Source organism: Streptomyces sp. NPDC046925, from assembly GCF_040644915.1.
In the GTDB taxonomy this organism is placed as follows: Bacteria; Actinomycetota; Actinomycetes; order Streptomycetales; family Streptomycetaceae; genus Streptomyces.
Map to the genome: position 1 here is coordinate 109950 of NZ_JBEYWZ010000004.1, position 218026 is coordinate 327975.

At 70.8% G+C, this 218026-nt stretch carries 226 protein-coding genes and 7 pseudogenes (2 of these 233 only partly in view); 115 read left to right on the forward strand and 118 right to left on the reverse strand.

Annotated elements, in window-relative coordinates; all coding sequences use genetic code 11:
- The 5 genes from ABZ906_RS18780 to ABZ906_RS18800 all read left to right on the forward strand — a co-directional run.
- Nucleotides 1-1227 carry the 3' portion of a molybdopterin-dependent oxidoreductase gene (locus ABZ906_RS18780; protein ID WP_361383565.1) on the forward strand. It extends 1248 nt beyond the left edge of the window, so 1227 of the gene's 2475 nt are visible here — the last part of the coding sequence; the start codon falls outside the window, past its left edge; its stop codon occupies nt 1225-1227.
- Nucleotides 1224-2468 carry an acyl-CoA dehydrogenase family protein gene (locus ABZ906_RS18785; protein ID WP_361383568.1) on the forward strand — a complete coding sequence of 415 codons (1245 nt, stop codon included), beginning with the start codon at nt 1224-1226 and terminating at the stop codon, nt 2466-2468. Before ABZ906_RS18780 ends, ABZ906_RS18785 begins: the two co-directional genes overlap by 4 nt.
- Entirely contained in the window at nt 2465-3613 is a 1149-nt protein-coding gene (locus ABZ906_RS18790) for an LLM class flavin-dependent oxidoreductase (RefSeq protein ID WP_361187747.1), read from the forward strand. Before ABZ906_RS18785 ends, ABZ906_RS18790 begins: the two co-directional genes overlap by 4 nt.
- Nucleotides 3610-4362 (forward strand): alpha/beta hydrolase, encoded by a 753-nt coding sequence (locus ABZ906_RS18795; RefSeq protein WP_361383571.1) that lies wholly within the window; start codon nt 3610-3612, stop codon nt 4360-4362. The genes ABZ906_RS18790 and ABZ906_RS18795 overlap by 4 nt, the downstream gene beginning before the upstream one ends.
- 109 nt (nt 4363-4471) lie before the next feature.
- A complete protein-coding gene (locus tag ABZ906_RS18800; RefSeq protein ID WP_361383574.1) occupies nt 4472-4999 on the forward strand; it encodes a flavin reductase family protein in 528 nt (175 codons plus the stop codon).
- A 150-nt stretch (nt 5000-5149) separates the two neighbouring features.
- Here the strand turns inward: ABZ906_RS18800 and ABZ906_RS18805 are convergent, their stop codons facing one another.
- The 6 genes from ABZ906_RS18805 to ABZ906_RS18830 all read right to left on the reverse strand — a co-directional run bounded on the left by ABZ906_RS18805 (nt 5150) and on the right by ABZ906_RS18830 (nt 10762).
- Entirely contained in the window at nt 5150-6232 is a 1083-nt protein-coding gene (locus ABZ906_RS18805) for a tartrate dehydrogenase (RefSeq protein WP_361383577.1), read from the reverse strand.
- 176 nt (nt 6233-6408) lie between these two features.
- The gene (locus ABZ906_RS18810; protein ID WP_361383580.1) at nt 6409-7323 is read right to left on the reverse strand and encodes a LysR family transcriptional regulator; all 915 of its coding nucleotides are present in this window, start codon (nt 7321-7323) and stop codon (nt 6409-6411) included.
- A gap of 28 nt (nt 7324-7351) precedes the next feature.
- Nucleotides 7352-8800: a C4-dicarboxylate transporter DctA gene (dctA, locus tag ABZ906_RS18815; RefSeq protein WP_361383583.1), complete on the reverse strand. Its 1449-nt coding sequence runs from the start codon at nt 8798-8800 to the stop codon at nt 7352-7354.
- A 368-nt stretch (nt 8801-9168) separates the two neighbouring features.
- Nucleotides 9169-9399 carry a chaplin gene (locus tag ABZ906_RS18820; protein WP_361187733.1) on the reverse strand — a complete coding sequence of 77 codons (231 nt, stop codon included), beginning with the start codon at nt 9397-9399 and terminating at the stop codon, nt 9169-9171.
- Nucleotides 9400-9568: 169 nt separating this feature from the next.
- Entirely contained in the window at nt 9569-10141 is a 573-nt protein-coding gene (locus tag ABZ906_RS18825) for a S1 RNA-binding domain-containing protein (RefSeq protein WP_361383586.1), read from the reverse strand.
- A gap of 3 nt (nt 10142-10144) precedes the next feature.
- Nucleotides 10145-10762, reverse strand: a complete 618-nt coding sequence (locus ABZ906_RS18830; protein WP_361383589.1) for a hypothetical protein — start codon at nt 10760-10762, stop codon at nt 10145-10147.
- Nucleotides 10763-10897: 135 nt separating this feature from the next.
- On the opposite strand from ABZ906_RS18830, the gene ABZ906_RS18835 reads away from it, so the two are divergent.
- On the forward strand, nt 10898-11476 hold the full coding sequence (locus ABZ906_RS18835) for a hypothetical protein (protein ID WP_361383592.1): 579 nt from the start codon (nt 10898-10900) through the stop codon (nt 11474-11476).
- On the opposite strand, the gene ABZ906_RS18840 is transcribed toward ABZ906_RS18835, so the two are convergent.
- A complete protein-coding gene (locus ABZ906_RS18840) occupies nt 11448-11939 on the reverse strand; it encodes an Rrf2 family transcriptional regulator (RefSeq protein WP_361187725.1) in 492 nt (163 codons plus the stop codon). The genes ABZ906_RS18835 and ABZ906_RS18840 overlap by 29 nt on opposite strands.
- Before the next feature lie 104 nt (nt 11940-12043).
- On the opposite strand from ABZ906_RS18840, the gene ABZ906_RS18845 reads away from it, so the two are divergent.
- The 4 genes and pseudogenes from ABZ906_RS18845 to ABZ906_RS18860 all read left to right on the forward strand — a co-directional run bounded on the left by ABZ906_RS18845 (nt 12044) and on the right by ABZ906_RS18860 (nt 15457).
- A complete protein-coding gene (locus tag ABZ906_RS18845) occupies nt 12044-12784 on the forward strand; it encodes an NAD(P)H-binding protein (RefSeq protein ID WP_361383595.1) in 741 nt (246 codons plus the stop codon).
- Between the two features lie 107 nt (nt 12785-12891).
- Nucleotides 12892-13311, forward strand: a pseudogene (locus ABZ906_RS18850) (helix-turn-helix domain-containing protein); the annotation flags it as partial.
- Between the two features lie 424 nt (nt 13312-13735).
- Nucleotides 13736-14251 (forward strand): transglycosylase SLT domain-containing protein, encoded by a 516-nt coding sequence (locus ABZ906_RS18855; protein WP_361187723.1) that lies wholly within the window; start codon nt 13736-13738, stop codon nt 14249-14251.
- Between the two features lie 66 nt (nt 14252-14317).
- A complete protein-coding gene (locus ABZ906_RS18860; RefSeq protein ID WP_361383598.1) occupies nt 14318-15457 on the forward strand; it encodes an LCP family protein in 1140 nt (379 codons plus the stop codon).
- Here ABZ906_RS18860 and ABZ906_RS18865 read toward each other — a convergent pair.
- From ABZ906_RS18865 to ABZ906_RS18875, 3 genes are all read right to left on the reverse strand, one after another.
- Nucleotides 15406-17565, reverse strand: a complete 2160-nt coding sequence (locus ABZ906_RS18865; protein ID WP_361383601.1) for an efflux RND transporter permease subunit — start codon at nt 17563-17565, stop codon at nt 15406-15408. The genes ABZ906_RS18860 and ABZ906_RS18865 overlap by 52 nt on opposite strands.
- Before the next feature lie 128 nt (nt 17566-17693).
- Nucleotides 17694-18191, reverse strand: coding sequence for a MarR family transcriptional regulator (locus ABZ906_RS18870; RefSeq protein ID WP_361383604.1), 498 nt, complete (start codon nt 18189-18191; stop codon nt 17694-17696).
- A 9-nt stretch (nt 18192-18200) separates the two neighbouring features.
- Nucleotides 18201-18989 carry a MerR family transcriptional regulator gene (locus ABZ906_RS18875; RefSeq protein ID WP_361383607.1) on the reverse strand — a complete coding sequence of 263 codons (789 nt, stop codon included), beginning with the start codon at nt 18987-18989 and terminating at the stop codon, nt 18201-18203.
- Between the two features lie 186 nt (nt 18990-19175).
- Between ABZ906_RS18875 and ABZ906_RS18880 the strand changes: the two genes are divergently transcribed.
- A complete protein-coding gene (locus tag ABZ906_RS18880) occupies nt 19176-19844 on the forward strand; it encodes a GPP34 family phosphoprotein (protein WP_361383610.1) in 669 nt (222 codons plus the stop codon).
- Between the two features lie 60 nt (nt 19845-19904).
- Here the strand turns inward: ABZ906_RS18880 and ABZ906_RS18885 are convergent, their stop codons facing one another.
- Nucleotides 19905-20510, reverse strand: a complete 606-nt coding sequence (locus ABZ906_RS18885; RefSeq protein ID WP_361383613.1) for a DUF6417 family protein — start codon at nt 20508-20510, stop codon at nt 19905-19907.
- A gap of 305 nt (nt 20511-20815) precedes the next feature.
- Between ABZ906_RS18885 and ABZ906_RS18890 the strand changes: the two genes are divergently transcribed.
- The gene (locus ABZ906_RS18890) at nt 20816-21184 is read left to right on the forward strand and encodes an ANTAR domain-containing protein (protein ID WP_361383616.1); all 369 of its coding nucleotides are present in this window, start codon (nt 20816-20818) and stop codon (nt 21182-21184) included.
- Between the two features lie 68 nt (nt 21185-21252).
- Nucleotides 21253-21831, forward strand: coding sequence for an isochorismatase family protein (locus tag ABZ906_RS18895; RefSeq protein WP_361383619.1), 579 nt, complete (start codon nt 21253-21255; stop codon nt 21829-21831).
- A 20-nt stretch (nt 21832-21851) separates the two neighbouring features.
- Here ABZ906_RS18895 and ABZ906_RS18900 read toward each other — a convergent pair whose 3' ends face one another.
- Nucleotides 21852-22727, reverse strand: a complete 876-nt coding sequence (locus ABZ906_RS18900; protein ID WP_361383622.1) for an oxidoreductase — start codon at nt 22725-22727, stop codon at nt 21852-21854.
- A gap of 79 nt (nt 22728-22806) precedes the next feature.
- Between ABZ906_RS18900 and ABZ906_RS18905 the strand changes: the two genes are divergently transcribed.
- Entirely contained in the window at nt 22807-23481 is a 675-nt protein-coding gene (locus ABZ906_RS18905) for a DNA-binding response regulator (RefSeq protein WP_361383625.1), read from the forward strand.
- A gap of 27 nt (nt 23482-23508) precedes the next feature.
- Here the strand turns inward: ABZ906_RS18905 and ABZ906_RS18910 are convergent, their stop codons facing one another.
- Nucleotides 23509-23928, reverse strand: coding sequence for a hypothetical protein (locus tag ABZ906_RS18910; protein WP_361383628.1), 420 nt, complete (start codon nt 23926-23928; stop codon nt 23509-23511).
- Between the two features lie 189 nt (nt 23929-24117).
- Between ABZ906_RS18910 and ABZ906_RS18915 the strand changes: the two genes are divergently transcribed.
- A complete protein-coding gene (locus ABZ906_RS18915; RefSeq protein WP_361383631.1) occupies nt 24118-27888 on the forward strand; it encodes an ABC transporter ATP-binding protein in 3771 nt (1256 codons plus the stop codon).
- Between the two features lie 85 nt (nt 27889-27973).
- Here the strand turns inward: ABZ906_RS18915 and ABZ906_RS18920 are convergent, their stop codons facing one another.
- Together ABZ906_RS18920 and ABZ906_RS18925 are read right to left on the reverse strand one after the other, a co-directional pair.
- Complete coding sequence (locus ABZ906_RS18920; protein WP_361187691.1) at nt 27974-28576, reverse strand: hypothetical protein; 603 nt, start codon at nt 28574-28576, stop codon at nt 27974-27976.
- Nucleotides 28573-29229, reverse strand: coding sequence for a hypothetical protein (locus ABZ906_RS18925; protein WP_361383634.1), 657 nt, complete (start codon nt 29227-29229; stop codon nt 28573-28575). The genes ABZ906_RS18920 and ABZ906_RS18925 overlap by 4 nt, the downstream gene beginning before the upstream one ends.
- A gap of 297 nt (nt 29230-29526) precedes the next feature.
- On the opposite strand from ABZ906_RS18925, the gene ABZ906_RS18930 reads away from it, so the two are divergent.
- Complete coding sequence (locus ABZ906_RS18930; RefSeq protein ID WP_361383637.1) at nt 29527-30969, forward strand: helix-turn-helix domain-containing protein; 1443 nt, start codon at nt 29527-29529, stop codon at nt 30967-30969.
- Here ABZ906_RS18930 and ABZ906_RS18935 read toward each other — a convergent pair.
- Entirely contained in the window at nt 30950-31975 is a 1026-nt protein-coding gene (locus ABZ906_RS18935; RefSeq protein WP_361187684.1) for an AsnC family transcriptional regulator, read from the reverse strand. The genes ABZ906_RS18930 and ABZ906_RS18935 overlap by 20 nt on opposite strands.
- 92 nt (nt 31976-32067) lie before the next feature.
- Here ABZ906_RS18935 and ABZ906_RS18940 point away from each other — a divergent pair, with 92 nt between their 5' ends.
- The 7 genes from ABZ906_RS18940 (at nt 32068) to gap (ending at nt 38283) form a co-directional block, all read left to right on the forward strand.
- Complete coding sequence (locus ABZ906_RS18940; RefSeq protein ID WP_361383640.1) at nt 32068-33360, forward strand: amidohydrolase family protein; 1293 nt, start codon at nt 32068-32070, stop codon at nt 33358-33360.
- On the forward strand, nt 33357-34979 hold the full coding sequence (locus ABZ906_RS18945; protein WP_361383643.1) for an AbgT family transporter: 1623 nt from the start codon (nt 33357-33359) through the stop codon (nt 34977-34979). The genes ABZ906_RS18940 and ABZ906_RS18945 overlap by 4 nt, the downstream gene beginning before the upstream one ends.
- 153 nt (nt 34980-35132) lie before the next feature.
- On the forward strand, nt 35133-35459 hold the full coding sequence (locus tag ABZ906_RS18950; protein ID WP_361383646.1) for a PadR family transcriptional regulator: 327 nt from the start codon (nt 35133-35135) through the stop codon (nt 35457-35459).
- Entirely contained in the window at nt 35456-35812 is a 357-nt protein-coding gene (locus tag ABZ906_RS18955) for a DUF1048 domain-containing protein (protein ID WP_361383649.1), read from the forward strand. Before ABZ906_RS18950 ends, ABZ906_RS18955 begins: the two co-directional genes overlap by 4 nt.
- Before the next feature lies 1 nt (nt 35813).
- Nucleotides 35814-36140, forward strand: coding sequence for a DUF1048 domain-containing protein (locus tag ABZ906_RS18960; protein WP_361187672.1), 327 nt, complete (start codon nt 35814-35816; stop codon nt 36138-36140).
- A gap of 80 nt (nt 36141-36220) precedes the next feature.
- Nucleotides 36221-37177 carry a helix-turn-helix domain-containing protein gene (locus tag ABZ906_RS18965; protein WP_361383652.1) on the forward strand — a complete coding sequence of 319 codons (957 nt, stop codon included), beginning with the start codon at nt 36221-36223 and terminating at the stop codon, nt 37175-37177.
- Between the two features lie 107 nt (nt 37178-37284).
- Nucleotides 37285-38283 (forward strand): type I glyceraldehyde-3-phosphate dehydrogenase, encoded by a 999-nt coding sequence (gene gap, locus ABZ906_RS18970; RefSeq protein ID WP_361383655.1) that lies wholly within the window; start codon nt 37285-37287, stop codon nt 38281-38283.
- A 100-nt stretch (nt 38284-38383) separates the two neighbouring features.
- Here gap and ABZ906_RS18975 read toward each other — a convergent pair whose 3' ends face one another.
- Nucleotides 38384-39085: a DUF2470 domain-containing protein gene (locus tag ABZ906_RS18975; RefSeq protein WP_361383658.1), complete on the reverse strand. Its 702-nt coding sequence runs from the start codon at nt 39083-39085 to the stop codon at nt 38384-38386.
- Between the two features lie 131 nt (nt 39086-39216).
- Between ABZ906_RS18975 and ABZ906_RS18980 the strand changes: the two genes are divergently transcribed.
- Together ABZ906_RS18980 and ABZ906_RS18985 are read left to right on the forward strand one after the other, a co-directional pair.
- Complete coding sequence (locus ABZ906_RS18980) at nt 39217-39840, forward strand: TetR family transcriptional regulator (RefSeq protein ID WP_361384826.1); 624 nt, start codon at nt 39217-39219, stop codon at nt 39838-39840.
- A gap of 102 nt (nt 39841-39942) precedes the next feature.
- Entirely contained in the window at nt 39943-41517 is a 1575-nt protein-coding gene (locus ABZ906_RS18985) for an MDR family MFS transporter (RefSeq protein WP_361384829.1), read from the forward strand.
- 164 nt (nt 41518-41681) lie between these two features.
- Here ABZ906_RS18985 and ABZ906_RS18990 read toward each other — a convergent pair whose 3' ends face one another.
- Nucleotides 41682-42569 (reverse strand): LysR family transcriptional regulator, encoded by an 888-nt coding sequence (locus tag ABZ906_RS18990; RefSeq protein ID WP_361383661.1) that lies wholly within the window; start codon nt 42567-42569, stop codon nt 41682-41684.
- Between the two features lie 76 nt (nt 42570-42645).
- Between ABZ906_RS18990 and ABZ906_RS18995 the strand changes: the two genes are divergently transcribed.
- Nucleotides 42646-43389, forward strand: coding sequence for a hypothetical protein (locus tag ABZ906_RS18995; protein ID WP_361383664.1), 744 nt, complete (start codon nt 42646-42648; stop codon nt 43387-43389).
- Between the two features lie 36 nt (nt 43390-43425).
- Entirely contained in the window at nt 43426-44295 is an 870-nt protein-coding gene (locus ABZ906_RS19000; RefSeq protein ID WP_361383666.1) for an LLM class flavin-dependent oxidoreductase, read from the forward strand.
- 15 nt (nt 44296-44310) lie between these two features.
- On the opposite strand, the gene ABZ906_RS19005 is transcribed toward ABZ906_RS19000, so the two are convergent.
- The gene (locus tag ABZ906_RS19005; protein WP_361383669.1) at nt 44311-45183 is read right to left on the reverse strand and encodes an aminoglycoside phosphotransferase; all 873 of its coding nucleotides are present in this window, start codon (nt 45181-45183) and stop codon (nt 44311-44313) included.
- A 121-nt stretch (nt 45184-45304) separates the two neighbouring features.
- A complete protein-coding gene (locus ABZ906_RS19010; RefSeq protein WP_361383672.1) occupies nt 45305-45931 on the reverse strand; it encodes a maleylpyruvate isomerase family mycothiol-dependent enzyme in 627 nt (208 codons plus the stop codon).
- Nucleotides 45932-46095: 164 nt separating this feature from the next.
- Here ABZ906_RS19010 and ABZ906_RS19015 point away from each other — a divergent pair, with 164 nt between their 5' ends.
- Both ABZ906_RS19015 and ABZ906_RS19020 read left to right on the forward strand, forming a co-directional pair.
- Nucleotides 46096-46518, forward strand: a complete 423-nt coding sequence (locus ABZ906_RS19015) for a YciI family protein (RefSeq protein WP_361187645.1) — start codon at nt 46096-46098, stop codon at nt 46516-46518.
- Nucleotides 46515-47660, forward strand: a complete 1146-nt coding sequence (locus ABZ906_RS19020) for a DUF6596 domain-containing protein (protein ID WP_361187643.1) — start codon at nt 46515-46517, stop codon at nt 47658-47660. Before ABZ906_RS19015 ends, ABZ906_RS19020 begins: the two co-directional genes overlap by 4 nt.
- 10 nt (nt 47661-47670) lie before the next feature.
- Here ABZ906_RS19020 and ABZ906_RS19025 read toward each other — a convergent pair whose 3' ends face one another.
- The gene (locus ABZ906_RS19025; protein WP_361187640.1) at nt 47671-48279 is read right to left on the reverse strand and encodes a chemotaxis protein CheB; all 609 of its coding nucleotides are present in this window, start codon (nt 48277-48279) and stop codon (nt 47671-47673) included.
- A 215-nt stretch (nt 48280-48494) separates the two neighbouring features.
- Between ABZ906_RS19025 and ABZ906_RS19030 the strand changes: the two genes are divergently transcribed.
- Together ABZ906_RS19030 and ABZ906_RS19035 are read left to right on the forward strand one after the other, a co-directional pair.
- The gene (locus tag ABZ906_RS19030; RefSeq protein ID WP_361383675.1) at nt 48495-48968 is read left to right on the forward strand and encodes an NUDIX domain-containing protein; all 474 of its coding nucleotides are present in this window, start codon (nt 48495-48497) and stop codon (nt 48966-48968) included.
- A 56-nt stretch (nt 48969-49024) separates the two neighbouring features.
- Entirely contained in the window at nt 49025-49999 is a 975-nt protein-coding gene (locus ABZ906_RS19035) for a TIGR01777 family oxidoreductase (protein ID WP_361383678.1), read from the forward strand.
- 154 nt (nt 50000-50153) lie between these two features.
- On the opposite strand, the gene ABZ906_RS19040 is transcribed toward ABZ906_RS19035, so the two are convergent.
- The 6 genes from ABZ906_RS19040 to ABZ906_RS19065 all read right to left on the reverse strand — a co-directional run bounded on the left by ABZ906_RS19040 (nt 50154) and on the right by ABZ906_RS19065 (nt 56643).
- The gene (locus ABZ906_RS19040) at nt 50154-50843 is read right to left on the reverse strand and encodes a hypothetical protein (protein WP_361383681.1); all 690 of its coding nucleotides are present in this window, start codon (nt 50841-50843) and stop codon (nt 50154-50156) included.
- 270 nt (nt 50844-51113) lie between these two features.
- Nucleotides 51114-52208 carry an aminotransferase class I/II-fold pyridoxal phosphate-dependent enzyme gene (locus tag ABZ906_RS19045; protein WP_361384832.1) on the reverse strand — a complete coding sequence of 365 codons (1095 nt, stop codon included), beginning with the start codon at nt 52206-52208 and terminating at the stop codon, nt 51114-51116.
- 198 nt (nt 52209-52406) lie between these two features.
- Nucleotides 52407-53453 carry an iron-siderophore ABC transporter substrate-binding protein gene (locus ABZ906_RS19050; RefSeq protein ID WP_361383684.1) on the reverse strand — a complete coding sequence of 349 codons (1047 nt, stop codon included), beginning with the start codon at nt 53451-53453 and terminating at the stop codon, nt 52407-52409.
- Nucleotides 53454-53535: 82 nt separating this feature from the next.
- Nucleotides 53536-54378 carry an ABC transporter ATP-binding protein gene (locus ABZ906_RS19055; RefSeq protein ID WP_361383687.1) on the reverse strand — a complete coding sequence of 281 codons (843 nt, stop codon included), beginning with the start codon at nt 54376-54378 and terminating at the stop codon, nt 53536-53538.
- Entirely contained in the window at nt 54375-55541 is a 1167-nt protein-coding gene (locus tag ABZ906_RS19060) for an iron chelate uptake ABC transporter family permease subunit (protein WP_361383690.1), read from the reverse strand. The genes ABZ906_RS19055 and ABZ906_RS19060 overlap by 4 nt, the downstream gene beginning before the upstream one ends.
- Before the next feature lie 16 nt (nt 55542-55557).
- The gene (locus tag ABZ906_RS19065; protein ID WP_361383693.1) at nt 55558-56643 is read right to left on the reverse strand and encodes an iron chelate uptake ABC transporter family permease subunit; all 1086 of its coding nucleotides are present in this window, start codon (nt 56641-56643) and stop codon (nt 55558-55560) included.
- Nucleotides 56644-56876: 233 nt separating this feature from the next.
- On the opposite strand from ABZ906_RS19065, the gene ABZ906_RS19070 reads away from it, so the two are divergent.
- Complete coding sequence (locus tag ABZ906_RS19070; protein WP_361384835.1) at nt 56877-57392, forward strand: MSMEG_1061 family FMN-dependent PPOX-type flavoprotein; 516 nt, start codon at nt 56877-56879, stop codon at nt 57390-57392.
- Between the two features lie 3 nt (nt 57393-57395).
- On the opposite strand, the gene ABZ906_RS19075 is transcribed toward ABZ906_RS19070, so the two are convergent.
- Entirely contained in the window at nt 57396-57842 is a 447-nt protein-coding gene (locus ABZ906_RS19075; RefSeq protein ID WP_361383696.1) for a peptidase inhibitor family I36 protein, read from the reverse strand.
- Nucleotides 57843-57989: 147 nt separating this feature from the next.
- Nucleotides 57990-60950, reverse strand: coding sequence for a family 16 glycoside hydrolase (locus tag ABZ906_RS19080; RefSeq protein WP_361383699.1), 2961 nt, complete (start codon nt 60948-60950; stop codon nt 57990-57992).
- Between the two features lie 430 nt (nt 60951-61380).
- On the opposite strand from ABZ906_RS19080, the gene ABZ906_RS19085 reads away from it, so the two are divergent.
- Nucleotides 61381-61566, forward strand: coding sequence for a hypothetical protein (locus tag ABZ906_RS19085; protein ID WP_361187620.1), 186 nt, complete (start codon nt 61381-61383; stop codon nt 61564-61566).
- Between the two features lie 382 nt (nt 61567-61948).
- Here the strand turns inward: ABZ906_RS19085 and ABZ906_RS19090 are convergent, their stop codons facing one another.
- Nucleotides 61949-62215 (reverse strand): WhiB family transcriptional regulator, encoded by a 267-nt coding sequence (locus tag ABZ906_RS19090; RefSeq protein ID WP_361187618.1) that lies wholly within the window; start codon nt 62213-62215, stop codon nt 61949-61951.
- Between the two features lie 296 nt (nt 62216-62511).
- On the opposite strand from ABZ906_RS19090, the gene ABZ906_RS19095 reads away from it, so the two are divergent.
- From ABZ906_RS19095 to ABZ906_RS19115, 5 genes are all read left to right on the forward strand, one after another.
- Nucleotides 62512-62712: a hypothetical protein gene (locus ABZ906_RS19095; RefSeq protein WP_361383702.1), complete on the forward strand. Its 201-nt coding sequence runs from the start codon at nt 62512-62514 to the stop codon at nt 62710-62712.
- A gap of 37 nt (nt 62713-62749) precedes the next feature.
- On the forward strand, nt 62750-63934 hold the full coding sequence (locus tag ABZ906_RS19100) for a zinc-dependent alcohol dehydrogenase (protein ID WP_361383705.1): 1185 nt from the start codon (nt 62750-62752) through the stop codon (nt 63932-63934).
- A gap of 71 nt (nt 63935-64005) precedes the next feature.
- Nucleotides 64006-64986 (forward strand): SDR family oxidoreductase, encoded by a 981-nt coding sequence (locus tag ABZ906_RS19105; protein WP_361187611.1) that lies wholly within the window; start codon nt 64006-64008, stop codon nt 64984-64986.
- A gap of 45 nt (nt 64987-65031) precedes the next feature.
- Nucleotides 65032-65775, forward strand: coding sequence for a helix-turn-helix domain-containing protein (locus ABZ906_RS19110; RefSeq protein ID WP_361383708.1), 744 nt, complete (start codon nt 65032-65034; stop codon nt 65773-65775).
- Between the two features lie 32 nt (nt 65776-65807).
- Nucleotides 65808-66308, forward strand: a complete 501-nt coding sequence (locus ABZ906_RS19115) for a DUF3291 domain-containing protein (RefSeq protein ID WP_361383711.1) — start codon at nt 65808-65810, stop codon at nt 66306-66308.
- 31 nt (nt 66309-66339) lie between these two features.
- On the opposite strand, the gene ABZ906_RS19120 is transcribed toward ABZ906_RS19115, so the two are convergent.
- Complete coding sequence (locus ABZ906_RS19120) at nt 66340-67686, reverse strand: hypothetical protein (RefSeq protein WP_361383714.1); 1347 nt, start codon at nt 67684-67686, stop codon at nt 66340-66342.
- A gap of 622 nt (nt 67687-68308) precedes the next feature.
- On the opposite strand from ABZ906_RS19120, the gene ABZ906_RS19125 reads away from it, so the two are divergent.
- The 6 genes and pseudogenes from ABZ906_RS19125 to ABZ906_RS19150 all read left to right on the forward strand — a co-directional run bounded on the left by ABZ906_RS19125 (nt 68309) and on the right by ABZ906_RS19150 (nt 72764).
- Nucleotides 68309-69565 carry a glycosyltransferase gene (locus tag ABZ906_RS19125; RefSeq protein WP_361383717.1) on the forward strand — a complete coding sequence of 419 codons (1257 nt, stop codon included), beginning with the start codon at nt 68309-68311 and terminating at the stop codon, nt 69563-69565.
- A 109-nt stretch (nt 69566-69674) separates the two neighbouring features.
- Nucleotides 69675-69926, forward strand: a pseudogene (locus tag ABZ906_RS19130) (dihydrofolate reductase family protein); the annotation flags it as partial.
- Between the two features lie 57 nt (nt 69927-69983).
- On the forward strand, nt 69984-70361 hold the full coding sequence (locus ABZ906_RS19135; protein ID WP_361383720.1) for a VOC family protein: 378 nt from the start codon (nt 69984-69986) through the stop codon (nt 70359-70361).
- 169 nt (nt 70362-70530) lie between these two features.
- Entirely contained in the window at nt 70531-71316 is a 786-nt protein-coding gene (locus ABZ906_RS19140; protein WP_361383723.1) for an enoyl-CoA hydratase, read from the forward strand.
- Between the two features lie 203 nt (nt 71317-71519).
- Nucleotides 71520-72398, forward strand: a complete 879-nt coding sequence (locus ABZ906_RS19145) for a carbon-nitrogen hydrolase family protein (RefSeq protein WP_361383726.1) — start codon at nt 71520-71522, stop codon at nt 72396-72398.
- Between the two features lie 93 nt (nt 72399-72491).
- Complete coding sequence (locus ABZ906_RS19150; RefSeq protein WP_361383729.1) at nt 72492-72764, forward strand: DUF3253 domain-containing protein; 273 nt, start codon at nt 72492-72494, stop codon at nt 72762-72764.
- Between the two features lie 39 nt (nt 72765-72803).
- Here the strand turns inward: ABZ906_RS19150 and ABZ906_RS19155 are convergent, their stop codons facing one another.
- Nucleotides 72804-73232, reverse strand: coding sequence for a YrdB family protein (locus ABZ906_RS19155; RefSeq protein ID WP_361383732.1), 429 nt, complete (start codon nt 73230-73232; stop codon nt 72804-72806).
- Nucleotides 73233-73369: 137 nt separating this feature from the next.
- On the opposite strand from ABZ906_RS19155, the gene ABZ906_RS19160 reads away from it, so the two are divergent.
- Nucleotides 73370-74116 carry a DUF1838 family protein gene (locus ABZ906_RS19160; RefSeq protein WP_361383735.1) on the forward strand — a complete coding sequence of 249 codons (747 nt, stop codon included), beginning with the start codon at nt 73370-73372 and terminating at the stop codon, nt 74114-74116.
- 130 nt (nt 74117-74246) lie between these two features.
- Here the strand turns inward: ABZ906_RS19160 and ABZ906_RS19165 are convergent, their stop codons facing one another.
- On the reverse strand, nt 74247-74654 hold the full coding sequence (locus ABZ906_RS19165; protein ID WP_361383738.1) for a DUF3224 domain-containing protein: 408 nt from the start codon (nt 74652-74654) through the stop codon (nt 74247-74249).
- Between the two features lie 221 nt (nt 74655-74875).
- Between ABZ906_RS19165 and ABZ906_RS19170 the strand changes: the two genes are divergently transcribed.
- The 5 genes from ABZ906_RS19170 (at nt 74876) to ABZ906_RS19190 (ending at nt 79420) form a co-directional block, all read left to right on the forward strand.
- Nucleotides 74876-75565, forward strand: coding sequence for a PAS domain-containing protein (locus tag ABZ906_RS19170; protein WP_361383741.1), 690 nt, complete (start codon nt 74876-74878; stop codon nt 75563-75565).
- A complete protein-coding gene (locus ABZ906_RS19175) occupies nt 75552-76085 on the forward strand; it encodes a RidA family protein (protein ID WP_361383744.1) in 534 nt (177 codons plus the stop codon). The genes ABZ906_RS19170 and ABZ906_RS19175 overlap by 14 nt, the downstream gene beginning before the upstream one ends.
- Before the next feature lie 62 nt (nt 76086-76147).
- Entirely contained in the window at nt 76148-77290 is a 1143-nt protein-coding gene (locus tag ABZ906_RS19180) for a DSD1 family PLP-dependent enzyme (RefSeq protein WP_361384838.1), read from the forward strand.
- A gap of 121 nt (nt 77291-77411) precedes the next feature.
- Nucleotides 77412-78380 carry a pyridoxal-phosphate dependent enzyme gene (locus ABZ906_RS19185; RefSeq protein ID WP_361383747.1) on the forward strand — a complete coding sequence of 323 codons (969 nt, stop codon included), beginning with the start codon at nt 77412-77414 and terminating at the stop codon, nt 78378-78380.
- 281 nt (nt 78381-78661) lie between these two features.
- The gene (locus ABZ906_RS19190; protein WP_361383750.1) at nt 78662-79420 is read left to right on the forward strand and encodes a L,D-transpeptidase family protein; all 759 of its coding nucleotides are present in this window, start codon (nt 78662-78664) and stop codon (nt 79418-79420) included.
- Between the two features lie 18 nt (nt 79421-79438).
- On the opposite strand, the gene ABZ906_RS19195 is transcribed toward ABZ906_RS19190, so the two are convergent.
- A complete protein-coding gene (locus ABZ906_RS19195; protein ID WP_361383752.1) occupies nt 79439-80077 on the reverse strand; it encodes a helix-turn-helix domain-containing protein in 639 nt (212 codons plus the stop codon).
- 67 nt (nt 80078-80144) lie between these two features.
- On the opposite strand from ABZ906_RS19195, the gene ABZ906_RS19200 reads away from it, so the two are divergent.
- Nucleotides 80145-81080 (forward strand): zinc-binding dehydrogenase, encoded by a 936-nt coding sequence (locus ABZ906_RS19200; RefSeq protein ID WP_361383755.1) that lies wholly within the window; start codon nt 80145-80147, stop codon nt 81078-81080.
- Nucleotides 81081-81127: 47 nt separating this feature from the next.
- Nucleotides 81128-81697 carry a DUF4240 domain-containing protein gene (locus ABZ906_RS19205; RefSeq protein ID WP_361383758.1) on the forward strand — a complete coding sequence of 190 codons (570 nt, stop codon included), beginning with the start codon at nt 81128-81130 and terminating at the stop codon, nt 81695-81697.
- 38 nt (nt 81698-81735) lie between these two features.
- Here ABZ906_RS19205 and ABZ906_RS19210 read toward each other — a convergent pair whose 3' ends face one another.
- Nucleotides 81736-82119, reverse strand: coding sequence for a hypothetical protein (locus ABZ906_RS19210; protein WP_361383761.1), 384 nt, complete (start codon nt 82117-82119; stop codon nt 81736-81738).
- Between the two features lie 115 nt (nt 82120-82234).
- Between ABZ906_RS19210 and ABZ906_RS19215 the strand changes: the two genes are divergently transcribed.
- Nucleotides 82235-82393 (forward strand): hypothetical protein, encoded by a 159-nt coding sequence (locus tag ABZ906_RS19215; RefSeq protein WP_361187568.1) that lies wholly within the window; start codon nt 82235-82237, stop codon nt 82391-82393.
- A gap of 76 nt (nt 82394-82469) precedes the next feature.
- On the opposite strand, the gene ABZ906_RS19220 is transcribed toward ABZ906_RS19215, so the two are convergent.
- A complete protein-coding gene (locus tag ABZ906_RS19220; RefSeq protein ID WP_361383764.1) occupies nt 82470-82817 on the reverse strand; it encodes a hypothetical protein in 348 nt (115 codons plus the stop codon).
- Nucleotides 82818-83099: 282 nt separating this feature from the next.
- On the opposite strand from ABZ906_RS19220, the gene ABZ906_RS19225 reads away from it, so the two are divergent.
- Nucleotides 83100-84128 carry a nitronate monooxygenase gene (locus ABZ906_RS19225; protein WP_361383767.1) on the forward strand — a complete coding sequence of 343 codons (1029 nt, stop codon included), beginning with the start codon at nt 83100-83102 and terminating at the stop codon, nt 84126-84128.
- A gap of 87 nt (nt 84129-84215) precedes the next feature.
- On the opposite strand, the gene ABZ906_RS19230 is transcribed toward ABZ906_RS19225, so the two are convergent.
- The 4 genes from ABZ906_RS19230 to ABZ906_RS19245 all read right to left on the reverse strand — a co-directional run bounded on the left by ABZ906_RS19230 (nt 84216) and on the right by ABZ906_RS19245 (nt 87060).
- On the reverse strand, nt 84216-84890 hold the full coding sequence (locus tag ABZ906_RS19230; RefSeq protein WP_361383770.1) for a hypothetical protein: 675 nt from the start codon (nt 84888-84890) through the stop codon (nt 84216-84218).
- 271 nt (nt 84891-85161) lie between these two features.
- Nucleotides 85162-85704: an EF-hand domain-containing protein gene (locus tag ABZ906_RS19235; protein ID WP_361383773.1), complete on the reverse strand. Its 543-nt coding sequence runs from the start codon at nt 85702-85704 to the stop codon at nt 85162-85164.
- A 145-nt stretch (nt 85705-85849) separates the two neighbouring features.
- On the reverse strand, nt 85850-86110 hold the full coding sequence (locus tag ABZ906_RS19240; protein WP_361187557.1) for a hypothetical protein: 261 nt from the start codon (nt 86108-86110) through the stop codon (nt 85850-85852).
- A gap of 140 nt (nt 86111-86250) precedes the next feature.
- Complete coding sequence (locus ABZ906_RS19245; RefSeq protein ID WP_361383776.1) at nt 86251-87060, reverse strand: hypothetical protein; 810 nt, start codon at nt 87058-87060, stop codon at nt 86251-86253.
- Nucleotides 87061-87319: 259 nt separating this feature from the next.
- Between ABZ906_RS19245 and ABZ906_RS19250 the strand changes: the two genes are divergently transcribed.
- A complete protein-coding gene (locus tag ABZ906_RS19250) occupies nt 87320-87568 on the forward strand; it encodes a hypothetical protein (RefSeq protein ID WP_361187552.1) in 249 nt (82 codons plus the stop codon).
- Nucleotides 87569-87624: 56 nt separating this feature from the next.
- Here ABZ906_RS19250 and ABZ906_RS19255 read toward each other — a convergent pair whose 3' ends face one another.
- Entirely contained in the window at nt 87625-89214 is a 1590-nt protein-coding gene (locus ABZ906_RS19255; RefSeq protein ID WP_361383779.1) for an amidase family protein, read from the reverse strand.
- A 245-nt stretch (nt 89215-89459) separates the two neighbouring features.
- Here ABZ906_RS19255 and ABZ906_RS19260 point away from each other — a divergent pair, with 245 nt between their 5' ends.
- Entirely contained in the window at nt 89460-90257 is a 798-nt protein-coding gene (locus tag ABZ906_RS19260; RefSeq protein ID WP_361383783.1) for a phytanoyl-CoA dioxygenase family protein, read from the forward strand.
- Nucleotides 90258-90267: 10 nt separating this feature from the next.
- Entirely contained in the window at nt 90268-90729 is a 462-nt protein-coding gene (locus ABZ906_RS19265; protein ID WP_361187545.1) for an SRPBCC family protein, read from the forward strand.
- Nucleotides 90730-90744: 15 nt separating this feature from the next.
- On the opposite strand, the gene ABZ906_RS19270 is transcribed toward ABZ906_RS19265, so the two are convergent.
- Entirely contained in the window at nt 90745-91596 is an 852-nt protein-coding gene (locus ABZ906_RS19270) for a GNAT family N-acetyltransferase (RefSeq protein ID WP_361383786.1), read from the reverse strand.
- A 286-nt stretch (nt 91597-91882) separates the two neighbouring features.
- Between ABZ906_RS19270 and ABZ906_RS19275 the strand changes: the two genes are divergently transcribed.
- From ABZ906_RS19275 to ABZ906_RS19290, 4 genes are all read left to right on the forward strand, one after another.
- Nucleotides 91883-92569, forward strand: a complete 687-nt coding sequence (locus ABZ906_RS19275) for a GntR family transcriptional regulator (RefSeq protein ID WP_361383789.1) — start codon at nt 91883-91885, stop codon at nt 92567-92569.
- Complete coding sequence (locus ABZ906_RS19280) at nt 92566-93966, forward strand: hypothetical protein (protein WP_361383791.1); 1401 nt, start codon at nt 92566-92568, stop codon at nt 93964-93966. Before ABZ906_RS19275 ends, ABZ906_RS19280 begins: the two co-directional genes overlap by 4 nt.
- Entirely contained in the window at nt 93963-95810 is a 1848-nt protein-coding gene (locus ABZ906_RS19285) for a GMC family oxidoreductase (protein ID WP_361383794.1), read from the forward strand. The genes ABZ906_RS19280 and ABZ906_RS19285 overlap by 4 nt, the downstream gene beginning before the upstream one ends.
- A gap of 215 nt (nt 95811-96025) precedes the next feature.
- Nucleotides 96026-96535 (forward strand): hypothetical protein, encoded by a 510-nt coding sequence (locus ABZ906_RS19290; RefSeq protein ID WP_361383797.1) that lies wholly within the window; start codon nt 96026-96028, stop codon nt 96533-96535.
- Nucleotides 96536-96622: 87 nt separating this feature from the next.
- Here ABZ906_RS19290 and ABZ906_RS19295 read toward each other — a convergent pair whose 3' ends face one another.
- The 4 genes from ABZ906_RS19295 to ABZ906_RS19310 form a co-directional block, all read right to left on the reverse strand.
- Nucleotides 96623-96958, reverse strand: coding sequence for a hypothetical protein (locus ABZ906_RS19295; protein WP_361187532.1), 336 nt, complete (start codon nt 96956-96958; stop codon nt 96623-96625).
- 334 nt (nt 96959-97292) lie between these two features.
- A complete protein-coding gene (locus tag ABZ906_RS19300; protein WP_361383800.1) occupies nt 97293-98342 on the reverse strand; it encodes a LacI family DNA-binding transcriptional regulator in 1050 nt (349 codons plus the stop codon).
- Nucleotides 98343-98463: 121 nt separating this feature from the next.
- Nucleotides 98464-99252 carry an aminoglycoside phosphotransferase family protein gene (locus ABZ906_RS19305; protein WP_361383804.1) on the reverse strand — a complete coding sequence of 263 codons (789 nt, stop codon included), beginning with the start codon at nt 99250-99252 and terminating at the stop codon, nt 98464-98466.
- Nucleotides 99253-99456: 204 nt separating this feature from the next.
- Complete coding sequence (locus tag ABZ906_RS19310; protein WP_361383807.1) at nt 99457-99741, reverse strand: hypothetical protein; 285 nt, start codon at nt 99739-99741, stop codon at nt 99457-99459.
- A 237-nt stretch (nt 99742-99978) separates the two neighbouring features.
- On the opposite strand from ABZ906_RS19310, the gene ABZ906_RS19315 reads away from it, so the two are divergent.
- Nucleotides 99979-101010: an XRE family transcriptional regulator gene (locus ABZ906_RS19315; RefSeq protein WP_361383810.1), complete on the forward strand. Its 1032-nt coding sequence runs from the start codon at nt 99979-99981 to the stop codon at nt 101008-101010.
- A gap of 31 nt (nt 101011-101041) precedes the next feature.
- Here the strand turns inward: ABZ906_RS19315 and ABZ906_RS19320 are convergent, their stop codons facing one another.
- Complete coding sequence (locus ABZ906_RS19320) at nt 101042-101809, reverse strand: class I SAM-dependent methyltransferase (RefSeq protein WP_361383813.1); 768 nt, start codon at nt 101807-101809, stop codon at nt 101042-101044.
- Between the two features lie 75 nt (nt 101810-101884).
- Between ABZ906_RS19320 and ABZ906_RS19325 the strand changes: the two genes are divergently transcribed.
- Nucleotides 101885-102385 (forward strand): MaoC family dehydratase, encoded by a 501-nt coding sequence (locus ABZ906_RS19325; RefSeq protein WP_361383816.1) that lies wholly within the window; start codon nt 101885-101887, stop codon nt 102383-102385.
- A gap of 1 nt (nt 102386) precedes the next feature.
- Here the strand turns inward: ABZ906_RS19325 and ABZ906_RS19330 are convergent, their stop codons facing one another.
- Entirely contained in the window at nt 102387-103136 is a 750-nt protein-coding gene (locus tag ABZ906_RS19330; RefSeq protein WP_361383819.1) for a MerR family transcriptional regulator, read from the reverse strand.
- 48 nt (nt 103137-103184) lie between these two features.
- On the opposite strand from ABZ906_RS19330, the gene ABZ906_RS19335 reads away from it, so the two are divergent.
- The 4 genes from ABZ906_RS19335 to ABZ906_RS19350 all read left to right on the forward strand — a co-directional run bounded on the left by ABZ906_RS19335 (nt 103185) and on the right by ABZ906_RS19350 (nt 105588).
- Nucleotides 103185-103664: a DUF6194 family protein gene (locus ABZ906_RS19335; protein ID WP_361384841.1), complete on the forward strand. Its 480-nt coding sequence runs from the start codon at nt 103185-103187 to the stop codon at nt 103662-103664.
- A gap of 126 nt (nt 103665-103790) precedes the next feature.
- A complete protein-coding gene (locus ABZ906_RS19340; protein ID WP_361383822.1) occupies nt 103791-103925 on the forward strand; it encodes a hypothetical protein in 135 nt (44 codons plus the stop codon).
- On the forward strand, nt 103922-104815 hold the full coding sequence (locus ABZ906_RS19345; RefSeq protein WP_361383825.1) for an NAD(P)-dependent oxidoreductase: 894 nt from the start codon (nt 103922-103924) through the stop codon (nt 104813-104815). Before ABZ906_RS19340 ends, ABZ906_RS19345 begins: the two co-directional genes overlap by 4 nt.
- A gap of 83 nt (nt 104816-104898) precedes the next feature.
- A complete protein-coding gene (locus tag ABZ906_RS19350) occupies nt 104899-105588 on the forward strand; it encodes an AraC family ligand binding domain-containing protein (RefSeq protein ID WP_361383828.1) in 690 nt (229 codons plus the stop codon).
- Nucleotides 105589-105616: 28 nt separating this feature from the next.
- Here the strand turns inward: ABZ906_RS19350 and ABZ906_RS19355 are convergent, their stop codons facing one another.
- Nucleotides 105617-106198: an adenylate kinase gene (locus ABZ906_RS19355; RefSeq protein ID WP_361383831.1), complete on the reverse strand. Its 582-nt coding sequence runs from the start codon at nt 106196-106198 to the stop codon at nt 105617-105619.
- Nucleotides 106199-106319: 121 nt separating this feature from the next.
- Here ABZ906_RS19355 and ABZ906_RS19360 point away from each other — a divergent pair, with 121 nt between their 5' ends.
- Nucleotides 106320-106574 (forward strand): DUF6332 family protein, encoded by a 255-nt coding sequence (locus ABZ906_RS19360; protein WP_361383834.1) that lies wholly within the window; start codon nt 106320-106322, stop codon nt 106572-106574.
- Between the two features lie 87 nt (nt 106575-106661).
- Here ABZ906_RS19360 and ABZ906_RS19365 read toward each other — a convergent pair whose 3' ends face one another.
- Nucleotides 106662-106952 (reverse strand): hypothetical protein, encoded by a 291-nt coding sequence (locus ABZ906_RS19365; protein WP_361383837.1) that lies wholly within the window; start codon nt 106950-106952, stop codon nt 106662-106664.
- Nucleotides 106953-107005: 53 nt separating this feature from the next.
- The gene (locus ABZ906_RS19370; protein ID WP_361383840.1) at nt 107006-107302 is read right to left on the reverse strand and encodes a hypothetical protein; all 297 of its coding nucleotides are present in this window, start codon (nt 107300-107302) and stop codon (nt 107006-107008) included.
- 254 nt (nt 107303-107556) lie between these two features.
- Here ABZ906_RS19370 and ABZ906_RS19375 point away from each other — a divergent pair, with 254 nt between their 5' ends.
- The 3 genes and pseudogenes from ABZ906_RS19375 to ABZ906_RS19385 form a co-directional block, all read left to right on the forward strand.
- Entirely contained in the window at nt 107557-108567 is a 1011-nt protein-coding gene (locus ABZ906_RS19375; RefSeq protein WP_361187503.1) for a winged helix-turn-helix domain-containing protein, read from the forward strand.
- 138 nt (nt 108568-108705) lie between these two features.
- Complete coding sequence (locus ABZ906_RS19380; protein WP_361383843.1) at nt 108706-110181, forward strand: FG-GAP-like repeat-containing protein; 1476 nt, start codon at nt 108706-108708, stop codon at nt 110179-110181.
- A 477-nt stretch (nt 110182-110658) separates the two neighbouring features.
- Nucleotides 110659-110757 (forward strand): annotated as a pseudogene (locus ABZ906_RS19385) (acetoacetate decarboxylase); the annotation flags it as partial.
- Between the two features lie 126 nt (nt 110758-110883).
- Here the strand turns inward: ABZ906_RS19385 and ABZ906_RS19390 are convergent.
- Nucleotides 110884-112146 carry an NADH:flavin oxidoreductase/NADH oxidase family protein gene (locus ABZ906_RS19390; protein WP_361383846.1) on the reverse strand — a complete coding sequence of 421 codons (1263 nt, stop codon included), beginning with the start codon at nt 112144-112146 and terminating at the stop codon, nt 110884-110886.
- A 95-nt stretch (nt 112147-112241) separates the two neighbouring features.
- On the opposite strand from ABZ906_RS19390, the gene ABZ906_RS19395 reads away from it, so the two are divergent.
- Entirely contained in the window at nt 112242-112820 is a 579-nt protein-coding gene (locus ABZ906_RS19395; protein WP_361383849.1) for a TetR/AcrR family transcriptional regulator, read from the forward strand.
- 143 nt (nt 112821-112963) lie between these two features.
- Here the strand turns inward: ABZ906_RS19395 and ABZ906_RS19400 are convergent, their stop codons facing one another.
- Nucleotides 112964-113284 (reverse strand): DUF350 domain-containing protein, encoded by a 321-nt coding sequence (locus ABZ906_RS19400; RefSeq protein ID WP_361383852.1) that lies wholly within the window; start codon nt 113282-113284, stop codon nt 112964-112966.
- A 105-nt stretch (nt 113285-113389) separates the two neighbouring features.
- Between ABZ906_RS19400 and ABZ906_RS19405 the strand changes: the two genes are divergently transcribed.
- Entirely contained in the window at nt 113390-113599 is a 210-nt protein-coding gene (locus ABZ906_RS19405) for a hypothetical protein (RefSeq protein ID WP_361383855.1), read from the forward strand.
- A gap of 256 nt (nt 113600-113855) precedes the next feature.
- On the opposite strand, the gene ABZ906_RS19410 is transcribed toward ABZ906_RS19405, so the two are convergent.
- Nucleotides 113856-115118 carry an ROK family protein gene (locus tag ABZ906_RS19410; protein WP_361383858.1) on the reverse strand — a complete coding sequence of 421 codons (1263 nt, stop codon included), beginning with the start codon at nt 115116-115118 and terminating at the stop codon, nt 113856-113858.
- Between the two features lie 215 nt (nt 115119-115333).
- Between ABZ906_RS19410 and ABZ906_RS19415 the strand changes: the two genes are divergently transcribed.
- From ABZ906_RS19415 to ABZ906_RS19435, 5 genes are all read left to right on the forward strand, one after another.
- On the forward strand, nt 115334-116638 hold the full coding sequence (locus tag ABZ906_RS19415) for a sugar ABC transporter substrate-binding protein (RefSeq protein WP_361383861.1): 1305 nt from the start codon (nt 115334-115336) through the stop codon (nt 116636-116638).
- A gap of 141 nt (nt 116639-116779) precedes the next feature.
- A complete protein-coding gene (locus ABZ906_RS19420; protein ID WP_361383864.1) occupies nt 116780-117745 on the forward strand; it encodes a sugar ABC transporter permease in 966 nt (321 codons plus the stop codon).
- The gene (locus tag ABZ906_RS19425; protein ID WP_361383867.1) at nt 117742-118647 is read left to right on the forward strand and encodes a carbohydrate ABC transporter permease; all 906 of its coding nucleotides are present in this window, start codon (nt 117742-117744) and stop codon (nt 118645-118647) included. The genes ABZ906_RS19420 and ABZ906_RS19425 overlap by 4 nt, the downstream gene beginning before the upstream one ends.
- Complete coding sequence (locus tag ABZ906_RS19430; RefSeq protein WP_361383870.1) at nt 118644-120647, forward strand: hypothetical protein; 2004 nt, start codon at nt 118644-118646, stop codon at nt 120645-120647. The genes ABZ906_RS19425 and ABZ906_RS19430 overlap by 4 nt, the downstream gene beginning before the upstream one ends.
- 103 nt (nt 120648-120750) lie before the next feature.
- A complete protein-coding gene (locus ABZ906_RS19435) occupies nt 120751-122592 on the forward strand; it encodes an RICIN domain-containing protein (RefSeq protein ID WP_361383873.1) in 1842 nt (613 codons plus the stop codon).
- A gap of 73 nt (nt 122593-122665) precedes the next feature.
- Here ABZ906_RS19435 and ABZ906_RS19440 read toward each other — a convergent pair whose 3' ends face one another.
- On the reverse strand, nt 122666-122866 hold the full coding sequence (locus ABZ906_RS19440; RefSeq protein WP_361187471.1) for a hypothetical protein: 201 nt from the start codon (nt 122864-122866) through the stop codon (nt 122666-122668).
- A 255-nt stretch (nt 122867-123121) separates the two neighbouring features.
- Between ABZ906_RS19440 and ABZ906_RS19445 the strand changes: the two genes are divergently transcribed.
- Both ABZ906_RS19445 and ABZ906_RS19450 read left to right on the forward strand, forming a co-directional pair.
- Entirely contained in the window at nt 123122-125170 is a 2049-nt protein-coding gene (locus ABZ906_RS19445) for an NB-ARC domain-containing protein (RefSeq protein WP_361383876.1), read from the forward strand.
- A 366-nt stretch (nt 125171-125536) separates the two neighbouring features.
- Nucleotides 125537-128326: a glycosyl hydrolase gene (locus ABZ906_RS19450; RefSeq protein WP_361383879.1), complete on the forward strand. Its 2790-nt coding sequence runs from the start codon at nt 125537-125539 to the stop codon at nt 128324-128326.
- A 97-nt stretch (nt 128327-128423) separates the two neighbouring features.
- Here ABZ906_RS19450 and ABZ906_RS19455 read toward each other — a convergent pair whose 3' ends face one another.
- The 6 genes from ABZ906_RS19455 to ABZ906_RS19480 form a co-directional block, all read right to left on the reverse strand.
- Nucleotides 128424-129302 (reverse strand): SGNH/GDSL hydrolase family protein, encoded by an 879-nt coding sequence (locus ABZ906_RS19455; protein ID WP_361383882.1) that lies wholly within the window; start codon nt 129300-129302, stop codon nt 128424-128426.
- Nucleotides 129303-129389: 87 nt separating this feature from the next.
- Nucleotides 129390-130823, reverse strand: coding sequence for a carboxylesterase family protein (locus tag ABZ906_RS19460; protein ID WP_361383885.1), 1434 nt, complete (start codon nt 130821-130823; stop codon nt 129390-129392).
- Nucleotides 130820-132304 carry a long-chain fatty acid--CoA ligase gene (locus ABZ906_RS19465; protein WP_361383888.1) on the reverse strand — a complete coding sequence of 495 codons (1485 nt, stop codon included), beginning with the start codon at nt 132302-132304 and terminating at the stop codon, nt 130820-130822. The genes ABZ906_RS19460 and ABZ906_RS19465 overlap by 4 nt, the downstream gene beginning before the upstream one ends.
- Nucleotides 132305-132450: 146 nt before the next feature.
- Nucleotides 132451-133668, reverse strand: a complete 1218-nt coding sequence (locus ABZ906_RS19470; RefSeq protein WP_361383891.1) for a helix-turn-helix domain-containing protein — start codon at nt 133666-133668, stop codon at nt 132451-132453.
- A gap of 162 nt (nt 133669-133830) precedes the next feature.
- Nucleotides 133831-135156 carry an MFS transporter gene (locus ABZ906_RS19475; protein WP_361383894.1) on the reverse strand — a complete coding sequence of 442 codons (1326 nt, stop codon included), beginning with the start codon at nt 135154-135156 and terminating at the stop codon, nt 133831-133833.
- A 283-nt stretch (nt 135157-135439) separates the two neighbouring features.
- Nucleotides 135440-136384, reverse strand: coding sequence for a hypothetical protein (locus ABZ906_RS19480; RefSeq protein ID WP_361383897.1), 945 nt, complete (start codon nt 136382-136384; stop codon nt 135440-135442).
- A 166-nt stretch (nt 136385-136550) separates the two neighbouring features.
- Here ABZ906_RS19480 and ABZ906_RS19485 point away from each other — a divergent pair, with 166 nt between their 5' ends.
- The gene (locus ABZ906_RS19485) at nt 136551-136796 is read left to right on the forward strand and encodes a hypothetical protein (RefSeq protein ID WP_361187448.1); all 246 of its coding nucleotides are present in this window, start codon (nt 136551-136553) and stop codon (nt 136794-136796) included.
- A 171-nt stretch (nt 136797-136967) separates the two neighbouring features.
- Here ABZ906_RS19485 and ABZ906_RS19490 read toward each other — a convergent pair whose 3' ends face one another.
- Entirely contained in the window at nt 136968-137588 is a 621-nt protein-coding gene (locus ABZ906_RS19490; protein WP_361383900.1) for a TetR/AcrR family transcriptional regulator, read from the reverse strand.
- Between the two features lie 66 nt (nt 137589-137654).
- Between ABZ906_RS19490 and ABZ906_RS19495 the strand changes: the two genes are divergently transcribed.
- Entirely contained in the window at nt 137655-139268 is a 1614-nt protein-coding gene (locus ABZ906_RS19495; RefSeq protein WP_361383903.1) for an FAD-binding oxidoreductase, read from the forward strand.
- A 37-nt stretch (nt 139269-139305) separates the two neighbouring features.
- Here the strand turns inward: ABZ906_RS19495 and ABZ906_RS19500 are convergent, their stop codons facing one another.
- The 4 genes from ABZ906_RS19500 to cseB all read right to left on the reverse strand — a co-directional run bounded on the left by ABZ906_RS19500 (nt 139306) and on the right by cseB (nt 144933).
- Nucleotides 139306-141867: an FtsX-like permease family protein gene (locus tag ABZ906_RS19500; RefSeq protein WP_361383906.1), complete on the reverse strand. Its 2562-nt coding sequence runs from the start codon at nt 141865-141867 to the stop codon at nt 139306-139308.
- Nucleotides 141868-141968: 101 nt separating this feature from the next.
- A complete protein-coding gene (locus tag ABZ906_RS19505; protein ID WP_361384844.1) occupies nt 141969-142730 on the reverse strand; it encodes an ABC transporter ATP-binding protein in 762 nt (253 codons plus the stop codon).
- Nucleotides 142731-142870: 140 nt separating this feature from the next.
- A complete protein-coding gene (locus tag ABZ906_RS19510; RefSeq protein ID WP_361383909.1) occupies nt 142871-144187 on the reverse strand; it encodes a HAMP domain-containing sensor histidine kinase in 1317 nt (438 codons plus the stop codon).
- Between the two features lie 5 nt (nt 144188-144192).
- The gene (gene cseB / locus ABZ906_RS19515; protein ID WP_361383912.1) at nt 144193-144933 is read right to left on the reverse strand and encodes a two-component system response regulator CseB; all 741 of its coding nucleotides are present in this window, start codon (nt 144931-144933) and stop codon (nt 144193-144195) included.
- Nucleotides 144934-145393: 460 nt separating this feature from the next.
- Between cseB and ABZ906_RS19520 the strand changes: the two genes are divergently transcribed.
- Entirely contained in the window at nt 145394-146149 is a 756-nt protein-coding gene (locus tag ABZ906_RS19520; RefSeq protein WP_361383915.1) for a peptidoglycan-binding protein, read from the forward strand.
- 37 nt (nt 146150-146186) lie between these two features.
- On the opposite strand, the gene ABZ906_RS19525 is transcribed toward ABZ906_RS19520, so the two are convergent.
- Complete coding sequence (locus ABZ906_RS19525) at nt 146187-146840, reverse strand: hypothetical protein (protein ID WP_361383918.1); 654 nt, start codon at nt 146838-146840, stop codon at nt 146187-146189.
- 125 nt (nt 146841-146965) lie between these two features.
- Nucleotides 146966-147241, reverse strand: coding sequence for a hypothetical protein (locus ABZ906_RS19530; protein ID WP_361383921.1), 276 nt, complete (start codon nt 147239-147241; stop codon nt 146966-146968).
- 210 nt (nt 147242-147451) lie between these two features.
- On the opposite strand from ABZ906_RS19530, the gene ABZ906_RS19535 reads away from it, so the two are divergent.
- The 5 genes from ABZ906_RS19535 to ABZ906_RS19555 all read left to right on the forward strand — a co-directional run bounded on the left by ABZ906_RS19535 (nt 147452) and on the right by ABZ906_RS19555 (nt 152473).
- Nucleotides 147452-148651: a histidine kinase gene (locus ABZ906_RS19535; RefSeq protein ID WP_361383924.1), complete on the forward strand. Its 1200-nt coding sequence runs from the start codon at nt 147452-147454 to the stop codon at nt 148649-148651.
- On the forward strand, nt 148652-149329 hold the full coding sequence (locus ABZ906_RS19540) for a response regulator transcription factor (protein WP_361383927.1): 678 nt from the start codon (nt 148652-148654) through the stop codon (nt 149327-149329).
- Nucleotides 149330-149446: 117 nt separating this feature from the next.
- The gene (locus ABZ906_RS19545) at nt 149447-150340 is read left to right on the forward strand and encodes an NAD-dependent protein deacetylase (RefSeq protein ID WP_361383930.1); all 894 of its coding nucleotides are present in this window, start codon (nt 149447-149449) and stop codon (nt 150338-150340) included.
- A 160-nt stretch (nt 150341-150500) separates the two neighbouring features.
- Nucleotides 150501-151328: a PP2C family protein-serine/threonine phosphatase gene (locus tag ABZ906_RS19550; protein ID WP_361383933.1), complete on the forward strand. Its 828-nt coding sequence runs from the start codon at nt 150501-150503 to the stop codon at nt 151326-151328.
- A 116-nt stretch (nt 151329-151444) separates the two neighbouring features.
- Nucleotides 151445-152473 carry an MASE1 domain-containing protein gene (locus ABZ906_RS19555; protein WP_361383936.1) on the forward strand — a complete coding sequence of 343 codons (1029 nt, stop codon included), beginning with the start codon at nt 151445-151447 and terminating at the stop codon, nt 152471-152473.
- Between the two features lie 74 nt (nt 152474-152547).
- Here the strand turns inward: ABZ906_RS19555 and ABZ906_RS19560 are convergent, their stop codons facing one another.
- The 4 genes from ABZ906_RS19560 to ABZ906_RS19575 all read right to left on the reverse strand — a co-directional run bounded on the left by ABZ906_RS19560 (nt 152548) and on the right by ABZ906_RS19575 (nt 155298).
- Nucleotides 152548-152925 (reverse strand): STAS domain-containing protein, encoded by a 378-nt coding sequence (locus ABZ906_RS19560; protein WP_361383939.1) that lies wholly within the window; start codon nt 152923-152925, stop codon nt 152548-152550.
- A 194-nt stretch (nt 152926-153119) separates the two neighbouring features.
- Nucleotides 153120-153656: a hypothetical protein gene (locus tag ABZ906_RS19565; protein WP_361187409.1), complete on the reverse strand. Its 537-nt coding sequence runs from the start codon at nt 153654-153656 to the stop codon at nt 153120-153122.
- Between the two features lie 186 nt (nt 153657-153842).
- On the reverse strand, nt 153843-154268 hold the full coding sequence (locus ABZ906_RS19570; RefSeq protein ID WP_361383942.1) for a hypothetical protein: 426 nt from the start codon (nt 154266-154268) through the stop codon (nt 153843-153845).
- 85 nt (nt 154269-154353) lie between these two features.
- The gene (locus ABZ906_RS19575; RefSeq protein WP_361383944.1) at nt 154354-155298 is read right to left on the reverse strand and encodes an SDR family oxidoreductase; all 945 of its coding nucleotides are present in this window, start codon (nt 155296-155298) and stop codon (nt 154354-154356) included.
- A gap of 162 nt (nt 155299-155460) precedes the next feature.
- On the opposite strand from ABZ906_RS19575, the gene ABZ906_RS19580 reads away from it, so the two are divergent.
- Nucleotides 155461-156300, forward strand: a complete 840-nt coding sequence (locus tag ABZ906_RS19580; protein ID WP_361383947.1) for a helix-turn-helix transcriptional regulator — start codon at nt 155461-155463, stop codon at nt 156298-156300.
- Nucleotides 156301-156427: 127 nt separating this feature from the next.
- A complete protein-coding gene (locus ABZ906_RS19585) occupies nt 156428-156556 on the forward strand; it encodes an LPFR motif small protein (RefSeq protein ID WP_361383950.1) in 129 nt (42 codons plus the stop codon).
- 84 nt (nt 156557-156640) lie between these two features.
- On the opposite strand, the gene ABZ906_RS19590 is transcribed toward ABZ906_RS19585, so the two are convergent.
- The 5 genes from ABZ906_RS19590 to ABZ906_RS19610 all read right to left on the reverse strand — a co-directional run bounded on the left by ABZ906_RS19590 (nt 156641) and on the right by ABZ906_RS19610 (nt 160256).
- Complete coding sequence (locus tag ABZ906_RS19590; RefSeq protein WP_361383953.1) at nt 156641-157003, reverse strand: STAS domain-containing protein; 363 nt, start codon at nt 157001-157003, stop codon at nt 156641-156643.
- A gap of 1 nt (nt 157004) precedes the next feature.
- Nucleotides 157005-158285 (reverse strand): SpoIIE family protein phosphatase, encoded by a 1281-nt coding sequence (locus ABZ906_RS19595; RefSeq protein ID WP_361383956.1) that lies wholly within the window; start codon nt 158283-158285, stop codon nt 157005-157007.
- Nucleotides 158282-159085: an alpha/beta hydrolase gene (locus ABZ906_RS19600; protein ID WP_361383958.1), complete on the reverse strand. Its 804-nt coding sequence runs from the start codon at nt 159083-159085 to the stop codon at nt 158282-158284. Before ABZ906_RS19600 ends, ABZ906_RS19595 begins: the two co-directional genes overlap by 4 nt.
- A gap of 59 nt (nt 159086-159144) precedes the next feature.
- A complete protein-coding gene (locus tag ABZ906_RS19605; RefSeq protein ID WP_361383960.1) occupies nt 159145-159387 on the reverse strand; it encodes a hypothetical protein in 243 nt (80 codons plus the stop codon).
- Between the two features lie 104 nt (nt 159388-159491).
- Nucleotides 159492-160256, reverse strand: a complete 765-nt coding sequence (locus ABZ906_RS19610) for a GNAT family N-acetyltransferase (RefSeq protein WP_361384847.1) — start codon at nt 160254-160256, stop codon at nt 159492-159494.
- Between the two features lie 237 nt (nt 160257-160493).
- Between ABZ906_RS19610 and ABZ906_RS19615 the strand changes: the two genes are divergently transcribed.
- Nucleotides 160494-161591, forward strand: a complete 1098-nt coding sequence (locus ABZ906_RS19615; RefSeq protein WP_361384850.1) for a MerR family transcriptional regulator — start codon at nt 160494-160496, stop codon at nt 161589-161591.
- A 965-nt stretch (nt 161592-162556) separates the two neighbouring features.
- Here ABZ906_RS19615 and ABZ906_RS19620 read toward each other — a convergent pair.
- From ABZ906_RS19620 to ABZ906_RS19655, 8 genes are all read right to left on the reverse strand, one after another.
- Nucleotides 162557-162829, reverse strand: a complete 273-nt coding sequence (locus ABZ906_RS19620) for a hypothetical protein (protein WP_361383963.1) — start codon at nt 162827-162829, stop codon at nt 162557-162559.
- A gap of 133 nt (nt 162830-162962) precedes the next feature.
- Nucleotides 162963-163196, reverse strand: a complete 234-nt coding sequence (locus tag ABZ906_RS19625; protein WP_361383965.1) for a hypothetical protein — start codon at nt 163194-163196, stop codon at nt 162963-162965.
- A gap of 333 nt (nt 163197-163529) precedes the next feature.
- Nucleotides 163530-163880, reverse strand: a complete 351-nt coding sequence (locus tag ABZ906_RS19630; RefSeq protein WP_361383968.1) for a hypothetical protein — start codon at nt 163878-163880, stop codon at nt 163530-163532.
- Nucleotides 163881-164058: 178 nt separating this feature from the next.
- Nucleotides 164059-165486 carry a cellulose binding domain-containing protein gene (locus tag ABZ906_RS19635; protein WP_361187388.1) on the reverse strand — a complete coding sequence of 476 codons (1428 nt, stop codon included), beginning with the start codon at nt 165484-165486 and terminating at the stop codon, nt 164059-164061.
- Nucleotides 165487-165581: 95 nt separating this feature from the next.
- The gene (locus ABZ906_RS19640) at nt 165582-167156 is read right to left on the reverse strand and encodes a beta-N-acetylhexosaminidase (protein ID WP_361383971.1); all 1575 of its coding nucleotides are present in this window, start codon (nt 167154-167156) and stop codon (nt 165582-165584) included.
- Between the two features lie 66 nt (nt 167157-167222).
- Nucleotides 167223-168062: a carbohydrate ABC transporter permease gene (locus ABZ906_RS19645; RefSeq protein WP_361187384.1), complete on the reverse strand. Its 840-nt coding sequence runs from the start codon at nt 168060-168062 to the stop codon at nt 167223-167225.
- Entirely contained in the window at nt 168059-169048 is a 990-nt protein-coding gene (locus tag ABZ906_RS19650) for a sugar ABC transporter permease (protein WP_361383974.1), read from the reverse strand. The genes ABZ906_RS19645 and ABZ906_RS19650 overlap by 4 nt, the downstream gene beginning before the upstream one ends.
- A gap of 79 nt (nt 169049-169127) precedes the next feature.
- The gene (locus tag ABZ906_RS19655; RefSeq protein WP_361383977.1) at nt 169128-170387 is read right to left on the reverse strand and encodes an extracellular solute-binding protein; all 1260 of its coding nucleotides are present in this window, start codon (nt 170385-170387) and stop codon (nt 169128-169130) included.
- A gap of 256 nt (nt 170388-170643) precedes the next feature.
- Here ABZ906_RS19655 and ABZ906_RS19660 point away from each other — a divergent pair, with 256 nt between their 5' ends.
- Together ABZ906_RS19660 and ABZ906_RS19665 are read left to right on the forward strand one after the other, a co-directional pair.
- Nucleotides 170644-171498, forward strand: coding sequence for a GntR family transcriptional regulator (locus tag ABZ906_RS19660; RefSeq protein WP_361383980.1), 855 nt, complete (start codon nt 170644-170646; stop codon nt 171496-171498).
- A gap of 173 nt (nt 171499-171671) precedes the next feature.
- On the forward strand, nt 171672-172130 hold the full coding sequence (locus ABZ906_RS19665; protein WP_361383983.1) for an SMI1/KNR4 family protein: 459 nt from the start codon (nt 171672-171674) through the stop codon (nt 172128-172130).
- 98 nt (nt 172131-172228) lie between these two features.
- Here ABZ906_RS19665 and ABZ906_RS19670 read toward each other — a convergent pair whose 3' ends face one another.
- From ABZ906_RS19670 to ABZ906_RS19680, 3 genes are all read right to left on the reverse strand, one after another.
- Nucleotides 172229-172384, reverse strand: coding sequence for a hypothetical protein (locus ABZ906_RS19670; protein WP_361383986.1), 156 nt, complete (start codon nt 172382-172384; stop codon nt 172229-172231).
- Nucleotides 172385-172539: 155 nt separating this feature from the next.
- Nucleotides 172540-172749 carry a hypothetical protein gene (locus ABZ906_RS19675; protein WP_361383989.1) on the reverse strand — a complete coding sequence of 70 codons (210 nt, stop codon included), beginning with the start codon at nt 172747-172749 and terminating at the stop codon, nt 172540-172542.
- A 274-nt stretch (nt 172750-173023) separates the two neighbouring features.
- Nucleotides 173024-173659: a helix-turn-helix domain-containing protein gene (locus ABZ906_RS19680; RefSeq protein WP_361383992.1), complete on the reverse strand. Its 636-nt coding sequence runs from the start codon at nt 173657-173659 to the stop codon at nt 173024-173026.
- Nucleotides 173660-173728: 69 nt separating this feature from the next.
- Here ABZ906_RS19680 and ABZ906_RS19685 point away from each other — a divergent pair, with 69 nt between their 5' ends.
- Nucleotides 173729-174496 carry an SDR family oxidoreductase gene (locus ABZ906_RS19685; RefSeq protein ID WP_361383995.1) on the forward strand — a complete coding sequence of 256 codons (768 nt, stop codon included), beginning with the start codon at nt 173729-173731 and terminating at the stop codon, nt 174494-174496.
- A gap of 87 nt (nt 174497-174583) precedes the next feature.
- Here ABZ906_RS19685 and ABZ906_RS19690 read toward each other — a convergent pair whose 3' ends face one another.
- Both ABZ906_RS19690 and ABZ906_RS19695 read right to left on the reverse strand, forming a co-directional pair.
- Nucleotides 174584-175003: a hypothetical protein gene (locus ABZ906_RS19690; RefSeq protein ID WP_361383998.1), complete on the reverse strand. Its 420-nt coding sequence runs from the start codon at nt 175001-175003 to the stop codon at nt 174584-174586.
- Nucleotides 175004-175070: 67 nt separating this feature from the next.
- Entirely contained in the window at nt 175071-175253 is a 183-nt protein-coding gene (locus tag ABZ906_RS19695; protein ID WP_361187366.1) for a hypothetical protein, read from the reverse strand.
- A gap of 389 nt (nt 175254-175642) precedes the next feature.
- On the opposite strand from ABZ906_RS19695, the gene ABZ906_RS19700 reads away from it, so the two are divergent.
- The 3 genes and pseudogenes from ABZ906_RS19700 to ABZ906_RS19710 form a co-directional block, all read left to right on the forward strand.
- Nucleotides 175643-176461, forward strand: coding sequence for a hypothetical protein (locus ABZ906_RS19700; protein ID WP_361384001.1), 819 nt, complete (start codon nt 175643-175645; stop codon nt 176459-176461).
- A pseudogene (locus ABZ906_RS19705) lies at nt 176458-176679 on the forward strand (hypothetical protein); the annotation flags it as partial. The gene ABZ906_RS19700 and the pseudogene ABZ906_RS19705, both read left to right, overlap by 4 nt.
- A gap of 1001 nt (nt 176680-177680) precedes the next feature.
- Nucleotides 177681-177847: pseudogene (locus ABZ906_RS19710) on the forward strand (EamA family transporter); the annotation flags it as partial.
- A 133-nt stretch (nt 177848-177980) separates the two neighbouring features.
- Here ABZ906_RS19710 and ABZ906_RS19715 read toward each other — a convergent pair.
- On the reverse strand, nt 177981-178721 hold the full coding sequence (locus ABZ906_RS19715; protein WP_361384004.1) for an alpha/beta hydrolase: 741 nt from the start codon (nt 178719-178721) through the stop codon (nt 177981-177983).
- A 209-nt stretch (nt 178722-178930) separates the two neighbouring features.
- Nucleotides 178931-179383, reverse strand: coding sequence for a helix-turn-helix domain-containing protein (locus tag ABZ906_RS19720; protein ID WP_361384007.1), 453 nt, complete (start codon nt 179381-179383; stop codon nt 178931-178933).
- A 138-nt stretch (nt 179384-179521) separates the two neighbouring features.
- Here ABZ906_RS19720 and ABZ906_RS19725 point away from each other — a divergent pair, with 138 nt between their 5' ends.
- Nucleotides 179522-180457 (forward strand): zinc-binding dehydrogenase, encoded by a 936-nt coding sequence (locus ABZ906_RS19725; protein ID WP_361384010.1) that lies wholly within the window; start codon nt 179522-179524, stop codon nt 180455-180457.
- 232 nt (nt 180458-180689) lie between these two features.
- On the forward strand, nt 180690-181868 hold the full coding sequence (locus ABZ906_RS19730; protein ID WP_361384013.1) for a cytochrome P450: 1179 nt from the start codon (nt 180690-180692) through the stop codon (nt 181866-181868).
- A 30-nt stretch (nt 181869-181898) separates the two neighbouring features.
- Here ABZ906_RS19730 and ABZ906_RS19735 read toward each other — a convergent pair whose 3' ends face one another.
- From ABZ906_RS19735 to ABZ906_RS19755, 5 genes are all read right to left on the reverse strand, one after another.
- Nucleotides 181899-182504 (reverse strand): ATP/GTP-binding protein, encoded by a 606-nt coding sequence (locus tag ABZ906_RS19735; RefSeq protein ID WP_361187347.1) that lies wholly within the window; start codon nt 182502-182504, stop codon nt 181899-181901.
- Nucleotides 182485-182919, reverse strand: a complete 435-nt coding sequence (locus ABZ906_RS19740; protein ID WP_361384016.1) for a DUF742 domain-containing protein — start codon at nt 182917-182919, stop codon at nt 182485-182487. Before ABZ906_RS19740 ends, ABZ906_RS19735 begins: the two co-directional genes overlap by 20 nt.
- A complete protein-coding gene (locus ABZ906_RS19745; RefSeq protein ID WP_361384019.1) occupies nt 182916-183380 on the reverse strand; it encodes a roadblock/LC7 domain-containing protein in 465 nt (154 codons plus the stop codon). The genes ABZ906_RS19740 and ABZ906_RS19745 overlap by 4 nt, the downstream gene beginning before the upstream one ends.
- On the reverse strand, nt 183377-185839 hold the full coding sequence (locus tag ABZ906_RS19750) for a nitrate- and nitrite sensing domain-containing protein (protein WP_361384022.1): 2463 nt from the start codon (nt 185837-185839) through the stop codon (nt 183377-183379). Before ABZ906_RS19750 ends, ABZ906_RS19745 begins: the two co-directional genes overlap by 4 nt.
- A 152-nt stretch (nt 185840-185991) precedes the next feature.
- Nucleotides 185992-186774, reverse strand: a complete 783-nt coding sequence (locus tag ABZ906_RS19755) for an MHYT domain-containing protein (protein WP_361384025.1) — start codon at nt 186772-186774, stop codon at nt 185992-185994.
- 334 nt (nt 186775-187108) lie between these two features.
- Between ABZ906_RS19755 and ABZ906_RS19760 the strand changes: the two genes are divergently transcribed.
- Complete coding sequence (locus ABZ906_RS19760; protein WP_361187336.1) at nt 187109-187540, forward strand: VOC family protein; 432 nt, start codon at nt 187109-187111, stop codon at nt 187538-187540.
- 79 nt (nt 187541-187619) lie between these two features.
- On the opposite strand, the gene ABZ906_RS19765 is transcribed toward ABZ906_RS19760, so the two are convergent.
- The gene (locus ABZ906_RS19765; protein WP_361187333.1) at nt 187620-187964 is read right to left on the reverse strand and encodes a hypothetical protein; all 345 of its coding nucleotides are present in this window, start codon (nt 187962-187964) and stop codon (nt 187620-187622) included.
- A gap of 190 nt (nt 187965-188154) precedes the next feature.
- Between ABZ906_RS19765 and ABZ906_RS19770 the strand changes: the two genes are divergently transcribed.
- Nucleotides 188155-189252 carry a hypothetical protein gene (locus ABZ906_RS19770; protein WP_361384028.1) on the forward strand — a complete coding sequence of 366 codons (1098 nt, stop codon included), beginning with the start codon at nt 188155-188157 and terminating at the stop codon, nt 189250-189252.
- Here ABZ906_RS19770 and ABZ906_RS19775 read toward each other — a convergent pair.
- Nucleotides 189242-189826 carry a DinB family protein gene (locus ABZ906_RS19775; RefSeq protein ID WP_361384853.1) on the reverse strand — a complete coding sequence of 195 codons (585 nt, stop codon included), beginning with the start codon at nt 189824-189826 and terminating at the stop codon, nt 189242-189244. The two genes, ABZ906_RS19770 and ABZ906_RS19775, sit on opposite strands and share 11 nt — an antisense overlap.
- A 557-nt stretch (nt 189827-190383) precedes the next feature.
- Here ABZ906_RS19775 and ABZ906_RS19780 point away from each other — a divergent pair.
- Nucleotides 190384-190668 carry a hypothetical protein gene (locus ABZ906_RS19780; RefSeq protein ID WP_361187326.1) on the forward strand — a complete coding sequence of 95 codons (285 nt, stop codon included), beginning with the start codon at nt 190384-190386 and terminating at the stop codon, nt 190666-190668.
- Nucleotides 190669-190740: 72 nt separating this feature from the next.
- Here ABZ906_RS19780 and ABZ906_RS19785 read toward each other — a convergent pair whose 3' ends face one another.
- On the reverse strand, nt 190741-191586 hold the full coding sequence (locus ABZ906_RS19785) for an alpha/beta hydrolase (protein WP_361384031.1): 846 nt from the start codon (nt 191584-191586) through the stop codon (nt 190741-190743).
- A 113-nt stretch (nt 191587-191699) separates the two neighbouring features.
- On the opposite strand from ABZ906_RS19785, the gene ABZ906_RS19790 reads away from it, so the two are divergent.
- The 5 genes and pseudogenes from ABZ906_RS19790 (at nt 191700) to ABZ906_RS19810 (ending at nt 195810) form a co-directional block, all read left to right on the forward strand.
- A complete protein-coding gene (locus tag ABZ906_RS19790; protein WP_361384034.1) occupies nt 191700-192638 on the forward strand; it encodes an ion transporter in 939 nt (312 codons plus the stop codon).
- 46 nt (nt 192639-192684) lie between these two features.
- A complete protein-coding gene (locus ABZ906_RS19795) occupies nt 192685-192948 on the forward strand; it encodes a GlsB/YeaQ/YmgE family stress response membrane protein (protein ID WP_361384037.1) in 264 nt (87 codons plus the stop codon).
- 12 nt (nt 192949-192960) lie between these two features.
- A pseudogene (locus tag ABZ906_RS19800) lies at nt 192961-193545 on the forward strand (helix-turn-helix domain-containing protein); the annotation flags it as partial.
- A gap of 476 nt (nt 193546-194021) precedes the next feature.
- Nucleotides 194022-194690 carry a hypothetical protein gene (locus ABZ906_RS19805; protein ID WP_361384856.1) on the forward strand — a complete coding sequence of 223 codons (669 nt, stop codon included), beginning with the start codon at nt 194022-194024 and terminating at the stop codon, nt 194688-194690.
- Nucleotides 194691-194856: 166 nt separating this feature from the next.
- A complete protein-coding gene (locus ABZ906_RS19810; RefSeq protein WP_361187315.1) occupies nt 194857-195810 on the forward strand; it encodes a threonine/serine dehydratase in 954 nt (317 codons plus the stop codon).
- Between the two features lie 70 nt (nt 195811-195880).
- Here the strand turns inward: ABZ906_RS19810 and ABZ906_RS19815 are convergent.
- Nucleotides 195881-196999: pseudogene (locus ABZ906_RS19815) on the reverse strand (polysaccharide lyase family 1 protein); the annotation flags it as partial.
- 176 nt (nt 197000-197175) lie between these two features.
- Nucleotides 197176-197685: a MarR family transcriptional regulator gene (locus ABZ906_RS19820; RefSeq protein WP_361384040.1), complete on the reverse strand. Its 510-nt coding sequence runs from the start codon at nt 197683-197685 to the stop codon at nt 197176-197178.
- Between the two features lie 149 nt (nt 197686-197834).
- Here ABZ906_RS19820 and ABZ906_RS19825 point away from each other — a divergent pair, with 149 nt between their 5' ends.
- Both ABZ906_RS19825 and ABZ906_RS19830 read left to right on the forward strand, forming a co-directional pair.
- A complete protein-coding gene (locus tag ABZ906_RS19825) occupies nt 197835-198260 on the forward strand; it encodes a Rid family hydrolase (RefSeq protein WP_361187309.1) in 426 nt (141 codons plus the stop codon).
- 170 nt (nt 198261-198430) lie between these two features.
- On the forward strand, nt 198431-199405 hold the full coding sequence (locus ABZ906_RS19830; RefSeq protein WP_361384043.1) for a zinc-binding dehydrogenase: 975 nt from the start codon (nt 198431-198433) through the stop codon (nt 199403-199405).
- 138 nt (nt 199406-199543) lie between these two features.
- Here the strand turns inward: ABZ906_RS19830 and ABZ906_RS19835 are convergent, their stop codons facing one another.
- From ABZ906_RS19835 to ABZ906_RS19865, 7 genes are all read right to left on the reverse strand, one after another.
- Entirely contained in the window at nt 199544-199744 is a 201-nt protein-coding gene (locus ABZ906_RS19835) for a hypothetical protein (protein ID WP_361187305.1), read from the reverse strand.
- 191 nt (nt 199745-199935) lie between these two features.
- Complete coding sequence (locus ABZ906_RS19840; protein ID WP_361187303.1) at nt 199936-200520, reverse strand: TerD family protein; 585 nt, start codon at nt 200518-200520, stop codon at nt 199936-199938.
- Nucleotides 200521-200647: 127 nt separating this feature from the next.
- Nucleotides 200648-201223, reverse strand: coding sequence for a TerD family protein (locus ABZ906_RS19845; RefSeq protein ID WP_361384046.1), 576 nt, complete (start codon nt 201221-201223; stop codon nt 200648-200650).
- A gap of 80 nt (nt 201224-201303) precedes the next feature.
- The gene (locus ABZ906_RS19850; protein WP_361187298.1) at nt 201304-201570 is read right to left on the reverse strand and encodes a GlsB/YeaQ/YmgE family stress response membrane protein; all 267 of its coding nucleotides are present in this window, start codon (nt 201568-201570) and stop codon (nt 201304-201306) included.
- A gap of 170 nt (nt 201571-201740) precedes the next feature.
- Nucleotides 201741-202226: a phospholipase gene (locus ABZ906_RS19855; RefSeq protein WP_361384049.1), complete on the reverse strand. Its 486-nt coding sequence runs from the start codon at nt 202224-202226 to the stop codon at nt 201741-201743.
- Between the two features lie 160 nt (nt 202227-202386).
- Nucleotides 202387-203046 (reverse strand): response regulator transcription factor, encoded by a 660-nt coding sequence (locus ABZ906_RS19860; RefSeq protein ID WP_361384052.1) that lies wholly within the window; start codon nt 203044-203046, stop codon nt 202387-202389.
- Nucleotides 203043-204170: a sensor histidine kinase gene (locus tag ABZ906_RS19865; protein ID WP_361384055.1), complete on the reverse strand. Its 1128-nt coding sequence runs from the start codon at nt 204168-204170 to the stop codon at nt 203043-203045. The genes ABZ906_RS19860 and ABZ906_RS19865 overlap by 4 nt, the downstream gene beginning before the upstream one ends.
- A gap of 231 nt (nt 204171-204401) precedes the next feature.
- Here ABZ906_RS19865 and ABZ906_RS19870 point away from each other — a divergent pair, with 231 nt between their 5' ends.
- Entirely contained in the window at nt 204402-204803 is a 402-nt protein-coding gene (locus ABZ906_RS19870) for a DUF6223 family protein (RefSeq protein WP_361384058.1), read from the forward strand.
- Here ABZ906_RS19870 and ABZ906_RS19875 read toward each other — a convergent pair.
- Both ABZ906_RS19875 and ABZ906_RS19880 read right to left on the reverse strand, forming a co-directional pair.
- Nucleotides 204781-206052 carry an APC family permease gene (locus tag ABZ906_RS19875; RefSeq protein ID WP_361384060.1) on the reverse strand — a complete coding sequence of 424 codons (1272 nt, stop codon included), beginning with the start codon at nt 206050-206052 and terminating at the stop codon, nt 204781-204783. The genes ABZ906_RS19870 and ABZ906_RS19875 overlap by 23 nt on opposite strands.
- Nucleotides 206053-206219: 167 nt before the next feature.
- Nucleotides 206220-207443: an MFS transporter gene (locus tag ABZ906_RS19880; protein WP_361384063.1), complete on the reverse strand. Its 1224-nt coding sequence runs from the start codon at nt 207441-207443 to the stop codon at nt 206220-206222.
- Nucleotides 207444-207697: 254 nt separating this feature from the next.
- Between ABZ906_RS19880 and ABZ906_RS19885 the strand changes: the two genes are divergently transcribed.
- The 3 genes from ABZ906_RS19885 to ABZ906_RS19895 all read left to right on the forward strand — a co-directional run bounded on the left by ABZ906_RS19885 (nt 207698) and on the right by ABZ906_RS19895 (nt 210341).
- Entirely contained in the window at nt 207698-208876 is a 1179-nt protein-coding gene (locus ABZ906_RS19885) for an acyl-CoA dehydrogenase family protein (RefSeq protein WP_361384066.1), read from the forward strand.
- Nucleotides 208877-208914: 38 nt separating this feature from the next.
- Nucleotides 208915-209049 carry a hypothetical protein gene (locus ABZ906_RS19890; RefSeq protein ID WP_361187278.1) on the forward strand — a complete coding sequence of 45 codons (135 nt, stop codon included), beginning with the start codon at nt 208915-208917 and terminating at the stop codon, nt 209047-209049.
- A 290-nt stretch (nt 209050-209339) separates the two neighbouring features.
- Complete coding sequence (locus ABZ906_RS19895; RefSeq protein WP_361384069.1) at nt 209340-210341, forward strand: alpha/beta fold hydrolase; 1002 nt, start codon at nt 209340-209342, stop codon at nt 210339-210341.
- A 169-nt stretch (nt 210342-210510) separates the two neighbouring features.
- On the opposite strand, the gene ABZ906_RS19900 is transcribed toward ABZ906_RS19895, so the two are convergent.
- The 7 genes from ABZ906_RS19900 to ABZ906_RS19930 all read right to left on the reverse strand — a co-directional run bounded on the left by ABZ906_RS19900 (nt 210511) and on the right by ABZ906_RS19930 (nt 216594).
- Nucleotides 210511-211302: a DUF4389 domain-containing protein gene (locus tag ABZ906_RS19900; RefSeq protein WP_361384072.1), complete on the reverse strand. Its 792-nt coding sequence runs from the start codon at nt 211300-211302 to the stop codon at nt 210511-210513.
- A gap of 583 nt (nt 211303-211885) precedes the next feature.
- Nucleotides 211886-212092 (reverse strand): hypothetical protein, encoded by a 207-nt coding sequence (locus ABZ906_RS19905; RefSeq protein WP_361384075.1) that lies wholly within the window; start codon nt 212090-212092, stop codon nt 211886-211888.
- A 167-nt stretch (nt 212093-212259) separates the two neighbouring features.
- Nucleotides 212260-213018, reverse strand: coding sequence for a hypothetical protein (locus tag ABZ906_RS19910; protein WP_361384888.1), 759 nt, complete (start codon nt 213016-213018; stop codon nt 212260-212262).
- A 276-nt stretch (nt 213019-213294) separates the two neighbouring features.
- Nucleotides 213295-214149 (reverse strand): hypothetical protein, encoded by an 855-nt coding sequence (locus tag ABZ906_RS19915; RefSeq protein WP_361384077.1) that lies wholly within the window; start codon nt 214147-214149, stop codon nt 213295-213297.
- Nucleotides 214146-214967, reverse strand: coding sequence for a hypothetical protein (locus tag ABZ906_RS19920; protein WP_361384080.1), 822 nt, complete (start codon nt 214965-214967; stop codon nt 214146-214148). The genes ABZ906_RS19915 and ABZ906_RS19920 overlap by 4 nt, the downstream gene beginning before the upstream one ends.
- Nucleotides 214967-216283, reverse strand: a complete 1317-nt coding sequence (locus ABZ906_RS19925) for a putative T7SS-secreted protein (RefSeq protein ID WP_361384083.1) — start codon at nt 216281-216283, stop codon at nt 214967-214969. Before ABZ906_RS19925 ends, ABZ906_RS19920 begins: the two co-directional genes overlap by 1 nt.
- 2 nt (nt 216284-216285) lie before the next feature.
- On the reverse strand, nt 216286-216594 hold the full coding sequence (locus ABZ906_RS19930; RefSeq protein ID WP_361384086.1) for a hypothetical protein: 309 nt from the start codon (nt 216592-216594) through the stop codon (nt 216286-216288).
- A gap of 568 nt (nt 216595-217162) precedes the next feature.
- Here ABZ906_RS19930 and ABZ906_RS19935 point away from each other — a divergent pair.
- Together ABZ906_RS19935 and ABZ906_RS19940 are read left to right on the forward strand one after the other, a co-directional pair.
- Nucleotides 217163-217456, forward strand: coding sequence for a hypothetical protein (locus ABZ906_RS19935; protein WP_361187256.1), 294 nt, complete (start codon nt 217163-217165; stop codon nt 217454-217456).
- Between the two features lie 177 nt (nt 217457-217633).
- Nucleotides 217634-218026: the 5' portion of a dihydrofolate reductase family protein gene (locus ABZ906_RS19940; RefSeq protein ID WP_361384089.1), read on the forward strand. The gene runs 192 nt beyond the window's last position; the window shows 393 of its 585 coding nt (coding positions 1-393); it begins with the start codon at nt 217634-217636; the stop codon falls past the right edge of the window.

Genomic DNA, 218026 nt, shown 5'->3' on the forward strand with positions numbered 1-218026 from the left:
GACTACGACGGCCGGCGCCGCACCTTCCCCGACATCCGCCTGGTCCACTGGGCCGGCGGCAACCCCTTCCACCATCACCAGGACCTCGGACGGCTGCGCCGGGCCTTCACCCGCCCCGAAACGATCGTCGTCCACGAACCCCACTGGACGGCCACCGCCCGGCACGCCGACATCGTGCTCCCCACGACCACCACCCTGGAGCGCGAGGACTTCGGCGGAGGCCGGCGCGACACCCACCTGATCGCCATGCACCAGGCGGCCGACCCGGTGGGGGAGGCCCGCGACGACCACACGATCCTGGCGGGCCTCGCCGCCCGCCTCGGCTTCGCCGCACGCTTCACCGAGGGTCGCACCCCGCGCCAGTGGCTCGAGCACCTCTACGGTCAATGGCGCACGGACCAGCTCGCCCAAGGCGCCGCCGTCCCCGAATTCGCTGCCTTCTGGGCGGCGGGCGAGCTGGAACTGCCCGAAGGACCGCGCGACTTCACCCTCTTCGAGGACTTCCGGCGCGACCCGGACACCTACCGCCTCGACACGCCCAGCGGCCGCATCGAGCTGGCCTCCGCCACCATCGACGGCTTCGGCCTCACCGACTGCCCCGGCCACCCCGCCTGGCTCGAACCCGACGCATGGCACGGAGCTCCCGCCGCTGCACGCCACCCCCTGCTCCTGATCGCCAACCAGCCCGCCACGCGGCTGCACAGCCAGAACGACGTCGGCGCGCACAGCCTCGCCTCGAAAGTCGCAGACCGGGAGCCGGTCGAACTGCACCCCGACGACGCGGCCGCCCGCGGCATCCGCGACGGAGATGTCGTGCGTCTCTTCAACGACCGCGGCGCCGTGCTGGCCGGAGCCCGCATCACCTCAGGCCTGCGGCCCGGCGTGCTGCGCCTGCCCACCGGCGCCTGGTTCGACCCGGCACCCGGCGACGACGGGCCGCCCCTGTGCGTGCACGGCAACCCCAATACCCTCACCGCCGACATCCCCAGCTCCCGCCTCACCCAGGGCTGCACCGGCCAACACGCCCTGGTCCAGGCGGAGAGATACGAAGGAGCAGCCCCACCCGTGACAGTGCGACAGCCGCCCCCGCTCCAGGACGGCGCAGGAATCCCACGCCACGCGACGCCGCTCCCGCTCCGAGACACCCCCGGCACCCCGAGCCGCCCGTGCCTCCAGCAAGTCGACCACGGCCCCACCCCGCACCCCCGACGGCCGGAGACCCCGTGACCCGCACCCCGAAGACCCCCACCCGTCCCCGAGCTGCCACCCACAGCCGGCCCGCCGCGCTGCCGCCCCTCGACCTCGCTCGCCTGCCCGGGCTGACCCACGCCCTCGCCGACCGCGCCGCCGAGCATGACCGTGACGCCACCTTCCCCGACGAAGGGGTCGCCCTCGTGCACGAAGCGGGGCTGCTCACCGCGACCGTCGCGCCGCGACACGGCGGACCGGGGGCCGGACTGGCCGACACCGTGCGCATCCTGCGTGCCCTCGGCACCGGCGACCCGGCCGTCGCCCTGGTCACCGCGATGACGCTTTTCGTGCACGCGGCCGAAGCCCGCACCCCCGCCTGGCCGGCCGAGGCGTACGCCAACCTGCTGGCCGAGAGCGCCACGCACCCCGCCCTCGTCAACGCCCTGCGCGTCGAACCCGAGCTGGGCAGCCCCGTGCGCGGCGGCCTGCCCGCCACGACCGCACGGCGGAACGGCGACCACTGGGCCCTGACCGGCCGCAAGATCTACTCGACGGGAGCGGTCGGGCTGAGCCGGATGCTCGTCTTCGCCCGCACCGACGAGGACCCCGTACGCGTCGGCTCGTTCATCGTCCGCGCCCCGAGTCCCGGCCTGAGCATCGAGCCCACCTGGGACCACGTCGGACTGCGCGCGAGCCGCAGCGACGACGTCCTGCTCGACGCCGTACCCGTGCGGGCCGACGACGTCATCGGCCTGGCCGAACCCGGAGCCGTCCCGGGCGCCCGCCCCGACCCGACCACCGGCGCCTGGAACGCACTGGGTCTGACCGCGCTCTACCTCGGTGTCGCCGAGGCCGCCCGCGACTGGCTCATCGGCTTCCTCCACGAACGCGTGCCCACCGCACTCGGCGCGCCGCTGGCCACGCTGCCCCGCTTCCAGACCGCCGTCGGCGAGATCGACACCGCACTCACCGGCGCCACCACCCTGGTCGACACCCTCGCCGCCCGCGTCGACGCGGGCGACCACAGCGCCGTGGAGCAGGCGGCCATGGCCAAAGTGACCGGTACCCGCGCCGCCATCAACGCCGTGGAACAGGCCCTTGCGCTGACCGGCAACCACGGCCTCACCCGCGCCAACCCGCTCCAGCGCCACTACCGCGACGTGCTCTGCAGCCGCGTCCACACCCCGCAGGACGACTCCGTCCTCAGCGCGGCAGGACGTGCCGCACTCGACCGTCACACCCACCGCGACCGCCACACCGCACCGAAAGGCACATGACCATGACCAGCCCGTCGTCCGTCGAGTTCATCGGCATGATCGGCACCCGGGACAGCTCCGAAACGAGGCCCGCGCAAGGCCCGTTGATCGACGCCGCCTACACCACCCGCTTCGCCCGCGCCCACGAGGACGCCGGATTCGACCGCATCCTCATCGGCTACAGCTCCTCGCGGCCCGACGGCCTCCAGGTCGCCGCGCACGTCGCGGCCCGCACCGACCGGCTCGGCCTGCTCGTCGCCCACCGCCCCGGCTTCATCGCCCCGACCCTGGCCGCGCGCAGCTTCGCCACCCTCGACCACTTCACCGAGGGCCGCGTCGCCGTCCACACCATCACCGGCGGCAACGACACCGAACAGCGCCGCGACGGCGACTACCTGGACAAGGACGAGCGCTACGACCGCACCGACGAATACCTGGGCATCCTGCGCCGCGCCTGGTCCGCCACCGATGCCATCAGCCACGAGGGCCGCCACTACCGCTTCGAGGACTACGCCCCCGGCGTGCTGCCCTACCGCCCCGACGGCATTCCGCTCTACTTCGGCGGCTCCTCCGAAGCGGCCTACCGCGTGGGCGGCAAGCACGCCGACACCTTCGCCCTGTGGGGCGAACCGCTCGCCGAGACCGCCGCGCAGATCGCCTCCGTACGCGAGGCCGCCGAAGCCGCGGGCCGTGCCGAACCGCCCGGCATCAGCGTCTCCTTCCGCCCCGTCCTCGCGCCGACCGAGGAACTCGCCTGGGACCGCGCCCACCGCATCCTCGACACCATCAAGTCCGGAGCCGGACGCCCCTTCTTCGACCAGGCCCGCCACCACACCGGCAGCACCTCACCGCAGAACACCGGATCCCGGCGGCTCTTGGCAGCGGCCGCCAAACGCGACCTCCACGACCGCGCCCTGTGGACCCCCACCGCCACGGCAACCGGAGCGGGCGGCAACACCACCGCCCTGGTCGGCACCCCGGAAACCGTCGCCCGGGCCCTTCTCGACTACATCGACATCGGCGTCACCACGATCCTCATCCGCGGCTTCGACCCCCTCGACGACGCGATCGACTACGGCCGCCATCTGCTGCCCCTGGTCCGCCAGGAACTCGCCCACCGCGCGGCCACCGCCACGCCCCTCACCCCCGCAGGAAGCACCCGATGACCGACCTCGCCACCACCACACCCGCCCGCACCTGGCAGCCGCCCACCGGCATCGCACCGCGCGGAACGCTCGTCGTCCTGCCCGGACGCGGCGAACACGGCCTGGTCTACGAACGCCTCGGCCGCCGCCTGGCCGTCGACGGATACGTCGTGCACGCCCTGGACACCACCGCCGGTGACTCCCTGGAAGACGTACGGGCAGCCGCGGAGGCAGCCATAGGCCCGGACGCGACCACCCCGGTGGTCCTGGTGGGCAGCGACACGGGAGCCCTCCAGGCGCTGCACCTCGCGGCCGGGGGTGACCCGCGGCTGCCGCTGGCGGGCATCATCGCGGCCGGAACCGCCACCACGACGGCTGCGCCGTCCGGCCCCGCCGACTGGGACGCCGAACTCGAAGCGCGCACCGCCTGCCCCACCCACCGCCAAAAGCTCACCACCGACGCCGACTTCGAGCGCGGGCAGCTCTCCGCCCCCGTGCCGGAGCACCTTCTGGCTCACGCCCGCCCCGCCCTGCCCGCTCTGATCCTGCACGGTGCGGCCGATGCGGTGACACCGCTGGAGCAGGCCCGCACTCTCGCCGGACGCCTGCCGCACGCCACCTTCGGCATTCTGCACGCGGGCCTGCACGACGTGCTCAACGACGCCTCGCACCGCACCAGCGCCGCCCACATCGTCGTGTGGCTCGAGCGGCTGCGCGCCGACGAGAACCTGCGCCCGATCCTGACCCTGGAACCGGTCCCCGAGGCCTGACGTGCCCGGCCCGCCAGGGGCCCCCACGACCCACGTACCGCGAGCCGCTGCCCCGCTGCCGGACCATCCACAGCGGGGCCGGGGCGCCCACCAGCCGAGAGGGACCGCCATGACCACCTCCACCGACCACCCGGCGCAGACGTCCGCGACACCCGCCACCGACGAGATACTCCGCCGCACGCTGCGGCGCCACGCCGCCGGAGTCACGGTCATCACCGTCCCCGGCCCCGCGGGTTTCACGGCCACCTCCTTCACCTCCGTATCCCTGCGACCGCCGCTGGTCTCCTTCTTCCTGGGGCTGCACGCCTCCACCGCCCCGGCGGTCGGCGACGCCGATCGGTTCGCCGTCCACGTGCTCGGCACGCACAACGCCGCGCTGGCCGGGCAGTTCGCGCGCAGTGGCATCGATCGCTTCCGGGGCGTGGCATGGACCGCGCACGAGGACGGTCTTCCCGTACTCGACGAGGCTCCCGCCTGGCTGACGGCCAGGGTGACGCTGCGCCAGCGGGTCGGTGACCATCTCCTGGTCGTCGGCGAGGTCGAAGCGGGCTCCGTGCGCCGGGACGCCGAGGCGCTGGTGCATCACGACGGAGTGTTCGCCGCCGCCCGGCGATGGCCCGCACCGGCCCCGGAGTGATCTCACGCGGCAGCCCGACGCGACGACGTGCCGGGCCCGCGGCGGTGATGGCCGGCGGGCCCGGCACGAGGTGGCCGCTCGTCCGGGAGCGGCCCGGTCCGGTCCGTCGGCGCGACATGGGGACGGACCGGACGTGCGGGGGAGGCGGGATCAGGCGCCGAGCGCGTCGATCAACGCCTTGGTGACGTCCTCGGTGGAGGCGGTGCCCGCGATGTCACGGGTGAGGACACCGGCCGCGGTGGTGGCCTCGATCGCCTTGTGCAGCCGCGCCGCCTGCTCGGCCAGTCCGAAGTGCTCCAGCATCAGCGCGGCGCTGCCGACCGCGCCGATCGGGTTGGCGAGACCCTGCCCTGCGATGTCGGGCGCGGAGCCGTGTACGGGCTCGAACATGCTGGGGAAGCGGCGCTCGGGGTTGAGGTTGGCGCTGGCCGCGAGGCCCAGGCTGCCGGCCAGGGCGCTGCCGAGGTCGGAGAGGATGTCGGCGTTGAGGTTGGAGGCGACGACCACGGAGAGATCCTCGGGGCGCAGGACGAACTTCGCGGCCATGGCGTCGACCAGGACGCTCTCGGTCTCCACGTCGGGGTAATCGGCGGCCACCCGCTTGAAGACGTCGTCCCACAGCACCATGCCGTACTGCTGGGCGTTGCTCTTGGTCACGGAGGAGACCTTGCGGCGGGTCCGGGTGCGGGCCAGGTCGAAGGCGTAACGCATGATGCGCTCGCAGCCCACCTCGGTGAACAGGGCCGACTGCAGGGCTACTTCACCGCCGGGCCCGCGGCCCGCGAGGTTGCGTCCGCCGAGGCCCGCGTACTCGCCCTCGCTGTTCTCGCGGACGACGACCCAGTCGAGTTCGGTGTCGTCGGCCTTGCGCAGCGGGCTGGTGACGCCGGGCAGGAAGTGCACGGGGCGGACGTTGGCCCACTGATCGAAGCTCTGGCAGATCTTCAGGCGCAGGCCCCACAGGCTGATGTGGTCGGGGACGGTGGGCCAGCCGACGGCGCCGAAGTAGATCGCGTCGAAGTCCTTGAGCTGCTCCAGGCCGTCGTCGTCCATCATCTTCCCGGTGCGCTCGTAGTAGCCGCAGCCCCAGGGGAACTCCTGCCACTCGAAGGCGAAGGCGCCCTGCGAGTCGGCCGCCAAAGCGTCCAGAACGGCGCGGCCCGCGGCGACGACCTCGGAGCCGACACCGTCGGCGGGGATGGCGGCGATACGGAAGGTGCGGGGTACGGTCACGGGAGCCTCCGGTCATGCGGGTTCACGGGCTCGGACGGAGCGGGGAACCGACAAGTGGATCGACGTCTTCGGTCGATGTCCCGAGTCAACCCAGTGCGGTCGTGTCCCGTCCAAGACGTGCTGCCGATACAACCCATAGGCGCCACCGATCAGTTCACCGGTCGCCTGCGGGGCGGCTAGGGCGTCGGGGACTGCTTGTGCCGGGCGTAGGAGCGCGTCAGTTCCAGGAAGGCGCGGGCCCCCGGCGTGAGATGGGCGGGCAGGCTGATCATCGCGACGTGCAGGTGAGCGGTCGGCTCGATGGCGGCCACGGACGCCCCGCAGCGGCGGGCAAGGCGTGTCCAGGACGCGGGCAGGACCGCGATGCCCACCCCGGTCAGGACCAGGGGCAGGACGGAGGTGCGGTGGTCGACGACCGCGACGATGTCGGTGCCGTCCGTCTGCGCGGTGATGTCGTCGACGATGGAACGCATCAGGCTGCCGCCGCGGGCGGCGATCAGCTTGCGCCCGCCGAGGTCCTCGGGGCGCAGGACGGCCCCGTCCGGCACGTCCCCGCCGGGCCCGGCCACCACGACGAACGGCTGCTCCTCCAGGGGCAGTACGTCGACGCCCGAGAGGGCCACCGGCTTGGCGGCGCCGAGCAGGCCGAGCTCGCAGACACCGCTGCGGACGAGGCCGACGACGTCTTCGGGGGTGAACGCGGCGCGGCTGCTGATCGTGACGGACGGGTGCAGTTCGGTGAAGCGGTGGGTCAGTGTGGTCAGCGGCTCGATGCCGGGCGAGGGCATGGCGGCGATCTCGACGGTGCCGCCGTGCAGACCGGACAGGGCCTCTGCCTTGTCGCGGACGGCGGTCAGGTCGCGCAGGACGCGGCGGCTGGGTTCGAGGAGTTCGGCGCCCGCTTCGCTGAGGACCACGCCGCGGCCCATGCGGTGGAAGAGCGAGACGCCGAGGTCCGCCTCCAGGTTGGCCATCGCCTGCGACAACGACGGCTGCGCCACGTGGAGCGCGGCGGCGGCCTTGCTGAAACCGCCGTGCTCCACGATGGCGAGGAAGTATTCGAGTTGCCGCGCGTCCACTGTGCCTCCCACGGCCACGACCTGTGGCCATAGGCGGACCCTATCGGGTGGCGGCCACCGCCTCACCGCCTTCGGCCGGCCGCGGGACCGGTTCTGTCCCGCCTGTCCCGCCTGCCCCGCCGGTGTCCTGCTGCGGCACGGCGGCGGGTTCACCGGACGGCCGGGCGTCCTCCCTGATCTGCCTGGCGAGCACCAGCCGGGCCCGCTCCAGGTCGAGACCGCCCTCCCAGCGGGCGATGACCAAGGTGGCGACGGCGTTGCCGTAGAAGTTGACCAGGGCACGGCACTCCGACATGAACTTGTCGATGCCGAAGATCAGCATGATCCCGGCCGCGGGCACATGGCCGACGGTCGACAGGGTCGCGGTCAGCGCGATGAAGCCGCCTCCCGCCACCCCGGCCGCGCCCTTGGACGTCAGCAGCATCACGGCGAGCAGGCCGAGTTGCGCTCCCAGGGACAGCGCGGTGTCGGTGGCCTGGGCGATGTAGAGGGCGGCCAGGGACAGGTAGATCGCGGCCCCGTCGAGATTGAAGCTGTAGCCGGTCGGCACGACCAGACCCACCGTGGAGCGCTCGGCGCCCATGAACTGGAGCTTGCGCATCAGGCCCGGCAGCGCGGGCTCGGCCGTGGAGGTGCCGAGGACCAGGAAGAACTCCTCCTTGAAGTAGCGGAAGAGCTGGAAGACGTTCAGCCGCACATATGCGGCGAGCACTCCGCCGAGCACCACCACGACGAACAGGATCGAGGTGACGTAGAAGAGCAGGATCAGCGAGCCGAGGCTGGTCAGCGTGGAGAGGCCGAACTTCCCGATGGCGTACGACATCGCGCCGAACGCGCCGAGCGGCGCGGCCTTCATCACGAACGCGAGGACCTTGAACACCACCTGGGTCAGCCGGTTCACCCCGGCGATGATCGGCTCGCCCACCGCGCCCACCGACTTCAGCGCGATTCCGAAGATCACCGCGAGGAAGATGACCTGGAGGATGTCGCCCTCGACGAACGCGCCGAAGAAACTGTCCGGCACGAGGCCCGTCAAGAACTCCCACCACTGCTGGTGTTCGCCGGCGTCGATGTACTTTCCGGCGTCCCCCGAGACCTCCAGGGCGGACGGGTCGGCGTGTACGCCCTCGCCGAGCCGGAAGACATTGATCGCGACCAGACCGGTCAGCAGGGCGATGATCGTGCCCACCTGGAAGTAGGTCAGCGCCTTCAGCCCCGTCCGGCCCACCTTCTTCAGGTCGGAGACCCCGGAGATTCCGCCGATGATCGTCAGGAACACGATCGGCCCGATCAGCATCTTCATCGCGGTGATGAACGTGGTGCCGATCGGCTCCATGGACGTGGCCAGATCCGGCCACCGCCAACCGAGCACGATCCCGATGACGATCGCCGCGAGGACCTGCACGTACAACTGCCGGTACCACGGCTTGCTCTTCACCGCAGGGCCTTCTGCGGCACCGCTTGCGGCACGGTCCGGGGCATGCGTCATTGCACCAACCTCCATCCAGGCACGGGCAGGGGCCCGCCGGCGTGCTCCGCACGGTGGCGGCACGCCCCTGTACGGGGTGCCGTCGTATGCGGAGAGCCGGCCCGAAGCCCCGTGCGGCACCGGGTCCCGACCGGTCGCCGCACCAACTACCGGGTCAGTGAAGCCGGTCACAGCAAAGGAGGTCCACGACCAAAAACCGATGCCCCGCATAGGCCGTGCCTATACGCGCTCGGTCGCGGTGACGGAGCCCGATTGCCCCGGGGGACAGCCCCGGCAGACAAGCGAGCGCGCCACCGAAATGGAGCATCGGTGGCGCGCTCACTCGGACCGTGTCGAGCCGGCAGGCTCTACGGTGCGATCAGCCGGGGTCAGCTGTTGACGCAGGTGTTGCCGAACGTCGGGTTCAGCAGGCCGATGACGTCGATGCTGTTGCCGCACACGTTGAGCGGGATGTGGACCGGAACCTGAACCACGTTGCCCGAGAGCACGCCCGGCGAGTTGACGGCAGCACCCTGCGCGCCGGCGTCGGCGGACGCGAGACCCGCGGCACCCAGGACGAGAGCACCGGCGGCCAGCGCCACAGTCATCATCTTCTTCATGACGGACACACTTCTTTCTCTTTGAGCTCGATCAGCCAGAAGGCGCCAGGCCGGCCTCGGCGAACGTCGCGCGGCCGGAGCACACCGCTTCCTGGCGCCTGCGATGATCAACGCTCTTCCGGGGCCGCGGACACGCTCTTTCCCCCATAAAGCCGACAACGGCCCCGGATTACCGGGGAGCGGAGGCCCGGCGCAGGGACAGGGCCACCCTGCGCCGCGGCAGGTCGACTTCGAGGACGACGACGGAAACCTCGTCGCCGACCGCGACGACATCCTCCGGCTTGTCCACGGGCGTCTCGGCGAGCTCTCGGAGATGCACCAGTCCTTCGATCCCGTCGGCGACCCGTACGAAGGCGCCGAACGGGACCAGCTTGGTGACGGGGCCGCGCAGTCGGCGGCCCGCCGCGGTGCGGTCGGCGAATTCCCGCAACGGGTCGGGCCGCAACGCCCGCAGGGACAGCCTGGCCTCCAGGTTCCGGGTGTCGAACTGCAAGAACTCGCAGGCGACGCGCTGTCCGACCGCGACGACGTCCGTCGCCGCCTCGATCCGGATCCAGGACAGTTCGGGGATCGTGATGAACCCGACGCCGGGGAAGACGGGGTGGGCGGGGCCGTCGTCCAGCGCGACGAACACCCCGAACCGTTCCGTCGCCGCGACCGCGCCCCGGAGGATCTCGCCGCGGGACAGTGATTCCAGGAAGGCCCACAGTTCCGGGTTCTCCTGCGGACCCATGGCGGCCATCGGTCAGCCCGACACCACGAGGGCCTGCGGGTCGACTTCGCAGTGATCGACCGAGTCGGCCAGGCCCTCGCCGCTGATCTCCACCCGGGTGGTCACCTTGCCCTTCCCTGGCACCGTGACCTTCTCGCTCTCCTCGATGATGGTGAGGCCGTTGTCGTCCACGAAGGTGACCGACACCCAGAAGCGGCCCTTCTTCTCATTGCCGTTCGTGACCCTGACCGTCGCGTACGGGGCCGTCTTGGTCGCGCAGGTCACCAACGTGGCCTTGGCGTCCTGCAGTTGCCCGCCGTCGGAGGAGCCGGAGGGGGTGGAGTCGTGGGTGGGGCGCCGGGTGTAGCTGCCGCCGCTGGAGCTGCTACTCGTGTCGCCGCTGCTGCCGTAGGAGTCGTCATCGTCGTCGTAGCCCGATCCCGAGGTCGTCGACCCGGATGATCCGGACGAGCCGGAGCTGCTCGACGACGAACTGTCGTGGTCCTGGCTCGAACTGCTGCAGCCGCCTCCGCCACCCCCGCCGCCGTGGCGACTGCCGCCGTGGCCCCGCCCCGTCGTGAAGCCGGTCAGGGCCATCGACGAAAGCACCAGTGCCGCTGTGATCTTGAGTGTGCGCCCCCGAGTTGTCATGTTCGGATCTTATCGACGGCCGTAGCCGCAACCGTCGGCCGACTGTCACAGGTGTGCTGCAGTGGCCGCAGGGCCGCCGGGGGTTGATTCACTGGGGGCGCAACCGTTGGACGGCACCGCACCGAGGAAGCACCCGTGACCCCGTACTCCCTGGCCTTCTACGTCGACGTCGTCACCACCGGCACCGTGCTCGGCGCGGGTCCGGCGGCCTCTCCCGACGCCGTCACCGAGATCCTCGGGCCGGGCTTCGCCGAGAACGTCTTCGGCCGCCGCAGCATGTGCCGTGACTACGGCCTCGCCGAGTTCTCCTGGGACCGCGCTTCGGCCGACCGCCCCTGGTCGGGCCACCACTTCACCCTCCAGGTGCACCGACTCGCGCACCGGGACCGCACCCTGGTCAACGAGGTGCTGCGCGCCCGCTACGGCCGGTTCACGCCCCGGCTCCGGTTCGCCAAGCTGCAACGCCTCCTGGACCGGCGCGGGGTCCCGCTCCTGGAGATCCCCGAACTCCCGGCGAACGCCCCGTACTTCCGTACCTTCTGGCAGCCCGATTCCCGGGTGGCCGTCTCGGTCATCGCCACCTACGGCGAATACAGCACGCCCGATCGTCTGCGGGTCGGCGACGTGTACAGCATCCAGGCGCCGGTGACGGCCGGGGAAATAGAGCGGCGCGGGGCGCGGGACCTCAGCCGTCCGCGGCGTTCGCCGCGTTGAGCCACGTCCCGATCGTGGGCAGGGCGTCGGGCCCGCTTTCCTGCTCCACCGTGCCGACCAGATCGGCGATGGAGACCTCCCGCAGGGATGCCCGCCAGGCGGCGTCGGCCGCGCTCATCGCGCGGGCGATGGGACACGCTTTGGTGCAGTCCTCGGGCGGCGTCCCGAACGGGCCCCGCTGACGGATCTCGGTGCACACGAATGCCGGGCTCGCCCCGTCGACGGCCTGCACCACGTCCAGGACCGCGATGTCGGCGGCCGGCCTGGTCAGTACGTAACCGCCCGTCTTGCCCTGGACGGACTTCACCAGATCCGCCCGCGAAAGTGCCTGCATCTGCTTGGCCAGGTAGCTGGGCGAGACGTCGTGCAGCTGCGCCAATCGGGCAGCCGGGACCGGCTCGGTTGCCGCGGTGAGCACCACACAGCAGTGCAGTGCCCATTCCACGCCGCCGGACAGTTTCATGCGCCCTCCCAGTTGACTCGGACACAGGATATCCGAGTAATATCTCGGACAACAGGTATCCGAGTTTGTGCAGCAGCGCACTCGGTTCACAGAAGGGCACGATCATGAACATCACGGTCATCGGCGGTACCGGACTGATCGGTTCGCAGCTCGTCGCCCGGCTTCGCGAGGCGGGACACGAGGTCGTCGCCTCGTCCCTGTCGACGGGAGTCGACCTGCTCACCGGCGCGGGCCTCGACGAGGCGCTCAAGGGTGCGGACACGGTCGTCAACGTGTCGAACTCGCCCACCTTCGACGAAGCGTCCCCGGACTTCTTCCGCACCACCACCGGCAACCTGCTGGCCGCGGGGGAGCGCGCCGGCGTCCGCCACCAGGTCATCCTCTCCATCGTCGGCGTCGACCAGGTGCCGCAACTGGACTACTACCGCGCCAAGACCCTCCAGGAGGACCTGCTGCGGCAGGGCCCCACCCCGTACTCGATCGTGCGCGCCACCCAGTTCTTCGAGTTCATGGACGCCGTCCTGTCCTGGACCTCCGACGAGCAGACCGTCCGGCTGCCCGCCACGCGCGTCCAGCCCATGGCCACCGCCGACGTGGTCCGGGCCCTCGCCGACGTCAGCACCGCCCCGCCGCTCAACGGCACGCTCGACGTCGCCGGGCCCGACGTCTTCCCGCTCGACGAGCTCGGCCGCCTGACGCTGGCGGCCCGCAAGGACCCCCGCACCGTCGTCACCGACGACAAGGCGGGCATGTTCGCCGCCGTCGAGGGTGACGTCCTGATCGCAGGAGCCGACGCGCGCCTGGCCTCCGCCCGCTACGAGGACTGGCTCGCCGCCCACAGCTGACCGACGCGCCCCGGCACGCTCCGCTCCGGCCCGGGGCGGAGCGTGCAGCCCTCAGGCAAGGAGCAGCATCGCGACCGTCACCAGGCCGAGCAGCCCGACATGGGCACGGGCGTGAGGGCGGCATCGCCGCCCTTCTCCTGTACGAGATCGCGGAGCGCACCCCGCTGCCCTTCCGCGTCGCCATGCCCGCCTCCGCCGACCTGGCGCGGCTGTGCGGCGCCTACCTGGCCGCACCGGACGCCGAGGCCACCAATGCCGCATGGGCCGCCGAGACGGCCATGAGCGAACGGGCCTTCACGCGCCGCTTCCGCGCCGAGACCGGCGAGAGCCCCGCCGTCTGGCGCGCCCGCGCCCGGCTGCTCGCGTCCCTCCCGCTGCTGCGCACCGCATCGGTCAGCGAGGTCGGCGCCCGGATCGGCTACGCCTCTCCCGCCGCGTTCACCGCCGCTCTCACCGCCGCGTTCACCCGCGCCTTCGGCATGCCCCCGTCCCGCTTCACCGCGGGCCTCCCGGGCGGGCGGCGCTGACACCGACCGGCACATCGGCGTCCCGGAGCCGTCACGAAGACGCCAAAAAGGGACGTGACCTGCACGTTCACCGAAATATCAGCCGGAAAGCGGCATCTGGGCGGGTCGTCTACCCGACGACCCCCTCTGCACGCCCGGTTCGCCCGCGAAACACCGCCGAGGCTGTGAGCCCACCCATAGGAGCCAGGTCACATGCTAACGACGGTAGTAGACCCTGCGGGGCTCCGGCGCGGGGCCGTGGTTCTCCTGTACAGCGTCTGACCAGGGGCGACCTGCGTAACGGGGTAGTACGTCACATCATTGCGCCCCGCTTCGGCCACCGCTAACCCTTGCTGAAGTCCGGGGAGCACGGGACGCACCGAGCACATCCGCTCGCTTCGACCGAGCCCCCCTCCCGTACATCGCATTGGAGAGTCACCCCCGCATGGCCACCACCCAGACGCAGACCAGCACCGGCCGCATCAACCGACTGCGCAAGATCTCCGTCGCCGGTATCGCCACCGCAGGCGCCGCGGCCGCAGCCCTCACGCTGGTCCCCACGCAGGCCCAGGCCGCCGAGCCGACCGCGGCGACGAAGACCGCCAAGGCCGCCGCCGCGAAGGCCGACGACAAGAAGTACGGCAACAACCTCGACGGCTGGATCCGCGAGTCCCTGGACATCATGAAGTCCAAGGGCATTCCCGGCTCCTACGAGGGTCTGCACCGCAACATCATGCGCGAGTCCGCCGGTAACCCCAACGCCCAGAACGGCTGGGACGTCAACGCGCAGGCCGGCACCCCCTCCAAGGGACTGCTCCAGGTCATCCAGCCCACCTTCGACGCGTACCACGTCGCCGGCACCCCCGATAACCTGACCGACCCGGTCGCCAACATCACCGCCGCCGCGAACTACGCCGCCGACAAGTACGGCTCGATCGACAACGTCGACTCCGCGTACTGAGCCACCGGCCGACCAAGCAACTGATCCACCGGTCACCGGTCAACGGTCGACGAGAAGAGGCAGCGCATGCCGCACGAAGGCAGTAACGAGCAGCAGGCGCACATGGCCACCGGCCCCGCAGTGCCCGAGTACGGGCCCCCGCGGGTACGCGGCTCCCGGCGGCGCAAGCCGCACAAGAAGACCCTGCGTTATGTCGCATGGGGCGCCCTGGGAGCAGTCCTGATAGGCGGCGGAGGCACCGCCTACGCCTGGCAGCACCTCAACGGCAACATCCAGGGCACGGACATGAACGCCGCACTCGGGAAAGACCGGCCGAGCCAGCAGAAGAACGGCTCGATGAACATCCTCCTGCTCGGGTCCGACTCCCGGGCCGGGACCCACGGCCAGTACGGCAAGGGCGTCAGCGGCGCCCGCGCCGACACGGCGATGGTCCTGCACGTCGACAAGACCCACAAGAAGGCCTCGGTCGTCAGCATCCCCCGCGACACCATGGTCGAGCGGCCCCGGTGCGCCAAGCCGCACGGCGGCACCGCACCCGGCGCGCAGCAGACCATGTTCAACTCGTCCTACCAGGCGGGCGGACCGGCGTGCACCGTCAAGACGGTCGAGAAGATGTCGCACGTGCGCATGGACCACTACCTCGAAGTCGACTTCAAGGGCTTCCAGAAGCTCATCGACGAGCTCGGCGGCGTCGACATCACCACTCGCAAGGCCATCGACGACCCCAACAGCGGCCTTGCCCTGAGCGCCGGCAAGCACACGCTCAAGGGCAAGCAGGCACTGGAACTCGTGCGCACCCGCCACGGCGTCGGCGACGGAAGCGACCTGGGCCGCATCCAGCTCCAGCAGGCGTTCATCAAGGCGCTGATCCACCGCGCCGAGACCGTCGACCCGCTGGGCAGCCCCGCTCAGTCCTACGACCTGGCCGACACCGCGACCAAGTCGATCAGCGCGGACTCCGAGCTGGCCTCCGCCGACAAGCTCCTCGGTCTGGCCAAGGAGCTCAAGGGCATCAGCCCGGAGCGCACGAACATGGTCACGATGCCGGTCACCTACGACTCACGGGACGCCGGACGGGTCCTGCCGCTGAAGAAGGCGTCGCAGCAGGTGTGGTCCGCCCTGCGCCAGGACCGGTCCATCCCGAAGTCCGCCACTCAGGACTCGGTGGGCGACAAGAGCGAATCGCCGGTCTCCGCGGGCGCCTGACCCGACCCCGGCCCGGACCCCGGCCCCGTGCGGCTGAGGGCTCCGGGCCACCACGCCTTCGGGCCGATGTCGCGCACCAGCGCCGGCACCAGGAGCGAGCGGACCACCAGGGTGTCGAGGAGGACACCGAAGGCGACGATGAAGGCGATCTGCACGAGGAACGCCAGCGGGATGACGCCCAGGGCCGCGAAGGTCGCCGCGAGCACGACCCCGGCCGAGGTGATGACGCCGCCCGTCGCGGTCAGACCGCGCAGCACCCCTTCGCGGGCCCCGTGGCGCAGCGACTCCTCACGGACCCGTGACATCAGGAAGATGTTGTAGTCCACGCCGAGCGCCACCAGGAAGACGAACCCGTACAGCGGTACGGAGGAATCTGTCCCGCTGAAGCCGAGGACGTGCTGGAAGACGAGGGCGGATACGCCCAGCGTGGCCACGAAGTTGAGCGCCACCGTCGCCACCAGCAGGACCGGCATGAGCAGCGACCTGAGCAGTCCGATCAGGATGACCAGGATGATCGCCAGGACCACCGGGACGATGAGCATCCGGTCGTGCTCGGCGGTGCGCTGGGTGTCGTACTGCTGCGCGGTGTAGCCGCCCACCAGGGCGTCGGCGCCGTTCACCGCGTGGACGGCGTCGCGCAGCCGGGCCACGGTGTCCTTCGCCGCGTCGCTGTCGGCGGCATCCTCCAAGGTGGCGTCGATCCGGACGCGCCCGTCGACCACGAGCGGCTTGCCCGCACCCGGCCTGCCCGAGGAGCTCACGGCGGCGGCCGACGACACCCCCTCGGTGCGCCCGGCCGCGGCCGTGACCTGCTTGGCCTTGTCCGCGTCCGCGATCACGACGGCCGGATTGCCCGAGCCGCCGGGAAAGTGATCGCCCAGTGTCTTCTGCGCGGCCACCGAGGGCGCGTCGTTGACGAAGATCTCGTCCAGGGGCACGCCCTTGGAGCTGAGCGTGGGGGCGAAGGCGGCGCAGACGAACAGGCCGGCGAGGGTGGCGGCCCAGACCTTGCGCGGCGCCCGGTCGACGAGCGAGGCGACCTTGGTCCACAGGCCCTGTCCCGCGGACTTCTCCGTGGCCGACTTGGGCCTGGCGGGCCAGTACGCCGCCCGCCCGAGAAGGATGAGGACCGCCGGCAGGAAGGTCAGCGTGCTCAGGACGGCACAGGCGATGCCGATGGCGCCCACGGGCCCGAGCGCGCGGTTGTTGGTCAGGTCGCTCAGCAGCAGGGCGAGCAGTCCCAGCGCGACCGTGGCGCCGCTGGCCACGATGGGGCCCAGCGAACGGCGCAGCGCCGCCCGCATGGCGGCGATCCGGTCCTGGCTGACGGCCAGCTCCTCGCGGAATCGTGCCGTGAGCAGCAGCGCGTAGTCGGTGGCGGCGCCGATGACCAGGATGGAGAGGATGCCCTGGACCTGGCCGTCGACCCGTACGACGTCGTGGTCGGCCAGAACATAGACGATCCCGCAGGCAAGACCGAGGGCGAAGACGGCCCCGAGGATGATCACCAGCGGCAGCAGCAGGCTGCGGTAGACGAGCAGCAGGATCACCAGGACGGTGATCAGGGCGACCCCCAGGAGCAGGCCGTCGATGCCCCCGAAGGCGTCGGACAGATCGGCCTGGCTGGCCGCGGGCCCTGCCACCTGCGCCTTGGTCCCCGGTACCTGGTCAGCGGCCTTTCTGACGCGCTCCAGGGTGGGTTCCAGTTCCTCGCCGAGGTCGGGGCGCAGCTGGACGACGCCCTGCAGCGCCCGGCCGTCCTTGGACAGCAGCGCGGGGGACGCCGGTCCGGCGAAGCCCGCCCGGTCGTCGAGAGACGCAAGGGCGCGGGTGGCGCTGTCCTGCTGGGCCTCGTCGATTGCGCCGGCCCGCTCACCGTCCGTGGTCCACACGACGATCGCGGGCAGGGTCTCGTCCTGGCTGAACTTCTTCTGTGCGTCGATCACCTGCGTGGACTCGGCGTTCTGGGGCAGGAAGGCGGCCTGGTCGTTGGTGGCGACCTCGCCGAGCTTCCCGGCGTACGGCCCGAGTGTGCCGCCGATGCCGAGCCAGGCGACGAGCAGGACGACGGGCACCAGCCAGCGTGCCAGGCGCGTACCTGTGGACATGGATCTCCTTGCGGGGCTCAATACCTCAACAAATAAGTATCTCAATGATTGAAACATTCCGGCTGCCGGGAGCGTGCAGCGGGTGTCCCGTGTCCGTCGGAATATGCGTGCGGGTGCGGGCAGGCGCCCTAGCGCTGGCGTGCGCGGAGCTCGGAGAGCTCCTCGTTCATCGCCGCCAGGAAACGCAGCGCCACGGAGAGCTCGTCGTCGGTGAACCGCACGCGAGCGCTCTCCGTCGCCGCGGCCAGCGGACGGAAGAAGGCGCGCGCCGCGGCTTTGGCCCCGGCGGCGTAGTGCAGATGCACCACCCGGCGGTCGTGGCTGTCCCGCGACCGGCGGATGTGCCCGGCCCGCTCCAGCCGGTCCAGGCACGCGGTGACGGCGCCCGACGTCAGCCCCAGGTGCTCGCGCAGCCGCCCCGGAGTGAGCGGATCATCGGAGTCCAGAATGGCCGCCAGCGCCTGGACGTCCGTGGCGTGCAGATCGTGGCCGGCGGCGAAACCGTGGATGACCCGGTTGATCTCGCCGTTCATGCGCCGCAGCTGCACCGCGAACGCCTGCAGATCCGTCGGCACCGGCTCGGATGCCGCACCGTCGCTGAACACTGAATCGTCTGTACTGGCCACAGGCGAAGCCTATAGATCCCCTGCCGGCCTGCTCCTGGCACCTGCGGGCCGTGGGGATCCGGTCGGCTTCTCCGCCCCGGCGCCCTCCGCGAGCAGGGCGTGGACGCGCCGCAGCACGTCGAGCTGCGCGGGGTTGTACAGATCCCGCAGCGCCCTGCCGACCGTCTCCATGGCGTACTCCTCGCCGCGCGGCGCGTCGGCCTGCGGCGCGCGCAGGCCGGGGTGCTCCTCGAAAATCTCCCGCAGGCCCGGCAGCATGCGTTCGGCGATGTCCTGGCGCAGCTGCTCGCCGGCATCGGCGGGAAGCGCGTCGAACTGCTCGTCCAGCGCGTCGCCGGACTGCTCCCGCAGCATGTCCGCGTAGGCCCGGCGCGGGGCCGGGCCCACGACACGGGTGATCACGGTGAACAGCGCCTGATCGGCCTCGGACAGCTCCGCGCCGGCGGTGGGCGCCAACTCCGGGGGCAGATCGGCCGGCAGGGACTGCCGCAGGATCACGCCGAGTTCGGCGCGGGCCCGCTGGAGGCGCTCGATGGTGGCCGCGAGTTCGGCGTCGAGCGCGCGCAGGGCCTCTTGCGGATGGTCACGCTCGCCCATGGCGGCGATCTGAGGCAGCGAGAACCCGAGATCGGCCAGGCGCTTGATGCGCACCAGACGCACCAGATGCTCGACGCCGTACTGCTTGTAGCCGTTGCCGCGCCTGCCGGGCTCGGCCAGCAGCCCGACCTCGTGGTAGTGCCGGACCGCTCGCAGGCTGACGCCGGCGAGCTCGGCGATCTCTCGGGTGCTCCAGGCCATGGGCCCAGTCCACACCATGCCGCCACGGCAGGGTCAAGCGCCGCGTCGCTCCAGCTCGTGACACCTCTCGCGCACTGCTTGACTATGACGCGACGGCACAGTGTCTCGTAGGCGGTGACAGCCCTCTCCGGGGTGCCGCCCGCGTGAGGCGCCCTCGCCGAAGGCCCGGACGCGGAAAGAGAGACCATGCAGAACGAACTGCTCCTTGTCGAAGACCTGATGCTCCTCATGACCGACGACGAGTCGGGGGCGATCGCGGGGGAAGGCACTCTCTACTACACCCTGGGCGGAGCCGTCCTCGTCGAACTCAGCCTCGGCCAGTACGTCAGCGTCGACCCCGGGGACATGAGCCTGAGCGGCGTGAAGGTGCACGCCGTCGCCGGTGCGTCGCTGCCCGATCCGCTGCTGCAAAGGGCCCACGACACGGTCGCCAAGCGGCCGCGGGGCGTCCAGGGCTTGCTCGCCGAGATCGGCACCGGGCTGCGCCCGGTCGTGCTCGAACGGCTCGTGGAGCGGGGCATGCTGCGCCAGGAGAAGAAGAAGTGGCTGGGCGTCATCCCCTCGACGTCGACGACGGTCGCGAACACCGCGTACAAGAAGGCCCTGGTCGAGGAGGTGCGCGCCGTGCTGCTGGACGACGCGGAGCCCGACGCGCGTACTGCCGCCCTGGTGGGACTCCTCTCCGCCAGCGGCACACTGCCGAGCCTGCACCGCGCCATTCCATGGTCGGGAAAGGTCTACAAGCGCGCCAAGGAGCTGGAGCAGAGCAGCTGGGGCGCGGAAGCGGTGAACTCCGCCGTGATGCGCACCATGGCGGCGATCTCCGCGGGCAGCGCCGCGGCCGTCACCAACTGACGCAGCCCTACGACCCGACGCCGCCTACCGCCCGATGCCGCACTACGGCCCGACGCCGCCCTACGGCCCGGCCTCGCCGCCCTTCGCCTCGGAGACGAGCAGGGGAGCGGCGGGCGTGTAGGTCACGCCGTACACACGGGCAAACCGGTTGGCCGCTGCCGCCGATCCGCCGAGCCGCTCCAGGAAGAACGCCCGCGCCATCGACTCCATCTGCTCACCGCTGACGTACAGCACCCACCGGTTGGAGGCCGCGCTGAAGTGGGCCGCCTCCACCGCCGCCTCCAGACCCGGCGCGGGCCCGCGGCGCAGCTGCCCGCGCAACGCGACGAACCGCCGCAGCGCGTCCAGGTCCGAGCGGCGCAGGCCCACCTGCTGCAGCCCGGGCGCCGGAGCGCCGACGGACGCGGGGGCGGCCCGCGCCTGTGCGTACAAAAGCGCGTCCCACCCGTCGTCCGTCAGCTGCACCGCCCACGCGACCGGCCGCCCGGCCTTCTCGGAGAGCTCCGCCCGATGCTCCGGCGGCGCGGCCCTGGCCAGCCCGAGCCGCACCAGGGGCCCCGTGGCGCGTTCATCGAGTCCGGGTCCCCCCGTGGCCCATCCATCGGTCGTGCGCTGCATGTCGGCCACGCGTTGCAGCAGCACATCGTGCCCAGTCGAACGCCGCATCCCTGCCCTCCCGCCGAACAGTGCGTTGCCGCGACGCTAGCGTGCATCGGCACCCGCAGGAGGGCGGTTGGGCATTTGCTCATCGCACCTGTTTCAGCTCGGCGAAGCTGGCTACTCGACCGCCACGAGAGCGCAGCGCTGTGCGACGTAGGCGCCGGTGGGTTGGGACAGACAGCCGCCGGCGCCGCCCTTCCCCTGGGGTACGGGGGCTATGGCCATGGCTGTGGAGGATCTGCGATGCTCGATTCAGCGGCAGCTCTGTCGGCTTGACGGAGGCTGCCCTGAGTCAATGAGAGGCAGAGCGGGTGGCTACCTCCCCGGACCCGGACCCGGTCCATAACCTGGTACTGAATCAACAACAGAATCCCGATCCGCAGTCCGCCGAAGAAGAGGACTGCGCGGACGAGGCTGCTGAGATCAGGGCGCTGCGTACCGAGGTCAACGACCTCCACCGCGCCATGGAGTCGCACCCCGCCATCGATCAGGCGCGGGGCATGCTGATGACGCTGGGGCCCTGCACGGCGGAAGAGGCATGGGACGTCCTGGTCGAAGTCTCCCAGCACTCCAACACCAAACTGCGCGCCGTCGCGGAAGAGCTGATCGCCACGACGGAGGGCGAGCCGCTGCCCGGCGAGATCCGCGCGGCGCTCAGCAAGGCACTGGAGAAGCGCTAGCCGGGCGGCCGCCCGGTCGATCATGCCCCCGGGGCGCTCCGGCGCGGAGGGTTCTCTACGGTGTCCCAATGCCGCTGCCCCATACCTCCGCGCTCCTCGTCATCGACATGCAGAACAGCCCGGTGGCCATCGCGCACCGGGCCGCCGAGACCGTCGCCCTCATAGCCGGGCTGCGAGAACGCGCCAAAGCCGCCGGAGTGCCCGTCGTGACGATCCAGGACCACGGCGGCGGGATGGAGCCGGACACCCACGGATGGCGGGTCGTGCCCGAACTTGCCCCCGCCGACGGCGAGTCGGTGGTCCGCAAAGCCAGCCCGGACAGTTTCCTCGGCACGGATCTCGACAAGGTCCTGAAGGAGCGGGGCGTCACCGAGGTCGTCGTCACCGGCTTCGCGACGGAGATCTGCGTGGACACCACGGCGCGGCAGGCGCTGAGCCACGCGTACGACTTGGTGCTCGTCGCCGACGGCCACACCACGTCCGTCCGGCCCGACGGCGGCGAGTACGCCGCCCCCGCCCGGTCGATCGCCCACCACAACGAGATCTTCCGGCACCTCGCCTTCCCCGGGCGCAGCATCCGGGTGCTGCCCGCGGCCGAAGTGGACTTCGCCGCTCCGCGAAAGCCGCGGGCAGACAGTGCTCCGTGAAGCGTCAGGCCATCAGGCCGTCAGGCCGTCAGCTCCGCGAGGTCGGCCGCGTCCAGGCGCAGACCGGCCGCGGCGAGGTTCTCCGCGAGGTGGGCGGGCGAGCCCGTGCCGGGGATCGCCAGCATGTTCGGGGAGCTCGCGAGCAACCAGGCCAGGGCCACCTGCGCGGTCGTCGCGCCGTGCCGCCCGGCGACCTGCGCGAGTCGGTCGTGCTCGATGGGATCGAAGCCGCCGCCGAGCGGAAAGAACGGCACGTAGGCGATGTCGTGCTCCTCGCAGCGCGCGAGCACCGCGGGGTCGTCGTGACGGTGCACGTGGTACTGGTTCTGCACCGCGACGACCGGCGCGATGCCCCGCGCCTCGTCGAGCTGCGCCACATCGACATTGCTGACGCCCAGGTGCCGGATCAGCCCCTCCTCGCGCAGCTCGGCCAGCGCCGCGAACCGGTCGGCCACGCTCTCGCCGCCCGGCTGGCTCATGCCCCCGACCCGCAGGTAGACGAGTTCGAGCCGATCGAGACCGAGGGCGCGCAGATCCTCGGTCACCAGCTCGCGCAGCTGCTCGGGGCGGGCCTGTCCGGTGGGCATGCCGTCGGGTCCGCGCAGCGGGCCGACCTTGGTGGCGATCAGCAGCTCGGCCGCGTAGGGCGCGAGCGCCTTGTGGATCAGTTCGTTGGCGCGTACATCGCCCCGCTCGTAGAAGCCGGCCGTGTCGATGTGATCGACGCCCGCCTCGACGGCCCGCCGCAGCACCGCGATGCCGGTCTGCGGATCGCGGGCCGGACCGGAGAAGGTGCCGGCCGGCAGCCGCATCGCGCCGAAGCCGAGACGGTTGACGGGACGGTCGCCGCCGAGCAGGAACTGGCCGCTCGCAGCGGCCGTGATCTGTGAGGTCATGCCCCCACCTTCACCCGGCCAGGAGCCCTCGGAGCCCAGATGGCAACGTGTTGCCACGAGGGTGAGCGAGACTGGGGGAGTGACCGAACAAACGACGCTGACGGTGCACGGCGAGAGGGAACTGGCCGCGCGGACCGCGATGCTCTTCGGCGAGACGACGCGGGAGTTCTTCTGCGCCGCCAACGACCTGCACACCTGGGCCCGGCCCGAGGCCAGGAAGGCGATGGTGCGCCGCCTTCGCCCCCGCGCCGCCGAGGGCGTGGTCGTACGCAAGCTCTACACGCCCGCCGTACTGGCCGAGGAGGAACAGCGGTCGCACCTGTTCGACGTCGCCGAAGCGGGCGGGCAGGTGCGCGTGCGCGCCGCGAGCCTGCCGCACGAGACGATCATCATCGACCGCCGGATCATGATCCTGGCCGGCCGCAACGGCTCACGAGGCCGCGAATTCACCATCACCACCGCACCGGCTCTGGTCGGCGGCGTGTACGCCCTGATGTGCGCGACCTGGGACGCGGGCACACCGCTCACGGACTACCTGCGGCGCGAGGGCGAGAGCGAGGGCCTGGACGCTGACTCGCTGACCGTGCTGCAGGCACTCGCGGCCGGACTGACCGACGCCGCGGGCGCGCGCCGCGTCGGCATGTCCGTACGCACCTACCGCAGGCGGGTCGCGGAGTTGATGACCACGCTGGAGGCCGACTCGCGCTTCCAGGCCGGCGTCAACGCGAGCCGGCGCGGCCTGACCGGCAGCTGAGCCGCCGGGAGCCGCGCACAGGCACCTTCAGGGCCGGGTGGCTTCGGCCGTGATGCCCGCCGCCCGCAGTTTCCGGGCCAGGAGTTCCATCTCGGGGAGAGTTCCCGCGTAGCCGCCCTCCAGCACGCTGCCCAGCACACTCTTGGCGCCCACCAGGTCCGTGCCGAGTTCCGCCCGCAGCACCCGCATGATCACGACCCTCCTCGCCGACGGACCGATCACCCGTAGTGTCGCCGCGCCGTGCTCGGAGAGCAGCTGAGCCCGCCGCTCGCTCGGTATGTCCCCGAAACACACGGCGAACGCGGACCCGCAGGCGGCGCAACTCGACACGACGTCCCACTCCAGGCGGCCCTGCACGAGGGCCTGCGTACCCCAGCACTCCAGCTCGGCACCGCAGTCCTGACACTCCGCGACGTATCTGACGGACTCGCAGACGATCGGCTCCATCCCCACCACCCCCATCCCCCCGGTCCCAACCGGCACGAGGCTATGCCACAGGCCCAGTTGAGCGCCTCGTACCCCGCACCCCGGCGGACGACCGGCAGCGTCCGGTCGCGACCGGGACCGTCACCGGGCCGCCCGGCTCCTCTGTGAGCATCGTGCTCCCGACGGTGGCGCCCAGCTCAGGAGGCCGGCATGCGCACGTGGCAGGAGTGGACGGCAGCAGTGCGGTTGCTGTGGCGGGCCGGGCCCCGGCACACGCTCGCGCTCACCGTGAGCGTGGTCTGCGGGGCGCTCACCGGCCCGCTCATCGTGGTCGCGACGGGGCGGCTGGTGGGCGCGCTGCCCGGCGCCGTCGAAGCCGGCGGGGGATCGGCTCAGGCCAGGGACGCCCTGGTCACCCTCACCCTGTTCGGCGCGCTCACCCTCGTACGCACCGCACTGCGCACCCTGGAGGGCGGGCTTGCGGCGGTGCTGCGGCTGCGCGCGGCCACCGTCGTGGAGCACCGGGCCATCGCGGCCGGGAGCGGTCCGGACGGCATCGGACATCTCGAAGAGCCCGGCTACGCCGACACGCTGCGCCTGGCCACCGAGCCGGGCACCCGGCCCGACCAACTGGCCCTGCTGCTGCCCGAGATCGTGCGCCCCCGGCTCGAAGGGACCGGCCTGCTGGTGCTGTTGGCGCCCCTGGCCTGGTGGGCGCCGCCGGTGCTCGGGCTCGCGGCGGTGCTGACCTACCGCTCCTATCTGCGCCTCTCGCGCCAGGTGCACGGCAGCATGGAGGAAGCGAGCGCAGTGATCCGGAGGGCGGGCTATCTGCGCTCGCTCGCGGTGGACCCCGAACCCGCCAAGGAGGTACGGGTCTTCGGGCTCGGCGACTGGCTCGCCGACCGGATGACGGCCGTGTGGCAGTCGGGCATGGCCAGGGTCTGGGCCACGCGCGGGACGGCCGCGCGGCGCGCGTATGGCGCGGTGGGCTTCGTGGTGTGCGCGGAGGGAGCGGTGCTCGGCTACGCGGCCTTCGCCGCCGCGCGCGGCGACCTGGGACTCACCCAGCTCGTGATCAGCGTCCAGGCGGCGCTCGCCCTGCCCGCCCTGGGCTGGGTCGGCGACGACGACCTCATGGTGCGCGATGCGCTGCTGGGGCTGCGGTCCCTTGCCGCGCTGGAGCTGCGGGGCAGTACCCAAGGCGGCGGCCAAGGGACTTACGTAAACGGTCACTTGAACGGCCGCGCCGCGACGATCCGCCCCCGCATCGCCTTCGAATCGGTGGACTTCACCTACCCCGGCACGAACAAACCCGTGCTGCGCGGGCTCGATCTGGAGATCCCGGCCGGGGCCTCCGTGGCCATCGTCGGGGCGAACGGCTCCGGCAAGACGACGCTGATCAAACTCCTGGCGCGGCTGTACGAGCCGGACACCGGGCGCATCACGGCCGACGGCACGGACCTGCGGACCTTCGATGCGCGGCAGTGGCGCCGCGGTATGTCGGTCGTCTTCCAGGACTTCGTGAAGTACCCGCTGACGCTGCGCGACAACGTGGCGATGGGCGCCCCGCACATCGGCGCCGACACCGGCGCGCTGGAACACGCCCTGGAACAGGCCGACGGCGCCGAACTGCCCCGCAGGCTCGGGGCGGGCTGGGACACCGTGCTCTCGCGCCAGTTCGCGGACGGCGCCGACCTGTCCGCAGGGCAGTGGCAGCGGGTCGCGCTGGCCCGTGCGCTCCTGGCCGCACGAGCGGGCGCCGTGCTCGTCCTCGACGAGCCCACCGCGCATCTGGACGCGCGGGCGGAGGCCGACTTCTTCGAGAGGTTCCTGACGGTGAGCGGGGGCGCCACCACGGTCCTGGTCTCCCACCGCTTCTCGGGCGTGCGCAAGGCCGACCTGATCCATGTCATGGACGGCGGGCGGATCGCGGAGAGCGGCACACATGACGCGCTGATGGCGCTGGGCGGCAGGTATGCCCGCATGTACCGGCTGCAAGCGGATCGGTTCGCGGACGGAGAAGACGGGCCGGTGACTGATGCGCCCGCGATCCCGGCTCCGGAGCCCGCCGCCGTACGGCCGACGGGACGCGAGGCACCCCCGGGCCCGGATGCAGCCGCCCCGCCCGAAGTGCCGGAAGGCGGTCGGCGCGACGTGCTGCACGCGCTGCGCACCCTGGTCGTCGAGTCCTTCCGGGAGTCCTGGAAACTCGCCGTGCTCGGGCTGCTGCTCGTGCCCGCCGCGGCCGGCCTCGCCGCGCTGCAGGCGCTGTGGCTGCAGTCCATGGCCGAGGGCGCGGAGCGGGAACTGGTGGCCTCCACGATGATGGCGGCGCTCCTGCTCGTGGTGAGCCTCGGTGTGTGGGAGGCGGTCGAACTGGCGGCCATCGGAGCCAGGATCGGGCTCAGCGAACGGGTGGGCTTCGCCTTCGACCGGATGCTGGCCCGCATCACCGCGGGCATACCCGGCCTGCGCCACCAGGAGTCGCCCGCCTTCCAGGACCGCCTCCACCTGCTGCGCGATCGCACCCTGGCCATGGGCGCCCTGCTCAACTGGGTGCTCAACCTGCTCGAACAGCTCGGCGGATTCCTGGTGACCGCCGCCCTCCTTGCCACCGTGCACCCCGCCCTGCTCGTACTGCCGCTCATCGGGGCCCTTGCCCTGCGCCTCCAGGTCTCCGCCCGCGGTGTCCTGGCCCGCGCCCAGGAGGCCACGGCGGCCGACTACCGGCTGGCCGCGCGCCTTGCACGCCTGGCCACCTCGCCGGAGGCGGGCAAGGAGCTGCGCGTCTTCGAGGCGGGGCCCGAACTGTGGTCCAGGGTGGGCAGGTTGCGCGGCCGCGCCGACGCCGTGACGAGCCGGGCCCAGTGGCGGTTCGCCGCGATCGGCTGCGTGGCCGGGCTGCTCAACACGCTCGGCCTGATCGGCGCGGTCGCCTTCGTCGTGCATCTCGCGGTGAGCGGTCACACCGGCCTGGGCGCCGTCCTGCTCGCCGTCGTTCTCGCCGGGCGGTTCACCGGTCACGTCGGCGGACTCGTACAGGCCACGGGGGCCGTCGTCGAACTCCTGCAAAGCGCCGAGCGGTTGCGCTGGCTGCGGACGTACGCGCGGCGGGCGAGCCTCGCGCCCGCTGTACCCGCAGCCGCCGCCGAGGCCGCCGCAGGGGCTTCCCGGACGCCGGTGCCGTCGCGGCTGCGGCAGGGCATTGCCGTCGAGGGTCTTTCCTTCCGCTATCCGGGCACGGCGGTGACCACGCTGCACGACGTCGAACTGCGCTTGCCCGCCGGGGGAGTGGTGGCCCTGGTCGGCGAGAACAGCTCGGGGAAATCGACGCTGGTCAAGCTGCTGTGCCGGATGTACGAGCCGACGCGGGGCCGCATCACGGTCGACGGCACGCGCCTCGATGCCCTGGCCCCCGAGCAGTGGCGCGAGCGCCTGGGTGCCGCCTTCGAAGACTTCGTACGCTTCGAGTTCACCCTGCGCGAGACGGTCGGCGTCGGGGACCTGCGGCGGATCGACGACCCGCGTGCGCTCGCGGGCGCTCTCGACCGGGGCGGGGCCGCCGACCTGCCCGGCGTACTGCCGGACGGCCCGGACACCCAGCTGGGCAGCCGGTGGGAGCGCGGGATCGACCTGTCGACGGGCCAGTGGCAGAAGCTGGCCCTCGCGCGCGCCCTGATGCGACCGCACCCCCTGCTGCGCATCCTGGACGAGCCGACCGCGTCCCTGGACGCGGAGACCGAACACCTCATCTTCGAGCGCTACATCGAGGCGGCCCGCCGCCCCCGGCCGGACGGCAACCGTGCGGACACGATCACCCTGCTGGTCTCGCACCGCTTCTCGACCGTGCGCGGCGCCGACCTCATCGTCGTACTGGACCACGGACGCGTCGCCGAGACGGGCGGGCACGAGGAACTCCTGGCGCGGGGCGGTCTGTACGCGCAGATGTACGGGCTGCAGGCGCGCGCCTACCGGTGAGCACCGGGGGCTCGCGGACACACGGAAGGAGCGCCGGCCCGGGCCAGCGCTCCTTCTTGTTCTGTGTTCTGCCGCCGACCGGCGGCTAGGCGGCCGTGTTCTGCGGAATCACCCACGCCGGGTCACGCGGCTCCACCTTGTTGGCGAAGGCCACGAGCTGGGCGTACGCGGCGAGGTCGGCCATCGCGGACTGGATGCGCGGCAGCGCGGCGTCCGCCGCCGGGTCGTCGATCCGCGCCAGCCAGTCACCGATCAGCGCGGACACCGCGAGGGTGCGCTCCCGCATGTCGTGGCAGATGCCCAGCGGGCCGCCGGTGCGGGCCTGCTCGGTGAACGCCTGCCACAGCTCGGCCGACTGGGGCACCTGGCCGAGGCTGATGCCCGAGCGGTAGAGCCGCTCGTAGTCGAGCCTGCTGTACCACGCGGCGGTCTCCTCGGTGAGGGTGCCCGTGGCGAGGATGTCGGCCACCCGGGCCAGCATCCGGGCGGCGCCACCGAGGCGGTCGCGTGCCGCCGCGGCGTACACGGCGGCTGCTGATGCCCCGTCGCCGTGCTCCGCCAGTTCGAGGGCCCGGCACAACTCGCTGGTGGCCGCGTTGAGTTCGGTACCCGCTGCCAGCGCGAGCTGCTTCTTGTCGCGCAGGTCCTCCTCACTGAGACTGAGGAGCTTGTTGCAGACGGCGCTCATATCCCGTTCCTCCTTTCCTGTCCGCCACCGGCGACGGCGACGGCGTCGGGGGTCATGCCGAGGATGTTGATGACGGCCAGGGCCTGGCCGTAGATGCGGATGCGGTCGAAGCCGGTGAGCAACTGCCAGGCCACGCGCTGCCAGTCGGCGGCGCCGGCCTCGGAGGCGTGGGCCGCGAAGCGCTCGAGGTCCGCCGAGAAGTCGGTCAGCTCGGACACGAAGTGGCCGAACGCCGCCTCGTCGCCGCCCTGTTCGTAGCGCAGCGCGACGGCCTCGACGGCCGCCTGGTCCAGCTGGACCAGGTCGGCGTCGCGGGCCTCGCCGAGCGTCTCGCGTACCGGGGCGGTCCCGCCGCCCGAGGCCCGCAGCCGCTCGTCGTGGACGGGGTAGAAGCCCAGCTCCAGGGCGACGCGGTGTGAGGTGCGGTACTCCACCAGCGCTGCGCCGACGGCGGCGGCAGCACAGCGCACCCGCAGGGCGGCCTGGCGCACGTCGTTGAGCTCCAGGTCGGAGTGCATCAGGTGCAGCTCACTGCCCGCCCGCATGAAGTGGGCCGAACCGGTGGCGACGGGGCCGTCCACGCGCTCGTACAGGGACTGATCGGCCACGCTGCCGTCCGGCAGGCTGGGGGCTTTGTTGCAGACCCTACTCATATAGGTCGTGCCTCCTTGGTTGTCCTGTGTCGGTCGTGCGGTGTTGCGCCGCCCGGCCTGCTGCCTCCGACGGGAAGTCGCACCAAACCGGCCGACGGCATTTGACGAATGCCGTAGTGGCAGCCGGTGCGGTGCCCGGTCGGCGGTGCGCGGGATCCGAGCGGTAGAGGGATGCTGGCAGCGCGGCACGGGGGGAGATCCCCGAAACCGGGCACCGCCGGACAGGTCCGGATGGCCTCGGCCAGGCGACGGTCACACCCGGTCGCCCGGCGCGGGCCGGTGCGGAGGATGCGATACATGCCAGGGGCTACGGGGGCGGCGGGCCACTCGCCGGAAGGGGAGCCGCGCGAGGCGGCGGCGGAGGACGTCGGCCCGGTGGGCTCGGTGGACACGGCCGACGCGCTGGCCGCGCTGCTGCGGCAGTTGCGCAGGCGTGCGGCGCGCAGGGACGGCGGCGCCCAGCTGACCTACCGGCAGCTGGCGGCGCGCACGGGCTGGGCGCACGGGGTGATCGGCGACTACTTCGCGGGCAAGACCCTGCCGCCCACGGACCGCTTCGACACGCTGGTGCAGCTGCTCGGCGCCACCGGTCACGAGCTGCGGATGCTGGCGACGGCCCGCGACCGGGTCGAGGAGGCGCGCCGCTCCCGCCCCGCCCCGGGCGGCCGTCCGGGTGCGCCCGGAGCCGACGGCCCTGTCGGCTCCGGCAGCCTGGCGCCCGTGCCGCGCCAGTTGCCCGCGGACCTGTCCGAACTTCCCGGCCGGACGGCAGAGTTGCAGGCGCTCGACGTGATCCGCCCGGAGCCGCGGGGCGGCCCCCTGGTGGTCGCGCTCGACGGGCCGGGCGGGGTGGGCAAGTCGGCGCTGGCCGTGCACGCGGCCCACCGGCTCGCCGAGCGGTTCCCCGACGGCCAGCTCTATGCCGACCTGCGGGGCTCACGCCGCGACGAGCATCCCCTGCCGGCCGCGGTCGTCCTGCGGCGCTTCCTGTGCGCGCTCGGTGTGCCGCGCCCGCATCCGGTCAGCGAGGCGGACGCGGCGGCGGCCTACCGCACGCTGCTCACCGAGCGGCAGGTCCTTGTCGTGCTCGACAACGCCCTGGACGCCGCCCAGGTACGGCCCCTGCTGCCCGCCGGGCGCGGCTGCGCGGTCCTGGTCACCAGCCGCAGTGTCCTCGCCGCCCTCAATGGCGCCGCCCATCTGCACCTCGCACCCCTGCCGCCCCCGGCGTCCGTGCAGGTCCTCGGCCTGTGGGCGGGGGCGGGGCGGCTGAGCGCCGAACGCGGCGCCGCCGCGGCGATCGCGCACCACTGCGGTCATCTGCCGCTGGCCCTGCGCATCGCGGGCGCCCGCCTGGCGGCACGCCCCCGGTGGCCGGTGGGCGAACTGGCCGGGCGGCTCGCCGACCCCGCGCGCCGCCTGGCCGAACTCTCCTTCGCGGACCTGGACATGCACGCGGCCCTGGAGGCGGGCCACCGGGAGCTGCTGGCCCGCGGTCCCACCGGCCGGGCGGCCGCACTCGCGCTGCCCCTGCTGGCGGCGGCGCAGGGCGAGTTGACGGTGGAGCGGGCGGCGGCGACGACCGAGGGGGCACCGTCGGTGACCGAGGCGATCCTGGAGCATCTGGTGGACGTGCAGTTTTTGGAGTCACGGGCGCCGGGCCGCTACCGCTTCCACCCGCTGACCCGGCTCTACGCGCTGCGGGCGGCACTCAACGGCGCTACGCGTCCCAGTAGTTGAGCGGCGCCGAGCCCACGCTGTGCCCGCGTCGGTCCAGGATGCGCCCCACATGCTTGACCGTGCGCAGCACCACCGCGCGCTCCGTGATGCGCAGATCCAGGTGCGCCAGGCGGCTGTTGAGCAGCGCCTCGGTGGTGTGGACCTCGGACAGCGCGGGCAGCCAGATGTCGAGCATCAGATTGTGCGCGCCCGCCGTGATGCTGCACATGCGCAGACCGGGCAGGGTGCGCAGCGCGCTCACCGTCTCGTCGAGATGCTGGGCGGGCACCGAACCGAAGTAGACGACCGAGACCGGGAAGCCGGTCAGCGGGCGGGCCAGCGCGCAGCGCAGCGAGAGCCGCCCGGTGCCGGTCAGGACGCGCAGCCTGCGCCGGACGGTCGCGGCCGAGGCGCCGACGCTCTCGGCCAGGTCCGTCAGGGGCATCCGGCCGTCGGTGCCGAGGGCGAGGGCGATGCGCCGGTCGAGGGGCCGCAGCGGTTCGTCGGGCAGCGCGGGCCGCTCCACGGCGAGCGCGCCGCGCTGCTGCCGGGTCAGGCTGCGCAGCCGCCACGAGGCCCCTTCGAAGGGCGCCGCGGTGATGACATGGCTGCGTACGCCGCGCACCCCGGGCAGCTGCGACATCCGCTCGCCGGAGAGGCGGGCCAGACCGTCGAGGTCGGCGGCGGCGACGATCGCCAGGAGGTCGCGGCCGCCGGAGGTCTGCTTCAGGCTGAGCACCTGGGGATCACGGGCGAGCCGCCCGATGGAGTCCTCGCTCAGCCGCCCGTTCATGTCGATCTCGACCTGGGCGTAGACGCCCTCGTCGTGGCCGGGCGAGAGATAGCCGTCGACCCAGGCCACGCCCGCGCGCACCATGCGCTCCCAGCGGCGGGCCACCGTCACCGCGTCGACCTCCAGGACCTCGCCCATCCGCACCCAGGGCACCCGCGGCTGGATCTGCAGGGCGTGCACGATGGCCAGATCCAGCTCGTCCAGGGCGGGTGCGCGCGGTGTGTCCGTGTCCATGAAAGGTGCCGAATCCTGCGTCGAAGCGGTCGTGATGAAGGATTCCGGCGATTTTACACAGTCGTGATCCCTCATACCGAGGATCGTCGCCCATGAGCCACGCACTGTTCTCCTCCTTGCGCATCACCAGGGCCCGCCTTGTCGACGGCACCGGGACGGCCCCCGTGACGGACGCGGTCATCGACATCGACGACGAGGGCACCATCGCCTACGCGGGACCGGCCGCCACGGCGCCCCCGGCGCCCGCCAGGGCCCGGACGGTGGACGCCGCGGGCCGCACGGTCCTGCCGGGCTTCATCGACACCCACGTCCACCTCGCCGTCGAATCACCGCGCCAGATGGTCCGCCGCCACGAGAGCGATCCGACGCTGGAGACGTTCCGCACCGCCGAGCGGCTGCGCATCACCCTGGAGGCGGGCATCACCACCGCCCGCGACCTGGGCGGCCTGCCGGCCGGCTACCGCGACGCGGTCGCCGCGGGTCTGACCGTCGGACCCCGCCTGCACACCGCGGTGCGCATCCTCAGCCACACCGGCGGCCACGCCGACTTCCGCTCGGAGTGCGGCTTCGACCCCAGCGCCGGGGTGGGCGAGATCGCCGACACCCCCGACGAGGTCCGTGTCGCGGTGCGCCGCCTGCTCCGCTCCGGCGCCGACGTGATCAAGGTGTGTGCGACCGGCGGCATGAGCAGCCCCTACGACCAGCCCGACGACGAGGGCCTGACCGTCGAGGAGATCCGTACGGTCGTCGACGAGGTGGCCCGGCACGGCGGCCGCCCCGTGGCGGCCCACGCCCAGGGCACCGCGGGCATCGTCAACGCGATTCGCGGCGGCGTCAGCAGCGTCGAGCACGGCTACGGCCTCACCGCGCAGGCCCGCGAACTGGCGGGCGAGCAGGGCACGTTCGTGGTGCCGACCCTCTCCACGGTCTTCGACGGCATCGACCGCTCGACCATGGAGCCCTTCCACTACGAGAAGAAGGTCCGCTGGTCCGGCATCACCCGCGAGAACATCGCCGCCGCCATCGCCGACGGCGTACGCATCGCGATGGGCACCGACGCGGCGATGGTGCCGCACGGCCGCAACCTGCGCGAGCTCTCCCACCTGGTGTCCCTGGGCATGACCCCGGCGCGGGCCATCGAGGCGGGCACCCGCCACGCCGCCGAACTGCTCGGACTGTCCGCGCAGATCGGCACCCTGGAGACGGGCAAGCACGGCGACCTGGTGATGTGCGAGGGTGACCCGCTCGCGGACATCTCCGTGCTGTCCGACCCGGCCCGCATCGTGCTCGTCGCCCAGCGCGGCGCCGTACGCAAGGACACCCTCGGACTCGCCGGGACCGCCCCCGCGGCCGACGGCGCGCCATCGGAAGGAGCCGCCGGATGAGCCCCTCGGTCACCACCGCGAAGACCCCGGCGGGCGGACCACCCCAGCGGACCGCGCTCGACAAGGTCATGAGCGGCATCGAGCGCGCGGGCAACAAACTGCCCCACCCGGTGCTGCTCTTCCTCGGCCTGTTCCTGATCATCGGCACGGTCTCGACGGTCTTCGCCGCCACCGGCACCACCGTCACCGTGCCGGGCGAGGACGAGACACTCGCGGTCAAGGGACTGTTCACCGGCGAGGGCGTGCGCTGGCTGCTCGAGAACTTCATCCCCAACTTCACCGGCTTCCCCTCCCTGGGCACCGTCCTGCTGATGATGGCCGCGGTCGGCGTCGCCGAGAAGACGGGCCTGCTCGAAACGGCCGTACGCGCCTCCATCGCACGGGCCCCGCGCCGGCTGCTGCCCTACCTGGTCGCGTTCGTGGCCTGCCAGGCGCACCTGATGAGCGACGTGGCGATCCTGGTGATCCCGCCGCTGGCCGCCCTCGCCTTCAAGAACGCGGGACGCAACCCGATCGCGGGCCTCATCGGCGGCTTCGCCTGCACCTGCGCGGGCTACGCGGCCGGCTTCTCCATCGGAGCGCTCGACGCGCTCTACACCGGCATCACCCACCAGGCCGCCGCGGTCGTGCCGGGCGGCGAGAGCGCCCCCACGCACATCCTGATCAACTACTTCTACACGGCCGCGGCCAGCTGCGTCCTCGCCCTGATCGGCGGCTTCTTGATCTCCCGGGTCCTCGAACCCCGGCTGCCCCAGCCGGACCCGGCCGCCGAGTCGGAGGAGTCGGAGGCGGCGGAGGAGGGCGGCACCGAGACCGAGGGGAACGCGGACCCCGCCACCGCGCGTCCCTCCGTCACCGTCACCGCCCGGCAGCGCACCGGCCTGCTGCGCTCGGGCCTTGCCGTCCTGTTGTACGCGGCCGTCGTGGTGACCTGCTGGCTGCTGCCGGGCTCCCCGCTGCGCGGCGAGGGCGGCGCGCTGGTCCCCTCGCCGGTCCTGGACGGCATCGTGCCGCTGCTGTTCGTCGCCTTCGTCCTGGCCGGTGTGGTCTACGGCCGCACCGTGGGCACGCTCACACGGGCCGAGGACGCGCCCCGCATGATGGCCGAGTCGATCACCGGAATGTCCGGGTACATCGTCCTCATCCTGGTGATCTCCCAGGTCATCGGCGTGTTCGACTGGTCCAACGTCGGCACCCTGCTCGCGGTGAACGGCGCCAACCTCCTGGAGTCCGCGGGCCTGACCGGCTTCACGGGCCTGGTCCTGTTCGTCCTCCTGGTCTGCGTCCTGAACCTGTTCGTCACCTCGGGCTCGGCCCTGTGGTCCCTGGTCGCGCCCGTCTTCGTCCCGGCGTTCCTGCTCCTGGGCATGGAACCGGCCGTCACCCAGGCGGCGTTCCGGATCGGCGACTCCGCGACCCAGATGATCACGCCGCTCAACCCGTACGTCTTCCTGATGCTGACGATCCTGCGCCGCTACGAACCCGGCGCGCAGCTGGGCACGGTCCTCTCCCGCCTCTCGGTGTTCGTGATCCCGTTCCTGATCGCCTGGCTCGCGGTCCTCGGCCTCTTCTACGGCCTGGGCCTGCCGCTGGGCCCCGGCGCGGACATCCACCGCTGATCCGGCGCCCCGCGCGTCGGCGCAACGGCCTCCGGTACAGCCGTACCGGAGGCCGTTGCGCGTTCGCGGTTCCTGACAGCTCCACTACTCAGTGGTACCGTATAGTGGTACTCGGTACTACGCAGTACCGAGTGGAGCGAGGAGGCCTCCGCGATGGATGACCTGACGGAGATGCTGAAGGGCACGCTCGAAGGGTGCGTGCTCGAGATCATCGACCGCGAGGAGACCTACGGGTACGCCATCACCCGGCAGTTGAACGAGCTCGGCTTCGGCGACGTCATCGAGGGCACGGTGTACACGATCCTGCTGCGGCTGGAGCGCAACAAGCTCGTCCAGGTGACGAAACGGCCCTCCGGCGTCGGCCCGCCGCGCAAGTTCTACGCGCTCAACGACGCCGGACGCGAGGAACTCGCGACGTTCTGGGCGAAGTGGCAGTACGTCTCATCACGCATCGACAAGCTCGGAAAGGGCGGGCGATGAACTTCTGGGAGAAGGTCACCGGCAGCGATCTCACCAGGGACTGGAAGGAGTTCGAAGCACGGGCCGAGGTCCTGCCCGACGACCACCGGGCGGCGTGGGACCAGATCGTCGCCCACCTCTTGCCCCACGGGGACTTCACCGGCCGCAACCTCATGCCGATCCTCGACTCGGCCCTGGGGCTGCTCGAACAGACGGCGGCGGACGGGCAGAGCGTCCACGAGGTGCTCGGCGACGACATCCCGGGCTTCTGCGCGGCGCTGGCCGGCGGAGAAGGAGTCCGCACCTACCGCGACCGGTGGCGCGAGCAGTTGAACCGGAACGTCGCAAGGAAACTGAACCGGCTGGGAGGCTGACGTGGGCATCCAGGACATCATCGAGGGCAAGAAGCAGTGGCGGGCCCATGTGGCCCGCGTCAGGGCACTGCCGCCGGACTACCAGATCGTCTACAAGGAGATGCAGAAGTACTTCTTCAAGGTCGGCCCGGTCAGCCTGTCCGACGGGACCCTCCTCCCCGGCATCGTCGACTTCTTCGAGGAGGGCGCCGCCACGGGTAAGGGCGTCCTGGAACTCATCGGCACGGACGTCGCCGCGTTCTGCGACGACCTGATCAAGGACTCGCGCACCTACGCGGACCTCTACCAGGAGGCCCTCGGCAACGAATCCGGGAAGGCCGGGAAGTAACCCCCGTCGCCGCACGCCCGACGGCGCGCTGTCGGCGCCTGCTTGCCTCACTGCGACCGGGTCCTGCGTACCCTCTTCCCGTGCCAGCCTCACCCCTGCATCACGTCGCCGTCCTCGTGCTCGAAGGCGCCAAGCCCCTCGATGTCGGCATCCCCGCGCAGGTGTTCACGACCCGCGCGAGCATGCCGTACGAGGTACGGGTCTGCGGCGCGGCGCCCGGTCCCGTGACCGGCGGCGACGGCCTGTCGTACTACGTCGCCCATGGTCTGGACGCACTGGAGTGGGCCGACATCGTCTTCGTGCCCGGCTACCGGTTCCCGGACCGCGACGACCCGCCGCGCCCGGTCGTCGATGCGCTGATCGCCGCCCACGAGCGGGGCGCGCGGCTCGCCGCCATCTCGACGGGCGCCTTCGCGCTCGCCGCCACGGGCCTGCTCGACGGCAGGCGCGCCACGACGCACTGGCACTACACGCGGGCGCTCGCGACCAGGCATCCGCTCGTCCGGGTCGACGAGAACGTGCTGTTCGTCGACGAGGGCAGCGTGCTCACCTCCGCCGGCGCCGCCTCCGGCATCGACCTGTGCCTGCACATCCTGCGCGGCGATCTGGGAGTGGCCGCGTCCAACCACGCGGCCCGGCGCCTCGTCGCCGCCCCCTATCGCAGCGGCGGCCAGGCCCAGTACGTGCCGCGCAGCGTCCCCGAGCCGCTCGGTGAGCGGTTCGCCGACACCCGCGAGTGGGCACTGCACCGGCTCGGGAAGCCCCTCACGCTCGACATACTGGCGCGCCGGGCCGGGGTCTCGCCGCGCACCTTCTCCCGGCGTTTCGTCGAGGAGACCGGCTACACGCCGATGCAGTGGGTGATGCGCGCCCGCATCGACCTGGCCCGCGAACTGCTCGAGCGCTCGCAGCACAGCGTCGAACAGATCGCCGCCGAGATCGGGCTCGGCACCGGAGCGAACCTGCGCCTGCACTTCCAGCGCATCCTGGGCACCACACCCAGCGAGTACCGGCGCACCTTCACCCGGGGCGAGTGACCCGCCCGACACCACCTGGCGGGATCCTTTTGAACCATGGCGATCTTGCCACTGTCAGCGGCGTACGCCGCGAGCGAGCCTGGTGGCAACGGGAAGGGACCCCACTTATGACTCGCATCGCCATCAACGGATTCGGCCGCATCGGACGCAACGTGCTGCGCGCGCTCCTGGAACGCGACAGCACCCTGGAGATCGTCGCCGTCAACGACCTGACGGAACCCGCCACGCTCGCCCGGCTCCTCGCCTACGACAGCACGGCCGGCCGGCTCGGCCGCCCGGTCACCGCGGACGGGGACGCCCTCGTCGTCGACGGCCGTCGGATCACGGTGCTCGCCGAGCGCGAACCGGCGCAGCTGCCGTGGGCCAAGCTCGACGTCGACATCGTGCTCGAGGCCACCGGCCGCTTCACCGCGGCCAAGGCCGCCCGCGCCCACCTCGACGCGGGCGCGAAGAAGGTACTCGTCAGCGCGCCGTCGGACGGCGCCGACGTCACCCTCGCCTTCGGCGTCAACACCGAGGCGTACGACCCGGCCGCGCACACGATCGTCTCGAACGCCTCGTGCACGACCAACGCGCTTGCCCCGCTGGCCAAGGTGCTCGACGATCTCGCCGGCATCGAGCACGGGTTCATGACGACGGTGCACGCCTACACGCAGGAGCAGAACCTGCAGGACGGTCCGCACCGCGACGCCCGCCGCGCCCGCGCCGCCGGCGTCAACATCGTGCCGACCACGACCGGCGCCGCCAAGGCGATCGGCCTCGTGCTGCCGAACCTCGACGGCAAGCTGTCGGGCGACTCGATCCGCGTGCCGGTGCCGGTGGGCTCGATCGTCGAACTCAACACGACCGTCGCCCGCGACGTGACGCGCGAGGACGTCCTGGCGGCGTACCGCGCGGCGGCACAGGGTCCGCTCGCCGGTGTACTGGAGTACTCGGACGACCCGCTCGTGTCCTCCGACATCACGGGCAACCCCGCCTCGGCCATCTTCGACTCGGCACTCACCCGCGTCGACGGCCGCCACATCAAGGTGGTCGCCTGGTACGACAACGAGTGGGGCTTCTCGAACCGCGTGATCGATTCGCTCGAACTGCTCGCCGCACGCTGAGCGGAACCCGCGCGGCCTCCGGCCGGAGGCCGCGCTGCGGGCGAACACCCATGCCCGTGCAGGGGCTGCCCGGTCAACTCCGTCGGTGCCGGCAGCCCCGTCAGACGATCAGGCGGCCGCGGTGCGAGGCGCGGCGGGCCGCGGCCAGGAGACCGCGGATCTGCGTGCCTGCCTGGTCGATGTTGCCGAGGGGCGTGGCGAACGGCAGCCGGACGTCGGTATGCGTGACGGGGTACTCCAGGCGCAGCGTCACGCCGTAGCGGTCCATGGCCAGCGGGATCGCCCGCAGCATGCCCTTCGCCGGGCGTGGTTGCACGAGGCGTACCAGGAGGGGGACGAGCTCCTGGTGACTGTCCACGAGATGGGTCAACATGTCCGCCTCGCTGCCCGTGACCGGGTCCGGGGTGACCGCGCAGAGCTGGTCCAGGGAGACGAAGTGGCGGCCCTGGTCGTCCTTGAGGAGCGCCTGGCCGAACTCCATGCAGGTGCTCTCGGGTGACTCGTCGCTGTACGGGAGCGCCAGCAGCCCGGTGACGGTGACGCGGGCGCGCAGACGATCGCGTACGGCGGTGGGCGCGATGTCGGTGAACTCCAGGCGGACCGGGCGGCGTTCGTGCGCCGACGGCGGGTTGTCCTGGCCGGGGGCGTGCAGGTGGATGTGGCCCGCGCCCGCGCCGTCGAGCCGGTGGACCTCGGTGTGACACCCGTCGCTGATCACTGTCATCGACTGAGCCGCGTGCAGGATCGCGTGCACGCGTTCGGCGGGGGTCGGCTGCGTGATGCGGGTGCTGTGTGGGCGCATCCAAATGCTCCATGCCGTTGAAGAGACCCAAGCTCTACTTAGGTATGCCTAACCTAACTCATCGAGGCGCGCGGCGCGGAGCAGGTCGTAATTTTGCATGCTCTGCATCTTTGCGTACTCTGCAAGATGTGATGAGCAAAGACGCCGCGCCCGGACTCCGCGAGCGCAAAAAGCGCGCCACGCGGGCGGCGTTGGCCGACGCCGCGGTGCGCCTTGCCGCCGAACACGGGGCGGAGAACGTGACCGTCGAGGCGATCAGCAGCGCGGCGGGCGTCTCACCGCGCACCTTCTTCAACTACTTCGACAGCCACGACGACGCCTTCCTCATGATCGACGAGGAGGTCGGCGAACGGATCCGGCGCGCCGTGCGCCAGGCACCCGCCGACCTGCCCGTCCTGGACGTGCTGCGGGAGGCGTTCGCCGCCGAACTGGTGGACATCGAGGAGCGCCACGAGATCTGGAGCCTGCGGGCCAAGGTCTTCCAGCGCTCGCCGCACCTCCTCGTCCGCGGCCTGGGGGCCCACATGGCCGAGGAGTCGGAGCTGGCGCAAGCGATCGCCGAACGGCTCGGGGGAGTACCGGGCGAGGCGGTCGGGCTCTACCCCCGACTGGCCGCCGCATCCGCCACGACCGCCGTCCGCGTCGCCATCGAGGACTGGTGCGCCCGGACGACGGACACCGCCTTCGTCGACGTCTTCCGCCGCACGTTCGCGCACCTGGCCACCGGTCTGGCCGCGCCCGCAGCGGATTCCTGAGCCCGCATCACTCCCGCGTTCCACTTCTGCCCGACCAGCGGATCGACTTCCAAGAGGGACATCTTGAGCACAGCAGCGGCGCCCGAGCAGGCGCCCACCTCCATGAGCAACAAACAGATACTCCAGGCCATGTCCGGGCTGATGGCCGGCATGTTCGTCGCCATCCTGGCCGGCACGGTCGTGGCCAACGCACTCCCGCGCATCATCGCCGACCTCGGCGCCAGCCAGTCCTCCTACACCTGGGTCGTCACCTCCGAGCTCCTCGCCATGACGGCGACCGTCCCCCTGTGGGGCAAGCTCTCGGACCTCTACAACAAGAAGCTGCTGCTGCAGCTCTCCCTGGCCATGTTCGTCGTCGGCTCCCTGCTCGCCGGGTTCTCGCAGGGCGTGGGCCTGCTCATCTTCAGCCGCGTCGTGCAGGGCATCGGTGCCGGTGGCCTGACCGCGCTGGCACAGGTCGTCATGGCGGCCGTCATCCCGCCGCGCAGGCTCGGCAAGTACGCGGGCATCTTCGGCGCCGTGTTCGCCGTGGGCACGGTGGCGGGACCGCTGGTCGGCGGCGTCCTGGTGGACACCTCCTGGCTGGGCTGGCGCTGGTGCTTCTTCATCGGCGTGCCGTTCGCGCTGCTGGCCATCCTCATCCTGCAGCGCACGCTCCAACTGCCCACCGTGCGCCGCGAAGTGAAGATCGACTTCCTGGGTGCCTTCCTCATCGTGGCCGGTGTCTGCGCGCTGCTCATCTGGACCTCGCTGGCGGGCCAGCAGTTCGACTGGGCGTCCTGGCAGACCGCGGCGCTCACCGGAACGGGCGTGATCCTGCTGGTGGCGGCGGTGTTCGTGGAGTCACGGGTGCCCGAGCCGATCATCCCGCTCGCCATCTTCCGCAACAGGACCGTCACGCTGACGACCGTCGCGAGCCTGCTGGTGGGCGTGGCCATGTTCGGCGGCACCGTCTTCCTCTCGCAGTACTTCCAGATCGCCCTCGGCAAGTCCCCGACGGTGGCGGGCCTGATGAGCCTGCCGATGATCCTGGGTCTGCTGGTCTCCTCCACCATCGCCGGCCAGATCATCAGCAGGACCGGCAAGTGGAAGGCCTACCTCGTCGCGGGCGCCGTCATCATGACCGCAGGGCTCGGGCTGCTCGCCACCATCGACGCCGGCACCGGCTTCGGCATCCTCAGCCTGTACATGGCGGTGCTCGGCATCGGCGTCGGCATGCTGATGCAGAACCTGGTCCTTGCCGCACAGAACGACGTACCGGCCGCCGAGCTCGGCGCGGCGACCTCCGTCCTGTCGTTCTTCCGCAGCATGGGCGGCACGATCGGCACCAGCGTCCTCGGCGCCGTCCTGGCCAACCGCGTTGCCTCGGAGATCTCCAAGAGTGTCGGTGCGGCGGGCGGTGCGGCCGCCGACAGCTCCGGCGGCGGCGAGGGCTCAGTGCCCGACATGACGAAACTGCCCGCGCCGATGCGGGAGATCGTGGAGAACGCCTACGGCCTGGCGACCGCCGACCTCTTCCTCCTGGCGGCCCCGTTCGCGGCGCTCGCACTCGTTGCGGTGCTCTTCATCAAGGAGAAGCCGCTGAAGACGACCAGCGGCATGGAGCGGCTCGCCGAGGAGAGCGGCACGCAGCCGGACGACGACAGCAAGACCACCGCGTCGGCGCCGGTCGCCTAGCGCAGTCGGCCTCGCTGCGAGCAGCGGCCGCCGGACACCCCGCAGGGGCTGACCGGCGGCCGCTTTGCCGTCGAGGCACACCTGTGCGGTCAACTGCCGCTCGGGGCGCGGGCGTACACGTGCGTTCAGCAGCGCCGCGGCCCACCGCCGCCTTCACCTGGCCGTCATGACCCCAGAAGAGCGAGCAGTTCCGTGACAGGTGCCGGGGGACGGGCCGGGTGCAGGGCTTCGGTGCGATGGATCAGGCGAGGTACGGACAGGGGTACGGCTGCGGTGCCCGGCAGTTCGGCGGCGGCCGTGAGGGGCAGCGCAGCCAGGCCGTGTCCGGCGGCCACGAGTGTGCCCACCGCCTTGATGTCCGTTCCGCAGTAGGCGACTTGGGGGCGGAAGCCGTCGGTGCGGGCGGCCGCGCGGAGTTGGGGGAGGGGGATGGCGGTGTCGGGTGCGTCCAGCCACTGCGCGTCGGTGAGGTCCGGGAGCCGGAGGCCGGCCCGGCGCGCCAGCGGGTGACCGGCCGGAAGCAGCACGGCCAGGGGCTGTTCGGCGGCCGTGAGGGCGGCGGTGCTCAGAGGCCCGGGATCGGGCAACGGCAGCGGATCGGTGGGCGCCGCCGCCCCGTCCACCAGGCCCAGATCGGCATCCCCCGCCATGACCGCCCCCACCACGGCATCGCGCCCCAGTACATGAAGCATCACCGCGAGGCCGGGGGCCGACCGGCGGACGCGGGCCAGGGCATCGGCGACGGCGGACGTCAGCGCGAGAGGGCCGGCGGCGACGGTGAGCTGCGCGGGACGCGTCGCGTGGAGCCGGGTGATGTCGGCCCGGGCCGCGGCCAGACGCAGCAGCAGGGGCCGGGCATGCTCCATCAGGCGCTCGCCCGCCCCGGTGGGCCCCACCGGCCTGCGCTCCACGAGCCGGGCGCCGAGGTCGGCTTCGAGCGCGGCGATGTGCTGCGAGACGGCGGACTGGGTGTAGCCCAACTCCCCTGCGGCCGCGGAGAAGGAGCGGTGGTCGACGACGGCGACGAAGGTCCGCAGGAGATGTGGGTCCATGAGCATCAGTATCGCTGATGCAGGATGCACCAATCATCGTTGGACGTGATGCGGTGGCGCCGCCGACGATGGCCGCATGACTTTCCCGGCCGCACGTATCGCCCTGGTCGCAGACCGCTCCGATCACGTCCGTTCCCACACCCGCGTCCCCGCCCTCCTGGACGCCCTGCGCGCCCGCGAGGGCCTCGACCTGGACGCCTACTGGATCCCCACCCCGGAAGCCCACGCCGGGGTCGAGGGCTTCGACGCCGTCTGGGTGCTGCCCGGCAGCCCCTACCGCAGCGAATCCGGAGCGCTTGCGGCCATCCGTACCGCCCGGGAGCAGGGCATCCCCTTCCTGGGGACCTGCGGCGGATTCCAGCACATGCTCCTGGAGTACGCTCGGTCGGTGGGCGGCCTCGACCGGGCCGTGCACGCCGAGAACACCTCCGAGAACAGGATTACGAGCGCGGACGGGATCACGAGCGCGGACGAGGTGATCGTCCCGCTGGCCTGCTCGCTGGTCGGCCACGAGGGCACCATCACTCTGACCGCGGAGTCACGGGCGGCCCGGCTCATCGGCGCCCGGCGCACGGTGGAGCGCTACCACTGCAACTTCGGGCCGAACCCCGCTCACGTGGAGAGGCTGCGGGCCCACGGCCTGAGCTTCACCGGCACGGACGAGAACGGTGACGTCCGCATCGCCGAACTGCCCGGCCATCCCTTCTTCCTGGCCACCCTGTTCCAGCCCGAACTGCAGGGCGACGGCACCCGCCCCCACCCGCTGATCACCGGGCTCGCACAAGCCGCGGTACGGCATGCGGAGTCGGTCCGTAACTGAGTTGCCGCCCCCGATGCCGTGCAGCAGGATGCGGGAATGCGCTTCTCGGTGAACATCCCGAACTTCGGTGACTTCGCCGACCCCAGAACCGTGGCGAAGGTGGCCGCCGCGGCGGAACAGGCCGGTTGGGACGGGCTGTTCGTCTGGGATCACGTACTGCACCGCAAGCACGCGGACAGACCCTTCGGCGACCCGTGGATGCTGCTGACCGCGGCCGCCCTTGCCACCTCCCGCATCAGGCTGGGCACGCTGGTCACCCCGGTGGCCCGGCGGCGCCCGCCGCAGCTCGCCCGCCAGGTGGCCACCCTGGACGTCCTCAGCGGCGGCCGGGTCACGTTCGGTGCGGGACTTGGCGGGCCCGTCGAGGACGAGTACGGCAGTTTCGGCGACACCACGGACCCCAGGGTGCTGGCCGAGCGCCTTGACGAGGGCCTGGACCTGCTGCCGCGCTTTTGGTCGGGCGAGGCGGTGAACCACGAGGGACGGCACTACCAGGCACGGGACGTGACCTTGCTGCCCGCCACCGCGCAGCGCCCCCGACCGCCGATCTGGATCGCCGGATTCTGGCCCAACCGCCCGCCGATGCGCCGGGCGGCCCGCTGGGACGGCGCGGTCCCGCTGTTCGCCGACGCCAAGCACGGCCATGTGCCGCCCCTCGACCAGGTCCGCGACCTGGTGGCCTACCTGCGCAAGCAACGCGAGGACCGGTCGTCCGACACCCCCTTCGAGATCGTCCTCGGCGGCGCCACGCCGGGCGAGGACGCCGCCCGCACCCGCGACCTGGTCGGACCGCTGGCCGAGGCGGGAGCCACGTGGTGGGACGAGCGGCAGATCCAGACGGGCGAGGGACTCGACCGGCTCACCCCGGTGCTGCGCCGCGTCGAGCAGGGCCCGCCGGTGCTGTAGGGCCGCACCTCGGCGTCAGCGCGCCGGCCGGCGGGGCGTACGAACGAGGCCGGCGAGAAGCCGTGCCGCGTGCTCGTAGCGGCGTACCTCGATCTCGATGTCGGTGTCGATGCCGCGGCGGCCGTCGACCGGCAGGGCACGGAGACGCTCGCCGGTGGTGACCAGGCGGTAGACGAGGGCGCGGGCGACGAACCGGGCGAAGCCGGGACCGCTCGCGGCCACCGCCTTTCGCAGCAGCCGCTCGCCGGCGCCGTGCCAGATCACGGCGTCGCCCACCACCACTGCCTCCCCGAAGGCCGGCGGCCGCCAGTAGGGCGAGAAGTCGATGACGGCCGGGGCCAGGCCCGGAGCGAACAGGACGTTGCCCGTGAGATCGCCGTGGACGAGCTGGGGCCGGTCCTGCGGCATCGGACCGAGCAGCGCGGTCAACTCGCCGTAGGGTGCGCGCAGAGCGGGAAGCAGGTCGGCCGCCTCCTCCTGCCAGGCGACCCGGTCGCCGATCGCCCACCAGTCCCCGCGCCGGTCGAGAAAACCGGGGCGTGGCACGTCGGCCAGTGCGCGGTGAAAGGCGCGTCCCGCGGCCACGATCTCCAGCCAGCGTGGCGCGGCCGCGTGATCGGGTTCGGTGCCCTCGACGACATGGGAGGCGGTCCAGCCGCCGTGACTCCAAGACCCAGTGGCCGCCCGCAGCGGCCGCGCGACGCGGAAGCCGTCCTCCGGGATCGAGGCCATGACGTCCCCCAGCCATTCGGCGAACTCGCCGTCCGGGCCGGTGGGCTTGAGCACCACGTCGCCCACGCGGACACTGCGTCCTTCCCCGCCGGGCAGGCGAACGGCGTGGCCCGTGAGTCGGAAGGCGTCGAGGACATCGCGTCCGGGGAAGGTCATGACCGATGATTGTCGTCGGGCCCTGGGCAGACGGCACGGCTTTTAAGGCAGCGGTCGACAGGGCGCGGGGGAGCACACGGTGCCGGCCCGCAGACAGACAGACAGGCACGCGCGTACGCAGTCAGGTGCTCGTCCGCAGCGCGGCGGCCCCCGGTCCCTCAAGCTCCTCCAGTACTCCCGGTCGCCCCGAGATGGCCAGCAGCAGGCAGATCGCGGTTCCGCGCACCTGCGGGCCCTCCCCGATGGTCAAGTCGGCGTCCGTCGGCGCCAGTTGGATGCCGGCCACTCGCTCCTTGGCTCCGCCCATGGACGCCGAGGTGCGAGCCTGCAGGCGCAGGGATCTGGCGACGGCTTCGATCGGATAGGAGCGGCCGATCCCCAGCGGGCGTCGGATGTCCTCGCCATGGATGACCTCCTCCACGATCCGGGTGTCGAGGGGCGCCGGAGGGCCCGTCTTCCGCGAGGCCACCTGACGCAGTCGCTCCAGCGTCTCCTTGGGCGAGGCGCCGCGCTCGCGCTCCACCCCGCGTGCGTTCTGGCGGTCGAAGTCGAAACGTGCCCGGATCATGCCGCCGATGAACCCCAGACGCGTCGTGCGAGCGGTGTTCACCAGATGGGCGGCCACATCGTGCACCGTCCACCCGTCACACAGCGACGGCTGCTCCCACTGCTTGTCGTCGAGACGCGCGAGGTCCTCGATCAGCGCCGCACGCTCCGCATGTACCAGTGCCCAGACATCTTCGTTCACGGCTGTTCCTTAGCTCGGCTCCAGTGTCTCCCCGGGGGAGACTCATGGCGCGGCAGGAACTCATCGCCGGGGCGTCGCCCCGCGATGTCGAGAACCCGAAACCGGCTCCGTCCCCGAAGTGAACGCGCCCACAATGGGCCGCACCGGCACCAAGGAGAAACATCATGGCCAAGTACCTGCTGCTGAAGCACTACCGCGGCGCCCCGGCTTCGGTCAACGACGCGCCCATGGAGCAGTGGACGCCGGAAGAGATCTCGGCCCACGTGCAGTACATGAACGACTTCGCCGAGCGCCTCGAGAAGACCGGTGAGTTCGTCGACAGCAAGGCGCTCGCCCCCCAAGGGACATTCGTGCGGTACGACGGGGAGGGGCGCCCGCCGGTCACCGACGGCCCCTTCGCCGAGACCAAGGACCTCATCGCCGGCTGGATGATCATCGACGTCGACAGCTACGAGCGCGCCCTGGAACTGGCCGGGGAACTGTCGGCCGCCCCCGGCGCGGGCGGCAAGCCCATCCACGAGTGGCTCGAACTGCGCCCGCTGCTCGGCGGCCACTCCACCGACACGGATTGCCCCTCACACCGGTGAACGAGGCCCTGCTGCGCAGCCTCACGCCCGGTGTGCTCGCCGTTCTCGTCCGCCGCGGAGCCGACTTCGCGGCGGCCGAGGACGCCGTGCAGGACGCGCTCCTCGAAGCGGTCCGCGTCTGGCCCGACGACCCGCCGCGGGACGCGAAGGGCTGGCTGGTCACCGCAGCCTGGCGCAAGTTCCTCGACGCGACCCGCTCGGAGGCCGCACGACGCCGGCGTGAGGACCGCGTCGACGAGGAGCCGGCGCCCGGCCCGGCGCCCGCGGTGGACGACACGCTCCAGCTCTACTTCCTGTGCGCCCACCCCTCGCTCACGCCCTCCTCCGCCGTCGCGCTCACGCTGCGCGCCGTCGGCGGTCTTTCCACCCGCCAGATCGCCCGGGCCTACCTGGTGCCCGAGGCGACCATGGCGCAGCGCATCAGCCGCGCCAAGCGCACCGTCTCCGGCATCCGGTTCGACACGCCCGGCGACGTCGCCACCGTGCTGCGCGTCCTCTACCTGGTCTTCAACGAGGGCTACTCCGGCGACGTCGACCTCGCCGCCGAGGCCATCCGCCTCACCCGGCAGCTCGCGGCCCAGATCGACCACCCCGAGGTGGCGGGGCTGCTCGCCCTCATGCTGCTGCACCACGCCCGGCGCGCCGCCCGGACCGCGCCCGACGGCAGCCTGGTGCCGCTCGCCCGGCAGGACCGCGGCCTCTGGGACACGCAGGCGATCGCCGAGGGTATTCAGATCCTGCAAGGCGCCCTCGCCCGTGACCGTCTGGCCGAGTTTCAGGCCCAGGCCGCCATCGCCGCACTCCACGCGGACGCCCCCACCGCAGAGGAGACCGACTGGGTACAGATCGTCGAGTGGTACGACGAGCTCGCGGGCCTGACCGACAGCCCGGTCGTCCGTCTGAACCGCGCGGTGGCCGTCGGCGAGGCCGATGGGCCGCGCGCGGGACTGGCGGCGCTCGCGGCGCTCGACGACTCGCTGCCGCGCCACACCGCGGTGGCGGCGTACCTCCACGAGCGTGACGGCGACCTGGAGAGGGCGGCACGGCTGTACGCCGAGGCGGCCCGCAAGGCCGACAACCTCCCCGAGCGGGACCACCTGACGCGTCAGGCCGCCCGGCTCAACGCCCTGCGGTCCCGGTGAAGGGCCGGGCTCAGGAGTTGCAGGCCCGCTCCACGAGATCGTTGATGAGCGGAGCGATCTCGTCGGGGGGGCACACGAAGTCGACCTTGCCGGTCTCGATGGCCGCCTTCGGCATCCCGTGGAACGCGGCTGTCGCGGGGTCCTCCACGATGACGAGGCCCCCGTGCGACTTGACCACTTCCACGCCCCGGGCGCCGTCGCCGTCGGATCCGGTGAGCACGCAGGCGATGAGCAGCGGCCCGTAGACCTTCGAGGCCGACGCGAAGAGCGGGTCGGCGGCCGGACGCGCGAAGTTGACCGGGTCCTCCTTGGACAGGGCCAGCACGCCGCCCGTCTCCGCGCACAGATGGTGATCGGGCGGTGCGATGTATACGGTCCCCGCTGTCGGGTGCTCGCCGTCCTCGGCCAGTTTGACGCGCAGGGTGGTGTAGGGCGACAGGATGTTGACGATGCGCGTCTCGCGGGAGCGGCGCAGGTGCTGGGCCACCAGTACGGCCGCCCGGAGCCCGGCGTCCAGACCGCCCAGCAACGTCTTGAGGCCCTCGATGCCCCCGGCGGAGGAGGCCACCATCACGGTCGCGCAGCGGTCATCGGGCGTGTGTGGCTGCCTGCTGTTCACGCCTGGACCCTAGCCCGGCCGCCGCTCATCCGTGAGCCATTACGGCCGAGGGAGAGTTGAGTGTCGGCAAGAGCGTCCGGAGCCGGACGGTTTCCGGGATCACTCGGGGACAGAAGTGGCCGCCGGACATGAGAAGTTGGTGCGGCGGCATGCCGCGCTCACCACGCCGCGTGCCTCATCGAGGCCGGGCGCGAGGCCCGGCGGAAGGGTGCGGGATGAGTTTCCGGCTGGCGGCGTACGCCGTGTGCATCGAGGACGGGCGCGTGCTGCTCGCCCGTCATGTGTCGCCTCTCGGTGAGTCCACCTGGACTCTTCCGGGCGGCAGAGTCGAGCACGGGGAGGATCCGTACAACGCGGTCATCCGGGAGGTGGCCGAGGAGACCGGCTGCGACGCCGTGGTGCAAGGCCTGCTCGGCGTGGACTCCAGGGTGATCCCCGCGGCCGAACGCACCGTCCCCGGCGGGCCGGAGCACCAGAACGTCGGCATCTTCTACGAGGTCGGCATCACCGGCGGCCAGCTGCGGCCCGAGCCGGACGGCGCGATCGCCGAATCGGTCTGGACCCCGCTCCCCGATGTCGCACGCCTGCGCCGCTCGTCGCTGGTGGACATCGGCATCACCCTGGCGCAGACCCGCCCGGCGACCGGCCACGTCGCTCCGGTCCCGGTAGGTGGCCTGATCCGGCACTGAAGCGGACGACGTGCTGCACTGAAGCGAGTGGTTCACCGAGCGAGGGGGATGGGCTGATGAAGGTAGTGCTTGCAGGAGGCACCGGGCAGGTCGGAGCCGTACTGGACCGGGCGTTGACCGCAGCGGGACATGACGTCGTCGTCCTGACGCGGAACCCCGTGCGTGCCCGCCAAGTGGCCTGGGACGGACGGACGCCGGGTGCTTGGACGGCCGAGATCGACGGCAGCGACGTGGTGGTCAATCTGGCGGGACGCAGTGTGAGCTGCCGCTACACCGAGGCCAATCTGCGCGAGATGATGGACTCGCGGGTCCAGTCCGCCGAGGTCGTGGGTGCGGCGATATCCGCGGCGGCGAAACCCCCGGCGCTCTGGCTCCAGATGAGCACCGCCACCATCTACGCCCACCGCTACGACGCACCTCACGACGAGGCCACCGGTGTCATCGGCGGCACGGAAGCGGGAATCCCGGACTACTGGGAGTACAGCGTCCGGATCGCCAAGAACTGGGAGCAGGCCCAGCAGGAGGCTGCCACCCCGCACACCCGCAAAGTCGCGCTGCGTGCCGCTATGGTCATGAGCCCTGACCGGGGTGGTGTCTTCGATGTCCTGCTGAAGATGGCCCGCCTGGGCCTGGGCGGGCCCGTCGCGGGCGGAGCCCAGTACGTGTCCTGGATCCACGACCGTGACTTCGTGCGCGCGGTGGAGTTCCTCGTCGCCCGCGACGACATCGAGGGCCCGGTGAACCTCGCCGCCCCCAACCCGCTCCCGCATCGCGCGTTCATGCGGGACCTGCGGGCAGCGGCAGGCGTGCGTGTGGGGCTTCCCGCCACCAAGTGGATGGCGGAGATCGGTGCCTTCGCGCTGCGCACGGACACCGAACTGCTCCTCAAGAGCCGCCGCGTCGTGCCCGGCCGACTGCTCGACGAGGGCTTCGACTTCGGGCACGCCGCTTGGCCGGACGCGGCAGCCGATCTCGTACGGCGCGCACGGGACGACCGCCATAGTCGAATGGGGTTGCCGTCCCTGAGGTGAGCGGGCCAGGTATGTGCGACGGCCCCCGCGACACATGAGTCGGCCCCGCGCAGGACGTTTCCCTCGCTGCGCACTTCGCACATCACGAGGGAACGTCCTGCCGGGCGGGCCGATCCGGGCGGGGCGATCACGTGTGGTGTCGCCCGTAAGCCGTTCAGCCGGCGGCGACCTCGGTCTTCGGTGCCGCGGCGGAAGCTGCCGGGGCGGCGGCGGTGTAGAAGACGGAGGAACCCTGCTTGGTGCGCAGGGCGCGGCCCTTGGCGACCAGGCCCTCGACCGTGGTGCGCACGACGGTGGTCTTCAGGGCGCGGTCGGGGCGGGCCTTGGCGAGCGCGGTGGTGATTTCGGCGGCGGAGCGCGGCTCCTTCTGCTGGCCGAGGTGGCTGTCGATCAGTTCGACCAGCGTCGGGCCCGTCGCCGCGGCGGCAGGCTTCTTCGCGGCTGCTTTGGGCGTGCTCTTGGCCGTCTTCTCCTTGGCCTTGCTCGCGGGCTTGTCCTTCGCCCTGGCCGTGGGTGCCTTGGTGGCGGGTGCCTTGGTGGCGGCGGGCTTCTTCGCGCGGGCGGCACCGGAGTTGTTCGTGCCCGTGCGCGGGGCGGGTACGGCCGTCTTACGGGGTGATGCCTTCTTGGCGGCGGCCTCCGAAGCGGCGGCGGGGGAGCCAAGGGCCTGCTGCATGCTCAGCAACACCGCGTGGTCGGCCTCCAGTTCCTGCAACTGCGCCTGGAGCGTTGCCACCTCGGTGCCGATGCGCTCCTGTTCCTTGCGGTTGTTCTCCAGGTCTTCGGCTACGCGAACGGCGTACTGGGCCTGGACTCCGGCTGATTCCTGCTTGGTGTCTGACATGACAGTGACCTTTTCGTGGGCGCACGCAGTCGTGCGAGTGGCGGGGCGTGCTCACGACTGAGCACTCCTGGTGAGGGTGCATGTTTGCACCCCTTAATGCTGACTGCCCAACCTGCAACAGCAGTAACTCATGTGCCGGTAGCGAAGGTTACGTGTTTGTGTTCGCTCGCGGGCGCATTGGGTGAAGTCTCTGGGTCCGGAGGCACAAAAATGCACCTAGGTCTGCACCAATGTGTGCCACATGTGTGCGGTACTTGAGGCCGGTCGGGGTCAGTTGACGGCCGATGCCATGCGTCGTACGGCTTCGGTGATGACGTCCGGCGATGCGGCCAGGTTGAGTCGTACGAAGCCCTCTCCGCCGGTGCCGAAAGGCCGACCGGAGTTCAGGGCGACGCGGCCGCGCCGCAGGAAGACGTCGGCCGGGTCGTCGCCCGGGGTCAGTTCCCGGCAGTCCAGCCAGGCCAGGAAGGTGGCCTGTGCGGGCGTGTAGCCGACGGAGGGCAGGTGTTGCGACAGGAGGGAGGCCAGCAGCCGGCGGTTGTCGTCGAGGCCGCGCAGCAGTGCGTCGAGCCAGTCGCCGCCGTCCCGCAGGGCCGCGGTGTGGGCGATGATGCCGAGATGGCTGGGGCCGTGGCTGACCTCTTCGGGCATGCGGGCGAGGTCGCCGGCGGCTTCGGGGCCCGCGATTGCGAGGGCGGCCTTGAGTCCGGCCAGGTTCCAGGCCTTGGACGCCGACATCAGGGACAGCCCGTTCTCCGCTCCGGGCACGCTCAGGAAGGGCACGAACGAGGTGCCCGCCGCCACGATCGGGGCATGTATCTCGTCGACCACCACACGCACGCCGTGCTCGCGCGCCAGGTGCGCGACCCGGGTCAACTCGTCGGCGGTGTGCACGGTCCCGGTGGGGTTGTGCGGGCTGCACAGCAGATACACCGGCCTGCTGGCACCGCCGGAAGCGTGCCGGAACACATCATCGAGGACGGTGAAGTCGATGCGCATGTCCGCTCCCAGGGGCGCCTCGACGACGGGCCGGTCCAGGTTGCCGGCGAACTGGTAGAAGGGCGGGTAGACGGGACAGTTGACGATGACGGGGTCGCCGGGCGCGGAGACCAGCTTGAGCATCTCGACGATGCCGAGCATCACGTCGGGCACGATCGCGGTGCGCTCGACGGCGATGCCGTCCCAGTTCCACCGCTTGTGGGCGAACTCGGCCAGGGCCTCGGCGTAGGCCGTGCCGGCCGGATAGCCGGTGTCCCCGAGGGCCACGGCGTCGGTTATCGCCCCGGCGACCGGAGCGGCCAGCGGGACATCCATCTCGGCCACCCACAGCGGCAGCACGTCCTGCGGGTAGGTCCGCCACTTCATGCTCGTACGACGGCGCAGTTGTTCCAGCGAGAGCCGGGTCAGCGGGTTCGCGGCGGTGGGCGCCGGGGTCAGCGGGTTCGCGCCGGTGGGCGCGGTGCGGTCACGCGACACATTGTCCATACGTCAAAAGTAGGCAGGTCCACGAGGGTCCTGCCTACTTCTGGCGTATCAGGTGTCAGTGCGCCGGGTGCGGTGCGATCAGCGCAGCGCCTTCGCGAACTCGGGAACGACCTTGTCGAGGGCGTAGGAGACGGACAGGACGGAGTCGGTGGCGAACGCGGAGCTGAGCGTCGACTTGGGGTCGAAGACCACGTTGTGTCCGGCCTTGACGGCGGGGATGTCCTTGAAGAGAGGGTCGTTCTCGATCTTCGACGCGGGCAGGCCGATCGGCGCCATGACCACCAGGTCGGCGTCGAGCATGTCCAGGCTCTCGCGGGAGACCGTCACGGAGAAGGACTTGCCCGCCTTGGCGTCGACCTTGGGGTTGTTCTTGAAGCCCAGCCGTTCCAGGAAGTTGACGCGTCCGCTGCCCTTGACGTAGGCGCCGTAGCCGACGCTGGTGCGCGAGCCGGTCGTGACGGTCTTGTCCTTGAACTCGGGGTGCTTCGCGGTGGCGGACTTGAAGTTCTTCTCCGTCTCGGCGATGAGCTTCTCGCCCTTGTCGTGCAGACCGAGCGCGTCGGCGACCATCCTGGTCTGGGTCTCCCAGTTGGTCAGGTACTGGTCGCCGCCCTTGGGCACGCCGATGGTGGGGGCGAGCTTGCTCAGGGTGTCGTAACGCTTCTGGTCGCCGCTGGACTTGGTGTCCAGGATCAGGTCGGGCTTGAGGGAGGCGATCTTCTCGTACTCCGGCTCCAGCGTGCCGATCTTGGTGGGGCTCTTCTTGTACAGGCCCTTGGCCCACGGTCCGACGCCGTCTCCGCCGAAGGCGAGCCAGTCGCTGGCGCCCACGGGCTGCACGCCGAGGGCGAGCGCCGTCTCCGCGTCGCCCCATCCGAGCGCCACCACGCGCTGCGGCTTCTTCTTCACGGAGATCTCGCCGAACTTGGTGGCGACCTTCACCGGGAAGCCCGCCGTCGAGGCGGCCGAGCCGCCCCCGTCGTCGTCGGAGGACGAGCACGCGGTCAGCGTGCCGGTGAGGGCGAGGGCCGCGACGAGCGCGGCGACGGAGTGGCGTCGCGCGGGGCGGACGGGGGCGGTGACACGCGAGGCCCGCGTGAACAGCGACTTGACTCTGAGGGGCATGAGGTTAGGTTACCCTAACCTAAGTGTCGTTTGGAACGCGGGGTTCCGCTTTTCTGGCCGCGTACGCCCCCTCCGCCTACGGTCAGCCCACCCGGTGGCGGCCGATGGGCACGATCAGCGGCGTGCCCGACACCGGATCGGCCACCAGCGAAGAGCGCATCCCGAACGCCTCGTTGACCAGTTCCTCGGTGACGACATCGCCCGGCGCGCCCTCCGCGATGACGTGGCCGTCGCGCATCGCCACCAGGTGATCGGCGTAGCGGCAGGCCAGGTTCAGGTCGTGCAGGACCACCACGATCGTGGTGCCGTGCTCCTGGTTGAGATCGACCAGGAGGTCGAGCACGTCCAGCTGATGGCTCACGTCCAGATAAGTGGTCGGCTCATCAAGGAGCAGGATGTCGGTGCGCTGGGCCAGCGCCATGGCGATCCACACACGCTGGCGCTGGCCGCCCGACAGCTCGTCGACCGGACGCCCGGCCAGGTCCAGGACGTCCGTGGCGAGCAGCGCGTCGGCGACGGCCGCATCGTCCTCGGCCGTCCAGCGCCGGAACCAGCCCTGGTGCGGATACCGGCCCCGGCCCACCAGGTCGCTCACGGTGATGCCGTCGGGCGCCACCGGCGTCTGGGGAAGGATGCCAAGACGTGCGGCGACCTCGCGGGTCGGCATCGTGTGAATGCCGCGCCCGTCGAGCAGGGCGCTGCCGGACGTCGGGGTGAGCAGGCGCGCCATGGCCCGCAGCAGCGTCGACTTCCCGCAGGCATTGGGTCCGACGATCATGGTGATGCTGCCGGGCGGGATGTCCAGGCTCAGGCCGTGGACCACCTCGCGGCCGTCGTAGCCGAGGTGGATGTCCTGTGTGCCCAGGGTGTGTCCGCCGGCGCCCATGTCCTCGTCCTTGTCGATCCGTACGTCTGCCACCGTCATCCGGCCCTTCCCGTGCGATTGGCGCGGGCCAGCAGCCACAGCAGGTAGGGGGCCCCGATCAGGCTCGTGACCACGCCGACCGGGAACTGGCTGGACCACAGCAGGTGCTGGGCGGCGAAGTCGGCCACCGTCACGAGCAGCGCGCCGGTCAGCGCGGCGGGCACCAGTGCGGCACCCGCGCCCGGCACCAGACGCCGGGCCACCGGCGCCGACACGAACGCGACGAACGCGACCGGTCCCGCCGCCGCCGTGGCGACCCCGGCCAGCGCCACCGCGCAGCCCAGGAGCGCGAGCCGGCCGCGGCCCACGCGCGTGCCGAGCCCGGCCGCGGTGTCGTCGCCGAGCTGGAGCGGGCCCAGGTCACGCGCGGCGGCAGCGGTCAGCGGCAGCAGGACCGCGAGCGCGCCGAGCAGTGGCCACACCTGCTCCAGGGTGCTGCCGTTGAGGCTGCCGGTGAGCCACACCAGGGCGTTCTGCGCCTCGGTCACCTCGGAGTTGGTCAGCAGGTACGACGTGACGCTGGAGAGCCCCGCACCGATGCCGATGCCCACGAGCACGAAGCGCTGGCCGGAGACATTACGGCGCCAGGCGAAGGCGTAGATGACCGCGGCACTCAGCAGCGCGCCGCCCAGCGCGGCGGCCGACAGCGCGATGCCGCTGACCGCGAAGCCGAGCGAGGCCAGGACGGCCGCGGCGCTGGCACCCTGGCTGATGCCGATCACGTCGGGACTGGCCAGGGGATTGCGCAGCAGCGCCTGGAACAGCGCCCCGCTGAGCCCGAAGGCGAGACCCACGAGCAGCCCGAGCAGCACCCGCGGCAGCCGCAACTCCACCACCACGAAGCGCGAGCCGGCACCGCCGCCGCCGCTCAGCGCGCCGATCACGTCGCCCAGCGGCACGGACATGTCGCCGTAGCTCAGCGCGGCACAGAACACCCCCGCGAGCGCCGCCAGAAGAACCGCCTGCACCAGCACCCCGCGCGCCCGGCGCGCGCGCCGCACACCGTGGATGCGACGCACCGCCTCGGCCCGCGACACCTCGCTCCCGGCGCCGCGCACGGCCGGCACACCGCCTGGGCCGCCCGGTCCGCGCGCACCGCCGACTCCACTGCCGCCGGAAGATCCTGCCGCGCCCATACCCGCCTTCTCCATGCGCTCACTCACCACGTGCACCCCGCGCTCACAGCTCGGACAGCTTCCGGCGGCGTACGAGCAGCACGAACGGAATCGCACCGATCGCGGCGGTCACGATGCCCGCCTGCACCTCACCGGGCGGGGCGATGACCCGGCCCACGATGTCGGCGATCAGCAGCAGCGAGGGCGCGATCAGCGCGCTGTACGGCAGGACCCACCGGTAGTCCGGCCCGGTGAACAGCCGGGCGGCGTGCGGCACGACGAGCCCGAGGAACGCGATCGGCCCGGCGACGACCGTTGCGGCGCCGCACAGCAGCACCACGGCCACCGCGCAGGCGGCACGCGCCACGCCGATGCGCTGGCCCAGGCCGCGTGCCAGGTCATCGCCCAGGGACAGGGCGTTCAGGCGCGGACCGAGCAGCAGCGCCAGGGCGGTGCCGACCGCGATGAACGGCAGGGCCTGCCACAGCACCGCGGCCTCGCGCCCGGTGAGCGAGCCGACCTGCCAGAAGCGGTACTGGTCGTAGGACTTGGAGTCGGTGAGCAGCATCGACGTGGTCAGGGACAGCAGCGCCGCACCGGTCGCCGCGCCGGCGAGGGCCAGCTTGACCGGCGTGGCCCCTTCCCGGCCCATGGAGCCGATGCCGAACACGACGAGGGAGGCGACCAGGGCGCCGAGAAAACCGAACCAGATGTAGTGACCGGGATCGGACATGCCCAGAATGCTGATCGCGAAGACGACGGCGGCGGAGGCACCGGAGTTGACGCCCAGGACACCCGGATCGGCGAGCGGATTGCGGGCCACGCCCTGCATCACTGTGCCGGCCAGGCCCAGCGCGACCCCCGCCAGCAGCCCGGCCGCCGTACGCGGCAGCCGCACCTCCTGCAAGATCAGCTGACCCTTGTCGGACAGATCCGGGTCGAAGATGCCGGGCAGCAGATCACCGGCACCGACATCGCCGGAGCCGACCAGCAGACTCGCCCACATGACGAGCAGCAGGACCACGACAAGGACGACCAGACCGGCGCCGAGCGCGGGTGCCCCGCGCCCGCCGCCGCGCGGTGGCGTGGGGGCCGGAGCCCGCGTGGCCGTATCGCCGCCCGAGGGGGCGGAGGCGGAGGCTGCCTTCATGACCGTCGCCTTGGGGACGCACACCCAGTGCGGCTGCTCCCAGCCATGAATCGACCGCTCTCTGTTCAGGCAGGGGCGCACTCACCTGCCGTTTTCCACTCCAGTAAGGTGAGCCTAACATTACATAATCGCCAGTCTGTTCGTCCGCTCGCCGATCTGTGAGGACCCTCGTGCCCGACGCCGCGATACCCGCAACCGCCCCGTCCTCTGGCGGTAGCGCCACGGCCCCGCATATCTGGCAGGAGCTCGGCTCGGAAGAGGAGCTGACCGAACTGCTCGGCGAGCCCCACCCGATCGTCATCGACAAGGTCCACGCCGAGCTGACCGAACAGGACCTGGCCATCTTGGCCCGCTCCCCGTTCTGCGCCGTCTCCACCTCGGACGCGGACGGCAACTGCGACACCTCCCCGCGCGGCGGCTCGGCGGGTTTCATCCACGTCCTCGACGCGCGCACCGTCGTGCTTCCCGACCGCCCCGGCAACCGGCGCGGCGACAGCTTCCGCAACATCCTCAAGAACCCGCACGTGGGGCTGTTGCACCTGGTGCCGGGCAGCGGCGAGATCCTGCGCATCAACGGCCGGGCGCGCATCCTGACGGACGCCCCGTTCTTCGACCTGATGACCGTCAAGGGCCAGCGCCCGCGCCTGGCGCTCGTCGTCGACATCGACGAGATCTATCTGCACTGCTCCCAGTCCCTGCGCCGCTCGGGCCTGTGGCAGCCGGAGACCTGGCCGGGGGCCGGGAGCTGAGCGTCAGCTGTCCCCGCCGGGCGGCGTACCGCAGCTCGGGCCGCCCGGCCCGCCGAACTGCACCGAGCTCAGAAAGTCCCGATAGGCGGGGAAGAAGTTGCCCTTGCCGGTCGGGCCGGAAGAGGTCACGACGGTGCAGCCGGAGTAGTTCGACTCGGACCACAGGTAGATGCTCGACGCCGTCCGGTTCCAGTCGGACTTGGCCCGGTCGTCCATGCCCAGCGCCGCGAGATCCGGGGTGCTGCCGCTGAGAGCGATCATGTCGCCGGTTCCGTCGAGGCCCGAGAACATGCAGTAGGAGCCGTCGGGACACCGGTCGTACCCGTCGGCGGCGTGTGCCGTGGACACCGGCACCAGGGCGGCGGTCGCCGCGGCCAGGGCCACGAGGAGTCCCGGGAGTCCGTTCTTCGCGCCCGTTGCCCTGCGCATGCCGGTCCGCTTCAGTTGCATGCTGATCCGCCTTAGCTGTAGGGACCCGTGGGTCCGTGATGATGCGGACAACGGCCCGCGGTGCGCGGGCCGTTGTCACGTCAGGTTGCTTGTGCCGTCCGGTGGACCGCCATCCCCCGCAGGGGTGACGTCACCCGGTGGCGCGGATCAGTCCACCGGCTCGATCCACACGTTGCGGAAGCGGACCTTGTTGCCGTGGTCCTGCAGCCGGATGGCGCCGGCCGCCGCGGATTCGGGATCGCCCGCTCCGGTCTGGCCGTCGACGGCCACGTTGTCGTGGACCTTCTTGCCGTTCCACACCACGCTGATCCTGGCGTCCGCCGTCTTCTTGCCGTCCGCGTCGAAGCGCGCGGCGCGGAAGGTGATGTCGTAGCTCTGCCAGGTCTCCGGCGCGGTCGAGGCGTTCAGGTCCGCGGCCTTCTTGGTGTAGATCGCCCCCGCCTCGTTGTTCGCGAGCTTCTCCACGCCGTAGGAGTCCAGGATCTGCACCTCGTAGCGCTCCTGGAGATAGATCCCGCTGTTGCCGCGATCCTGCCCGGTGACATCGTCGGGCAGCTTCGGCACGCGGAATTCGGCGTGCAGCTTGAAGTCGCCGAAGGCCTGCTTGGTGCGGATGTCCCCGCAGCACACCTCGATCGACTTCTCGGGCGTGTGCGGCCACTTCACGCTGCGGCCGTCGGTGTGCTGCCAGGCGGTGGAGGTGCTGCCGCCGGAGAACAGGTCGATGCGGGCGCCCGGCTTGCGTACCTCGATCATGTCGAGATTGACGTGACCGGTGTCCCCCTGCCGGTAGGAGTAGGTGAGGGTGTTGCGGCCCTTGCGCAGGTCGAGTTTCTCGGTCTTGGTCGACCAGCGTTTCCACGTCTCGGTGGAGGGCAGGCTGGTCTGGCGCGCCTGCCCGCCGTTCACGCTGACCCCCAGCGTCTTGGTACCGGCGGAAGGGTTGGGCCCGTTGGCATAGCGCAGCCCCACCGCGTAGGTGCCCTTGGCCGGAGCCTGGACGTCGAAGGTGACGGTGGCGCCCGGGTCCTTGATGCTGTCGACGAAGCTGGCACCGGTGAAGCCGGCGTGCTCGGTGTCGATGTCCGCGCCGCCCGAAAGCCGCGCCGACTCGGCGTCGTACGTGGTGACGGGCTCGTCTTGGCCGGGCCGCGCGTTGAGGGTGTACCAGGCCTCGGTGGACCACAGCTGCTCGTCGTCGGCCGAGGAGAAGGGGCGCGGCGAGCGCACGTGCACCACCCGGTCGGCCTTGAGGCCGGGGACGGTCAGCTGGACGGTGCGGCGGTCCTTGGAGATACGGGCGTCGCTGACCGGCAGGGCCTCCTCGTCGACCTTGGGGCCGCCGTAGGCGGGGGTGGGGGCGTAGCGCCACTGCTCCACGGAGTAGGCGCCGCTGGTCAGCTTCTCGATGGTCTTGTCCGACAGCGGCTTGGTGTAGGTCAGTTTGAAGCCGTCACCGGTGGCGCGCATGGTCTTGATGTCGAAGGCGGTCTTGCCGTTCGGGGTGAGCTTTTGCAGACCGAAGCGGAGCTTGCCCTCCTGGCCCCAGTTGCCGTCCGCGCCGAGCCCGCCGGTGTAGATCGCCCCGTCGGGGCCGGTGGAGATGCGGCTGACGCCGGCCTCCAGGCCCTGGGTGTGGCGGAACACCGCGCCCTGGTACTCGCCGTTGACCTTTTCCAGGTCGGCGCGCTGGAGCCCGCCGTAGGTGACGTCACCGAACATGAGCTGCCCGGCGAAGGTGCCCTTCTTCACGGTCATCGGGGTGCTGGGGGAGTTGGCTATCTCGTTCTGCGGCAGCCACAGCACCGGCTTGGTGACGGTGTTGTCGTCGAACGGGCCTTCGGGGTTGGTGTAGTGGTTGAAGAACCGGTCCTGCTTGACGTGCACCAGCTTCGAGGCGGGCAGCCAGCCGCCCTGGTTGTCGGTGACGAACAGCTCGTTGTCCGGTCCGCGGCCGATGCCGTTGGGGGTGCGCAGGCCGCCGGCCAGGTAACTGACCTTGCCGGTCGCCTTGTTCACCTTGATGGTGGTGCCGCGGTTGGCGGCGGGCTGCGGGTCGGTGGTCGCGCCGCCGTAGTTGATGGCGACGGACAGGTTCAGATAGAAGTTGCCCTTTTCGTAGAGCAGCCCGAAGGCGAACTCGTGGAAGTTCCCGCCGTACGGCCACTCGGCGATCTTCCGGGTCTCGCCCGCGTCGTTGTCGCCGTCGAGGTCGGCGAGCTCGGTCAGCTGGTGCTTCTCCGAGACGTACAGCTTGCCGTCCACGTACTTGATGCCCATCGGCTCCTTGAGCCCGTCGGCGATCTTCTTGTACGTGACCTTGTCGGGGCCGGTGTCGCCGGTGACGTTGTCCAGGACGTACACCTGGCCCTTGGTCTCCTGGCTGCCGCCCCAGGTGGTCACCGCGAGCTTGCCGTCGGGCAGCCAGTCCATCGCGGACACCTGCGGCTCGAATCCCTTGGGGCGCAGGTCGGTCAGGTCGTAGCCGGGGTTGACCGAGGTCAGCGGGAGGCCGTCGCCGGGGGTGTCGTAGGTGCCCTCGCACTCCTTGCGGCCCGGTGCGGTCACGCGTACGACGTCGGCGTCGGTGCTGAGCACGGAGTTGGGCACGAGGGTGAAGGCGTCAGCGCCCGGCGGCTTCCACTGGAGGGTGACCTGCTGGTCGCCCCCGCGGTCGAAGTGGTCGATGCGCAGCGGGTGGTAGCCCGGGTCGAGCGTGATCTCGCCGTCCTTGGGCTCGGCGCCGTGCAGCCCGTCGTGGTCGATGACCTGCTTGTCGCCGATGAAGAGACGCGAACCGTCGTCGCTGATCAGACGGAAGGTGTAGGCGCCGTTCGAGGGGACGTTGACGTTGCCGATGATCTGCGAGACGAAGTTGTCGGTGAACCCGAAGCCGTCGGTGGAGGACCAGTCGACGGTGGGGATCAGCTTGTCGACGTTGGGGGTCTGGGCGGGCTTGAGGTCGCAGAGCTTGCTGAGCGGGGACTGGACGTCGAACACCCGCAGGGTGACGCCGGGTTCCTGCGGCGGCAGGTCGGCGAAGGGCTTGTCGGCGGCCCCGGCGGCCGGTGCGGTGAGCCCGGCGGCGAGCAGAAGTCCGAGGAACATCCCGGTGGTTCTGCCGGCTCTGCCGGTTCGGCGGGGTCTCAGACGCGTGCGGCGTCGGATGCGGGGCGGGGGCGTGGGGTGCTCGTGTGGCGTCACTCGGTCTCCTGCTGGGCGCTGCGAGGCGGCCCGGGCCGCCTCGGCCCGTGTCCGCGGAGTGGAGTTCATGCACATACCGGTGGTGCGGGCCGCGGCTTTTGGCCGCGCGTTGCGCAGACTTCCGTACGAGAGCGACGCCTAGCGTACGAAGCATGCCTCACGCCGTCCATACTTTGTCCTCAACGAGGAGAAACTGTCGCGGAGTTGACCTGCGGCAGCCGGTCGGCACTCCGGCCGGGGGAGGGTTTATTTCCGTACATCGTGGAACCCGAGGGGGAAAGCGAAGTGCGACAGTCGCACGCGAGAGCGAAGGATGAAGGAGGCCGGAATCGTCATGGTGGGACGCACCGCAACGAGAGAGCGGGGGCAGACGAAGGGCAGCCGATGGGCCACGACATCGGGCCGCGGGACCACGGGCACCATCCGGACCTGCGTCCCGGCGCGCATCCGGCCGGGCGACGACGGGCCCGGCGAGGCCGAGCGGGCCGCTGACTGGAACGTGGTACGCGGCGAGGACTGACGGCACCCGCTCCGGCGCCTCCCGTACCGGCTGGCAGGACCGGCCGTGATCCGGCCGGAGGGCGATCCCGTCTCGCGGTGACCGTGCGTCACCGCTGAACAGGCGACGTCCGCACGACCCGCCTACGTTGAAGTCCCCGGGCCCCATACCGGCGCGAAGCCGACGCAGGGGCCCCCGGACCGCGGGACGGAGGAGTGGTCATGGCGGAGGCCCGCCCTCGCCACGTACGGATGCGTCACGTACGAAAGCCCGCCGGCCCACGTCCTCACGTGCGGGCAGCGGGCGGTCATGCGGCATCTCCCGTTCCGAACGCCGGACGTCGAGCCCCACCCCGGAAGGGGGCGGCAACTCGACGTGATCTGCCGGGGGCGCGGACCCCGGGTCAGTTTCTGGCCAGCGTCCTGCGGGCCTCGGCCCTCTTGATCCTGCGCCGCCGCCGCGAGCGCTCGTCCTCACCCATTCCGCCCCACACGCCTGAGGCCTGTCCGGTCTCCAGCGCCCAGTTCCGGCACCGTTCGATGACCGGACAGCTGTGGCACACCCGCTTCGCGGCCATCAGGTCCTCCTCGGCGGGGCCCGACGTGCCGACCGGGAAGAACAGGTCGGGATCTTCATCAGCACAGGCGGCTCGCCGCCACCACGACTCCATGACGCCTCCTTGCGTCGGTCGATTCCCCGCGCGCGGCGAAGTTCGCCCCGCGTCGCCGGATTACTGCCGTGTCCACGCCTCTTCAGCCGTGTCCACGCTTGAACTGCGGCCCGGGTTCCCCCGGGGGCGCCTCGTGAAACAGGGGGAATCAGGGCCCTCACACGCCGCACGCCGACGAAGAGGATCCCGGTGCCGGAGGAGTCAATTCCGCCCGGTCGGGCACCCGGCGCCCGGTGGCGCCGGCGAGAGCAACACCGGCGGGAGAAGAGCCAGGCAGAGACGGAGGAGCAACGGCCATGGCAGCGCAAGACCCCAAGGACCCGAACGGTCACGAGCAACCGCCCGACACCCCGCTCGGCGAAGTGTTGAAGGAGTTCGAGGACGCCGAAACCGACGTGCGGGACGAGCCCTTCGAAGACGACGAGCACGACGGGCAAGCGGGCGACGCCCTCAGCCCGAACGAGGCCGCCCAGGAATCCGTCGACGGCGACGCATGACCCCGGCGGCCCACCAACGCGAGCAGGAGGCACCCCCATGCGAGCACTGACCTGGCAAGGCAAGCGGGACGTCCGCGTAGAGACCGTCCCCGACCCGGTGATCAAGGCGCCGACCGATGTCATCGTGCGCGTGACGTCCACCGGCGTCTGCGGATCCGATCTGCACCTGTACGAAGTGCTCGGGCCCTACCTCGACCCCGGCGACATCCTGGGGCACGAGCCGATGGGCATCGTCGAGGAGGTCGGCTCCGAGGTCACCGCACTGTCGGCCGGTGACCGCGTGGTCGTGCCGTTCAACGTCTCCTGCGGTGACTGCTACATGTGCGACCGGGGCCTGCACTCGCAGTGCGAGACCACCCAGAACAGGGAGCGCGGCACGGGCGCCTCGCTGTTCGGCTACACCAAGCTCTACGGCCAAGTCCCCGGCGGCCAGGCCGAACTGCTGCGCGTCCCGTTCGGCAACACCCTGCCCATCAAGGTGCCCGACGGCCCGCCGGACGACCGGTTCGTCTTCCTCTCCGACGTGCTTCCCACCGCCTGGCAGGCGGTCGAGTACGCCGGCATCCCGCCCGGCGGCACCGTGACCGTCCTTGGCCTCGGCCCGATCGGCGCCATGGCCGCCCGCATCGCCCTGCACCGCGGCGCAAGCCTCGTGGTGGGTGTGGACCTCGTACCGGAACGGCTCAGCCGCGCCCACGCCGACGGCGTCAAAGCCTTCGACCTGCGCCGGTACGGCAAGGACATCGGCGACGCGATCCGTGACCTGACCGACGGACGCGGCACCGACGCGGTCATCGACGCCGTGGGCATGGAGGCGCACGGCGCGCCGCTGGCCAAGGCCGCACAGTGGGGCGTGGGGCTGCTGCCCGACGCCGTGGCCGAGAAGCTGATGGGGCGCTTCGGCATCGACCGGCTCGACGCGCTCTACGCGGCCATCGACATCGTCCGGCGCGGCGGCACGATCTCCGTCTCCGGCGTCTACGGCGGCGCGGTCGACCCGATGCCGCTGCTGACCATGTTCGACAAGCAGATCCAGGTGCGCATGGGACAGGCCAACGTCCGGCGCTGGGTGGACGATCTGCTGCCGCTCCTGACCGACGCGGACCCGCTCGGCGTCGACGCCTTCGCCACGCACCACATGCCCCTGGAGGACGCTCCGAAGGCGTACCAGATGTTCCAGGACAAGGAAGACGGCATGATCAAAACGCTGCTCAAGCCCTGAGCCCGCGAGCCCGACCGCGCGGTGCCGCCGGCGCGGCATCGCGGGATGTGAGGAAGGAGCGACAGGCGCTCATGGCACAGACCACAGAAAAGACCCTGGCCGGGCGGAGCGCACTGGTCACCGGGGGATCGCGGGGTCTCGGCCTGCTGATGGCCGACCGCCTTGCCGCCCGCGGCGCCACGGTGACCATCGTGGCCCGTGACGCCGGCGAACTCGCCTCGGCCCAGCAGAAGCTGCTCCACCGGCACCCCGACGCCGCCGTCCACACCGCGGTCTGCGACGTGCGTGAACAGGAAGAGGTGCACGCCGTGTTCCGGGCCGCCCACGACACCTGCGGCGGCCCCGACCTCGTCATCGCCAACGCAGGGATCATCCAGGTCGCACCGGTGGACGCCATCGGAGCCAAGGAGTTCAGGGATGCCATGGACACCATGTACATGGGAGCCGTGCACACCTGCCTGGAGGCCCTTCCCTACCTCAGGGAGAGCCCGGGCGGAGGCCGCCTCGGCGTCATCTCCTCGGTGGGCGGCCTGATGGGCGTCCCCCATCTGCTGCCCTACGCCGGCGCGAAGGCGGCGGCGGGCGTCCTGGCGGAGGGCCTGCACGCCGAGGAGGCGGCGAGCGGCGTCAGCGTCACCGCGGTCTATCCCGGCCTCATGCGGACCGGCTCGCACGTGCAGGCCGAGTTCGGCGGCGCGCGCAGCAAGGAGTTCGGCTGGTTCTCCGCGGCGGCGGGCGCGCCCCTGGTCTCCATGAACGCCCAACGCGCCGCGGAACGCATCGTCAAGGCCGTGGCCGCACGCCGCACCCGGCTGGTCCTGACGCCGCTGGCCCGCGCGGCCGACCTGGCGCACGGCGTGGCGCCCGCGGTGACGACCCGGCTCAACGGCGTGGTGGCGCGCCTGCTGCCGCAGGCACCCCCCGGACGCCCGCGCCGACGCCGCGGCGCCGAGGTCGAACCGCCGCACGGGGCGGTGAGCGGCCGCTTCCAGTCGTGGGGAAGCGCCCTGAACGAGCGGGCCGCCGACGCCTACAACCAGCGGGAATCCTGACCCCGGCCTTCTATCTCCAACCCGCGTTGTTCCTAGAATGGCCGGGTGAAGGACATCGACGCGATCGCGGTGCTGCAGGATCCGGTGCGCCGCCGCCTGTACGAGTACGTGGCGGCCCAGGGCCGCGAAGTCGGCCGCAACGAAGCCGCCGAGGCGGCCGGGGTGGCGCGCACGCTCGCCGCGCACCACCTGGACAAGCTGGCCGAAGCCGGGCTGCTGGAAAGCGGCAGCCGACGCCTGACGGGCCGCTCCGGGCCGGGGGCGGGCCGCCCCGCCAAGGTGTACACGCGGGCGCGGACCGAGCGGTCGGTGTCCTTGCCCGCCCGCGACTACCGCACCGCGGCCGAACTCCTCGCCGAAGCAGCCGAACAGGCCGGTCTCGACGCCGGGCTCTGCGCCGCGGCGCGCCGCAGGGGCGAGTCCCTGCGCGGGTCGCAAGCACCCTGCGGCGACCTGGAAGAGGCCATGGAGATGCTGGCCGCGCGCGGCTACGAACCGCATCTGGAAGGCGCCGGCGAGGGCGCCCCGCACGCCGCGGAAGCAGCCGCAGCCGCAGCCGCAGCCGCAGACGCAGATGTGCCTGCGGATAAGGGGGCAGCCCCCGTACTCCGCATGCGCAACTGCCCCTTCCACGCCGTGGCCGAGCGCTTCCCGCCGCTGGTGTGCGGCATGAATCTGGCGCTGCTCGAGGGGCTGCTCGGCGCGGACGGCCCGGTGCGCGCCCGCATGGACGCCAGGCCGGGGGAGTGCTGCGTGGTGCTCGAGTCTTCTAAAAACAATGACCATTGACATAGAAAAGCGGGGCGTGCTGGGATGAGGCCATGACCGCATCCGCGCCTGCCGCGCACCTCGCCGAGCTCAACATCGCCACGCTCCTTCACCCCCTCGACGACCCGCGCATCGCCCCCTTCGTCGACCTGCTCGACCCGGTCAACGCCTCCGCCGACGGCGCACCCGGCTTCGTGTGGCGGCTCGTGGAGGAGGGCGCGGACGACGCCACCGCCCTGCGTCCGGCGGGTGAGGACGTCATCGTCAACCTGTCGGTGTGGGAGACCCGGGAGGCCCTGTGGGACTTCACCTACCGCAGCGGGCACCTGGAAGTGATGCGCCGGCGCCGCGAATGGTTCGAACGGCACGTCAAGGCCCACATGGTGCTCTGGTGGGTCCCCGCAGGCCACCTCCCCACGGTCGGTGAAGCCCTGGAGCGCCTTGCGGACCTGCAGACCCACGGCCCGTCCCCGCGCGCCTTCACCTTCGCCTCCTCCTACACCGCGGCCGAGGCCGCACAGCACCTTCGGGCCGGGGACGCGGCAGCGGTTTAGGAACAGGCTTCTCCGTCACGGCAGTTGGTGATCAGCGCAGCTGACGCAGGAAGACATCGGCCGCGGCGTTGGTGTCGCCGGCCACGAGGTTCCCGGCGGGGGAGTCGAACACCACCGCGCCGCCGCCCTCGCTGACGCCGGTCCGCCGTCCGGGCTTGGTGTCCTCCGACACCGGCTCGCTCTCACCGCTGACGAGGCGCACCTCCCCGGTCTCCATGTCCCGCAGGAAGACGTCCGAGCTGCTGTCGCCGTCGTCCTCCGGAGCGAGGTTGGAGGCGGCGGAGGTGAACACCGCATAACGCCCGTCCCGGCTCAGCGAGACGTCGTCGCTGTCCCCGTCGGCCGGTGTGCCGTCCGGCGTGGCGCTGACCAGCCGCATGCGCTTGGCCTCGCGGTCGTAGAGGAAGACGTTGTGCGCGCTGGTCGGGGCCGGTCCCTCGGGCCGCAGCACCCGGGAGGACGAAGTGAACGCCACATAGCGGGCGTCGCCGCTGAGGGCGGCGCCCCAGGAGGGCGTCTTGCGGTTGTAGGCCTGCGGAATGCTGATGAGTTCCGTGGTGCCCTTCTCCCGGTCGCGCAGGAAGATGTCCGTCGCGGAGGAGTGGTCCTCCACCCCGGCCAGATTGGCGGTGTTGGAGGTGAAGGCGAGATACCGGCCGCCCGAGTCGCCCGCGAACGCGGGGGCGAACGCGTCCCCTTGACCCTGCTGACCGGCGTTGTCGAGTTGCGCGAGCTCCGTGGTCTTCTTCTTGCGGTCATAGAGGAAGACGTCGTCCCGCTGGTTGGCGTCCCCCTCCACCAGATCCTCGGCCCCGGACGCGTACGCGACATAGCGGCCGTCGCCGCTGACCACCGGGTCGTACGTCAGATGGTTGCGCAGCCCGTCGTATAACGCGCCCGTGGCACTGATCCGCTGGGTCTTGCCGGTGTCCCGGTCGTGCAGGAACACGTCGTCGAGGTCGTTGGGATCGCCGTTCACGAGATCGTCGGCCGTGGAGGTGAAGACCACGTACCGCCCGTCCGGACTCAGCGAGACCTCCCGTACGACACCGTGGCTGGCCTTTCCGTTGCTTCTGACGCTGACGCGCTCCGTCTTGCCGGTGCGCAGATCGCGGACGAAGGCGTCGGGCGTGCCGTTGGTGTCGTTCGCGACGAGATTGCGCGACGCCGAGACGAACGCGACGTAGCGCCCGTCGGCACTGATGGCGGGATTCGTCGACGCGGCATTGCCCTCGACGCCCTCCGGCCCGACGCTCACCCGCTCGGTACGCGGCACCGCCGGATCGGCGGATGCGCCCGCGGGAGACAACACGGTCACGGCGCACAGAGCGGCGAGTACGGCGCCGGCGCCCGTCACGCGCTGATGAACGGTCCTCATCATTTCCTCCTGCTGTCGACAGCGATCTCGGTGTGCCGTCCGGGCACGCTCGGGAGAGTCCGGGCACGCTCGGAAGAGTCCGGGCACGCTCGGGAAAGGCGAGAGCACGCAACGCCCATGCGTGCCGCTCCCTGTGCGCTGTCGTGCGCAGCCGTGCGCAGCCGTGCGCTGTCCCCCCGAGGGCCCGGCCCCGGCCGCTGCGAGCGGTCCGGCCCGAAAGGCGGACGCTCGCGCCGGAACCCCCGGTCATCGGCCGGATCGGCCGGTGGTCATGACCGGGTGCACCTTTGGGCGAGCGAACACCGTGGGACCCCGGGGGTCAATGTGCCGCGTGCCCTCCGCGATGCGGATGCGTCGCTTGCATCAGTGGCGCAGGGCGCTGTGGCGGACTTTTGCGCCGTACTCACGCGGAATGGGCAACCATCGGCCTCGGCCATCGGCCTCGGCCATCGGCCTCGACATGGCAGGCCCCGGAGCGGCAGGTCGACGCCACTTCCCGGCTCGCAACCTTCAGTCGGCCCTGTCGTTGAAAAGGCGAATCGCCCCGATTGCGCAGTCCTGTCCTGTCGGGACCCCGGTCAGGCGGACCCGCATTGACTCCGGCCACTGGAGCTACGGCACCTTGCACCTCTCATTTCTGATCCACAATTCCTTCGGCTTCGGCGGCACGATCCGTACGACCATCAACCTCGCCAACGCCCTTGCCGAACAACATGACGTGGAGATCGTGTCGGTCTACCGGCACAGGGATGCGCCGGTGTTCCCCGTCGATCCGCGCATCCGGCTGCACCACCTGGTGGACCTCAGGAAGGGCACACCGGGATACGAAGGAGACCTGCCCGAAGCCCGAAGACCCGCCGCCGTCTTTCCCAGACACGAGACGCAGTACCCGCACTACAGCAGACTGACCGACCAGCGCATCGCACAACACCTCAACAGCCTGAGCAGCGACGTCGTCGTGGGTACGCGGCCGGGCCTGAACGCGCACATCTGCGCGCAGACCAAGCGGGGCCCGCTGCGCGTAGGACAAGAACACCTGACGTTCCACAATCACTCGCGCCCACTACGGCTCACGCTGCGCCGGCTGTACCCGCAGCTGGACATGCTGACGACGACGACATCGGCCGACGCGGACATCTACCGCAAACGCATGACACTGCCGGGCGTACGCATCGAGGCATTCCCCAATCCCGTCCCGGCGCCGCAAAGCGCCCCGCCAGATGCCAGGGACAAAGTGGTGGTCGCTGCGGGAAGGCTCGTCCCGACCAAACGCTACGACCTCCTCATCCGGGCATTCGCCGCCGTGCGCGCCGCGCGCCCCGACTGGGATCTGCGCATTTTCGGCCCCGGCGTGGCGGGAGGCCACGGGGTGAAACTCCAGCGCCTCATCGAGGAATTGGGCATGGAAGGCCATGCCTTCCTCATGGGCGCGGTTTCTCCCTTGGAGACGCACTGGCTGAAAGCGGGGCTGGCGGCCAGCGCATCGGATCACGAGTCCTTCGGCATGACGATCGTCGAAGCAATGCGATGCGGTGTGCCCGTCGTCTCCACCGACTGCCCGCTCGGACCGAGAGAGATCATCTCCGATGGGGTCGACGGATGTCTCGTGCCCATGGGCGACGAGGAGTCCCTCGCCCGAAAGCTGCTGGAACTCATCAACAGGGACGAGCTCCGTCAGCGTATGGCTGAGGCGGCACGAGAATCCTCGGCGCGATACGAGCCGACGCTCATCGCGGACCGCTTTGCCGACACCTGCGCCCAACTGACGAGCCGACATGGCTCAAGCCGGTCCCTCGGCACGGTCCTGCACCAGACCCGGGCCTCGGTGATCGGCGCGGCCTACGCCGTCAAGGACGCGGTGAAGAAGAAACTCAAGTGAGCAACCCGGCTGACTGAACCACCGATTGACCGACCGGCTGACGGCGCCGTCCCGTGGTCGTACGGTCGAATCCCCGTGACCGAGGAGGACTTCGGATGTGCAGCGTGACCTACTCGACGAGCTCCGACGGTTGCGTGCCGAGCCGGCGGAGGGCGGCATCGCGATCGGCGGCGCGACGCTTGCCGCCGAGGCGGCCGCGGCCGATCTGATCGACGAGTACCAGATCATGGTCCACCCGGTCCTGGTCGGCGGTGGCGTTCCGTACTTCGCCCACCGCGAGCGCCGGGTGAACCTCGAACTCGCGGAGACCCGCACCTTCAAATCGAAGATCGTCTACCTCCGCTACCGCGTGGCGCGCTAACCCACACGACCCTCCCAGCGCCCGACAATCCCCACGCCGAGAGAGCAGGTTGCGTCCATGGCATGCCGAATCAGTGAGCTCGTGCTTGATTGCCGCGCCCCCGAGGCGCTGGCGCGGTTCTGGTGCGAAGTCCTGGACTTCGTGGTGCTCGGCCGTGAAGAGGACGACATCGAGATCGGCCCGCGCGAAGGTTTCGGAGGCCCCCAGCCGACGCTCGTGCTCAGCCGCAGCGACGATCCGAGGACGGGGAAACTCCCCCTGCACATCGACGTCAACGCCACCGACCGCGATCAGGACGCCGAGCTCGAACGCCTTCTGAAGCTCGGCGCACGGCCCGCCGACGTCGGTCAGACGGGCGAGGAGTCCTGGCATGTCCTGATCGATCCCGAAGGCAACGAGTTCTGTCTGCTCAGGTCTCGCATCGACCCGGCCTGAGAGGGCGAACCAGCGCCTGCCCGGTGCCGCGTGAAGGGAGTGCGCCACCTACCCTGGACGAGCTGACCGAGCTCCCCGCTCGGCACACGTGACAGTGCTCAGCGGTACGTGACAGTGCTCAGCAGCACGTGACCGTCAATGCGCACTCCCTCCCGAGAGGCTGGAGATCATGCCGAGCTTTCCTCAGTCCGACGTGGGCGGCCTGCTGCGGGTGGAGCGAGAGCAGGGCGCCGCCACCCTCACGCTTGACGACCCGGACCGCCGCAACATCCTGTCCGGCCGGCTCGTCGGCGAACTCCTCGCCGCTTTTGATGAGTTGGAGGCCGACGCGTCCGTCACCTCCGTCGTCCTCACCGGGGCGGGCCCGGCCTTCTGCGCCGGAGCCGACCTCACGGACCTCACGGCGGCAGCCGAGGGCGACTCGTCGGGAGTCGAGACCGTCTACGGGGCATTCCTCCGCGTGGCCCGCTCGCCACTGCCCACCATCGCCGCCGTCAACGGTCCCGCGGTCGGCGCCGGACTCAACCTCGCGCTGGCCTGCGACGTACGGGTGGCCGCGGCGTCGGCCTGGTTCGACACCCGCTTCCTCAAGCTCGGCCTGCACCCCGGCGGCGGCCACACCTGGATGTTGCACCGCCTGGTCGGCCCGCAGACGGCCGCCGCCATGGTGCTCTTCGGCGAACGCCTGGACGGCGCCGCGGCCACCACCGCCGGCCTCGCCCTCCGCTGCGTCCCCGACGCGGACCTGCTCCCGGCGGCCCACGCTCTCGCCGCCAGGGCAGGCGCGGTCGACCCGGAGCTGCTCCGCCGCACCAAACAATCGCTGCGGCGGGCGGGCGACGGACGGGGCCACGACCAAGTCGTGGAGGAGGAAACGAGGGAGCAGATGTGGTCACTCGCCCTGCCCGGCACCGCGGAACGCCTGCGCGAACTCCGGAAGAGGCCCCGGACCTGAAGTCCGTCAGGGTTCTGAGGTCAGAACTGCCGCCCTTCGCGGCGCATGTTCATGAGAGCTGACCAACCGATCCAGGGCGTTGCGGCCTCCCACAGGATTTCCCTGTGGCTGCCACTGGGAGAGGGGATCTTGTCCCACTGAGGACGCGCTGATTGGCTCGTCCGCGCCCCCGGACACCCCCTGCGCGGAAGGTTGGCCCTGCCATGACGACGATCCCCTTGCCGATCGGCCTGGTCCAGACGGCCGCGCGACATCACGCCGCCGAGGATCTGGACGCGTTCGCCGCGGACGTACGCCGCGCCATCGGGGAGCACCCCGATGTCCGGCTTCTCGCCTACCCGGAGCTGCACCTGAGCGGTCACCGGCCCGGCGAGGACCCGGAGACGGTCATGACCGCGGCGGCCCAACCGCTGGACGGGCCCCGCGGACGGCACCTGGCGTCCCTCGCGCGTGAGCTGGGCATCTGGCTCGTGCCCGGCACCGTCTACGAGCAGGGCCCGGACGGCCGGATCTACAACACGGCCCCCGTTTACTCGCCCGCGGGCGAACGGGTCACCGAGTACCGCAAGATCTTCCCGTGGCGGCCCTACGAGACCACGGCGTCCGGCAGCAGCTTCGTGGTCTTCGACATGGAGGACTACGGACGCGTCGGGCTGACGATCTGCTACGACTCCTGGTTTCCGGAGATCACCCGCCATCTGGCATGGCAGGGCGCCGACCTCGTACTGAACCTGGTGCGCACGCCCACCGTCGACCGCGCCCAGGAAGTCGTGCTCGCGCAGGCCAACGCGATCGTGAACCAGGTGTTCATGGCCAGCCTCAACGCGGCCTCACCGGACGGCGTCGGGCGCAGCATCGTCGTCGACCCCGAGGGACACGTGCGTGCCGAGGCCGGGCCGGGCGGGGAAGAGGTCATGACGGATGTGCTCGACCTGGCGGAGGCCCGCCGGGTGCGCCTGCGGGGAACGGCCGGCCTGACCCAGGTCTGGGACCCGTTCGCACACGACCAGCCGCCGCTCGAACTCCCCTTGTACGCGGGCCGTATCGACCCCGAACGCTGGCGCCGGGGGGCGCGTCCGTGAGCCGGAGCCGTGACGGCTGATTCACGGGGCCTCGCCGGGCGCCTCGAGATCGCTCCGCCTGCCTGCTGTGGTCGTCGGTGCCACACTGGAGGAGTGACGGATACCGGACGGCAGACGGACCGGCGCTTGGAGCGAGCCATTCTGGAGTTGCTGGAGCGTCGGGGCCCCACCGCGTCGATCTGCCCCTCCGACGCCGCGCGGGAGGCGTACGAAGGGGACGGCGACGGCTGGCGTGAGCTGATGGAACCGGCCCGGCGTGTGGCGGGACGGCTGGTCACCGCCGGGAAGGTGGAAGTCACCCAGTCGGGCCGCCGTGTCGACCCGGACAAGGCCCGCGGGCCGATCCGTATCCGCCGCGCCCGCTGACGCACGCCGGGCAGGGCAGGGCGTTCTCGGGCTCGGCATTCAGTTGGGGTCCTCAGAGCGGTGGGGCCGGGGCGGCGATGCCGTGGCCCTGAGGGCGGCACGCTGGGATTCGGCCACCGCGGTGTTGAGCACTGTCACCACCGCGACGACCACTGCCGCGACGGGGTGACCCACCGCGTACAGGGCGGCCGCTCCACCACCGAGCACCAGCGCTTTGACCACCAATACGAACGGAAGCCGCGGCCGCAGTCGTGCCTTGGGCGCGGCGAACAACGCCCAGAGCACGATGGCCAGCAGAGGCGTTCCGACACCGAGAACAATCCGCAGGGCGCCCTCATGCCCGGCGCCAAATCCCCACCAGCTCAAGAAGACCAGCGCCGCGAGCTCGAGCACGAACGCCAGGACCTCGTTGGCCGCGTACCAGGGCCGTCCGATGAACTCGGCAAAACCGTCGGCGTCCCCCGCCATGTGATCCCCCCATGCTCCGGCAGGCCTCAGCCTGCCACGGCGGTGACAGGAACGCTGCTGTCCCCGGGGCCTGGTTTCCTGGCCGGGCCGTGGCGTTTCCTTTCCGGCCGGAGCGGGAGTCGCGCAGAGTACTCCTTATGACGACACCTGCAGAGCTGCTTCGCTCCTTCGCCCGCACCCGAGCCTCGCTCGACGGCGAGGAGGTCACGTACTGGTGGTCCGGAGATGTGTACTCCTGGGCCCCCGATGAGCCCTACCAGCGCCTTTTCGGCTTCGAGGGGCTGAACGTCGCCCGCCTGGTCCAGGACACCGAAGCCGGACCGGACGCCTACCAACTGCTGACCCGCGAGGCCGCCTTCTACCTGGACCCCCTCACGCGCGAAATCCTGGAGACCTGGCAGGACCTGCCGGTCGTGCACATCTGGAACGATCCGGCGAACCAGAAGTGGCGCCCCTTCCCGATCCCGACGACCGACCTCGGCGACCAGGTCTGCTTCAGCCTGGAGATCCCCCTGGCCTACCCCTCGCCCCTGCCGGTGGCCGAGTACCCCGTGCACTCGGCAGGCGATACGTACAAGGCCCTTGAGCTCTTCCAGTTCTTCGCCGACCGTGCGGACCTGGTCGGTACGGCGCCCAGCGTTCCGGCGACCATGTCGTGGACCCGGATGTCCCCGTGGCTCCCGTGGATGGCCCGCGGCCAGCGGCCCGGCGGTCTCACCTATCACTGCCGGGGCCGCAAGCTCGGCTCGTACGCCGAGGTCCCCGAGCGCACCCGTGCCTACATCGCCGACCACCACCCGGAGTTCGCGCAGGCCCCGGAGAAGTGGAGCGAACCGAACGAGACGAGCTGGACGTACTTCCGCAAGCTCCACCCGCCGAAGTAGCTGTTGGGGGAACCGGTGAGGGTGTGGAGCGCCGGCGGCAGGGTCGGTCCTGTCCGGCAGGTGTTCCACACCACGACATCGTGTTCAGCGCCCGCCGGGCACAGAGCCAGCCCGGGACGCGAACCGCTGCTCAGCCGAGCCGGTAGTCGAACCAGATGCGGTGTGTGCCGTCATCGTCGACAGCCATCCCTCCGCCACCGGAGATCCCGGCCAGCTCGCGGGTGCCGCTCGATGGCACGATGGTGAAGAACTCCGCCGTGCGGTCGCTGCCGGATGTCGTCGCTGAGTGCACGAAGTTGAAGGCACCCTCGCGCCCCAGCAGCGAACCTTCGAATGACTCCATGGCCACATAGGTGCCGACATCGGTCGACTCGTCGAAGGCGGCAGTGAAAAGCGTCGACGAACGCCCTGTGGCCTCGCCTTCGAAGTGCTTCTCGATCGTAGCGACGCCGACCGGCAGCCCGGTGGCCACGGCCGGTTGGGGTTTCAGCTCGGTCGGCACGAAGGACTTGACGGTGAATGTTGCCGCAGCTCTCATGCGCCGACAGTACTGAGGGGGTCTGACAAGGGCGCTCTGGCCCCATCGGATCTTGCGAGGGCGGAGCAGGTGCTTGCCGGGCTGGGGTACGTAGTGGTCCCCGAAGAGCTGCTCAATCTTCCGTACGACGAACCCCGGCTGGACGCAGTGTCCAGAGGTGTATAGATTATCTGTATGGAGCTAGACGGAAAATCTGTGATGTCCGGAGCGGGAGCCAAGGAGTGAGCCAGGGGAGTGGGCAAAGGGCGCCGCAACCCGAGTCGGCCGCGGCGCAGGCGGACGCGCATCTCCTGGCCGAAGCCGAGAAGATCGCGCAGGCGCTGGGCCGCATGTTCCCCGGCATCTGCGAAGTCGTGCTGCACGATCTGCGCGACCCGGACCACGCCATCCGCTGCATCGAGAACAACCTGTCGGGACGTCAGGTGGGTGAGTCCGCAACCGAGTTGGGGCTGGCCCGCATCAGAGACCCGCAGTACCCCAGCGTCATCCAGAACTACGCCAACCAGTTCCCCGACGGGCGCCCCGCGAAGAGCACCTCGATCGGGATCAAGAACGCCGCCGGCCAGTACATCGCCGCCCTCTGCCTGAACCTGGACATCTCCACGCTCTCGCCCATCACGCTGACCCTGTCCAACCTGGTCGCCACCGACCCCGAAACCCGGGACGCCCCGCTGGAGAAGCTGAGCGACCGAAGCCGCCGGGAACTGCGCGAAGTCATCGAGACCACGGCCGCCGAGCGCTCCACCACTCCGCGGGCCCTGCCCCGGGAGGCGAAGAAGGACCTCGTGCGCCGCCTGCACGAGGACGGCTACTTCGACACCCGCAACGCCGCCCAGACCATCGGCGACCTCCTGGGCATCTCCCGGGCCAGCGTCTACACCTACGCGAGGCGCGACGATGACCGCAGTTGAGGACCCTGCGGGGGACGACCACCCCCGTGGGGGCGGCGGGGCCGGGATCGCCACTCTCGACTGCGCGCAGCTGACCTCGCCTGCCGGCCACTACTCGCACGTCGTCACCCACCGCGGCGTTGCCTACATCTCCGGCCAGCTGCCCGTGACGCCCGACGGTTCCCGCCTGGCCGGGGAGCCCTTCGACGTCCAGGCGCGGCAGGTCCTCAGCAACCTCGACGCGTGCCTGGCCACGGCAGGCACCAGCCGTGGGCGGCTGCTCTCGGTCACCGTCCACGTGACCGACATCGACGACTGGCCGGCCTTCGACCGGCTGTACGCGGACTGGCTGGGCGCGAGCAGGCCCGCACGGGCCGTCGTCGGAGCCAGGGAGCTGCGCCACGGGTCGGCGGTGGAGGTGCATGCCATTGCCGCCCTGGACCAAGCAGGAGCACCCCAAGCAGGAGCACCCCAAGCAGGAGCACCCCAAGCAGGAACACCCCAAGCCGGGCCTGCCCCGACCATCACCCCACCCCGCTGAAAAGGGACGAAGCCGAAGAGGGACGTAGCCCCGTGAACACCACCCCGCCCCCTGCCTCCGCGATGACACTGGCCGACCCCGACACCCCGTTCGCCGTCGTCGACGTATACAAGTCCCTGCGCAACATCGAACGGCTAAGGGACCGGGCCGACCGGCTCGGGGTCACCCTGCGCCCGCACGTCAAGACGGCCAAGAGCCTCGACGTCGCCGCCCTGATGCACGGCGGCGCACCCTTTCCCGTCACCACCTCCACGCTCGCCGAAGCCGAGGCCTTCGCCGACGGCGGCTACACCGACATCACGTACGCAGTCGGCATCGACCCGCACAAGCTGCCCCGCGTGATTGCCCTGTTGCGCCGCGGCGTCACCCTGCGCGTCCTGCTCGACAGCCGGGAACAGGCTGTCTGTGTCGCCGACGCGGCCCGCGAGGCAGGTCTCGCCGTCCCGGCGCAGATCGAGACCGACTGCGACGGCCACCGCGGCGGCCTCAAGCCCGACGCCCCGGAACTCACCGACATCGGCCGCATCCTGCACGAGGCCGGCTGCCTCGACGGCGTCCTGGCTCACGCGGGGGAGTCCTACTTCGCCTACACGCAGGAAGACATGAGCCTGGCCGCCCGGAACGAACGCGACAGCGCGGTCACCGCGGCGGAGCGCCTGCGCGGCGCCGGTCTGCCCGTCGGCACGGTCAGTGTGGGCTCCACGCCGACCGCCCACGCGGCGGACGACCTCACCGGTGTCACCGAACTGCGCGCCGGCAACTACGTCTTCTTCGACCTGGTCATGGCCGGCCTGGGCGTCTGCCGGATCGAAGACCTCGCCCTGTCGGTCGTCGTCACCGTCATTGGCCACCGCCCCGAGTACGGCTGGATCCTCACCGACGGCGGCTGGATGGCCATGTCCCGCGACCGCGGCACCGCCGCCCAGGCCCGGGACCAGGGCTATGGTCTCGTCCTCGACCTGGCGGGAAACCCGATCCCGAACCTGGTCATGAGCGCGGCGAGCCAGGAGCACGGCACCCTCACCGCCCGCGACGGCGCCACCCTGCCCGACCTTCCTGTCGGCACCCGGCTGCGCATCCTGCCCAACCACGCCTGCGCCACCGCGGCCCAGCACCGCGGCTACCACGTCATCGACAGCACCCAGCCCACCGGCGCCGAGCCCGCCGTCGTACAGGCCAAATGGCAGCGCATCAGCGGCTGGTGACCCGCCGTCAGGGCCACCTCCTCGCACTCCATCGTCACCCCACCGCACCCCGCCGTCAGAACGCCCCCTGCACCCCGCCGTCCGGCCTTCCCCTCAGCCCCGACCCATGTGAGGACACCGCATGACCGCCGCCTTGCCCGTGACCTTCGACGACGTCCGTGCCGCCGCCGTACGCCTCCGGGGCGTCGTCCACCGCACCCCCGTCCTGACCTCGCGCACCCTCAACGCCCGTGTGGGCGCCGAGGTGTTCATCAAGTGCGAGAACTTCCAGCGAGCCGGCGCCTTCAAGCTGCGCGGTGCTTACAACGCCGCCGCGCAGCTGCCCCCGGAGCAGCTGGCCAAGGGCATCGCCGCCTACTCCTCGGGCAATCACGCCCAGGCCACCGCACTGGCCGCCCGGGAGCTGGGCACCAGCGCCGTCATCCTGATGCCCGAGGACGCCCCGCAGTCGAAGACAGAGGCCACCGCCGGATACGGCGCGGAAATCGTCACCTACGACCGCTACACCCAGGACCGCGCCGCGCTCGGCGAGGCACTGGCCGCCGAGCGGGGTCTTGCGCTCATCCCTCCTTACGATCACCCGCACGTCATCGCTGGCCAGGGCACCGCGGCCCTCGAACTCCTGGAGGAAACCGGGGAACTGGATACCCTCATCGCCCCCGTGGGAGGCGGCGGCCTCATCGCCGGCAGTGCCATCACCGCCAAGACCCTGCACCCCGCGATCACCGTGGTCGGTGTCGAGCCCTCCACCGGTGACGACACCAAGCGCTCCCTGGAGGCGGGAGAGCGCGTCACCATCCCCGTGCCGCGGACCCTCGCCGACGGGCAGGCCATTTCCACCCCCGGCGAGATCACCTTCGCCATCAACCAGCAGCTCGTGGACGGGATCGCCCTGGTCGACGACGACGAGATCCGAGATGCCATGCGCTACGCCTTCGAGCGCCTCAAGATCGTCCTCGAACCCAGCGGCGCCACCGCTCTGGCCGCACTCCTCGCGGGGCACATCGGTGGCCGCGGCGGGCGGATCGGCATCATCGCCTCCGGAGGAAACATCAACACGCAGCGGTTCACCGACGTCATCAACGGCTGAGGGGCGGCTTGCGGCCGCGGCCGGGCGTGGCCGCTTGGCCGCGACGGCTCCTTTCGAGTGCACGAGGGTGCAGCCAATCGCAGCAAAGTTCGCGCGTTCGCGCCACGACGCGGTCTGCCCGGGGAAGGGAAGGGGGGATGACGAAAGAGGCAGCAGGAGACACGAACGTCTTGATGGGCAGCGTTTGCCAAGAACCCGGCCGCAGAGAATCGCCGCCGGACTCTCCGTCGAACCGTCAGCCATGCCGGGCCGAGCACGGTGGCTCCCGAAGGACACCGATCATGCGCCGCACAGCCCGTAGCCGTTACTGGCGTACGTTGGCCTCCGCCGGTTGCCTCCTCCTGTTCGGCTGCGCGAGCACCCATACCGACCCCGCGCACGGGCCTCCCGCCGCCTCCTCGCGCGTACCCTCCGACGGGCGTCCGCTCCACCACGCGGACGCCGGTGCCGGCCTGCGCATCCCGGGTCTCGGACCGGCCACGCAGGCCCAGATCGGGCCCGAGACACAGCAGGCCTTCGTGGTCACCGGCAAGGCGGGGTCCGACACCGCCACGGCCGTGCTCTATACGAGGAAGCATCCCGCCGGTTGGCAGCGCACGGCGGGGCCGTGGCGGGCCCGCAACGCCGTGCTCGGCTGGACCGGCGCGCACCGGTCGGGAGATCTGCGCACTCCCATCGGCGTGTTCAGGATCGGCGACGCGGGCGGGCTCCTGCCCAATCCGGGCACACGGCTCCCCTACGACCAGGACGAGGAGTTCGACGAACCGGGGGTCGGCTACTACGGCGAGTCGCTTGCCGGCTCCTTCGACCACGTCGTGGCGATCGACTACAACCGGCGGTCAGGTGTCTCGCCCCTGGACAAGGTGCGACCGCTGGGGCTGGAGAAGGGCGGCGGCGTGTGGATTCACGTGGATCACGGAGGCCCCACCAAGGGCTGCATCGCTCTTCCGCGGCCTCAGATGAGCCAACTGCTGCGCCACCTCGACCCGCAACAACGCCCGGTCATCGCGATGGGGCCGGCGGCTGAACTCCGCCGCTAGCGCGGGCTGCCGATCCGCTCAGCTGTCCTGTGCTGCCAGTGCCGCGACCGCGGGAATGGCGGCGAAGGCGGTGTGCATGTGCCGGACGAGTGCCGCGCGGTCCCGCCGGGCGGCGTCCGATGAGGTCCATGCCTCCAGTGCGCAGTGCCAGGCAGCGAGCATGAGGTCGAGCAACAGGCGCAGTTCGATGTGGCCGGGGGACGCGTCGGCCAGTTGCTCCGCCGAGATCCGGACGACGTCGGCCGAGACCTCCGAGCAGTGGCGCAGGCTGTGCGCTGCCAGCGCGGGGGTGCGGTCGGCCAGGCTGCGGCTGGCCAGGAAGCGCTGCTCCCAGCCGTCCGTCATCTGCTCCAGCGCCGCGAACAGGGTGTCCTTGTAGGCGCCGAGCAGGTGCTCGCCGGTCAGGGGGCGGGCCTCGATCCCGGTGACGTAGGCCGCCCACAATTCCTTCTCCGGGGCCAGGGCCACGTCTTCCTTCGAGGTGAAGGTCCGGAAGAAGGTGCGCTTGGAGACCTCCACGGCATCGACGATCTCGTCCAGTGTGACCGCGGCGAAGTCCCGCGCGGTGAACAGTTCGAGGGCCGTATCGACCAGGGCTTGACGGGTCCGCAGCTTCTTGCGCTCCCGCAGCGGCAGTTCTTTCAGATCCTTCTGCACAGGCGCAGCCTACCAGCCGCGATTGCCTCTTGTGGGCTCATGCCACTCAGTGGCACTATTTGGCGGCATGAAGGCACTGACGATTGATCACTCGGCGCCGGGCCACCTCGCGCTCACCACGGTCGCCGACCCCGAACCCGCCCCTCACCAGGCCCTGGTGCGGGTCCACTCCTTCTCCCTCAACGCCGGGGAGGTCCACCACGTGGTCCCCGAAGGCGACGCCGGTACGGTGCCCGGCTGGGACGCCGCGGGCGTAGTGGTCCGGGCGGCCGCAGACGGCTCCGGGCCCGCGGCCGGCACCCCCGTCGTCACCGTGGGGCCCGACGGTGCCTGGGCCGAACTGCGCGCCGTGGATACCGCTTTCATCGGCACCGTGCCCGAGGGAGCCGACCTCGGCCCGATCAGCACGCTGCCGGTCGCGGCGGGCACGGCCCTGCGCGCCCTGCACCGCATCGGACCGATCTTGGGCCGGCGCGTCCTGGTGACCGGCGCGGGCGGCGGCGTGGGCCGCTTCACCCTGCAACTGGCGGCCCGGGGCGGCGCCCATGTCACCGCGGTGACCAGCGATCCGGCGAAGGCGGACGCGCTGCGCGCACTCGGCGCCCACGAGATCGTCACCGGGCTCGGCCCGCTCGAACACCTCGAACCGGTACACGGCGTGGTCGAACTGGTCGGCGGCGCCCACATGGTCGCCGCGCACGGTGCCCTGGCCGATCACGGCGTGCTGGTCGCGGCCGGTCACATATCCGGCGACGGCGAACAGTTCCCCTACGGAGCCCTCTTCGGCAACGGACAGCGCCACAACCGCCAGATCGCCACCTTCTACCTGCTTGACGATGCCGCCGGCCTGGGCGCCGACCTCACCTGGCTCGCCGCCCTCACCGCCCGCGGCGAACTGGACCCACAGGTCGCCCTGCGCACCGACTGGACGCAGGTGGCCGGGGCAGCCGCTGAACTGGCAGGCCGCCGCGTACCGGGCAAGGCCGTCATCGACATCCGCTGAGGGCGTTCTTGATCCATTGTCGTAGGGGCGTGGCAGAGTGCCCGGCCATGGACACCGACACTTTCTGGGACATCATCGAGGCCGCACGCAGCGGGGCGACCGATTCGGGCGAGCTGTTCGACGAGGTTCTCGTCGAACAGCTCGCGAAGAAACCGCGTCAGGAGATCCTGGAGTACGCGCAGCGCTTCGACGAGTTGCACGACGCCTTGTACCGCTGGGACGTGTGGGCGGCTGCCTACCTCATCGGGGGCGGTTGCTCGGACGACAGTTTCATGGACTTCCGCGCCGGTGTGATCGCCCTGGGTCGTCAGTGGTACGAGCGCGTCGCCGCCGACCCCGACAGCCTCGCGGGGCACCCTGATGTGGTCGACGCGGCAGAGGAGCCCGGCGACGAGGTGCTGTTCCGCGAAGCCGTGAACTACGCGGCCGCCGAGGCCTTCGAATGGACCACGGGCGACGCCGACGCCTTCCACGAAGCCCGGCGCGGCGTCCACCGGGCTGATCCCGAGAGCGGCACGGAGGCCGACATGGGTGAGGATTTCGACTTCGACGACGACAGCGAGATGAGCCGCCGGCTTCCCCGCCTGGCGGGCCTGTTCCTCGAAGCCGACCACTGAAAGCCGGGTGAAAACCGCGGAGCTCGGCCCCGGCTCGGTCACCCCCTGCCGAAGTGCACCGCGGGAAAGGCGCCCGCCGCCCTGAGAGTTACGGTGAAGCCGCCGCCCAGTTCGGTCAGGCGTGCAGGTACCAGCTCGGCCGCCTCGCTCATCTTCCTCGACGCGAGCACCTGCTTTCCCAGGAGGCGTCGCAGGGCTCCGTCTGCGCCGCGCGGCCGGGCCGCGAGCACCGGTTCCGGAGTGGTGAGGCTCCACGCGGCGGGGAGATACCGCTGCACGTGCTCGCGGTTGAAGTTGTAGAACGTCGCGGTGACCGTGCCCGCGCCGACGGCGCCGCGCGGCCCGCGAGGTAGGCCATCGACTTCATAGGCGTCCCCGCCGAGGCCACCCCGGCCTTCCTGGGTTTCAACATGGCCGGTCACATCCTCGGCCGGGACCTTCCCGTTCAGGACCAAAGCCCCTGCATCGAGAGCCACGATCTGGAAACCCGGCGGCCACGAAGACCGACCGACGGTCCGTACAGAAGGGTGATGCCGGATGACCTGGATGAAGGCAAAGATCAAGCAGGCGATGGGACGCAAGAAGGAAACGGACGGCATCGCCCTGAGCAACGAGCGCTTGCGTGCCGAAGGAGAACGCGAGAAGCAGCGTGGCCGCGAGCAGCAGCACGCCCGACGCGGGGCCGAGGACCAGTAGCAACACCCGCAACCGGAACGGGGATGGGCCCGTTCCGGGCAGGGCGTGGAGGGTTCCGGTGGGCGCGTGGTGGGGCTCAGCCCGTGGTCTTGGTGGCCCAGATGGCGGTGCCCTGGTGGTAGAGGCAGACGTTGCCGTCGTCCTGGACGACCAGGACCGCGCCGTTCTTTCCTTTGGTGTTGGAGGCCCAGACGGGCTTGTCGCCCTCGGCGTAGACGACCAGGTTGCCGTCGGGCTGGATGACCGCGTACTGGCCGTACGGCTGGGCGCCCTCGCCCTGCCATACCGGCTTGCCGTCCCTGTACAGGACGAAGCCGCCGTCCTCCTGCATGCGCAGCACGGCCCGGCCGTTCCCGGACGTCCACGCCATGTTCCGGTAGATCCTGGCCCCCGGCGAGCTGGGCCCGAACTCGGCGTTGCTCATCTTTCCCCCTGTCCGTCGCTACGGTTTCGGCGGAGAGTGCTTGCCGCACGGACCAGGTAAGTGCCTACCCGGGTACGGCCGATAGGGGCGAATGCGGACTTTCTGGCGAATCATGGCGGGATAGCGCGGAGGCGCGGAGGGTGATGCTGCCGCGCTGCGTGGGTTCGCGACGCTCGGTGCCGGGCGCTGGCCTCGTACTGCCGTCCGGTGGGAACCTGCGCCATGGGCCAGGCGCGAGCACAGGACGGGCCCGCGCCTTCCGAGCTCCGGGAGGGAGCCGTCATGAGCGTGCTGTCCACCAGGTTCACCGAGAGGTTCTCCGTCCCCTACCCGTTCGCCTGTGCCGGAATGGCCTTCGCGGGCGGCACCTCCGCTCTGGCGGCGGCCGTCTCCCGGGCGGGGGGAGTGGGCGCGGTGGGAGCCGCGCTCATACCGCCGGACCGGCTCCGGCAGATCATCCACGAGGTTCGGCAGGGCGCCGGGGAGGCCCCGTTCGGCATCAACCTGATCTCGTACTTCGACAACACCGAGCATGTCCGCGTCTGCGCCGACGAGCGGGTGCCCATCGTCTCCTACCACTGGGGCCACCCGCCCGGCGACGAGCTCAAGCAGCTGCAGGAGGCCGGGGTTTCGGTGTGGGAGCAGGTCGGTTCCGCCGACGCGGCCCGCCTCGCCGTCGACGACGGCATAGAGGTCGTCGTCGCCCAGGGCTGGGAGGCGGGCGGCCACAACTACGGCGGACTGCCCACCATGGTGGGGGTCCCCGCCGTCGTGGATGCCGTGGGCGAACGTGCGCTGGTCCTCGCCGCGGGCGGGATCACCGACGGACGTCAGGCAGCCGCCGCCCTGTGCCTGGGCGCCGACGGCGTATGGGTGGGAACCCGCCTTGTCGCGTCACGTGAAGCGCAGGTGCATCCCGAGCACCACCGGCGGCTGATCTCCGCCATGGGAGAGGACTCGGTCCGTTCCGCGATCTTCGGTCCCGAATGGCCGGACTTCAACCCGATGCGGGTGCAGCGCAATCGCGTGGTGTCCGAGTGGAACGAGCGGCTGGATCAAGTACCGACGGACCGCGACGCACTCGACCAGGTCGGCATCACCCTCTTCCAGGGGGAGGAGATGGTCCTGCGCAAGTTCAGCGTGCTGCCGCCGGTGCCGGACACCGAGGCGGACTGGGAGGAGATGCCCTGGCTGATGGGGCAGGGCGTCGGCCTGGTGCACGACGTCGCGCCCGCCGGGGACATCGTCCGGGCGATGATGGATGAGGCCGAGCGGGTACTGACCCGGCTCGGGTCCGGAGACCGGCCGTAGGACGGTAGCCGGTCGTAGGGCGAAATCCGTCCGGGGGAAACCGTCCGCCCGCCCGCCGCAGGAGACGGACGGGCGGACGGCAGGCGCTCAGAGGGCGGAGCCGGTGAGCAGGTCGGTGACGAACTTGCGCAACCGCCCCGTACGGACGGGCCGGACGCCGTGGATGAGGTGGGCGCCGTAGGCGACGGCCGTGCCGGGCCCGGCGTCGGTCGTCCACCGGGTGCGGGAGGCGGAAGTCAGCCAGGCGGGTTCGCTGTCGTGCTGATGGATGTCCGGGAGGGATGCGTGGGGGTTACGGAGGGCGAGCGGTGTGCCGGGCAGGAAGCCCTGGAATTCGCCGACACACTCGCCGCTCCAGACTTGGTCGCTGGAGGTGGTCTCGACGTAGAACTCTCCGCCCGCCTCGGGCTCGTCCAGGACGACGCCGATCCGGCCGAGACGGCAGGCGACGGGACCGGGGTCGGGTATGCCGTCGAGATGGGTGGGTACGCGCTGACCGGCTGTCAGCTCGGTGTAACTCCAGGGCGCGGCCGATTCGATGGAGGGGAGCGCCCGGCGGATGGCCGGCAGGGCCCTGGTGATGGCCTGGCCGAGGATTTCCTGGGCCAGGGGAGGAGCAGGGAGGACATCGGCCTCGAAGTGTGGGGCCCAGCCCGTGGTGTGCAGCTCGTCGTCCATGAACTTGCGGAGCCGGGTGAGCTCTTCGGGGGTGAGGAAGTCTTCGACGGTTTGCAGGGCGAGCGTCTCGCTGCGATGGATCATGGAGTCCCTTCACGGTCACAGCTGCCGGGCGGGGTGTGCTCCATTCACCGTCGCGGAGGAGGCGGCGCGGGTCCACGGCGCGGGCGGGGGGTATGGAGGCTCCGGGGGCGGGCTCCAGGGGCGGGCCGCAGCCTTGTGAAGGTTCCCGGCGTACGCCGCTGCCGGGATTGTCCCGGCTGCATGACGGGCCGCCCCACCGCCGCGACGGGCCCCGCTGCCCTCGACCCGGCGCGCGACCGGGCGGAGGCAGGTCAGCAACCGGGAGCCGCGCTCAGTGCCGAAGCCCCATGACCAGATCACCGGGAACGTCCTCGCCCGTGCTGTAGGCCTCGACCACGGCCTCCTGCCACTCCTCGACCGTCAGCCGGTCGTCGCCGTCCGAGTCGATCGCCTCGAACGCCTTCAGGGCCTGCGCGGGAGACATGCCGAACAGCTCCTGTGAGCGCATGAATTCCTGCCGGCTCACCGTGCCGTCCCCGTCGCTGTCGATCAGCGCCACGTGCGCCTCGACCGACGGCCGGACCAGCTCTCCGAGCGTCCCCAACTCCTTGGCCTGCAGCAGCGCATCGACGAACGCTGCCTCCGTGAGCTGTCCGTCCCCGGGATTGCCGGCCAGCTTCACGAGCCCCTCCCAGTACGTCTGCGCTCCGGAGATCACGTCCCTGCCGCGCGGGGACTGCGGAGACTCCGCGAGCCCGCCCAGCAGCATCTCGGCGCGGCCGATGACGTCCTCGCGGACGAGAATGCCGTCACCGTCGGCGTCCTGAATCTGGAAACGACGCATGTACTTGGCTCGCAGCCCGGCATCGGTCATGACGTCTTCCTTTCGGGGAGGGGCAGGGGGCAACCACACGATCAGAGCGTTGTCCGGTTTCGGCGTCGCGGGGCCCACACCACACCCGTAATCACCCGGATAGGGCATCACACGCGAGACGCACCGGACCGGACTTCGCTCATGGTCATGTCACCGGTGCTTTGAGGGTTACCGGGTGGGTGGCCTGGTCGGGGAGGAGGCCGAGCGGCTTGCCGGTCGAGCGTTCGGCGGTGCGGCGGGCGATCTGCCCGGCGATGTTGGCGGCGGGCTGGATCTCTTCGCGCGGTGTGCTGTGCGGCACGGTCGCAGGCACGTGGGGCGGGTCGGCGAACGCGGCGACGGTGGGCAGTGCGCTCGCCGCGAGGGCGGCGACGACGATCAGGAGGGCTCGGACGCGCGCGGACACAGCCGGGAGGGACCTTTCCGGGGGCTGGGGCTGGGGCTGGGATGGGGGGAGCGGCGGAAAAGGCCCGGCAGGGCGTGGGGGATCGGGTGAGCACGTCCCTCACTCCGAGTGGTGCTCGCCCTGCCGGGGGCTTGGGTGGATCAGGCGGCCGGGACGGGGGCCGGTACCGGGGTCACGGTGCTGTCGGGTGCCGTCTGGTCGGTGTCCGGCGCGGGCTTGTGCTCGTCCGGCGCCGGCTTGTGCTCGTCCGGCGTCACGTGCTCGTCGGGGTTCGGCTGGGGGTCGGGCTGTACCTCGTCGTCCGGGGTGGGCTGCGGGTCGGGCTGTACGTCGTCGTCGGGCGCCGGCTGCGGTGCCTGGTCGCCCGCCTTGTCCATCCAGGAGGTCAGACCGCCGCTCGCGGTGAGCTTGATGTGCATGCCGTTGTGGTTGCCGAGGGCGGTGCGGCCGTTGGCGTCCAGGGATCCGGCGGAGGTGACGGCCTGCCAGTGGGTGGGCGAGAGCTTGTAGACGCGGGCCATGGAGCCGTCGGCGAGGGTGTCGTTACGGACGTGCTGGCGCTTCTCGGGCTTCGGCTTGGGCTTGGGCTTGGCCTTGTCCATCCAGGAGGTGAGGGCGCCGCCCGGGGTGAGCTTGATGTGCAGGCCGTTGTGGTTGGCGTAGGCGTTCTTCCCGTTGGCGATCAGTTTGCCGCCCTTGGGGCCCGATATGACGGCCTTGGCCTTGTGCTTGCCGAGCTTGTAGACCTTGGCGGTGGAGCCGTCGCGCAGCTTCACGGTCTTGGCCTTGACCTTGGCCTTGGAGTGCGCGGCCGCTTCGACGCTGACGGACGAGGGGGCGGCCGTGTCCGGGGCGGTGGCGGCCATCGCGCCGGACGCGGCGCCGAGGCTGATGCCCGCGGTGGCGATGGCGGCGATGGCGGTGGTGCGCAGAGTGCGGGGGGTACGCATGATGAAGGGGCCCTCTCGGGTCGGTTTTCGCAGGTGGGGGATGCTTCCGCGTCGTTGCGGCGACATCTGCGAAGTTACGCACCTCACGTCAAAGCCACCGGTAGGAGATGTAACAGTCATCACTCGCATTCAACGCAAAATGGACAGCGCAGGGGTTACTCCGCAGTAAAACTTCCTGTGCGGCCGTCCGAATCCGACTGCATCCCGCCGTTCGGCCCCTGCGGATGCGGGGCCCGCGACCAGGCGTGAGGCTGTCGATATGACCGAGCCGCTCCCCGTCGTCGTATCCCCGCCCTCCCCGACCGGAGGCCGCCGCGTCCGCGTGGACGGCCAGATCCTCGGCCTGGCGCACGGCGTGGCCGACATAGTGGAGTTCCTGCGCCGGGCCGGCATGGACGAGGCCGACACGTACATGGTCGAGACGTCGATGTTCATCGACTGGCGTGGCGGCGGCCCGGAGGTGTGGTCGCGTTCCCGGAACGGGGGAGCGGGGCCGGTCGGCGCCTGAAGCCAGGCAGGCTGCTGACGCCTCGCGCACGTCAGCAGCCTCTCAGAACCCCCTGCTCAACGGGACGAGCCGGCCCCGACCGTCGGCAGATAGCGCGGCGCCCGCCAGGCCTTGAGCCGGTCCTCCACTGCGGCCCCCAGCGACAGGAGATCGGCGTCCTGCCGGTCGCCGCTCATCAGGAGCAGGCCGACCGGCAGTTCGCCCACCGACCCGGCGGGCACGGAGAGGGAGGGGTATCCGGCGACGGCCGCCGGTGTGGAGGAGGGGATGACGTCGTTGTCGCCGCGCGCGCAGTCGGTGGTCCAGGCGGGCGGGTTCGTGGGGGCGGCGATGGCGTCCAGGTCATGGGCGGCGATGGTCTCGTCGAGGGAGCGCCGGGAGAGATCCTTCAACTCGGCGCGCATGGCCCGGTACCCGGGGTCGGTGGTGGGCGGCGCGGCCAGAGCCTGCTCGAACAGCTCCTGGCCGGCGAAACAGGTCTGTTCCCCGGCGTGGGTGCGGTTGAACTCGATCAGCTCGGCGAGGTCGCGGGGACCTTTGCGTGTGCCGAGATAGGCGTCGATGTCCCGGTGGAACTCGCTGAGCAGCGCCGGGAATTCGAGTTCGGCGAGCCGTGCCTGGTACGGGGGCGTCACCTCGACGACCACGGCTCCGGCCTTGCGCAGCTTCCTCGCCGTACGGGTCATCACCGCGTCCACGTCGTCGCCGAGCGAGGGCAGGCGCCACAAGCCGATCCGCTTGCCGCGCAGGCTGCTGCCGTACTGTGCCGCCGCGTGCTCGGGTGCGCCTTTGCCGCCGCTCAGGACCGAGAACGTGAGCGCGGTGTCGATGACGTTCCGTGCCATCGGGCCCGCCGTGTCCTGCTCGGCGGAGATCGGCACCACGCCCGACTGGCTGACCAGGCCGAGGCTGGGTTTGTGGCCGACGACGCCGGTCATCCCGGCCGGGCACACGATGGAGCCGTCGGTCTCGGTGCCGATCGCCACCTGCGAGAGCGACGCGGCCAGCGCGGCGGCCGAGCCGGCGGATGAGCCGCACGGATTGCGGTCCAGTACGTAGGGGTTGTTGGTCTGCCCGCCCACCGCCGACCACCCCGATGTCGGCTTGGCCGCGCGGAAGTTGGCCCACTCCGACAGGTTGGTCTTGCCCAGGATCACCGCCCCCGCCTTGCGCAGCCGGGTCACCAGCGCGGCATCGGTGTCCGGCGGGCTCCCGGCGAGCGCGAGCGACCCGGCGGTGGTCGGCATGTCGCGGGTGTCCACGTTGTCCTTGAGCAGAACGGGAATGCCGTCCAGCGGCCCCAGGGTTTTGCCGTGCCGGTGCCTGGCATCGCTGGCCGCCGCCTGGCGCAGGGCTGTCGGGCTGGTGCGCAGCACCGCGTGGATCTTGGGATCGACCTTCTCGATCCGCCGCAGGTAGGCCCGGGTAAGGGCCGACGCGGTCAGCGAACCGTCATCCATGCGTGCCTGCAACTCCGGAATCGTCACGGTGTCCAGGTCGACGCCGGGTGCGAGAGATGACCCGGCGGGCGGCGAGGAGCGGTCGCTCCCGTGCTCGGCGGCTTGCGCACCCGCATTCGGTAAGCCCGTCAGAAGGGACCCCGCGACAAGGGCGGCGGTCATTGTGGCGATGCTCTTCTTCCCCATGCGGGCCAGCGCACTACACGGGCACCATCCGGCGCAAGGGTGCGGGGTGTCCGTCGGGCCGGATGTCGCTCTTCGGGCTCCGTGACACCGACACCGGAACCGACCGAGTCGTTCATCGGGTAGGTGACCGGCATGGCCTCCCCTCCGTACCGGGCCGGAGGATCAGGGGAGGGCTCGCAGGACCCGACAAAGGCGGTGCGGAAAGTGTGGGGTGAGGGGAGCCGCAGGCGCCGCACGATGAGGCCATGGACGACACGACCTTGGTATCCCGCTTTCTCCGCGACGGTTTCGTGAAACTGGAGGGAGCCGTCGCGCCCCGCGTGGCCGCGGACTGCGCGCGGCTGCTGTGGCGCGAGACGGGCCTCGACCCGGACGTTCCGGCGACCTGGACACAGCCCGTGCACTGGGTGGCCGGCATGGCGCAGGGGCCGTTCGCCGCCGCCCCCAACTCCCCGTCCCTGCACCACGCGTACGACCTGCTCGTCGGCGCCGGACGCTGGGAGCCGCGCTACTCGCTGGGCACGTTCCCGCTGCGCTTCCCGCACGAGGAGGAGCCGGACGACGCGGGCTGGCACATCGAAGGGAGCTATCTGCCGGAAGGGGAGAGCTGGTACTTCACCAACCTGCGTTCTCGGGGCCGGGCATTGCTGATGCTGTTCCTGTTCAGCGAGGTCGGTGAGGACGATGCCCCGACCCGGATCCGGGTCGGCTCACACCTCGACGTACCCAAGATCCTCGAGAAGTACGGGGAAGACGGGGCCAGCGGGTTGGCCCTCGCGCCCGATCTGGCGAGGGCGACCGACCACCGGCCGCTCGCCCTCGCCACCGGATCGCCCGGCGACGTGTTCCTGTGCCATCCGTTCCTGGTGCACGCGGCCCAGCCCCACCACGGGGCCAGGCCGCGCTTCATGGCCCAGCCGCCGCTGATGCCGGGCGCGCCGTACGAACTGGAGCGGGCCGACGGCGCGTACTCACCCGTGGAGAGGGCGATCCGCCGAGGCCTGGGGCGCGACGCTGCTGGTCCGGGTTCGGTGATCGTGTAAGGGTGCCCGTATGACGACCGAGCGATTCGAAGTGCAGCGACAGGTAGCAGCGCCCCCGGAGAAGATCTTCGCGTTGCTGTGCGAGCCCTCCGGGCATGTGGCGATCGACAGTTCGGGGATGTTGCAGTCCGCCGAGGGGAAGCCCGTACGCGGGGCCGGTGACGAGTTCGTCGTCCACATGGACCGTGAGGCGCTGAACGACTACCCGATGGGCAAGTACGACGTCACCGTGATCATCACGAAGTTCGAGCAGGACGCCCTGATCGAATGGACCATCTCCGGCCAGGTGCAGCCTCCCATCCGGCACCTCTACGGCTACCGGCTCGAACCCAAGGAAGGCGGCACCCTGGTCACCTCGTACTACGACTGGAGCGAGATCGAGGAACGCTACCGGGACGCGAACATCTTCCCGGTCATCCCCGAGGCAGGCCTCCGCGCGACCCTCGGCATTCTGGCGCGGACCGTGGAGTAGAGATCCCGCCCGGGCTCAGGGCTGCTTGACCAGGATGGCGCGGGTGTAGAGCAGATCGAAGCCCTGACGCTGCGCGTTCTGCTGGGACTTGGACCCGGGCTGGGTGGTGATGACGGCGATGTCGCAGCCGGCGGCCGCGGCGCGGGTGAGCCGGTAGGAGAGCAGGGCGGTCTGGACGCCCCGGCGGCGGTGCGCGGGCGCGGTCGCCGCGCCGGTGAGCTGCGCGACGCCCTCGGCCGTGCGGAACCCGGCGCCGCCCGCGATGACTCCCTCGCGCAGCGCGACGCAGCGCATGACGCCGGCGGCTGCCGTGAGATCGCGCATGGCCCTGGCGATGACCTCGCGCGGAAACTCTTCGTGCGAGGGCACCCCTTGCGCGTCGGGGTGGGCAAAGCCCTCTGCCACGACGTCGAGCCAGGGCTCGAACTCCTCGTCGCCGCTGGGCCGGACCTCGATCCCGGACGGCGTGATGCGCTCGCGCGAAGTCTTGAGACCGAGGCCGAGCACGTTCTCGAATGACGTGAGCCGGTAGTCCCGTTCGGTCAGCAGGGCGGCGATCGCGGGATCGGCCAGGTGGGCGAGTTCGATCTGCACGGGGGAGTGGCAGGCCGCGAAGGCATGCTCGACCGCCCCGAGAGCGTCCGCGTCCGGTACGCCGCCGAAGCCGATCCCCGCGACCTTGTTGAGCGGTGACCCCTCTTCGGCGAAGCTCGCCATGCCGCCCGCGAGAGGGATCACGAAGCCCTCGGTGTCCGCCCTGCGGCGGCGTGCGGCCTCGCTGCCCGTGGCGATGAACTGCGCCTCGACCCGCTCGATGCGCTCGGCCAGAGCGGTGTCGCAGAAAAGCGGTGAACGGTCGGCATCCATGGTGTGCCCGTGCTTCCTCTTCTGTGGGTGACTCCTGTGGGTGACGTAATTCCCCCGCCTTTTCCCGCCCTTCCTCCGCTCGCGTTGTCCCGCCCGCGCTGCCCCAGCGTCGCGGACCGGCGAGAGGCACTCAAGCAGGCGGCACCGCGCACGACCCCTTGACGCCCCGGCACCGGCACTGTTCTCCTTACCTCCGTCAGTGGATGAGCCACTCATTCACTCATCGACTCGTACCCCGAGCACCCCGAGCACCCCGAGTACTTCGAGCACTTCGAGAGGCCACCCCGTGGAGACGCTGCCGCGCGAAACCGTCGTCGATCTGCTGGAGGGGCGGCTGCGTGAGGGCATCCTCACCGGCCGCTATCCGGCCGGGAGTTATCTGCCGCCCGAACGCGAACTGGCCGACGGCTACGGCGTCACCCGCACCACCCTCAAGCACGCCTTCGGCCGGCTCATCCAGGCCGGGCTGCTCGAGACCCGGCACGGCGTGGGCACCCGGGTGCGCGACTACGCGCGGCTCGGCGGCGCCGACCTGCTGCCCATGCTGGTGCGGCACAGCCCGGCCTGGATCACCGAGGTCTTCGAAGTCCGGCGCTCCATCGGCGCGTTGATCGCCGGGCGGGCCGCGGCCAAGGCGACGGACGGACAGAAGGACGAACTGCGCACCCTGCTGGAGGCGGTCGGGGCCGCGACAAGCGGGGATGCCGTGCAGCTCGCGGATGTCGAAGTGCACCGGGCGCTCGCCCGCGCCACCGGCAACCGCGTCTACGCCCTGCTCACCAACACCCTGTTCAACGCCTATCTGCCGGTCAGGGCCGCTTTGGTCGGACCCTTCACCGACCCTGACGCCGCGCACGCCCGCCTCGCTCCGGTGATCGACGCCGTCGTCAGGGGAGATGAGGCCGCGGCCGGTGCGGCCGCCGAGGACTATCTCACCGCCACCGAACGCATCATGCTGGAGGGCCTCAAGTGAGCCCGCGCGGAACGCGGTTCGCGGAGACCATGCTGGGCACGGCCCGCCTCGACGACGGCACCGACCGGCGGGCCCGCCTCGACCTGCGGGCCGGCGCCGACACCGTGCTGCGGCCGCTGGGCACGACCCGGGCGAGCCTGGCCGGACGCATCCGGATAGCCGGATGGGCCGACGACGCCCACGCGGCAGGCACCCTGGAGATATCACCGCTCGCGCGCCGCCGGATCCGCTACCGGCTGACCTTCACCGCGCAGGGACGCCGATTCACCCTGGACGGCTGGAAGTCCATCACCCCGCTGCGCCCCGTCCGGTCGATGACCGTCCTGCCCTTCACGCTGTACGAGACATACGAGCACGAAGAGCGGCCCGTCGGGTCCGGCACCCTGCGCTTCCCCCTCGCAGGCGGGCTCGCCCCCTTCCTGCTGAGCTTCCGCTTCCCGCGCCGCGAGGACGGCGCAGAGCTGATGAGGCCGCGCTGGAAGGGAGAAGCGGGCCGTACCGAGGTCTGGTACACCACCGCGACCGACCCGGCCACCGGCAGCGGCCTGTGGCTGCACCACGAACTGGTCGCACCCGCCGACGGGACACCGCCCTTCGCCCACGGCTGGGCCGCCGTCTTCCCCGCCGAAGGGCCGGTCACGCACGCACGGTTCGGCCCCGAGCCGTGGCGCGGAGCCGGCGGCGACGGCTTCACCGCACACGGCATCTCCGCCCGCCCCGGACGCCTCACGGGCAGCGCCGGAGACCTGCGCTGGGACCTGGCCGAACGCCCGGCGGACAGCCCGCTGTTCACCTTCCCGCGCTGGTCCTGGCGCAGGCCGCTGCTGCCCGCGGCCCAACTCCTGCCCGCGGCCCGGGCCTCGTACGACGGCAGCGTCACCTACGGCGACAGGGAACTGATCCTGCACGACGCCCCCGGAGCCTCCGCCCGCATCTACGGGCACGGCAACGCCCGCCGCTGGGCCTGGTTGCACGCCGATCTCGGCGGCGGCGACGTACTGGAGATCGTGGCCGCCGTCTCGATGCGGCCGGGACTGCGGCGGCTGCCGCCCCTGGTCTTCCTGCGGCTGCGGCGCCGGGGACGCACCTGGCCGCGCCGGGCCGAGCGCACCGCGGTGGGCTGGGCGGGCCCCGGTCGCTTCACCGTCGTTCTGGGCCTGCCCCGCTGGACGGTGAGCGGCCGCAGCGGGCTTCGCCGTATCCGGGTCGAGGTCACACAGGCCGAGGAGCGCACCCTGCACCTGGACTACGCCGACCCGGACGGTACGCCGGCCACCTGCCACAACAGCGAGCGAGCCGATGCCGCCATCCGGCTGGAACGCTGGTGGGGCCGCTGGCGCCCGGAAGCCCAGTGGACCCTGGACGGCACTGCCCACGCGGAAGTGGGCACGCGATGAGCCTTTCCGGGCTTGTCGCCGCGCTGCTCGCGGACGACGGCAGCCAACGCTGGCCCGCACGGGTGCCGCAGCGGCTCGACGACGTCCTGGACTCGATGCCCGCGGCCGCCCGCGCCGGAGTGCGCGGCGCCGCGGCCGCCGTGGACGCCTACGCCTTGGCCCGGACCGGCCGCCGCCTCGCGGGCCTCGGACCCGACGAACGCGACGCCGTCATGGGAGCACTGGGCGCCCGCACGGCGCTCGTGCCGCTCCTGGATCTGCTCAAGGTGCCGGTGCTGCTCGCGGCAGGCACCGAGCGGATGCTCGAACAAGGCGCGCGCACACCGGCGTTGGCCCCGCCGGACGATCCGCCGTTGGACTGCACGCCCGCCGGGCAGTGGCCCGACCGGTCCACCGCGGACGCGGTCGTCATCGGCTCGGGCGCCGGGGGAGCCATGGCCGCACGCACCCTCGCCCGGGCCGGATGGCGCACCGTCGTCCTGGAGGAGGGCGAACACCACACCACCGCCTCCTTCGGACGCCGTGCGCCGCTCGACCGGTTCGCCGCGCTCTACCGCGACGGCGGGGCCACCGTCGCCGCAGGCCACCCGCCCCTGCTGCTGCCGACGGGCCGTGCGGTGGGCGGCACCACCATCGTCAACTCCGGCACCTGCTACCGGACCCCGGACCAGGTCATCGAGCGATGGCGCAGCACCTTCGGCTTCGCCCTCGCAGAGGAACTCGACACGCATCTCGACGAGGCCGAGCGCACCCTGCGAGTGGCCACCCAGCCCCTGGACGTCCTGGGCAACAACGGGCGCCTGGCCCTGGCCGGCGCCGCCGAACTCGGCTGGAAGGCCGGTGCCCTGCGCCGCAACGCGCCCGGCTGCAAGGGCTCCTGCCAGTGCGTCGTGGGCTGCCCGACCGGAGCCAAACAGAGTGTGCAGCTTTCGGTGCTGCCCGATGCCTGCGCCGCGGGCGCCCGCATCGTCACCGGGGCCCGCGTCCGCGCCGTCCTGGTCGACGCCGACCGACCCGGCGGACCCCGCGCGGCGGGAGTGCGCGTACGCCGCCCGGACGGCAGCGACCTGGAAATCCTCAGCCCGCTGGTGGTCGTCGCGGCAGGCGCGCTGCAATCCCCGCAGCTGCTGCGCCGCTCGGGCCTCGGCAACCACCCGCGCCTTGGCCGCAACCTCAGCGTGCATCCGGCGACCAGCATGGCCGGACGGTTCGCCCGGCCGATGACCGCCTGGGAAGGCGTGCTGCAAAGCGTCGGCGTCGAAGAGCTGCACCGTGACGGAATCCTCGTCGAAGCCACCGCCACACCTCCCGGCATGAGCAGCTTCGTCCTGCCGGGCGTGGGCCGGGAGCTGCGCCGCGAACTGGAGTCCGCCCAGCACCTCGCCACCTTCGGCGCCATGATCGCCGACCTGCCCTCGGGCCGGGTGCTCGGGCGCGGACACACCCTGGTCCGCTACGACCTCCACCCGCGCGACGCGCACCGCCTCATGACCGCCGTTCACGCCATGGGCCGGCTCCTCTTCGCCGCCGGCGCCGAGCAGGTCCTCACCGGCATCCCCGCCGCGCCACGCGCCGGCAACCTCGCCGAACTCGCGGCGCTGCTAAGTGGCGTGACGGCCCGGCAGCTGCATCTGTCCGCCTTCCACCCCACCGGTACGGTCGCCGCGGGCAGCGACCCCCGCAGGGCACCGGCCGACCCGGAGGGACGCCTGCGCGGCGTACACGGCGTACTGATCGCCGACGGCTCCGTGCTGCCCGCCTGCCCGGAAGTCAATCCGCAGCTGAGCATCATGGCCACAGCACTGGCGATCACGGAGCGGTACGTGCAGAGCGAGGGACGGTAGACAGCGGCAGCCGGGCGGCGAGGGAGTCCCCCCGGAGCGAAGAGAGACCTTCCGCTTTGTCCTCTGGCTGTGCGGCGTGGATCCGGGCACCATCTCCTTACTCCACCCGCACCACGCGTTGCACGTGCACCACGGCACTCCACCTGCACCGCAGCACTCCCCCTGCACCACCGCTGTCCCACCGTCAGCACGGTCACCAGCAGGAAGGAACCATCATGCGCATCCGCTCCGCACTCACCGCGCTCGCGCTGTCCGCAGGCGCCTTGATCGCACCGGGCTTCGGCGTCCTCACCACGGCCACCGACGCCTTCGCCGCCACGAAGATCAGCCATGCCACCGCCACATCGATGTTCCGCGATGCCGGCGTCACCTGGTCGTCCTCCGGCGGCTGCTCGAACCGCAACAACTCCACGTGTACGTCCTTCGACCAGCTCAACCTCGCCACCGCGCAAGGGGCCCAGACCCTCAAGCGCGCCAGCGGGTGCGCCCTGAACATCACGGGCGGAACGGAGACCGGCCACGCGAGCGGCACGTACTCCCACTGGAACGGATACAAGCTCGACTTCGGCAAGAGCACCTGCGTCACGAACTACGTCAAGAACACCTTCACCTACATCGGACCGCGGGGTGACGGTGCTCCGCAGTACAAGTCCGGCTCCGGCAACATCTACGCCGACGAGGGCAACCACTGGGATGTCCTGTACTACAACTGCGGCGGCTGCTGAACCGCGTAAGCCTGTGCACGGATCTCCGCTGTTCGCCCTTGGTGGCGGGCGGTGGGGATCGGTACACAGGCTCTGGGCACGAAGAGTTCAGCCGGTTTCGACGAGTTGCAGGGTCTCGATGTCGTCCCATCCGTGTTCGGCGAGCCTTTCCCGCAGTGCCAGGGCAGGGTCGGAGCGGATGAGCAGGCATTGGGGTGGGCGGAGGTTGTGGGCGAGGGCCACGAGGATCTCCAGGGCGCTGTTGGCCAGGTAGTGCACCCCCCTCAGGTCGATGGTGATCTCGTGGGTGACGCGGCGCTGATCGGTCAGGGCGACGGTGAGTGCGCCTTTGTGCGCGCCGAGGACCTCACCGAACAGGCGCACGCCCGCGGAGGTGCCGGCGGGCACGATGAGCAGAGAATCGTCGTTGAAGTAGCTGGGCATAGAAGGTCCCGGTTGCTGTGCACCGTCGAGAACCATCGAAGCCGGAAGAGAGGGGGAGCCCTCGAAGGGGAGCGGCGTCTCTCGCGGTGCTGTGTGGCGGGCGCATGGACCCGCTGGTGCAGCCGCTGGCGGAGGAGCCCCACTCCGGGCCCATAAGGTCGCCGGTACGAGCTTGCCGCGCTGACGGCATGCGGTCGTACCACGGACTATGCCCCCAGCGTACTCTCGGACAGGCCGTGGCGATAGGGCTACGCAGCGCTATCATTCGAACTGCCCTTGTCGCGCTCAGTAGTTGAACAGCACGCGCGGTCGTCACGGAAGCGGCTCTTGGGCCTCAGGCGGACTGCCGCACGGCCAAACGCACCGGGGTGACCACGGAGGACAACGGAGAGCTGTCTGCCGCCGACGCGGACGGGGCCGACGTCCGCCGGAACAGCAATTGGGCCATCAGGCGCCCCATTCCCTCGATGTCCTGGTGCACCGTGGTCAGCGGCGGCTCCGTTGCCTCGGCGATGCTCGCCAGATCGTCGAAGCCGACGACCGCCACGTCCTCGGGCACCCGGCGCCCGCGCTCTCGCAGCACACGCAGGGCGCCGGACGCCATGAGGTCGGAGGCGACGAAGACGGCGTCCAGATCGGGGCACCGGTCAAGGAGCACGGTCATGGCATCGGCGCCGCCCCGCAGCGTGAAGTCACCCTCGGCGATGAGCCGGGGCGGGGCGTCGGGGAGCATGTCCCGGTAGCCGTCGAGACGGTCGATCGCGGACGCCTGGTTGAGCGGGCCGGTGACGGTCGCGATACGGCGGCGCCCCAGCGACAGAAGATGCCGGACCGCTTCTCTGGCCCCGCCGCGGTTGTCGGCATCGACGTATGTGTACGTGTGGCTGCGGTGGTCGGAGTCGTCGGCCGGGCGGCCACCGAAGACGGCGGGAAGGCCCATGTGGTCGACCATGGCCGGCAACGGGTCGTCGGTGCGCAGCGAGAACAGCAGGGCGCCGTCGACGTGACCGCCGCCCAGGAAGTTCCCGACGCGCGGATAGTCGTCCGGCTCCTCGATGAACAACAGCACCGGCTGCGCCCCTTGCCGGACGAGCTCCTGCCGGATACCGCGCAGCAGGCAGTTGAAGTACGGGTCCACGAAGAGCCGGTTCTGCGGTTCGGTGACCACGACGGCGACGGCGTTGTTGCGGCGCGTGACCAGGCTGCGCGCGGCCTGGTTGGGAACGTAGCCGAGCTCGTCCACGGCCTCCCGGATGCGCTCCGCGACCGCGGCCCGCACACGCGGCTCCCCGTTGATCACACGGGACACCGTGGACTTCGAAACCCCGGCCCGGTGCGCCACGTCCTCAAGAGTGGGGCGATACCCACTCGACCGTTCCGCCAACGCCGCCTCCAGTGCGCGCAGTTCCCCGGGCGCTGGCCAGATTAACCGCCGAAGACAGACACGAGGCACCCACTCCGACGCCCACGACACTGACTACCGCGCCGCCGGCCGGGAGCACCTATCAGGGCAGCAGGCCCATCAATCGGCCGGCCTGCCGTTCCACCGTGCCGGCCGGATTCTTGGTGTTCTCGTTGTGCTGGTCGAAGTTCAGGAGGAACAGCCAGACCAGGGCGAGGAGTCGGCGACATCGCTCAAGCCGTGCGGACTCGGCCGCGGTCAGGTCGAAGTGCCGCAGGAATGCGGGGACATCGAGCGGGTGCTCGACCCAGCTGCCCACATGCTCGGTGATTTCCGCGAGCTCGAAAGCCCGGTCACTGCGACCCGAGTCCTCGAAGTCGACCACGCGAACACTGGAGCCGTCCCAGAGATAGTTGGCCAGGTTGCCGTCCCCCGGGCCGAAGACCGGCGGAACATCCACGGGTCCGTTCGCATCCAGTCCTGACCGGGCGAGCCAGTCCAGCCCCCGGTCCATGGCCAGCGCCACCGGGCCATCCGGGACCTCGGGACGAGCCGTCACGGCCCAGACGTGGAGATGGGCGACGAGATCGCTCTGCTGGCCGGGCCTGATCGGAACCTCGCGGAGCGTATCGGCGGGTACCGCGGCGTACAGCCTCCGCGCTGCTTGCGCCAGCGCCGTGACCTGCTCGACTCCCAGGGCGCGTCCACGCAGGGGCACCCCGGCGAGCCGGGACATCAGCACGGTCGACCCGGCCGCTGTGAGATCCGCCTTCCGGGGCTCAGGAGCCAGCCCCGGCGCATGAGCGGACAGGAGCCTCAACGCGCGCCATTCGCGCTCGGCGCGGTCCTTGTCCCCACCCGGGAACCGTTTGACCACCTGGTCGGCGGCCACCTCAACTGCGTGAGTACTCCATGCGACAGAACTCATGAGAAGCGATGATGTCAGGCGGCAGCTGAACCGGTGGTGCCCAGCGGGGTTGTTGCTTCGCTGGGGGAGCGGGCGGTCACCAGCCCCCGCAGCGAAGCCAAGGGTCTACCTCCCCCGGAGCCACCGCGTCGGGACGGGTCGACCGTCCCGGCGCGGTGGTGCTCAGGCCTACGAGTTCAGGTTCACCCAGAGGTGATAGTTGGTGGTCGTGCTGCTCTTCTGGCAGTACCAGTCGGAGTAGACGGAGGCCCGGCCGTCTGCTTCACATGTCTTCTTGGTGGGGTAGGTGCCGACGTCGGTGTACGTGCGGGGCACTGCAGCGGTGTTCGCCGCGACGGCCGATGTCGTACTGGTCTGGGAAGGCGCGGGGGCTGCTTGTGCGGCGGCGATCGGGCCGCCGGCCAGCAGGGCGGCTCCTGCGGCGAGGCCGGCAAACCATGTACGAGTACGCATGATGCTCCTTCAGGATCATGTGTCGGATGAAGGGTGGGGCTGATCGGCCGGGAGTGACCGGGCTGCCCCGGCCAGCCGAATCCGGCCGCTGCCGACCATGTCCGCACGGCCGCCGGGCCGACAAGGGAAATCAGCGTTCGCGTCTGTTCGGAACAGGGCTCAGTGTGTTCCGAGCGCCCTTGAACACGGCTTGTTTCAGCAGTGACCAGTGATGATCTCTGGGGTCATGCTGAAGTAATGGATCAGAAGGGAGCCGGCTTCGCCGAGCCGCCGGAAGCAGCAGCGCAGCTCCAACAGGTCCGTACCCCCGCGGAGTTCACCGCGGCCCTGCGCACGCTGCGGCTCTGGTCCGGACTGACCTACCGCCAGCTCGAGAGCAAGGCCACCGCAAACGCCGACACACTCCCGGCGAGCACGATCGCGACCACGCTCGGCCGCGTCACCCTGCCCCGCGAACCATTCGTCGAGGCCTTCACCCGCGCCTGCGGCTTGGGGGACGAAGACGTACGCCAGTGGCTCGATGCACGCCGCCGCATCGCCACCGCCGCCGAAACCGCGTCAACCGGTGATGAGGCCGACGCCGAACCCGCCGCTCCACCCCCGCCTGCCGCTGCCCCGGCACGCACCCCGTGGCGGCGCCGGGCGGCCTGCCTGCTGGGTGCCGTCGCCATCGGGGTCGCGGGCACCCTCGGCGTCAGCAGCCTGGACCACGACTCGTCGACCCCGGCCGCGTTGCCCGCGACGCCGGTGACCGGGCTGCGGATGCTCGCCGTGGGCAGTTGGGCACGGATCCACCCCGCGCGCACCCCCAAGATGTGCCTCACCGAAGGCAAGGACCGCACCGGACGGTACGAGACCGCCGTCGCCGCCCAACACCCCTGCACGAAGGCCGTTCTGCCGCAGGTGTTCCTCGAACCACTGGGCAGCAACCTCGTACAGATCCAGTGGCACCACCCGAAGTACGGCATCGGCTGCCTCACCGTCCTGCGCAAAGGACCGGGCCGCAACCTGCTTGAGCCCCGCGACGACTGCGCCGACGACAACCGCACCCAACAGTTCCGCATCGAGCGCTTCGGCCCACCGGACACAGCGCACTTCCGCATCCGCTCGGCCATCACCAGCCGCTGTCTGAGCCTGCGCGACCAGGACACCGAAGACGGAGCGGAAATCGTCCAGGGCCGCTGCTCCGGCGCCGCCGACCAGGACTTCCTGATCGAACTGACCCCGCCCCCGCAAGCCGGCGCAGAACGCGCCCTCTCGTCCCGGTGAAAGCCCCCGGGAGGTTCGGACTCGTCGGCCCCTATGGCGCCGCCGCCATCAGGAGGTCGACCACGTAACTCTCCTCCACCTCGCCATCGGGAAACATCTCGCTCAGCCGCGCGCGCTCGTCCGCCAGGAAGTCACGAACGCGGCTCTCCCCGAGCACCAGAAGCGCCGAGCGGCTGGCGATGTTGGTGAGGTGTGTGGCCAAGGGGACAGTCCGGCTCCAGCCCCGCCGTCGGCGTACCGCACGCAGGCCCGTGAACCCGGCGAGCGCGATGGCCTCCTCGTCGCGGGGACGGGTCCGGGCGTGCGCCGGAACTCCGGCGAAGCGCGCGATGCGTTCATGCTGGGCAGCGATCCACGGCACGTCGAAATCCGTCGTGTTCCACCACACCGCGAGCACCCCGCCCGGCCGCAGCACGCGCAGCGCCTCGGGTACCGAGCGGGCGGGGTCCGTCCACTGCCACGCCTGCGCGTACGTGATCAGGTCGAGGCAACGGCCCCGGAGGGGGAGGGCGTTGCCGTCGCCGCGTACGACGGGGAGCCCGGGGTGGTCGTTGCGGCACTGGGCGGCCATGCCCGCGCCCGGCTCGACGGCGAGCACGTCGGCGCCCCGTTCGCGCAACAGGACCGTGGCGATGCCGGTGCCCGCGCCGACATCCGCGACCCGGGCACCCTGCAACGGGCGTCCGAGGAACGCCTCGACCTCGTCCAGGATGGCGGGCGGGTAGGAAGGCCGGCTCACGGCATAGCGCTCGGCGGCCTGGTCGAAGGAGCGGGAGCGGGATCGGGGCACAGCGGACATCACGGCATCTTCGCATGCGCCGTTCTGATCCTTTCCGGTCCCGCCGGGGGAGGTATCTCCGCTAGCGTGCGGTCGATGAGTACACCATCGACCTCAGCGCTGGGACCGGACTTCAACACCCCGATCGAAGAACGCTACTTCGAGGACTACACCCCCGGATCGACGTACGCCTACGGCAGCATCACCGTCATCGAGGAGGACATTCTCCGCTTCGCCGCCGAGTTCGACCCGCAGACCATCCACACCGATCCCCAGGCCGCAGCCACTGGCCCCTTCAAAGGGCTCATCGCCAGCGGCTGGCACACCGCGTCCGTGATGATGCGCCTGTACGCCGACCACTACGTCAGCAAGGTCGCCAGCCTGGCATCCCCCGGCATCGACGAACTGCGCTGGGTCCGCCCCGTCCGTCCCGGCGACAGCCTGTCCATCCGCACCGACATCCGTACGGCCAGGCCCTCACGGACGAAACCGGACCGAGGGATCGTGCACACGGATGTCGAAGTCCGCAACCAGCACGACGAGGCGGTACTCACGCTGACCGCCATGAACTTGCTGTTGCGCCGAACGACCGGCTGAGTCAGGCGGCGGGCGGCTCCGGGGCTGCCATGACCACGGCTGCCAGGTCCGTGCCCGCCCGCAGCAGGGCCACGGTCCGCAGGGCGATCTGATCGAGCCGCTGTTGCAGGACGTGCCGCGTCTCCTCCAGGCCGTCGAGCCGGTGCAGGGAGGCCATGATGTCGCGCACCGCGGGAATGCCGTATCCGGTGCTCCGCAGCGCCGCGACGATGCGGGCCGCCCTGATCGCCGGAAGTCCGTAGCGACGTGCTCGCAGTGACGTCACCCGCTCGGGGGCCACGAGCCCTTCCTGCTCCCAGAACCGCAGGGTCGAGGGACGTACGTCGAGCGCTGCGGCCAGCTGCGTGATCGTCATCGCGTCGCTCTCCTGCTCGAACCCGGAGGCGCTGGTCTCCTCCCGGATCGCGCGCAACGCCTTCTGGGCGCGCAACGCCTCGTCCCGTTCCCGCGCGAGCCCCACATGCACCGTGCTGATCGCCGAGGCCGCCTCCGCGAACGACTGCGTCCGCAGCTCCGTGAGCATCTGCCGGGCTGCGACCGGCCCGACGGCGCCGGCAAGCCCGCGATAGGCACCGAGGGCATGCACGTGAGCTGAGGTGTACGAGCGGTAGCCGTTGGCCGACCGGGCGGCCGGGGGAAGGACTCCCAGCCGCTCCAGGTCACGCACCTGCTGCACCGAATACCCCGCCTGCTTGGCGACATCGACGGTTCTCAGCGGTGCTCGTCGCGCTCCGCTCGTGGTCTCGCCCACCGGTCCAACCCCACATAAGCACTTGAAGGTGATGCTTGAACCATGAGTATGGAACAGATCATCGCGAACGTGCGAGGCCTCGACGGAGCGCTCGTGGTTACCCCTGGGCCGGGAGACGACCTGCCCGAGCTGGTGTGGGGAGACGCGTTCTTCTACTACGCCCCCGACGGCCAGATGCCCCAGAACGTTCAGCCCTACGGGACGATCGTCACCAAGAACTACCCCGACGACGTCGCCTCCGACCTCGACCCCGCGGGCCGCTGGCGCGTGAACGTCCACGTCGACCGTGCGACGTTCCGGGAACTCACCGGACAGGAGCCGCGCGGTGCCGGCGAGTCCGGCGACTACGCAGCCACCGACCGTGTGCTGCCGCACCCGGTGTACGGAGCGCTCGGCTGGATCTGCGTCGTCACTCCGGGGGAGAGGACCACGGAGACGGTGCTGCGGCTTCTGCGCGGCGCCCATGACGCCGCACGTGCCCGGTTCGTACGGCGGCACGCGGCAGGACACCCGCCGGAGACCGACTGACACGATCCGGCTGACACGATGAGGGGCGGAGTCACCAGATAGCGGTACAGGCGGCAGACCGTGAGGATGCCTGTGACGCGGCAACGCGGCGCGGAAGCCCGACGTATCCGAGAGGACGATCCCCGCATGAACAGGCAGAACGCGATCACCTGGTCCGAGAAGCATCTCCCCGGCACCGGCACCGGCACCGGCACCGGCACCGGCCACATGGCTTTGCAAGACGGCCTCGCCCGTGCCGCGTCCGAGGAGGCGGGCCGATGAGCGTCACGCGCACCGTGGGCGTTCTGGGCACGGGGATCATGGGGGCGGCTATGGCCCGCAACCTGGCCCGCGCCGGACACACCGTCCGCGCCTGGAACCGCACCCGCGATAAGGCCGAGCCCCTGGCCGCCGACGGCGTGCAGATCGCCGACACCCCGGCCGAGGCCGTCACCGGCGCCGAGGTCGTCCTGACCATGCTGTACGACGGCCCGGCCGCCCTGGACGTCATGCGGGGGGCCGCTGAGGCCCTGAGCCCCGGCACGGCCTGGGTGCAGTCGACGACCGCGGGGATCGAGGCGATCGACGGCCTGGCCCGCTTCGCCGACGAGCACCGCCTGGTCTTCTTCGACGCCCCGGTCCTCGGCACCCGGCAGCCCGCCGAAGCCGGGCAGCTGGTCGTCCTCGCCGCCGGTCCGAGCGAGCATCGGCCCGCCGTGACACCCGTTCTGGACGCGGTCGGTGCCCGTACCGTTTGGACGGGCGAGGACGGGGCCGCCGGCAGCGCGACCCGGCTGAAGCTCGTGGCGAACAGCTGGGTCATCGCCGCCACCGCCGCGACCGGTGAGGTCCTCGCCCTGTCGAAGGCGCTCGGGGTGGATCCGCAGAGCTTCTTCGACGCCATCGAGGGCGGCGGGCTCGACCTGCCCTACCTGCGGGCCAAGGCCGGTCTCGTACTCAACGACCAGCTGTCCCCGGCCCAGTTCGCCGTGAATACCGCCGTCAAGGACGCGGACCTGATCGTCGAGGCGGGACGCCGGTACGGTGTCCGGCTCGACGTCGCCGCCGCGGGCGCCGACCGCCTGGCGCGCGCCGCCGCGGCCGGGCACGGGCAGGAGGACATGGCCGCCGCCTACTTCGCCAGTTTCGACGACCCGCCCGCGAAGAACTGACCCGCCCGCGAACAACTGACCCACGCCCGCACCGCCCCGTCGGCCGAGCTCGCCCCGATTCCCCATCGGTAGGCTGACGGCTTATGCCGAAAGCGCACCAGCCCTCCCCGCGGTCTTCCGCGCCGCACCCGACGCAGCTCAACGGGGCGGGCCGGCTCCCGCACGGCTATCACCTCGACACGCACTCCCACGACGACGGCCAGCTGGTGTACGCGGCTGCGGGCGCGGTGGCCACCACCACCGAGCGCGGGACCCGGGTCGCTCCGGCCAACCGCATGACGTGGACGCCGCCCGGCTTCGCACACTCCCACCGCTTCTACGGCGAGACCGACGTGCGCCTGCTCACCGTCCCGGCCGACCTGTGCGACATGCTGACGGCGCGCCCCAGCGTGTTCTCCGTGAACCCTCTGCTGCGCGAAGCGCTCCTGGCGCTGACCGAGCGGGCACAGATGCGCCCGGCGGCCTTCGAGCGGCTGCGCGCGGTGGTGATCGATGAGGTCGCCGAGACCCCCGAGCAGTCCCTGCACCTGCCCGAACCGGCCGACGACCGCCTGCGCACCGTCACCGATCTGCTGCACGCAGACCCCGGCCGGGCGGCGACCCTGACCGACCTCGCCTTCGCGGCATGGATCACCGAGCTCATGCAGAACGCCGGTGACGCCTCTCATGAGGGGGAGTTCCGCAAGCAGACGGCCCGAGCCGAACTGCAACGCCAGTTCACCTCACCCGCGGCGAGCCAACTCTTCAGCGAACTCACCTCCGGCGTGAACTGACGCCGGGGCGGCAGGTCGGGCCCGCCAGTCAGTCGTGGCGGGGCGCGTCGCCCGCCGATGCCTGCAAGCCCTCCTGCCGCCGGCCGGACCCGTCGGCCGTGCTCAGTTCGTGTGCCCATCTGAGGGTCTGGCGAGGGCTGCGCGAACGCAGCACGCGTACCCCCATGGCGGCCGCCTCGCTCGCCTGGCGGGCGTAACGGGGCCGGTTGGCGCGGTACTTGCGCCAGGCGTTGCGCCACACCGACCGCCGTGCGGTGAACGTACGGCGGAAGGTCAGGCCGTTGGGGTTGGGTTCGCGGCCCGTCACCTGGCGGGCCCACCGCGCGGCGACGCGCCAAGCGATCACGGGCAGGGGGTAGTCGAGCCAGACCAGGACGTCGGCGCGATGCCACACGATGTCGGCGAGCTTGGAGTAGTTGCCCTCCACGATCCAGGCCGGTCCGTCGGTGATGCTGGCGGCCTCGGTGCGGAAGTCGTCCAACGGCAGCGTGCCGCCGGGAGCGAAGAGCACGGCGTCCAGGCTGGTGGCGGAGATGCCGGTGCGGATGGACAGTTCCAGGGCCAGCGTCGACTTTCCGGTGCCGGGGAGGCCGAATACAGCGATCTTCACGGGGTTCCTCTTCAGGTCTGCGGGAACAGAGCGTGCCCGGACCGCGGGTGACCACGCAACACCGAATGGACTTCCCGGCGTACCACTGATGCGGCGACCGCCGTGGTGTAAGACTTGCGGCATGGATATGGGGCGTGAGTCGCGGTGGGAGAAGGACGCGATGTCGGTGGAGATCGTCTTCGCCCTGGTGACGGCCGCCCTGCTGGCCGCGGTCGTATATGCCGCCGCCATCGCCCTCACGCTGGCCTTCGGCATTTCCGGTCCGGCACGCGGAAACCTACGGCAAGCAGGCCTGGTGGCGGGAGCGGTGTGCGGAGTGTGGCGCGTGGTGCGCGTGCTGCGCCGATTCGACGCACAGCGACGGCTGGGCCGCTGAGCCGCTCGGGGACGACAGGGGACGACAGCCCGCCACGGCATCCGCGCCTGCGGATGCCGTGGCCTCGCTGACTCGCGGAACGGATGGTCAGAATGTGTCGATCCAGTCGTGCGTGATGACGGACCCGCCGGTGCAGCGAAGACTCGTGCGCTGCGTGGTGTGCTTCGGGCTCGACCAGAGGTAGTCGCCGTCCGAGCACCGGATGCCCAGACGCCACCAGCCGCCGCGCGACATGTCGTTGCACACGCCGTAGGCGAACGTGGCACTCGTTCTCCACGAGTCGCACCCGGTCGGTGCCGCCTGAGCCGGAACGGACATCACACCGAGAGCGACAGTCGTCGCCAGACCGACGGACGCGACAGCACTGCGAACACGCATGAGAGATCTCCTGTGGGGTGAAGGGAAGAACGGAACCGGGCCGGCGCAGTACGTCAGTTGGCCGGGTCGATCCAGGCACTGGTGAGGACCGCCCCGCTGTTGTTGCAGCGCAAACTCGTGCGCTGCGACGTCTTCTTCCACGCGGACCAGTCGTAGTCGCCGTCCGAACAACGGATACCCAGACGCCACATGTCGCCGGGCGGTACGACACTGCAGGAGCCGTAGGCGAACGTGGGGCTGGTCCGCCACGTCGAGCAGCCTGACGGGGCGGCTTGGGCGGGGGCCGCGAGCCCTCCCACCAACAGCGCAGAACCCAGCGTCGCGCCGACGAGAAAACCACGCTTGCGCATGACCTTTTCCCTTCTCTCGGATGCCTTGCATTCCCGGCGCATTACCGGAAAGCGTTGTGCGGCGGCACGAGCACAGCCGGGCGGTCGCCTCCCCCCTGACGCGGCCGTCCGACATCCCGATCGGGTCCACCGATCGAGCGCCCTAGCGGACTGTGCTCGTGCTCGCTCGCGTGCAAGGTTGGCCGAGTGAGTGATCGAGGATCGACGTGATTTGGCCTAGCCCGAATAACGACATCTTGATCAGGCTCTGCGCCATGTCCCTTCGTATCCATTTCACGGCCGGAGATCTGGCCCGCACCCGGCTGGCCGACGGACCCCGTCCCATGCTGGAGCTGGATATCGCGCTGCGATTGCTGCAAGAAGGGAGCCATCCGACCCGTTTCGGGGCCTGGCGCAGGGAATCGCTGCGCCGACTGCCGTCACGGAGCAGGCGCCTGCTCGATCTCATCCCGCCGACCGGCTGGACGGTGGACTTCCTCGATCACACGGCGGCCGGCAGCATCGACGAGGCACTGGAGCGGATACGGGCCACGCCCGCCGCCCGTATCCGCAAGGACATGGAGACCTGGGCCGGACGCGGCCAACAGCGTGCCGTGCCCGCCTGGACCCAGTCACTCGGCAGCGACAGACAACTCCTCATGGACCTGGCCGACACCGCCGCCCACGCCCACCAGCACGTCATCGCGCCTTACCAGCAGCACATCGATGCGCTGAGCGGAGCCGATCAGGCACTGCGCACCCGGCAGGCCGCACATGGCGGGCTCCAAGCGCTGCTGTCCGGGCTCAACCCCCGCTACATCCGCTGGAAGCCGCCCGTCCTGGAACTCACCATGGCCTCCGGCAGCGCGGGCGACATCCATCTCGCGGGCCGCGGCCTGCTCCTGATCCCCTCCGTCTTCGGGGCGGTCTACCCCGCGCTGGACGAAACAGCCGAACCCCAGCCGTGGCTGACCTATCCCGTCGGCCTGCGCGACACGGACCTCTTCCTGCCGCCCACCGACACCGCGCGGACCCTGAGCACCATCCCCGACTCCCTGACCGCCCTCCTGGGCCACACCCGCGCCGTGGTGCTGTGGACCATCGCCCACCACCCCGGCAGCACCACCACCGAACTCGCCCGCCACGCCGGAATCTCCCCGGCCAGCGCCAGCCAGCACGCGACCGTTCTGCGCACCGCCGGCCTCTCCCGGACGACCCGGCACCACAACACCGCGCTCCACACCATCACCCCCGCGGGCACCGGCCTCCTCAACACCGCAGCCTGAGAGAGCCGGGCCCACGGCCCGCCCGCTTCCGTTCAAGTGGCGTTCAGCGCACAACCATCAGCCGTTTCCGCGTGTCTCGCAGATGAATCACATCCGCGCGCACGTGTTTCGGCACCGCTCGCGCCCTAAGGAGGAACCGTGGGCATCCGCAGACCCGCCATATCGACCGCCGTGGCCGCCGCCCTGATCGGGTCGCTCGGCGTGCCGCTCGTCGCAGGCACCGCATCCGCGAAGGACGGCGCCACCACCGTGCGCGAGGACTTCGACGGCGACGGCTACCAGGACGTCGCCGTCGCCGCCCCCGGCGCGAAGGTCGGCGGCCATGTCTGGGCCGGCTACATCACCATCAGGTACGGCTCGGCGCAGGGCATCGATGCCGCGCGTACCACGGTCATCAGCCAGGACAGCCCCGGCGTGCCCGGCGCCTCCGGCGACAACCAGGGCTTCGGCTACGCGATGATCGCCCGCGACCTGGACGGCGACGGCCTGACCGACCTGGGTCTGGTCACCCGCGAATACCGTCCGGAGGACAACGTCGGCGGATCGGTGATCGTCCTGTGGGGCCGTAAGTCCGGCATCACCGGCGAGGGCGCCGTCCGTGTCGGGGCACCGGCGAACGCCCAGGTCGGCGAGGACATCACCGCGGGCGACTTCGACAATGACGGGCACACGGACCTGTTCATGCGCAACGGCGACGACTACGACTACCACGACGTGCTCTACGGTCCCTTCGAGCGGGACGGCGCCCCCGCCCGCGAGCAGCAGGTGAAGGTCTACAGCACCGACAACTCCATCAACTCCACCGCCGCCGGCGACTTCAACGGCGACGGCATCGAGGACCTCGCGACCTTCTACGTCTACGAGAACCACGCCGAGGGCGGAAAGCTGTGGCTCGGCACCAAGTCCGGCCTCTCCACCGTCCCCCAGCGCCTGGACTCCGCCGCCGGCACGGCCGTCGCCGACTTCGACCAGGACGGTTACGCCGACCTCGCCACCCGCATCTTCCCGAACGGCGACACCGAGGGCACCGAGGAGGACCCCGGCACCGTCAAGATCTACTACGGTTCGCCGTCCGGCCCCAGCCAGACCCGCACGCAGACGATCACGCAGAACACGGCGGGCGTGCCCGGGGCGAGCGAGAAGGGCGACCAGTTCGGCGGGCGGCTGAGCACGGGCGACACCAACGGCGACGGCTACCCCGACCTGGCCGTCGGCGTCCCCGGCGAGGCCATCGGCACGAAGGCGAAAGCCGGTGCCGTGGTGGTGCTCAAGAGCGGCAGGAACGGGCTCACCGGCACGGGCGCCCAGGCCTTCCACCAGGACACGGCGGACGTACCGGGTGTCGCGGAGTCCGGCGACCGGTTCGGCGGGTCGGTGCGCCTGCTCGACGTGACGGGCGACGGCAAGGCGGACCTGACGGCGGGCGCGCCGGGCGAGAACCTGGGCAGCGTCGTGAACGGCGGCGCGGTGTGGCTGCTGCGCGGCTCCGCCTCCGGCGTGACGGCCTCGAAGTCGGCCGCGCAGAACCCGACGGACATCGGCGCACCGGCGCAGAAGGCACTGTTCGGCCTGAACCTGAGCGGCGACAACGGCCCCGGCGTGGTGATCCCGTAAGTCCGGCCGCCTGCCGCTCTACGGTCGGGAGCGGGGGAGGGGTGTTGGCCGCGGGGCACCGGATCGTGATTCGGCGGCCAACACCCCTGTGACCGACCGATATCCGTGTGACTGGGCTTGAGAGGTGTGGAAGCCTGCGGGGATGCCAGCAGAGCTGCGCGAACACGCAGGCCGCCACTACGCCGTCCAGTTCCACTACGCCCTGCCCGACGACGCCTGGTGCGTAGAACTGAGCGAGGCCGTCCGCGCGCCGGAAGCATGGGCGGACGTTCCCGGTGCCGCAACTCACCTGCCCGGCCCGGCCTTCCTGGTGGCGGTGATACCTGACGAGGACCCGGATCTCGAACCGGCCGTCCACTTCCACGGCGACGACGAGCACGTGATCCCTTACGCGATCATGCGGTGGTTCATGGAGAACGTCGCCGAGGAAGTCGAACGGTGCCGCGCCGCTCTGGAGGCGGCCCCGCTCGCACAAGGCGCATGGCCGACGACCTGCGCTCCCTCAGGCCGACCAGGATCGTGCAGTTCGACGTAATGACCGAAGGCCAACTCGCGTTGCACATGCCGGCCCCCTCTCGGTGCGTAGCCGGAACAACCGGAGAGGAGGCCTGTTTCGACTGCCCATCAGGCGCTCACCCCGACACCGGCATCCCGGTGACCGACCTGCCGCTCTCGACCTCCGCAGACGTCTGAGCGACAGCGTCACGCGTTCCGGGCCGCCGGTGCGGCGTCCCGGGAGGCGGACAGCCAGGAGCGGTAGGTGCGCAGAGCCCTTCGCTGCTTGCGCTGTTCGGAGATCAGGGCGCACGCGGGGTGAGTGCCGGGCCGCGGGTCACTGCCGCGGGCCATGCGGTTGAGCTGGTGGCGGACCTGCGCCATGGTCGCGGCCGAGGCAAGAGCCTTGTTGGACCAGGCGACCGGACGCAGCTGACGGCCGGCCTCACCGCCGTCCCGCCACCGGGCAGGCAGGTCCGGGGTCACGGCCAGAGCGGTGCCGATCCCGACGAGGGCCACGCCGCCGGCGAGGACCGTCTCGGCGGTGGCACGGCGGGTGATGCCGCCGGTGAGCATCAGCGGCAGGGGACTGGTCCTGGCCAGGTCCTTCGCCAGGTCGAGGAAGTAGGCCTCGCGGGCCTGCGTGCGGGCATCGGCGGGGCGGCCGGTCATCGCCGGGCTTTCGTAGCTGCCGCCGGAGAGCTCCACCAGGTCGACGCCGAGCGGTTCGAGCATCGCGATCACTTGCCGGGCGTCGTCGGCGTCGAACCCGCCTCGCTGGAAGTCGGCGGAGTTCAGCTTGACCGCGACCGCGAAGGACGGCGAGACGGCGGCGCGTACGGCCCGGACGACGTCGAGCAGCATCCGGGCCCGGTTCTCCAGCGACCCGCCCCACGCGTCGGTGCGCGTGTTGACCAAGGGCGAGAGGAACTGGGACAGCAGGTAGCCGTGTGCGGCGTGGATTTCCACGCCGTCGAATCCCGCCTTCTCGGCGCGGTGCGCCGTGACGGCGAACCGGGTCACGGTGGCCTCGATCTGCGCGGCCGTCATGGCGACGGGGCGGCCGAAGCGGCTGCTGAGCCGGCCCAGATCGACGCCTACCGCGGAGGGACCCCACACGACGCCAGGCATGTCGGACTGGACCTGGCGGCCGGGGTGGTTGATCTGCATCCACAGCTTCCCGCCGCCGGCCTTCCCCGCCTTGGCCCACTGCGTGAACGGCTCAAGCGGCGCGTTCTCGTCGAGTACGACCCCGGCAGGGCCCGTCAGGGCCTCGGCGTGGACCATCACATTGCCGGTGATGAGCAGTCCGGCGCCGCCGGCGGACCAGCGCCGGTAGAGCGTCAGCAGCTCCTGGCCGGGGAGCTGGCCGGCGTCGGCCAGGTTCTCCTCCATGGCCGCCTTCGCGATCCGGTTGTCCAGGACCTGCCCGGATCCCAGGTGCAGCGGCGAGAACAGCTCGCTGATCATCAAAGTTCCCCTCTTCCATCGGTGTCGATTACGATGTATGCGCTGTTCACATTAGGGCGGGATGTTAGCGCCGTAAACATTGAGGAGTGTGACCTGTGCCGCAAGCGGCTGCGTACCACCACGGCGATCTGCGCGCCGCCTGTCTCCAGGCCGCGCGGGAGCTGCTGGAGGAAGATGGCAGCGCCGGGCTGTCCCTGCGTGCGGTGGCCCGCCGGGCCGGAGTATCGGCGACGGCCCCCTACCGCCATTACGCGGACCGCGACGCGCTCGTCTCCGCGGTCGCCGCGGAGGGATACCGCGAACTCGCCCGGGATCTGGCCGCGGCCCACCCCTCACCCTCGACGCCCGACGACCTCGCCTCGGTCGCCGTCGCCTATGTGCGGTTCGCGCTCGACCATCCGGCCATGTTCCGGGTGATGTTCGCCGAGCCGTGCGACCCGACCAGCGAGGAACGCGTCGCCGCGACCGCCCTCATCTCGGCCTACGTCCAGGGCATCGTCGATGGCGCGTTCCCCGGCTCGGACGCGAGCGCTCTGTCGACCACGGTGTGGGCCCTCGTGCACGGCCTGGCATTCCTGCACCTGGACGGCAAGCTCGACACGTCCACCCCCGAGGTGGTCGCCGAACAGGTCCGCGCCGCCGTGCACGCGCTGTTCACCGTGGCCCGGGGCTGATGCGTACCGTGTCGCGGTTTCGGGGCGGAGGGACTGGATGGGTCCGGCGCCTTCTGCCGTGACCGACAGGGTCGGCGCCCGAGGAGGGAGGGGGCCGGGGGTGGATGTCACATCCGTCCGGCGTTGTTCACCGGCGGGTGATGTCAGGGGCGTTCCGCCCCGGCCGTCTCCTCGGCGGTCGTGGCCCCGGTGCGGCGGCGTCCCAGCAACGCGCTGCCCGCGACCACCAGGCCGATCGCGATGATCTTGGCGGCGTGGTAGTAGCCGACCGCCATGTCCTGCGGGGTGCCGGGCAGTCGGAGGAAGACCCACGCTGCAGCGACTCCGCCGAAGGCGATAAGACCGACGGCGCCCCACGTCCCGAGGTCGCCCCACCAGGGCCCTGGGCCGTACTCCGGCTCGTCGGTCGGCTCGGCGTGCTGGTCGGTCACGGTCTGCTCTCCCGTATATGTGGTGGTGATCATGGATCAGGAGGGAAGACGCGGGACCGGAGCGAGCGGTTCACTCGGGACCGCACCAATTCCGGGAGGCAGCAGGTCCGTTCCCCCTCGCGGTTACGCTCGCCCCCCATGTTCGGCCAGTGCGGCTGTGAGGACGACTTCTGTCAGAGCATCCGGACGGCAGATCATCCGCAGGGGCAGCCGTACGGCTCGGGCCATCGTTGTGTGCCGCTCTCGCCCTCGGAGGGGATGCTGATCCTCGACGTTGTGGACGGCCGGATCATGTACATCGAAATCCTCGAGCGGCCGCCCATGGACCGTCGGGACACGTGGACCTGAACGCCCTCGCCCGGGTCGGGGGAGGGCGAGCGCGGTGACGTCGTACCGCTCCGTCAGGCGACGGACGGGCCGTCCGCCTCTTCATCGGCGGAAACGGTAGGCCGCGATCGGTTCCGGTCGCGCGGTACTTGACGCGCTCTAAGGTGATCCGATGGACGTAGGCGCGGTGCTGATCGCGCACTGCGGCGCGGCTGCTACACCGAACTGCACCGGCATGCACGGCAGTTCACCACGGAGCTCCAGGGGGGGGCGGCTCCTAAGCGAACGCCCCCGGGTCCTGGTAGACGCTGTCGAGCGCCAGATACGCGCCGCCGCGGGCCGCGGCGCTGAAGCCCAGGGTCGACAGCACGATCTCGCAGTCACCGGCCTCGGGAGCCATGACCCGCGCCGACAGCTCACCGCGCACCCGGTCCAGGAGATGGTCGCCGAAGTGGGCGAAGTAGCCGCCGAGCACGATGGCCCGGGGGTTGAGGACGTCCACGAGCAGGGCGAGGCCCACCGCGAGGCCGTCGGCGATCTGCTCCAACGCCGCCCGGGTGAGGGCATCGCCCGCGTCGGCGCGGCGGCGCAGCTCCGTCAGGCGTTGCTCCAGATCCACGCTGGGGTCGTGGACCGCGTCGCCGGGCGGCGCGGCGAGCCGCAGCAGGGCGGCCAGGCCGACCATGGTCTCCCAGCATCCGCGGCGGCCGCAGGAGCAGGGTTGTCCGGTCGGGTCCAGGGGCATGTGGCCGATCTCGCCGGCGAATCCCGCCGAGCCGCGCAGCAGGCGGCCGTCGGAGATGATGCCGCCGCCGACACCCGTCTCACCGGTCACGTAGAGCAGGTCGTGGATGTCCGCCGCCGCGGCGACCCGGTACTCGGCGATGGCACCCAACTTGGCGTCGTTCTCGAGGCGGATCGGCAGGGCGCCGGGAGCGAGTCGGGTGCGCAGGCCCTCGGTGACGGCGACGTCCCGCCAGCCGATGTTGGGTGCGTAGGAGACCACGCCGGTGTCCATCCCGATCACGCCGGGGGCCGCGATGGTCACCGCCACCGGGTGCACTCCCCGCGCCCGCAGGGCGTCGTGCGCCTCGCTGATCGCCTCGGCCATGCGGTCGAGGACGGCGTCGGGTGCGCTGCCCCGGGCGTCGTAGGGGATATGGCGTTCGGCGACGAGTTCGCCGCGCAGGTCGAAGGCGATCAGGCTCAGGTAGTCGACGTTGATCTCCACGCCGATACCGCAGATGGTGCGGCCGTCGAGCCGCACGGTGCTGCTGGGTCGGCCGACCGAGCCCAGTCGCTCGGCCTCGCCCTCGCTCACCAGGCCGCGTTCCACCAACTCGCCGACCAAGTTGGTGATGGTGGCCTTGGGCAGGCCGGTCTCGTTCGCGATCTGCGTGCGGGGCCGGGGCCCGGCATCGCGCAGCAGCCGCAGCACCAGGCCGAGGTTGGTCCGGCGCAGCGAGGCGCGGTCGCTCGCCCGCAGGGGCCCGTCGCTGCCCGCGCCGCGTACCCCTGCTCCGCGTAGATCTGCCTTCACCAGGCCTGCTCCTGTTCTGTAGGGCGATCGGGTCCCTCGCCGCCGCCCGTCAAGCGCCAACTCCGGCAAGCGCCGCCGCCCGTCAAGTTAGCCGGTCGCCGCGCACCGCGGGTGAGGTGCCCCCACTCATCTATCGAAAGTCACCGGCCTCAACCCGTTGACGAGGCACTATTTATTTCAGATCCTAGCCGAACTAATTACGGCAAGGAGATGACATGAAGGTGCGGCGGATGCGGGCAGGGGCGCTGGCAGTCGCCGGTGCCATGGTCCTGGTGGCGGGGTGCTCGTCCGGCGACGGCGGATCCAGCGCCGCCGGACAGAAGGTCACACTCGACTTCTGGGGCTGGACGCCGGGCTACGAGGAGGCCGTCGCCCGGTTCAACAAGACCCATCCCGACATCCAGGTCAACTTCCAGAAGACGGCGTCGGGCACCAAGGGCGGCTACACCAAGATGCTCACCGCGGCCAAGGCCGGTAACGCGCCGTGTCTGGCGATGGTGGGCTACGAGACGATACCGAGCTTCGCCGCCGCGGGAGCACTTCAAGACGTCTCCGAGTACGCCGCTGCCCACAAGAAAAAGTTCGCGCAGTGGACCTGGAACCAGGTGACCATCGCCGGCCAGACCTTCGGTGCGCCGCTGGACACCGCGCCCATGGGGCTGTTCTACCGCAAGGACCTGTTCGAGAAGTACGGGATCGACAAGCCGCCGGCCACCTGGAAGGAGTACCGGGCCGCCGCCGAGAAGGTGCACCGCGCCGACCCTGACGTGTATCTGGGCACCTTCGGCAACGACCCCTACACCTATGCGGGCCTGGCCTGGCAGGCCGGAGCCAAGTGGTTCGGCACCAGGAACGACGCCTGGCAGGTCTCCTTCGGCAGCTCCGCCAACACCAAGGTCGCCGGCTACTGGCAGGGGCTCCTGGACGACAAGCTCCTCAAGGCCCACCCCAGCTTCGATCCCTCGCTGTACAAGGACATGGGTGCGGGCAAGGTCCTCTCCGACGTCAACGCGGTCTGGAACGCGCCGATCCTGGCCTCCAGCGCGAAGGGCACCGCCGGGAAGTGGGCGGTGGCGCCGATGCCGGTGTGGGACGCGGACAAGCCCGCGCACGGAAACGACGGCGGCTCGGCCACCGCGGTCATGAAGGGCTGCAAGTACCCCGAGCAGGCAACCGAGTTCGCGATGTGGATGAGCACCGACAAGGACAGCCTGAGCACCCTGATCAAGGCCGCCGGCATCTATCCCGCGGCCACCGCAGGGCAGAGCCACCCCGCCCTGGACAAGCCGGACCCCTTCTACGGCGGCCAGAAGATCTACGACGTGTTCAAGCGGGAGTCCGCTCACATCGACACCAGTTGGCAGTGGGGTCCCACGATGACGCAGGCCTCGACGGACCTCTCCGACGGCCTGGGACGCGCGGGAAAGGGCGGCAGCCCGCTGCCGGACGTCCTGGCCGGGGTGCAGAGCAAGACCGTCGGCGAGCTCAAGCGCCAGGGCCTGAACGTCACCACCCGCTGACCCGCTGACCCGCTGACCCGCTGACCCGCTGACCCGCTGACCCGCTGACCCGCTTATCCGAGGCCCGAGGTCCGAGGCCCGCTGGCCCGAGGCCTGCTGACCCGAGGCCCGAGCGCCACCTTCCGCCCACTGGAGTTCCCCGTGACCCTCTCCGCCCCCGCGGCGGCCACACCCCTGGCCTCCGCACCCCGGCCGGCCGCGCCACCCGGCCGCCCCTCGCGGCACAACCGCCGCCGCGCCAGGACCGCCTGGCTGTTCCTTCTTCCCTTCGCCGCGCTGTTCATGTGCCTGTACCTGGCCCCCATCGGCTACACGCTCTTCGAGAGCCTGTACGAGCAGCAGCGCTCCGGCCTGGGCCTGACCGAGCCCACCACGAGCTTCGCCGGCCTCGGCAACTACCTCACCGCGCTCGGCGACGAGGCCTTCCGCGGCTCACTGCTGCGCGTACTGCTCATCGGCGCGGTACAGGTACCGGTGATGCTGGGCCTCGCGCTCGGCCTCGCCCTGCTGCTCGACGCCCGCCAGACGCTGTTCAAACGGTTCTTCCGGCTCGCCTACTTCCTCCCGTACGCGCTGCCCGGCGTCATCGGGGCGATCATGTGGTCGTTCCTGGTGGCGCCCCGTCTCAGCCCCATCAGCGCGGCGGCCGACAGCCTGGGCCTGCACCTGGACCTGACATCCGACGGCATGCTCGCGCCCGTCATCGGCAACATGCTGACCTGGGGCTGGACCGGCTACAACATGCTGATCATCTACGCGGCACTACAGGCCATCCCCGCCGAACTGAGCGAAGCCGCCCGCATGGACGGCTGCTCCGCGTTCGCCATCGCCTGGCGCATCAAGGTCCCCATGGTCCGCCCGGCCCTCGTACTGACGACCGTGTTCTCCATCATCGGCACCGCGCAGCTCTACAACGAGCCGGCCATCCTGCACAACGTCGCCCCGAACCTCTCCAGCGACTACACCCCCATCTCGGCCGCCTACGCGGCGGTCAACTCCGGGGACTTCAACTACGCAGCCACCCAGTCGGTGATCCTGGCGCTCCTGACGCTGGTGCTGTCCTTCGGCTTCCTGAAGTTCGTCCAGCGACGAGGAGCGGCCCTGTGACGCTCCAGACCCTCACCCGCCCCGCCGAGCCCGCCGCCGCGGTCCCGGCGCGCACCGCCCGCCCGCCGCTGGCACTGTCCCGGTGGCTGGTCCTGGCCGTGATGCTGCTGAGCGCCGGCTACTTCCTGCTGCCGGTGTGGTGGCTGGTCGTCTCCGCCACGAAGACCAGCTCCGGTCTCTTCACCGGCAACGGCTTCTGGTTCGGCGACTTCGCGCTCGCCGACAACGTCCGCGCGGTCTTCACCGCACAGGGCGGCATCTTCTCGCGCTGGCTGCTCAACAGCGCCCTGTACGCGGCGGGCGGCGCGGCCCTGAGCACCCTCATCTCCGCGCTGGCCGGCTACGCCCTGGCCAAGTACTCCTTCCGCGGCCGGGAGTTCACCTTCAACGCGGTGCTCGCCGCGGTCCTCATACCGCAGCCGCTGCTCGCCATCCCGCTGTACCTGATGTTCTCCCAGGTCCACCTGGTCAACACCTACTGGGGTGTGCTGCTGCCCAGCATCGTCAGCCCCTTCGGCGTCTACCTGGCGCGGATCTACGCCGCCGCGTCCGTACCTGACGAACTGATCGAGGCGGGCCGCATGGACGGCGCGGGGGAGGCGCGCGTCTTCGTCACCATCGCGCTGCGGCTGATGTCACCCGCCCTGGTGACGATGTTCCTGTTCCAGTTCGTCACGGTGTGGACGAACTACCTGCTGCCGGTGCTCATGCTGGCCGATGACCGACTGCAGCCGGTCACCGTGGGCATCGTGGGCTGGCAGGCCCAGCGCGGCATCGGCTCGGCAGTGCCCTACAACGTCGTCATCACGGCCGCGCTGGTCTCGGTCATCCCGCTGGTGCTGCTGTTCCTGAGCCTGCAGCGCCACTGGCGCTCCGGCCTCGTCGCGGGGAGCCTCAAATGACCCCCGGCGCCCGGCGGGCGCGCTATCACCTGCGTTTCCAGCTGAGCCCCGGCGACGACATCGCCGCCAGGGCGGGCGCCCTGGCCAAGGTGTGCGGCGAGAACGGCGTCGACGAAGTGGTGCTGCTCCTCGGGGCCGAGCAGCTGTACACCGGCCACCTCGCGGGATCGGACGAGGCGCGCTGGTTCGACGCGGTCGCCGAAGCCCGGGAGATCCTGGCCGGGGCGGGAATGGACGTCAGTCTCAACCCCTGGGTCACCGTCGGCCACGCCGACCGGGGCCGGTTCGACGCGCTCGGCTTCGCGCCCATGGTCTCGCCGACCGGCAGGCCGGCGACCGCCCAGGCGTCCTTCGCCTGCCCGCGCTGGCGCCGCTGGCTGTACGCGCACTACGGGCTCTTCGCGGGCCTCGGCTTCCGGGTGCTGTGGGTGGAGGACGACTTCCGCTTCCACAACCACGCGCCGCTGGACTGGGGCGGCGGCTTCGAGCCGCTCATGCTGGAGCGCCTGTCCGACCTGGCGGGCGAACCCGTCTCCCGCGAGCAGGCGGTCGCGGCCGTCACCGCTCCCGGGCAGCCGCACCCCTGGCGCGGGCTGTTGCAGCAGGTGTGGCGCACGGCCCAGCTGGAGGTGGCTCAGGGCCTTGCGCAGGTGGTCCAGGAGCGCTCCGGAGGCCGCTCGCAGCTGGGCCTCATGAGCTCCGCTCCGGCCATGCACTCCGTGGAAGGGCGGGACTGGGCGGCCCTGTTCGCTGCCCTGTCGGCAGGGCGCGAGGTGACCCACCGGCCGCACTTCGCGCCCTACTCCGACACCCCGGCGCGGAGCCTGACCTCCGCGCTCTGGTCCCTGGAGGCCCAGCGCGCCCTGCGCCCGCGGCAGGTGGCCTGCGAGCCCGAGATCGAGAACTGGCCGCACACCACGTGGTCGAAGTCGGACACCCAGACCTGGGCGGAGATGGTCACCGCCCAACTCTGCGGTGCCGATGCCCTGCTGCTCAACGTCCACCCCACCCGGGCCGAGCGCGCCGAATCCTTCCCGCGCATCGACCGACTGCTGCGCCGCTCGCGACCCGCCCTGGACTGGCTCGCCGAACACCGAACCCAGCAGGCCCTGCCGCTGGGTGTCGGACTGCCCTGGCGGCCCGACACCGCCGTCCGGCTGCCGAACGCGACGGGCACGCTCGACGAGCTTGCGGCCGATCCCTCGGCGACCGCGGACTTCCTCCTGGGCTACGGCGTCCCGGTCACCGCCGGACCCGCCCCCGTCCAGGCCCTCTTCGGCCCGCTCGCCCACACCTTCGACGACGACGAACTGCGCACCCTGCTGCGCGGGGGAGTGCTGCTCGACGGGGCGGCCGCGCACATCCTCGCGCAGCGCGGGCTCGCGGACCTGACGGGGGTGCGCACCGGCGAACCGGTCGCCCGCTCCGGGCGGACCGAGCCGGGACCGTACGCCGTCGAGCGGGTGACCGCCGACGCCCCGGCGGACGAAGGCGTACTCCTGAGCGTGGACGTCCAGCCCGCCCTCGCCCGCCTCGAACCACTGCCCGGCACCCGTGTTCTGACACAGATCCAGACACCCGACGGCCGCGACTGGGGCGCCGGACGCTGCCACTTCGTCAACGCACTCGGCGGACGCGTCGCGGTCCTGGCCGCCACGGCGCCCGCCGAACTGGCCCGCAGCGACGAAGGCCAACGGCTGCTCCACACCACCATCCGCTTCCTGGAAGGAGACACCCCCCGCCTCCCGCTCGTGAGCGGAGCACCCCACCTGATCCCGCACGCGACGCGATCCGGCGACATCCACCAACTGGCAGTGGTCAACGGCAGCGCCGATGCCGCCCACCCGCGCATCCACCTGCCCGCAGCCGCCCGTACGGTGCACGCCACCGTGCTCGCACCGCTCGCCGCACCCCAGCAGGCCGCCACCACGGCGGCCGGCGGCCTGCTGGAACTCGAACCCGCCCTGCCGCACCGGGGCTGGACGGTCATCACCTGGTGAACCGCCCGCCCCGTACCGGCCACCCGTACGGGGCGCAAAGGACATCGACCCGCGGGCCGCTCCCCCCAGCCCCACGAGCGGTCCGACCACGAGAGGAGAACCTGTGTCAGCTCGTTCGAGAACGAGGATCGCCGGTGCGCTCGCCGCGACGGCCGCGGTCCTTGCCGGCACCCTGGCGGCCGCCCCGGCCTCCGACCCGGCGTCCGCCTCCGCACACGCCCCTTCCTACGGCGTCAGCGTCGGCGACAAGGGTGCGTGGACCAACCCCGACGACACACCCGCCAGTACGTACATCGACAAGGACGGCACGTTCCACTACCAGTCCGCGCACGCCCTGTACGCCGCGAACGACCCCCGCAAGTGGACGTTCTACACCGGCAAGGACTTCGACGCGGCGACGCGTGACGCGAAGCTGAGCGACGCGGTGAACCCGGCCAACGCCAAGGACCGCAACAACGACACCACCTGGCGGTGCAACAACAGCCCCACCGGCCGCGAAGCCACGAACGCCCCCGACACCGCGCACTACGCGCAGAAGAACTACTGCGACCTGCTGGGCGTGTGGGTCGATCCGGACACCGGCGACTGGTACGGCCTGGTCCACAACGAGTTCACCCCCAAGCCCTTCGGCGACGGCCTGCACTACGACGCGATCGACTACGCCGTCTCCACGAACCAGGGCAAGACCTGGGACATCAAGGACCACGTCCTCACCTCGCCGTACTCGACCGAGCGCGGCGACGACGCGGCCTTCCCCAACGACCTCTACCACTACGGCAACGGCGACCCGCGGCTCTTCGTGGACACCGCCTCCGGCTACTTCTACGTCTACTACAACTCGCGGGCCATCCCGAAGGGCGGCGTACCGGGCGGTTGGACCGACGGTAGCCGGGCCCATGTGGCGCGCGCCCCGATGTCCGCGAAGATGGCGCCGGGCTCCTGGAAGAAGTGGTACGACGGCACGTGGTCCCAGCCGGGTGTCGGCGGTATGGAGAGCAACATGGAGCCGGTCGACGCGCACAACGGCACGGGATACACGCCCGTCGCCGACGACTACGACCCGGCCAACGACGGCACCGTCAAGGAGCAGCAGGACGCGGGTGAACTGCCCGCGAAGTCCGACCTGCTGACCATGAACATCGCCTACAACGCCTACCTGGGGCTGTATGTCGGACAGCCCGAAGCCATCACCCAGGACAGCAAGGAACCCCAGCGGTTCTACGTCACCGACAACCTTGCCACGCAGAAGTGGAAGCTCATCGGTGACTCCGGCGACTACAAGTCGGGCTCCTGGTACCGCTGGATGCTCGACTCCGTGAACAAGACCGGCTCCACGGTCGTCGGCAAGAACTTCCGCAGCTACTGCTCCTTCCAGTGCTCGGACGGCAAGGACGGCGAGTACTACGACACCACCCTCACCACCAGCGAGCCCGCCGCCCCCGTCAAGGCCGACACTGCCTACACGATCGGCAACGGCACGGGCCGTGTCCTCTCCCAGACGGCCGGCAGCCAGAACACCACCTCGCTGCCCGCGGGCGACACCGGCGCCCGCAGCCGCTGGGTCTTCACGCCGGGCGGCGACGGCTCCTACCGCATCACCAACGCCGCCACCGGGAAGCTGATCGGCGTCGACTCCACCAAGAACGCGGGCCGCGCCTGGGCAGCCAAGATGACGGTGACGTCGGCACCCGGCGGCAAGCCCACCGTGGGCCAGCAGTGGTTCGTCATCCCCGGTTCGACCGCCGACGGCAAGCCCACCGGCACGTTCCGCCTGGTCAACCGCTACAGCGGCCTGGTGCTCGGAATGTCCGATGCCCCGGACCGGCTCACCGAGACGACGCCGACCCGTGCCTGGACCGACACCACCCGGAACCCGGTCGGTGACGGCCGCAGCGCCGCCGAGCAGACACTGACGCTCAAGACCGACGGCCCGCGCAAGGGCTGACGGGGGGGTGGGCGTGTCCCGGGGCAGATCGCCCCGGGACACTCCGGCGTCCTGCCCTCTCGCGGCAGGCGGGTCAGAAGCCGGGGGCGAACAGCAGCGCGGAGCCCAGGGCGCCGACAGCGATCACGGACCCTGCCGCCGCGAGAACAAACGCCTGTGCTTGTACGGCGGTCTTGTCCTCACCCTCGTTCACGGTGCGGCCCATGTCCCACACCGCCTGGATCTGCATGGACGCACCGACAATCACGCCGATCAACACGATGACATCGACCATTCTGCTCCCATTTCTTCCTTCCCCGTCTTTCCCTGAACCGGCGGCGCCACCGCATCGCACCGGGGGACACGCCGCGATTGGCGCACACGCGAAGGGTTCGGAAGGACCATTGGAGTGAGGCCCGCGACGATCGGGGTCGCGCCGGTGCCCACCCCAAGGAAGGCAGGGCGCAGGCGCAATAGCGCCGCACCCGCCGACCGCGGCCGTTTCACCTCTCTGGAACTGCGCAGATGCCAAAGGGTGGAGAATGCGAGGATGTTGGGCAACACACCAGTCGAGATCAACCAGTTCGTCGGGCGGGACACCGACGAGGAACGTCTGACTTCGGCCCTGACGAGCAGCCGGCTCAGCACGCTGACGGGTATCGGAGGTGTCGGCAAGACGCGTCTGGCCATACATGCCCTGCACCAGATGACGGACCGGCACATGGCAGGCCTTGGGGAGCCGCGCTGGGTCGACCTCGGAGCCATCCCGGACGCACGCCTGCTGACGGCGAAGGTGGCCGATACCGTCGGCTTCTCCGACCACAGTGCCGACCCGCGGCTCGACGCCCTCTGCGAGTGGCTGTCCGACAAGCGCCTGCTGCTGGTCCTCGACTCCTGCGAACACCTCGTGCCCGCCTGCCAGAACCTGGTGAGCCGCTTGCTGGCCGCCTGCCCGCACCTCACGATCCTCGCCACCAGCAGACAGCCCCTGGAACTGCGCGAGGAAGTCCGTATCACCCTCGAGCCGCTGCCCTGCGAGACCGAAGCCCTCGACCTGTTCTTCGCCCGCGCCGAGGCAGTCGCCCCTGCCCTGAGGAGAAGAAGCGCGACCCAGGTCGAGGACGCCGCGGAGATCTGCAGACTGCTCGACGGCATTCCCCTGGCCATCGAACTGGCCTCGGCCCAGGTGATGCACAGGCCGCTGCGGGAGATCGCCGCCCGGCTGAGCGCCCATTTCGGAGATCTGGCCGCGCCCGCTCCCGTCTGGCCCCGACGTCACCAGTCCCTGCGTACGGCGATCGGCTGGAGCCATGAACTGTGCCAGCCCCTGGAACGCCTGCTGTGGGCCAGGCTCTCCGTCTTCCGGGGTACCTTCGACGAGGTCTCGGCACGCGCCGTCTGCGAGGGCGGCCCGCTGTCCGGCGACCGCGTCAGCACGGTTCTTGCCCGGCTGGTCGAGAAGTCCGTGGTGGCTCGTGCGACGCCGGGCCGCTACCGCCTGCTGGACACCGTGCGGGAGTACGGCTCGATGTGGCTCGGAGAGCTGGGGGAGGACCGGTCCACGGCCGACCGGCACGCCGACTACTTCCTGGGCCTCGCCCGATCCGCGGACACGGCCTGGGCGGGCCCCGACCAGGTCGAGTGGTATCAGAAGATCGCCCTCGAACACACCGACCTCTGCGCGGCGCTCGACCATCTGCTGGCGAACGAGCCACCGCGGGCGGTCGAACTGGCCGGTCTGGTCGGTTTCTTCTGGAGCTGCTGCGGCCATCTGCCCGAAGCCCGCACCTACTTGGAGCAGGCCCTGCTGGCACACGCCGATTCCAGCCCGTATCACGGACGGGCGCGCTGGGCTCTTGGCGTGGTGCTGGTCCTGCAAGGCGAGCACGACGAAGCAGCGAAGATCGGCTCACGCTGCGCGCGGGACGCGGCGCGCGCCGGGAACACCGAGGAGGGCCTGGCCGCCGCGTACCTGCTGGGCGTCACGCACCTGCTCCAGGGCGAGGCGAGCAGGGCACAGGCGGTCGTCGAGCAGGCCATGCGCCAAGCCCCCGGACCGGCCTTCGCTTCGGCGTCCATGCTGCGCTGCAACCTGGTCCAGGTGTTCGCGCTCACCGGCCTCGGACACCTGGAAACGGCGACCGAGTACGCGACGGCGCTGCGCGCCGACTGCCTCGCCCACGGGGAATGCTGGACCCGCGCGTACGCCGACTACCAGCTCGCGCTGCTCTCCTTGGCCCGGGGCAGGCCCGCACGCGCAGCCGAACACGCCCGCGCCATGCTGGAAGGGAAGCGGCGGCTGGGCGACAGCTTTGGCATCGCTCTGGGCCTCGACGTCCTGGCCGCGGCGGCCGCGGCCCGCGGAGACGGCGAAACGGCAGCCCTGGTCTCCGGAGGCGGCCACACCTACTGGCGGTCGGTGGGGCACTCCCAGCGCGGCACCCCCGAACTGCGTGACCTGCGCGAAGAGTGCTGGCAGTCGGCCCGCACGATGATAGGAGACGAGGCCTTCGACGAAGCCTTCAACCGCGGCGCCGAGGAAAGCCCGGGCACCGTCGTGACTCTGGCGATCTCGGGGAGGCTGCGCAGCGGAGGGTGAGGCAGGCGGTGGCGCGGCACGGGGGAGTCGCGCGACGGCAGCCCGCCTCTCGGGGTACCCCGCTATACGACCGTGCCGGCCCCGCCACGGGCAATCGGCCCGGTTCTGTGCAGCCCCCTGGACGCGACCGGGGCGTCAGAGGTGTCGGCCCCCGTGGTGCCCATTGGCTCCAACGCGTCTGATACCAACGGATAGTGACGGTCGGCGGAGGGTCTCTTCAAGCCTCGAAGGCGCGACGGTCCGGGGGCGGGCATCCACCGCTCGCCTGCCCCAGCTATTGACGCTGGTTTGCGCTGGCTTTACGTTCCTCGACATCTGAGAGCGCTCTCAAGACGCCCTCCCCGTCATGAGTTTGAGGTGCCGTCCATGCCGTACCCCCGCTTACGACCCGTCCCCCACGGAAGACCGGCCGCCGCCCTGGTGCTGGTCGCAGCCCTGGCCGCCATCGGGCTTGGCCCCGCCGCCACCCCGGCGGCGGCAGCCACCGTGCCGGTAGGCTCCGGCAGTTACTCCGACACCCGCCCCGCGGGAACCTCCGGACCCACCACCAACACCGGCACCCCGGTGACTCCCAAGGTCACCGCTGCCGCCAAGGGCAAGCCGGTCCCCACCAACGACTGGTGGTCCTCCCTGGCCTTCCAGCGCTACGGCGACAACCCGTACTCCACCCCGATGTACGGACACCCGCTCACCTACCAGGCCGTCTCCGGCGGCCTTGAGGTCGGCTATCCCACCGATGCCGCCGTCGTCGGCGATGGCCGCCAGTACGAGTACGCGCACAAGCGCGACCTCACCCTCGGCCTGAGCGGCCTCAACTCCGCGGACACCAAGGCCGACGCCTGGTCCGACTGGACCGTCACCCCCTACTGGTCGGACGGCACCCGGACCCTGCGCACCACCATCGGCCACGGCCTGCCCTACGTCTACGCCAAGGGCTCGGGCGGCAACGCCCAGATCACCACCGCCGGCGCGCCGAACGTCTTCGCTGACCAGGGCAACGTCCTCGGCATCACGGTCGGCGGCCACCACTACGCGCTCTTCGCCCCCAGCGGCAGCGACTGGAACGTCTCCGGCTCCACGATCACCGCCGGTCTGGGCTCCAAGGACTACTTCTCCCTGGCCGTCCTGCCCTCCACCGACGCGCTCGCCACGTACAAGAAGTACGCCTACAGCTTCGTCACCGGCTCCAAGGCGACCTGGTCCTCCGCGTCCGGCTCGGTGAAGGCGACCTACACCCTCACCACGCAGGCGCAGGAAGGCAGCGAGACCGGCACGCTCCAGGCGCTCTACCGCCACCAGTGGCTGCACACGAGCGATGCGCTGACCTCGTACACCTACAAGTCGCCGCGCGGCACGATGAAGGTCCGCGAGAGCACGTCGTTCACCACGACCCAGAAGTCCTCGTCCGTCCTGCCCGCGCTCCCGAAGTCCTCGGGTGTCGACCGGGCGCGCCTGAAGGGCTACCTCGACGACGTGGCGAACGCGGCCGACCCCTTCTCGGGCGCCACCGACACCTACTGGACGGGCAAGGCCCTCGGCAGACTCGCCCAACTCGTCCCCGTCGCCGACCAGATCGGCGAGACCGGCACCCGCGACAAGCTCCTCGGCCTGCTCAAGGGCCGGCTCCAGGAGTGGTTCACGGCGGGCGGCGCAAGCGAGTTCTCCTACGACAAGGACTGGAAGACGCTGACCGGCTACCCGGCCTCGTACGGCAGCGACACCGAACTCAACGACCACCACTTCCACTACAGCTACTACGTCTACGCGGCGGCGATCGTCGCCCAGTACGACCAGGCCTGGGCCGCCGACTCGGCATGGGGCGGCATGGTCAAAACCCTCATCAAGGACGCCGCCAACCCCGCCCGCGGCGACTCGGCCTTCCCCTTCCTGCGCGGCTTCGACGTCTACGCGGGCCACAGCTGGGCTTCCGGACACCAGGGCTTCGCCGCGGGCAACAACCAGGAATCCTCCTCGGAGTCGACCAACCTCAGCGCCGCCCTCGTACTGTGGGGCTCGGCCACCGGCAACGCCGAACTCCGCGACCTGGGCGCCTACTTGCTGACGACCGAGTCGGAGGCGATCGCCCAGTACTGGTTCGACGCCGACGAGCAGGTCTTCCCCTCCGGCTTCGGCCATGACACGGCCGGAATGGTGTGGGGCAGCGGAGCGGCCTACGCCACGTGGTGGACGGCCAACCCCGAGGAGATCCACGGCATCAACGCCCTGCCCATCACCGGCGGCTCACTGCACCTGGCGGGACACAAGGCCGCGATCCGGCGCAACCTCGCCGAGATGGTGCGGGAGAACGGCGGTCCTGCCGTCGAGTGGCGCGACATCCTCTGGGAATTCGAATCGCTCGCCGACCCGGCGGCGGCCAAATCCAAGTGGGACGCGGGCAACGCCGGTTACACGCCCGAGCAGGGCGAGTCCAAGGCGCACACCTACCACTGGATCAACACCCTGGACACCCTCGGCGCCCCGGATACGACCATCACCGGCGACATCCCGACGTCGGCGGTCTTCACCAAGGGCACGACACGCACCTACGCGGCGCACAACTTCGGTGCCTCGTCCCGCACGGTCACCTTCTCCGACGGGGCGACCCTCACGGTCCCGGCGCGCTCCACGGCCACGGGCACCGGAACGGGCGGCGGCGACCCGGACCCCGACCCGCCCACGGGCAACGTCTTCCAGCTCCGCGGCGGAGGCACGCTCACCACGGCGACCGGGGCCACCGCGGGCAGCGACACCCTCGCCTCGGCGGGCGGCGCGAACCACGACGGCACCCCGAACCAGCCGCAGGTCTACGAGGCGAAGAAGGTCAACGGCACCCTCACGGCAGGCAAGTCCACGACCTTCCGCCTCCAGGTGGACGCCGGGACCGCGGTCGGCCTGGGCCAGCAGGCCAGGATCAGCTACGACCTCACCGGCGACGGCACCTTCGACCGCACGGAGACCTACCAGTACTTCGCCACCGACCCGGTGAACGGCTGGGAGGCCTACAGCGAGGGCCGCGGCCTCAAGTCGGCGACCGGCTCCCTGGGCAACCTGAAGAACGGCACGGTCCGCCTGGAGGTGTGGTCGGCCATCGGCAACGCCCCGGCGAAACTCCGGACCGGGACCTCCGACTCGACCCTGACGATTCCGTTCGGCTGACGTCGGGTCCGTGTCCACATAAGAGATCCGCTGCCGCTCCTTGCCGCTCCTTCGGGAACAGGCAGGGAGCGGCAGCGGACGATCCGGCGGCCTGCCGTCACCGGGATGATGTGTCCGCCCGTACGGCCTCGGCCAGGGCCTGGCCGTAGGCGCGGGAGCCTGCGGCGTTGGGGTGCAGGGGGGCCGCGTCGCGGGTGGAGCGGACGCCTTCGATGTAGCGGTCTGCCGCGGGGGCGCAGGAGTCGTGGCCGGTGCCGAGTTCCTTGGCGTCGACGAATGTCGCTCCGTGTCGTGCGGCCGCGGAGCGCAGTATCCCGCCGACCTGGTCGATCTTCGCCTGGATGTAGTCGGCGTCCTGGCCCCAGTAGGGCTGGACGGGGAAGCAGCCTCCGTCGCGGAAGTACTTGCCGTAGCCGACGACGAACACCTTGGCGTGGGGCGCGCGTTGGCGGATGGTGTCGAGGACGGCGTCGAACTTCGGGGCCCAGGCGTCGATGGCCTTGCCGTACCGGTCCGTGCCGCCCCGGGTGTTGGCCTTCGCGCAGCTCTTGCCGAGCGGCTTCGGCAGGGCGTTGAGACAGCTGACGGTGAGTTTGGACAGGGCGCTGTCGTTGGCGCCGATCGTGACGCTGACGAGGTCGGTGTCGGCGGAGAGCGCGTCGTACTGGGGCGCGGTGCCGGCATGCTGCGACGTGCTGAAGTGGTCGGCGGTGGCACCGGAGCAGCTCACGTCCGTCAGGTCGGCGCCGAGCGCGTCGGCGGCGACATGCGGGTAATCGGCCAGCGAGCGTAGGCACTTGGGGTCGGCAAGGTCGGTGGGGCGCACCAGCGGAGCTGCGGCGAAGGAGTCGCCGAGTGCCACGTACTGGGGGCGGTCCTCTCCTCCTGCCGCGGCCGCCGCGGTGGCGGTCGGTGCCGTGAGGGCGGTTCCGCAGAGCAAGGTGGTGACCAGCAGGGCGCGCGAGGGCGTTTTCATGGCGGTGTCCCTTTTTGTGGTGGGGCTGTGCGGGTGGATGGGCATGCCGAGGGGCGGGGTCGGGGAGGGGTTGCTGTGCGGGCGCCCCTAGGACCACAGGCGGCGTTCCTGTTCCCGGGGGGCGAGCACGACCCGGGCGCCGTCGGCCCCGTACGTCATGACGGGTTGCTCGGGGCCCCACTGGGGCCAGCCGGGGTCGTCGCCGCTCGCGAAGGCGACCCAGGCGTGGTGCATCGCCTCGGCCAGGTGGCGTGGTGGCGTCTCGCCCGTGAGGAGCAGGCTGTCGGGTGTGTCGAGGGTGTCGAAGACGAAGCCGATCTCCAGGGCGTGGCAGGCGCCGAGGTCGTGCTGCGGGGACGGCCAGGCGAACTCGTAGACGAAGGTCCGGCCGGGACGGCCCGTGCGGGCGTCGGCGAGGCGGTAGAGGGGCACGCGCAGCACCTTGTCGGTGACGATGGCGCCGAAGACCTCGCCGGGCGACGCGTCGGGCCGTGCGGCGCCGTAGACGACCGGTGCCCGCCAGGGGGCCTGGCCCTCGTGGACGGCGGCCCACAGCGTGGCCTCGTTGACGCGGTCGACGTAGCCGCTGGGCACGAACCACAGCCGGTATTCGTCGGTGTTGCCGCCCAGCAGGACGTCGATGCCGTCGGCGGCGCCCCGGGCGAGCGCGGTGGCGGGGTCCTCGGGCAGGACGTCGCCGTCGACGACGAGGTGGAAGCCGCGGCCGCCGGTCAGCGGGGTGCCGCCCGCGGTGGCGGCCCGCTGGGCGGCGAGCAGCGCGGCGCGGTCGACGCGAGCGAAGTCCGCCGCGGTGGCGGGGACTTCGAGGTGCTGGGCGATGGCGTGCGTGGTGTCGGCCGCCGCGACCCGGTCGAGGGCCGTGGGGGCGCCGCTCTGCAGGATCGCCCGCCGGAAGAGGCCTTCGGCGTGCGGGCTGGCCAGCAGGGCGGCGATGCTGATGGCGCCGGCGGACTCGCCGAAGACGGTGACGTTGTCCGGGTCGCCGCCGAAGGCGCGGATGTTGTCGCGCACCCAGGCCAGCGCGGCGATCTGATCGCGCAGGCCGAGGTTGGCAGGGGCGTCGGGAAAGACCCCGAACCCTTCGATGCCCAGGCGGTAGTTGAGCGAGACCAGCACGACGCCGTCGCGGGCGAAGGCCCGGCCGTCGTACGTGGACACGGCGGACGAGCCGTTGCGCAGGGCGCCGCCGTGGATCCACACCATGACCGGACGGGCGCCGTCCTCGGGCGCGGCCGTCCAGATGTTGAGGTTGAGGCAGTTATCGCCGGGGATGTCGGGGTCGGGCAGGATCGCGTCCAGGGGCGGCGCGTAGGGGTTCTTGGGGGCGGTGGGTCCGAAGGCGGTGGCCTCCAGGACGTCGTGCCGGGGCGGGACGGGCGCCGGGGGAGCGAACCGCAGGGGGCCGACGGGCGCCGCCGCGTAGGGGATGCCGCGGAAGACGGCGATGCCGTCCTCGACGGTGCCGCGCACCGGGCCGGATGCGGTGTCGACGGTGCTCATGCGCAGGTCTCCTTCAGCTCGCGCTTGAGGATCTTGCCGCTGGGCCCGAGCGGCAGGTCGTTCAACAGGCGTACGACACGCGGGTATTTGTGCCTGCCGAGATGCTCGCGTGCCCAGGCGACGATGTCCTCGGGGGTGTCGGTGGCGCCGGGGCGCAGGACGATGGCCGCGCAGATCTCCTCGCCCCTGGCCTCGTCGGGCAGGCCAAGGACGCTGACCCGGGCGACGGAGGGGTGGCGGGCCAGGGTCTCCTCGACCTCGCGCGGGTAGACGTTGAAGCCGCCGCGGATGATGAGGTCCTTCTTGCGGTCGACGATGCTCAGATAGCCGTCGGTGTCGTGCCTGCCGAGATCGCCGGTGCGGAACCAGCCGTCGACGACGGCGGCCGCGGTCGCCGCCGGGTCATCGAGGTACCCGGCGAAGATGTTGTGGCCGCGCAGCACCACCTCGCCCACCTCGCCGGGCGCGAGGAGGACGATCCGGTCCTCGGCGTCGGCATCGGCGACGGCCGCCTCCACGCCCCAGATGGGATGACCGACCGTGCCGGGGCGGCGGCCGGTGGCGAGCTGGTTGAAGAGGGCGGCCGGTGAGGTCTCGGTGAGGCCGTAGCCCTCCAGGACGACGGTGCCGAAGGCGGCCTCGAAGCGTTCGAGCAGGGCCGTGGGCAGGGCCGCGCCGCCCGAGACGGCCATCCGCAGGCCGCCGGGGCGGTCTGCGCCGTGCTCCGCCGTCTCGGTGAGGGCGTGATACATGGTGGGCACGCCCATGAAGACGGTCACGCCTTCGGCTGCCATCAGCTCCAGGGCGCCCGGGCCGGTGAACCGCGCGCACAGCACCAGGGCGGAGCCGGCGCGCAGGGCGGCGTTCATCGCGCAGGACTGGCCGAAGCTGTGGAACAGCGGCAGGCAGCCCAGGACCACGTCATCGGGGGTGAGGGCGAACAGGTCCTGGGCGCAGACGCCGGCGTTCAGCACGAGATTGCCGTGGGTGAGCAGAGCGCCCTTGGGCCGGCCGGTGGTGCCGCTGGTGTAGAGGATCACGGCGGTGTCCTCCGCGTCGCGCGGCTCGACGCTCTCCAGGGGTTCGCCGTCGGTGGTCACTTCCAGCACGTCGACGCCGGCCCCGGCCGCCGCCTCCTTCGCGACGGCTTCGAGGGGCCCGGCGGTGATGATCGCGCGGCAGTCGCTGTGCCGCAGCACGTAGGCCACTTCGTCGGCCACGAGCAGGGCGTGTACGGGCACGACCGTGCCGCCGGCCGCGAGGACCGCGTAGTAGGCGCGCGGGAAGTCGGTGGTGTTGGGCAGCAGCAGGGCGACCCGCACCCCCGGCCCGACGCCCCGGGCGCGCAGCCGGCCCGCGAAGCGCAGGACCTCCAGCCACAGTGAGCGGTAGGAGACACGGGCGTCGCCGTCGACGACCGCGATCCGGTCGGGATGGCGGGCGGCGGATTCCTTGAGGATGCTGGCGACGCTCAACTGCACGGTTGCTCCCTTGCGCGTACGAACGGTGGTGTCCGACGGCCTCAGCTTCTGGCACCCCGCGGGCGCGGGGCCATGTGCAAGGGCCCAACGTCACCGTGTCCGCGGTGGGCAGCGGCACCGCGCGCGGCCGGGGCGGACGCACGTGGTCAGCGCTCCAGCTCCAGGGCCCGCAGGGCCAGCGCCCAGCCGAGGCGGGCCTCGCCGGAGTCGGCGGGCCAGCCGGTGAGTTCCGCGACGCGGCTGATGCGGTTGAGGATGGTGTTGCGATGGCAGAACAGTCGCGTGGCGGCGGCGGACGCGGAACAGCCCGAGTCGAGCCACACGTCCAGGGTCTCCAGGAGCACCGGGCATTCGGCGCCGCTGCGCAGGACCCCGTCGAGGTAGCGCGAGGCCAGCCGCTCGGCGATCTCCGGTTCGGCGCCGAGCGCGGCGTGCACCAGGCGTTCGTCGAGGGAGGCGACCTCGCCGCCGCCCGGCGGCAGGGTGTCCAGGGCGCGTCGGGCCAGGCGCAGCCCCCGGGCGGCGGCGGGCAGCTCCTCGAAGGGCGGCGATATCCCGGCCCGGCAGACACCCTGGCCGCGCAGCACGTCGGCCAGCAGGGCGGAGTCGGCCGCCCTGACCCGGACCAGGCCGGCGACCATCTCCGCGCGGGGCCGCCAGAACGACCACACGCCCAGCGTTTCCAGGGCGGGGCCGGGATCGGGCGGGGACGCCGGGTCGAGGGCGTCCTGGGCGATGACGACCACCACATACCGGCCATGGCGGGGCACCCCCAGGGCCGTGGCCGCCGCGGAGGCCACCGCGGGGTCGCCGCCCCGGCCGTCGAGGAGGGCCTCGAACAGGGCGCCGCGCCGCGATGTCTCGCGGTGCAGGAGCTCAAGGGTGCGCAGCCGGTAGGCGTCGGCCATCGCGGAGGAGAAGCGGTCGATGGTCTCCCACACCGCGCCGGCCATGTCGCCCACCAGGCGCTGCTGGGCGGGCGAGCGGTCGCGCATCCAGTCGGCCATCGCCTGCCACAGGACCCGTCCGCCGCGCCGGTAGGCCCGCAGGACGGTGTCCAGCGGCATGCCCTGTTCGGCGCGCAGCCGCCCGTTCTCGGCCGCGACCGTCTCGAACCGGTGATCGGTGGCCATCCCGCCGAACTCGTGCAGGGCCAGCTCCATGTTGCCGCGCAGGACAAGGCGCAGATCCTCGCGGGAGACCGGGCTGCCGCTGGCGTAGGTCGTGCTGTGGGCGCAGATGTCGGCCGCCAGCTTGTCGACGAGCCCGTCGATGTCCTCCACCAGCGTGAGGGCCAGCTCGCGGCGCAGCGCCATCTCCTCGTTCACGGCGGAGTTCATCGCGGCGTTCGTGGCGGCGTTCATGGCCGAAGGATAAACACCCGCCGCGATGGCTGAAATCATGCGGCCGCCCAAGCCGCCGGATCAGGCGTTGGGCAGCCGCACAGCGAGCGCCCCTCGGCACGCCGGCCCCGGACGGCGGGGAAGCGGCGCACCGAGAGGCGTCACGGGCCGGTCGTCGCCCGGTCAGTCGGCGACGGCCACCGGGATCCGGGCCGGCAGCGCCCCGTCCTCGCGGCCCACGGTCCGCTTCAGGAGAGCGGCCAGGGCGATGCCGGCCAGGCCCGCGATGACGACGAAGACGAACGGGGTGCGGTCGCTGCCGGTACGCCCCTCGATCAGACCGAAGACCATCGGGCCGAAGAAGCCGCCCAGCAGGCCGACGGTGTTGATGAAGGCAAGACCCGCGGCGGCCATCAGGCCCGACATCCGCGACATCGCCACGGACCAGAACAGGGGCAGCGTGCCGGTCAGGAAGAAGTTGGCGGCGAAGAGCAGCGCGTAGCGGGCCCCCGCGGAGTCGGCGGGCAGATAGGCGCCCATGGCGGCCGTCCCGGCGACGGCGCAGAGCACGATGAGCCCGCTGTCGTTGCCGATGCGGCCGTGCAGCCAGGGGAAGAACAGGACTCCGGCGAGGATGGCCACGCCCATGCTGCCGGTGACCAGGCCGATCGACAGGGAGCCCTGGACGCCGAGCCCCTCCACGATGGACGGCAGGTTGAAGCCGACCGCGGAGCCCACCAGCTGGTTCACGAAGTACGTGCCGGCGAGCAGCAGCACCACCGGGCGGCCGAAGGCCCGCTTCAGGTTGCCGCGCAGCCGGTGCGGCGAGGGCTCGCTGCCCGCGGCACGCTCCGAGAGGGCGGCGGCCTGCTCGGGCGAGAGCCAGCGGGCGTCCTGCGGGCGGCTGGGCAGGGCGATCCACACCAGCACGCCGACGGCGACGGTCACCAGACCCTCGACCAGGAACATCCACTGCCAGCCCTGGAGCCCGGCGGCACCGTCGAGGGCCATGAGGCCGCCGCCGGCCGGGGCGCCCAGGATGGTCGCCGCGGCGGGCGCGGTGTAGATGAGGCCGACGACGGTGACGCGGTGCTGCTGGGAGAACCAGAGCGTCACCGTGTACATCAGCGCCGGGTACAGGCCGGCCTCGGCGGCGCCGAGGGCGAAGCGCAGGGCGTAGAAGGAGGCCTCGCCCTGCACGAACATCATCGCCGCCGACACCAGACCCCAGGTGATCGCGATGCGCGCGATCCAGGCCCGGGCCCCCACCCGGTAGAGCACCAGGTTGCTGGGCACTTCCAGGAGCGCGTAACTGATGAAGAAGACGCCCGCGCCGAGCCCGTACGCGGCGGCGCTGACGCCGATGTCGGCCTCGAGTTGTGTCTTGGCCAGCGCGACGTTCGTGCGGTCCACGTACGACATGAAGTACGCCAGACCGAGCAGCGGCAGCAGCCGGCGCATCGCCCTGCGGGTGGCGATCGAGTGGACCGCTTCGGAGGGTGTGGGCATGGGAGTCCTTCCCGCGGGCGCGGACGCGCGCAGCAGGCCGTGAGGGTGGGGGAGCGGTGCGCACGCCGCCGCTCAGCGGTTGCGGGGGTGCGTCGCTCGTGGACGTTCAGCTTCGGGGACGGCCGAACGCCCCGGCCATGTGCAGGTGCCCACCATGCGCGGCGGCCGGATGGGCACCGGCACGCCGCCGCCCGTCCGCTGCTTCACCGCTCCCGCCGTCAGCCGGAAGAGCAAGATCGTCCTCCCTCCGCCTGGGGGAGCACGGCCGCCAGGTCGTTGACGTTCACTGCCCGGCCGACGACCGGGCCCGTCCGCCGAAGCGGGTCGCGACGGCCTGTTCCAGGGACAGGCCGCTGGCTTCGTCCGCCGGTTCGAGGAAGGCGTGGATGACGGCGAGAGTGATGGTGCCGGTCAGGGAGCGCCGGCGGGCGTCGTCCACGACACCGGAGGCCGGATCGCCCAGGGCGCGCAGGGTCACGCCGTCGTTGGCGGCGGACAGGGCGTCGGCCAGGTCGTCGAGGGTGAGCCCCGGTCGCAGGCGCAGCCCGCGCTCACGCAGCACGGCCGCGTACAGCTCCTTCCACGAGCCCAGGTAGGCGGCGTAGATGCCGGAGGTGATCCGTGCGATTTCCTCGTCGGCGTCGGCCACGGTCATGAGGGCCAGGCCGAGTCGTACGGAGGGCAGGTCCATGCCTTCCGTGGTGTGCCGGTGGGCGATGTCGTGGACGGCGCGCACGAAGTCGCGGCCGTCGCACCCGTGCACCAGGCGCCTGGTGTTCGCGTCGCGGTGGGTGCGGAACTCCGGGCGGTAGTTCTCCTTCCACACCGCGAAGTTGATCAGATCGACGACGAAGTTCGAGTACGGCGTCCAGCGGTCCCGCAGCAACCCCGCGCCATCGCCATGGCGGTCGAAGGGCGCGGGGTTGTGACCGAACGCCTCGGCCACGCTGCGCTGCGACAGCGGGCCGAGCAGCAGGCTCTTGCTGGTGACCGGGCGCTCGGCGCACGGACCGAAGTGCTGCTCCAGCAGCCGCATCCCGGCGGCCAGGAGCGAGGCCGTGACGCGGTGGTTCGCCAGCCGTGCGCGACCCCAGACGGTACGTCGGTTGAGGTGCGGCAGGATCCCGGACAGGTCCTGGTTGTAGGGGAAGGGCAGGTCCCGTTTCCTGCGGTGCGTGCGCGGCTCGTGCCGGTCGTCCGGGGCATCGCTGTCGTCCCTGTTCTTCATCCGCGCATGCTCTCGGCCGGGGACACGGCCAACAACCCCCCGGGTGCGTGGAGATGGCCGGTACGCGCCGCGCGCCCCTCAACTCCACGCTCCTGCGGGGCATCGGAGCGCGGGCCTCCGGCGGTACACCGGGCAGCTCAGCTCCCTCGCAGAAGGACGGTCGGCGATGCTCACCACCTGTACCGGCTGGGCCCTGTGGCTCCTGGCCTGCGCGGCCGCGAGCCGCGCACTGACACGGCTGCTCCTCGGGCTGCTCGCCGCACACGCCACCCGCAAGGCCCTCAGCCAGTCGGACGTGCCCCGAGGCGAGCCGAAGGCCGCGGAGCGGTTGCGCGCCCATCGCCTGGCGGTCCTGCTCACTCTCCTGCACGGCCTCCAAGCCCCCGGCCCCACGCGTCGGCCTCGCCGGTGAACGCGGGGCCGGGGCCGGGGTCGGCACAAGGGGGCCAGGGGGGAGGAGGATGAATGATGGGCATATCGAGTGACTTGACACCCATCCCTCAACCTCAGCTTTAGCGTGAGTGTTGGCGGCATCGGCGGGGCTGGCGGTGTTGCCGTGGTCCGCGCCCTGGCCCTCTCCGAATCAGCTTCCGGGGCCGAGCCTGGCGACGATCCGCTCGAAGCGGGCCGTCATCTGGGCGGCGCTCTGTTCGGGATGGTGGCGCCACCAGGCGACCGCGGCGCTCACCGTCCCGTACCAGAGGTGTGTGGCGAGGTCGGCGTCGAGCGGGTCGTCGGCCGGGGAGGAACGGAGGAACTCGCCCACGCCGTCCGCGCCCAGACGGTTCAGCTCGCGCCGGTAGACGGTGGCCGCCGCGTGCAGCTCGCCCTCCGCCGGAAGCGTGGCGTCGTAGACCAATTCCCAGTCGTGCAGCCGCGACTCGAGGGTGTGGAAGAGGGCCGCGAGGGTGCGCGCGGCGCGGGTGATGTCCGAGGGTCCTTCCCCGGCGTCCTCCACGGCGGCCACCAGACGGGTGCCGGCCTGCTTCAGGCAGGTCAGGTAGAGGCCGTCCTTGGAACCGAAGTACTCGTAGATCAGGGGCTTGGTGATGCCGGCCCGCGCCGCCACCCGTGCGGTGGACCCGCGCGCGTAGCCCTTCCTGCCGAACTCGTCGGCCGCCGCGTCCAGGATCAACTGCTCCCGCTCCTTGCGCGGCATTCCCTTGGTGCCGACGCCGCGCGTGCCTGCCTCTTGCTTGCCCATGTCCGTACCCTATGCCAAGGTGACCGCCAGGTAACTTACCCTGCGTTCAGATAGGCGGTGCGGGCCATGGAGGGCAAGACGCGTTCGTGGTGGGGCTGGGGAAACGTCGAGGACGCGGTCGCCGGAACCGAACGCGATGAGCTCACCCGCCGCACCGCCGAACTGCTGCCGAACGCGGATCTGACCGTCCATGAGGCCCCTCCGCCCGAGGCGTTCGGCGTGGGGGCGAGCAGGATCAAGGCGCCGGACTCGCTGTCCGCGCTCGTCTCCGCCGACGTGCGCGACCGCCTGGCGCACAGTCACGGGCAGGCCTTCCGCGACGTCGTACGGGCCCTCCTCGGCAAGCTGCCCCACGTACCCGACCTCGTCGTGCGCCCGACCTCGGAAGACGAGGTCGTCCACGTACTCGACTGGTGCCACGAGGCGAACATCGCGGTCATACCCTTCGGCGGCGGGACCTCGGTGGTGGGCGGCGTCGAACCCCGGGTGGGCGACCAGTACACCGGAGCGGTCAGCCTCGACCTCACATCGATGGACCGGGTGCTGGAGGTCGACGCCACCAGCCGGGCCGCCCTCGTCCAGGCCGGTGTCCTGGGCCCGCGCCTGGAGGAGCAACTGCGGCCGAAGGGCTACACCCTGCGGTTCTTCCCCCAGTCCTTCGAGTTCTCCAGCCTCGGCGGCTGGCTGGCCACCCGGGCCGGCGGGCACTTCGCCACCCACCTCACCCACATCGACGACCTCACCGAATCACTGCGGGTCGTCACCCCCTCCGGCGTCGTCGAGTCGCGCCGCCTGCCCGGCTCGGGAGCGGGACCGTCACCCGACCGCATGTTCCTCGGCTCCGAAGGCTCGCTCGGTGTGATCACGCAGGCCTGGGTGCGCCTGCAGGACCGGCCGCGGTGGCGGGCGGGCGCCTCGGTCGCCTTCGCGCGGTACGACGCGGGCGTGCGAGCGGTGCGCGCCCTGTCCCAGTCGGGCCTCGCCCCGGCCAACTGCCGCCTCCTCGACCCCATGGAGGCCCTGATCAACGCGGGCTCCGCGACCGCCGTCCTGGTCCTCGGCTTCGAATCCGCGGACCACCCCGTGGACGCCTGGATGGAACGCGCGCTGGAGCTGTGCCGCGACCACGGCGGAACCCTGGACGAACCGGCGCGCTACACCGACAGAACCGGCCGGGCCGCGCGCACCGCGGCCGCCGACACCTGGCGCTCCTCCTTCGTGCGGATGCCGTACCAGCGGGACGCTCTCGCCGCCCAGGGCATGATCGTGGAAACCTTCGAGACGGCCTGCACCTGGGACCGCTTCGACGCCGTGCGCGCCGCCGTCAGCGACGCCGCGCGGGACGCCATGCGCCAGGTGGGCGCGGAGGGCGTGGTGACATGCCGGTTGACCCACGTCTACCCGGACGGCCCCGCGCCCTACTTCGGCATCTACGCCGCGGGCCGGTGGGGCCGGACCGTCGAGCAGTGGGACGAGATCAAGCAGGCCGTCTCCGGGGCGCTCGTCACCACGGGCGCCACCATCACCCACCACCACGCGGTCGGCCGCGACCACCGGCCCTGGTACGACCAGCAGCGCCCCGACCTCTTCGCCGCCGCCCTGCGGGCCGGCAAGCAGGTCCTCGACCCGGCAGGCATCCTCAACCCCGGCGCGGTGATCGATCCGCTGCGCACCGCCTGACGCGCGCACTGTCCCTCCAGCCTGCGGGCGCGACGTCTCAGGCCTCCGAGACGGCCTCCAGCGGGCTGAGCGCAGCCGCCCGGCGGGCCGGCAGCGCGGCAGCGAGCGTGCCGATCGCCAGGGACGCCAGGCATACGAGCAGCAGCGTGCCCCACGGCAGGGACAACGTGTACTGCTCCATCGCGCCGTTGGCCAGCGCGCCGACCGCCCACGCCCCGAACACCCCTCCCGCCAGGCCGAGAAGAGTGCCGAACGCGGCCACGGTCGCCGCTTCCAGGCGGATCATCCGCCGGATCGCGGAGCGGCCCATGCCGATGGCGCGCAGGACACCGATCTCGCGGGTGCGCTCGGCGACCGACATGGCCAGGGTGTTCACGATGCCCAGCACGGAGATCACGGCCCCGATGGCCAGCAGCCCGTACATCAGCGTCAGCAGGTTGCCCACGGCACCGGCCGCCTCGCGTACGAGTTCCTCGCGGTCCTGCACCTTCAGCAGCGGGCTGTTGCCGACGGCGGTACGCAGCTGATCCCGGGTGCCTGAAGTCGCGCCGCTGTCGGTGCGGACCAGGATCCGCTGCACGGAGCCCGGCTTGTAGCTGTGGTGCTGGACCTCGACGCGGGCGCCCAGCGCGTCGCGCGCGGTGGGGTTGTCCCGGTAGATGCCGACGACGGTGTACGGCCCGGCCTTCTGGGCGCGGCCCATGGAGGCGGTGAGTGTGCCGCCCACGCGCACGCCCTGCTCGCGCGCCAGGGTGTCGGAGAGGGCGATTCTGCCCGGGCCGAGGTCCTTGAGGGAGCCGCTGACGAAGTCGAGCTTCATGGTGGCCCCGGCGGTCTGCGGGTCGACGCCGGAGATCTCCTGGACGCGGCCGCCGACGAACAGCGTGGAGTCGGAGACCGCGGCAGCGGACCGCACCCCGGGGCTGTCGGCCACCCGCCGCACGCCGTCCTTGTCGATGCCGGTCGTGGGTGTGCGGGTGCCGATGACGTAGTCGGCGCCGAGACCGGCCGCGGTCTGACGGTCGAGAGCCTGTCCGGTGGAGTTGCCGATGACGGCGAGCCCGGCGACCAACGCCGTACTGATCATCAAAGTGGCGGCGGTGGCGGCGGTCCGCCGCGGATCGCGCAGCGCGTTCTCCCGGGCGAGATGACCGATGACGCCGAAGCGTCCGGTGAGGCGTCCGGCCAGACGGATCACCGGGGCGGCCAGCAGCGGCGCGAGGACGATCAGGGCGGCGACGAGGACGGCGCAGCCGAGCATGGCGCTCTGGAGGTTGCCCTCCGAGGCGTCTTCGGCCCCGGTGAGCGAGACCAGCACTCCGGCGCCGACGGCGAGGAGGGCGAGCCCCAGCACGCCGCGGAGGCGGGAGCGGGCGGCGGAAGGCGGCTGCTCGGCCACCCGCATCGCCTCGATGGGGGCGACCTTGGCCGCCTTGCGCGCGGGCAGCCAGGCGGCGAGCACGGTCACCCCGACTCCCACGCCGAGCGCCGCGAGGACAGGGCGCGCTCCGATCACCAGGGGCCCGTCGGGCAGCGTGTCCCCGCCGGTGCCCAACACGTCCGGGAGCAGGGCGGCGATGCCCAGGCCGAGCAGGAATCCGGCCGCCGACGCGGCAAGGCCGATCAGCAGGGCCTCCAGGAGAAGGGAGCGGACCACCTGGCGGCGCCCGGCTCCGATCGCCCGCAGCAGCGCGATCTCCCGGACGCGCCTGGACACCAGCATCGTGAAGGTGTTGACGACGAGGAACGAGCCGATGAACAGCGAGACCCCGGCGAAGATCATGGGTATCTTCTCGTAGCCGCGATTCATGGTGTCGACGTTCGTCGCCTGCTGGGCGGCCTGCGCGCGGCCGGTGATGGCTTCGGCCCGGTCGGCTGGCAGCACGTCTTCGATCCGGCGGGACAGCTCGAACGGATCGGTGCCGGCGGACGCGGACACATCGATGCCGGTGTAGTGGCCGCGGGAGGCGAACAGCCGCTGGGCGCCGGCCTTGTCGAACAGCGCGAGGGTGCCGCCGGCCGTCACCCGCGTGTCTTTCGTGCTGACGATGCCGACAAGTCGCTTTTTCATGACCGGGCCGTCGGTGGCCACCGTGACCAGGTCACCGAGGCGCAGGTGCCCGGCGGATGCCGTCCCGTGATCCAGGGCCAGTTCGCCGCCGTCGCGCGGGGCACGGCCGTCGACCAGGGGGTAGCGGCTGTCCTTGCCGTCGGTGCCCGGTACGTAGGCCGATCCCAAATTGGCCCACGCCTTGCCGGTCCGCAGCGGGGTGCCGTCCGCCGCGTTCAGGACGGCCGAGCCGTCGGCCGTGGGGCGCACGGCGGCGACGCCGGGGACCTTCGCCAGCTTCCTGACCAGGGTGTCGTCCAGTGCGGGGGAGCGCTGGTCGACGGCTGCTCCCGGCGGTGGGTCCTTCGGGGTGACGCTGACGGCGATGCCGGCGAAGTTCTCTGAGGCGGCGGCGCGGTAGGCCGCGGCCGAGGAGTCGGCGAAGACGAGGGTGCCGCTGACGAAGGCGACACCCAGGCAGATAGCGAGGACGGTCATGGCCAGGCGGGCCTTGTGCGCGAAGACGTTGCGCAAAGAGGTACGGAACATGCGGGGCGGATCCTGGGAGGCGGGCTCGGCGGGGCGCGAGCGGCGGGCTGGTGGGGTGCGGGCCGGGGAGTCCTGGTGCGGTCGGCCGGGGTGAAGGCGCGTCAGCTGGTGCGCGGGCCGGAATCGAGCGTCTTCATCAAGTCCAGGACCCGCTCGGGAGTGGGGTCGGTCATCTCGTCGACGAGGCGGCCGTCGGCCAGGAAGACCACGCGGTCCGCGTAGCTTGCGGCCACCGGGTCGTGGGTGACCACGACGACGCTCTGGCCCAGCTCGCGCACCGAATCACGCAGGAAGCCGAGCACCTCGGCCCCGGCCCGTGAGTCGAGGTTGCCGGTGGGCTCGTCGCCGAAGACGATCGCCGGCCGGGAGGCCAGGGCGCGGGCCACCGCCACGCGCTGCTGCTGCCCGCCGGACAGCTGCCCGGGGCGATGGCCGAGCCGCTCCGCGAGGCCGACCATGGACAGGACGCGCCGCAGCCACTGTTCGTCGGGGCGGCGGCCCGCGATGCTCAGCGGCAGCGTGATGTTCTCCAGGGCCGTCAGGGTCGGCAGCAGATTGAACGCCTGGAAGATGAAACCGATCCGGTCCCGGCGCAGCTCCGTCAGCCGGCGATCGTCCAGTGTGCTCAGTTCGGTCGTGCCGATGCGTACGGAGCCGGAGCTGACGGAGTCGAGTCCGGCGGCGCAGTGCATCAGGGTGGACTTGCCGGAGCCCGACGGGCCCATGATGGCGGTGAACTCGCCCTCCCGGAAGGCGATGCTGACCCGGTCCAGGGCCATCACACGGGTGTCGCCGCTGCCGTAGACCTTCGACAGGTCGGTGGTGGCGGCCGCGATCCCGGTGGTCGCGTGCGGTTCATGCAGGGCAGATCCGTGCGGGGCAGATCCGTGTGGGGCAAAGGGTCCGGCGGTCACGGGACGACTCCTCTTCGGTGCGGAAGGTGCACGTCGAAGGGTGTCCGGGGAGTGTGTCGGTGCCTGAGCCGTGTTGTATCAGTGGCCGCTCAAAGGTGCGGCAGTCGTGGGCGCGAGGCGGTGGGTGCGGGCAGGTGCAAGGTGGCGACGGCGCCGCCGTCCGCTGCGTTCTCCAGGCGCAGTTCGGCGCCGAGGAGCCGGGCCTGGCCCAGGGCGATGGTCAGCCCCAGGCCGTGCCCCGATCCGCGCTCCGCCGCGCCCGTGTGGAAACGCCGCGGCCCCTCCCGCAGGACGTCGGGGGGAAAGCCGGGCCCGTGGTCGCGTACGACGACGGTGTGCCCTTCGACGGTGACCTGCACCGGAGCCCTGCCGTGCCGGTGGGCGTTGACGACGAGGTTGCCGATGATGCGTTCCAGACGGCGCGGATCGGTCTCCACCGTCCGGGCCTCTCGACCCCGGGGGACAGCGGCCGGGGGATCGTCGGCGGTGGTGACTTCGGTGTCGAGGCCGGTGCGCACCACTGCCTCGCGGACGACCGCGCCGAGCGGGACGTGGGCGCGCACCGGTTGTTCGGCGCCCGCGTCCAGGCGCGAGACCTCCAGGAGGTCCTCGACCAGGCCGCGCAGATCGTGCACCCTGGCCCGCAGGAGGTCCTCCGTCTCACCGGCGGGCAGCAGATCGGCGGCGGCCAGCAGACCGCCGACCGGGGTGCGCAGTTCGTGGGCCACGTCCGCGGTGAAACGGCGCTCGGAGCGAAGCTGCCGGGCCAGACTGTCGGCCATGAGATCGACGGTGGCGGCGATGTCGTCCACCTCGTCGCGGCCCCTGGCGGGGCCGGTCCTGGCGTCCAGATCCCCGGCGGAGATCCGCCCTGCGGTCTCCGATACGCGCCGCAGCCGGCGGCCGAGCAGCCCCGCCCCGTAGATGGCCAGGGGGACGGCCGCGGCCAGCGCCAGCAGTGAGGCCACCGCCATGACGGCGTCGAGCCGCCGCAGTTCGTGCAGTTCGGAGCTCATGTTGATGCGGACGGCCAGCACCCGGCTGCCCGGGCCGCCCACCCGCTGAGCGCCCCAGACACTGGGCCCCAGGTTGTTCTCGACGCGTGGATCGAACGCCGTGTGCCGTTCGCCGTCGGCCGGGTGCCGCAGTGCGGCCGGCAGGTCGTCCGGGTCCAGTTCGGCGCCGTTCGCCAGCGTGTGGGTGCGCCGGTAGGTGTCCATCGCGGAGTACACGGTGTTCGAGGCGCTGGCTTCGGCCCGGTTGCGGATGTCCTGCGCGGTCCACAGATGCACCAGTACGCCCACCACGGCCGCGACCAGACAGGCCGTGGCCGCGGCCAGCGCGGTGATCTTCCAGCGCAGGGCCAACCGGGCCGGCCGCGGCCCGCGGAACGAGGGTGATCGCACGGGCCTCAACGCCTGAGTTTGTAGCCGAAACCGCGGACCGTCTCGATGCGATCCCGTCCCAGCTTGCCGCGCAGACGCTGCACGCACAGGTCCACGACCCGGCTGTCGCCGTCCCAGCCGTACTCCCAGACGTTGCGCAGCAGCGTGTGGCGCTCCAGCACGATGCCGGGGTGGGCGGCGAACTCCAGGAGCAGCTTCAGTTCAGTGGGGGTGAGCGCCACCGGCCGCCCGGACACCTCCACCTCCAGGGCACCGGTGTCGATGGTCAGATCCCCGAAGACCAGCACCCGCCCCTCGGCGTGCGGTGTCCCCTCGCTCGCCGCCGGGCCGGGTTCGTGGGCGGGCGCGTAGGTGGCCCGGCGCAGCAGGGAGCGGATGCGGGCCACCAGGACGTAGGTGTCCACGGGCTTGACCACGTAGTCGTCCGCGCCGCCCTCCAGACCGGCGACGACATCGAGTCCGTCGCCGCGCGCCGACATCATCAAGACCGGCACCAAGCTGCTCTCGCGGACCTTGCGGCACAGCCCGATCCCGTCCAGACCGGGCAGCATCACGTCCAGGATCAACAGGTCGAAGCTCTCCTCACGGAAGAGCTCGAGCCCCGCGAGCCCGTCGGCCGCGACCTCGACCGCGTAGCCGTAACGCTCCAGGGCCACGGCGAAGGACCGGCGCATCAGATCGTCGTCCTCCACCAGCAGCACGCGCACGGGCTGCGGGGCAGCAGGAGCCGGGTTGGGCGACGACACGGGTGGATCACTCCTGTTCGGGCGGTTCAGGGGGCGCCGGCCGCCCATGCCTTGGGCGGCCGGTGACCTGAAAGGAACGATATGGCAGTCACCGGACGCGAGGCCCGCACCGCCCGCCGGTCATGTGTCGCACCCCTGCCCCCTGTGCCACCTTGAAACCGGTAGGTCAGGAGGACGCGATGGGGTCCGTGTGCCGGATCTCGCGGCTGGTGCGTCCGGCAGCGGCGCGCCGCGAACCGATGGCCGGCCGAGCGCTCTTCGATACCCGGTGGATACAAACCCCGCCGGGACGGCACGCAGCGCGGGCCGTGCGCACCGGGGCCGGTTCGACCGCCCGGGCAGGCGCGCGGGGCGCTGGTACTTATCCGGTCCTGAGTCGACCTTCAACGCAGCCTTAAGGATCACGGTTCCGGGCCTTGACCGGGGGATCGGGGACGATCGGACCTCTACGTTCGATCATGTGAGTTTCCAAGCAACCGTCCCAGACCCGTCCATGTACCCGGCGCTTTCCTCCTATCTGACGCAGACCTCAGGCCGTACGTCGGATCGACGTCGGCGCACGGCGTTCGGGGCCACGCGCCCGGCGGACGGGCCGGCGCACGCGGCACCCGCGAGCGCGACACCCACCGCAGGCAAAGAGGAAAAGGGCCGCCACCGCGCGGCTGCCCCCGCACGCCGCCGGCGGCGCCCCCAAGCCCATGCCCGCCACGGCGCGACCAGATCCAGACGGATCATCCCGCCGCTCTCGTACGGCTACGCGTCCGCGGCCCTGCTCGTCCTCACCGCCGGGCTCCTGGCCCAGTCCCACAGCCGCCCGGCCCCCACCAGCCCGCATGCCGCACCGCCCCCGCGACAACCGGAAGCTCCCCGCCACGCCTCCCCGCCCGCACCCGACAAGAAGACTCCCGCGCCGGGCAAGCCCACACCCCACCCGAGCTCCCCGAAGGACACCGGGCACGACACGCCACCCGCCCGCGCGCATCCGGCGGCCGCGAGCGCACCCGGCGTGCTGCGCCCGGGCAGCACGGGCGCCCCGGTACGGCAGTTGCAGGAACAGCTGGGCCGACTGCGCCTCTACACGGGCCCCGTGGACGGCTACTACAGCCACGACGTCGCGGCCGCGGTCGCGCGCATACAACAGGCACAGGCCATCGACGAACCCCTCGGCGTCTACGGCCCGCGCACCCGCACCGCCATCAGCACCGCGGCCATATGACCCAGACCCCGGTGCCGACACCGTCGAGCAGCGGGCGTCAGCCCACGCCGCCGTCGAGCAGCCAGTGGTAGCGCAGCCGCAGGGCCCGCTCCGTGCTGGCCATCGCGGCACCGAACCCCACCATGATGTTGGCCCAGAGCGGCAGACGGACGGGCGGGGTGAAGGTCCCGATACGCCGGGCAACGGGCTCCACCTCCGTGATCGGCTCGATGAGCTGGGAGAAGAGGAGCGCCAGGGCGATGACGAGCATCACCGAGGAGATGAAGCCGATCACGCGGCTCAGTGCCGGGTGCGCGCCGTCGAGGTGCGCGCGGCGGCCCTCGGCGGAGTCGCGATCCGGGGCGAGTTGGTGCTCGGTCCCCTTGGCGGTGACGTAGTGGCAGCGCTTGAGCCCGAAGGCGCTCCCCCTGACTTCGACGGTGCCGCCCGGGACCGGGAAGAAGGCCGGGAGCTTGGACTGGGCGTGCTGCCTGCCGTCGCGGTACAGGTGGGCTTCGACGACGCCGGTCGAGCTGTTCCCCGCGTGCTTGACGTCGACGGCGTAGATGGTCTGCCGCCCGTCGTCGGTGGGGAGCCGGAGATAGAACAGTGCGCGGAAGGTCATCTGCCACCAGCGGAAACGCTTCAGTGGCCGGCCGTCCCCGGGCTTGACCCGCTGCGCGGCGCGACGGCGCCGGAACTCCTTCAACATGTCCTCTCCTCCGGCTACTTGGCGGGCTCGGCCGCGCAGGCGAGAGCCCGCGGCGGCAGGCACGTGCCTGCTACCGGTCCGTCGGGCGTGTGGGGTGGGGCTATAAGGCGGCGGCCCGGAGCGGGTCAGGCCACTCCTCGGCCGCGGAGTTCCCGCGTGTCACCGTCCGGCAGGGGGTGCGGCTCCCGGCGGACGTGCGCCCAGCCGCCGGACACCGCCGCGACGAGCGCGATGAATCCGAGGAGGACCAGCTGGCCGGTATGGCCGCCGGGGGCTCGGCTGACGGTGCCCCACAGCAACTCGGTGTCCTGGTCGAGTAGTCCGCGGATCACCGCTTGCGCGGCCAGGGCGGTGATCGCCAGGCCGGCCGCCTCGAGGGCCGCGAAGCCGGCCTTGCCCATCGAGCCCCTCCCTCTCGTGTCGCGTCCCGTCGGTCGCGTTGTCTGTTGTCTCGGCACATGAACGAGTCTGTCCGTGGCGCGACGCGGGCACATCGACCCGGAGGCCCGCGACGTCTTCAACCCCTGGCGGGGCCGACATTGGACTCTGGTCTAAAGGGCATCACCCCCGGGTCTGATTCACCCGCCTCGGGGGTCGGACACAATGGCCTGGTGAACAAGGACGTCGCGCCACGGCTCGGGTGGTGGCAGCAGACCTGGCGGCTGACGGCAGCCGCGGCAGTGGGCATCCCGGCCTGGCTCTACACCGGTGTGCTGCTGCACAAGCAAGGGGATGACCCCGGACCCTGGTTCCACTTCGGCGACCCGCTGGTGGCTCTTGGCTGTCTGCTGGCGCTGGTGTGGCGCCGGCGCTTCCCGCTCGCCGTCGCCATGACCGTCACGATCGCCTCGACCGCGTCGGCACTGGCCGCCGGCGCCGGGCTCGTGGCGCTCGGCTCGATCGCCACCCGCCGTCGCCCCGTGGAGATCGGGGTCGTCGCGCTGGCCTACGTGGCCTCGGCACAGTTCGCCGTCCAGGTCTATCCCGTCGAGAGCCCGCCGGGCACGTGGTGGATCCAGCTCACGATGCCGGCACTGACCGCCGGCATCGCGGTGGCCGTGGGCATGGCCATCGGCGCGCGCCGTGTCGAAGTGCGGTCCCTGCGGGAGCGGGCGGAGAGCGCGGAACGCGAACAGACCGCACGGGCGGCCCAGACCCGGGCCCAGGAACGCAACCGCATCGCCCGCGAGATGCACGACGTGCTCGCGCACCGCATCTCCCTGGTCGCCATGCAGGCCGGAGTCCTCGACCACCGCAGCAATCTCAGCGCCGAGGAGAACCGGGTACTGGTCCGCGGCATCGCCGAGGGCTCCCACCAAGCCCTCGAAGAACTCCGCGATGTCCTGGGGGTGCTCCGCGCCGAACCGGGCCACCCCGAACCACCCCAGCCCTCCCTGGACGGGATCCCCGACCTGGTGGCCGACGCCCGCGCGTCCGGCCTGGACGTCACGCTCATCACCACCGTCGGCGAAACCCCGTCCGACGTCGTCGGGCGGACCTGCTACCGCGTGGTCCAGGAGGGACTGACCAACGCCGCCAAACATGCTCCGGGCGCACCTGTGCACGTCACCCTCGAAGGATCGGCGGGCAGCCAACTCGACGTCAGCGTCCGCAATTCCCCGGCCGCCCGTGCGCCGGGCACCCCCAGCGCCGTGCGACAGCACCCGACATCGGGCTTCGGCCTGCTCGGCCTCACCGAACGCGTGGGCCTGGCCGGCGGAAAGCTCCGTCATCACCCCACACCCGGCCACGGCTATCTCCTCACCGCGCAACTACCCTGGCCCAACCCCACCCACGAAAAGAGAACCTGAGTGCACAGCGAGCGGCAGCCGGTGCGTGTGGTCATCGTCGACGACGAGGAACTGGTGCGCATGGCGCTGCGCCTTGTAATCGACGGCGAACCGGACCTGACCGTCGTCGCGGAGGCGGCCGACGGGAACGCCGCGATCACCGTGGTGGACGAACACCGGCCGGACGTCGTCCTGATGGACGTGCGGATGCCCGGACGAGACGGACTCAGCGCGACCCAGGAGCTGCTCACCCGCGCGGCACCGCCCCGGGTGCTCATGCTGACGACCTTCGACTCCGACGACCTGGTGCTCGGCGCGCTGCAGGCCGGAGCCCTGGGATTCGTCCTCAAGGACACGCGACCGGCGCAGATCCTGGACGCGGTGCGCACCGTCGCGGACGGCGAGCCCGTGCTGTCTCCGGCGGCCGCGGCACGCGTGATCGCCGCAGCCACCGGGCCGCAGTCCTCTCACGTCCGCGAAACCTCCCGCGAAGCCGCACAGACACGGCTGGCCACGCTGACCGAACGCGAACGCGAAACCGCCCGGGCCATCGGGGACGGCCTCGGCAACCCCGAGATCGCCCAGAGGCTCCACATCAGCATCGCGACCGTAAAGGCCCACACCAGCAACCTGTTCTCCAAACTGGCCGTGGACAACCGGGTCCAGATCGCCCTCCTGGTCCGCGACGCGGAGCAGTGATCCCGCTCCCCGTGGTCCCGCAGCGGCCGCGCGCGCTTTCGCCGGGCGTCCGGCGGGACGGGCGCGGATATCGGTGTGATCGCGGTACGCGGGCGCCCGAAACGTAAGCTGGCACGTATGCGGACGCGACCCACGCTGACCTGGGAGCCCACGGGCGGCCTGCTGCCGGCCTCGACCGACCTCACGGCTGTCGTCGAGGCGGTGCGCGGCGGCGGGGTCGCGGTGCTGAGCGGTGCCGGTCTTTCCACCGAGTCGGGCATCCCTGACTACCGCGGGGAGCACGGCTCCCTGCGCCGGCACACCCCCATGACCTACCAGGAATTCATCGGCTCCGATCACGCACGGCAGCGGTACTGGGCGCGCAGCCAGCTGGGATGGCGGGCCATGAAGCGTGCGAGTCCCAACGCCGGGCACCGGGCCGTGACCGCCCTGGCCGAAGCAGGCCTGGTCACCGGCGTGATCACCCAGAACGTGGACGGGCTGCAGCAGTCGGCCGGAGCCAGGGACGTCATTGAGCTCCACGGCAGCCTGAGCCGGGTGATCTGCCTGGCCTGCGGTCAGGAAAGCACCCGCGCGGAGCTCGACCAGCGGCTGCGGGACGCCAATCCGGGGTTCGAGGCCGCCGCCGAGCGCTACCGCGCGGCGCGGGTCAATCCGGACGGTGACGTGGACCTGCCCGACGAGGCGGTGCGCGAGTTCCGGGTGGCGACGTGCGCGGCCTGCGGCCATGGCGTCCTCAAGCCGGACGTCGTCTTCTTCGGCGAGAACGTGCCCCCCGAGCGGGTCGCGGCGTGCCGGGAGCTCGTCGGGCAGGCCGCCGTCCTCCTCGTGCTCGGCTCCTCGCTCACCGTCATGTCCGGGCTGCGTTTCGTGCGCCAGGCGGCGCAGTCCGGCACACCGGTACTGATCGTCAACCAGGGCCCGACCCGGGGCGACCGCTGGGCCACCGAGCGGGTCGACCTGCCCCTGGGGGAGGCGCTGGCCGCCCTGGTGGCGCAGGTGTGTCCCTGACGCTGTCCCTGAGGCCGGTACGCCGGGGGAGACGTGACAGGGTGCGACCGCCGTCATCTGCGGGCAGACTTGATCGCGGCGTTGTGCCGGCGACGCAGATGACGGAAGACGGAAGACAGCTGAACTGATGCGGGGTGTTCTCGCGGAACCGGGGCGATCGATGTTCCGTACGCAGACCGCCGACGACGGTGACGAGCTGCTGGGCAGGCTCGGGGCCCTGACGGCCCGCGCCCGGGAGCTCGCGGCGATGCAGCGCTCCCGGGTCGAGCTGGCCGTGGCACTGCAGCGCGGCATGCTGCCCCACGACCTTCCGCAGCCTGCCGGCGTCCGGCTCGCCGTGGGCTACATGCCCGCCAACCACGGGCTCAACGTCGGCGGAGACTGGTACGACGCCTTCACCATGCCCGACGGCCGTATCGGCCTGTCCATCGGCGACGTGCAGGGGCACAACATCAAGGCCGCCGCGTTCATGGGACAGGTCCGGGTGGGACTGCGGGCGCTGGCCTCCGTCACGGGCGACCCGGGAGAGCTGCTCACGCGCACCAACGAGCTCCTGATCTCCCTGGGCGCCGACCTCTTCGCGACCTGCACGTTTCTGCGCCTCGATCCGGTCACCGGCGTCCTGGAGTGCGCCCGGGCCGGCCACATCCCCCACATCTGGGCCACCGCCGACGGCCGGTCCGGAATCGACGAAGGGGAGTGCGGACCCCCGCTCGGCGTACTCGAAGGCGCCGAGTACCCCGTGGTGTGCCACCGGCTCACCACGGACGGCGTCGTCGTCCTGCTGACCGACGGAGTGGTGGAGGGGCCGTCACTGAGCCTGGACGAAGGCCTGCGGCGGGTGATGCGCCTCGCCGAGATCACCACGGCCGCAGGCCTCGGCATCAACTCGCTGGCGAACGGTGTCATGCGCCTTGCCGACACGGTGGGGCACGAGGACGACGCCGCCGTCCTGATCCTCGGCCACGACAGCGGCGCCGCTCTGTAGCGCGTCGACCGCGCGCCGACGACGGGGAAGCCCGCTCCCGCGCATCGCGGACGCCCGGACCTGGACCGGGCGGCCTTCGCGTGGCCGAAACGGCCCGCCGGGTGTCTGATGGCTCTGTGGTGGTGACTCGGCGGTTCCGGCTGCCCTTGGAGGTAGTCCTCAAGACACTGGCCGTGGCCGCCTGCTACTACGTGGCCGGGCGCCTTGGCCTGCTCGGCCGGCTCACCGTCGAAGGCGTCATCGTCACCCCCATCTGGCCGCCCACCGGCGTCGCCGTGGCCGCACTCCTTGTCTACGGATCGGCCGTCTGGCCCGGTATCGCCGTGGGCTCCTTCCTCCTCATCGCCTCCCTCACCACCCCGCAGCCCGCCACGATGATCACCGTGGCGGGCAACACCCTCGCCCCGCTCTGCGCCTATCTGATGCTGCGCAGGGCCGGTTTCCGCATCGGGATCTCACGTCTGCGGGACGGCCTCGCCCTGGTCTTCATCGGCGGGCTCGGAGCCATGCTGATCAGCGCCACCGCCGGGGTCGGGCTGCAGGTGGTGACCGGCCGCCTGGACACGGTGGAATTCTGGTCCGTGTGGCTGGCCTGGTGGGTGGGCGATGCGATGGGCGTCCTGCTGGTCACTCCGCTGCTGCTGGTGCTGGTGGGAGCCGCGGGGCCGCTGCGGCTGAGGCGCTGGAAGGAGATGCTGGTCCTGGGCCTGGCGACCCTGATCGTCGTGCCGCTGTCCGTGGTCGGCTCCTTGAGCCTGCTCTTCCTCGTCTTCCCGCTGCTCATCTGGGTGGCGCTGCGCTTCCAGCTGGCGGGGAGCATGTTGTGCGCGCTGTTCGCCTCGGTGCTGACGACCTTCGAGGCGAGTAGGCAGCAAGGCGCCTTTCGCAACCTGTCGGCCATCGAGGTGATGACCAAACTCCAGGCCTTCAACGGCGCCACCGCGCTGACGGCGCTGCTGCTGTCCGCCATGGTCGCCGAGCAGCGCGCCCTGCGGCGATCGGTGCAGAACGCCTGCCGGGAACTCGCCGAGGTACTGGAGCACCTCGCCGCGGGCGAGACCCCGCCCGACCTGCCCACCGGCCACACCGCGCACGTCGGCGCCGACGACACGGCACCGGCGCTGGAGCGCCCACGGGACGGGTGAGGGCCCGCGGGCCGAGGAGAGCGGCGGGACGTTCGCGAGGGCACCCGAGTCGGGCCCGCGGAGGCGGCAGCCCGTCAGGGCTGTGATGTGCGGGGAGAGGTGGCGGTGTCGAGGAGCGTGTGCAGTTGCCGCAGTCCCTGTTCGCGGGTGCCGGCCAGTGGCAGGACGCTGAGGGCGCCGGTGAGTTCGAGCAGGCGCTGCACGGGCGTCTGGAGGGGGCCGGACAGGACGAGAGGGCGTTGCGCCTGTTCGTGTTCGGCCCTCGTCTGGAGGATCAGCGCGAGCAGGGTGCTGTCGGCGAAGGTGAGTGCGGCGAGGTCGAGCAGGGTGGCGTCGGTGTCGCCGTGGGTGCAGGCGCGGCGGAAGGCGTCGGTGACGGCGTCCGCGCTCTGGAGATCGATCTCATGGTGCAGCGCGACCACGATGATCCGTCCCTCCGGACGAAGCTGCAATGTGTTGTCGTAGGGAAACATTTGTCGACCCTGTCATATGCGGGCCGCGTGCGCATGGGGCACCCCAATTCCTGCGGACTTGACTGCGAAAGGACCGGCTGCCTGCATCACTGCGTCACCTTTTCGTCCGTCGTGTGCCGCAAGGGCTCGCGGCGGCGGCAGTGCGGGGTGTCGCGACTGCTGTGCGTCAGTCGTCAGTCCTGGTCCGCGCTCGACAGGGCTTCGGTGATGATGCGGGTGGCGAAGTCGGGGTCGTCGGCGATGCGGTTGATGTGCTCGGCGAGCAGGAAGGCGGTGACTTCCAGTGGGGTCATCTCCGCCTCGGTCCAGTCCCCGTACTGCTTGCGCCACAGGCTGGGGCTCAGACCGGTGCCCGCGGCGATGACGAGGCCGGTCATGGTGGGGATGGCCTCGGGGCGGACGCTCTTGGGCATCATGCGCATCGTGGCCACGAGGTTGGGCACCACGTACTCGATGACGTCCTTGTCGTGCTCCTCGTGGGTCTTCCGCAGCCACGTCATGAACATGTAGATGAGGGTGCAGGCGCCGTCCAGCACCTCAAGGACTCCCTGCGGGCCCAGTGACTTGGCGAACTGGTCGACCATCGCCTGCTGTTCGGGGCTGGTCCCGGTCTTGCCGTCGTGGATGCCCTTGAGCCGGGAGTCGATGATCATCAGCGCGGTTCCCACATCACCGACGGGAGCGTGCGCGGGGTCGCAGGGCGATGGCACAGGGTCCTCCTCGGGCGGCCGCGACGGGCAGTACGGCGTATCCAAACAGTAGACGCCCGACGCCCTTGACCTCCGGCGAATCCCGATGACCGCCCGAGCAGTTGGCTGTGGTCAAACACTCCTTCGGGCATACGCCGCTCACTTCCGCGGCCGGGTGGCATCAGTCCGGCGAGGCGGCCCCCTCTCTCAACACCACGGTGAACCGGCGCGGTCGGCGATGATCTCCACATGGAGCCGGCCGTCGTCCGGTCCCTCGACGGTGAGGTAGGCGGTCGTGCCTCCCACCGGCTTGGTGAAGCAACCGGGCACCGTGTTGCCTCCCTTCGCGGCGCGTGGCCGCCAACCAGCGGCCGAGGCGGCCGCCTCGTAATGCCGCAGGACACCATCCGCTGAGTCGCCGTGCCGGTATCGCGTCCCCACGACCACGAATCGATCGTCGTCGTCGCATTCGCGGTACCGATCCTCCCGGTCCGCTCCCTCCGGCACCGAGTCAAGGACCGCCTCGCCGGCCAAAGCCTCGGCCAGGCGGTCCTCCTCCTCGCCGCAGCCGTAGGAAGTCAGGAAGCAGGCAGCCGGCAACCCCACAAGCAACAGCCCCAGCGCCAGCATCACGGCGCCCGGTCGAAAGCCTGCTCCAAGTCTTCGCATGCGCCGAAAGCTAGCGCACCGCCGTGCGGGCCTGTGCCCGCGTCTTGCCTCAGCCGGTGGGGAAGGCGACCTTCGTCAGCTCTTCGGAGGCCTGCCAGATGCGCTGGGCGTCCTCGGTGCCGCGAAGGCGCGAGTAGAGCTTCTGCTCGCCGGGAGGGCCGCCGATATGCCCGAGACCGCGGGGCCCGTAGAACCCGCCGTGCCTGGCATCGGGCGAGGTGGCGGCGTACAGGGCGGGGAGTTGTGCGGTGTGGACCGTCCCGACGAGGATGCCGCGGGCCGACAGAGCCCGGATCATGCGCACGCTCCGGGTGTCCTGGCTGCGTCCGACCTCGGGACGAGCGGCGAGCAGGCTCGTCGGAGCCACCCCGGGATGGGAGAGATTGCTGGTGATGCCCCAGCCGTTGCTCCGGCTGCGCCGGTCGAGTTCGAGGCCGAAGAGCCCGAAGGCGATCTTCGACTGGCTGTAAGCCTTCATGCCGTCGTAGGCGCGCTCCCAATTCAAGTCGTCCCAGTTGATGGCGCCTTGGTTCGCAGCGACGCTGATCTGCGAGGTCACGCGCGCCTGGCCGGAGCGCAGCAGCGGCAGCAGATGCGCCACCAGCGCGAAATGGCCGAGGTGGTTGGTGCCGAACTGCAGCTCGAACCCATCGGCCGTCGACTGCCGGTCGGGCGGGGTCATGACACCGGCGTTATTGATGAGGATGTGGATCGGCCGGCCCTCATCCACCAGCCCCTTGCCGAGGGCTGCCACGGAGGTGAGTGAGGACAGGTCGAGCTCGCGCAGCGACACGTCCGCACCGGGGGCCGACCGACGGATCGTGGAGATCGCCGCCTCGCCCTTGCGCGGGTTGCGCACGGGCAGGAGCACTTCGGCCCCGGCCGCGGCGAGCCGGGTGGCCAGGCCGAGCCCGATGCCGTCGCTTGCTCCGGTGACGACGGCGCGCCTGCCGGCCAGGTCAGGAACATCGATGTCGATCGGTGTGCGTGGCATGAGCCCACTCCCGGGTTGTGTCGTTGCTTGTGTCACCGAGCCTCGGACGGCGCCGTTGCGGACGCAACTGCTGAAGGGGGGATCGACAGTCCGTGGATGGCGAGCTGCCGGGGCGGTAGAAAGGAGCATCGAAGGAGGCATGCACGGAGAGAGGCGCGCACAGTGATCGATCGGACCGGTCTTGCGGAGTTCCTCCGGCACCGCCGGGAGTCGCTGCAACCCGAGGACGTCGGCCTGCCGCGCGGACAGCGCCGCAGGACAAGCGGGCTGCGGCGCGAGGAAGCGGCCGCGCTCTGCCACATGTCGACCGACTACTACGCGCGGCTCGAGCGGGAGCGCGGACCCCACCCGTCCGAGCAGATGATCGCCTCCATCGCGCAAGGCCTCCATCTCTCCCTCGACGAGCGCGACCACCTGTTCCGGCTGGCCGGACACACCGCGCCCTCGCGGGGCGCGGACAGCCGGCACATCAGCCCCGGCCTGCTGCGCATCCTCGACCGCCTGCACGACACTCCCGCGGAGATCGTCACCGAGCTCGGCGAGACGCTGCGGCAGACCCCGCTCGGCATCGCGCTCACCGGCGACCTGACCCTCTACAGCGGCCCGGCCCGCAGCATCGGCTACCGCTGGTTCACCGACCCCGCCACGCGACAGCTCTACGCCCCCGAGGACCATCCGTTCCTCACCCGCATGTTCGTCTCGGGACTGCGCGGGGTGGTCACCCTGCGGGGCCCCGGATCGCGTGCCGCCCACTACGCCGAGCTGTTGCTCGCGCACAGCGACGAGTTCCGCGAGGTGTGGAACAACCACGAGGTCGGCATCCGCCCCCACGAGGTGAAGCGCTTCATCCACCCCGAACTCGGCGCACTGGAACTGACCTGCCAGACGCTGCTCGATCCGGACCAGCCGCACTTCTTGCTCGTCTACACCGCCGTCCCCGGCACCGAGAGCTACGAGAAGCTGCAGTTGCTGTCCGTCATAGGAGCGCAGGCGCTGCGCTGAGAGGCCCCTTGCCCCGGTCCGCGAGACGTTTCTGCCCCTGGTTCATGGGCACCCGGTGGCCGACAGCTTGCACAGGAGTACACAGCTCGTGATGCAGGAAGGCTAGATCTCGCTGGGAGGTCTCGACATGCTCAGGGCCATCGCAGACGTAATGCGAGCCATCGGTGGAGCCATCGCCACGGTCGTCACGCTTCCGTTTCGTGCTGTCGCGCGCCTCTTCGGCGGTGCTTCGGCCAGCGCCCACGGACGCCACTGACGCCCGGACGGCAACACCTGCAGTGCCCTCGAGGAGACCGCCGAGGCCTCGGCGGTCTCCTCGAGCGCGCCCGAGTCTGGACTACTAGGCAGATCGGTGCCCGGGGAAATCGCGGGCAACGGCCGCCGCGGCGTCGGGATAGATGGCGAACACTTGGTCCAGGCCGACGATACGCAGGATACGGGCGGTGTTGGCGGGCACCGCGGCCAGGGCGACGGTGGCGTCGAGCTCGATGGCCCGGCTCCGGGCCGCCAACAGAGCGCTGATGCCGCTGGAATCGCAGAATGCCAGGCCGGTCAGGTCAAGGACCAGCTGCTGTCCCGCGGCCAGGTTCAGGCGGTCGAGGTCGTGACGCAGTTCGGGCGCGGTCGTGTAGTCGAGGTCACCGGTGATCTCCAGTACGGGTCCGGTGGCGGCGTCGCGGGAGGTGATCGTCAGCGGGGTCATCTCAGATTTCACTGTCGGGGGCGGGAACAGAAGTCGGCGGCATACCGAGGGCAAGCAGTGCGGTGTCGTCGTCGAGTCCCTCGCCGAAGCCGGCGAGGAGCCCGGTCAGGGCCGTGATCAGGGCTTGCGGGCCCGCGGCCGGCAGGGCGGTGGTGAAGGCGCGCAGCGCTTCCTCGCCGTACAGCTCGCGCTGGGGGCCGGTACGCGCTTCGGTCAGGCCGTCGGTGTACAGGAGCAGGGTGTCGCCAGGTCGCAGCTCGGTACGGGCAGCGGTGAACTGGGCCCGGGGCAGGACGCCGATGAGCATCCCGCCCGGAGTCGGCAGGTACTCCGCGCTGCCGTCCGCGCGCTGGATCAGCGCCGAGGGATGTCCGCCGGAAGCCAGCTGCACGCCGACCTGGTCATCGCCGCGTTCCAGGACGCCGAATACGGCCGTGCAGTAGCGCGTATCGCCGCTCGAGCGCTCGTTCAGCACCCTGTTCAAGGTGGACAGCACGGTCACCGGGTCGGGGTCGTGCAGCGCGGCGGCGCGCAGCGTGTAGCGGGTCAGGGAGGTGACGGCGGCCGCTTGCGGGCCCTTGCCGCACACATCGCCGAGGAAGAACGCCCAGCGTTTGGCATCCAGCGGGAACAGATCGTAGAAGTCTCCGCCCAGCAGATCGGGGGAGGCCGTGTGGTAGTAAGAGCCGGCCTCCAGTCCCGGAACTTCCGGCAGCGCGGAGGGCAGCAGGCTCTGCTGGAGGACGGCGAGGGCCTCTTGGAGCCGTGCGCGGTCGGCCTCGGCCTGCCGGCGTGCTTCCTCTGCCGCCTGGCGGCCGCGCAGCAACTCGGCCTCGTAGGCGCGGCGGTCGCGCGCGTCGAAGACCGTGGTGCGGATCAGCAGCGGCTCGCCCTCCTGGCTCAGTTTCACCTTGGAGGTGACAAGGACCGGGATCCGCTCGCCCGCGGCAGTCTTGATGTCGAAGGCGATGCCGCTGGCCTCACCCTTCATCTGCAACAAGGGCGCGAAGTGCGTCTCGTGGTAGAGCTTGCCGCCCACGGTGAGCAGATCGGTGAACCGCATCCGGCCCACCACCTGCGGCCCCCGCAAACCCAGCCAGTCGAGCAAAGTGGCGTTGATTTTCGCGATGGTGCCGTCCATCAGGGTCGACAGATACCCGCACGGCGCCTGTTCGTACAGCTCCTCGGCGCTGTCTTCCAGCAGCGAGGTGAACACCGCGTCGGTGGCGTGCGCGTCGCGTTCTTCGCCCGGCCCGGACATCTGGTCGGTGCGGCACATCATGAGGCCGTCGCGAGGAATTCGGTGACTGCCTCGACGGTGGCTCCGGGCGCGCTCAGCTGAGGGCAGTGGCCCGTCGCCTTCAGCGTCACCAGGCGGCTGCCGGGAATCGCCGAGTGGACGTAGGCGCCGACCTCGCGGGGAGCGATCACGTCCTGATTGCAGTCCAGGATCAGGGTCGGCACCGTGACTGTTTTGAGGTCGTCCCGGCTGTCGGACAGGAACGTGGTGCGGGCGAACACCCGCGCCATGTCCGGGTCGGTCGAGCAGAACGAGGTGGTCAGCTCCCGGCCCAGCTCCGGGCGGTCGGCGTTGGCCATGATGACCGGGGCCATCGTCGCCGACCAGCCCAGGTAGTTCGACTCCAGTGATTCCAGCAGTTCCTGGATGTCCTCGGCGCTGAACCCGCCCCGATAGCCGTCGTCGTCGATATAGCGGGGCGAGGGGGCGACCATCACCAGGCGGGAGATGCGTTGCGGAGCCTTCGCGGCCGCCAGCACCCCGACCATGGCGCTGACCGAATGCCCCACGAAGGTCACATCCCGCAGGTCCAGTTCCTCGCACACCTCCAGCGCATCGAGCGCGTAGCCCTCCAGCGAGCTGTAACGCCGCTCGTCCCAGGCCGAAGGATCCGCCTCGCCCGAACCCACGTAGTCGAAGAGCACCACGCGGTAGCCCTCCGCAAGAGTGGGGGCGATCAGGCGCCACATGTTCTGGTCGCAACCGAAGCCGTGCGCCAGCAGGAGCACCGGCCCGTCCGCGGGACCGGTGACAGTGACGTTGTTCCTGTAGCGGATATCCATGTGCGCCAGTCTCCCACCGGCCTTGCCGGCCGAAGCAGGGGCCCGGCGCGCGCGGGATGTCAGGGGTGGGGGTGTCCCTGATCGGGGTCGTCGTCGGGGGTCTGCCAGGTGGTTCCACGCTGGGCTTCGCCGCTGGCAGGGGTGGCATGTCGGGCGGGGGTGGAAGGCCTGCGCCGGGCCGCGCGGCGGCGTCCGCTGACGAACATGGCGAGCAGGCCGATCACCACGGCGACGCCCACCAGGATGAAGACCAGCGAGCCGCCGCCCTCGACGGCCAGAACGGTATAGCTGTGAGTCTGCATGCCGATCATGTACCCCGTTCGCGGGGAATCTCCCGGGCCAGTCGGATGGTTCACGCGGACCACCCATGCCTGAAGCGCGTCGCGTCAAGCCGTGTTCGGGCAGATCAGGGGGTGATGGCGTACTCGGTGAAATGGCCACAGGCGGTGAAACCGAGGCGGCGGTAGACGGGCTCTCCGTCGGCGGATGCCTGCAGCACCGCGGTCTCGTAGCCCGCGTCGCGCGCGGTGTGCAGGGTGGCCAGGGTGATGGCGCCGCCATAACCGCGGCGTCGGTCGGTGGCGAGCGTGGCGATGTTGTAGATCCCGGCGACACCCGCGTGCAGGAAGACCTCGGCCGAGCAGACGGGACGGCCGTCGACGTAGCCGACCAGATAGCGGGCGGGGCAGTCGGCGGCGAGCGCCGAATCGGCGGCGTCGGCGAAGAACCGGCGCACCGTGGCCGCGGGCGGGTCCCAGTTCGCCGCGAGGACCGTGGCGTAGTCGGCGAGCTGCTCCGGAGTGCTCACCTGACGGATCTCCAGGCCGTCGACGTGTGCCTCGGGGAGCGGACCGTGCAGATCCTTCCGCATGCCCGTCTCGGTCTCCGAGGCCTCCAGGCCGGCGGCCTCGAGGCACTCGGCAAGATCGGCCGGTGTGGAGGCGGGGCCCACCCACCAGGAGAAGGGGCGGCCGGTGGCGGCCAAGGTCCGGGTCGTCTCCGCGGCGCGGGTCGGAGCAGTGTCCGGAGCGAAGCGGGCCGCCGCGACGATGTTGAAGGTGTCGTCGGCGAGGCCGCTGTCGGCGATCAGCAGGTCGCCGGTCTCGGTGACGGACGCGTTCTTGAGGTTCCGGTGCAGGTGGCAGGCGTGCTCGGCGAGATTCTGTTCCATCGCGAGCGGGAGGTCGGATTCACTGACCGACGGGAAATCGATGGGCTTCATGATGATCCATTCCAGCATGTCGGCCGGAGGACTCGCAGGTGCTTTTTCCGTGTCTGCGAGTCCTCCGTGTCTGCGAGTCCTCCAGCCGTCCTGCGCGGTGCTGCTGTGCCGATGGTGGAGGGAGGAGCCGTTGACCCTCACGTGGCGTGAGGCCGCATAGTCGGTGCCGTGGAAGATCACTGGACCGTGGGACGCGTGGCCGGCCTGGCCGGCGTGAGCGTCCGCACGTTGCATCACTATGACGAGATCGGGCTGGTCCGGCCTTCGGGGCGGACCGCGGCCGGGTACCGGACCTATGCGGCCGACGACGTGGAGCGGCTGCGGGAGGTGCTGGCCTACCGGCGGCTGGGTTTCGGGCTGCGGGAGGTCGCGGAACTGGTCGGCGATCCCGCCACCGACGCGGTCGCCCATCTGCGCCGACTGCGCGGCCTGCTGCTGGAGCGGCGCGATCGCGCCGACGCCATGGCGGCGGCCATCGACAGGGAACTCGAGTCACGAGCGAAGGGGCTGCCGGTGACACCGGAGGCACAACTGGGGATGCTCGGCGCACGGCTGTACGACGCGATCGGCGGCGCCTACACCGCGACACGGCGCACCGAACCGCGGATCGCCGCACAGATCTGGGACGCGCTCGGGGACGCGCGGACGGTGCTGAACGTGGGGGCAGGCACCGGCTCCTACGAGCCTGCCGACCGCCACGTCACCGCGGTGGAGCCATCGGTGGTCATGCGCGGCCAGCGGCCTGCCGGCTCGGCGCCGTGCGTGGCCGCAGGCGCGGAGATCCTGCCGTTCGACGACGGGTCCTTCGACGTCGCGATGGCCGTGTCCACCGTGCACCACTGGGGCGATCCGCTCGCGGGGCTGCGCGAGATGCGGCGCGTGGCCCGACGGGTGGTGGTGCTCACCTTCGACACCGACGAGCCCGGATGGCAGGACCGGTTCTGGCTGACCCGCGACTACCTGCCCGAGTTCGCCTCGATTCTGGCCGACTTCCCCTCGCTCGCCGGGATGGCCGACGCGATCGGCGCACGTACGGAGCCGGTACCCATCCCGTGGGACTGCGCCGACGGCCTGTTCGAGGCGTACTGGCGCCGCCCTGCGGCATACCTGGAAGAACATGTGCGCCGTGCGGCGTCGGTATGGACAAGAGTCGGGCCGCGGACCGAGCAGCGGGCGGTGCGCAGCCTCAGCGACGACCTCGACTCCGGCCGGTGGGCCGAGCGCAACAGCGGCCTTGCCGGCCTCGACGCGGCAGATCTCGGCCTGCGCCTGCTCGTGGCCTGACTTGGGTCGCAGGGGCCCGGCGCGGAAATGAAGGCGGGATCAAGCAGGGATGAGAAACGCCGCATGGACCACGGCGCGCGGGGTACCCCACGCGCCGTAGGCGGGGAAGCGTGTGCCACCTGGGGAGGTTGTCCAATGCTTCCCCGCCTGCTGCATCGAGGACAGCACGTCGGTGACAGCGGTCCGTTCCGTGTCCCATCCGCGTCCCAGTGGCGGGGAGTACCCGCACATACATGGCTCGAACTGGCGGTGTCTGCCGCAGCCTGCTCCGGTATCGCAGGCCTTGCTCTGTCCCCACGCCTTGTACCCGCAGAGTGTTCAGGTGGCCGGTGCGTGTGCAGGACAGTCCGGATCGTCATCACCAGCCGGCAGATCCTGGTGTCCCTCGCCCCACGGATTCGTCCAGCCGCACACGCCGCAGGCGTAGCGTCCGCTGATGCCCGATATCTGGGTACCGCAGCCGCGACAGTCCGTTGTCGTGATCCCCTGGGACTCCAGGAAGTTCACGGCTGGCGTGTGGGGCCGATCGGAGGTCACGGTCCCGACCCTGACCACACGCCCGGCGTCGAGCCGGAGACAGGGCCGCACTGTCCGCAGGCCCACGAGCCGTCCGGCCCCTGCTGGACCGTTCCTCCGCATGAGGGGCAGTTCACCACGCTCAACTCCTCTCCTGGCAACCGCTGTTAAGTTTTTCCCGAGTGCCCCAAAGGCGGGACTGTATTCGAATGGCCGTCTTTATCCGGCCATGCTCGGATGTGCCACGTGGTGCGGCGGTGGCTGAGCGGACTCCAGTTCGGTGGTGCGGAGGCGGTGGGCGACCTTGCCGGGCATGAGTCGGCGACGGCTGTGGGGCGTGTTGACGAACTCTCCAGGACGGGAAGCTTTGCTTCCCGTCCTGGTACAGCAGAACAAGCTATGGCGCCAAGAGCCGTTTGCGGCTGGTGACGGCATTCTTGACGTAATCCCTAGCGCGAGGGCAGGACCTGATAGGAGGCCGCGTGCGGGTACGTGTGCGTTTCGTCCCGATGCACCTCCTTATCGTAATAACCCCCGTAGCAGTCAGGCCCCTTCCAGACCGTGATTTTGGCCCGGACAAGGCCGTTCGAGATGGTCGTGTTGCCGGCGGGCTGCACTTCGTAGCAGGCGTAGTTGACGTCCGTGCGGGTCTCCTGGCCTCCGGGCCAAGTGAGCAGCAGGTGGCCTGCGACCTCGCCCGCGCGTGCGGGTGAAGTGAACATGGTCAGGGTGCAGACAGTCGCAGCGACTGCGAAGCAGGCACGCAAGTGAGCTCGGCGAGCGCGAAAGTGCATCGGGGGACTCCCAATCGTTTCGAGGGTGAAGTTGGTTGCCTCAGCCGACAACCGACGGCCGTCATCGGAGATAGATGCAGACGTCCGGGGCGTAGCCGGCACGGCCGTCGAGCATGGTCACTGACGCCCATCCGTCGTAGCCGGCCACCTGGTTGCACAACGGCCCGTAGCGCTCGCCCTTGACGTAGCAGGTGTTCTCCGTGAGCAACGTGTTCGGCGGCATACGGGTGACCAGCGGGGAGGAGAAGGCCGGCCCTGTCCGGAGGTCGACCACGTGCTCAGGGCTCGACCTCACGGGCTTGCCCGTGCACTGGTCCGCAACGGAGGCCGGTGCTCCCTGTGCTGATGAGGTGTCGGGGCAGGCTGCGGTGATGAGGGCTGCCGCAATCGCGAACCTGGTGCCGCGGCGCAGTCGTGGGGCGGAGAGGCGACGCCCAGACGATGACTGGGTGTTATTGCTCATGTGCAAGTAGTTACCAGAATGAGTTTCACGCAAGCTCATCCGGCCACCTGGCTGAGCAGGTGTCGGAGCACACGGGACTCCGCACCGCCATGGAGTGCGCCCGGCGCAATGCTCGGCGCCCTCGCCGAGGACGCCAAAGTCAGACGGCCGTGTCGCCTGTCGTGGTCAGGGCCAGTCGACGAGTCCGGCGAACAGCAGGTAGAGAGCGAGTACCGAGACCGGGGCGAGGACGGCCAGCAGTGCGCGCCGGGCGGCGAGGCGCTGCTGCCACGGCAGGGCCCACGCGGAGAGCAGCAGCGCCGCGGGGACCGTGAGACCGAACTGGAAGACGGTGAAGGCGGTGTCGTAGCTGGGGTCGAACAGAGCCGACTGCGCGTCGGTGCAGGAGTCGCAGGCCATGGGGGAGAGCGCGGCGAAGGCAAAGGCGACGAAGGCTGCCGGCAGGGTCAGCAGGGTGGAGAGCAGCGGGCCGATCCAGGCCAGCCGGGCAGGCTCGTCCGGGGCGTTCTGTGTCATGCACCAGACCCAACCGCAGCCCGCCACATCCGTACGCGTACTCAGATGCCCGCCGCTCGGATGCCGACGACTCAGATGCCCGCCATCGCGGCGGCGGATCGTGCCGCCGCCGCGATGGTCCCCTACGAGCGGTCCGGGCGCCGGCCGCTGCGTACGGGCCGCAGCGGTCGGCGGCCCGTCAGGCGCCCGGCACCGTGTCCTCGAACGTCGTGCCGGCCGCGCGGTAGTCGCCCACCAGCGTGCTCACCTGGGCGGGGGTCAGGACCTGGTCCTTGACGTGCAGCACGTAGTCCACCTGCTGGTCGTAGGAGCGCGGTGTGGTGCTGGTCTGGCCTGCGAGGTCGATCAGCCACTGGTTGAAGTTGATGGACATGGGCCGCTCGGGCAGATAGGCGGCCCCGTGCGTGCCGAAGTGCTGGCCGTCGACGTAGTAGGTGATGGCGTTGTTGTCGATGGTCACCACCAGGTCGTGCCAGCCGGCATAGCTCTGTCGGGCCTCGCTGTGCTGGTTGACGGCCTCCCACGGGTCGGGGCGGTAGGTCTCCCAGGAGGTGGTGTAGAGGATGTTGGCCGGTTCGCCCCAGCCGCCGTTGGGCAGGTACTCGAAGTCGTATTCCGCGTAGTCGTCGGCCATCGGCGCCTTGAGGTCGTTGATGGTGAAGAACGTCTGGACGAGGCGGTCGCCGTCGGGACCGGACCGCGGTGCGTCGCTGAACTTCACGCGGGCCGCGTAGGTCCCGTTGCGGAACTTCATGGCCTGGGTGAGGAGTTCCGTCTGCTTGGTGGACGCGGCCGTCCCGGCGGTGGAGGTCTCCAGGTTCATCACCGAGTTGCCGTTCTGGGAGGGGAAGGTGACGTTCTCCGGGGACCAGGTCGCGCCGGGCACACCGGGGCCGCCGGAGTTCGAGCGGACGTTCCAGCCGTGTGCGGCGATCTTCGGGTCGGTGTGGCCGCTGTAGTTGAAGTCGTCGAACAGCGTGGGCCCGTCGGCAGGCGGGTCGGTGGGGTCCGTGGGGTCGGTCGGGTCGTTGCCCCCGGGGGCCTCGCCCCAGGTCGTCGTTCCGCCCTGGTGCGCCGTGACGCGCGGCCAGTCACCGTAGGCGGAGCGCTCCTGGCCGAAGGAGTAGTCGTCGCTCTGCCGCACCGGCTGCCAGTTGGCCTGGTGGAAGCGCAGTTGCATGTCCCCGGTGTCCGCACCCGGCGCCAGGCTCCCCGCACCGGAGGTGAAGGAGATCTCCAGATAGCGGTCGGCCGTGGCGGTGGGGTTGGCGAGCGTGCCGAAGGTGCCGGTGATGTTGGAGCAGCCCTTCACCGCCCAGGAACAGGCGAACCGGTAGGAGGCGGAGGCGGAATCGGCCTTGAAGTAGTAGCGCACCTTGACGTCGCTCAACTGCACGGCGGAGCTGCCGGTGTTGCGTACTTTGAGCCAGGGTTCGCTCTGGTCGGCGGTGCCGCCTGACGCGCTCGTGCGGTACTGGACGACCAGCCCGCCGGCCGCGGTGGTGCCGGCGGAGGCGGGCGAGGCTGCCAGCGCGGTGCAGCTCAGGGCCACGGTGAGCGCGGCGGCCGCTGCCGCGCGGATACGGCTCTTGGCGAGTTTCCTCATGGGGGTGTTCCTCTCCGGAATCGGGTGGGGGTCGGACGGGTGGATCGGTGCTGCGACTTCGGGTGCGGGTGCCACGGCGGGTGCGGTCATGCGGGTCAGCGGGGCATAGGGTCCGCGGTTCCGCGGGGTGCGAGGGGGCGGTAGCGGACGCCGAGGGCGTCAAGGCGGCCGGTGTGCTGGCGCAGTCGCTCCAGGAATCCGGGCCAGTCGCTGCGGCTGCCGGACCAGGCCCGGTCGGCGAGGGCGCACAGGCGCGGGTAGGTGAGGTACTCGATGCGGTCGGGGGTCTTCACGTACTCCGTCCACAACTGGGCCTGCGTGCCGAGCACTTGGGCGATCTCGTGCGGCTCCCAGTGGTCCGGGGCGGGTTCGTTGCCGTGCACCGCCCGAAGGCCGACGGGGGCGCCGGGCTGGCCGGGGGGTTCACCCGCGTCGCCGGACTGGGCGTAGTCGAGGTAGGTGGCGCGGTGGTGGGTGGTCACCACCTGGTGGCCGCGCCGGGCGGCGGCCAGGGCGTGGGCCGGATCGCGCCAGGTCATCACGGTGAAGTCGAGGGGTAATTCGGTTCCGGTCTCGGCCCAGCCGATCGGTCTGCGGCCCCGCTGCACCAGGAATTCGCCGATGCGGCCCATGAACCAGCCGTGCAGGGCCTGTACGTCGGGGAGTCCTTCGGCGGCCGCGCGGGCCTTGGCCGTGGGGCTGTTCTCCCACTCGGTGGTCGGGCACTCCTCGCCGCCGAGGTGGATGTAGGGGGAGGGGAAGAGGTCGAGGACCTCCTCAAGGACGGTCCGGCAGAAGTCGAGGGCCTGGTCGTGGACGCCCAGGACGGTGTCGCACACGCCCCACCGCGTCCACACGTCCAGGCGCCGCTCGGGGTGATTTCCCAGCTCCGGATAGGCGGCGAGGGCCGCGCGGACATGGCCGGGCATCTCGATCTCGGGTACCACGGTGACGCCGCGGGCCGTCGCGTAGCTGACCAGGGTGCGCAGTTCCTGTTTGGTGTACGTCCCCGAGTGCGGGACGCCGTCGAAGTGTGCGGCGCCCCGGCCCGGCGGTGTCGTCATCGACTGTCTGCGGTGAGCGCCGACCGAGCTCAGGCGCGGGTAGGCGTCGACCGGCATGCGCCAGCCCTGGTCGTCGGTGAGGTGCAGGTGCAGGGTGTTGAGTTTGTGGAAGGCGAGCAGGTCCACGTATCTGAGCAGGTAGGAGACGGGCTGGAAGTGCCGGGCGACATCGAGCATCGCGCCGCGCCAGGGGTGGCGGGGTACGTCGCTGATCTCGACGCAGGGCAGTTCGAAGGAACTGTTCGGCGAGCGGCCGGACAGGGCTTCGGCGGGCAGCAGTTGACGGATCGTCTGTGCGGCGCGGAGCAGGCCGGTGATCTGCCGGGCCCGCAGTACCACGGTCCGGGGGCCGATCGTGATCCCGTACCCCTCCTCGCCGAGGCCGCTGAGCCGGCTGTCGAGGGCCAGCACGAGCTGTCCGTTGGCGGCGGGAGCCAGCGGCAGTCCGGTGACCGGTGTCAGCAGGGTGCGCAGGAGATCGGCCGCCGGCTGCGTGCCGGGTTGGGAGCGCACGGTCGTATGCCGGTCGAGGAGGAAGCGGCCGGGGCGCAGGGAGACTTTGCGGGGCCGGGGCACGAGGGAGCGCTCGGGGTGGGATGCGGACATGCTGGCAGGCCTCCGGGGGTGAACGTCGGTGGTTCGTGCCCGCTCCGGGCGGGTGTGCCGGGCGGGTCAGCCCTTGACGGCGCCGGCCGCGAAGCCGGAGGTGACATGGCGCTGGAGCAGCAGGAAGATCACGAGCGCGGGCAGGGCGAACAGCGTGGAGGCGGCCATGGTGGCGCCCCAGTCGGTCCCGAAGGTGTTCTGGAAGGAGGAGAGCCAGACCGGCAGGGTGCGGTTGTCCTGCTCCTTGATGATCAGGAAGTTGGCGTAGGCGAATTCGTTCCACGCGGTGATGAAGCCGAAGAGGGAGGTCGCGAGCAGGCCGGGCATGAGCAGGGGCAGGGCCACCCGCCCGAACGCCCCGGTACGGGTGCAGCCGTCGACCTGCGCCGCCTCTTCGAGCTCGGGCGGAATGGTGGCGATGAAGCCCCTCAGCACCACGATCGTGAACGGCAGCGTGATCATGAAGTAGACCAGGGTCAGGGTCGGCAGCCGGTCGAGCATGTCGGTGTCGCGGGAGATGATGTAGATGGGGATGATCAGAGATTCCCACGGGGCCATCTGCGCGATGAAGACCATGAGCATGAACTGGCGCCGGCCCTTCCAGCGCATCCGCGCGACCGCGAAGGCCGCCCCCAGCGCGACCACCAGCGACAGCAGCACCGCGGCGAGGGTGACCAGGACGCTGTTGCGCCAGAAGAGCTCGAAGCCGTCGGCCTCCACCGCCTTGCGGAAATGGTCGAGGGTCCAGGTGTGCGGGACGAGTTGCGGGTGGTCGGACTGGATGTCCCTCGACGGTTTGAAGGCCGTGGAGATCATCCAGTACACCGGGAACAGACACACCACGACGGTCACGCACGCGGCGAGGTTCAGCGGTATCCGGCGGGCCCGGGGGTGCAGAAGGGTCATCGCAGTTCGTCCTCCTGACGGAACATCTGGCGGAAGTAGAGGACGAGCACCCCGGACATCAGCACCACGGTGAGCATGGAGGCGGCCGAGCCCAGGTCGTAGCGCTGGCTGGAGAGCGCCGTCTGGACCGCGTACACGGGCAGGATCGTGGTGGCGTCGCCCGGCCCTCCGCGGGTCATCACCCAGATCTGGACGAACGCCTTGAACGTCCAGATCACCTCCAGCGAGAAGACGAGCACGAAGATCGGCCGGAGCATCGGGAAGGTGACCGAGCGGAAGATCCGGGTCCCCGACGCCCCGTCCAGGCGGGCGGACTCGTACAGCTCGGTGGGCACGGTGGTGAGCGCCGAGTAGAGGGTGATCGCGGCGAACGGCACGGACTGCCAGACGATCAGCATGACGAGGATCGCGAAGGCGGCGCCGCCGTTGGCGAACCACGGGTAGCGGTCGAAGGAGTCGAAGCCGAGCGAGGTCAGCAGCCAGTTGACGATGCCGAATTCGGAGTGGAACAGCCATTGGAACACGGTGGTGGCCGCCACCACGGGCATCGCCCAGGCCAGCACCAGGGCGCACAGCACCACCGTGCGGCCCGCCTTCGCAAGGCGCTCCGTCATCAGGGCGACCAGGGTGGAGATCGACATGATCAGTACGACGTTGACGGCCATGAAGGCGAAGGTGCGGGCGACTACTTCCCAGAACCGCGGATCGGACAGCAGCGCCCGGTAGTTCCGCAGCCCCACGAACTCGGCGTCACCGCTGATGAGTTGGCGGAGCCGGAAGTCCTGCAGTGAGATCAGCACGGCCCGCAGCAGCGGGTAGACCAGGAGGTAGAGCATGCCGCCGATCGCCGGTGCGATCAGGGCGTAGGGCCAGTAGCCGCGCGCGGGCCGCTGTTGGGGCCCGCGCCGCGGCGAGCGCCGGGAGGCGCCGGGAGCCGTGCGGCGCTGGGGGGTGCGTGGTGCGGACCGCTCACGGATGGCCGGCACGGCACGTCTCCTCTCGACGGACTCCGCGCAGGGACGGAAGGCGGAGTCATGGGAGTGGGGCACGGGGGAGCGGAAGGGGTCAGGAGTGGGCGTTCATGGCCCGCGTGATGGCCGCCGACGCCTTCGCCGCCTCCTTGGCGGCATCCCCGCCGACGAGCACCGCGGTCATGTAGTCCTTGATCGGGTTCTCGGCCTCCACCGCGGCCCAGCCGGGGGTGTTGGGCGTCGCGTGCCCGTTGGCCGCGCCCACCGCCATCGCGGAGGCGCCGGGGTCATCGGCCACGGCCGATGCCAGCGTGGTCCGGTTGGGCACATAGCTCATGGCCACGGCCAGCTTCTTCTGCCAGGTGTCGCCCGTCAGTTCCGCGATGAGGGTCAAGGCCTCGTCGGAGTCGCCCGCCGCGGCGGGGATCACCAGATCGGAACCGCCGGTGAAGACGGCGCCCGGTGTGTCCGCGGTCTTGCCCGGGATCGGGAAGAAGCCCAGCTTGTCCTTGAGTCCGGGGTTGTTCTCGATGACGGCGTTGGCACCGCCCGGCGTGGAGATGACCTGGGCCACCTGCCCCTTGGCCATCACCTGGGCCTGCGGCGGATCGTCCTCGTCGGCGTCCTTGGGGCCTTTGCCAAGGGCCTGGAGGCGTGCGTAGAACTCCATGCCGCGCAGGGCCTCGGGTGTGTCGAGGGCGCCCTTCCACTTGTCGCCGGACCGGGTGGCGAAGTCGCCGCCCTCGTCCCAGATGAAGCCGCCCAGCGCGTACCACATCTGTCCGGGCAGATAGATGCCCTGCGTCTTGCCCTTGTTCAGCTTCCCGGTCACCTTGACCCACTGGTCGCGTGTCTTGATCGCGGCGGCGTCGACACCGGCCTTCTTGAACAGGTCGGTTCGGTAGATGACGACACGGTTCGCCGCGTAGTAGGGGATGCCGTACTGCTTGCCCTCGTACGCACCGGGCTCGGCAAGGCCCTTGAGCCAGTGCTCACCCTTGAGCTTCTCCTTGCTGTCGCTGAGGTCGAGCAGCCCTCCGCTGGCGGCGAACTGCGCCACCTGGGTGTTGCCCACCTCGATCACGTCCGGTGCGTCATTGCTGGCCAGCGCGGCGGTGATCTTCTCGCCGATGCCGTCCCACTCCTGGATCTGGACCTTGACGTCGATCTTCGGGTGCTTGGCTTCGAAGCCCTTGACGAACTCCTTCTGGAAGGCGGCCGAGACGCTGTCACGCATCAGCCAGACATCGACCGTCGTGTGACCGTCGCGGCCCTCGTCGGCGGAGCCGCCGCAGGCACTGAGTGTGGCGGCCATGACAAGTGCGGAACTACCGGCGAGCAAGCGGTACTTCACGATTCACCTCGGAGAGAGCAAGACCTGACCACCTGACCAGTGAAGCCCACTGGTCAGCTCGTCCCTTAATGCTGGATGAAGGTGGCATAGACCAATGGGGCCGTCAACCCCTCGCGCTGGCAATAGAATTGGCGATCTATCCGGGCTGTTGGGCGGTTCCGCTCTCCGGGTGGACGGCTACACTGGGCCTGACCAGTAGGCCAGTTCGGGCGCTGGCTGCCCGAACTGGTAAGCAACTGAGATCAGTGGGGACACCATGGATGCCGATGTACCCGAGACGGTGCTCAAGCGGGAGAGGGCCCGCGACGCCGTTCTCGAGCTGATCGAGTCGCGCAGTCCCGGCGATGCCATCCCCTCGGAGCGCGCGCTGTGCGCCCTGCTCGGGGTGTCGCGGCCCACCGTGCGCTCGGCGGTCGACGAGCTGGTGGCCGCGGGGCTCCTGGTGCGCGAACACGGCCGCGGCATGTTCGTCGCTCCCGCGAAGATCACTCAGGAGCTGGTCTCCGGAGGCCGGGCCCTGACCGTTCCGCAGGCGGCCGGCGCATGGTCGAGCCGGCTGCTGGAGTTCACCACCCACCCGGCCGGCGCCCGGGTCGGCCGCAAACTGCGGATGTCGCCCGCCGAGGAGATCCTCTACGTCGCCAGGCTGCGGCTGGTCGACGGCGCCCCGATGGCGATCGAGCATCTGCACCTCAGGGCCCGGCTCGCCCCCGGCCTCACGGCCGACGAACTGGAGAGCGGAGATCTCTACGAGCACCTGCGCGACACCCACGGGGTGCACGTCCACGAGGCCGTCCAGGCCATCGAACCGACCGTCGTGACCCGGGCGGAGGCCAAGCTCCTCGACGTCCCCGAACTCTCCCCGGCACTGCTCTTCGAACGACTGACCTCGGACACCACCGGCCGGCCCGTCGAATACGTCCACTCGCTCTACCGGGGCGACCGCTACCGCATCGTCTCCCGCCTCACCCTGGGCCCGTCGGCGGCGGCCGCGACCGCGGACCGGACCGCCGGCGACGACCACCACCCGGGCATCCCGCCGGGCGACTTCACCCTCGGCGACGCGGTGACGTCGTCCACGCGGGGGGACATCCAGGAGCGGAACACCTGAGACCGGGGCCGCACCCTTCGGTGTTGCGGCAGAAGCGGGGGATTCTCTGCACTCCGCACCCGGAAGGGGACCCTGGAGTGGGAGATGCAACGATCCGGGCCATGGATCAGCTCCCGTACTCGGCTGCTTGGTTGTCGCGATGGCGTGCGGAGATCACGGATGCGCTGAGTGCGATGGTTGCGACGTTCGAGGAGACGTACGGGTACCCACCCGGTCGCAACGAGGTCCGCCTGGCCGACGAGGACGACCTTCGCGCCGCCCGCGAGTACGCCCGCGAGATGCTGGGATCCGACGAGCAGCTGAAGTTCTACGAGTCCTTCGGAGAGGTCGCCCTGCCCGACGTGGGAAACGGCTACTTCATCCACTCGGCGCGCGATGTCCTGCACCGAGTGGCGGAGGAGGGCTATGCCTTCATCCCGATGGCTGATGACCCGCACGGCATGGTGATCGGCTCGGACGGCGGGGGCATCCTCTTCGTCGCCGACTGGGGCGGCGTCATCCACCGGTCCCGCACGGCTTCCCTGGACGCAGCGGACTTCGACAGGGTCGCCGACGACTTTCCGGAGTTCCTCGAACTCATCCGCCGGTCCGTGACCCGATTCGTGGAGACGGGCGAACCCGGATACCTGTAGAGGCTGTCGGCGATGGCGATGGCGATGGCGATGGCGATGGCGGTGGCGATGGCGGTGGCGGTGGCGGTGGCCGGGGGCGAGCGTGCTGGCTGAGCAGCCTACGTGCCGTATCGGTGTGCGCGTTCGCCGCGCCACCTCACCCACGCCGGGTCGTCGAGGAGCCCGTCGGCCTCCGGCAGCCCGGCAAGCCGCAGGAAATCGATGACGTCTGCGTCCGAGTGCGCGAGACCGAGGATCCTGCCGTGCGCGGTCACCCGGCGTCCTCCCGTACCGGACGGCGCGTGGACGACGGCGGGCGCCCGGTCCGTGCGCTCGGCGCCGTCCGGCCGGACCGGTGAGGCCTCCGGGCCTGGAGGCCTGGAGCAAGGGTGAGGTGCGTCCGCGTTCCCGGATCCGATGCGGGGACTTTTCATGTGGCCAGGGCCGTTGCCAGGGCAGTGACGATCAGGGCGCAAGCCAGGCCGATCAGCAGGTAGCGAACCGTTCCTTCACGGCGGCGCGGAGCGGCGTCATCGTCGAGGCCGCAGCCGCACAGGCCGTGCTGTTCCAGGACGGGGGAGTCGAGCCAGTAGGCGGCGGACAGCTCGGCCTGCGGCTTGGAAATCGGAGCATCTCTCATGCCATGGGAACGAGTCGCGCCGGGCCCGGTGCACGCCACCCTCTGACCTTCACATGCTCTTCACACCCTTGCTGCATCTGAAATCGCTCGCCAGTGGAAGGTGCGTCAATTCCGGGGCGGCGTGCCGGCCGTGCTGCTGTGTGTGGGGGCCATCGGAGGGCACACCACGCCTGCGCGGCCGCTGGCCAAGGCGAGAAGACGGCCGCGCGTCGACGTCCGCGAAGTGTGACCATCGGGTGTCGGTCGCTTTCGGTGGGTGCTCGGAGGGGTGGCCTCACGTGTCCGGGTCGGCGTCGACGACGGTGTCACCGAAGGCGGCGGCGAGCGCCTTCGCGATCAGATCGGACAGTTCGGTCCGTCCGTCGTCCGCGGCCCAGCGCACCAACGCCGTGTGCATGGCGGCCAGGCAGGCGCTGGCCGCCGCGTTGGCTTGGAACGCCGTGTCGGGATCGGTGGCAGCGTCCCCGAGGGCGTCGACGATCGCCTGCTGGAGGGCGTACTGGTTGTCGAGGTGCTTGGCCCGCAAGGCCGGTGTCGCGAGCATGAGCCGGAGGCGGGCGAGGAGGAATTCTCTGTTCGCCGTCCGGTCGTTGCTGTGGTTGTCGCTGGTCAGTGTGGCGGCCGAGTCGATGAGCGCGCTGCCGATGCGGCGGACCAGGGGCTGCGCGGCGGGCGTTGCGGTGATCCGCTCGGCGACGAGCCGGCCGTTCTGGTCGAAGAGCACGAGGTCTTCCTTGGTGGGGAAGTGCCGGTAGACGGTCATGGGCGACACGCCTGCGGCTTCGGCCACGCCGGTCACGGTCGTGGCGTCGTAGCCGTGCTCGGTGAACAGCCGTACCGCATGCGCCTGAATGGCGCGCTGTGTCTCGGCTCGCCGTTGTTCTCGGAGGGTTGAGCGCTGGTCGGGCATGTGGTAGACCCTACCTCAGTGGTAGTGACTACCAGATTGGTAGTTCCTAACTTTCAGGGGTGGGTGAACATGAGTGACCTGACCGGCAGGACAGCTCTCGTGACGGGAGCATCGCGCGGCATCGGGCGGGCGACAGCGGCCCGGCTCGCGGCCAAGGGGGCAGTGGTCTGCGTGCATTTCGGCACGGACAAGGGCGGTGCGGCGGCGACGGTCGACGAGATCGAACGCAACGGTGGATCGGCATTCGCCGTCGGGGCGGAACTGGGCGCGGATGACGACGTCGAGACGCTCTTCGCGGGAGTCGAGGCAGGGCTGGCCGGGCGGCCGCTCGACATCCTGGTCAACAACGCGGCGGCTGCGCCGGCCGGTCCGATCGGAGCCACGACACGCAAGGAGTTCGACCACCTCTTCGCGGTGAACGTGCGGGCGCCGTACTTCATCATCCAGCGAGCGCTGCCCATGCTCCGCGACGGCGGCCGCATCATCACGATCTCGTCCGTGGCGACGCGCATGGCGAACCCGTCTCAGACGTCCTTCGCCATGACCAAGGGCGCGATCGAGACGATGAGCCTGACCCTGGCCAACGAACTCGGGGTCCGTGGCATCACCGTGAACGCGGTGGCCCCCGGCGCCACTCGGAGCGCGACCAATGGATCGTCGTTCGAAGCGCCGGGCCTGGCGGAACTCATCGCGGGCACGACGGCGCTCGACCGGCTGGGCAGGCCCGACGACGTCGCGGACATCGTCGCGTTCCTCGCCTCCGACGAGGGGCGCTGGATAACCGGGCAGGTCATCGACGCCAGCGGCGGACTGTTCCTCGGACCGCGCGCCGCATAGCCGAGGGCCGTTCAGCTCGGGCCGTGCCGCATTGCCGGGGACGGCGCGGCCGGGGCTGAACGACCTCGGAGGGTTGGCTCGTTGCGGCTATGGTGCTTGGCGTGCCGGGCCGCCGTGCGCGACAGAGGGCGCCCCGGCAAGCAGCCACCTCCAGCGGTGGCGCTCGGTGACGAGGGTGGTCACTGCCATCAGGGTCACGAGAACCGCCGCCCACGTCGGCCACACCAGCCACGAAGAGGTCACCGCCGCGACGAGCTGGAGCAGTACGAGGAGGATGGTGACCCAGCCCGGTACGGCGATGATCACGTTCGCCTTGTCGCCGGGGGTGGAGAAACAGGTGGGAAGACCGATCAGGAGCACCACGGACAGGGTCGCGAGGAGCCACGAGTGGTCGGCCAGCGCCCAGGGGGTAGCCACCCAGGCGACGAGTTCCACCGCGAAGCGCAGAGCGGACGCGACGCGGTCATCGGGTCGCGGCGAAACCGTATTCCCAGCAGTGTCGGACATCCCAGGACGATCTCACAGCAAGCGCTCAACAGCCAGACGACCAGGCACAGTTGCCGCCCAGGCTCCCTCACTCGCGGGAGTGGCTGCGAGGCCCGAGCAGGCCGAGTGCCATCAGCACGGTGACACAGAGGGTCATCCAGCCCATGAACGCGCCGCCGCCGTACAGCACCGCACCGGCCACCCGTGCTCCGGCCGCATGCGAGAGCACCCCCGCCACCACCGCTACGAGCAGCGACGATACGAAGGACAAGAGTGCGAGAAGTACCTGAACGGGGAAAGTGAGCCTCATCAGTCGATCCCTTCACGAAGGTGATCGACCAGTCGGCGGGCAGCCTCAGCTCGACCACCGCTTGCGGATGGCCTGCTGAGGCTCTGCGACGATTAGAGACTCATCGTGCTCATTGCCTGTCGAGACGGAAGCACTGTCCCCCATCGGACACGTCGCCAGTGCTTGTGGCTCTCGAATGAGCAACACAGAGCTTAGTGCGCGGAGTTGAGGTTCGCCCAGTATTCACGCGCGGACGATGAGCCGCGCGGACAGCCGAGTTGGGCCTTCCCTGTGGCCGACGGTCGGCTCTACGCTCCTCCCGTGGCCGTCAGCTCGTACCCAGGCGTCATCGCCGCTACCCGGGGGAGACCGTGGACGTCCCGACGTTGATCCTTCTGGGGGCGGCGGGCGGTCTGTTACGCGGGGCCCTGGACGTGTACACCCGCTTCGTGTCCTGGCAGGCCGACCGCCGCGCGCATCGGCAGCTGACCGCGTCAGGGGAAGTTCAGGGGGAAGCTCCGCAGTTCCAGGTGTACTTCGACCCGTCCGTCGACATCGCCGCCGCCGTCGTGCACAGCGTGATGGGCGCCGGGGCCGCGGTGCTGTTCGGCACCACGGGACAGATCAGCGGTGCGTACGCCGCCCTTGTCGTCGGACTGTCGGCGCCCATGCTGCTCACGCAACTCGGGCGCATCCAGACGGTCAACGAGGCGGTGACGGGCGAGCGGCCGCCGGCCGGGGCGACGGAGGCGGCCGCGCAGGCGGGGGGCCCTACGGGTGCCGAGGTCGGCGGCGGCGCGGACGCCTCGGGCACTCTCGGCACTCTCGGCGTCCCGAGTGCCGCAGCCCCCGTAGGCCAACCTGCCTTCCCGCTCCGGACGGAGCCCGCACCCGCACCCTCCGCGAACCCGACGGAGCCCCTACCCGCACCCTCCGCGGACCCGGCGGTCCCGGAGCCCCCGGCGCGGCCGACGCCCTCGCCCGGACCGCCGCTCCCGACCGCCCACGCGCGCACGCCGGAGCCCGCGGGCGGCGAAGCCCCGGACGAGGGAACGCGACTACCGGACCCCACTCGGCCCGGGGACACCACCCTCCCCGCGAGCCCGGCCGACGGAACGGGACCTGGCCTCGACGGCCCGGACGCGCCACGATGGCGGCAGCGGCCGGCGATCGGTGAGGAGGGACTGTGAACTCAGCTCCGCACCTGCTGAACGAGGACCGCCCGGAGTACGAGCAGATCCTCGACGACGCCTTGCGCGAGGTTCCCCGCCGACCGGAACTGGCCAATACGGGCCAACTGCTCAGCGCGGAGCAACTGCGCACCATAGCGCTGCACGCTAGCGCCGTGATCGCGAGCGCCGCGGCGACCGAGTACGAGCACTATGTGCGGGTCCGTGAAGAACTCCGCAGCTCGGGCGTCCCGTACACGTCCGTAAGAAGCAGGCGCCCGTCCTCCGGCTTGGCCTCTGCCGCCGGTTCCGCCTCCTCGGACACCGGCCCGGCGGCCACCGGCCAGCCTGCCCCGACAGGCCGGGGCCGTCGGTTCGGCGCTGCCGTACTGGGTTCCGGACGAGCGGGCAGGCGCCGGGGCAGCGAGGGAATCGCTCCGCAGCGATGGGCCGCGATGTCCTACGGCCGCCGTCTGCTGGCAGCGCTGATCGGGCTACGCGTACGCCCCGAACCACTGCGCGTACGCCCCGAATCCCAGGGTGCACGCCCCGAACCATGGACGGGAGCACCGACGCCGCGTTCGCCCGGGCAGTCGGGGGATGTCCGCCCGCCCGCTCGCCCCCGGCCGGGGAGAGGCGAGTCACCGGCACCCCAAGAAGACGATTCGGCGGGAGCCGGGGCGTTCGCCGTCTTTGCCGTGCTCGCCCCCCTTCTCTCCGGATCCGCCGCGGTGATCTTCTTCCTCGTCGGCCTCGTCCTGAAGATGTTCCGCGCCGAGTCGGCTGTCGCCGGAACCATGATCAATGCTGGCTGGCTGTTCGGAGCCGTGGCCGTGGCCACGGTCGTCGTCTGCGTGACCGTTCTGCTGGTCACGGCAGTGCGCCGCCGTGACCAGACGGCCGAGGAGGACGCGGGCCACCGCGAGAGCGAGGAGGTGGAGCGCGCCAGAGATGCCTGGCGGCATGCACTCCTGGAACGCGGCATCATGCCTTTCCTGCGCGAGGCGCTCGACCCTGCCGCGGCAGGCGCGCGCTCGACCTCCGCTCCCGCTCCCAGCGGCCGCCTGCCGTCTCTCGGCTACCACCGCCCGAACTTCGCGGCCCCCGACGACCGCCCCGACGCGGATTCGTCCCCCCGCCCCAGTTACACCAGCCCGGACTTCACGAGCCCGGACTTCGGAGGCCCTGAACACCAGCCGGACTGACGTGTCCCCAGGTCACCCAGCGCCGGATCCCGGCCGGGCTGATCAGCCTGCCGCTGGCCCTGGCCGGGTGGTCAGCGCCGGACACGGCGCGAAGACCGCCCGCCCCTCGCGCACCGCGATCCTGCTGGCCTTCGGCGCCGGCGCCGCCATCGCCCTGCACCTGGTCTTCCTGCACCAGGCACCCCCGGACAGCGGCGTCGCCGCGAGCCGGGCGGCACAGGGCTGGCGCATGCCGTTGCGAACACACGGTGCGGGCCCCGCTGGTGGCTGGGACCGCCATCGAGGACGGATGCGTGGCATGTCCTCGATGGCGGTGTCGATGGCCTGGTCGGCGGCTAGCTCAGATGCCGGGTCAAGAACCGGGCCGCAGCGTCTCCCGCGGACTGCGGGACGCCGGTGTGCCCGCCCATATTGGCGTGCAGGGACTTCTCCTTGGAGTCGAAGGCGTCGAACAGGTCCAGGGCCGCCTGCCGGTCATTGCCTTCGTCGTCCCACTGCAGCAGGACGTGCAGCGGAATGGTGACCTGGCGTGCCTCCTCGTACATGACGCGTGGCACGAAGCTCCCCGCGAACAGAACGGCGGCCGCGATGCGCGGCTCGACCAGCGCCAGCCGGACGCCGATGGAGATCACTCCCCCCGAGTACCCGAAGGGGCCACCGATTTCGGGCAGTTCAAGGAGGGCGTCCAGGAGGGACTGCCATTCCGGGACCGCCTGGTCGACCAGCGGCAGGATGAGAGCGTCGACGATCTCGTCGCTGACCGGCTCGCCTGCCTGCAGCGCCTGGCGGAGGTCGGCGCGGGCCTGCTCAGCGGCGGCCCACCGGGGCCGGTCGCCACTGCCGGGCAGCTCGATGGTGGCCGCGGCGAAACCGTCTGCCGCACACTGGCGGGCCCGGGCCGCCAGCCGGGAGTGCATCTTGTGCAGCCCGAGGGGAGGGTGGCCGAGCAGGATCAGCGGAACCGGAGCGGATGCGGATGCCGACCCGGGTGTCCAGAGGATGCCGGGGATCTCGCCGAGGGTGATTTCGCGTTCGAGGACGCCGTCGTCGAGGCGTTGTTCAGAAGTGAAGTGCATGGTCGTGCCTTTCGGGAGCGCGTGGAAACGGCGCTCCCGGACGACCTGCCTATCGTCCGACCGTGACCCCGCAGGGGAGCACCCATGTCAATACTGTGTTCACGGGTACCACCTCCTGTATCTCTCGCACGGCCTCCGGCAGATTAGCAGCGGTCACCGCGGCCGGCCCAACGGTTTTCCTGAGGCGGCAGCGGGGTCGGCCCATCGGGTCATTCCGCGGTGTCGCGCTGGTGTTGGTCGTAGCCGTCGCGATGGGTGAGGACCTCCTCCATGTTGCCCTCGGCCCATTCCTTGATCCCCCGCATGACTCCCTGGAGCGAGCGGCCGAGGTCGGTCAGTTCGTACGTGACGGTGACGGGCACTGTGGGCGTCACCGTCCTGGTCACCATCCCGTCGCGCTCGAGTGAACGCAGCGTCTGCGTCAGCATTTTCTGGCTCACGCCCGAGATCCGGCGTGCCAGCTCGGAGAAGCGCATGGGCCGCGGTGCGTCGCTCACGGCGGCCCCCGGACACGGGCCGTCGCCGCCCAGGGCGGCGAGCACCAGGGCGACCCACTTGTCGGAGATCCGCTCCAGGAGTTGGCGGCTGGGACATGCCGCGAGGAACGCGTCGTACTCCGCTTTGGCCACGGCTCGCCGCTGGGAGGCGGTGCTGGTCGGCATAGCTGATCTCTTCCGCTCGGTGACTTACGCACTTCCAGGTGCCTACTTACCAACAGGAAGCAGGTGACTCCATGCTGGTCCTGCACCACAGCGAAGGCAAGACCACCTCACCAGGCATGCACGAAGGAGCAGATGACGATGAACGAGATGACGACGACCCCTCAGGTGACCTCCCGGCGAGCGGTGGTCCGCGTGCCGTCTGGGCCCCGGTCGATCGAGATCGTCGAGGCGCCGGTGGCGGAGCCGGGGCCTGCGGAGATCCGCGTCAAGATTGCCGCCGCGGCGATCAACCCGGTCGACCTGGGCGTGGCCGGGGGCGTCTTCCACCAGCTCGGAATGGTCGACCAACCCGACTACACCGGGCTCGGCTGGGACTTCGCGGGCACGGTCGACGCCGTGGGGCCCGGCGTCGAGCTGCGGGTCGGTACCCGTGTCGCCGGGTTTATCGACGGCTTCGACCGCGACCAGGGATCGCACGCCGAGCACCTCGTCGTCCCCGCCGCGAACGCCGCCGTCGTACCGGACGGCCTGGACCTGGTCGAGGCCGCGGCGGTGCCGCTCAATGCCACCGCCGCGGCCCAACTCGTCGACCTTCTCGGCGAGGCGTCGGGTGAGGCCCGGCGCTTGCTGGTGACGGGCGCGGCCGGAGCGGTGGGCGCGTACGTCGCCGTACTGGCCCGCGACCGCGGCTGGCAGGTGACCGGGATGGCCCGAGCGGCCGACGAGCCGTTCGTGCGAGGTCTGGGCGTCGACTTCGCCACCGATTTCGGGCAGAACTGGGATGCCGTAGCCGACGCTGGCGCCCTGCAGGAGAACGCCCTGCGGGCGGTGCGTGACGGCGGCCGTTTCGTCGGCGTGCAACCGGCCTCGCGGCTTCCCGAGGAGCGCGGCATCACCGTCGAGGTTCTGTTCGCCCATCCCGACGGTGCGCTCCTGGCCCCGCTGCTCGCCCGGGTGACGGCGGGGGAACTGCCGGCCCGCGTCCACGCCGTCACGCCGCTCGACGACGCAGCCGGTGCCTACCAGGCCATGGCGAAGGGCGGCGTCCGCGGCCGGATCGTACTCGTGCCCTGACAGTGCGGACGTCGTCTCGCGCCGCGGGCCGCAATCGCACAGGCCCGCAGCCCGGTCGAAGTCTTCCCGGGTCCGGCGGATCGGCGGTCGATGTACCCGCCGCCGACCAACCGCGGGAAGCAATCAGTGAGGCAGCCGTGCACTACGGTGCCGTGCACTACGGTGGCGCTACGCCCACGCGCCCGGCCGGTCGCCGACAGCCGCCGGCCGGAACCAGTTGGAGCCCGAGAGCATGACCGACCCGACTGAGGATCCACGCTTCCCCCAGAACCGCGATCCGGCCTCCGCTCCCCGGCGATCCGCATGCCCGGTGCAGCCTGTGCCCGCCGGCTCCGGCGGGAGCCCCGGTTACCTGATCACCGGCTACACGGAAGCCAGAGCGGCCCTCAACGACCCCCGGCTCTCGAAAGACACCGCTGCCTTCTTCGCGGGCAAGGGATCACGGCGCCGCCTGCACCCGGCGGTCGCGCGGAGCATGCTGGCCAGCGACCCGCCCCAGCACACCCGGCTGCGCAAGCTGGTGACCGGTGCCTTCACGACCGGCGCCGTCAGCGAACTGCGTCCCTTCATCGCCCGGGTCACCGACGACCTGTTGCAACAGTGGCCCGCAGGCGAGCGGTTCGACCTGGTGGCCGGACTGGCGGTGCCGCTGCCGGTCATCGTGATCTGCGAACTGCTCGGAGTTCCGCAGACCGACCGCTCCGATGTCCGGCGCTGGTCGGCGGAGCTGTTCGCGGCGGGAGAGCCGGACGTCATCGACGCGGCCTCGCATGCGCTGGCCGACTACATGACGGCCCTCATCGCCGCCAAGCGCCAGAACCCCGGCAGCACGCTTCTTGACCGGCTTATCTCGGCTCGCGACGGAGACGATCACCTGAGCGAGGACGAACTGGTCTCCCTGGCCGTGCTGTTGCTCGTGGCCGGACACGAGACCACGACCAACGCCCTGGGCAACGCCGTCCTGGCGCTGCTCCAGCACCCGGCCGAACTGGAACGCCTCCGCGAGGATCCCGACGCCGTCGCCTCCGCACTGGACGAACTGCTGCGGTTCGACTCCCCGGTCAGCACGGCCACCTTCCGCTTCACCACCCGGGCCATCACGCTGGGCGGCACCGACATCCCGGCCGGGGCCCCGGTCATGGTCGCTCTCGGGGCAGCCAACCGGGACCCGGCGCGCTTCCCCGCGCCCGACCTGCTCGACCCGGACCGAGACGCCGCCGCGCACCTCAGCTTCGGCCACGGCATCCACCGCTGCGTCGGCGCGCCCCTCGCCCGGGCCGAACTGGAGATCGCCCTGCGAGCGGTGCTGACCCGCTTCCCCGGCATCCGCCTTGCGGTGCCGCCGGAACAACTGATCTGGCGCCGCACCCGCCTCGTCCGCGGCCTCACCTCGCTTCCTGTCCTGGCGTAGCGGCTGGTTGGGCCCGCGGGCCCTGCGGCGTCAGCCGGTGACCAGTTCCCGGCTCAGGACGTGTTCGACCAGGGAGATCAGGACGTCCTTGCCGGATTCACGGTCGCGTACGTCGCAGAGCAGGACGGGGGTGTCCGGGTTGAGGTCGAGTGCGCGGGCGACCGCGTCCGGGGTGTGGCTGCGGATCCCGTCGAAGCAGTTGACGGCGACGATGAAGGGGATGCCGCGGCTCTCGAAGTAGTCCACGGCGGGGAAACAGTCCGCGAGCCGGCGGGTGTCGGCGAGGACGACCGCACCCAGGCAGCCGGTGGCCAACTCGTCCCACACGAACCAGAACCGGTCCTGGCCGGGCGTGCCGAACAGGTACAGGGCGAGGTTGTCGCGCAGGGAGATGCGGCCGAAGTCCATGGCGACCGTGGTCGTGGTCTTGGTGGACACCCCCTCCAGGCTGTCGACGGGGCGCGAGGCTTCGGTGAGGGGTTCCTCGGTGCGCAGGGGGCGGATCTCGCTGACCGACTCCACCAGCGTGGTCTTCCCGACGCCGAAGCCGCCGGCGATCAGGAGCTTGAGCGCGGTGAAGTCGGCGGGCGCCGAATGCCGCGTGCGGTAGTGCCGGTCAGAGTGCGCGGAGGCCATTGATCACTTCTCGCAGGAGGTGGGCGGGGGGACGTTCTGTCCCGGTGGCGGTGGACTCGGGCGGCGTGATGTGGATCAGGCCCTGCGCCGTGAGGTCGCCGAGCAGGACCCGTACGACGCCCAGGGGCAGCCCCGAGTCGGACGCGAGGTCCGCGACGGGGCGCGGGCCCCCGGCGCACTGGGCCAGCAGTGCGCGCTGCTCGGGCGGGAGCGGGCCGCGCGGGGTGGCGGCGGTGGGCCGGACGATCGCCATCAGGTCGACGCGCTCGGCGCCGTTGTCCGTACGGGCGCGACCGGCCGTCATGGCGTAGAGCCGGACCAGGGGGCCTGCCTCGTCGTCGTAACGGTCGGCCCAGGCTTCGGCGAAGCGATCGCCGTCGCCGCCCCGTTGGCGGTGGGGTGGCCGGACGGTCATGAGGCATCGCCGTCCGGCGTGGGCGTGTCGTCGCGCCGCGCGGGCACGGCCAGGTGTTCGTGCACCCGGTCGACCAGCAGGGCCATCTCGTAGGCCACCAGGCCGATGTCGGCGTGCCCGTCGGTGAACACGGCGATGCACGAGCCGTCGCCCGCGGCGATCACGAAGAGGAAGCCGCCCTGCAGCTCGATCATGGTCTGGACGACGCCGCCCGCGTCGAAGTGCCGGCCCGCCCCCTTGGCCAGGGAGTGGAAGCCGGAGGCGATGGCGGCGAAGCGCTCGGACTCGTCGCGGCCCATGCCGTGCGAGGCGCCGACGCACAGGCCGTCGGTGGACAGCATCACCGCGTAGCGCACCTCCGCGACACGGTCGACGAGGTCGTCGAGGAGCCAGTCGATGCCGCCCGCGCCGTGGTCGTCGCTGTGTTCGCCCACGGAAGTGACGGAGTAGGTCGGCGTCATCGGTCAGTAAGCCCTTCGTCGTTCGCTGCGTGGTCGTGGGGCGAGGAGCCCGGGCCGGCGGGGCCTGCCGGTTCGTCGCGGGCGGCCGAGGCGCGGCGCCGGCCGGAGCGCAGCGACGCCATGGTGGCGCGGGCGGCTTCCGGGGAGCGGACGGCCGGGCCCGGGGCGGGGTGCGGTCCCGTTCCCGCGTCCTCGTCGGTGCGCAGTTCGGGCGCGAGGCTGGCCTGGCGCACCCGGCGCGGCAGTCCGTCCTCCGTGTCCGGTGCGCCGGTGGAGCGCGTGTCGGGCGCGGGCGCGGCCTCGGGGCGCTGGGGTGCGGCGGTCGGGGTCTCCGGTTGCCGGGGCAGGGCGTGCCGGGCGCGGCCGGGGAGTTGGCGGGGCGCCGGGTCAGCGTGCGGGAGGCGGGGCGATGTTTCGGCTGCGGCGGCCGGTCGCAGGCCGTGATGCCGCTGGGCGGGGATGCGCCCGACGGTTGCCTCAGGGGACGGGGCCGGGGCCGGGCCGGGCTCCACTGCGCGGGGCGGTTCGGGCTCCGGCAGGGGCCGCAGGCCCGGGTGCGGGGCCTGCAGGAGCTGCTGGGGCAGGAAGACGACGGCGGTGATGCCCCCGTAGACCGAGCGGCGCAGCGTCACGTCGACGTGCTGGCGCTCGGCGAGACGGTTGACCACGAACAGACCCAGCTGGCGCGAGTCGAGCAGGTCGACGTCCGCCGCCCGGATCTTCTCGTTGGCGGCGGCGAGCGCCTCGTCGCCCATGCCGAGCCCGCGGTCCTCGATCTCCAGGACCGCGCCCGCCCCGACCTCCTCGGCGCGTACCACCACGGGGGTGTGCGGCGGCGAGTAGGAGGCGGCGTTCTCGGTGAGTTCGGCCACGAGGTGGATGAGGTCGGCGACCGCCGAGCCGGACAGGCGCAGGTCGGGGATGTCGTGGAGCTGGACGCGCTCGATGTCCGCGGTCTCGGCGATGCCCGCGCGCACGGCGTCGATCAGCGGGACCGGGTTGCGCCAGGCGCGGCCGGGCGCGGAACCGGAGAGGATCAGCAGGGACTCGGCGTGACGGCGCATCCGTGTCGTCAGGTGGTCCAGGCGGAAGAGGTCCTCCAGGTCGGTGGGGTTCTCGGTGCGGCGCTCCATGGTGTCCAGGAGTTCCAGCTGCCGGTGCAGAAGGAGTTGGCTGCGGCGGGCAAGGCTGACGTAGACGCCGGAGACGCCCGTCAGGACGGCGGCGCGGCCCTCGACGGCGCGCAGCGCGGCGCGTTGCACCGTGGTCAGCGCCGCACCGACCTGGCCGATCTCGTCGCGGACCGGTTCCTTCGAGAGCGGCGCCTCCTGCTCCAGGTCCAGGCCGTCGCCGCCGTGGATGCGGCGGATGGCGGCCGGCAGGCGGTGGGCGGCGAGTTCCAGCGCGGAGTTGCGCAGTCCGGTCAGGTCGTCGACGAGGCCGCGTCCGATGCGTACGGACAGCAGCAGCGAGAGGACCACACCGAACAGGCCCAGGAGGACGGCGAGGCCGGAACTGCCCAGGTTCGCCAGGGAGTACGGCTTGGCGGCGACGCCCGTGTCGATCGCGCCCCGCTCGGCGCCGGCCAGCCCGGACAGGGTGGGGCCGGCGACGGAGCGCCAGTGCTCGGCGGACACCGCGGCGGCGGCACCGGAGGGACCGGCGGCAAGGACGTCGTCCTGGGCGGTGGCCAGGCCGTCGCCGGCGGGGGAGTCGAGCACCTTGCGGTAGGCGGCGGCGTCATCGGACCGCAGGTCGGAGACCGCCGCGTCGGCGAAGGCGCGCTGCGCGGCGACGTCGCCGACGAACGTGCGGTAGGGGGCCGCTGCCATGGTCCCGCTCGCCTGCGCCGCGCCGAGCACGGCGTCCTGGCGGCTCAACGCCTCACGGGAGCGGGCCAGTTCGAGCACGGTACGGGTGTCGGATGCGCGGTCGGGCTGATCGGCGCCCGCGACCCCGGAGCGGACCGCGAACGCCCGCTCGACGGCCTTGCCGTAGTCGGAGAGCACGGCGGCGGCGCTGCGCGGGCTCTCCCGCCGCTCACCGAGCGCCCCGGCGCTCGCGAGCAGAGAGCGGACGCGGCCGGGCAGGGCGGAGTCGAGGGACGCGAGGTCGGTGCTGCTGGAGCGGACGCCCGCGCGCAGTGCCGTGACGGCTTTGTCCGTACGGGCCTGCGCGGACTCGAAGTCGTCGCGGGCACTGCCGCCGGGCGCGGCCTGGTACCTCAGGGCCGCGGCCCGCTCGTCCTGCGCCGCGGAGGTGAACCGGGCGACGGGCCGCACCAGGGTCGTGTTGATCTGGCGCAGCTGCTCGGTGGCCGAGACCTGCGAGGCGGTGGTGACGGCGGCGTGTCCCCACAGGGCCATCAGCGACAGGACCGGCACGGTCAGCAGGGTGACGACCTTCGCGCGGATCGATTTGGGGCGCCAGCGTTGTGGCACCAGAGGGCGTACGGGCATGACGAAGGGGCTCCTTGGCGGTGCAGGAGTACGGGGGCGCGGCGCGCCGGGCGTCGGCCCCCGGGGGAACGCGGGGCGCGCCGACGTGGATGAACCAGGCGCGCGCCGCGGTGGGGAGAGGAAGGATGGGGGCCGAAGCGGCCCGGCCGCGGTCAGGTGAGCGGCAGTTCGACCTCGTGCAGCGGACGGGCCGCGGCCTCGCTCTCGGCGCGCTCACGCGCCGTGGGGGACAGCGCGACGAACGCACAGGTCAAGAAGAGGAACGAGCCGAGCACCACGGCGAGCGGCAGGATGAAGGCGGTGGCGCTGGCGCCCTGCAGGGGCGCGGTGCCGGCATGCACGTCCACCGTGACGGCGGCCATGCCCGTGTAGTGCATGCTGCTCACCGCCAGGCCCATCACGAGCGAGGCGACGGCCGCGACGACCGGCCCCCGTACGGCCAGCGCGGCCCACAGGGCGGCGGAGGCGGCGGCGATCGCGATGAAGACGGAGAGGGCGACGAGCGCGGGATCGTACGCAATCGATCCGTTGAGCTGGACGGCGGCCATGCCGATGTAGTGCATCGCGGCAACGCCGAGTCCCGTGCCGATGCCGCCGAGCACGATGGAGCGCGCCCGGGAGTTGCCGTAGCCGGCGGTGAAGACGCCCGCGCCGACGACGGCGATGGCGACGACCAGGCTGAGCAGGGTCAGCGGGATGTCGTAGCGGATCGCCGTGCCCTCGGCGGTGTAGCCGAGCATCGCGATGAAGTGCATGGTCCAGATGCCGGCGCCGATGGCGACGGAGGCGCTGATCAGCCAGTTCCGCTTGGACCGCCCCCTGGCTGCCAGCGCGCGCACGGTGCAGCGCAGACCCAGCGCGGCACCGACGACGGCCATGGCGTACGACAGGACCGGAGTGGCCCAGCCTCCTGCCATGTGGTGCATGTGACCCACGGGATTCCTCTCACTTGATGTGTCGGCCCCCCGGCGACCGGGGACGCTAGCACGCAGTGGATCTCCTGCCAGGAGGCATGAATTCCGCTTCTTGTGAGGGTTACCGAACAGTAAAGCCCGAGTTCACGGGCCTGCACGCACATAGGTCCATCACGGATCGCACACATAGGTGCGACTCTTGTCACGCCGCGTATCGAACCCCTTGCGACACCGGGGGCGACACGCCCAGTTCCGGATATCCGGGACATGGCGGTGCAGCTTCCCCCGTCTTCCCTCCCCGCCAACATGCTCGACGCCGGGCGATGAGCAGCACAGCCCCTGCTACGGTGCGCCGATGTCATCGGTCAAGCAGTTCCAGGTCACCTTCGACTGCGCGGAGCCCGCGCGCCTCGCCGGCTTCTGGTGCGAGGTGTTGGGGTACGTCACTCCGGCGATCCCCGAGGGGTTTGCCACGTGGGAGGACTACCACCGCTCGCAGCCACCCGAGCAGAGCGCCTACTTCGCCTGCAGTGACCCCACGGGCGTGGGCCCGCGCCTGCTCTTCCAGCGCGTGCCCGAAGGAAAGGTCGTCAAGAACCGGGTGCACCTGTGCGTACGGGCCGGCACCGGACTCGTCGGCGATGAGCGCCTCGCCACGCTGGAGGCCGAGCGCGCACGACTGGCCGCGCTCGGCGCCGTACACGTGCGGACGCTGCTCGCCGACGAGGACAACGAGTCCTGCATCGTGATGCAGGACATCGAGGGCAACGAGTTCTGTCTCGACTGAGCCTGCCCCGCGATGACCGGATCCGGCGCCGACCGGGCGGCGGTTGGCGCCGACGAGGGACTGGAGTCCTCGGTGCCGGTCAGGGCACGAGGACGACGGAGTTGATCGGTGTCATGTCGTACGGCAGCGATTCGCCCGTCGCACGGACCACGCCGGAACAGCTGGTGCCGTTGTACCCGAAACAGACCTGGAAGCCCGCGCCGCCGGTCTGGTAGTGGGCCAGCACGCGATGGCCGGTGACGTTCGACAAGTTGTGGGAGCCGTAGCTGTAGAAGATGTTCCTGCTCAGGATGGTGCCGTTCGTCTCGCGAATGCAGAGTGCCCCGCTGGGGCAGGGAGTCGCCGCATGAGCCCCTGGCGCTGCGGCAATTCCGGTCCCGGCGGCGAGTGCCAGGCTCACCGCGATCATTGTGGTCTTGCGCATCGTTTGTCCCCCCGGGTCCTGATGGGCAGCTCCGGTATGGAGCACCTCACGAGGATCCAGTAATGCGCCCCGTGCTGACAGCACGACTTCCGCCAATGTGGTCGTCAGCCCAGGACGCCGGAGGTGTTCAGGCCGGATCCGGTCGGTGGCGTCAGGAACCGAACGCGCGGATGAGGGCGTCGCAGTAACCATGGAAGATCATCATCCGGACGGTGCCGCCGTCACGCCCGGCTCGGAGGCCCGCCGGGCCGGCAGCTCTGCACTGGCCGAAGGTCTGCGCATATCGGGCCGCGACCGGCGCCTCGTATTCGGGTCGGCGGCATTGGCGGCCGCGGCGGCGCTGGTCGTGGGCGGCGGAATCGTGGCCGGCGGGTTCGCCGCGGCGTGGGGCCTCTTCCTGGAGGCCGGGCGAACCGCCGAGGGCTCCATCGAATACGAGGAGTCCTACGTCGCCTACATCGACCAGTGGGACGGCCTCGTCAAGGTCGCGCTATGCGTGTACCCGCTGCTGCTCCTGGTGGCGATGATCCTGATCGCCTGGCTGCTCACCGCCCAGGCCGTGACCGCGGCACACGCGCGGGAACGCGACACGGCGGGCGCGAACCCGGGCACCGCTCCGGGCGCGAATCCGGGCACCGCTCCAGGCGCGGCCCCGGGCGCCGATCCCTGCACGCTCACCCTCCGCGCCCTGTGGCGGCGCTCCCGTCCGCATCTGGGCGCCGCCTTCCGAATCCAGTTGCTCACCCTGGTATGCGCCCTCGTCCCGGCGACGGCAGGTCTGCTCGTCCTGGCCGCCGTCGACATGGAGATGGTGCCCGGGGTCGTGTGGCCCACCTACCACGAACCCGCGACCGTGCAGTTCATCCTGGTGGGCCGGATCCTGCCCGTCGTGATCTGGGTACTGGGGCTCGTTCTCCTCGCGCGCTTCGCACCGGCCACCGCGATACGGGTGGCGGACACCTGCTCGGCGACGGCCGCCATGCGCCGTTCCTGGACACTGACCCGCAGGGCGCGGCTGCGCACCACCTGGACCTACCTCCTGTGCGCGGCCGCGATCGCCGTCGCCTTCGCGGTGCTGAAGTGGCTCGGTACGTACGTGGCGCACTGGGCGGGACTGCTCATGCTGGCCACCACCGACGACAACGTGTGGGTCACCGGCGTCCTCGTCATCATCACCCCGATCGCGGTGGCACTCGTGCTCCTGCCCTTGGTGCTGGCTCCGGTGGGCGTGGTACTGGCCTGCCTGCGCGGCGTCCACGGGGCGGCCAGGCACAGCTCTAAGCCTTGATTGATGCGGCCGACCTGGCGGCCTGCTCGACCTTTGCCCAGTGGGCTGCACGGGCTGCCTCGTCGATCGGCTGCTCGTTCTCGGCGCGCACCCCGGTCCGGCCGTCGATGCCCTCGCGCAGGATGTCGGCGTGCCCGGCATGCCGGATGGACTCGCCCAGGACATGGACGATGACGGCGAACAGGTTTGTGTTGGGAGAGGCTCCCGGCCACCACGGCACGTGGCCGGGGGTGTCGAGGGGAAGCTCGTTGATCGTCGCGTCCGAGTGTTCCCAAGCACGCCGGTAGAACCCCGTGATCTGATCGCGGGTCTCGTCCTCGGTCGCCCACTGATCGCTGCTGTTGGAGTCCTGCCACCGGGACAGCGGTTCCGGGAAAGGACGGTCGAAGACCTCGCCGAAGTACCTGGCCTCGACGGTGGCCACGTGTTTGACCAGGCCGAGAAGGTTGGTCCCGGTCGCCGTCAAAGGCCTGCGGACGTCGTATTCCGACAAGCCGTCGAGTTTCCAGAGCAGCGCCGCACGGTCCCGCCGCAGTCTCCCGTGCAGGTTGCCTTTTGCGAATTCATCGATCATGCGGCATGAGCCTGCCATGGCCTGCACGAGGTCTCAAGATCCCGTACGCGTAGTTGGTCCGCGACGTCTGGCGGAGCCGTGCCTGGCCTGCGACGGCTTCTGGCAGATCGCGCGGCGATTACCCCATCGCGTCGAATGCCCTTGACTCGATCTCAACTCGTGCGCTACTACGGCCGATAGGTCTCAGCAGAGACGGCAAGCGAACATACGGGGGACGTGGTTCGAATGTCGGTAGAAGATACCCGCCGAGTATTTCTGCGGCGGATGGGGGCGACCTTGCTGGTGGGGGTGGGGCTGACCGCTACCACGGCGCACGGATGCCCGGCGAAGAAATCGACCCCACAGAAGCCGCGCCCCAAACCGCCGAACGTACCTCTACCAAATCCGAAGCCTCCGGATTCGCCTGATCCGCAGTATCCGTGACCGCTCGATTATCTGCTCCGTCACGACTCGCTGCGCTCTCTGCAGGGGGCTGTCCAATTGGCGCTAGTGCAGCAATACGGTTTTTCGCGGGGGCCTGTGAATCCCGCAGCCGTGATCCCTGAGAAGATCTCGCCATGCCTGATGAGCCGATGGACAGCGAAGAAGCCCTGTGGGCGGGCGAGAAGACTCTGTACGACGTGGTTCACGGACTCGACGCCCTCGTCGAGATCATCGGACGGGACCTTGTCCTGGGGGAGTACTCCCTTGCGTACGACACAGCAGACGCGGCGGCGCAGATGATTGTGGAGCAGGGGGAGGCGACGGGGATCCGCGAAGAGGCAGCGGCGCTGCTGGTCGTGCGTGCACTCGCTGAGGCCGCGGCCGCAGCGGAACGCGCGTTCGATCAGTCCGGCTCGTAGAGAGACGCCGACCAGACCGCAACCCGCGCCCGCCGACCGGACCGTATCCCGCGCCCGGCGGCCGGGCCGCGATCAGCTGACGAAGTCGGCGAGGGCGGGCAGCGGAGAGGCCTTCTCGATGGGGCCGATGTAGATGACGGCTTCCTCGAACTGGTAGTAGGAGAGCGCCTCGTGGCGTGGGCCGATGACGAGCAGGTTGTCCCCGCAGCGCCAGGCGGCATGGCGCCAGGCTCCCTCGCCCATGGCCAGGGTGCCGCCGTGGGCCGTGATGTCGCGCTCGGGCGGGCCCAGTCGTCGAGTGAAGGCGGCGATGGCTGCGTCGATGTGCGTGTCGAATATGTCGCGTCCGGCGTCCACGCGGCTGGTCCAACCCGGCAGTGTGCCCCAGAAGTCCTCCTCCCAGGCCTCGCCTCCCGCCCAGTAGAAGTGGGCGAAGGACAAGGCGAGGGCGTCCCCGAGATACGCGAGGTGCCCCTCGGCGGTGACGAGCGTGTCCTCCAACGGCAGGTCATCGTCGCCGTCGCACCAGCCCAGGCGCCGCATCTCCGCTTCGGAGACCGCCCAGTCACCCAACGGCAGTTGAGCCAGGGCGACAACCTGCTCCACCAGGGGCGGGGTGATGGGGCATACGGCAACATGATCGGCAGATTCTTCGGCGCTCATGGCCCGACGATATCCGGGGCCCGCCCGTCGCATCGGCCCCGGTGGCGGTTCGACAGGCGGGCAACTGGCGCCGTGGACCGGGAGTTCGGTCGAGATCAGGTAGTCGTCGATCGTTCCCTGTGCGCAGGGGCTGCTGGAGTAGGTGCCGTGTCCCCATCCTCGGTAGGTGTGCAGGACCGCGTTGCGGCCGAGTTGAGCGGCGACGTTGGTGGCCCAGTTGTAGCCGGAAGCCGGGTCGTGGAGCGAGTTGACCATACAGGCCCCGCCCGACATCCGGCACAGCCCTGATTCGCCCCGTAGGGGTCGGAAGGCATTCAGCCCTGAGCGACCGCAAGACCGGTCTGCGGAGCCCGTAAGATCCAATTCCTGTGAGCAGCAACACGATCCGGTTACCCGAGAGCACCCGCCGCGCCGCCCTGGCCGCCCGTTGTCGTACGGTCGTCGAGGCGCGCTGGTTCTCCGCCACCGTCTTCGCCCTGATCCTTGCCAACGCCGCCGTCCTGGGCATCGAGACGTACAGCGGGGTCATAGACCGCCTCGACGACGAATTGAAACTGCTCGAGCACGCCTTCCTCATGGTCTTCACCGCGGAGATCGTGCTGCGCGCGGGCGCGCACGCCGATCGCCCGCGGGCCTTCTGGCGCGACCCGTGGAATCTCTTCGATCTGGCCGTGGTGGCCTGCGCGTTCGTGCCTGTGGTGCGGGAGAACGCCACCGTGCTGCGGCTGTTGCGCCTGGCCCGTGTGCTGCGCGCCGCCCGCTTCCTGCCTCAACTGCGCATCGTGCTGGTCGCGGTGGGCCGCAGCCTGCCCGGCACCGTCAGCTTCCTGTTCGTGGGCGGGCTGCTGTTGTACGTGTACGCGATGGTGGGCTGGGTGTTCTTCGGCCAAGCCGACCCCGAGCACTTCGGCTCGATCGGCCGCGCCGTGCTCACGCTCTTCCTGCTGATGACCCTCGACGGACTCGGCGACGCGGTCCGCGCCGGCCTGGAGATCTCCCGCTGGAGCATCGTCTACTACGCCAGTTACGTCCTCATCGCCTCCTTCGTTCTCGTCAACGTCCTCATCGGGGTCGTCATCACCTCGCTCGACGAGGCCCGCGCCATGGAAGAGCGCGAGGAGCGGGAGGAGCGGGAAGCGCTGCCCGTCCCGCCCCAACCCGCGCACGCGTCGGAGGAGGACGTGCGCACCCGGATCGCCACGGCGCGCAGGGCCCTCGATGAACTGGAGGAGTGCCTCGCGCGCTGCGGCGCGCCTCATTCAATGGGCCCTGACGAGACTGCCTCTCCTCTGCCCGGGCACTCGTAGTTCGACAGTTGTGTAGAAGCGTGGGGTCAAGGAGAGGTAGACGGGCATGGAGATCTCCGGCATTTTCACCGCGATCATCATCGGCATCGTGATCGGTGTGCTGGGCCGCCTGGTCATCCCGGGCCGTCAGCGCATCGGTATCTGGTGGACGATCCTGGTCGGTATCGCTGCCGCCCTCATCGGTACGGGCATCGCGGGCGCCCTGGATGTCGCCGACACCAAGGGCATCGACTGGATCGAACTGGCCATCCAGATCGGCCTCGCCGGCCTCGGCGTCGTGGGAGTGGAGCGCTTGAAGGGACGTGGCTGAGCCCCGGGACAGCTGCCCGCTCCGGCGGCGCCGTGCTGTGTAGATGGCAGCAGGCCAGCCGGCCGCGAAATCGCCGATTTCCTCAAGCGCTCCCGTGCCCAGTGCGATCCCGAGCAGGCGGGGCTGCCACCGGACGGACGGGTGCGGCGTGTGCCGGGACTTAGGCGCGAGGAAGTCGCCCGCCTGGCGGGGGTTTCGGCTGAGTGCTATGCCCGCCTCGAGCAGGGCCGCCCCATCCACCCGTCCGCTGCCGTCATCGAAGCCGTCGGGCACGCCCTGAGGCTGGACGAGACGAGCCTTGCCCACCTCAAGGACCTCGTCGGCATCACCACCACCCGTCCCCCGGCACGTACGCCCAGCGTCCTGCGCCTGCGCCTGCGCGCCGGGCTCCACCGGCTCCCGGACTCCCTGGACAACGCTGTTCCCGCCCTCATCCCGGGACGTCGATCCGCCGTCCTGGGCGCGAACCGGATGGCCAGAGCCCTGTTCGCGGACTTCGACGCCATGCTGGCCGCTGAGCGCAACTACACCCGCTTGCTCGTTGCCGAACTACGGCAGCTGAGCGACGACTTCGACCACTGGTGGCAGCAGCACCGCCGGCCGCGCGACTGATCCGGAAGGCCGCCACCTTGTGAGCCGCCGGTGTGCTGGCCGATCGGTGCGGATGTGCTGTCCGGCGTGGACGACGCCCCGGCGGTGACGCCCGGCCCGAGCGGTGGTGGCGAGCAACGGGATGTCCAACTGGCCTGCGGGCGGAAGCTGCTGGACCGGCGCCAGCATGCGGCACTGAGGGTATCGCCGCCAGGTCGGCTCGCAGATGCGCCTCGCGCGGTGCCTTCGCGGGCGGCAGCCGGCCCGCCCGGGTCCTTGTCCAGCCCGGCCGATGCCACCAGACGCCCACCTTGGCGGCGGCCGGACAGCACGCGGAGGCCTGCTGCCCTGCACGGCCACATCTCCGCGTGCCGCTGATGGCAGAAGCCCTCCCGGAACCAACCGACGTCAAAAGTGATCAATAAGCATGCGGAACGTAAAGCACATCACTGTTTGATAACCGGAGACTTGAGTTGAATTTCATGGTCCGTCCAACGCTGTCCGGCAGGCCCGTGGTGGCGACGCTGGCCCTCGCCTGTATCGCCGCAGCTGTGCTGATCGGCGGGGAAGGGCTGCGCAGCGTGGCGAGCTGCGGCCCGGTCGATGACCCATACCCGTCCCGGACCGCGGCGGACTGGAAGGCGGGCGCGGACCACGTGGTGGTGGCCTTGCCGACCGCCGAGCGGGAAACCAACCGGGAGGACTTCGACAAGGGGTCGGTGCGGTACACGGTCGACCGGGCGGTGACCTTCAGAAAAGAGAAGGTGCTGTGGTCCGCTGACAATCCCCGGCACGAGATGGGGAGCGCGTTCGACATGACCGCCCCCGGTTGGTCGGTGTACCGGAACGGAAACCGGGCCAAGGACAAGGCTCCGGAGGCGCCCCGGCTGGAGACCGGTCACACCTACGTCCTTGCCCTGCGCTGGGACGCCGGGCAGTGGGTCGTCCTCGGATCGGGCGCCGCCGTGCCGTTCGACGACCATGTGGCGGGGCGAGGGGAGTGGTGTGGCCAGGTGCTGAGCGAGGACGACTTCGCCAAAGGCGAGCGGTTCTTTCAGCGGGACGACCACAGTCTGGAAGAGGCGGTGCGTGGGCAGGGCGAAGACGCCATCTCCCGCGAGCTCCGAAAGGCGGGCGGCAAGAGGCCGTAGCGCGGATCGGGTGCCTGGGCCCGTCGCTCCGTCGCCCGGCGATTTCACCGTCACGCCCCGGGCTGCGCCGCGTTGACCTGTGGTGATCCGAACAGCCGCCTGTGCGTGGGATCAGCAACGTATTGTGCAGACGGATACGGCGTGTGAGACATCCTGGAGGGGCGCCATGGTCGGTGTTGAGGACGTGGAGAGCGCGGCAGCGCGGATTGCCGGGCACGTGGTGCGCACTCCCACGCTGCCCAGCCCGGGGTTGACTTCGTTGCTCGGGGTGCCGGTCACGGTCAAGCTTGAGCTGCTGCAGCGCACGGGTTCGTTCAAGGCGCGGGGAGCTGTTGCCAAGCTGCTGGCGATGACCGATGAGCAGCGCGAGGCGGGCGTGGTCGCGGTGTCCGGCGGCAACCATGGTGTCGCCGTGGCGGAGATGTCGGCCGCCCTGGGGGTGCACGCCACGGTGGTGATGCCGCGCTCCGCACCGGCACGCTCGGTGCAGGCTGCCCGGGCCGCCGGAGCCGACGTACGGCTGACCGCCACCATGGCCGAAGCCTTCGCGACGATGGACCGGCTGGAGGCCGAGGGGCTTACGCTGCTGCACCCGTTCTCCGACCCGGTGGTCATCGCGGGGCAGGGCACCGTGGGACTCGAACTCGCCGCCGACGCAGGTGAACTGACGGATGTTCTGGTTTCCATCGGCGGCGGTGGTCTGATCGCCGGTGTGGCGGCAGCCCTGCGGGCGCGGCGGCCGGACGTGCGTGTGTGGGGCGTGGAGACCACCGGTGCCGACGCGATGTCCCAGGCGCTGGCCTGCGGTGGGCCGGTCCAGGTGGAGGTGGACTCACGTATCAGCACGCTGAGTGCGCCCACGGTGTCGCCGCTGACGTACACCATGGTGCGCGATCTGGTCGACGAGGTGCTGGTCGTGCCCGAGGCGGAGGCCTACGCGGGCGTACTCGAACTGGCCGAGCACGCGAAGGTATGGGCGGAACCGGCGGCGGGCTGCCTCCTGCCGGCCGCCCGCCGAGTCCTGGCCAAGACCGGCGAGGCGACCAGGCTGGGCCTGGTGATCTGCGGCGGCAACGCGTCGGTGGAGGACGTGACCGCGTACGCGGGAGCGACCAGCTGACTCGGGTGGTGGTGCCGTCCTGACGGTGCGGTGGTGTCCCGCTGCACCGTCAGGACGGCTGCCGCGTCTAGCAGGTGCCGTCCGACACCTTGAGGCCCGTGCCTGCTCCCGCCGTTCTGCCCACGATGCTGGGCACGCAGGCGGCCTTGTCGAGGGAGTGGGAGTAGGGGATGCTCACCGAGGTGTTGGATGTGGGGTTGGGACCTGCCGGGTTGTACTCGTCGTCGGCGGGGGACCAGGTGACCTGGTCGAAGGTGTTGCCGCTGACCTGCCAGTATCCGGCCGCGTCGGTGTAGAAGGTGCCCAGGACGTCCTTGGAGTTCTTGAAGTAGTTGTTGTCCACCCTGGCCTTGGCTCCGGCGCGGGAGTTGATGCCGGACTCGTTCAGGCCGGTGTAGTAGTTGTTGTAGATGTGGGCCGTGCCGCCGCGGAGCAGGGGCGTGCGGGAGTCGATGTTCTCGTACTTGTTGTGGTCGTAGGTGATGTAGCTGTTGGAGACGTCGCTCTCGCTGGACCCGACGAGGCCGCCGCGTCCCGAGTTGCGCAGGATGCTGTACGAGAGCGTCACGTACTGCGTGTTGTTCTTCATGTCGAACAGGCCGTCGTAGCCCTCGGACTCCCCGCCCGACGCCTCCAGGGTCGTGTGGTCGACCCAGACGTTGCGGACGTCGCTCTCCATGCCGATGGCGTCGCCGCCGTTGGAGGTGGGGGAGCCGGACTTCTTGACGTTCTTGACGGTCACGTTCCGGATGACGATGTTGCTGGAATCGCGTATGTGGATGCCCAGTTGGTCGAAGACGGCGCCGCTGCCGACGCCGATGAGCGTGACGTTGCTGATCTGCTTGAGCTCGATCACGCCGGCGGCGGTGTTGCAGCTGTCGCCCGACACCTTGGTGGTGTTGGCGTGGTTGATCGTGCCCTCCACCTCGATGGTGATCGGGGTGTCGTCGGCGGCGCGGTTGCACAGGGCCGTGTGGATCGCGGTGCCCGTCGTGGCCCGCACTGTCTGGCCGCCCGCGCCGCCGGTGGTCCCGCCGTTCTGCGTGGCGTAGCCGGTGGCGCTGCCTGCCGCGGCTGCGGCCGTGGGCTGCGCCGACGCCTGCGGCAGTGTCAGCGCCGCGCCGCTCGCGGCCGTGACGGCCAGCGCGGCCAGCGTGACCTGCAGTTTTCGAGAACGTGCTCGGCTCATGGTCGGCTCCCTGTTCATCGTTGAATCGCGGGTGTCGTTGTCCCGTGTGCCGTAGTCGTCGCGGTGGCGTCCAGGGTTGCCGCCCTGTCGCGGGCATCTGCGGGAGCCGCTGCCGCGTGGTCCGCGGCGGCGTCCCCGCCTTGGTGTTCCCGCGCCGGCGTCGCATGGTGGGGCCGTCAGCCGAAGTCGTCGGGGATGATGCGGAGTTTTTCCGCGACGCGGGCGAGGGCCTTCTGGTCGGTCGCGTTGAGCGAGTCCAGGACGATGCGGCGGACGGAGCGCAGGTGTGTGGGCGCTGCCAGATGCACGATGCCGAAGCCGGCGTCGGTGAGCTCGGCGAGGGTGTATCGGCCGTCGTCCGGGTCGGGTGTGCGTACGACCCAGCCGCGCTGTTCACAGCGTTTGATGACGTTGGACAGGCGGGAGAGCGACCCGCTGGCGAGGAAGGCGAGCTCGCCCATCCGCAGCTTGCGCTGTGGTGCCTCGGAGAGGTGGCTGAGCACGAGGTACTCGAACAGGGTGAGGCCGTGTTCCTGGCGCAGCGGCGACTCCAGCTTGGCGGGCAGCAACAGGACAAGGGAGATCAGCCCCGTCCAGGCCGCCTTCTCCTGCTCGTCGAGCCACCGCAGCTCCTCATCGCCTTCGTGTCCGCCCGCGCCGCTCATGGGCCCGTCCGTGCCGCTCATGGGTCCTCCCGCTCCTGCTCATGGATCTTCCGCCCCTCCGGCGAAGTCACCCATCACTTTACGCGTGAAGTCATTCTTTGGTAATCTCACTTCAAGCGTGAACTCATGCCAGAGGGAACGCGCCCCTATGGAACGGAAGAGGGAACATCATGAGCACCGTCACCTTCGGCATCGCTCCGGGCTACGGCGAGAAGCTGCACGCGGCCCTCGGCTACAGCGGAGCGGTCCGCGTCGACGACCGGGTCGAGATATCAGGCCAGGCCGGAGTGGATGACGACCTGAACATCCCCGACTCGCTGGAAGACGAGATCATCCAGGCTTTCGACAACGTGGAGCGCACGCTGGCCACGGTCGGCGCGACATGGAAGGACGTCATCCACGTCAACTCCTACCACAAGGTCGCACCGGGGGATGATGTCATCGGCGACGACCACAACAAGGTCATGGCCGAGCAGTTCCGCCGCCGCCTCGACGGCCGCGCGCCCATCTGGACCGAAACCGGCGTCACGGTCCTCGGCCTCGCCGCCATGCGCGTGGAGATCCGCGTCACCGCCATTGTCGGCTCCGGGAGCTGAACCATGGCCTTCCGGCGCCGGACCGCAGTCACCGAGGGCTGAACGGCGTTTCCGCGCCGCAGGCTGCCACCCCGCAGACGGGCGGCAACCTGCGGCGCATCCGTCCTCCGTCCTCCTGGCGGCCCGGGATCACCTTCACCCGAGCGCCCGCCGCACCGCATAATCGCGCTATGCGAGCACTGCTTTCCGGCGGGCCGGGTCCTTCGTGGACCGTGGCCGAGGTTCCGCCGCCCGCGATCGGGCCCGAGGAGGTGCTGGTGAAGGTGGAGGCCGCCGGCCTGAACCACGCCGACCTGCTGATGCGCGACGGCGCCTACGTTCCTTCCGGCGCAGACTGGAACGTGCCGCTGGAACGCGTCGGTTTCGAGATGGCCGGCCGGGTGCGGGCGGTCGGCAGCCGTGTCACCGGCATCGAGCCGGGCCGGCGCGTCATGGCACAGACAGGCGGAGCCTGCGCCGAACTGGTCGCCGTCGATCACCGCCTCCTCCTGAACACACCCGAGTCCCTTACGGCGACCACGGCGGCGGGCCTGCCCAGCGCGCTGCTCACCGAGTACGACGCCCTGACCGCCGCCGCCAGGTTCCGCCCCGCAGACCGTGTCCTGATCACAGGCGGTGCGAGCGGGGTCGGCCACATCGGTATCCAACTCGCCCGCGCCCTGGGCGCGGACACGGTCGTCGCGACCACCCGCTCCCGGGCCAAGACCGACCTCCTGCACAGACTGGGCGCCACCCGGGTCGTCGACACGAGCGCCACGGACATCGCCTCGGCTCTGGGCCCCGACGCCTTCGACATCTGCCTCGACCACCTGGGCGGCGCCGTCCTGGCCGACCTGATCGGCGCGGCATCCCCCGGGGCCAGGGTCGTGCAGATCGGACGGCTCGCAGGGACCCGTGCCGTGCTCGACCTCGAACTGCTCGCCGCGCACCGGATACAGCTGATCGGCACCACCTTCCGCGGCCGCGAGGCCGACGAACTCCATGCCCTCCACGCCCGCCTGCGCAAAGACCTGCACGGCCTCCTGCCAACACACCGCGTGACGCCGGTCATCGACACCGTCTTCGGCCTCTCTGAGGCCGGATGCGCGGGGGAGCGCCTCGCCGACCCCAACCTCACCGGCAAGGTGATCCTTCGGGTTACCTGATGCGGCGCCTGGGCCCGTCGACGGACGCACGGCGTCGTGCCGTGCGGATGTCTGTGGTGCGGCGCGGGGAGGCGGCCGCACGGTGGGCCCGCCGCCGTGCTGGCGGCGGGCCCACCGCGTGCCGCGAAGGGGTGAGGGTCAGGCGGCTAGTGCCCAGAAGGCCCGGTAGCCGGGCGCGGTGTCGGCGGTGGTCTTGTCCTCGCACTGCCCGCAGGCGGCGGCGTGCGCGCAGACCTGGGGTTGTGCCGCCTCGGGTTGGGACTTGCGTGCGGTCAGCCAGACCGCGATGTAGGCAGGCCCGGTCGTAATCACCGCTACTGCTATCTCGGTGAATGCCATCGGTCTCACCCCCCGTAGTGCTCTCGGAATACGTATCACCATAGGGGCGTGCGGTGTTGACGGGAAGCAACAGGCCCAGAAGGCGCAAGCGAGGCTGAATCAGGCTTGCTGTCTGGCTGGATGCGGACATTGAGATACGCCACTTCACCCTCCGGGAGAGCGACCCCGGGTGTGGAACGAAGGCGCCGCGGCTACAGGTGGCGGGTGATCGCGGGCAGCAGGTCCTGGAAGGTGCGGCCGGATGCGGGCTCGCCGATGGCCGCCATCTGCCAGCCGCTGCCGGAACGGTGGACCTTGGCCATGATCTGGGCGGTGTTGCTGTCGCCGCCGGTGAGGGTGTAGCGGGCGAGTTCCTGGCCGCTCTGCTCGTCGATGAGACGGCAGTAGGCGTTCTGGACTTCCGCGAAGGTCTGCCCCGTGAAGGAGTTCACGGTGAACACGATCTGGTCGACATGTGCCGGGACGCGCTGCAGGTCGACGAGGATGGATTCATCGTCCCCCTGCCCCGTGCCGCCGACGAGGTTGTCACCGCTGTGCTGGACCGAGCCGTCCTTGCTGGTGAGCTGCTGGAAGAAGACGACGTCGACGAACTCCCGGCCGGCGGCGAGCACGGCCGAGGCGTCGAGGTCGATCTCGCGGCTTCCGGTCAGTTTGGCGAGGAAGCCCTTGCGCGGGGCGGCCTGCCAGCCCAGCCCCATGCGCACGACGGTGAGGGCACCGCCGTCGGACTTGCTCAGGCTGATCTGCTGGCCTTTGGACAGATTCACGGATGGCATGTGAGGCCGCCTGGTTCGGAGGTGGTGGAAAAGGACGGAGACCCGCCGCCCGCATGCGATTGGGTGGTCATACGGGCGGCGGGGGATGAAGGGGCGTCGTCGGAGAGCGGGGCCGGAGCCCGCGCTGTCAGACGTTGACGCCGAAGTCCGAGGCGATGCCGGACAGGCCGGACGCGTAGCCCTGGCCCACGGCGCGGAACTTCCACTCGGCGCCGTTGCGGTAGAGCTCGCCGAAGATCATTGCGGTCTCGGTGGCGGCGTCCTCGGACAGGTCGTAGCGGGCGAGTTCCGCGCCGCCGTCCTGGTTGACCACGCGGATGAAGGCGTTGCGGACCTGGCCGAAGCTCTGGCCGCGGCTCTCGGCGTCGTGGATGGAGACCGGGAAGACGATTTTGGAGACCTCGGCGGGCACGGCGGCGAGGTTCACCTTCACGGACTCGTCGTCACCCTCGCCCTCGCCGGTGAGGTTGTCGCCGGTGTGCTCGACCGAACCGTCCGGGCTCTTGAGGTTGTTGTAGAAGATGAAGTGCTGGCTGGAGGGGACCTTTCCGGACTCGTCCACCAGCAGGGCGGAGGCGTCGAGGTCGTAGTCGGTGCCCGTGGTGGTGCGTACGTCCCAGCCCAGGCCGACCACTACGGCGGTCAGGCCCGGGGCCTCCTTGCTGAGCGAGACGTTGCCGCCCTTGGCCAGGGAAACTCCCACTGCTCTCCTCCTCCGCATCCGGTCTGCGCCCGCGGCGCGAACTCGCCTAGAATCTACAGCACTGTAGAAACAATCGTGGGTCAGCGGCGGGAGTTGCCGAACAGAAGGCGGTAGCCGATCAGCAGGACGAGGGCTCCGGCGATCGCCGATCCCCACGTGGTGAGGTCGAAGAACTGGCGCTCGACCGGCCGGTCCAGGAACCGCGCCGACAGCCAGCCCCCGACGAACGCCCCGGCGATGCCGATGAGCGTCGTGCCGACGAGTCCGCCCGGATCGCGGCCGGGCAGTACGGCCTTGGCTATCGCGCCGGCCAGCAGTCCGAGGATGATCCATCCGATGACACCCATGAGTCTTGTCCCCTCTTCATTGCTCCCCGTCCGTTGCGCGGGGATGCGTGCCGGGGCAGCGTAACTTCTACATGCCTGTAGAGGATTCGGCTGGGGTGTCTTTACCGAAGGCCGGGGCGCCGACCAGGATCCGATGAGGTCGGCGCCCTTCGTGCAAAGCGGCGGCCGGTTCAGGAGGCGGTGCCGTCTCCCACCACACCGGCGTAGCCGAGCTTGTCGACGGCCTGGTAGTAGGTCCAGGCCGTACCGTTGCAGGTGGTCTTCGTCGCGCCGCTGTATCCCGCGCACACTCTCTTCAGGTCCTCGTAGAAGGCACTGTCGATGCGGGCTTTGTTGGCGTTGAAGGTGCCTGCTTCCTTGTAGTTGCGGTAGCCGAAGTCGTGGCGGGCGCAGGCTGTCTTGAAGGGGAAGCCCAGGGGGTTGTCCGGCGAGGTGGAGCAGTAGTCGGTGGACCAGTTGAACTGGTAGGCGCTCCAGGCTCCCTGGTTCCCGTTGGCCGACACCCAGGCGTTGTAGCTGCCCGCGTCGGTCTGGGTCCACCGGCTGAGTACCTGCGCCTTGTCGGCGGGCACGGCCGATGCGGGGGCGGCGGCCGCGACCAGTGCCAGGGTGAGGGAAGCGGTGGTCACGGCGAGAGCGGTCAGTCGACGGCGCATGGGGCCTCCTGTGGGGGATGACACTTCCGTCTCAACAAGCGCATTCATTCCCACAGTTGGCACTTCAACAAACGAGCGTTTCGTGTGAACTCCGGGTGGCAGACAGGGATGACGGCACCACCGTCACCGCACGCGGCGCCCCCGGCTTTCCCTGGGCCTGTCAGCTGTTGCGCGGGGTGACGAGTCCGGATTCGTAGGCGAGGACGACGAGTTGCGCGCGGTCGCGGGTGTGGAGTTTGGTCATGGCCCGGTTGATGTGGGTTTTCGCGGTCATCGGGCTGATCACCATGTGGTCGGCGATCTGATCGTTGGTCAGGCCCTGTGCGGCCAGGGCGACCGCTTCGCGTTCACGGCCGGTCAGCTCTTCCAGTGCGGCACCGCTGGCGGGAAGCGGCCGGCTGACATAACGCTGGATCAGCTTGCGGGTGATCGAGGGGGCGAGGAGTGCGTCGCCGCGGGCAGCTACCCGTACGCCGTGCAGCAGGTCCTCCGGCACGATGTCCTTGACCAGGAATCCGGCGGCGCCGGCGCGCAGCGCGTCGAAGACGCACTCGTCCATGCCGTAGTTGGTCAGCATGACGACATGAACGCCGGCCAGGACCGGGTCCGCCGCGATGCGCCGAGTGGCCTCGATGCCGTCCATGACCGGCATCTGGATGTCGATGAGCGCGACGTCGGGCAGATGCTCCTTGACGAGCACCAAAGCCTCTTCTCCGTCGACGGCCTCGGCCACCACGTCGATGTCGTGCTCGAGGTCGAGCAGCGCGCGAAAGCCGCTGCGGATGAGCGGCTGGTCGTCGACCAACAGGACACGGATCATGATGCTCGTTCCACGGGGAGGAGGGCCCGGACGGTGAAGCCGTGCCCGGTGCGCGGCTCCGCGCGCAGCCGACCCCCGAGGGCGGTCACGCGTTCGCGCATGCCGAGCAGCCCGAGGCCGGGGGCCCAGGCGTCATCGGGGGTGGCCTTGCCGTCGTCGTCCACCTGGACGGCAAGCGCGTCGGGCCGGTATTCGATCCGGACCGCCGCGGTGGTGGCACAGGCGTGCCGGGCGGTGTTGGTCAGCGCCTCCTGGACGATGCGGTAGGCGGTGCGGCCCACCGCGGCCGGCAGGTCCTGCCGTTGCCCGTCGATCGTCAATTCCACGTCCAGGCCCATCGAACGGGCACGGTCCACCAGTTCTAGTACGTGGTCGAGGCTCTGTGGCGGGCTTGTGTCGTCGTCGCGCAGGGCCTCCAGGGTCGCGCGCAGCTCCCGCGTCGCCTCCCGCCCGGCGGCCCGGATCGCCAGCAGCGTCTCGGGCACCTGCTCGCCGCGCCTGCGGGCGACGTGGACGGCGACCTCGGACTGCACCTTGATGATCGAAATCTGGTGGGTGAGGGAATCGTGCAGCTCCCGCGCGATGTGCAGCCGCTCCTCGTCCGCGCGGCGCCGAGCGGTCTCCTCCCGGGTGCGCTCGGCTTCGTCCGCCCGCCGCTCGGCCTGCCGCAGCGCCTCACCGGCGGCAAAGGCCGCGATCAGCCAGGCAATCTCCAATACGTTGCGGGCCTGCGCGAACGCCTCGCGCGCGGGTCCGTCACGCAAGACCAGAGCCGTGAGAGGCAGGACGAGGAGCAAGGCCACGGATACCGCCGCCGTCAGGGCACGGTGTCCGGCCCGCACGGCGCCGTACACCGCGACCAGGTAAGAGACCGCGAGCGTGTCAAAGCCCGCCGCCTCGTAGCCCGCCGCGCACAGCGCGGTGACGGCCAGCACGGCAATCGGAGCCCTGCGACGCCCGACCAGCGCCAGGCCGCCCGCCGCAAGGAGTACGGCGCCCAACAGCTGCTGCTGCCCGGCCGGTTGCTGCCCCGACAGCCCGGTTCCCAGCAGCAGGGCCGCCACGCTGAGGGCGATCGCCCAGTCCAGGACGCCGGCCGGGACACGAAATCGCCCTGTGTCCATGCGCGCACCCTAGCGGGACGCCGCCGCGGGCGAGTCCGGCCCGCGGATGAGCGGGCGCCTACCGCGCCCGCGGTACTCGCCCGCCGCCTGCCGCATCCGCAGCAGGCGGCTGCCCCCTCGACGGCAGCCGGAAATGACCGCGTCCGCCGGACGACCGGCGCACGGTCGCCAGGAACCCTCGAGGCACGACGGAAACCGAGGAATTCCGTAGGCACGCGGGAGGAGAGAGGCATGAGCGCAACAGATGTCCTGACGGCGGCCGCCGAGGGCGGGGTCATCGGCGACGGACGCACGGGGGCCAACCTGGCCCTGGGGGCGGGGCTGATCGGCGTGGCCATCGGCTGGCTCGCCCTGGCCCGCGCCGCCGGCCGTATCAACACCGGCAACACGCGCACCGGCAATGAGTCCACCGGCAACACGCGCACCGCCGCCCTGGCAGCCATGACGGTGGGTCTGCTCGGCACGGCCCTCGCGGCGCTGCATCTGGCCACCTCCAGCGGCGGCCCCGGCACCGGCAACGGCCTCGTCGGAGCCATCGCGGCCATCCCGCTGGGGCTGGCCGGTGTGGTCCTTGGCCGGCGTGCTCTCACCCGCTGCCGACGCCGGCGGTTCAGGGCGCCCGCCGGGCGGTGACGGCCCGGCGGGTGAGGTAGGCGGCGACGCCCGCGGCCAGGACCGCGGTTCCCCACACGACTGAGGTGGCGGGCAGGGTGAAGGCCAACACCAGGCAGCCCGCAAGGCCCAGTGCGGGGACGACGCGGGGCGGACGGTTCTCCTCCGGCGTGAGCGTCCAGGCGGAGGCGTTGGCGATGGCGTAGTAGACCAGGACGCCGAAGGAGGAGAAGCCGATCGCGGCGCGTACGTCGGCCGTGGCGGCGAGCGCCACGACGACGGCCCCCACCACGAGTTCCGCGCGGTGCGGCACCTGGAAACGCGGATGCACGGCGGCCAGGACGTGCGGCAGGTGCCGGTCGGCGGCCATGGCCAGGGTGGTGCGGGAGACACCCAGGATCAGGGCGAGCAGGGTGCCGAGGGCGGCGACGGCCGCCCCGGCCCGCACGACGGGCGCCAGCCGGTCCGCCCCCGCCGCCCGCACCGCTTCCGACAGCGGCGCGGCCGACTCGCCCAGCCCGCGGGGGCCGAGGACCGTCAGGACGGCGAGGGCCACGGCCGCGTACACGGCCAGGGTGATGCCGAGGGCGAGCGGGACGGCGCGGGGGATGGTGCGCGCGGGATCGCGGACTTCCCCGCCGAGGGTGGCGATGCGCGCGTACCCGGCGAAGGCGAAGAACAGCAGGCCCGCCGCTTGCAGCACACCGGTGACGGTGGCATCGGAGCCGACACCCAGCCGGCCCGCGTCCGCTGCCGACGAGGTGAGGGCGGCGACCACCACCGCCGCGAGCACCGCGAGGACGACGGCGACGATGGCCCGGGTCAGCCATGCGGACTTCTGGATCCCGGCGTAGTTCACGGCCGTCAGCGCCACCACCGCGGCGACCGCCACCGCGTGGGCGTGAGCGGGCCACACGTACGAGCCGACGGTCAGCGCCATCGCCGCACAGGAGGCGGTCTTGCCGATCACGAAGGCCCAGCCGGCCAGGTAGCCCCAGAAGTCGCCCAGGCGTTCGCGGCCGTAGACGTAGGTGCCGCCGGACGCGGGGTAGCGGGCGGCCAGCCGGGCGGAGGAGGTGGCGTTGCAGTACGCCACCACCGCGGCGACTGCCAGAGCGAGCAGCAGCCCGGAGCCGGCCGCGCGGGCGGCCGGGGCGAGCGCCGCGAAGATCCCCGCGCCGATCATCGACCCCAGTCCGATGAGGACGGCGTCGCCGACGCCGAGCCGCCGCTGGAGTCGAGGTGACGGGGGCTGGGCGGGCTGACGCATGAGGTGCCTCCGTCTTCCGGCATGGGGCGTCGGGGCTCCTGACCGTAACCCGTCCGCTGGTCACGGTCGCATCCGCACCCGTCGCAGGCGAGTTACGGCAGTACTACCAGCGCTGCCGGTCATCGGAGTCCGCCCCGTACGACGTCCACGGGCCTTCGTCGTGCGCGTCACGCGTCCCGCGTTGCCGGGCGATGCGGATGGCTCCGCCCGATCCCGGTGAGCATGCCGGTCAGCGCGATGCACACCACGCTGACGCCGATGCCCAGGCAGGTGGCGGTGACACCGAATCCGGCCGCTGCGGCCGTGACGGCTCCCGCCCCCAGCGGGCCCAGTGCGGAGTGGGTCGTCCAGAACGCGGCGGTGACCCTTCCCAGCAGGTGGCCGGGGGTCACCTCCTGGCGCAGCGACATGGAGCAGGTTCCCGCGATGCTGGTGCAGAAAAGCATCACAGCGGCCAGCGCACCGACCACCAGGACGCTGTGCGACAGTCCCAGACCCAGAACAGCGGTCCCGCACAGCACGAAGGCGCCGATCCAGCTGACGCCGAACCCGAGGCGTTCACGCACGCGCGCGACGGCGAACGAGGCCAGACACGAGCCCAGAGTGCCGGCGCTCAGAACGAAGCCGACCGTGCTGTCCGGATGCCCCAGGTACTCCCTGACGAGGAAAATGACGAGGTCGGTGAGCCCGTAGGTGAGAAAGGTCAGCAGGGAGAGCAGCACCGTCAGCGGGCGCAGCACCGGGTGGGCCCACAAGAACCGCACACCGGCGAGGAACTCGTCCCGCACACCTGCTCGTTCCGCCTCACTGCGCGCAGAATCCCGCCGGGCGGAGCTGATCTTCATGAAGAGTATGCCGATGGCGGAGCAGGCGAAGGTGGCGGAGTCGATGCCTAGGGCCGCGGCCGGGCCGAAGACAGAGGCGACGAAACCCGCCAGGGCCGGGCCCCCGGCGCTGGCGGCCGCGTACGTACCGAACAGATGCCCGTTGGCCCTGGTGATCTGACCGGGCCCGACGATGGCCGGGACGACCGTCACATACGCCACCCGGAACAGCATCATGAACACGCCTGCGGCCGGGACAACCGCGTAGACCAGCCATATCGGCTCAGCGAAGATCCAGACCAGCGGGATCAGAGCGAACAGCAGACAACGTGCCCAGTCGGCCAGCATGAGGAGCCGACGCCGGTCCGCACGGTCCACGATCACACCGGCGAACAGCCCGGTGAGGATCGAGGCGACCCCGGTCAGGGCGGTGACGAGGCCCATCTGCACCACCGAGCCAGTGCTGTGCAGGACCAGAAGCGGGATCGCCACGTAGGAGAAGGAGTCACCGAGAGCCGAGAGGGTCTGAACGCCCAGAAAAATGCGGTAGTCGGGATTGCCCCACAAGCCGGGAGGCCTCTGCCCCGTCCGGCCCGACGACGTCGGGCTCTCACGCGCACCACGTGTAGACACGGACCGCCCTTCCCCCGATGACCGGAGCGATTAGATCACGGGCCGCCACTGGCGGGTGCGGGGTGCGCCGGATGGAGGGGTGCAGGCTGCAACGGCCTTACGGAGGCGGCTGGTTGGGGCACCGGGGTCGTGGCCGCCGGGCGGGTGCGTGAGACGATCGGGAGACAGGCCACAGGGAGGGGAGCCTCATGGGGGACAGGGGTCGGCTGCACATCAGTGCGGAACTGGCGGGAGTGCTGGAGCGGGTCGACGCGCTCGGCGACATGCTCGATGAACAGGCCCCAGCAGCGGATGAGTTGGGCAAGCTGCCGGACGCCACGGCGCGGGCGCTGCTGGACACCGGGATCGTACGGGCCGAGCTCCCGCTGGAACTGGGCGGATACGAGTTCGCGCCGCGCCAGCTGATCGAGACGGTGGAGCGGGCGAGCTACCACGACGCCGCCGCCGGGTGGACCATGTTCGCGCTCCAGCTGATGACCGGGACGACCGCGGCCTACCTCGCGCGGGACGCGGCGACCGAACTGTTTCCCGACGTGCCGAACGGGAAGTACGCGCTGCTCTCCGGACACGGAACACGCCCCGGCCGGGCCGTCGCGGTGGAGGGCGGCTACCACGTCAGCGGTCAGTGGCAGTTCGCCTCCGGGATGGCGCACGCCACCCACATCCACAGTGCCATCCAGGTCGAAGACACCGGTGAGCTGCGGGTCCTGGCGATGCCGAAGTCACAGGTGACCCTGAACGGCAACTGGGACGTGCTCGGACTGCGCGCGACACACAGCATCGACTACCACTGCACCGACGTGTACGTGCCGCACGAGTACACCTACGTCGCGACCACGAGCACGCCGGTCAACGGCGGCGCCGTCTACCGCCTCGGCCTGGTCAACATGTCGGCGATCGGGCACACGGGCTGGGCCCTGGGCGTCGGCCGCCGGCTCCTGGACGAGCTGAAGCGGGTCGCCGCCGCGCGGACCGGCTCGCGGGGCGCCGCGGTCGACACCTCCCAGTTCCACGCCGAGTACGCGACGGCGGAGGCCGGGCTGCGGGCCGCCCGGGCCTGGGTGTACGACGTCTGGCGGGACGTCGAGCGGAGCCTGGACCAGGGCGAGTTGCCGAGCACGGAGCAGGACACCCTGATCCGGCTGGTCCTGAACCACGCGACCTCGACCGTGTGCGAGGTGGGCCGCACCGTGCACCGCTGGGCCGGCTCGGCGGCGATCCGGCGCGGCCCGATCGACCGCTTCCTGCGCGACCTGGGGACGGGCGCGCAGCACATCACGTCGAGCCCGGTCGTGCTCCAGAACTGCGGCAAGTGGCTCAGCGGCGGCCACCCGGACGCCCGGTGGAGCTTCCTGGACCTGACCTGACCTGACCTGAGCTGACCGGCCGGGCCAAAGTGTCCGCCATGAGTCAATCGCCAGTGGCCGTCTCCACGGACGTGCTGTTGCGTACGCAATGCGCCGTCGGGGACGCGCTGTGGCACTACACCACCGCCCCGGTCGCCAAGCCGTACGACGTCCGCGGCATCCCGGACGGCTGACGGAGCACTGACCGCCGAACGGTTCCAGAGTCCGGGCGCGAGCGCGGTCTCTGGGCCGTTTATTTGTGACGCCTCACAAGAAGAGGCTCGGTATGTCTGGGTGTCAGCCGGGGTCCGCGGGGCGGTTGTTGCCCCAGTCTTCTGCTGGAGCGCTCTTCTTCGCAGTGCCGTGAGCTGCGCGGCGCCGACCCGCCCTTCGCCATCCATGCAGCCGACCATGCACAAGTCACCAGCCTCTGGGGCTCGCAACCAGGCCACGAACGCATGGACCAACACCTCAGGAGGCCCGCATGCCAGTCACCGATCCGTCCACTCCCTCGGCTCCCTCCAGTCCCTCCGCTCCGTCCACGCGCACGCTCCGTACCGCTCTGGCGGCCGTGGCAGTCTGCGCCGCCACCGCCCTCACCTTGGCGACCGCGGCCCCGGCGCAGGCGGACGAGGCGCCCAAGCTCCGCGAGGGAGGGGTGCCGGAAGCCCTGTGGAACTACGTGAGCTCGCCGGGAGCCGTGCCCGGCGCCAACGACTGGTCGTGCAAGCCGAGCGCCGAGCACCCCGAGCCGGTGGTCATGCTGCCGGGCACCTTCTTCAACCTCGGTGCGAACGTCGTGAAGGCGGCGCCCCGGCTCAAGAACGCCGGCTACTGCGTCTATGCCCTGAACTACGGCTTCACCTCGGCCTCGCTCGGCCGGGTCGGCGGGCTCGGCCCCAACCGCGAGTCGGCGGCGCAGCTCGATGCGTTCGTGGACAAGGTCCTTGCGTCGACGGGCTCGACGAAGGTGAACATCCTCGGGCACTCGCTCGGCGGCAGCGTCCCCATGTGGTGGATGAAGAAGATGGACGGCGCCCGGAAGGTCGACAAGTACGTGGGCTGGGCGCCCAGCTCGCACGGCACGAATCTCAACGGGATCGTCGACGTCGGTTCCCAGCTGAACCTCATGGGTTTCGTCACCCGCCTGTCGGAGGTTGCACGTTTCCCGGGAGTCATCGAGCAGACCAACACATCGGACTACACCCGGGAGATGTGGGCGGACGGTGACACCGTCCCCGACGGGCCGCGGTACACGGTGGTGATGACGAAGTACGACACCGTCGTCACGCCGTACGCCACCCAGGCGCTCAAGGGCGACGACGTCAACAACGTGGTCCTGCAGGATGTGTGCCCGACGGACCGGGCAGGGCACATGGGGCTCTTCAACGACGACCCGACGCTGCAGATCACCATGAACGCGCTGGCGGACGGACCGGCGGACTTCAAGCCCGCGTGTCGTGGATTCGGTCTGCAATTCCTGTGAGGCGCCGGACAACTTAGTGGCGCATCAAGTCCGGGATGCACGGCCCCACCGACGTCCCGGGTGACGTGCTCGGCCTGGGCGTGGAGCACGACGAGGAGGCCGCTGCCCGCTTTGCGACCGCCGGCGACCCGCAGGCCATGCTGCGGTCGACGCCGCCGGCTCTGCGTCGTCACCGACGCAGTACCGCCGCCCCGACCGTGTCACGGTCATCATCGGAGCCGTAGTCGACGGTGCTGTTCACCGCATGACCGGCAAGACCGAGCAGCAGAAACAGCACGATGAGGACCGTAGCCGCGGTGTCCAGCACCAGCGGCCGGGTACCGGAACGGACGTCAGCGGCCGGTACCTGCTCGTCCCCGAACAGCTTCTTGGGGTACGCGGGGGTGAGCATGCAGGTGTATGCGTGCAGACGCATGCTGTATCGCACGACGGCTGCCGTCGCGGCGTACAGCGGGCCCGGCAGCCGTCCCAGGATCAGGGTGATGAGCCAGAACACCCAGCTGATCGCGTACCACCCGCTCTGCAGGAGACTGCTGACGATGGCCGCCGGAATCATCAGGATCAGCCGGAAGAAGACCGCGAGACGGTTGAGCGGAGTGGGACGCACCTCGATCTGTACCGGGTATTGCGGCGCGGAGAACGAGAAGGGCGGGTACTGGTCGACCAGGAGCGTCGCACTGGCGTTCACCCGAGTCGTGTAAGCAAGGACGGAGCTGAGGAACCGGTAGATCCCGTCCGGCAGCCTCCCCGTGAACAGAGCAGCGAACCACCCGGCAATCGTGACGAAGAACGCCACCGCGCTGAGCACCACATAGACCACGAACTGGGGAAGCAGCAGCAGCCATCGCAGCAACACGGTCCAGCGTCGCTGCCGCCCCGGGGGAGGGACGTCCAGAATCGGCAGCCACTCGCCGTCCTCGCCGGATCCGGGTACGTCTCGCGGCGCCCAGCCTGTCGTCATCACGTCTCCTCGGCACGGTGGGACCCTGTCCTCCCATGCTGGGCAGCGCTGGTCGGAGGCGCACGGTCAGGACGGCCGACAGTGTCTGGACGGGGGCTGCTCCGCGTGGCGTGTCGCCCCGGCTCCGTGCCGCTGAGGGGGAGGCGCCCCAAGCCAGGAAGACCAAAACGCCGGCCGGGCTGCGAGCCCGGCCGGCGTCTGCTGTCTGGCGCGGATGCCGGCACTGTGGCCCGACCGGGGAGCGTCAGCGGCCCCATGGCCGTCGCCTGCCTGCTCTCCGGCGGCCAACCAGGCCTCCTGGTCAGGGCCAGTCCTCGGTGACGGGATACATGTGGGCGTAAGGATCCGGCTCACCTGTAGCGGGATCCAGCCCGGCCCTGAGCCAAGCCATCTCGTTGGCGTTCATGCCTGAACCCCAGGGCAGGAGTCACTCGGGAGCGGAGGCAGAATGACGAGCTCTCCAATATCGCCTACGCCGTAGGTGTCCAGCAGAGCTTTGTAGTCACTCGGCAGTCGGGTGCCCAGCGCGGCTTCGACGACAGCCCAGTCGATCCGTCCGACATCATGAGGGGCCGTACGGCTCCTAGTTCGGTTCCCAGTTGCCGTTGGTGGTCATGTCCTGCGTGGTGGAGGACACTTGGAAGCCGTCCGGGGTGAACTGGGCGCAGCCACCGGGGCATTGCACGCTGAGTTCGCTCGCATGGGCGCTCGCGGCCGGTCCGATCAGCAGCGTCACGGCGAAGCCGCCCGCGGCAAGCAGGCCTGTGGTCCAACGAGTTGTCCGCTTCATCTCATCTCCCTTGTGTGACTTTCGTCGGCCACACCGTGGCATGCGGTATTTGCCGAGGGCGAACCTTTCGACTCTGATTTGAAGGTCGTGTCGCCAGGAATCCCGCCCTGAGGGGGCTCTGCGGGCTCTGCGGCTCCTGGCCAGGTCGGACTGAGACGGACCAGCACTCACCCGGCGCTTCCGCCGACCTCGAGGACACGAGCGACCCACTGATCCATCCGGGCCCCGAAGTCCGAGGCCGAGGTGATCCCCGAGGCTGGGAGGGCGACCGCCTCGTCGAGGCTGCCGACGATGAAGTCCACGTCGGCCCAGCCACCCCTGAACAGCACCACCCACAGTTCGGCTTCCCGCGGACCGCAGATGGCCACACCGACCGAGTCGGGGTCGCGCACCTCAGCCCTGTCGTTCTCCAGCGGCTGGGACCACGAGGCCTCGGCATCCCTCCAGGTCACCTGCCCCACTTCGAGGCCGGCCGACCTCCAGCCCGCTGCCCGTTCGGCCAGCACCGCGGCCGCCTCATCGAGATCAACAATCCTGTCCATGAGGGGATCCTGCCTCATGAGCGAAAGGCCCTCGGACGACCGGCCCGTGGGAATGGCGGTGGCGGGCAGACCGGGCATGGTCGCCAGACCGACCGACCCAGGCCGACCCAGACCGGCCCAGACGAGCTGGTCGAAGTACGGATACTCGACGCCGTCGATGTCGATCCGGCGTCGAAACTCGCCGAAGAACTGCCGCCAGTCGGTTTGCGGGATTCCGGCAGTGTCGGCGTCCGAAGACTGCCGCAGGCTTCTTCTGCCTTCCGGGCGTGCCGGTCGTAGGCTGGTGGGGGATGTTGGACGGGACTGATGACGGGGGCGGATGATGACTACGATCCTGTTGGTGTTCGGCGTGTTGGGTGCGGTTGCCCTGCTGTTGATAGTCACGCTGCTGCGCAGGAGTTCTGCCCCGACGCAGCACGTGGAGGGGCTGCGTATCGAGCAGAGCCGCCGGGAACAGGCACGCAGCGACCGGACTTCGTACAGTGCGATCGCCGCGCACAACATGCCGTACTCGCGGCGTTGAGCTCCCGCCGGTGATCACTTCACCGGCGCCCGCGTGCGCGGCGAACGCACGCAGCAACAACGGCAGGAGTGAACGGAGGGTCCGCGAAATCCCAGTTGTATTCGCCCCACCTTCCGGCTGCTGCTGTTCGCGGAAGGTCAGTCGTGGGGGACTTCCTCCACCACGGTTTCTGCGAAGCGCCACGAGCCCCGGTTGCCTGACGCCTCGGCGCGCAGGCCCGCTTCCCAGGCGATGCGGGCGGCCCGGCGGTGGGAGAGGTCGGGGTAGTCCCCGGGGTGCACCTTGATGTAGCCGCGGCGGTCGGCGGGGTAGGTGCCCAGGGCCTCCCGGAGTTGCTGTTCCTGTTCGTGCAGGGTGGCGGCGGAACTGCCGCGCTGCGCCGTCGCCGAGCCCCGCCGGGCCATCCAGCCGACGGAGGCGAGTGCGGCGAGGGCGAACGCGGAGGCCCCGAGGAGTTCGCCGGTGGCGTCGGCCTGGCCCGGTGTGCGGGGGGCGAGTTCGCCCTCGGGGTCCGCGATGACCGTGACGGTCTGGCCGACTTCGTAGAGGTCGGAGGGCGTTGTCAGGTCGGGCCCGGGTACGGGGGTGCCGTCCTGGCGCTGCAGCGTGTAGTGGTAGTCGCGGTTCTTGCGTCCTTGGCCCGGGTCCCGCCGCTCCTCGCGGACCGTCGCCGTGACCTCGTTGCCCCGCTGCTGCAGGGTGAGGTCCTCACGGGCCATCCCCGCCACGCCCACGGACATCACGGAGGCGCCCACGATGAACAGCGCCGCGTACGTGCCTGGCGCACCCAGTCTCCGGATCAGGAGGATGAGCAGCCCCGTGTGCGCGATCCACAGCGGCACCTGGAGCCCGAGGCCGAAGCTGCCGGCGACGAGGTACATTCCGGCGATCGCGGCGAGGACGTAGCAGCCGATGGCGATCGCCAGCCACGTGCGCTGGCGGGTCTCGGGCTTCCCCTGCGCGTGCTGCGTAGGCTTCCCGTCGGTGCTCATGCCGCGACGCCCTCTCCGCTCGGATTCTTCTCCGCCGGCCCGCCATCCGCCGGCCCGCCATCGGTTGGCGCGCCATCTGCCGGTCCGCGGTCGTCCGGCCCACGGTCGTCCGGTCCGTCATCGGCCGGCTCCTGCGTCGAGACCGACTGCATGAGAGTGCCGAGCAGATCGAGGTACTCGGTCCAGTGCTCCCTGTCCTCGGTCATGAAGAGGAACAGGGCCGAACCGGGGCCGGTGCTCAGGGGCACGCAGAACTGGACCTGGCGGATCGTCGCGGGGACCGGGTCGTCGAGGCCGAAGAGCACACCGGGCAGCTCCAGCTCCCGGTCCTGGATGCACAGGGCGGACGGGCCGTACGGCAACATGATCAGGGCGACTTCGGCATCCGGGTGCTGTTCGCGCCACTGGAGCGCCGTGCGCCTGGCCGAGCCCCGCCGGTCCTGGTCCCGGGGGCCAGTGTCCGGTCGTTCGACGAGTACGGACAGCGTGCCCTGCGACAGCTCGCCGTCCGGCATGCGCAGGAGACAGGCCGACACGTGCTCGGCGCCGGCCGCGATCGCGGTCTGGAGTGCGTACTCACCGGAGATGACGAGGCTGAACTTCTGCAGGGGTGTGGCGGCGTCGGCGAAGAGCGGGTCGACCGCCTCCGCCATCCGCAGCATGCGCTCCTCGGGGTCCTCCAGCAGATCGAACTGCGTGAAACCCGGCGGGAGCTCGAACCACAGGTCGGGAACGTCCGTGGCGGCAGGGTCGGCCGCCGTGGCAGTAGGGCCGGCCGTAGAAACAGCGGCGGTGTGCCCCGGGTCAGTGGTCGCCATCAGTCCGTCAACTCCCATGCGCCCAGGCCGATCGCGCTGCCGATGGCGACGGCGCCGCCGAACTTGCCGCCGCCGGTTCCTGTGGCGACGTTGGCCACGCCTGTGCCCCAGGTCGCGGCGTCGTACTTGCCCTTGCTCGTCTCATAGGCGTTGATCGCGGTCGGTGCCGTCCAGGCGAGCTGGGTCGCGGCCTGGACACCTTCCGTGGCGGTCAGCGCGGCGCCCCGGGGGACTCCGAGCTTCGCGGCAGCGGCCATGACGGGCTTGTCGATCACCATGGCGACCGGGTCCGCCGCCTTCATCACGTTCTTGGCCGTGGTGCCCGCCGTCTTGATGCCGACCTTCGTGCCCGCGACGACGCCGCCGGCCCCGCGCCCCGCCTTGAACCCGGCCATCACTCCCGCCTTCGCGGCGCCGACGCCCGGCACCATGCCCAGGGCGTCACCACCGAGCGTGAGCCAGTTGCCGATCCGCTCACCGGTCGGCGGCCACAGGCCGTCCACGCCGTACGCCGAGGCGTGTGCCAGGAGCGCCACCGCGCTCAGGCCGATCGCCAGGGGTGCGAGCACCGGACAGAAGATGGCGATGACTCCGATGACGGAGGCCGCCACGGTGATCCAGTCGGCGTGTTCCTGGATCCATTCGCCGACCGCGGATAGGAGTTCGCCCACCTGGTCGGGAAGGTCCGCGAGCGCTTCACCGAGGCCCTCGATGGCGTTCCCGAGCTTCTCCCACATCCCCGGCTCGTTCGGGGCGATGTCCATGGCGGAGTTCAGCCGGTCGGCGATCTCCTTGCCGAACGCGCCGTAGCTTTTCTGCATGCGGCGGCCCTTGCCGCGCAGCTCCTCCAGTTCGAGGTCCTGCGTGTTCACCGCCCGATTGGCTTCCTTGACCTCGTCCTTGTGGTCCGCGGAGTCCTTCTTCTTGTCGTCCCTGTCGTTGAGACGACCGACCTTGTCATGCGCCTCTTTCAAGGACTTGGCGACGGCCGCTGCCTCTGCCTCCAGCCTGACGGCGGCCCGCTGCTTGCGCTCCATGTACTCCGCCCAGTCCTCAAGGGCGGACGCCGCTCCGCGGAACGAATCACGGGCGTCGTCCATGCGGGGGCGGAACTCGTCGTCGAACGTCTCCCGGAAGCTCTCCGCGGTCTTGCCCTTCCAGTCACCGACACCGGTGCCGTGCAGCACATGGCAGATCTCACCCAGAGCCTTGGCCGTACGCCGCACGGTCTTGGCCACATCGTCGGCCACCACGTGATCACCGGGGCAGGGCACGAACCCCAGCGCCGGGAAGTCCTCCAACTGCGCCTCGGCCACGGCTACTTCCCCTTGCCCTTGCGCTTGTCCTGGTCGTTCGCCTTGGCCAGTTCGTCGTCGAGGTCCTCGAACGCCTTCTTTATCTTGAGCAGCGCATCGGATGCCTTGCCCGAGAACTTCGTCAGCTGTTTGATCCCGTAGGACCATTCGTCGCCGAAGTCATCCATGCGCTTGGCGAGGTCGTGCGCCCCCATGGCGTCGCCGGAAACCTTCTCCATGTCCCGGCCCGGTTGCCGCATGAGGTCCGCGATGTGGTCGAGGTTGTGTCTCACCCTGTTCAGCACCGCGTAGTCGATCGACAAGTCACTCATTACGCTTCCCCCGTTTGAACCTGCGTGTGTTCGCGCCGCCCCCACGTCAACTGCGCTGCCCTGTAAGGCTCGACAGCACGTGTACGCGTTCGGCGGGGCGCACCTCGCCCGCCCCGTGCGCAACCCGCCCCGTGCGCAACTACTACACGCTTGTAGAGAGAAGCTATCATCCCCTGCAAGGCGCGGCTCGGACGCGTCATAGGAGTGAATGACCGGCGCGAGCGCGGGAAACGGGCAAGCATGTGGACAGGCCGGATAAGACGAGCTCTCACCCAAGAACAGACACCGCGGCAGCTGAAGGCGTGCTGCTGGATCTTTGCCGTATTCGCGATTGCCGAACCCATCGGGTTCGTGGCGACCTTGACGGAGAGCCACCCGAGCACATGGACTCTGGTCTGGACAGGATTCGGCACGATCTTCTTCCCGTGCATGCTCATCGTGACCCTGCGTCAACTGCGCGCGAAGAGACTGGCAAGCGAGAAGCCATAGCGCGCTTTCCACCCGCTTGAGCCCACTCTTCATACCGCGCTTCCCGGTAGCGGGCGTGATTTGGGGTACAAGGGCCGGCATGGCACCGAAGACGGAACACCTCATGTCCCTGCGGGCCCTACGACAGCTGCGCCGCACTCGCAGTTTCTACGTGGCGGGTGCCCTGCTCTGGGCCGCCGCAGCGGCCTGGACGGGATGGACACACCCGGGCAGCCGCCAGATGTGGATCTCCCTGTTCCTCGTGGCGGTATTCACCGGCCTGCTCGGCACCGCCTCGCTGTGGTTGTACCGCCTGCAGTCCGTCTCGGAACGCAAGCCGACGCGCCATGCCGCGTCCCGGGGGAGCATCACGCCAGGTCACGCAAACGCCTGAACCCACAGCTGGATCAACCTCGCCCCTTCGCGAACGCCCCCGCTCCAGTGGACGGCAGGGCGGCGTGTCGCGCCGATGAGATTGCCGACTGACTGAAGTCTTCCCTATGACGTTCCGCCCCTCGGCGGATCAGGAGATGGCGGATCACGCCGTCATGGAGACGAGAGGGAGGCCGGCATGAGCAATCCGATCCGGCTGTACATGTCGATGTCGCTCGACGGTTATATCGCCGGTCCCGACGATCGACCGGGCCAGGAGCTGGGACGTGCCGGCGGGCGGCTTTTCAACTGGCTCGACGACCGCGAATCCGACGGCCCCAGCGGGCAGGTCTACCGCGAGGCGCTGGCCACCGGCGCGGTCATCTCCGGCCGCCGGACCTTCGAACTCGCCGGGCGCTGGAAGGGCGACCATCACGACGGTGTGCCGATCCTCGTCCTCACCCACCAGGTAGACGAAGGGGACGTGCCGCCCGGCCACGCGCGCTTTGTCACCGACGTCGAGGACTGCGCCCGCCAAGCCCGCGCGGCCGCCGGGGACCGGCCGGTGATGGTCCACGGTGCGGGCGCGGCC

Excerpts from the sequence above, each read along its gene's own strand:
- ABZ906_RS18800 (WP_361383574.1), top strand. The coding sequence starts at position 4,472 with ATGACCACCTCCACCGACCACCCGGCGCAGACGTCCGCGACACCCGCC.
- ABZ906_RS19805 (WP_361384856.1), top strand. The coding sequence starts at position 194,022 with ATGGTCCGTCCAACGCTGTCCGGCAGGCCCGTGGTGGCGACGCTGGCC.
- ABZ906_RS19265 (WP_361187545.1), top strand. The coding sequence starts at position 90,268 with ATGACGACCGAGCGATTCGAAGTGCAGCGACAGGTAGCAGCGCCCCCG.
- ABZ906_RS19715 (WP_361384004.1), bottom strand. The coding sequence starts at position 178,721 with ATGCACTTCACTTCTGAACAACGCCTCGACGACGGCGTCCTCGAACGC.
- ABZ906_RS19745 (WP_361384019.1), bottom strand. The coding sequence starts at position 183,380 with ATGACGCCGACCTACTCCGTCACTTCCGTGGGCGAACACAGCGACGAC.
- ABZ906_RS19155 (WP_361383732.1), bottom strand. The coding sequence starts at position 73,232 with ATGGCGGGGGACGCCGACGGTTTTGCCGAGTTCATCGGACGGCCCTGG.
- ABZ906_RS19475 (WP_361383894.1), bottom strand. The coding sequence starts at position 135,156 with ATGCCCACACCCTCCGAAGCGGTCCACTCGATCGCCACCCGCAGGGCG.
- ABZ906_RS19085 (WP_361187620.1), top strand. The coding sequence starts at position 61,381 with ATGGTGGGACGCACCGCAACGAGAGAGCGGGGGCAGACGAAGGGCAGC.
- ABZ906_RS19190 (WP_361383750.1), top strand. The coding sequence starts at position 78,662 with ATGCGCCGCACAGCCCGTAGCCGTTACTGGCGTACGTTGGCCTCCGCC.
- ABZ906_RS19365 (WP_361383837.1), bottom strand. The coding sequence starts at position 106,952 with ATGCGTGTTCGCAGTGCTGTCGCGTCCGTCGGTCTGGCGACGACTGTC.
- ABZ906_RS19140 (WP_361383723.1), top strand. The coding sequence starts at position 70,531 with ATGCCGAGCTTTCCTCAGTCCGACGTGGGCGGCCTGCTGCGGGTGGAG.
- ABZ906_RS19325 (WP_361383816.1), top strand. The coding sequence starts at position 101,885 with ATGAGTACACCATCGACCTCAGCGCTGGGACCGGACTTCAACACCCCG.
- ABZ906_RS19725 (WP_361384010.1), top strand. The coding sequence starts at position 179,522 with ATGAACGAGATGACGACGACCCCTCAGGTGACCTCCCGGCGAGCGGTG.
- ABZ906_RS19145 (WP_361383726.1), top strand. The coding sequence starts at position 71,520 with ATGACGACGATCCCCTTGCCGATCGGCCTGGTCCAGACGGCCGCGCGA.
- ABZ906_RS19480 (WP_361383897.1), bottom strand. The coding sequence starts at position 136,384 with ATGAAGAACAGGGACGACAGCGATGCCCCGGACGACCGGCACGAGCCG.
- ABZ906_RS19260 (WP_361383783.1), top strand. The coding sequence starts at position 89,460 with ATGGACGACACGACCTTGGTATCCCGCTTTCTCCGCGACGGTTTCGTG.
- ABZ906_RS18985 (WP_361384829.1), top strand. The coding sequence starts at position 39,943 with ATGAGCAACAAACAGATACTCCAGGCCATGTCCGGGCTGATGGCCGGC.
- ABZ906_RS18875 (WP_361383607.1), bottom strand. The coding sequence starts at position 18,989 with ATGGCCTGGAGCACCCGAGAGATCGCCGAGCTCGCCGGCGTCAGCCTG.
- ABZ906_RS19500 (WP_361383906.1), bottom strand. The coding sequence starts at position 141,867 with ATGTTCCGTACCTCTTTGCGCAACGTCTTCGCGCACAAGGCCCGCCTG.
- ABZ906_RS19905 (WP_361384075.1), bottom strand. The coding sequence starts at position 212,092 with ATGAAGCGGACAACTCGTTGGACCACAGGCCTGCTTGCCGCGGGCGGC.
- ABZ906_RS19430 (WP_361383870.1), top strand. The coding sequence starts at position 118,644 with ATGACCCCCGGCGCCCGGCGGGCGCGCTATCACCTGCGTTTCCAGCTG.
- ABZ906_RS18925 (WP_361383634.1), bottom strand. The coding sequence starts at position 29,229 with ATGAGTAGGGTCTGCAACAAAGCCCCCAGCCTGCCGGACGGCAGCGTG.
- ABZ906_RS19780 (WP_361187326.1), top strand. The coding sequence starts at position 190,384 with ATGCCTGATGAGCCGATGGACAGCGAAGAAGCCCTGTGGGCGGGCGAG.
- dctA (WP_361383583.1), bottom strand. The coding sequence starts at position 8,800 with ATGACGCATGCCCCGGACCGTGCCGCAAGCGGTGCCGCAGAAGGCCCT.
- ABZ906_RS18880 (WP_361383610.1), top strand. The coding sequence starts at position 19,176 with ATGCAGAACGAACTGCTCCTTGTCGAAGACCTGATGCTCCTCATGACC.
- ABZ906_RS19340 (WP_361383822.1), top strand. The coding sequence starts at position 103,791 with ATGAACAGGCAGAACGCGATCACCTGGTCCGAGAAGCATCTCCCCGGC.
- ABZ906_RS19045 (WP_361384832.1), bottom strand. The coding sequence starts at position 52,208 with ATGAAGTGGCGGACCTACCCGCAGGACGTGCTGCCGCTGTGGGTGGCC.
- ABZ906_RS18825 (WP_361383586.1), bottom strand. The coding sequence starts at position 10,141 with ATGGCCGCCATGGGTCCGCAGGAGAACCCGGAACTGTGGGCCTTCCTG.
- ABZ906_RS19180 (WP_361384838.1), top strand. The coding sequence starts at position 76,148 with ATGACACTGGCCGACCCCGACACCCCGTTCGCCGTCGTCGACGTATAC.
- ABZ906_RS19680 (WP_361383992.1), bottom strand. The coding sequence starts at position 173,659 with ATGCCCGACCAGCGCTCAACCCTCCGAGAACAACGGCGAGCCGAGACA.
- ABZ906_RS19920 (WP_361384080.1), bottom strand. The coding sequence starts at position 214,967 with ATGGCGACCACTGACCCGGGGCACACCGCCGCTGTTTCTACGGCCGGC.
- ABZ906_RS19610 (WP_361384847.1), bottom strand. The coding sequence starts at position 160,256 with ATGGAACAGAATCTCGCCGAGCACGCCTGCCACCTGCACCGGAACCTC.
- ABZ906_RS19660 (WP_361383980.1), top strand. The coding sequence starts at position 170,644 with ATGGATGCCGATGTACCCGAGACGGTGCTCAAGCGGGAGAGGGCCCGC.
- ABZ906_RS19065 (WP_361383693.1), bottom strand. The coding sequence starts at position 56,643 with ATGAAGGCAGCCTCCGCCTCCGCCCCCTCGGGCGGCGATACGGCCACG.
- ABZ906_RS19405 (WP_361383855.1), top strand. The coding sequence starts at position 113,390 with ATGTTCGGCCAGTGCGGCTGTGAGGACGACTTCTGTCAGAGCATCCGG.
- ABZ906_RS19730 (WP_361384013.1), top strand. The coding sequence starts at position 180,690 with ATGACCGACCCGACTGAGGATCCACGCTTCCCCCAGAACCGCGATCCG.
- ABZ906_RS19345 (WP_361383825.1), top strand. The coding sequence starts at position 103,922 with ATGAGCGTCACGCGCACCGTGGGCGTTCTGGGCACGGGGATCATGGGG.
- ABZ906_RS19585 (WP_361383950.1), top strand. The coding sequence starts at position 156,428 with ATGCTCAGGGCCATCGCAGACGTAATGCGAGCCATCGGTGGAGCCATC.
- ABZ906_RS19095 (WP_361383702.1), top strand. The coding sequence starts at position 62,512 with ATGGCAGCGCAAGACCCCAAGGACCCGAACGGTCACGAGCAACCGCCC.
- ABZ906_RS19870 (WP_361384058.1), top strand. The coding sequence starts at position 204,402 with ATGAGCGCAACAGATGTCCTGACGGCGGCCGCCGAGGGCGGGGTCATC.
- ABZ906_RS19855 (WP_361384049.1), bottom strand. The coding sequence starts at position 202,226 with ATGCGCCGTCGACTGACCGCTCTCGCCGTGACCACCGCTTCCCTCACC.
- ABZ906_RS19220 (WP_361383764.1), bottom strand. The coding sequence starts at position 82,817 with ATGAGCAACGCCGAGTTCGGGCCCAGCTCGCCGGGGGCCAGGATCTAC.
- ABZ906_RS19775 (WP_361384853.1), bottom strand. The coding sequence starts at position 189,826 with ATGATCGATGAATTCGCAAAAGGCAACCTGCACGGGAGACTGCGGCGG.
- ABZ906_RS19310 (WP_361383807.1), bottom strand. The coding sequence starts at position 99,741 with ATGCGTACTCGTACATGGTTTGCCGGCCTCGCCGCAGGAGCCGCCCTG.
- ABZ906_RS19865 (WP_361384055.1), bottom strand. The coding sequence starts at position 204,170 with ATGGACACAGGGCGATTTCGTGTCCCGGCCGGCGTCCTGGACTGGGCG.
- ABZ906_RS18955 (WP_361383649.1), top strand. The coding sequence starts at position 35,456 with ATGAACTTCTGGGAGAAGGTCACCGGCAGCGATCTCACCAGGGACTGG.
- ABZ906_RS19415 (WP_361383861.1), top strand. The coding sequence starts at position 115,334 with ATGAAGGTGCGGCGGATGCGGGCAGGGGCGCTGGCAGTCGCCGGTGCC.
- ABZ906_RS18830 (WP_361383589.1), bottom strand. The coding sequence starts at position 10,762 with ATGACAACTCGGGGGCGCACACTCAAGATCACAGCGGCACTGGTGCTT.
- ABZ906_RS19390 (WP_361383846.1), bottom strand. The coding sequence starts at position 112,146 with ATGATCAGCGAGCTGTTCTCGCCGCTGCACCTGGGATCCGGGCAGGTC.
- ABZ906_RS19495 (WP_361383903.1), top strand. The coding sequence starts at position 137,655 with ATGGAGGGCAAGACGCGTTCGTGGTGGGGCTGGGGAAACGTCGAGGAC.
- ABZ906_RS18920 (WP_361187691.1), bottom strand. The coding sequence starts at position 28,576 with ATGAGCGCCGTCTGCAACAAGCTCCTCAGTCTCAGTGAGGAGGACCTG.
- ABZ906_RS18995 (WP_361383664.1), top strand. The coding sequence starts at position 42,646 with ATGACTTTCCCGGCCGCACGTATCGCCCTGGTCGCAGACCGCTCCGAT.
- ABZ906_RS19890 (WP_361187278.1), top strand. The coding sequence starts at position 208,915 with ATGAGTCAATCGCCAGTGGCCGTCTCCACGGACGTGCTGTTGCGTACG.
- ABZ906_RS18950 (WP_361383646.1), top strand. The coding sequence starts at position 35,133 with ATGGATGACCTGACGGAGATGCTGAAGGGCACGCTCGAAGGGTGCGTG.
- ABZ906_RS19630 (WP_361383968.1), bottom strand. The coding sequence starts at position 163,880 with ATGACACAGAACGCCCCGGACGAGCCTGCCCGGCTGGCCTGGATCGGC.
- ABZ906_RS19225 (WP_361383767.1), top strand. The coding sequence starts at position 83,100 with ATGAGCGTGCTGTCCACCAGGTTCACCGAGAGGTTCTCCGTCCCCTAC.
- ABZ906_RS19740 (WP_361384016.1), bottom strand. The coding sequence starts at position 182,919 with ATGACCGTCCGGCCACCCCACCGCCAACGGGGCGGCGACGGCGATCGC.
- ABZ906_RS19105 (WP_361187611.1), top strand. The coding sequence starts at position 64,006 with ATGGCACAGACCACAGAAAAGACCCTGGCCGGGCGGAGCGCACTGGTC.
- ABZ906_RS18840 (WP_361187725.1), bottom strand. The coding sequence starts at position 11,939 with ATGAAACTGTCCGGCGGCGTGGAATGGGCACTGCACTGCTGTGTGGTG.
- ABZ906_RS18795 (WP_361383571.1), top strand. The coding sequence starts at position 3,610 with ATGACCGACCTCGCCACCACCACACCCGCCCGCACCTGGCAGCCGCCC.
- ABZ906_RS19525 (WP_361383918.1), bottom strand. The coding sequence starts at position 146,840 with ATGTTGAAGGAGTTCCGGCGCCGTCGCGCCGCGCAGCGGGTCAAGCCC.
- ABZ906_RS19490 (WP_361383900.1), bottom strand. The coding sequence starts at position 137,588 with ATGGGCAAGCAAGAGGCAGGCACGCGCGGCGTCGGCACCAAGGGAATG.
- ABZ906_RS18940 (WP_361383640.1), top strand. The coding sequence starts at position 32,068 with ATGAGCCACGCACTGTTCTCCTCCTTGCGCATCACCAGGGCCCGCCTT.
- ABZ906_RS18990 (WP_361383661.1), bottom strand. The coding sequence starts at position 42,569 with ATGGACCCACATCTCCTGCGGACCTTCGTCGCCGTCGTCGACCACCGC.
- ABZ906_RS19250 (WP_361187552.1), top strand. The coding sequence starts at position 87,320 with ATGACCGAGCCGCTCCCCGTCGTCGTATCCCCGCCCTCCCCGACCGGA.
- ABZ906_RS19290 (WP_361383797.1), top strand. The coding sequence starts at position 96,026 with ATGCGCATCCGCTCCGCACTCACCGCGCTCGCGCTGTCCGCAGGCGCC.
- ABZ906_RS19875 (WP_361384060.1), bottom strand. The coding sequence starts at position 206,052 with ATGCGTCAGCCCGCCCAGCCCCCGTCACCTCGACTCCAGCGGCGGCTC.
- ABZ906_RS19860 (WP_361384052.1), bottom strand. The coding sequence starts at position 203,046 with ATGATCCGTGTCCTGTTGGTCGACGACCAGCCGCTCATCCGCAGCGGC.
- ABZ906_RS19915 (WP_361384077.1), bottom strand. The coding sequence starts at position 214,149 with ATGAGCACCGACGGGAAGCCTACGCAGCACGCGCAGGGGAAGCCCGAG.
- ABZ906_RS19545 (WP_361383930.1), top strand. The coding sequence starts at position 149,447 with ATGCGGACGCGACCCACGCTGACCTGGGAGCCCACGGGCGGCCTGCTG.
- ABZ906_RS19035 (WP_361383678.1), top strand. The coding sequence starts at position 49,025 with ATGAAGGTAGTGCTTGCAGGAGGCACCGGGCAGGTCGGAGCCGTACTG.
- ABZ906_RS19080 (WP_361383699.1), bottom strand. The coding sequence starts at position 60,950 with ATGTTCCTCGGACTTCTGCTCGCCGCCGGGCTCACCGCACCGGCCGCC.
- ABZ906_RS19135 (WP_361383720.1), top strand. The coding sequence starts at position 69,984 with ATGGCATGCCGAATCAGTGAGCTCGTGCTTGATTGCCGCGCCCCCGAG.
- ABZ906_RS19160 (WP_361383735.1), top strand. The coding sequence starts at position 73,370 with ATGACGACACCTGCAGAGCTGCTTCGCTCCTTCGCCCGCACCCGAGCC.
- ABZ906_RS19370 (WP_361383840.1), bottom strand. The coding sequence starts at position 107,302 with ATGCGCAAGCGTGGTTTTCTCGTCGGCGCGACGCTGGGTTCTGCGCTG.
- ABZ906_RS19040 (WP_361383681.1), bottom strand. The coding sequence starts at position 50,843 with ATGTCAGACACCAAGCAGGAATCAGCCGGAGTCCAGGCCCAGTACGCC.
- ABZ906_RS19335 (WP_361384841.1), top strand. The coding sequence starts at position 103,185 with ATGGAACAGATCATCGCGAACGTGCGAGGCCTCGACGGAGCGCTCGTG.
- ABZ906_RS19030 (WP_361383675.1), top strand. The coding sequence starts at position 48,495 with ATGAGTTTCCGGCTGGCGGCGTACGCCGTGTGCATCGAGGACGGGCGC.
- ABZ906_RS19690 (WP_361383998.1), bottom strand. The coding sequence starts at position 175,003 with ATGTCCGACACTGCTGGGAATACGGTTTCGCCGCGACCCGATGACCGC.
- ABZ906_RS19720 (WP_361384007.1), bottom strand. The coding sequence starts at position 179,383 with ATGCCGACCAGCACCGCCTCCCAGCGGCGAGCCGTGGCCAAAGCGGAG.
- ABZ906_RS19255 (WP_361383779.1), bottom strand. The coding sequence starts at position 89,214 with ATGGGGAAGAAGAGCATCGCCACAATGACCGCCGCCCTTGTCGCGGGG.
- ABZ906_RS19620 (WP_361383963.1), bottom strand. The coding sequence starts at position 162,829 with ATGTTCACTTCACCCGCACGCGCGGGCGAGGTCGCAGGCCACCTGCTG.
- ABZ906_RS19595 (WP_361383956.1), bottom strand. The coding sequence starts at position 158,285 with ATGATGTGCCGCACCGACCAGATGTCCGGGCCGGGCGAAGAACGCGAC.
- ABZ906_RS19455 (WP_361383882.1), bottom strand. The coding sequence starts at position 129,302 with ATGAAAACGCCCTCGCGCGCCCTGCTGGTCACCACCTTGCTCTGCGGA.
- ABZ906_RS18885 (WP_361383613.1), bottom strand. The coding sequence starts at position 20,510 with ATGCGGCGTTCGACTGGGCACGATGTGCTGCTGCAACGCGTGGCCGAC.
- ABZ906_RS19550 (WP_361383933.1), top strand. The coding sequence starts at position 150,501 with ATGTTCCGTACGCAGACCGCCGACGACGGTGACGAGCTGCTGGGCAGG.
- ABZ906_RS19530 (WP_361383921.1), bottom strand. The coding sequence starts at position 147,241 with ATGGGCAAGGCCGGCTTCGCGGCCCTCGAGGCGGCCGGCCTGGCGATC.
- ABZ906_RS19675 (WP_361383989.1), bottom strand. The coding sequence starts at position 172,749 with ATGAGAGATGCTCCGATTTCCAAGCCGCAGGCCGAGCTGTCCGCCGCC.
- ABZ906_RS18975 (WP_361383658.1), bottom strand. The coding sequence starts at position 39,085 with ATGCGCCCACACAGCACCCGCATCACGCAGCCGACCCCCGCCGAACGC.
- ABZ906_RS19795 (WP_361384037.1), top strand. The coding sequence starts at position 192,685 with ATGGAGATCTCCGGCATTTTCACCGCGATCATCATCGGCATCGTGATC.
- ABZ906_RS19665 (WP_361383983.1), top strand. The coding sequence starts at position 171,672 with ATGGTTGCGACGTTCGAGGAGACGTACGGGTACCCACCCGGTCGCAAC.
- ABZ906_RS19115 (WP_361383711.1), top strand. The coding sequence starts at position 65,808 with ATGACCGCATCCGCGCCTGCCGCGCACCTCGCCGAGCTCAACATCGCC.
- ABZ906_RS19320 (WP_361383813.1), bottom strand. The coding sequence starts at position 101,809 with ATGTCCGCTGTGCCCCGATCCCGCTCCCGCTCCTTCGACCAGGCCGCC.
- ABZ906_RS19050 (WP_361383684.1), bottom strand. The coding sequence starts at position 53,453 with ATGCCCCTCAGAGTCAAGTCGCTGTTCACGCGGGCCTCGCGTGTCACC.
- ABZ906_RS19175 (WP_361383744.1), top strand. The coding sequence starts at position 75,552 with ATGACCGCAGTTGAGGACCCTGCGGGGGACGACCACCCCCGTGGGGGC.
- ABZ906_RS19635 (WP_361187388.1), bottom strand. The coding sequence starts at position 165,486 with ATGAGGAAACTCGCCAAGAGCCGTATCCGCGCGGCAGCGGCCGCCGCG.
- ABZ906_RS19930 (WP_361384086.1), bottom strand. The coding sequence starts at position 216,594 with ATGAGTGACTTGTCGATCGACTACGCGGTGCTGAACAGGGTGAGACAC.
- ABZ906_RS19315 (WP_361383810.1), top strand. The coding sequence starts at position 99,979 with ATGGATCAGAAGGGAGCCGGCTTCGCCGAGCCGCCGGAAGCAGCAGCG.
- gap (WP_361383655.1), top strand. The coding sequence starts at position 37,285 with ATGACTCGCATCGCCATCAACGGATTCGGCCGCATCGGACGCAACGTG.
- ABZ906_RS19015 (WP_361187645.1), top strand. The coding sequence starts at position 46,096 with ATGGCCAAGTACCTGCTGCTGAAGCACTACCGCGGCGCCCCGGCTTCG.
- ABZ906_RS19360 (WP_361383834.1), top strand. The coding sequence starts at position 106,320 with ATGGATATGGGGCGTGAGTCGCGGTGGGAGAAGGACGCGATGTCGGTG.
- ABZ906_RS19770 (WP_361384028.1), top strand. The coding sequence starts at position 188,155 with ATGGAAGATCATCATCCGGACGGTGCCGCCGTCACGCCCGGCTCGGAG.
- ABZ906_RS18845 (WP_361383595.1), top strand. The coding sequence starts at position 12,044 with ATGAACATCACGGTCATCGGCGGTACCGGACTGATCGGTTCGCAGCTC.
- ABZ906_RS19760 (WP_361187336.1), top strand. The coding sequence starts at position 187,109 with ATGTCATCGGTCAAGCAGTTCCAGGTCACCTTCGACTGCGCGGAGCCC.
- ABZ906_RS18910 (WP_361383628.1), bottom strand. The coding sequence starts at position 23,928 with ATGGAGCCGATCGTCTGCGAGTCCGTCAGATACGTCGCGGAGTGTCAG.
- ABZ906_RS18860 (WP_361383598.1), top strand. The coding sequence starts at position 14,318 with ATGCCGCACGAAGGCAGTAACGAGCAGCAGGCGCACATGGCCACCGGC.
- ABZ906_RS19885 (WP_361384066.1), top strand. The coding sequence starts at position 207,698 with ATGGGGGACAGGGGTCGGCTGCACATCAGTGCGGAACTGGCGGGAGTG.
- ABZ906_RS19100 (WP_361383705.1), top strand. The coding sequence starts at position 62,750 with ATGCGAGCACTGACCTGGCAAGGCAAGCGGGACGTCCGCGTAGAGACC.
- ABZ906_RS18865 (WP_361383601.1), bottom strand. The coding sequence starts at position 17,565 with ATGTCCACAGGTACGCGCCTGGCACGCTGGCTGGTGCCCGTCGTCCTG.
- ABZ906_RS19120 (WP_361383714.1), bottom strand. The coding sequence starts at position 67,686 with ATGAGGACCGTTCATCAGCGCGTGACGGGCGCCGGCGCCGTACTCGCC.
- ABZ906_RS18790 (WP_361187747.1), top strand. The coding sequence starts at position 2,465 with ATGACCATGACCAGCCCGTCGTCCGTCGAGTTCATCGGCATGATCGGC.
- ABZ906_RS19295 (WP_361187532.1), bottom strand. The coding sequence starts at position 96,958 with ATGCCCAGCTACTTCAACGACGATTCTCTGCTCATCGTGCCCGCCGGC.
- ABZ906_RS19485 (WP_361187448.1), top strand. The coding sequence starts at position 136,551 with ATGCTCACCACCTGTACCGGCTGGGCCCTGTGGCTCCTGGCCTGCGCG.
- ABZ906_RS18915 (WP_361383631.1), top strand. The coding sequence starts at position 24,118 with ATGCGCACGTGGCAGGAGTGGACGGCAGCAGTGCGGTTGCTGTGGCGG.
- ABZ906_RS19590 (WP_361383953.1), bottom strand. The coding sequence starts at position 157,003 with ATGACCCCGCTGACGATCACCTCCCGCGACGCCGCCACCGGACCCGTA.
- ABZ906_RS19450 (WP_361383879.1), top strand. The coding sequence starts at position 125,537 with ATGCCGTACCCCCGCTTACGACCCGTCCCCCACGGAAGACCGGCCGCC.
- ABZ906_RS19605 (WP_361383960.1), bottom strand. The coding sequence starts at position 159,387 with ATGCAGACTCACAGCTATACCGTTCTGGCCGTCGAGGGCGGCGGCTCG.
- ABZ906_RS18935 (WP_361187684.1), bottom strand. The coding sequence starts at position 31,975 with ATGGACACGGACACACCGCGCGCACCCGCCCTGGACGAGCTGGATCTG.
- ABZ906_RS19900 (WP_361384072.1), bottom strand. The coding sequence starts at position 211,302 with ATGACGACAGGCTGGGCGCCGCGAGACGTACCCGGATCCGGCGAGGAC.
- ABZ906_RS18980 (WP_361384826.1), top strand. The coding sequence starts at position 39,217 with ATGAGCAAAGACGCCGCGCCCGGACTCCGCGAGCGCAAAAAGCGCGCC.
- ABZ906_RS19850 (WP_361187298.1), bottom strand. The coding sequence starts at position 201,570 with ATGGGTGTCATCGGATGGATCATCCTCGGACTGCTGGCCGGCGCGATA.
- ABZ906_RS18820 (WP_361187733.1), bottom strand. The coding sequence starts at position 9,399 with ATGAAGAAGATGATGACTGTGGCGCTGGCCGCCGGTGCTCTCGTCCTG.
- ABZ906_RS19005 (WP_361383669.1), bottom strand. The coding sequence starts at position 45,183 with ATGACCTTCCCCGGACGCGATGTCCTCGACGCCTTCCGACTCACGGGC.
- ABZ906_RS19935 (WP_361187256.1), top strand. The coding sequence starts at position 217,163 with ATGGCACCGAAGACGGAACACCTCATGTCCCTGCGGGCCCTACGACAG.
- ABZ906_RS19075 (WP_361383696.1), bottom strand. The coding sequence starts at position 57,842 with ATGCAACTGAAGCGGACCGGCATGCGCAGGGCAACGGGCGCGAAGAAC.
- ABZ906_RS19185 (WP_361383747.1), top strand. The coding sequence starts at position 77,412 with ATGACCGCCGCCTTGCCCGTGACCTTCGACGACGTCCGTGCCGCCGCC.
- ABZ906_RS19285 (WP_361383794.1), top strand. The coding sequence starts at position 93,963 with ATGAGCCTTTCCGGGCTTGTCGCCGCGCTGCTCGCGGACGACGGCAGC.
- ABZ906_RS19575 (WP_361383944.1), bottom strand. The coding sequence starts at position 155,298 with ATGCCACGCACACCGATCGACATCGATGTTCCTGACCTGGCCGGCAGG.
- ABZ906_RS19165 (WP_361383738.1), bottom strand. The coding sequence starts at position 74,654 with ATGAGAGCTGCGGCAACATTCACCGTCAAGTCCTTCGTGCCGACCGAG.
- ABZ906_RS18945 (WP_361383643.1), top strand. The coding sequence starts at position 33,357 with ATGAGCCCCTCGGTCACCACCGCGAAGACCCCGGCGGGCGGACCACCC.
- ABZ906_RS19245 (WP_361383776.1), bottom strand. The coding sequence starts at position 87,060 with ATGCGTACCCCCCGCACTCTGCGCACCACCGCCATCGCCGCCATCGCC.
- ABZ906_RS19470 (WP_361383891.1), bottom strand. The coding sequence starts at position 133,668 with ATGAACGCCGCCACGAACGCCGCGATGAACTCCGCCGTGAACGAGGAG.
- ABZ906_RS19350 (WP_361383828.1), top strand. The coding sequence starts at position 104,899 with ATGCCGAAAGCGCACCAGCCCTCCCCGCGGTCTTCCGCGCCGCACCCG.
- ABZ906_RS19445 (WP_361383876.1), top strand. The coding sequence starts at position 123,122 with ATGTTGGGCAACACACCAGTCGAGATCAACCAGTTCGTCGGGCGGGAC.
- ABZ906_RS19810 (WP_361187315.1), top strand. The coding sequence starts at position 194,857 with ATGGTCGGTGTTGAGGACGTGGAGAGCGCGGCAGCGCGGATTGCCGGG.
- ABZ906_RS18900 (WP_361383622.1), bottom strand. The coding sequence starts at position 22,727 with ATGACCTCACAGATCACGGCCGCTGCGAGCGGCCAGTTCCTGCTCGGC.
- ABZ906_RS19375 (WP_361187503.1), top strand. The coding sequence starts at position 107,557 with ATGTCCCTTCGTATCCATTTCACGGCCGGAGATCTGGCCCGCACCCGG.
- ABZ906_RS19835 (WP_361187305.1), bottom strand. The coding sequence starts at position 199,744 with ATGGCATTCACCGAGATAGCAGTAGCGGTGATTACGACCGGGCCTGCC.
- ABZ906_RS19205 (WP_361383758.1), top strand. The coding sequence starts at position 81,128 with ATGGACACCGACACTTTCTGGGACATCATCGAGGCCGCACGCAGCGGG.
- ABZ906_RS18855 (WP_361187723.1), top strand. The coding sequence starts at position 13,736 with ATGGCCACCACCCAGACGCAGACCAGCACCGGCCGCATCAACCGACTG.
- ABZ906_RS19785 (WP_361384031.1), bottom strand. The coding sequence starts at position 191,586 with ATGGTCAACTCGCTCCACGACCCGGCTTCCGGCTACAACTGGGCCACC.
- ABZ906_RS19765 (WP_361187333.1), bottom strand. The coding sequence starts at position 187,964 with ATGCGCAAGACCACAATGATCGCGGTGAGCCTGGCACTCGCCGCCGGG.
- ABZ906_RS19640 (WP_361383971.1), bottom strand. The coding sequence starts at position 167,156 with ATGTCCGCATCCCACCCCGAGCGCTCCCTCGTGCCCCGGCCCCGCAAA.
- ABZ906_RS19735 (WP_361187347.1), bottom strand. The coding sequence starts at position 182,504 with ATGGCCTCCGCGCACTCTGACCGGCACTACCGCACGCGGCATTCGGCG.
- ABZ906_RS19840 (WP_361187303.1), bottom strand. The coding sequence starts at position 200,520 with ATGCCATCCGTGAATCTGTCCAAAGGCCAGCAGATCAGCCTGAGCAAG.
- ABZ906_RS19215 (WP_361187568.1), top strand. The coding sequence starts at position 82,235 with ATGACCTGGATGAAGGCAAAGATCAAGCAGGCGATGGGACGCAAGAAG.
- ABZ906_RS19820 (WP_361384040.1), bottom strand. The coding sequence starts at position 197,685 with ATGAGCGGCACGGACGGGCCCATGAGCGGCGCGGGCGGACACGAAGGC.
- ABZ906_RS19270 (WP_361383786.1), bottom strand. The coding sequence starts at position 91,596 with ATGGATGCCGACCGTTCACCGCTTTTCTGCGACACCGCTCTGGCCGAG.
- ABZ906_RS19090 (WP_361187618.1), bottom strand. The coding sequence starts at position 62,215 with ATGGAGTCGTGGTGGCGGCGAGCCGCCTGTGCTGATGAAGATCCCGAC.
- ABZ906_RS18930 (WP_361383637.1), top strand. The coding sequence starts at position 29,527 with ATGCCAGGGGCTACGGGGGCGGCGGGCCACTCGCCGGAAGGGGAGCCG.
- ABZ906_RS19685 (WP_361383995.1), top strand. The coding sequence starts at position 173,729 with ATGAGTGACCTGACCGGCAGGACAGCTCTCGTGACGGGAGCATCGCGC.
- ABZ906_RS19055 (WP_361383687.1), bottom strand. The coding sequence starts at position 54,378 with ATGACGGTGGCAGACGTACGGATCGACAAGGACGAGGACATGGGCGCC.
- ABZ906_RS19825 (WP_361187309.1), top strand. The coding sequence starts at position 197,835 with ATGAGCACCGTCACCTTCGGCATCGCTCCGGGCTACGGCGAGAAGCTG.
- ABZ906_RS19400 (WP_361383852.1), bottom strand. The coding sequence starts at position 113,284 with ATGATCACCACCACATATACGGGAGAGCAGACCGTGACCGACCAGCAC.
- ABZ906_RS19895 (WP_361384069.1), top strand. The coding sequence starts at position 209,340 with ATGCCAGTCACCGATCCGTCCACTCCCTCGGCTCCCTCCAGTCCCTCC.
- ABZ906_RS19000 (WP_361383666.1), top strand. The coding sequence starts at position 43,426 with ATGCGCTTCTCGGTGAACATCCCGAACTTCGGTGACTTCGCCGACCCC.
- ABZ906_RS19600 (WP_361383958.1), bottom strand. The coding sequence starts at position 159,085 with ATGGATATCCGCTACAGGAACAACGTCACTGTCACCGGTCCCGCGGAC.
- ABZ906_RS19230 (WP_361383770.1), bottom strand. The coding sequence starts at position 84,890 with ATGATCCATCGCAGCGAGACGCTCGCCCTGCAAACCGTCGAAGACTTC.
- ABZ906_RS19645 (WP_361187384.1), bottom strand. The coding sequence starts at position 168,062 with ATGACCCTTCTGCACCCCCGGGCCCGCCGGATACCGCTGAACCTCGCC.
- ABZ906_RS19440 (WP_361187471.1), bottom strand. The coding sequence starts at position 122,866 with ATGGTCGATGTCATCGTGTTGATCGGCGTGATTGTCGGTGCGTCCATG.
- ABZ906_RS19830 (WP_361384043.1), top strand. The coding sequence starts at position 198,431 with ATGCGAGCACTGCTTTCCGGCGGGCCGGGTCCTTCGTGGACCGTGGCC.
- ABZ906_RS18895 (WP_361383619.1), top strand. The coding sequence starts at position 21,253 with ATGCCGCTGCCCCATACCTCCGCGCTCCTCGTCATCGACATGCAGAAC.
- ABZ906_RS19200 (WP_361383755.1), top strand. The coding sequence starts at position 80,145 with ATGAAGGCACTGACGATTGATCACTCGGCGCCGGGCCACCTCGCGCTC.
- ABZ906_RS19235 (WP_361383773.1), bottom strand. The coding sequence starts at position 85,704 with ATGACCGATGCCGGGCTGCGAGCCAAGTACATGCGTCGTTTCCAGATT.
- ABZ906_RS19460 (WP_361383885.1), bottom strand. The coding sequence starts at position 130,823 with ATGAGCACCGTCGACACCGCATCCGGCCCGGTGCGCGGCACCGTCGAG.
- ABZ906_RS19750 (WP_361384022.1), bottom strand. The coding sequence starts at position 185,839 with ATGCCCGTACGCCCTCTGGTGCCACAACGCTGGCGCCCCAAATCGATC.